Source organism: Chryseobacterium sp. HR92 (assembly GCF_045689405.1).
Classification (GTDB): Bacteria; Bacteroidota; Bacteroidia; order Flavobacteriales; family Weeksellaceae; genus Chryseobacterium; species Chryseobacterium viscerum_A.
The window spans coordinates 430,857-661,542 of the sequence record NZ_CP139139.1 but is presented as its reverse complement, the minus strand read 5'-3'; the positions used below and the strand labels follow the sequence as shown (position 1 = coordinate 661,542).

The following is a 230,686-nucleotide window of genomic DNA, read 5'->3' as shown; positions in this document are numbered from 1 at the left end:
GAAAAGATGAATATCATCAAGACCAATGTCACAGCTTATGCTTTCAGAAATATTAACCTGTCTTACGAGCGGGTCATCAACCAGTGGCTTTCAGTGAACATCGGTTTCGGAATGATGCCGGAAGGAAAAGTGCCATTCATCAATGCCTTTCTGAAAGATGAAGATGAGAAAAGATTCCAGAATCTTAGAGTAAAAGCCACTAATTTTACCATAGAACCCAGATTTTATATTGGTAAAGGCTATGGAAAAGGATTTTATTTTGCCCCTTATTATCGGTATTCAAGTGTTACATCCAATACTTTTGATTTTTATTATGATTACAATGGTCCTAATGCAATGACCTATCAAATCCCTCTTCGAGGCCAGGGAGATACCAATGGAAACAGCGGAGGTCTGATGGTCGGAGTACAATTCTTTTTAACAAGAAGCCAGAATCTTGTACTGGATTTTTGGATTGCAGGAGCACATTACGGAAGTGGAAAAGGTGATTTTACCATGACCTCAGATTATGTATTGACTCCTGACATGCAGGCACAGCTTAAAAAAGAAATTGAAGACCTTGATATTCCTTTTGTGAAGTATACGGTAGAAACCAATGCCAGTGGTGCCAGAATAAAAGTGGACGGTCCCTGGGCGGGCTTCAGAAGCGGGCTTTCCATTGGATATAGATTTTAAAAAATCATTCTTACCTATTATTCAACCGTTCTTTTTCAGAGCGGTTTATTTTTTCTGAAATTTGTATCTTGGAAGTCTAAAACTTGTCTGAAATACTACTTTATGAATTCATCCTCTATCACTACCGGACAAAGAATCAAAGCTATCATAGGCGGATCTATCGGAAATCTTGTTGAATGGTATGATTGGTATGCCTACGCAGCCTTTGCCATTTATTTTTCACATTCATTTTTCCCGGATTCTGATCTGAATGCACAGCTGATGAATACGGCAGGAATATTTGCAGTAGGCTTTCTGATGCGCCCTATTGGAGGTTGGATGTTTGGAAGTATTGCAGATAAGGTGGGAAGAAAAAAAGCAATGACACTTTCTGTTCTTCTTATGTCATTCGGGTCTTTACTGATTGCCTTTACGCCTACTTACCAGTCCATAGGAATTTTAGCTCCGCTGTTACTTTTACTGGCAAGATTACTTCAAGGCTTGAGTGTTGGTGGTGAATATGGAGTTTCAGCTACCTACCTCAGCGAAATGGCTACACAGGACAGAAGAGGATTTTATTCAAGCTTTCAATATGTTACTCTGATTGGCGGGCAGCTGATCGCTTTGGGAATTCAGCTTATTTTACAGAAATTATTGCTGACTGAAGCCCAGCTTGAAGAATGGGGCTGGAGAATTCCCTTTGTGATTGGAGCCATGCTTTCTGTCATTGCATTATATCTCCGTGCCAATCTTCATGAGACGGAAGCTTTTGAGAATAAAAAACAAGTGAATGAAAAGAAAAAAGGAACGGTGAAAGAACTTCTGAAGCATCCAAGGGCACTGCTTACCGTTGTAGGTCTTACTTTAGGAGGAACACTGGCATTTTATACCTATACAACTTACATGCAGAAATTCCTGGTCAATACCGTACATCTTACCAAGGAAGAATCTACATTGGTTTCTTTTATTTCACTCTTTATTTTTGCATGTCTTCAGCCTGTATTCGGAGGATTGTCTGACAAGATCGGAAGAAGACCGCTTCTTTTAGGTTTTGGTATTCTGGGAACTTTATGTACTGTTCCGCTTCTTACAGCATTGAGTTCTACTACTTCAATCTGGGGAGCCTTCTTCCTGATTATGGCTGCATTAATTATTGTAAGCGGCTATACTTCCATTAATGCAGTGGTAAAAGCAGAACTTTTCCCTTCGGAAATCAGGGCACTTGGTGTAGGCCTGCCTTATGCTATTACAGTTGCCGTATTTGGAGGCACGGCTGAATATATTGCGCTTTGGTTTAAAAAGATAGGTTCTGAAGAATACTTTTACTGGTACATTACTGGCTGTATTCTTTTTTCCCTGATTGTTTATGCCGGAATGAAAGATACTAAGAAAACCTCCACACTGGATAAAGATTAGTCTCTATAACGTTATAAAAAACTGAGCGCCGCAGATTCTCTGCGGCGCTCGTTCTATTTTTTAATGATAGGCCTGTTTAAATTTTTCAATCATACTATCCAGGTTATGACGCTGGACGTATATACTTTTTACCTCTTCATACCTCGGTGATTTGTAGAAAACCTCGTGGAAATCCATACTACCGTTTCCTACTTTTACAACTTTCTGTACTTCGATATTCAACTTTCTTAATTCGTCTTTGAAGACTTTAAATTCATCTTGGATACTACTGCTCATTAATATTTATAGTTTTTTAGTTAAAAATCCCATTCACCCCCTTCAAATGCCAGGGGTAACATCTCAAATTCCGAATAAAGTTAGTAAATTTATTGACACAAAGTGACACTTTGATAATATTTTATTATTTTTTTTACAAATAGTAAGTCGATATTATTCGATTGGTGCATATTTCGTATTTTTAGCCTCACAAAAAATTGTAACAACCTTATACAAACCATGAGTATTAAAGCATTTTTCTCTTTATTCTTTTTAACACTGCTTACTTTCCTGCATGCACAAAAAATGGAATTTAAAGCACCAGATTATGCTGCAATTCAAAAAAATATTGAGGATAAAAATTCAGAATATTACTATCCGAAGCTTTTAAAAAGATTAAAACAGAACGATACGCTTCTTACAAGCAGCCAATACCGTCACCTTTACTTCGGTTATACTTTTCAAAAAGATTATCAACCGTATAAAACAGGGAAGAAAGCTGAAGAAGTAGCCAAATATTATCGCGGGGAAGGTATTTCACAAAAAGATCTTTCCAAAGGGATCCAATTGTTTTTGGATGCTTTGGATGAAAACCCACTTGATCTGCGCGCCATGAATTATCTTGCTTATTTATATCATTTAAATAATGATGATAACACCGCTGAAAAAGTCGCTGGAAATTTCCACGGATTATTAAACGCTATTCTTACTTCAGGTGATGGGTTGAAATGTGAGACCGGTTTTCATGTCATTTCCGTTACTGATGAATATGTCCTTTTAAACAGGTTTCAAATGGAAACAAAATCGCAAAGTCTGAAAGGAAAATGTGATTATCAGGAATTTGAAAATGACAAATACAAGGTTCCCGGATTTTATTTTGACATCAGCAGATTCTATGGAAGAATATTAGATTAATAATTTCCTGATACATATTCATTATTTCATAACGTTCTATATTCAAAAATAACTGCTGTTAATTTTTATAAAAATAAATTTCATGTGAGTTTGCCCTAAACATAAGGGTTCAGAAGGAGGAGAAATATTTTTTTCAAAAAAAATCAAATCTGGTGTAACATTTTTTCAAGGTTCGTCTCTAAAAGACAAATAAACCTTAAAACTTTAGAAATCATGAAAAAATTTACATTCCTTCTTATCATTATGTTATTTTTTTTAGCAATATGCAATATATTCGGACAGGAAACAGTCTATCCGTTTGAAGTAAAGAAAACCGGAAAAGGGAATCAGTCCTTACTATTTATTCCCGGGTTTGCCTCTTCAGGAGATGTATGGAACGAAACAGCTGCAAAATTTGAAAAAAACTTCACTTGTTATACGTTAACGATGGCAGGATTTGCCGGAACACAACCACAGGCAGACGCCAGCTTTAAAGATTGGGAAAAAGGAATTGCTGCTTATATAAAGAATAATAAAATAGAAAAACCTATTATCATCGGACACAGCATGGGAGGCGGCCTTGCCCTTGCAATTGCTGCAGATTACCCTGAATTAGTAGGAAAAATCGTCATTGTAGACACATTACCTTGTCTGGCTGCGATGTCTGATCCTGGTTTTACCTCTAAGGAAAATAATGATTGTACGTCTACTATTACTCAATTAACTGCTATGAGTGATGATCAGTTCCGTAAAATGCAGACACAGACTATGCCACGTCTTCTGGCAGATACTTCTATGCAGGAAACGGTGATCAACTGGAGCATGAAATCTGACCGAAAAACATTTGCAAAGATGTATTGTGATTTTTCCAATACCGACCTGAGAGAGAAAATAAAAAATATACAATGTCCTTCTCTTATTCTTTTGGAATCTTTTTTTGCCAATCTGAAACCGACTATTGAAGGCCAATACAAAAATTTAAAAAACACCAATATGCAGTATGCTTCAAAAGGGTTACATTTCATCATGTATGACGACAAAGATTGGTATTTTAATCAGCTTAATAACTTTTTATCTGCGAAATAATGGCTTTTGAAGAGATATACGAACTCTACTGGCAAAGGATATTCCGCCTGTGCATGGGATATGTGAATGATCCCGACCTCGCTCAGGATCTTGCCCAGGAAACATTTATCATTGTATGGCAGCAGCTTCCGAAATTCAGAAATGAATCCAGCATAGGAACATGGATCTTCAGAATTGCCTCTAATAACTGTCTCCGGCAGATTGAAAAGGAAAAGAAATTCACCAAAACAGATCTTCCCATCAATCTGGAAGAGAAAAAACAGGAATCCATGGAACCTCAGATACAAATGCTTTATCAGTTTATTTCTGAGCTTCCGGAAACAGACAGAATTATTATTTCATTGGAGCTGGAAGAAGTGAAGCAGGCAGAGATAGCTCATATCGTAGGGCTTTCTGAATCCAATATACGGGTAAAAATTCACAGGATAAAGGAAAAATTAACGCAAAAGTTTAGAGAAAATGGATACTAATATTAATTTCAAAAATATATGGAAGCAACAGACTTCCAATAAACCCAACCTGGAAGAGCTTCTTGGTAAGCTGAAAAAATTCAGAAACCAGAATCTGCGTAAGCTGATTGCTGCCAATATTGGATTAATCACCACCTCATTATTGATTATTTATATCTGGTATCGTTTCCAGCCTCAGATGATTACTACAAAAATCGGGATTGTGCTTGTCATTCTGGCCATGGTCATGTTCCTTTTTGCCTACAATAAAATGTTTATGGTTTTTTACAAAATTGATCAGACCCAGTCAAACCATGAATATCTCCAGAGTTTATATGTAGTGAAGAGTAAGCAGAAATTGATGCAGACTACCATCCTCAATCTGTATTTTATCATGCTTTTTCTAGGAATATGCTTTTATATGTATGAGTACACTTCAAGAATGACTCTTGGTTCAGGCATTCTGGCCTATGCCATAACATTTGCATGGATCGCTTTTAATTGGTTTTATTTAAGACCCAAAACAATAAAGAAACAACAGGGAAAACTTGACGAATTAATTAATAAATTTGAAGAGATAAACAATCAATTAAAAGAATCATGAGTTCTTCTGACAATAAAAATCACTGGGAAAATGTATATGAAACCAAAAATCCAGATCAGGTAAGCTGGACCCAGAAAAAACCTCAGACATCACTTGACTTTATCAAATCTTCAGGATTGGGAAAAGATGCCAGCATCATTGATATTGGCGGCGGAGACAGCAACCTTGTTGATTTTCTTCTTGAGGAAGGCTACGGGAATATTACAGTCCTTGATATTTCTACCAACGCTTTGGAAAAAGCACAGAAAAGACTCGGAAATTTAGCCCATAAAGTAAAATGGATAGCCACCGATATTACTGCTTTCCAACCTTCGGAAACTTATGACATCTGGCATGACAGAGCTGCTTTTCACTTCCTGACAAGTCCGGAACAGGTTTCAAAATATATTGATATTGCTGAAAAGAATGTGAATAACTTTATAATCCTTGGAACTTTTTCCAAAAACGGACCTACGAAATGCAGCGGACTGGATATTCAGCAGTATGATGAAGAATCATTATCAGAAAAATTTAAAAGAAGTTTTGAAAAAATAAAATGCCTTACTGAAGATCATATCACTCCTTTTGAAACTGTTCAGAATTTTGTTTTCTGTAGTTTTAAAAAGCATTAATGAATTATATATTAAAATAAAAAAGAGAATCGTAATGACTCTCTTTTTGTTTATTATAATACCTGAATGGATTATGATTCTTTTTCTTCTTCCATTTCCACTTCATGACGCAGCTGGGCTTTGTAAAGAGTAGCATAATATCCGTTCTTATCCAAAAGCTCAAGATGCTTCCCTTCTTCTACAATTTTACCATGCTCCATCACAATGATCTTATCTGCTTTTTCAATCGTTGAAAGTCTGTGGGCAATAATAATGGATGTTCTGTTTTTGGTAATTTTTTCTGTTGCTCTCTGAATAAGCTTTTCACTTTCGTGATCTATAGAAGATGTGGCTTCATCCAGAATCAAAACTTTCGGATCTGATAAATAGGCTCTCAGGAAAGACAGTAATTGTCTCTGACCTAATGAAATGGATGAACCTCTTTCGCTCACTACATAATCATACCCGCCAGGAAGATGCTGAATAAACTGATCTACTTCAATTTCTCTGGCCCCTGCTTTTATCTTGTCTAAAGTTATACTGTCATCTCCGAAGGAAAGGTTCTCAAAAATACTTCCATGGAAAAGGAAAACATCCTGCAATACCACTCCAATATGACTTCTCAGATTATAAAGCTCATAATCTTTTAAATCCACATCATCAATCAGAATATTTCCGGAGTTGATATCATACAATCTTGTGATCAAACTAATAATGGTAGACTTTCCGGCACCCGTTGCTCCTACAATGGCTACTGTTTCTCCCGGGTTTACTTTAAAATCAATTCCTTTCAGAACTTCCTGCTTTTCGTCATAAGCAAAATGTACTTTCTGGAATTCAATTTTTCCGGCAAAGTGATCTTTCTTTACCGTTCCGTTATTCGGCATTGCATTTTCTTCATCCATTAATCCCAGCACTCTTTCTGCTCCTACAATTCCTCGCTGAATATTATTGAAACGGTCGGCAATCTGTCTCAAAGGACGGATCAGCATTGAAATATACTGGATAAAGGCAATCACAACCCCAGCACTGATCGTAATATATCCTCCATAGAAAAGGATAAATCCTATGAATAATGAAGAGATAAGTTCCACTACGGGAAAGAACAGCGAGAAAATAAATACGGTTCTCAGTAATGCTCCCTTTAATGTAATATTAATATCATCAAATTTCTTAAACTCAGATTCCTGTCTGTTGAATACCTGAATAATAGACATTCCTGCCAGTCTCTCCTGAACAAAAGAATTCTGATTGGCTGTCCAGTTTCTTTCATCTCCAAAAGCTTTTTTCAGTCTTTTCTGGAAGAATCTCGTGATCATCACCATTAAAGGTAAAATAGCCAGCGTAATATAACTCAGATGAACATTAGTACTGAACATCATAATCAGTACAAACAGAATTCTCAGTATATCTCCGAAAACCATCAGGAAACCGTCTGTATATACTGTAGCAATTGTTTCCACATCTCCTACGGCACGCGTCACCAGCTGTCCGATTGGAGTTTTATCAAAAAATGAAGTCTTGAAATAGATCAGTTTAGCATATAAACGCTCTCTGATATCCCTGATCACATTCTGCGAGATGAAATTTGAAAAATAAACTAAAAAAAAGTTTAAAACTGTTTCTGCAAACACCAATCCCACAAGAATGTAGATGTGTTTCATCATCAAAGCTTTATCATGCAGCTTTGTAATATCATTATCCACCACCTGCATAGTAAGATACGGCCTGTAAGTAGAAACAATGGAAAGGAATATAGAAATTATAAGCGTAAGGATGAACCATGAACGGAACTTCATTCCGATAAAGAACAGCCTTTTTATAATCTCCCAGGTATCTTGTTTTTTCATTGTACGAATCGAAAGAAAGAATTAAAATAAAAATTCTATGCAAAAATAAGACTTTATAACCGGACTGCCTTTACAACTTTTGCAAATCGTCATAGAAAATTTCAGATACCTGTTATTTACAGAATGAATAGCCTTAATCTCCCGATAAGCTGATTTTTTGGCTATTAAGCCCTATATCATTCTTTATAAAAACAGCCTGCTTGTGATTTTCCGAGGTCTCTGGAAATCACCTGCAGCTTGTAGAAAATCTTCAGAGTCTTCCAGAGATTCATTGTAACCAAAGACATTTTTTGGCTATCACAAATGAATTGATAACAGACTATATCTTAGTATTAAAATTCATATCCCACATCCACCAGATACAATCCGTGCCCTGGAGCTGAAGTTCCGGCAGCGTTTCGGTTTTTATCTTCAATCACTGTACGAAGATCTTCCGGTTTCAGTTTTCCGGTTCCTATTTCTACCATTGTTCCAACGATAGCACGAACCATATTTCTAAGAAAACGGTTGGCTGAAACTGTAAATTTCAGTTCAGATCCGTTTTGCTCCCACTCCGCTTTATACATTTTGCAGATATTGGTTTTGTTGTCGGTTTTTAATTTGGCAAAACTGGTAAAATCTTCATATTCAAAAAGAATTTTGCAAGCTTCATTCATGGCATCAATATCCAGACCTCTTTTCCAGTGCTGCCATGCAGATTCCTGTGTGAATGGATTTTTTTCCAGTGAGATATAATATTCGTAGGTTCTGTACGTAGCATCAAAACGGGCATGAAAATCATCTTTTACCGGAAAGATCCTTTTAATAGAAATATCAGGTGGAAGAAAACTGTTCAGCCTGCGTGTAAGCTGATTATCCAACTCTTTTTCTGTATCAAAATGAGCAAATATTTTTTTAGCGTGAACCCCTGTATCAGTTCTTCCTGCTCCTGTAGTTTTAATCTCTTCCCTTAAAATAGTGGAAAGTGCTTTTTCCAGTTCTTCCTGCACAGAAATGGCATCCGGCTGTATCTGGTAGCCGAAATAGTTCTTTCCGTTGTAAGAAAATTCAATAAAGTATCTCAATGTATTGTAATAACTCCACAAAAATACTTTAATTTAACGAAATATTTGTTGAAAAGTCTTTGAGAATATTACGTCAAATGCTTATGAAAATTCCTATTTTTGCAATCGTATGAAAAGATGGTACCTTTATCCTTTTTCCCTTGGTTATCATTTGGTAACGGGTATCCGAAACACAATGTATGATCTGGGAATTTTTAAGTCGACAAAATTCAAAACTCCGATAATCAATGTCGGAAATCTTTCTGTGGGCGGAAGCGGAAAATCACCCATGGTGATGTATCTGGCTCAATATCTATCCAAACATTACAGAACCGGTGTTCTTTCACGAGGCTATGGAAGGCTGACAAAAGGCTACGAAGTAACCAATTATGAAAGCAACTACAAAATGGTAGGTGATGAAGCGATGCAGCTTTTTGAGCGTTTTAAAAACCGTTTCGTCATTGCTGTTTCAGAAGAACGTGTGCCCGGAGCCAAAAAAGTAATTGAAGATATGGACCTTGAAGTTCTGGTATTGGATGACGCCATGCAGCACAGAGCGATCAAGCCTGGATTCAATATTCTGATGACCGACTTTAATGATCCTTTTTTCAAAGACTACCTTCTTCCGGCCGGAGATCTGAGAGAATCAAGATCCGGATACAAAAGAGCAGACATTATTATGGTCAGCAAATGTCCTGACGAACTTACTGAGGAAACAAAAAGGTATTATATCTCAAGAATAAGACCTTCATACGGACAGAAAGTTTTCTTTTCATCCATTGGTTATGACGAGAATGTATACGGAAAAGAGAAAATGCTTCCGGATAACAACCTGAATTATTATGATATTTTACTGATCACCGGAATTGCTAATCCCAAACCACTTCTGGAACATCTGGCAAAATTCTCAAAAAGGGTGAAACATTTAAAGTTCAGAGACCATCATAATTTCACGGATGATGATATTAAAAAAATCCTTGCCGAGTATAAAAAATTAGGGGAATATAAGCTGATATTAACCACAGAGAAAGACTATGTACGTCTGAAAACTTTTGACTATCTTAGAGAAATTGTTTACTACTGGCCTATCAATGTACTTATTGATAAGAAAGAAGAATTCAATCAAATCATCTTAGATTATGTTAGAAAAAATTAAAGAGACTGCTGATTTTATTAAAAATATAATTCAGGAAACACCTGATTTTGCGGTTGTTTTAGGATCCGGACTTGGAAAACTACAGGATGAAGTAGAACCGATCCATGTTTTAGAGTACAAAGACATTCCTCATTTTCCACAGACTACAGTAGCCGGCCACACCGGAAAACTGATTTACGGAATACTTGAGGGGAAAAAAGTTCTGATGATGAGCGGACGTTTCCATTATTACGAAGGGCATTCAATGGAAACCGTAACTTTCCCGATAAGAGTTTTTTATCTGCTGGGCATTCAAAACCTTATTCTTTCCAATGCCTGCGGTGGTGTAAACCCTGCTTACAGCGTGGCAGATATTGTTATCCTGAAAGATCACATCAACATGATGCCCGAGCATCCTTTACGCGGAAAAAATATTGATGAGTTTGGACAGCGTTTTGTGGATATGAGTGAACCTTACAACAAAAAAATGATTGCCACAGCAGAACAGATTGCATCAGGTCATCATATCAAGATCCATCAGGGAGTGTATGTGGCATTACAAGGCCCAACTTTTGAAACTCCGGCTGAATATGGCATGATCAAAGCCATCGGCGGTGATATGGTAGGAATGAGCACCGTTCCGGAAGTGATTGTCGCCAGGCATATGGAAATGGATGTATTCTGTATCTCGGTTATCACAGACCTTGGCGGGCCAGATATTGCTTTGGCCGTTTCTCACGAAGAAGTTTTAAATGCTGCCAATAAAGCAATGCCGAATGTAATTACCGTTGTGAAAGGCTTGGTTAAAAACTACCAATAATAAATCGTCCGGAATTACAACTGAAGACTTAAATATTCCCCTCCTTCGGAGAGGTGCAAAATTCAATAGAATTTTTGACGGGGTGGTTAAGCATATTTTCACTCAATTCCCATAGAAACCATCAATATTATAAATTTTTCCTAATTCAGCTGAAATCAATCTCAGATTGCAATTCATTGTTTAGATTTGTACAAATGAAATTGTACGAGATGAGAAAGTTGATATTAATTTTTATGATGGGGATTTTTGGAATAAGCTATTCACAAAAAGTTCCTGCTGTTCTTAAAACAGGGTTTTCAAAAGAAGCTTTGCAACAGAAACTTGAAGATGAAGAAGGAAAAGCCATTACAGTCCAGCAGATTCTTGATCAGCATAAAGGAAAAGTCTTAGTGATTGATTTTTGGGCCGGATGGTGTAGAGATTGTCTGAAGGCACTTCCAAAAGCTAAAGAATTAGAAGAAAATAATAAAAATATTGATTTTGTATTTTTATCATTAGACCGTTCAAAAGAAGGATTTGAAAAAAGTCTTGAAAGATTTGACATGAAAGACAAAGAAAATTATTGGTTTTCTACTGGCTGGAAAAATGATTTTAATAATTATGTGGATCTTAACTGGATTCCAAGATATATGGTGATTGATCAGAAATCTTCAATTGCAAAATATTATGCGATATCCCCTGAAGATCCTGAACTTCAACAAACCATAGATAAACTCTTAAAATAATATTCATTTATTTTAAAAAAAAACATAAAAAACTCATTGACAACTATCGGCTTTCAATGAGTTTTAAAATTTTAGATAGATAACACCATGATCACAAGAGAAGCCACAGAACAGGATTTAGAAATCCTTTTAGAATTTGAACAGGGAGTTGTTACTGCAGAAAGACCTTTCAACAGTACACTTATTGAAGGAGAGATTCATTATTATGATTTAAAACATTTAATACAATCTCCGGAAGCAACCGTAATTGTTGCCGAAGAAAATAATGAAATTGTTGCATCAGGATATGCTCTGATCAAAAAAGCAGCAAAAGATTATTATCAGTTTAAAGAATATGCCTATCTCGGTTTTATGTATGTAAAGCCGGAACATAGAGGAAAAGGAATCAATAAAGTGATTACCGATGAACTTATTTCCTGGTCCACATCAAGAGGAATCAGTGAGGTAAGACTTGATGTGTATGCTCAAAATGAATCTGCTATAAAAGCTTACGAAAAAGCTGGTTTTGAACCTCATCTTCTCACCATGAGGCTGAAATCGTAAGAGGTTGGAAGCAGGAAAATCGAAGGTGGAAGTAATTTTAGCACGTTGAAAATCTGTTATTTTTTCTAAACTAATTTTCAATAAACAGGTCATAAATTTCCATCTCTTTCTCATTAACTTCCACACTCCAGCGTCACACTTCCTTTCTATAAAAAATTTACCATAAATAAAGGAATCCATATCTTTGTATATGGATTTTTCTTTGCCACTTCGTAAAATTATTCATGTTGATATGGACGCATTCTATGCTTCTGTGGAGCAGCATGATAATCCTACATTGAAAGGGAAGCCTATTGCAGTTGGAGGGCAGCATCGAGGCGTCGTTGCCGCAGCAAGCTATGAAGCCAGAAAATATGGAGTACGCTCTGCAATGCCCAGCAAGACCGCAAAAGAAAAATGCCCACATCTTATTTTTGTTCCTCCCCGATTTGCCAGATATAAAGAGATCTCCAAAAAAATCCGGGAGATTTTCTATGAATATACTGATCTGGTAGAACCCCTGTCTCTGGATGAAGCTTATCTGGATGTCACCGAAAATAAAAAAGGAATGGAATCGGCCAACCTGATTGCCAAAGAAATCCGTCAGAAAATCTTTGAACAGACGGGACTGACGGCATCTGCAGGAATTTCAGTCAATAAATTTTTAGCTAAAGTAGCTTCAGACATCAATAAACCGAATGGCCAGAAAACAATTCATCCTGATAAAATGGAGCATTTCCTGGAAGAACTGCCTGTAGAAAAATTTTACGGGGTTGGAAAAGTTACAGCCAACAAAATGTTTAGTTTAGGAATTTATAAAGGAAAAGATTTAAAGAAGAGATCACTTGAAGATCTGGTAAGGCTTTTCGGAAAGTCCGGGAAACATTATTACAATGTAGTACGCGGTATTCATACTTCTGAAGTAAAACCTCATCGGATCCAGAAAAGTGTGGCCGTGGAAAGAACTTTTTTTGAAGATCTTTTGGACGAACAGCAGATCAATGAAAAGCTGGAAAGTCTTGCTCAGGAAATCCATCAAAGATTACAGAAAAATAATATTCTCGGAAGAACTTTAACATTAAAGATAAAATATAAAGATTTCTCTCTTTTCACAAGAAGCATAACAAGAGAAGATTATTTCTCGTCACCGGAACAGTATTATAACACTGGGAAAAAACTCTGGGATCTCCGTCCTTTTGATAAAGCTGTACGCCTGCTCGGATTATCTCTCTCCCAACTGAATACTGAAGAAAAAAAACAGGTTTCCGTTCAACTAAAAATCCCGTTTGAGGAATTTGAAAATGAGTAGGTCATATTTTTTCGCTACCTTGTATCTACCAAATCAGCAAATCTATGAACCCAACCATGATTCAGTTTTTCCACTGGTACTCTGAAGGCGACGGAAAATTGTGGAAAGAAGCCGAAAAACAGGCCGGATACTTAGCAAAACTTGGAATCACTTCTGTATGGTTTCCTCCAGCCTATAAAGGAACAAATGGCGGTTATTCTACCGGATATGACGCTTATGATCTCTATGACCTTGGAGAATTTGACCAAAAGGGTACCATTGCTACAAAATACGGTACTAAAAATGATTATACAAAAGCCATTAAAGCCTTAAAGAAACAAAATATACAAGTGATTGTAGATATTGTCCTGGGACATAAAGCAGGAGGTGATGAGCTGGAAAAATTCAAAGTGGTAAAAGTAGATGAAGAGAACAGGGAGAAAATTATCTCCGACGTCATTGAAATTGAATCTTATACCCAATTTACCTTTCCAGGAAGAGGAAAAAAATATTCTGATTTTGAATGGAACTTCACCTGCTTCAGCGGTGTAGATTACGCGGAAGGTATGGAATCCCATATTTATAAAATACAGTCTGAATATGGAAATGACTGGGAAGAAATGATTGATGATGAAAAAGGAAATTATGATTACCTGATGTATAATGACATTGAACACCGAAATCCTTTTGTACGGGAAGAGCTCAATAATTGGGCAAAATGGTATTTTGATCAGACAGATTTCGATGGCGTGAGACTGGATGCTTTAAAACATATTTCTTTTGATTTTTATAAAGAATGGCTTACGCTGCTCCGTTCCAATTCCGGAAAAAATATTTTCGCTGTAGGAGAATACTGGGCTCCCGGATATCTTCATCTTCTCCAAAAATATATTGAAGTAACGGATGGATGTATGAGTCTTTTTGACAGTTCGTTACAGAATAATTTCCATACGGCTTCCAGGGAAGGTGGTTCTTATGATCTCAGGAGAATTTTTGATGAAACTCTTACTCAGGCAGATCCGATGCATTCTGTAAGTTTGGTAGCCAATCATGATACACAGCCTTTACAGGATCTTGAAGCTCCTGTAGACCCATGGTTCAAACCTCTTGCCTATGCATTTATCTTATTAAGAAAAGACGGCTATCCATGCATCTTCTATCCAGATCTCTATGGAGCTCATTATGTGGATAAGGATAGAGAAGGTAATGATCAGGAGATATTTATGCCCAAAGTAGACGGTATTGAAGAGCTGTTAAAAGCAAGGAAAGATTATGCTTACGGTGACCAGCAAGATTATTTTGAGGATGCCAATTGCCTTGGTTGGGTTCGCACTGGTGATGATGAACATCCAGGATGTGCAACTGTTCTGAGCAATAAAGATTCTTACAACAAGCCTATGGAAATGGGAATGTTGTATTCCGGAAAAAAATTCAAAGATCTGTTGAAACGATTCAAAGACAAAGTAACGATTGATGAAAACGGATGGGGAAATTTTCCAGTTCCGGCAGGAAATGTAAGTGTCTGGATTCCTGAATAAGAGCCTTGTCAAGGTTTAAAACCTTGACAAGGCTTGCTTTCATTAGAAAATCAGCAATAAATGTAACGGCAATTCCAAACATCTATGGCCCATTCGCAACATTGCCCGTCTTCGGTGGAAGTACAGCATACTTTACCCCAATTTAAATCTCCGGCCTTTAAACTCTTCAGTTCCTCACGTTTAAGTTTTTTTACTTTGAAATCTTTGTTTGTTTTCATAATTATTATTTTTTATGGTTCAATAATTAAATTTACATCAAAAATCACAATTATGAATAAACATTCAACAACAATCACCTGATTCTATATACATAATTCATACAAAAAACATATAACTGTTGAAAATATGGCTAACCACTCCGTCAAAAATTCTTTGAATTTTCACTGCACCTCCAAGGGAAGGGAATGTTTATCTTCGGCTGGAATATTTGTTAAGATGATTGGTTTTTATAATTTTAGTATGTAACTATATCTTTCGGAGTTCCAGGATCTCCGGTCTTTCGGAGGTATCAGATATTTTTCCGGTTCTGGCAAATTCTGCCCAAAGTGCCCGCAGTTTTTTACCGTTCTCATGAATACGGCTCCAGGGAATATCTTTCAGCAGTTCGGAAGATTTCCACGCTGATTCATTCCCAAAAATCAAAGGAAGATCAATACAATGTGGTGCTCCGATGTGATTGTCTTTCAATTTTGAATGAATTCTGAAGAGATAGACATTTCCACCGGATTCAGCCAAAGTCTGAGCAAATTGTTTTGCCGGATTTCCATAGATAAGTGCTGTAGTTTTTTCAACCGCTTTATCTATGAGTTTTAAACCAAATCCTTTTCCGAAATATTTATTTAAAGCCTCGGAAGTCTTGAGATAAAAGGCAGTTTCATCATTATTTAAACCAATGATCACATCAAATTTCTGAGCATTCTTTTTCCACATCTCCACCGACTCTTCTTCTTTACACAAAGGAAAATATCCGTATTGTGTACCAAAGGGCATCGCAGCTTTCAAACCGTATTTTATTACAGAGGGTACAAATATTTTGTAGTCCTCCATCATTTTTAAAACGTCAGTTTCATCTTTCAATACTTCTGTTTTTTTAAGAAATTCTGCAGACATTTTCTGTCTTTTATGGCGTAATCCCAGAGGAGCACTCTGGATGATCACACGCTGAAATAAATCCTCCACCCCTTCTGAAATCATTAGGTGAGCAATAGCATCTCCTCCTGAAGATTGCCCGAGAAGGGTAATATTGTTTTCATCACCACTAAACTCTGCAATATTGGCTTTTATCCACCTCAATGCTTCGATCATATCCAAAAGTCCAAGATTAGCAGGTCTTGTTTCATCTCCACCTAGAAAACCGAACAATCCCAGACGATACGAGACGGCAACTACGATGATATGTTGTTCTTTCACCCATTCGGCAGGATTGGCAGTAGCAAGATCACCACAGCCTATTTCATGAGATCCTCCATGAATCCAGACTACAACAGGAAGCTTTTCATTTTCAGAAACTGTTTCAGGGCGGGTTATGGAGAGATATTGGGTAGATTCATCTGCTTCAAAGCTTTCAACGGGGGTTGCTCCAATCATTTTTTCCACAAGCGGACTTAAAGCCTGTGGACAGACTGGTGTTTTTTCCGGGGAAATAATTACAGAAGATAAAGAAGCTTCTATGGCAACGGGTTCTTTAAATCTTTCAGAATGAGCATATCGGATACTTCTGGCTCTGATAATCCCCTCTTCTTTTAATGCTAAAATTTTCCCGAACCTGGTCTCAAAAATAGTGGTATTCTGCTGATTGGGTGTCATTTTTAAAACTGTGAAAACTTTTCTTTCTAAATTTAATTATTTAAACACAAATTTCACAAATGATAGTACAAATATTCACTAACTATCATTATGTTATTTGTGAAAAAGATTACTGTTCTTCGTGTTGAAAACTTAGTTCAGGATTTTGTATTCACTTGGAGAAATGCCTACTTTCGTTTTGAACAATCTTGTAAAATGCTGTGGATATTTGAACCCTAAATCATAGGAAATTTCACTGATTGTTTTTGCCTGATCCAGGATTTGTTCTTTAGCGATATCAATAAGTTTGTTATGGATAAATTCCTGAGCGGAAATACCCAGTTCTTTTTTTATCAGATCTCCAAAATAATTGGCGGACAGGTTCAGCTTCTCTGCAAAATAGTTTACCATTGGAAAACCAATATTCTTAGGATTTTCAGATTTTAAATAATCATCAACCAGATTTTCAAATTTTCCAATCACCCCCTGATTGATGTGATCTCTCGTAATAAACTGGCGGTCATAAAAACGCATACAGTAATTCAGGAATAGTTCAATATTATTAACGATTAAAGATTTGCTGTGTTTATCAATAGCCTGTTCCAGTTCAAGCTTAATATTTTTAAAGCAATCCAACACTACTTCTCTTTCTTTTTCAGAGAGGTGTAGGGCTTCATGTACGTCATAAGAGAAAAATGAATAGTCTTTCATGTTCTTCCCTAGGTTGGTTCCTTTTATTAAATCCGGATGAAAAATTAGGGCAAAACCTGCAGGCTGAACAAATCTGTCTTTATTATAAATTCCATATGTTTGCCCGGGTGCAATAAAAACCAAAGTTCCTTCCTGATAATCATAGCTGTGTTTCCCATATTGCATATCTCCACACATTACATCCTTCAGGAAAACGGTATAAAAACCGAATTTTCTTTTATACTGGCATATAGGATCGGATTTGGAAAAATCAATCACACTTACCAGCGGATGCAGCGTTTCATGATTCGCCATTTTATTGTATTCCGAGACCGTATTATAGATTTCAACCTCCTGATTGTCCATGAAGTATATTTTTATTTCTATTCAAAATTACCACTTTCATTTGTAACTGAAATAGTGTCTGTAAAATTGGTAAGTAATTCGGTAATCTGTATAAGTCTGATTTATGAGAAAGTGTCGACTTTTGTACCGTTATGGAAACTTTTAATACAACCATTTTTCCAAAAGGGGAAAAAGCTTCTTCAGATTATTTCTCCGGAGGAACAGCGTGGGTTTATATTCTGAAACCCAATGAGGATAGCCTGAACTGTCAGATTGGAAATGTCATTTTCGAGCCAGGATGCAGAAATAACTGGCATTCTCATGGAGGCGGACAGATATTAATCGTAACTTCAGGAACAGGATACTATCAGGAAAAAGATAAACCTGTACAGATTTTAAACCCGGGAGATGTTGTTAATATTCCTCCTGATGTTATCCACTGGCATGGAGCTGCTCCGAACAGTGGGTTTACTCATATTGCCATTAATCCTAATACTCAAAACGGGATTGTAGAATGGCTGGAGCCTGTAACGGATGAAGAGTATAATAATTTATAAACCTAAATAAACTAAATATAAAAAATGAGTACAATCACAGTAAAAGCTTATGGTGCAGAGTCTACCACAGCAGATCTGAAAGAAATGAATATTGAAAGAAGAGAGGTAACCACAAAGGACGTAGAGATTGAAATCCTATACTGCGGGGTATGCCACTCTGACCTTCATACAGCAAGAAACGACTGGGGCGGATCTTTGTATCCTGTAGTTCCGGGACATGAAATTGTAGGAAGAATTACCAATGTAGGAAGTGAGGTTTCCAAATTTAAAGTAGGCGATCTTGCTGCAGTAGGATGTATGGTAGATTCTTGCGGACATTGCGACAGTTGTAAGCACGATTTGGAGCAATATTGCCAAAACGGATTTACAGGAACTTATAACGGGAAAGATAAGCATCTTGGAGGCCACACTTTTGGAGGATATTCTCAAAAAGTAGTTGTTGATGAGCATTTCGTTCTAAGTGTTCCTGAAAATTTAGATCTGGCAGCAGTAGCACCACTTCTATGTGCAGGAATTACTACATGGTCACCACTAAGACACTGGAACGCAGGTCCGGGTTCAAAAGTGGCCGTTGTAGGATTAGGTGGATTGGGTCACATGGCTATTAAACTGGCAAAAGGACTGGGAGCTGAAGTTACTTTATTCTCAAGAACTCCGGGTAAGACTGATGATGCAAAGCAACTTGGAGCTGATCATGTAGTGATCTCTACAGATGATTCACAGATGGATGCCGTAAAAGGTAAATTTGATCTTATCATTGATACGGTACCTTATGAACATGACATCAATCCTTATATGCAAACTCTTTCTTTGAACGGAACTTTAGTTCTTGTAGGATTTGTAGGTGAATTCCAGGAAACTGAAGTAAGTACTAGACCTATGATCTTCCAACGTCGTTCTGTAGCAGGTTCTTTGATCGGAGGTATTGCAGAGACACAGGAATTGTTAGATTTCTGTGGAAAACATAATATTGTTTCTGATATTGAGCTGATTAAAATGCAGGATATTAACAACGCGTATGAAAGAATGCTGAAAAGTGATGTAAAATACCGTTTCGTCATTGATATGCAATCTTTGTAACTCTTCTATACAATATTAACAGAAACAGGCGCTTCGGATTGAAGCGCCTGTTTTTATTTTTTTAGATTTTGGCTAAAAGCATTCTGATCCTGATTCAACATATATCGGTTTCCTTCAGCACATTTGTTATCATTTCTTTCCATATCCTGAAAAGCCCATGCAGCCATGGCATCAATAACAGGAGCCAATTCATTACCTGCATCACTCAACCTATAGGTCACATGAGGAGGTATTACAGGTTTTGCTGTTCTGATAATCAATCCATCTGTTTCCAACTGTTTCAGATGCTGGATCAGCATTTTTTCTGTTACGGCAGGAATTGCTTTTTTCAGTTCGCTGTATCTTTTTTCGCCTGTGGAAAGATTAAACAGGATAATAGGTTTCCAGAATCCGCCAATTCTTTCCATAACATACATTACGGGACAATCCTGTACTGTTTTCTTATTCTCCTGAATGGTTGAACTTTCTTTGATCGCTGTCATATCTACATACTTTAGGGTAAGTACTTGTATAAAAGTAAGTACAAATATAACTTTGTTCTCAGAAATAAAAAAATATTTATTATGAAAATTGTAATCACAGGATCATTAGGAAATGTAGCCAAACCATTAGCACAACAGTTAATTGCCGAAGGGCATAATATTACAGTAGTCAGCAGCAGCGATGCAAGAAAACAGGATATTGAATCTCTGGGAGCCACTCCAGCCATAGGTTCTATCACAGACGTTAATTTTTTAACTCAGACATTTGAAGGAGCAGATGCTGTTTTTGTAATGACTCCTCCGGCTATCAGCCCGGATAAGATTGTAGAAAACACAACCAATGCAGGAAAAAATTATGCTGAAGCTATAAAGAATGCCAACGTAAAAAGAGCCGTAATGCTAAGCAGTGTGGGGGCCGGATCTCCGGTAGAAAACGGCCCTATTGCAGGTCTTCACAATATTGAAAAAATATATAACGAAGTAGAAAATACCTCTTTCACTTTTTTAAGAGCCGGATATTTTTATAATAATTTTTTCAACGATATTCCTTTGATTCAAAATGCTGGAATCATTGGAGGGAATTATCCTGCAAGTGTTGAAGTACCAATTGTACATCCCAATGATATTGCCCAAGCTGCCGCTGAAGAACTGGTAAAAGACGGAAATACAAACAACATCCGGTATATTGTAAGTGATGTGAGAAAAGCAGCTGATTTTGCAAAGGTTTTAGGAACTTCTGTTAATAAGCCTGAACTTCCATGGGTAGAATTCTCTGATGAAGATTCTTTAAATGGAATGCTTCAAGCCGGATTACCAGAAGATATGGCTCATCTTTATGTTGAAATGGGTAGAGGAATAAGAACCGGGGTTGTTCAGAAGGATTTTATTGATCACAATTCTCCTGTTACAGGTAATGTAAAGCTAGAGGATTTTGCTAAAGAGTTTTCTTCTAAGTTTTAAATCCTTTTGTTTTTCTAAGACTGATAATATGAGTTTCGGCGCACCAAAGGTGCGCCGAAACTTTGTTAACTATTATAATATTTTAAACCATAGACTATTTTTTGTCTTTCAGGGTTTCTTTTAAAATTTTCAGTTTTCCGTCAATTGGCTGATCTATTTTCAATCCTAAAACCTCAGCAACCAAAGGATAAACATTAATATTAGCAAATTCACTGATGACCAGATTGTTTTTAAATTCAGGTCCCCAGGCAAAGAAAGTAGCTTTCATTTCCGGCACAACTTTAGGGTTGTAGCCATGTTTTCCAACAGATGTTTTCTTACCTTTTTCTAAGAATATTTTCGGTGCTTTAGGGATCAGAAGAATCTGTCCTATTCTGTTGTATTGGTCATCTCTTGTTGCAAAATGCAGATATTTAGGAAGTTTTTTATCCAGATACACTTCGTAATCATCTGTCTTCTGAGCTTTCAGTTGTTTGTAAACCTTCTTTACCTCATCAGGATTTTTAACGTAAACTCTTAACAAAGTCTGGGAATTGTAAAAATCAAATCTGTTTTTATCAAAAAGAACGGCCGGGATTTCTAATGGAGCTCCACCGTCTACTTTGATCATTCCGTGGTCAGACACAAATATAAAGTTGACGTTCTTTAAGCCTAATCCATCTACTTTCTGAACAAGATCACCTATCGCCTGGTCTATCAGATGTACAGCAGTTTCGGTTTCTTTTGTATCAGGACCATAGTGATGCCCGCTTCCGTCTACTTCCGGGAAATATAATGATATAAAATGAGGTCTTTTATCTTCCGGTAATTTCAGCCAGTTCACCACTTTTTCTACTTTTTCGGAAGGAGAAAATTTTTCGTGATAAGGGTAGTAGTAAGAAGGTCTCATTCCTCCGGCATCGCTGGCAGATCCTACCCACATTAAAGATGCTGATACCATTCCCTGTTTTTCAGCAAGTCCCCAAAGTGGAGTTCCTCCATACCAGCTTCCGTCTTCAGCATTTTTTTTATTGCTCATGGCATACCCTTCTTTTCTTTTATAGTCGTAGAAAAAATTATCAATCAAGCCATGATGGGAAGGATAAAGTCCGGTAATTAAGCTCCAGTGATTAGGGAAAGTAATACTTGGATAGCTTGGAATCATTGCTTCAGCTTTCACACCGCTATTGGCCAGTTTCAAAAGGTTTTCAGCATTGTACTTCTGTGCATAGTCATAACGGAAACCGTCTGTAGATATCATAATCACATAAGGTTTTGACTGTGCTTCCGTGGTGTTCTGTCTACCTGGGATAATCACCTGGGCTGTATCAATATTGCCCTGTTGCGCAAAAGCCGTAAAAGAAATTAGCAGCAGTAAAAAATGGATTCCTCGCTTCATTATTTTAAAATTTTCCACAAAGTTACATCCTATACTTCTGCATAAAAAGTTTAAGAGATTAAAAGTATATTAAAACCGATTATTTTTTTGAATCAAAATGAATCTTCATTAAATAGATCTTTTCATTTCAAACTGTGACAGCCAATTGTTCAGTCCTACTCGTTCACTGAGAAATTTGCTGGTATTTTCTGAAGAATCATCTACATTGTTCAATGCTATACCCTGCCCGCCATTTTTATCTTTAATAGCGTTAAAAAGCTTTGTTCCAATTCCACGGTTTCTGTAGTTCTTATCTACAGCAAACTGATATACTTTTTTCGCTGCAGGGCCATAGATAATATATCCTACCAGTTTATCTCCATCATAAGCTCCTAAAGTCACATAATTTTCCGGCATCGGCTCCAATACGAAAACTGACCCTTGCCATGAAGGTTCAATATCCCAGAAAGAGCATAGCAGCTCCCATTGAAAGTCTTTCAGATATCTAATAGAAGCTTCAGCATTTTCTTTTCCCTGCTGAATACTTCCGTTAAAACAAAGTAATCTTCGGACAATTACAAAACCCAGGTTTTCATACGCCCTGATTGCAGGCTGATTTCCTTCAATCACTTCAAGCAACAATGTATTGGCATTTCTTTCTTTTAAAACAGGAATAATAAAATCATACATTTTTCTCACCAATCCTTTACCTCTGCTTTCAGGAACTACGCCTGTTCCGCCATTGTATATAATTTTCTCCCCATTTTCAACTTTTTCAGACTGAAGAATAAAACCTACCAGTTTTCCATCTTCAAATGCTCCGGCAGATAAACTCATATCTAATTTTTCTGCTGCAATTTTTGAGACAAGCACCTCTTTCGTTAAGTGGAAAGGAATAACATAATCTGAAAATGAATGGTTGAATACTGACAGAAGTTCGTCTATTGTGATATTGGCTAATGTTTTAAATTCCATTGGTTGTAAAAATTATAAGGTAAAGAAGCTGCCTTTTGTTAAGAATCCGGATATACACAAATATATGAAATTTAAAGCAATCTCCCTGGAATGGGTACTTTAAGAAAAAAAGATACCCCTGAAAAATCAGAGGTATCCGTTTTTAAAAAAATATTTAGGTGTGTTTTTTCTGAAAAATTATTCTTTAATCAGTTTTTCGTAAGATGTAGTTCCATCTTTCAATGTGATTTCAAAATAATAAGTACCAGATTTTAAATCTCTGACACTGATATTTTCTCCATCAAGTTTTACAGATCTTACTTTTCTTCCGGCAGATTCATAAATATCAACAGATTTTATTTTATCAACATTTTTAAAGCTTACCATTTCTTTAGCCGGGTTTGGATAAAGAACTATTTTCTTACTCTCTAAAGCGGTTTCGCTGGTCCCTAAAGTAGAACCAAAAGTAAGCGCTGTAGTACCACAGCTGTTAGAACCATGATAAGCAATCGTAAAGTTTGATAATCTACGTCCATATGTAACGTTTAAAGGGCTTGCGGGAGGAAAAGTAAAAACGTAATCATTGGCATCCCCTGTATTTAAAGCTCTTGTAGCGACTACAGTACGAACGCTTCCAGCCACTGTGTTTGAGGTTACAGTCCAGTTCTGAGTTCCATCCAAAGGCGGAACCACTCCCTGTCCATTAAATGTTCTGTCACTTAAATTGGTTCCATCAAAAATAACAACATCTTTCCCTATATCATCCATATTCGTTGTATCGAAAGCCATTCCCAGCCATCCTGTAGAAGGGCCGATAAGCGTAAGGGTAACTAAAGAAGGAGTAAGGTCTATCTTAACTGAATAAGCCAAATCTGCTCCTCCGGGTGTGGAAAACAGAGGCACAGTTCCTGTCGAATATTGACTTTTTACATGAAAAAAAGCAAAAAATCCGATCAATAATAATGTAGTTTTTAATTTCATATGATCAATTTTTTAATAGGTTAATAATATCCTGATTTTTAGAAAATAAAGCATATTCAAAAACAGTTTTCCCCTGCTTGTCTGCTAATGCCTTATTAGCTTTATTTTTGAGTAACAGCACAACCATTTCTTTGTTTTGTGACTGAACTGCATATATCAATGGAGTTACTCCGCTGCTGTTTGCAACATTGGGATCAGCTCTGTTCTCTAATAATTTCTGAGTAAGATTTTTATCTCCTTTAAAGACAGAAGCCGTTAAAGCTGTTCCTTCTCCACTTGCATAGTTCATATTTTTAACATGAGTGATTAAAAATTCCGCAACCGGAGTATTTCCTCTGTAACAGGCTAAAATAAGTGGTGAAAAACCATTTTCGTTCACCTGATTAATAACATCCGGATTTTGTTTCATCAGCTCCTGTACTTCAGGAACTGTTCCGCTTCTGGCAATATCAAATATTGATTTTGCTTTTTCCTGGGCAGACATCCATGAGCTCAGAAATAATCCTAAAATTAAGATTAGATTTCTCATTGTTTTACCATTACATAATTGTATTCTATGTTGACATTTTCTGCAACTTTCTTGGTAACCATTTTAGGTATAGTCACTTTATAATCTGCAGGTTTGGCCATAAAGCCACCCTGCATATATATTTTACCATCTTTTGCATACAAAGTAGCTGCAGAATTAACAGCTTTATCCACGCCATGAAAGTTAAGCGTTCCCTGAATGGTATATTTCTGAGGGCTGGCCGTAAGCTTTGTTTTATCAAAGTTGACAATTTTCCCTTTGAAAGTTGTTTTCGGATATTTTGCAGATTCAGCATAACTTTCATTGAAATGCTCTTCCATTAATTTGGTTTTAAAATGAAAGTTCTTAACTGTAGAAACGGATGCCATTTCACCGTTATCTGCATTCAGAATGACAACATTATTGTCATCCTGGGCAAAGATGTCATCAAACAGAGGAACCGAAGCTTCAAAAGTTACTTTTCCTGTCTTAGAACTGTATTTTTGTGCTGATGCGTAACTGGCAGTAAGCAGTAATATGCTTAATAATGCTAATTTTTTCATATCAATTTTTTTAATTTTCATTGAGCCCGTCAGCTTTCCATTTTATGAAAATATTGATCTGAGCTGCGGACAACGATCCTCCCTGCGGCATTTTCTCCGGATCACCATTAGGCCTTTGGATACGATCCAGAATTCCGTCTATATTGTTTTTTACCTGATCATAGGTAACGAGAGGTTTATAGCCGCTGGCAGAATGGCAGCCAATGCAATTGTTATCCACAATGGGTTTTACATCTGCTGTATATTTTACGGGTGCAGTGATAGGTGTATTATCAGAAATCTCTTCATAAGTTCTGCTGTCACAAGCCGTCAGTATGATTGCTGACGACAATATCAATAAGGATGTTAGCTTTTTCATATTAAAAAACTCTATAAAGATTAAACCCAAAGAAAATATGTCCCTTTCCCCATGCTCCAGTGGCATTGGTAAGATATCCGATATCTGAATTTATCTGGGAGTTCGTTAATAAAAGCTGGAACACATGTCCTCCTGTTTCTATATCCACCCCTAATGATAATGGGTTTTTATAAAAACTGTGATCGTCGAAATTCACAAAATATTCTGCATTTACAGAAACTCTTTTGGAAATTTTATAGCGTCCTCCCAAACCTGCCAAAAACTGATTTTTGTTTTCAATGGTGGGTTCGTAAAGATTTTTATGAACAAAAGAAGGGGTAAGCTGTAAGGAAAGCTTATCATTGAACCTTCTTGAGATCAATGCCTGTGTAAGATAAGAAAGTCTGTCACTGAATTTAAGGTGTGGATAATTATCTTTATCCAGTTCAGTATTGGCACCCATTACATTGTACCCCACAATATCCACCGGGAAGTTTTCGTTTTGTCTTACCAGTCTGTATTTTACTGCGCCTTCAAACGTTTTCATATTCGTTTCTCTGGAAAGGCTTACGGAGACAGCATCTGAAATACCATAGATAACACCTAATTTGGTTGAAGCATGATCCAGACCGAAAAAGTCTTTAAACCCTGCACTTATATCTCCAAATCTGTGGGCAACGACAATGTACCATTCTTTTCTGGCGGCCAGTTTTGTAGATTGTCCCGTAACAATCTGAAGAGCTTTGAAGGCGGGTTGTGAAGTTTCTGTGTTGGTTTTCACCGTGTCAATATCTTTCAGCAGATCTTCCTGTGCAAAAACAAGACCTGATGCAAATACTGACAAAAATAAGAGAGTTTTCGTCATATACAATTTGAATTAAATTATGATATAACAAACTTATCGAGTTCTCAATTCAAAAACAGGTGATAAAAGTCACCATCCAAATTGTTTTTATCGATGATGAAAATAAACTTTTCAAACAATTAGAATTAGATTATTCTAACATTTTCATTTACAGGTACTTTTATCCCTTCTTTGGTCTGAACAATTTCACCTTCGCTTTCAATTTTTTTCAAAACTCTGCTCACTACTTCCCTGGAAGTTCCCAAACTATTGGCAATTTCACGATGGGTTATCTTAATGGGATTGTTTCCTGTGGATGAAATCTGCTGTTTGATATAATTCAGGACTCTTTTATCCAGCCTGTGAAATACTGCATCATTCACCATATTCATCACTTCTGAAAATCTACGGTCATATTCATGGTAAAACAGTTTATTGATTTCCGGAAATTTTATCAGCCAATCATGCATTACGGTAACGGGAATAAGAATAGCTTCCGAATCTTCTTCAGCGATGGCATATACCCTGCTGACATAATCTGTGAGAATGGATGAAAAAGTCATAAGACAGCTGTCTTTAGGTTTAATATAATAGTAGATAAGTTCTCTGCCATCATTAAGAGTAAAAACCTTGATAGAGCCTTTTATCAGGAAAGGCACAAACTTATTTTTCTGCCCTTCTCTTATGATTTCGGTTTTGGCTTTTATATCAATTGCAACAGCATGTTTTTCCAGCTCAGATAAAAAATCAGCACCTAAAAAGCCAAATTTGCCCACAGCGAATGCTTTATCAATCATATCTTATATTTTATACTTTTTCTCAAACAAAGATATAAAATTGATGAATGGTTATTATATATTTTTATCTTATTAAATAAAATTAACAATTAAACAGATTCAATTTTCATTTCTGCTGCATGGTTTACCTCATAAAAAATGCCCTGGTAAAAACCAGGGCATTCTTATTTTATTGTAAAAAAGAAATCTTACGCTTGAACGTTGTTTCCTCCTAATACGAAAGGCTCAACTTCTTTGATTTCTCCGAACTGCTGCTCGTAGTTAGCGATGTTCTGTTGAAGAGCGTTTAATACTCTTTTAGCGTGAAGTGGAGCAAGAATAACTCTTGATCTTACTTTAGCTTGCTGAACACCTGGCATCAACTGAATAAAGTCTACTACAAATTCAGATGGAGAGTGGTTTACTAAAGCTAGGTTAGCATAGATACCAGCAGCTACCATTTCGTTTAATTCGATGTTGATGTTTCCGTCTTGTGGATTTTGATTGTTGTCCATTGTTATAAATTATGTTTTTAAAATTCGAAATTTGAGATTGTGAAAATATAAAAATAATTTCAAATCCCAAATTTCAAATCATTAATTTTAGTTAAGGTCTTCGAATTCTTTCTTAGAACCTACAATAACGTTCTGATACTCTTTAAGACCTGTACCTGCAGGGATTCTGTGACCTACAATTACATTTTCTTTAAGACCGTTAAGATCGTCTACTTTACCAGCAACAGCTGCTTCGTTAAGAACTTTAGTAGTTTCCTGGAACGATGCTGCAGACATGAATGACTTAGTCTGAAGGGCTGCTCTTGTAATACCTTGCAGTACAGGAGTTGCTGTAGCAGGAAGAGCTTCTCTTACTTCTACAAGACTTAAATCTTCACGCTTCAACTTAGAGTTTTCATCTCTTAATTCTCTTGCAGTAATCATCTGACCTGGCATAAATTCTTTAGAATCACCAGCATCTACTACTACTTTAAGACCGAATACTCTGTTGTTTTCTTCCAAGAAATCATACTTGTGCTCAAGAGCTCCTTCAAGGAATTGAGTATCACCTCCATCTACGATAGATACTTTCGTCATCATCTGTCTTACGATAATTTCGAAGTGCTTGTCGTCGATTTTTACCCCTTGTAGACGGTAAACTTCCTGGATCTCGTTTACTAAGTATTCCTGAACTGCTGTTGGACCTTTAATTCTTAAGATATCTTCCGGTGTGATAGAACCGTCAGAAAGCGGAGAACCTGCTCTTACGAAGTCATTCTCCTGTACTAAGATCTGGTTTGATAATTTAACTAAGTAAATTTTTCTTTCTCCAGTTTTCGCTTCAACAATAAGTTCACGGTTACCTCTCTTAATTTTTCCGTAAGAAACTACCCCGTCGATTTCAGTAACAACCGCTGGGTTTGAAGGGTTTCTTGCTTCAAATAATTCGGTAACTCTCGGAAGACCTCCGGTGATATCCCCTGCTTTTGCAGATTTTCTTGGGATTTTGATTAAGACTTTACCGGCCTTAATTTTTTCACCATCGTTAACCATTAAGTGGGCTCCTACCGGTAAGTTGTAAGCTTTCTGCTCAACACCTTTAGAGTCTACCACTTTCAAGGTAGGTACGGCTTTCTTATTTCTAGATTCAGAGATTACTTTCTCTTCGAATCCTGTCTGTTCGTCAATTTCAAGCTGGAATGAAATACCCTGGATGATATCCTCGTATTCTACCTTACCTGAAGTTTCTGCAATAATTACCGCGTTATATGGATCCCATCTACAGATTGTATCTCCTTTCTTCACTTTATCACCTGGTTTTACAGCTAATATAGATCCGTAAGGTACGTTAGCTACCATTAATGGAGTTCTGAACTCATTATCAGCAACTAATCTGAATTCTGTTGAACGGGAAACTACAACTTCAGCAGTATTACCGTTTTCATCTTCAGAAGTAATAGTTCTTACTTCATCCATTTCAACGATACCATCTCTTCTTGCAACAATAGATGGGTTTTCTGATACGTTTCCTGCAGTACCCCCTTGGTGGAAGGTTCTCAACGTAAGCTGAGTACCTGGTTCCCCAATTGACTGTGCTGCAATTACACCTACCGCTTCACCCATGTGGATCACTTTACCTGTTGCTAAGTTTCTACCATAACATTTAGCACAGATACCTTTCTTAGCTTCACAAGTTAATGGTGAACGAACCTCAACAGCTTCTAATCCAGCTTCTTCGATTCTTTTCGCCAATGCTTCAATGATCACCTGATCTGCACTTGCAATAAGCTCATCAGTTTCAGGATCGTAAATATTATGAAGAGATACTCTACCTAAGATTCTTTCAGAGATTCTTTCAACGATCTCGTCATTTTTCTTAAGTGCAGTAACTTCTGTACCTCTCAGTGTTCCACAGTCGTCTTCTGTAACGATAACGTCCTGTGCAACGTCTACCAATCTTCTCGTTAAGTAACCAGCATCGGCTGTCTTAAGAGCGGTATCCGCAAGACCCTTACGAGCACCGTGGGTAGAGATAAAGTACTCTAGAATCGAAAGACCTTCCTTAAAGTTTGCAAGGATCGGGTTTTCGATGATCTCCGCTCCGGTAGAACCGGCTTTTTGCGGTTTTGCCATCAAACCTCTCATCCCTGATAACTGACGGATCTGTTCTTTAGAACCCCTCGCTCCAGAGTCAAGCATCATATATACAGAGTTGAACCCACCTTGGTCAGTTTTCATTCTGCTCATGATCATTTCAGTTAATCCGGCGTTGGTATTTGTCCAAACGTCGATTACCTGATTATAACGTTCTGTATCGGTAATTAGACCCATGTTATAGTTAGCTCTAATTTCATCTACAGTTTCAATTGAAGAAGCAATCATCTGCTTTTTCTCAACAGGAACTACAATATCCCCAAGTGAGAATGAAAGACCTCCTTTGAATGCATTTGAATATCCTAAATCTTTCATTGCATCAAGGAACTTCACAGTTGTAGGGAAATCTGTATCAGCAAGGATCTTACCGATAACGTTTCTCAATGATTTCTTAGTAAGAAGTTCATTGATATATCCTACCTGCTTAGGTACAATCTGGTTGAATAAAATTCTACCTACAGAAGTTTCGATCAATCTTGTTACTATTACTCCATCTTCTTTAACAGGTAGTCTACATCTTACCTTAGCATTTAAAGAAACTCTACCTTCAGCATAAGCGATTTCCGCTTCCTCAGGAGAATAGAATGCAAGACCTTCACCTTTTACTTTCATATCTTCTGTAGAACTCAATTCTTTAGTCATGAAATAAAGACCAAGAACCATGTCCTGAGAAGGTACTGTAATTGGAGAACCGTTTGCAGGGTTCAAAATGTTTTGAGAACCTAACATCAATAACTGAGCTTCAAGGATTGCCTCTGGTCCTAACGGTAAGTGTACCGCCATCTGGTCACCATCGAAATCGGCGTTGAATGCTGTTGTTACCAACGGGTGTAGCTGGATTGCCTTACCTTCGATCATCTTAGGTTGGAAAGCCTGGATACCTAGTCTGTGAAGCGTAGGTGCTCTGTTCAATAGAACAGGGTGTCCTTTCATCACGTTTTCAAGGATATCATAAACTACTGGTTCTTTTCTATCAATGATTCTTTTTGCAGATTTTACAGTTTTTACAATCCCTCTTTCAATTAGTTTTCTAATGATAAATGGTTTGTAAAGTTCAGCTGCCATATCTTTAGGAATACCACATTCGTGAAGCTGTAAGTTTGGACCTACAACAATTACCGAACGCGCAGAGTAATCTACCCTTTTCCCTAGTAAGTTCTGACGGAAACGACCTTGCTTACCTTTCAATGAATCAGAAAGTGATTTCAATGGTCTGTTTGATTCAGATTTTACTGCAGAAGATTTTCTTGTGTTATCGAATAATGAATCTACAGATTCCTGAAGCATACGCTTCTCGTTTCTTAAGATTACTTCAGGAGCTTTGATCTCCAATAATCTCTTCAAACGGTTATTTCTGATAATTACTCTTCTATAAAGGTCATTCAAATCAGAAGTTGCGAAACGTCCTCCATCCAATGGAACTAATGGTCTTAATTCTGGTGGGATAACAGGAAGTACACGCATGATCATCCACTCTGGTCTGTTGATCATTCTTGTATTAGCACCTCTTAATGCTTCTACAACGTTCAATCTTTTAAGAGCTTCTGTTCTTCTTTGTTTAGAACCTTCGTTGTGAGCTTTGTGTCTCAAGTCGAAAGACAATGCATCAAGGTCGATTCTTTTTAATAGATCTTCTACAGCTTCAGCACCCATTCTGGCGATGAATTTATTTGGATCAGAATCATCAAGATACTGGTTTTCTACAGGAAGAGTTTCCATGATATCAAGGTACTCTTCTTCTGTAAGGAATTCCATATTTTCGAAATCGGACCCATCTAATTTTTTAGCAATACCCTGCTGAATCACTACATATCTTTCATAGTAGATGATCATATCTAATTTCTTAGAAGGGATTCCTAAAAGGTATCCGATTTTGTTTGGCAATGAACGGAAGTACCAGATGTGAGCAATAGGAACAACCAATCCGATGTGACCGATTCTTTCTCTTCTTACTTTTTTCTCAGTAACTTCTACACCACAACGGTCACAAACGATCCCTTTGTAACGAATTCTCTTGTATTTACCACAAGCACATTCGTAATCTTTTACAGGACCAAAGATTTTCTCACAGAATAATCCGTCTCTTTCAGGTTTGTGAGTTCTGTAGTTAATAGTTTCCGGTTTTAAAACCTCCCCTCTTGAGTCCTGTAAAATAGACTCCGGTGAAGCTAAACCGATGGTTATTTTATTAAATCTACTTGTTTTATTTTTATTTGACATTTGTTAGATTTTAAATTTTAGATTTTAGATTTTAGATTAATTTCTGAATGTTGCCATTCAACATTTATAATTTAAAATTTAAAATTATTCCTCTAGTCTTACGTCTAATCCAAGACCTTGTAGCTCGTGAAGTAATACGTTGAATGATTCCGGAATACCTGGTTCAGGCATAGATTCACCTTTTGCAATTGCTTCATAAGTTTTTGCTCTACCAATCACGTCATCCGACTTCACAGTCAAGATTTCTCTCAAGATATTGGATGCACCGAATGCTTCAAGTGCCCAAACCTCCATCTCTCCGAATCTCTGACCTCCGAACTGAGCTTTACCTCCTAACGGCTGCTGAGTAATCAATGAGTAAGGTCCGATAGAACGTGCGTGCATCTTATCATCAACCATGTGTCCTAGTTTCAACATGTAAATGATACCTACTGTCGCAGCCTGAGTAAATCTTTCTCCGGTACCACCATCATAAAGGTGAGTGTGACCGAATTTAGGAAGACCTGCTTTCTCTGTATATTCAGTAATCTGATCAAGAGTTGCTCCGTCAAAGATTGGTGTAGCGAACTTCATTCCCAGCTTCTGACCAGCCCATCCAAGAACTGTTTCATAGATCTGACCGATGTTCATACGAGAAGGTACCCCTAGTGGATTCAATACGATATCTACTGGTGTTCCATCCTCTAAGAACGGCATATCTTCTTCACGAACGATTCTTGAAACGATACCTTTGTTACCGTGACGTCCTGCCATCTTATCTCCTACATTCAGTTTACGTTTCTTAGCGATGTAAACTTTAGCCAACTTCATAATCCCTGCTGGAAGCTCATCTCCGATTGAAATAGCAAATTTCTCACGGTTTTTAACTCCTTGGATGTCGTTATATTTGATTTTGTAATTGTGAATTAATTGTTTGATCAATTCATTCTTATCAGCGTCTACTGTCCAGTCTGCACCACTAACATTTACATAATCTTCAACTGAAGTCAATAATTTGTGAGTAAATTTCACACCTTTACCGATGATTTCTTCGTCAAGGTCATTTTGTACCCCTTGAGAAGTTTTACCGCTTACCAGTGTATTTAATTTTTCAATTAAAGTATTTCTCAACTCATCAAATTTAGCCTTGTAAGTGTTTTCAATTTCTTCAAGTCTAAGTTTTTCTTCAGTTCTTTTCTTTTTGTCTTTAATGTTTCTAGAGAACAATTTCTTGTTGATAACAACTCCTCTTAATGAAGAGTCAGCTTTTAATGATGCATCTTTTACATCACCAGCTTTATCACCGAAGATTGCTCTAAGAAGTTTTTCTTCAGGAGTCGGGTCAGATTCACCTTTTGGAGTAATTTTACCAATCATGATATCTCCAGGCTTCACTTCAGCACCGATTCTGATCATACCGTTCTCATCAAGATCTTTGGTAGCTTCTTCAGATACGTTTGGAATATCTGCTGTAAGCTCTTCCATACCTAATTTGGTATCACGAACTTCAAGAGAATACTCATCTACGTGGATTGAAGTAAACCAGTCTTCACGTACAACTTTTTCATTGATTACAATTGCATCCTCAAAGTTGTATCCTTTCCAAGGCATGAACGCTACTACTAAGTTTCTACCAAGAGCTAATTCTCCTTTTTCAGTAGCATAACCGTCACAAAGTACTTGTCCTTTTTCCACTACATCACCTACTCTTACGTTTGGTCTTAGGGTAATGGTTGTACTCTGGTTGGTTTTTCTGAACTTAGTAAGTTTGTATGTTTTAGTAGCAGACTCGAATTGTACTAAATCTTCGTCTTCGCTTCTTTCATATTTAATAACGATTTTGTCAGCATCTACGTACTCTACAGTACCTGTACCTTCAGCGTTAATTAAGATTCTTGAATCTCTTGCAACTTGCTGCTCAAGCCCTGTACCAACGATTGGAGCCTGTGGCTTCAATAGAGGAACGGCCTGACGCATCATGTTAGATCCCATCAATGCACGGTTCGCATCATCATGTTCCAAGAAAGGAATCAATGAAGCGGAAATACCTGAGATCTGGTTTGGAGCTACATCGATAAGGTTAACCTGAGCAGGCTCCACTACCGGATAGTCACCATCCAATCTTGCAATAATTCTGTCTGTTAAGAAGTCTCCGTTATCACTCAATTCAACGTTTGCCTGAGCAATTACTTTATCTTCCTCATCTTCTGCATTTAAGTAAATAGGGTCAGCGTTAAGATCAATCTTACCACTTTCTACTTTTCTATATGGCGTTTCGATGAAACCAAGGTTGTTGATTTTCGCATAGATCCCTAGAGATGAAATCAAACCGATGTTTGGTCCTTCCGGAGTTTCAATCGGACAAATTCTTCCGTAGTGAGTATGGTGAACGTCACGAACCTCGAAACCTGCTCTTTCTCTTGATAAACCACCAGGCCCTAGTGCAGATAATCTTCTCTTGTGAGTGATCTCTGATAACGGGTTGGTCTGGTCCATGAACTGAGAAAGCTGGTTGGTACCGAAGAATGAGTTAATTACAGATGTTAATGTCTTAGCATTTACAAGGTCAAGCGGAGTAAAGATTTCGTTATCTCTAACGTTCATTCTTTCCTTGATTGTTCTTGCAATTCTTGAAAGACCTACACCGAACTGTCCTGCTAATTGCTCACCAACAGTTTTAATTCTTCTGTTTGATAAGTGGTCAATATCATCAACCTCAGCTTTAGAGTTTACAAGTTCGATTAAGTGTCTTACGATAGCAATGATATCTTCTTTTGTAAGAACCTCAGTTGTTGTAGGAATGTTAAGACCTAACTTTTTGTTCAATCTGTAACGTCCTACTTCACCTAAAGAGTATCTCTGCTCAGAGAAGAATAATTTTTCAATGATTCCTCTTGCAGTTTCCTCATCTGGTGGATCTGCATTTCTTAACTGACGATAAATATACTCTACTGCTTCTTTTTCAGAGTTAGTAGGGTCTTTTTGTAATGTATTCTGGATAATAGAGAATTCATTGCTGTTTTCTTTGTGAATCAGGATTGATTTCACACCAGCATCCAGGATAAGATCTAAGTGTTCTTTTTCAAGGATTGTTTCTCTATCCAAGATGATCTCGTTTCTTTCGATAGAAACTACTTCACCTGTATCTTCGTCTACGAAATCTTCGAACCAAGTGTTCAATACTCTCGCAGCCAATGTTCTCCCTTCTACTTTTTTAAGGGCAGCTTTAGAAACTTTCACTTCTTCAGCAAGGTCGAAGATCTGAAGGATATCCTTATCAGATTCGTACCCGATAGCTCTTAATAAAGTTGTTAATGGTAATTTTTTCTTACGGTCGATATACGCGTACATTACGCTGTTAATATCCGTTGTAAATTCCATCCAAGATCCTTTGAAAGGAATAATTCTTGAATAATATAATTTGGTCCCGTTCGCGTGGTAAGTCTGTCCGAAGAATACACCAGGTGAACGGTGAAGCTGCGTAACGATAACTCTCTCAGCACCGTTGATGATGAAAGAACCACTTGGCGTCATATAAGGAACCGGACCTAAATATACGTCCTGAACCACAGTTTGGAAATCTTCGTGTTCCGGGTCAGTACAATACAATTTAAGTCTAGCTTTTAGAGGAACTGAATAAGTAAGTCCTCTTTCCACACACTCATCGATTGAATAACGTGGAGAATCTACCAGATAGTCTAGGAATTCTAATACGAATTGGTTTCTTGAATCCGTAATTGGGAAATTCTCTTGGAAAGTCTTGTAAAGAGCTTCTGTCTTTCTGGCTTCAGGAAGTGTATCAAGCTGGAAAAATTCTCTGAAAGACTCAATTTGGATATCCAAAAAGTCCGGAGTGATAATTTTTCCTTTCGCTGATGAGAAATTAATTCTCGGATTTCCTTGAGTTGTTGATTTTGTTTTACTCATAAAACTTTTAAGAAAGGGTTAAAAAATATTTTGATTCATTAAAAAATATCAGAAAAGAACAAGAAACAAGGTAAAAGTAAAAGGTAAAAGTGTTTTTGGCGCTCACAGAAGACCTTAGAACTCTTTTAACTATGCACTTGGCTCTTTCTAACTGCAACACTGGTATATCTTTTCACAGTGTAATGCAAAATATTTTTATTACTTTTGAGGCAGCATTACCGCAATATCTACATATACGAAATCCCTCTCACGTTTTCACAATGAAAGAGTTGATTTTCAGTATTTTATAAATTTACAAACAATTTTTCGCGCCAAAAGAGGGGCAAATATACAAAAAATTACCCACAATAACAAATAAATCCTCTCATTTCTAGACTCTTAAAACAAGAGAGGCTGCCCAAATATGAGCAACCCCTCTACAACACAAGCTAATCTTATGGCTATTTCACAATAACCTTATAAGATTTTATTTTTGTTTTGGTTTCTATTTTAATGATATAAACCCCTGTAGGAAGTGAAGACGTATCAATACCGGTATTGGCATTCAGTTTATCTGTCTTAATTACCTGTCCTTGTGCAGAGAACAGCGTATACACTCCTTCTTCTACAGATGTGATTCTAAGATTTTCTCCTGCTTTTACAGGGTTTGGATATATTTTTACATCATTTGCGGCATCTGCAATTTCCATAGCTGTGATTTTCGCAGCAGTTTTGGAAGCGTTTTTCAGCAATGAAGCATAAGGTGAAAGTGGTGAATCCGGCGAACCTCTTTTCACAAGGTCTGTATCTACAACAGCCTGAATACCATCTTTGTCTTTATCATTAATCGTAGAGATGAACCCACCTCCTAATGTATCGAGATTTTCTTTTCCAATCTTATAAAGGTCAAGATCTGAACCATTGGAAGTAATATCCAGGAAGTCAGGTTTATCATCTCCATCTGTATTTTTAATTGCATATTTCAATACTCCTGAGTCAGGTGAAGTTTCCAGAATATCAGCGATACCGTTTTTACCTACCGGAACATTAGTGTCAATAACTCCATTGTGATCTGCATCAATCTGATTGATTACTGATATCGGGATCCCAGACTCAAACAAATCTAATATACCATCGTTATCAGAATCAAGGTCCAGATAATTCGGAACTGAATCTCCCAATACCGGCGTTAACAGAATATCTCCTTCATTATCATCATCCTGAAACTTGCCATTTTTATCAAAATCTTCCACAGCATCAAGAATACCGTCGTTGTCAGAATCCAGATCACAAGCATCCACAATACCGTCTCCGTCTGTATCCAGTGCAGGAGATTTGTCATTCACTTCTGTACAGCCTTCTGCACAGTCAGGAATTCCGTTTCCGTTATTATCTATGCTGTCATCACCTCCAGGGCAGCGGTCGAAGCAGTTCGGAACACCATCGTTATCATCATCTCTGCTCGCAAAAGCGTTATAGATATAATAATTTTGAGGAATACGAACGGCAGTTCCACTGTTGAATGTAATTTTAATACGATTGAAAGGCTTTGTAGCTTTTCCTCCTACATAGAATTTATTTGAATTTGTTGTGAAGAAGTTACCGCTGATAAGACTGCCTGAACTTGTAAAGGTATCTGTCAGGGTATTTCCATTGTATAATGTTACAGTAATATTTTCCAGAACACTTACTCCGAGAAGGTTTCCTGCTTTTTCTACAGTAAACCCAGCCATCGTATTGACAGGAAGCACACTTGCACTGCTTACCGTTGCAAATGCTGAAAAAATACTAAGAAAGGATGCTGCCGGAACTGTAGCCGTTGCATAATTAGACGGGTTATTATCAACAATCGCTTCCGGATTGCTCATCTTCGCCAAAATAAGACCAAGGAATCCCGGACCTGATGTCCACGAAGTTCCGGTTACCAAATTTCCGGGAACAGCAGAACCACTTGTCTGGATTTTATCATCACATTCGCAAGAAACGGGTTCTTCAAAAGCATAGTATACTTTTAAAGCTCCTAAATTAAATCCTACTGTCTGGGTAATTTTTAATCGTACTTCATTGAAAGGTTTAGTAGTTGTTAATGTAACTTTCTGCTTTCCTGAGCCAAATCCTAACACTTTAATATTAATCAAACCTCCTCCGTCAGACAACTGTTTTGAATCCTGAAGCTGGCCGTAAAGATAAGTCTCTATTGTAATATTTTTTAAAAACTCTGCACTTAACAGCTTCCCCTGATCATCAGGTTCTATAACAAACCCCGTTCTGTTACCTGCAGGATAAATCTGATTTTTGTCAAGTACTCCCACTGAATAAGATCCCAACAATCCGATCGGAAGAACTATTGATCCGTAAGAGTTTTTATTTCCATCCCCAATTCTTTCTTTATTCTGAACATAAGAAAGCGGAGCCAGGAAACTGCTGCTTCCGGATACATTTCCGTCAACACCACCTCCTGCAATGATATCATCACAAATACCATTATTATCTGTAGGTACTTTTGCAGGATCAAATGCAAATGCATAGTACACATTCATAGCACTGAATATGGAAAGAACATTTGTTTGATACAGTCTTACTTCATCAAATTCTTTTGAAGTTTTAAAGTGCAGGAATATCCTGTTCTTACTTCCTCCGAATGCTGGTACTGATAAAAGTGTACTGCTGGTAGTTGTCTCCTGAAGAACACCATTCTTATAAGTACTGATTCGCAAAGAACTTAAAAGATCAACGGTAATAAAACTCGTCCCAAGATCTACATTAAATCCGGTAATATATCCCGCAGGATAGGTTGTATTTTTATTTTTTACAGAGATTCCGTTTCCACTTAACAAGGAAGCAAAATTCCCCATGTTTACACTGTTATCAAGACTTGCGTCCACCACCGGATTCATGCTTCCGTTATAACATGCTAGACAAATCCCTGAATTGTTGACAGGTTTTGCCTCTACCCCCATCCCACGGATCGGTTCATAGCCCTGCTGCGCAAATATTACCGCTGACATCATCAATGTCATAAGCATCGCAGCTAACTTTTCGAATAATTTTCTGGTCATTTTCTATTTTTTTAAGGTTTGTGTTTATTTTTTATTGAATTAGTAAAATGCTTTCCAATTGCTTCCATTGCAACCTTCGTGTGCTTTAGTGGTTGTATTATATCGGATCGCACCTTCTTCAGCGGCTGTACATGTTGCGTTAGCAGCAGAAGCAATTCCCTTCATCTGTACAGCAGCACCTGTAGATGTAGCTGCAGTAGGAGCCATATTGATTCCTAATATGGTATCTGTTCCATTACCTTTATTGAAGAAAACATGCTCTTTATTAGCATAAACCATTTGTCCTGCAGCTGCCTGACCAGAAAATCCTATTACAAAAGCTTCTGTACCAGTAGCTGTATTTGCAGAACCAACAGCAATATTGTTCAATGATGTTGTATTTCCGCTTCCGATAGCAATCCCGCCACTGTTGATATGATTATTACCAATAGTAAGTCCTGTAAGCCCTGTTACAGTATTGAGATTTCCAAAAACCAGGTTATTGGCACCTGTAGCGCTATTATTATTTCCTATTACTTTAGCACCATTATTTGCCGTATTGTTTAATCCAATGGCTACAGCAAGAAAATTACCCTGCGCAGAGACTGTGTTATCTTTTCCCAATGCAATATTTGAAGAGGTACTGTTGGTAAGAATATTATTGGAGCCCCAAGTAAATGATGCATAAGGACCTGTTGTAGAATTGGAGTTTCCGCCTTGCAGGGTTCCATTAGTATCTAATATTCCTTTTACGTTTTTCTGAGTAGCCAGAACCAAATTCTGACCATCATTTGTTCCTAAGTAATTTCCGCTGCCAATATTTGCTCCTAAGGTTGCCGTTGTTGCTGTTGTACCGGCATTTCCTACTGTACGCCAGCTTCCGCTTAAACTTCCCCATTTGACACCATCAAAATAATAATACCCTGGTGAAACGACATCAATAGTCTGTCCGGCAGGTGTAGCTTCAACCGAGGTAACATATACTATGGCACCTGTTTGGGCTGTTGTATAATTTTTAGCTTTTAATTGTACACCTGTAAGTCTTGGAGCAATCACGCCATCAAGTTTAATAGGGTTAGAAGGTGATCCTACTATATCAAAAGTTGCCTGAGCTTGTCCGGTATTAATCCCAACCTGTGCTAATGCTGGTAAACCAAATGATAAAAGAGCGATAGTAAATAATCTGTTTTTCATGTCTAATGATATTTGCTGTTTTTTATGTATATGTGTTTTTTGAAAGGGCAATTCTCGGGCATTCTCATTCAAATAATAAATGAAATAGCAGACAGTACTGTAAGAAAGCGCATAAAATTGTTAGAAATATTAAGAGATAATAGAATGGATTAATTTATCAGGGATTTTGATAATAAACTTAAAGCCATCAACGAGTTTAAAAGAATTGATATAGAATTTCCGGACATCATTAAATGCCAGGAAAATGTATTCTTTGCAAATGGAGTACGAATAAGCCCATCTACTGTATGCAGCGACAAATTTCATGTCTCTAAGAAGGAATAACCGAAGATTGTTATTATTAAAAAAATAAAAATTGTTTTGCTGGCTCTTGCAATAGAATGCGAAGGTTTCATTTTGAACTGTTGACAATCTGTTTGCAGCTGCCACATCATTTACTGCTTCAGACAGATAAACTGAAACATTAGCAAAGTATTGTTGTGGATGATTATTTATAGCTGTACAATATGGTAATTCAGTTTTACTCATTGTGTCAGGTATAAACTTAGTGTTTAATTTTCCTACAGCCGCCAGAAGTAACAGAAGTGTAATCTTGTGACCGTAGGAAAGAAAATAATTTCTATCCAATTATGTTGTGTTTTTTTTCGGTACAAATATAATATTTTTTCAATCAAAACAATACTTTATTAGTAAAAAACTAAACAAAATGAACAAATTGTAAAATAAAAATAAATTATTATGTTAATTTTTAACAAATAAATAATCATATTAAAATATAACAAAAAAAGAATTAATAATATTTAAATACAATTATAAAATAACACCCACATTTGAAAAGGTTTACATACAAAAAAGAACCCGGGCGAATGCCCGGGTTCCTATATTTATAATAAAATTGAAATTATTTCAATTCTACTTCAGCACCAGCTTCTTCTAATTGCTTCTTAAGAGCTTCAGCTTCGTCTTTAGAGATACCAGTTTTGATTGGAGCAGGAGCACCATCTACGATATCTTTAGCTTCTTTAAGACCAGCACCAGTTAAATCTTTTACTAATTTAACGATAGCTAATTTAGAAGCACCTGCAGACTTAAGAATTACATCGAATTCAGTTTTTTCTTCAGCAGCTTCTCCACCACCTGCAGCAACTACTACAGCAGCAGCAGCTGGCTCAATTCCATACTCATCCTTAAGGATAGTTGCTAATTCGTTTACGTCTTTTACTGTTAAGTTTACTAGCGTTTCAGCTAAATTTTTTAAATCTGACATTGTCGTAATGTTTTTGTTGATTATTTATTTAATTTCTTGAGTGTAATTATTCAGCACTTGTTTCTTCAGTGCTTTCTGCAGCAGCTTCCGGAGCTTCAGCAGGAGTTTCTTCTACAGCAGGAGCAGCAGCTTCTTCAGCTTTAGCTTCTACAGTTTCAGGTTTGTTTTGAAGAGCAGAAACAACTCTTTGAATTGGAGATTGAAGTAATCCGATGATTTCTCCGATCATTTCTTCTCTAGACTTGATGTTAGCAAGTGCAGATAAGTTTTCGTCTCCAACGTAGAAAGTTTCTTGAACAAAAGCAGACTTTAAAGCTGGCTTCTCTTCTTTCTTTCTGAACCCTTGGATTAATTTTGCTGGACCGTTTGCAGTCTCAGAAATCATTAATGCAGAGTTTCCTTTGAAAGTCTGGAACATTTCAGAGTAATCTACTCCTTCAATCTGCTCCATTGCTTTTTGTAAAAGTGTATTTTTTACCACTTTCACTTTGATATTTTGTTTGAAAGCCTGTCTTCTGAATTCTGAAGACTTCGCAGCGTTCAAACCGTCTAGATCTGCTACGTATACTACTTTTGCATCCTGAAGCAAGTCTTTGATCTCTTGTATTGCTACAACTTTTTGGTCTTTTGTCATTGTCTTAAGGATTTATATTAGTTAACAGATTTAGTATCGATTGCAATACCAGGGCTCATTGTAGAAGACAAATAAATGCTTTTTACATACGTTCCTTTAGCAGCAGTTGGCTTCATTTTGATCAATGTAGAGATCAATTCCTGCGCATTTTCTTTGATTTTAGCAGCATCGAAAGATACTTTACCAATACCAGCGTGGATGATACCATACTTGTCTACTTTGAAATCAATTTTACCTGCTTTCACTTCAGTTACTGCTTTACCAATTTCCATTGTTACAGTTCCTGATTTAGGGTTTGGCATTAAACCTCTTGGACCTAATACTCTACCTAATGGACCTAATTTACCCATTACAGCTGGCATAGTAACGATAACGTCAACATCTGTCCAACCTTCTTTGATTTTTTGTAAATATTCGTCAAGACCTACATAGTCAGCACCAGCAGCTTTAGCTTCTGCTTCTTTATCTGGAGTTACAAGAGCTAATACTTTAACATCTTTACCAGTACCGTGAGGAAGAGATACAACACCTCTTACCATTTGGTTTGCTTTTCTTGGGTCTACACCTAATCTTACAGCGATATCTACAGAAGCATCAAACTTTGTAGTGTTCACCTCCTTTACAAGAGCTGAACCTTCTTCAAGGTTATAGATTCTTCCTTTTTCTACTTTGCTTAAAGCTTCCTTTTGCTTTTTTGTTAATTTTGCCATTTCTTTAAGTTTTAAGCGTTAGTTGGTTTAGTTCCTGTTACTCTTAATCCCATAGATCTAGCAGTACCTGCAACCATAGAAAGTGCAGAGTCTGTTGTAAAACAGTTAAGATCCGCCATTTTATCTTCAGCGATTTTCTTTACTTGTTCCCAAGTTACAGAACCTACTTTGTTTCTGTTTGGTTCACCAGAACCTCCCTTGATTTTAGCTGCATCCATTAACTGGATTGCTGCAGGTGGAGTTTTAATAACGAATTCAAAAGATTTGTCTTCGTATACTGTAATTACTACAGGTAAAACTTGCCCTGGCTTATCTTGGGTTCTTCCGTTAAATTGCTTACAAAACTCCATGATGTTCACACCTGCAGAACCCAATGCTGGACCTACTGGTGGAGAAGGGTTAGCTGCGCCACCTTTCACCTGAAGCTTTACCATTTTAAAGACTTTCTTAGCCATTGTTTGTTTTTTAAATTTGAATAATTAATGAGTTTGGAAGCATTTATTATTCAGCAGGTTATGCACTCACATAACAATAAACCTACTTTTTGGACTGCAAAAGTATAAAATATTTTTGAAATAGCAAACGGAAATTGCTGATTTTTAAAAAGTTTTAAAAAAAAATCTTTATCTCAATTATTATTTTTACAGACCACCTTGTGCTGCATCCTTTTTCGTGAGAATATTGACATATAATCCAAAATCACTACAAATTACTTCCACTCGATCTAAACAGGAAGATGTATTCCCCACAAAAAAGAAGAACAGATATCTGCTCTTCTTTTTATTTATAGAATCGAAAACGTATTAAAAACCTGATGGTTTGGTAATCGTTTGGGTAGAACCATTATTCCCTCCAAGATCAGCATTAACATCACTGATGTTTTGTTTTGTTATCAGCCTTCTGTAAGCCATCAGATAAAGATCTACCGTAAAGTTATTGTAGCTTCTTGATGGACTGGATGAATTCACCGCAATAATTCTACTATCTGTAAATCTTGCTCTTATATGCCATGTTCCGTTACTTTTGAAAGCAACAACATCAGGCGAACCTTGTTTGTTGTCATTAATACCATTGTCACCATAATCAAGCATCACATTGGTATTCCCGTCATTCAGTTTGAAAGAATAGTTATGAAGTACAACCAAAAAGTTATTTGCATCAATTTTGGTATCATAATCCGAAATTCCTGTACCTGATACTCCTGTAAGAGTAAGCTTAAGGTAATTGAACAGTCCGCTGCTTTCCAAAGCAGGATCATACAATTGTAAACCATTTTGCGAAGTTGCTAAAAAGCTACCTCCTGTCATGGTAGGTTCTCCCGGATTTCTCAGATATAAAGAATTCGTATATGTTTTTCCGTTAACGTCAAGTGTTTCTGTGGGATTAGCAGTATTCACCCCCACTTTTCCTTTCTGGGCATTCAAAAATATCCCCAGACACATGATTATTGTAATATAAATTTTTCTTTTCATAGTTTTTTATTGAAGCCCTAGAGGCGTATTTGTTGATACTCCTGAATAAGCCGGTGAAGCAGATGCTGAAACTGAACCATTGAAAGTTCCCCAGTCTTTAACTAGTGACTTTTCAAAGACATTCAGGGTAAGAGTCCATGTTCCATTTTGAGATGAAACGGTACCGGCTCCTTTAAAACTTAAATTAATCGCATGGTAATTTTTGCCTCCACTTGCTACCTGAGTAACTTCAGTAGAATAAGAACCAAATGATTTTGGGTTGGTTGTCGTATTAGCCGCTGACACCGCTCCTGTAAAAACAGCACCTGTAATTGCCACTACATATTTACTTACATCTAATCCTGTATTGAGATTTACAACTTCATCCTGTCTCACATTTTTCAATACAACATTATACATATTTACAGGGGCTACATTACGGAGCGATATATCCAACAGCTTTACCTTACCTACCGGTGAAGTATCTTTTGAACGGGTAAGAAGAAGATAGTTTCCGCTTGCCTTCGTATTTTCAGTATCTATTAAATAGGACTCTACCAATGTTTCTCCTTCCACGTCTAGAGTTCCTTTGGGAGTATTAGTATTAATTCCAACTTGTGCATTAATGCTTAAAGCAGCAAACCCTGTAAAGAGTATCGCAATAATTTTTTTCATAAAATATTTGTTTTTATTGAATTAATGGAGCTGCAGCAGCACCGGTTGTTGAAGCATTAAGGCTTTGTGTTGAGTTAAAATCTTTGGCATATGATCTGTCAAATACCAGCAAATTTAGTGTCCAGACGCCTGTAGGAAAAGAGCTATCAGGAGAAAATCCCTGGTAATCTGCTTTAAGTTTCCATGTTCCACCTGAAGAATAAGCAAAAATCTGCGGCACTGGTGTAAGCCAATCTGCAGAAAAAGTTCTTGTAGGCTGTGTAAATCCAAAAGAAGAAATTACTACCAAAAATTTACTAGAATTGATCTTTGTGTCAAACTGATTTACCCAATCCTTATCTGAAGGATCACAGGTAATTTTAAATTGAACAAGATTAATTGGTGCCGGAGAATTGGGTACAAATGAATCGTTGTACGCTGTAATTTTGTTTTCCGGAGCTGGAGATTTGATAATGAAAGTGTAATTCTCATCCGCTTTCAGTTTCTCCAAGGGTTGCTTGAAAACAACTCCTGATGTCTTCATTGTACCGTTCACGGTAAGTTCTTTTTCCGGGTTCGCAGTATTGATACCAACCTGCGCACTTGCGAGTACAGACGTACCCACCAGAATGACCATCGAAATAATTTTTGTCATTGGGTTATGTGTTTATATAAGCTTGTGTTTTGAGTAGCTAATCCAAACTTTACATTTATTTAAAAAACATAGAATTGCCATACGCCTGTAAACAGTGTATGAAATAAAAAAACATAAAATTTTATGGATTAGTTAACAGCTTGGTTGCAAGAACTATGCCAGCTGAAAATAAATTGAAGAATTGGATGGAACTTTAAAGCAAAAAATTTTCCAAAGAAAGCAATTAAATTAAAAAAATTCCTTGTACAAGAAATCAACAGGATACCTGTAGTAAAAGGCAATATCATAATTTTTTTTAATCTTATTCAAGAAAAAAAACATTGAAATGTATTTTCAATCATTTTTATCCTGTTATCTTTTATGAAGCTATAACATACTGCGGCATCCAGTATTATAATTTAAAATGGTAAACTATATACAATTCGCACATTATCATTGACTACATCGAATCTTTGATTTCTGACACATGCTGAAGGTCTGCGAACGGTGTTCAAAGAATCACTCATGAGTCTTAGATTCTTCATTTCACTGCGTTACATTCAGAATGACAGAGTCATAATAAGATGGCAGAACTAATGTAAATTGTATATAATTATAAAGTATTATAAAAGCAAAAAGACCGCTTAATAGCAGTCTTTTTTATATTTCTATAAGTAATTTTTATACTTTTTCTACTTGCATGTAGCTTAGTTCCATTGGAGTTTTTCTACCGAAGATCAATACAGAAACTTCAATTTTCTTTTTGTCTTCAAGAATCTTCTCAACTGTACCATTGAATCCGTTGAAAGGTCCATCGATTACTTTAACGTTTTCACCTACTACATAAGGAATTTCAACATCGCTTGCAAATTCTGAAAGTTCATCCATTCTTCCAAGCATTCTGTTAACCTCTGATTTTCTCATCGGAACAGGATCACCTCCTTTAGTTAAACTTAAGAAAGAAATAACTCCGGGAATATTCTTGATAACGTGAGGAATTTCTCCCATCAGGTCAGCTTCAATCATCAAGTATCCAGGGTAGTAAGGTCTCTCTTTAGGAACTTTTTTTCCGTTTCTAATTTGAATTACCTTTTCCATAGGAATAACCACTTGAGTAACGTATTGATCAAACCCTAGACGTTTGATTTCTGTCTCAATATAGTTTTTCACTTTATTTTCCTGTCCGCTGATAGCTTTCAGCACATACCATTTCAATTCGCTCATTATGGGAAAATACTTTTAATTAATTGAACAAGTTGATTAGCATTCCTATGATGTTGCTGATTGATTTAGAAAACAATTCATCAACTCCAAAAGTGAATAATGCCAGAATCACTGTCGCAATAGTCACTACAATAGTAGATGACTGAAGGTCAGCCCACTTTGGCCATTCAACTTTATGTCTGAATTCGTTATAAGAACCTTTTAAAAAATCGACAAATGAACTCATAATTTATATTTGCACGGGCACAAGGATTCGAACCCTGATCAACGGTTTTGGAGACCGGTATCCTACCATTGGACGATGCCCGTAGATAAAAAGGCTTCCGAGAGTTTCCTTTCGGAAGCCTTTATTTATTTTTAGATAATTAGTCTAAGATTTCAGTAACCTGACCTGAACCAACTGTTCTACCTCCTTCTCTGATCGCAAATCTAAGACCTACGTTAAGAGCGATTGGTTGTAACAATTCTACAGTGATCTCTAAGTTATCACCAGGCATTACCATTTCTACACCTTCTGGTAAGAAGATTTCACCTGTAACGTCAGTAGTTCTTACGTAGAACTGAGGACGGTATTTGTTGTGGAATGGAGTGTGACGTCCACCTTCTTCTTTAGAAAGGATATAAACAGAAGCTTTGAATTTTTTGTGTGGCTTAACTGAATCTTTCTTAGCGATAACCATACCTCTCTTGATGTCAGTTTTTTCAATACCTCTCAACAATAGACCTACGTTATCTCCAGCTTCACCTCTATCTAGGATCTTTCTGAACATCTCAACTCCTGTAATAGTAGAAGTTAATTTTTCGTCACCCATACCTACGATATCAACTGGATCACCAGTGTTGATAACACCAGCCTCGATTCTACCAGTTGCTACAGTACCTCTACCTGTAATAGAGAATACGTCTTCGATTGGCATCAAGAATGGCTTTTCAGTATCTCTTGGTGGTTGCTCGATCCAAGTATCAACAGCATCCATCAATTCTTCAACGCTCTTGAACCACTTATCTTCTGTGTTAGCAGGAGATGCAGTAGCTGCAGTAAGAGCTCCTAGTGCAGAACCTTGAATTACTGGAGAGTTGTCTCCGTCAAATTCGTAAGTAGATAATAAGTCTCTAAGCTCCATTTCAACAAGCTCTAATAACTCTGGATCATCTACCATGTCAACTTTGTTCATGAAAACAACGATTCTTGGTACGTTTACCTGACGGCAAAGTAGGATATGTTCTCTAGTCTGAGGCATAGGACCGTCAGTTGCAGCACATACTACGATAGCTCCATCCATTTGAGCAGCACCAGTTACCATGTTCTTAACATAGTCGGCGTGACCTGGACAGTCAACGTGAGCATAGTGTCTTTTTTCAGTTTCGTATTCGATGTGAGCAGTATTGATAGTAATACCTCTTTCTTTTTCTTCTGGAGCAGAGTCAATTGCAGAGAAGTCTTTTTTCTCAGCAAGACCTTTGCTAGCTAATACAGCAGAAATAGCAGCTGTAAGAGTAGTTTTACCATGGTCAACGTGACCAATAGTACCAATGTTCAAGTGTGGTTTGTTACGATTAAACGTTTCCTTTGCCATGATTTAAAATTATTTATTTATTGTTTTTCAAATTTTCGGTGTGCAAATATAATGAATTTTTAAATACCAAAAACTTTTTATTAAAAAAACTTTCAATATTCTCATCCAGTGAAGGACAAACCTTATATTTAACGTATTGAGACTGCAAATTTACACATTTTTCCGAATTGAAAAAAACTTTCTGAAACCTTTTATTAAAAAGCCTGAAATACAGAATATTCCAGGCTCAATTAATATATAAATGAAAGAAAATTACATGTGGCTGAGCTTTTTTGTCCGGTTGAATATCCAGAAAATAATTGGAAAAATAAGCAGTGTAAGGACGGTAGCTGTAATCAGCCCTCCAATAATGACAATTGCCAGAGGTTTTTGGGATTCCGACCCGATTCCTGTAGACAATGCTGCCGGCATCAATCCGATAGAGGCCATAAGCGCTGTCATAATTACGGGTCTTGTTCTGGATTTCACCCCATTTAGTATCGCGAAGTCTATATCGAGACCGTCTTTCACATTCTGATGAAATTCTGTGATAAGAATTACTCCATTCTGGATACAAATTCCCAGAAGAGCAATCATACCTACTCCGGCAGAGATTCCAAAATTGATTCCGGTAACATGCAATGCGATGATTCCTCCTATTAAAGCAAAAGGAACATTGGCCAATACAAGAAGAGAATCTTTCATATTTCCAAACAGGATAAACAAGAGGAAGAAAATCATCAGAATACTTACAGGTACTACCTGTGTCAATCTGTGAGAGGCCCGCTGCTGGTTTTCAAACTGACCGGTCCATCCTACAGAATAACCGTCCGGAAGCTCAATAGTTTCAACTTTTTTCTGGGCATCGGCAATTGTACTTCCCAAATCTCTGTCACGGATTGAGAATTTAACCCCGATATATCGCTTGATATTGTCCCGATAAATAAATGCAGCTCCATTATCCTTAACAATGGTACTTATTTCTTTTAAAGGAATCTTTGATCCATCCTGTGTAGGAACCATCAAAGCTGCAATATCGTTTTCATTGGTTCTGTATTCCTGAGAATAGCGCAGACGGATCGGGAACTTCCTTTCGCCATCAAACATTTCTGAAGCGGTTTTTCCGCCAAAAGCCATCTCCAATACGGCCTGTGCATCTGCCGGCATTACACCATAAGCAGCCATTTTATCTCTATCCAGTACGACACTTACTTCCGGCTGGCCGATATTTTTAATAATTCCGGGATCTTTTACTCCTTCTACATCTTTAATTTTTAATAGAACTTCATTAGCTATTTTATCCAGAGTTTCCAGATTATCACCATAGATTTTGATTCCGTTTTCGGCTTTAAAGCCTGCTACTGCTTCCGCTACATTATCCGAAATCGGCTGGGAATAGTTGAAAGTTATTCCCTGATAGCTTCTGAGTTTTTTATCAATTTCATTAATCAACTCATCATAGGTGATCTTACGTTTCCATTCTTCCCTTGGTTTAAGGTTGACAGCAAACTGAACGAATCCAAATCCATTGGGGTCGGTTCCGTCATTACTTCTTCCTGTCTGCGCAAGAACATCTGTCACTTCAGAGAAACTCATAATATCTTTCTTTAAAAGATCTGCTGTTTTCAGAGATTCTTTTAATGAAGAGCTCATTGGCATTTCGGCTGTGATCCAAAGTGAACCTTCATTCAACTGAGGCAGGAATTCCGTTCCCAAAAATTTACCGGAAAATAAAGTGACTGCCAGGAAAGAAATAGCAACAATCATACTCGTTTTTTTATGCTTAAATGTTAAATTAAAGCCTTTCAAAACAATTCTATCCCAGAAATTAACAAATGGGTTATTTTTTTCTCTTACATTTTTATTTAAAAGGATATGTGAAAGAACAGGAACCAGCGTTAACGTAAATATTAATGCTCCAATTAGTGCAAACCCCAATGTAAAAGCCAGAGGAGAGAACATTTTCCCTTCTACTTTCTGAAATGAGAAAATAGGAATCAAAGAAGTAATGATGATTAATTTTGAAAAGAAAATTGCTTTCCCCAATCCGGTTCCGGTCTGCTTGATCCAGCCTCCTTTGGCGAGTTTATTAAACTTCTCCATTCCGTACCGCTTCGCTTTATGATCCAGCATTACAAAGAGACCTTCTACCATGACGACGGCTCCGTCTATGATAATCCCGAAGTCTACCGCTCCTAATGAAAGCAGGTTAGCACTCATTCCGGCCAGTTTTAAACATAGAAATGCAAAGAGTAAGGACAGAGGAATGATAATGGAAACGATCAATGTTGTTCTCCAGTCGGCCATAAAGATTAAAACGATTACCGTTACCAGAACAATTCCTTCGATAAGGTTATGCATTACGGTATGAGTAGTAAAGTCCATCAGATTGTCACGATCATAGAAAGTAACCATTTTGACGTCCTTTGGAAGTATCTTTTCGTTAAGTTCTTTAATTTTAGCCTTCACTCCCACCAAAACCTCCCTTGGATTCTCTCCTTTTCTCATCACAACAATTCCTTCTACCGTATCATCATGTTGGTTCAGGGCAGCCTGTCCTACTCTAGGCATAGAACTTTCATGAACTTCTGCTACATTTTTTACCAGAACAGGGTTTCCGCTGTCATTCTGAATGGTAATATTTCCGATATCGGCCACTGATTTCACCAAACCGATCCCTCTTACTACATAAGCCTGCCCATTTTTTTCAATGACATCACCTCCTACATTCAGGTTGCTCTTGGTAACAGCATCATATACCTGGAGCGGAGTCAGGTTGTATTTATCCAATGCTCTTGGGTCTATACTTAATTCAAAAACTTTATCCTGACCTCCGAAAACATTGATATCCGCAACTCCCGGAACACCTCTTAAAGCACGGTCTATAACCCAATTTTGCAGAGTAAGTAATGCCCTTGAATCTTTTGTTTTACTTTCAAGTGTATATCTGAAAATCTCACCGGTTGGCCCGTAGGGTGGCTGTACTTCCGGATCTACCTCATCAGGAAGGCTAATGGTTCTTAATTGGTTGTTGACCTGATTTCTGGCAAAAGTATCGTCCACCCCATCGTCAAACAGAATTTTAACAATGGAAAGTCCAAACATTGTGGTACTTCTCACACTTGTTTTCTTCTGAACCGGGCTCATCGCCAATTCGATGGGGGTAGTGACAAAACGTTCTACTTCTTCTGCACTTCGCCCATTCCATTGGGTAATGATTACAATCTGAGTATTGGTAACATCCGGGAAAGCTTCAATAGGCATATTTTTGAAACTTATAAAACCGGAGATGGCTAAAATCGCTACCCAGATAAAAGTAAATGCTTTATTTTTTAATGAAAAAGCGATTATATTTTTTATGAATTTATTCATGATAGATAAATTGATGACCTAAAAAAGCCGTTAAAGAAAAATATCAATATTCTTAATGGTTTAATTAAGACTAGCTGTTCAGTGAACGGTATATCAGCAGCTGATTGTTGGTAATCACCTCCTCCCCTTCTCTCAGACCGTCTGCAATATAGGTGACATCCCCTACCTGCTTTAACACTTTAATTTCTCTGACCTTCACATCTGTTCTTGATTTAAAAATCACTACAAAGCTCTTGTTATCATCAAAAATCACTGCTTTGGATGGAACAGTCAGCATCGTACTGCTTTCCAGGCTGGAAACTTTTATCGTTGCTTTACTGTCCGGAATGAGAAGTCCATTGGCATTATCCAATACCACTCTTGCCTGCATAGCATTGGTCTGCGGATCAATAATCTTGAATATTTTATCAATTTTCCCGTCAAAAACTTTATCCGGATAAGACAGAGTAGATACCTGAGCTTTCATTCCAAGACTGATTTTATCAATATCCGATTCGTTGACATTCATAATTGCCCATACGTTGGTAGTATTGGCAACATCAAAGATATTATCACTTCTGTCACTTCTCAGCTGCATATCTTTATTGATACTTTTCTGAACAATATAACCGTTGATGGGTGCTACCACACTGTATATATTTCCGGTTTTCACATTATAAACCGTACTTACTGCTGCAGCTCTCTGCAACTGGTCTTCGGCTTTTTGTAACTGGCTTTTTGCTTCCAGAACATCTCTTTCTGTGTTCAGTTTTCCTTCATATAATTCTTTCGCAACACGAAGATTATTTTTAGCCACTACCAGATCTGTTTTTGCATCACTTACATCTTTTTGGATTTCTGCAAGCTCAGTACTCCTGATGGTTGCCAGCACCTGTCCTTTTTTCACATAGTCTCCAAGTTCTACATTTACACTCATTACATTTCCTCCTACCAACGGATAAACATCTATATAACTGTTTTTGTCTGCGGATATCTTTCCGTAGAAGCTGTATTCATCTTCTATATTCTTTTTTTCAACTTTTGCCAAAGAAATTGAATTCAGCATTGTGTTGCTCAGCTCGAATCCCTTTTTGGCATGATTGGTTTTTTCTTCCTCTTTTTTTGAGCAGGTCAATAATGAAAGGACCATCAATACGGGGATAATATATGTTTTCATGATTTTAATAGAAGATTTTCGTTTGTACTAATTGATTAAGCTGTTCTGCTGACTGCATGATCTCATTTTTCATATCATAGATCTGAAGGGCTGTTTCCCTATAGCTATCCATAAAGTCTGTGAATTCAATCAGGTTGACATTTCCTTTTCTGAAATTGTTCAGCATTCCGTTGTATACAAGATCCATATTCTGCAGATCTGTAGTTTTGATATCCAAAAGCTGGTCATACTGAGCTTTCCAGGTTTTATACGCAGACTGAACTTTCGTCTCCAGCGTCAGTTTCTGGAAGTCAGCATTTTTCTGATTCTGCTGAATAGCATAGTTTGCTTTTATCACATTTCCCTGGTTCGCTTTCCATAAGGGTAAAGGAATTCCTAAGGTAAGGTTCGCTTCATTATTAAAAGTTCCGCCTGCCTGATCCCATGCAGCGCCTACTGTCACATCCGGTACATTCAAGGATTTCTGCCACTGTGCATATAACTTGCTGTTATCAATGAGTTTCAGATTGTATCGGTAATCAGCATTATTTTCCAGCGCTTTGCTTTTCAGTTCTTCTTCATCACCGAATGGCTGTGCTGCCAGCGATTCTTTAGCTTCAGACTCAGACATCGTAGGTTCTATTTCCTCCGAAACTCCTGTTAAAACTTTGAGATTTTGTTCAAAATCCAGAATATTTTTGCTGATCTCAAGTTTATCATGATTCAGCTGGATCACAATACTCTGTAACCTTACTGCATCTTTAAGGGAAACGTTCCCTTTTGCAGACTGTACACGATAAGCGTTTAAAAGATCATTCATATACCCTAACTGCTTATTGGTGTTCTCCAGTTTTAGTTTTTCGTAATAAAGGTTGAAGTAGGCGGAACGAAGCTGAGATCTTAAATCAGCCAGCAGTTGGGTAAACTGAAGTTGTGCAAGTTCTTTATTGGATTTGGCAAAAGCAATTTCGTTTTTCTTTTTCCCACCCATATAGATCAATTGAGTAATTCCTGCTCCTTTTGAGTGTCCCACATCAAAAATCTTTTTATCCTGGGGATTATAAGCATTGAATTGTCCGCTTAATTGCGGTAGTTCCCAGATTTTAGCCTGCAGAATATCTGCATCAGCCATATTGATGTTGTATTGTTCGGCGAGCAGCTGGAGGTTGTTCTTCTGAAAGGCTTCTTCGCAATCCAAAAGAGACATCTGCTGTTGTGCTGCCATGAATGAGGAAACGGCGAGACACAGCACTGCAATTCTGTTCATTGTTTTTCTTTTTAAATTACAAAATTGCTTTGATGCTATTAAAAGAAACTTAAATGACGCTTAAAATAAAATTAAAATCTCCTCCTACAGGCCGTTTCAAAGAAGAAAACTCCAATTAAAAGTTTATTTTATTCTCCAAGAGTTGAATTTTTTATTAAAAATTTAATCCTGAGTTTAACAAAAAAAGCAACTGGTTTTTGAGGTCAGTTGCTTTTGAATATCATTTTTTAAAAATTAAAGTGAATTTATTAATATATTCCTGAGGAGAGGAATATAGGATATCTGCGTCATGATATTCCAGAATTCTTTTAACAATCCTAAGACCTAAGCCCGATCCTGCAATATTCTGGGCATTATTTCCTCTTGTAAAAGCTTCAAACAGTTTGGTCTGCTCATCTTCAGAAATCGTATTTCCATGAGAAATAACTTCTACATAAAGATTATCATCCGTTTCGGTGATCAGGACATTCACTTCCGTATTGTCAGAATACACCGCCGCATTTTTAAAGAGATTAATAAAGACGATAACCAATAGTGATTGAATTCCTTTTATCATAAGAAAAGCATTCTCGGAACTATCTTCGTTAATAAGAAAATCCAGCTTAAGCTGTGGATAACTTTTTTCAACTGCTTCAAACGCTTCAAAGATGACTTCGTCAATCCTTACTTCCTCATAAATACTCTGAATATTTTCTTTGTCAAATTTTGTAAGCAGCAAAAGCGAGTTCGTCAAATCCGACAACTGGTACACATCCCGCTGAATCTGTTGCAAAGAAGACAGGGTTTCCGGAGAATGTTCTTCAAATTTTATGAGGTTCTCCAGCTGAAATGCCATTCTTGTAATAGGTGTCCTGATCTCATGGGAAGCACTTGCGGTAAAATCCTTTTGTGACTGAAATACATCATCCAGCCTTCCTATCATTGTATTAAATGATTTGGCCAGAACACTGACTTCATCATTAGACTGCTCAACAGGAATCTGAGTCGTAAGTTTATGCGCTGTCACTTCAGAAATTTCCTTGTTCAAATCTTCCAGTGGACGCAGGAACTTTTCCACAAAATAATAACTGAAAAAGCCAATAAGAAGAGTACTCATGGCATAAGCCGTAATCAAAAGGTATTTAAGATAACCCAACTTCGATTTCCCGTTGGTATCAAAGGCACTGGTAAGAATATAATAGTCTTCGCCATTAATAGTTCTGAGTGCAGCATAAATCTCTGGAACCGTTCTTTCCGTATAGATAATCTTCTTTTTATCCAGTTCTTTAAGCATTGCACTATCCCAAGTGACATTCCGGTCCTTGATTGTACTGTAGATTAACTCTTTTTTCTCGTTGAAAATTAAAATCTTTTCATTCAAAAGAATGTTATCTGAATTTTCATTGAAGAAAACCGGAGCTTCCTCCTCAAAGTCTTTGGATTTTGAGATGAAATGGGAAGTAAATTCAAGTCTCTGTCTGAAACGTTCTTTAAATTCATCCCTTCTGAAATCATTAAAAGATAAATAAATGACCGCCATTACCATTCCAAAAAGTAATGAAAAGGCGATACTGATTGTTAAGGCTATCTTTCTTTTTAAAGACATTTATAATGGGCTAAGGTAATATCCGAAACCTGAACGGGTATGGATCAGTTTTATTTTAAAATCTTTATCAATCTTTTTCCTAAGGAAATTGATATAGACTTCTACCGTATTGGTATTCGTGTTAAAATTATGTTCCCAAACATGTTCTGTGATCTGTTGTTTTGAAACCGTTCTTCCCTGTGCTTCCGCAAGATAAACCAAAAGTTGAAATTCTTTTAAAGTAAGGGTGATTTCATTTCCTCCACGATAGACCTTCTGCTCGGTTTTGTTGATAATAAGATCATCAATTCTAAGAATATCCTGATCTGAATTATCGGAAGGTGCTTTTCTTCTCAGCAATGAGTTCATTCTTAAAAGAAGTTCTTCAAACTGAAAAGGCTTTACCAGATAATCATCAGCCAGCCTGGTGAAGGCATCTTTTTTATCAGAGATATCTCCATAGGCAGAAATAATAATGATTGGCGTATTCTTATCAAAAGAACGGATCGTCTGGCAGACATCAAGTCCATTTATTTTAGGAACGTTGATGTCCAGCAAATACAGTTCATAAGTATTATTCTTTATCTGGCGGAGAAAAGTTTCTCCGTCATAGATCTTATCACAGTTAAAATTATTTGATTCTAAAAATCGGCAAAGTTCTGCAGACAGAATGAGATCATCTTCTAATAAAAGAATATTCATCAAAATTTATTTTACACGAATTTAACGAAAATTTTATGATTGTGATTCTAAAGATGAAGTAAAAATTTCCAGGGCATTACAACATACTATTCATAATAGATGAAAAGTGACTGAAAAAAAATGGAATGGAATCAATTTATGATTTTGTTTAAGCAGGCGTTTAACCATAAAACTTCATCAGTAACAAAATTACTTCATTCTTATTTTCAAAAAATAGGGGTAAAAAAAAATCCCGAAGAAATTCGGGAAAATTGAGAGCCAACTACGGGACTTGAACCCGTGACCTCTTCCTTACCAAGGAAGCACTCTACCGCTGAGCTAAGTCGGCATCAACTAAAAAAATCACACTAAGTAGCGTGATTTTTTTTTGAGCGGAAGACGGGGGTCGAACCCGCGACATTCAGCTTGGAAGGCTGACGCTCTACCAACTGAGCTACTTCCGCAATTTTGTTTCCAAAACTATTGGTAAACGCTGTGCAAAACTAAGAAAACTTATTTAATTTTGCAAGTTTTTTTATAATATAAAATGTGGGGAGAGCAGGATTCGAACCTACGAAGCCGAAGCAACTGAGTTACAGTCAGTCCCATTTAGCCACTCTGGAATCTCCCCAGATATTTTATATTAAAATGAGCCTCCAGAGGGATTCGAACCCACGACCCCGAGATTACAAATCACGTGCTCTGGCCAACTGAGCTATGGAGGCATTTTAATAAAAGACTGAAAGTGATTGAGAGAATCTACTCTACACATTTCAGTGTTAAAAAAAACACCTTTTTCAAGGTATTTTTTTGAGCGGAAGACGGGGGTCGAACCCGCGACATTCAGCTTGGAAGGCTGACGCTCTACCAACTGAGCTACTTCCGCAATTTTGTTTCCAAAACTATTGGTAAACGCTGTGCAAAACTAAGAAAACTTATTTAATCTTGCAAGTTTTTTTTATAAAAATATAAAGTGGGGAGAGCAGGATTCGAACCTACGAAGCCGAAGCAACTGAGTTACAGTCAGTCCCATTTAGCCACTCTGGAATCTCCCCAAAAAGTTTATATTTTATGAGCCTCCAGAGGGATTCGAACCCACGACCCCGAGATTACAAATCACGTGCTCTGGCCAACTGAGCTATGGAGGCAAATATAAAAAAGAATTCAAAAGATCACTGTTCCTTTTTTGCGAGTGCAAATATAGAACGGATTTTTTGAATTCTCAAATTTTTTATAAACTTTTTTTAACTTTTTTTCCTACGCCATTTCTTTTTTCTTGATTAATAGCTTTTTAGCAGTATCAACGCAAAGGTCCAGACTTTCTTCAAAACTTGCAGATGTCTTTTTTACTACAATATCATCTCCCGGAACCGCCAGAATAAGTTCAGCTGTTTTGTTCACTTTATCAGCGTTATTTTCTACTTTCAAAAACACCTTACACTCCTGAATCTTGTCATAGAAGGTATCTAATTTACTTACTTTTTTGTCAATATGTGACTCTAGTGGTTCGTGTGGAGTTAAACCAATTGATTGTACTGAAATCTTCATAATTCTTCTTTTTTTGAAGCTCGAGGGTGAGCCTGATTAAACACTTTTTTCAATTGTTCAATATTAGCATTCGTATAGACCTGAGTACTGGCAAGACTGGAATGCCCTAATATTTTTTTCACTTTGGAGATCTCCGCCCCATTATCCAACACGTGAGTAGCAAAGCTATGACGAAGGATGTGAGGACTTTTTTTTTCTTTCGTTGTTATAAGACTAAGGTACTTATTAACTACCACATAAACAAATTTTTCGTTGAGTTTTTTCCCCTTCTTATTTACAAAAAAATATGATTTAAATTCTGCCTGTGGATTTCTTATTTCCAGGTAACTTTTAAGAAGTTCAGACAGTTCATTGGAAACAGGAATTACCCTTTCTTTATTCCCCTTTCCTATTACTTTTAATTCATTTTCATATAAGTCAACATGCTCAAATATCAGGCCACAAAGTTCCGCTTTACGCATACCTGTCTGATAAAGTACTTCCATGATACACCTTTCAAGAACATCATGCAGCTGATCGAAAATTCTATCGTTAAGATCAGCCATTTCTTCTTTAGACATAGGGATCTGTTTTTCAGCATAAAACTTCAGGGAAGAAATCCCTTCGGTGGGAGAAACTTTAATTTCACCTATTTTTAAAAGGAAAAGATAAAAACTGCGGAGAGAAGATAATTTTCTGTTGATACTTCTTTTGGAAATATTGTTTTCACTCAGTTCAACAATGAAATTTCTGATGATTTTTTTGTCTGCTTTGGCTAGATTATCGGAAGACTCTGTTCGGAGAAAGAAATGGGAGAAGTCTTCAAGGTCTTTTTTGTAGCTTGTAACTGTATGAGGAGAGTACCTTTTTTCGAATTGTAAGTATTCTAAAAACTTTTCCAGCATCATGGGTATAAAAATAAAAATTCACTCCTCAAATATAAGAATTTAAGAAGTGAATTAATATATGGTTAAGAAAAAATCTTAAGCCTGCTCTTCTTTGCTAAGTGCTCTTTGTTTGTAAGCAGCTTTCAACCTTGATTGTCTCAAAGTTACAGAAGGCTTGATAAACGCTTGTCTAGATCTTAATTGACGAACTGTACCTGTTTTATCAAATTTTCTCTTGTATTTTTTTAAAGCTCTGTCGATGGATTCACCATCTTTTACTGGAATTATTAACATATTTTACATCTCATTTTGGATTGCAAAACTAGGGAATTTTTCTTACATCACAAAATATATTATCACAAACAATAAATCCCTTAATCAAAAACTCATAATAAACCCAGCAATAAAGGCAGTTAACGCATTATAATATTTTTATCCACAATAACTGAAAATCCGATTCATAACAGCTTCAATATATTCATTTTACTATCTACTCTCATTAAAAAACACCCATATTAATGAAATGTAAACAAAAAGCATTATCTTTGCATTCACTTTATTCATGGGGTTGACTGGTTTCGACAGCAAGACCAATGGGTAAGTAAGCATGCAGAGAACCGTGGCGCGATCTCTTTAATCCCTTGCTACAAAACTTTAACTGGCAACGAAGAGTTCGCTCTTGCAGCTTAATATCGAAGTATAGTAGATCAAGCGTTTTCCCGAAGATAGTAAGGAAGCAAGATATCTCACAAATGCTCTGTTCTGCAGCGTTTGATCCTGAGATATAGGAATGCAGGAATAAGATTTTAGATGCTTCGACTAAAATTCGAAAACTTTAGAAGATAAGCTGGATGTTGGGTGTCTGCCCTCTGCCTTCAGTCGAAAACCAATGGTAGAATAAGCATGTAGAAATCTTATGTATTGCTTGTTTGGACGAGGGTTCGAATCCCTCCAACTCCACAAAAACCGCTTATTTTATTTAAGCGGTTTTTTTATTTGTTTCTTGCAGATTACAGACTCTCAACATCCAATAACTTGGTAATTAGAATAAATCCATATATTTACATCAATATTCTTTATTCTCTAATAAAAGGAGAATAGTAATTTATTAAATAACTAATAATCCATTTTATGAAAATTACAAAGAACGTTTTGTCAATATTTCTTTTTGCATTATCATTTTTAGTTTTAAGTTGTTCTGGAGATAATGATAATCTGCCTGAAAAAGAAGAACCAACAACACCTGTTCAAACTAAGCACTTCAACCCACCACTCTGGATACAAGGCACTTGGCACACAACAAAGACTCCTACTACACGCTTAAAGTTTACTAAAGATGACATTATTTCATTAAATGACAATTCAAGTCTCAATGATCAAATAAACAAATCAAAAACCACAAATCTGATATGGGCAGTAGAAGATGAAGGGGCATCAAATACACTCTACTATTATACGTTGACTTTCAGACCTGTTGGAGGTGGTCCATATGGTGACAATAAGTTTAGAGTTCAGAAAATTAATGATACACTAATGCTAAGAGCTCCAGATTTTTCTTATTTAATTTATTATGTCAAAGAAAAAGACTAGTAAATTAAATAACATTGATTTCATATTTATAGAAAATCATCTATTTAAATAGGTGATTTTTCTTATTCCTTATTGTTTACGACAAAAAAACGAACTCAATAATACTAAAGAATTTTACAATTACCAATTTGGTTTTATTCATATTAAGGTAAAATTCTACCCGATCTCAAACTTTCTTATTGTAAAATACTTTATTATTACTCAATTTCGGTTTTAGCCTTTCATAATTCACACCGAATATAACCTCCTGAAAACGAAAAGACTAAAGCGGAACAATCTAAAATGAAAGCTTCTGGTCCACAAAAAAGGCTAAAAAAATGTTTTATCGTAAAGAATTTTATATATTTGCACCATCTAACAATTAAAAAAATAATTTACTATGTCAGACATTGCATCAAGAGTAAAAGCTATCATCGCTGATAAGCTTGACGTTGAAGAAACAGAAGTAACTCCTGAAGCTAGCTTCACTAACGATTTAGGAGCTGATTCACTAGATACAGTTGAGTTAATCATGGAATTTGAAAAAGAATTTAATATTCAGATCCCTGATGACCAAGCTGAAAAAATTACTACTGTAGGACACGCTATCGCTTACATCGAAGAAGTAGTAAATAAATAATATTCTTCAACAAAAAAGAAATTAAACAAAGTTTATGGAATTAAAAAGAGTAGTTGTAACAGGATTTGGAGCAATAACACCAATAGGAAATAATGCAAAAGAATACTGGGAAAATCTTGTGAAAGGTGAGAGCGGTGCCGCTCCGATTACTCTTTTTGATGCCACAAACTTTAAAACAAAGTTCGCTTGCGAAGTGAAAAATTTCGATCCGTTACAGCATTTCGATAAGAAAGAAGCTAAAAAAATGGACCGAAACACTCAATTGGGACTTGTTGCTGCAAGAGAGGCAGTAGCACATTCTGGAATTATTGAAGACAATGTAGATAAAAACAGAGTTGGTGTAATCTGGGGTTCCGGAATCGGAGGATTAGAGACTTTTGAAACTGAAGTGTTAGGATGGGCCAATACGGAAATTCCGAGATTCAACCCGTTCTTTATTCCGAAAATGATTGCGGATATCACTCCAGGACATATCTCTATTGAGTATGGTTTCCACGGACCTAATTATACTACCGTATCTGCATGTGCATCTTCAGCAAACGCTATAATTGATTCCAAAATGCTGATCCAATTAGGAAAAGCAGACGTGATTGTGTGCGGAGGCTCTGAAGCAGCCGTTACAGCAAGTGGTGTCGGTGGATTTAATGCAATGATGGCACTTTCTACAAGAAATGATGATCCTAAAACAGCTTCAAGACCTTTTGACAAAGACAGAGATGGATTTGTATTAGGTGAGGGAGCAGGATGTATTATTCTTGAAGAATATGAGCACGCTGTAAAACGTGGTGCTACAATTTATGCAGAATTATTAGGAGGAGGTTTAAGTGCTGATGCACATCACATGACCGCTCCACACCCTGAAGGCCTTGGTGCTTATCTGGTAATGAAGAGCTGCCTGGAAGATGCAGGTTTAACTGCTGATGAAGTAGATCATATCAATATGCATGGTACTTCTACTCCATTAGGAGACATCGCAGAATCCAATGCAATCTCAAGATTATTAGGCGAGCACGCTTATGACATTCAGATTAATTCTACAAAATCAATGACGGGCCACCTTCTTGGTGCTGCAGGTGTTATTGAAGCTATTGCTGCATTGGGAACTATTATTCATGGTACTGTTCCTCCTACCATCAACCATTTTACTGATGATGAAAATATTGATAGCAGACTAAACTTTACGTTTAACACTGCTGTGAAGAAAGATGTAAAAGTAGCCATGAGCAATACTTTTGGATTTGGCGGGCATAACGCTTGCGTTCTATTTAAGAAAATCTAAATTCAATGAATGGAGTTACAGAAATACTTTTCTAAATTCCTTCTCAAAAAAAGAAAAAGACAATTAACGGAGAGAGAATATTTTCTCAGTACCGAGCTTCAAAAAGTTTTAGGTACAGAGGTACAGAATATAGCTCTTTACCGCGAGGCCTTTTCTTTGAAAAATTCTTCTAAAAATCAAGACAGCAATTACGAAAGACTTGAATTTTTGGGAGATTCTGTTTTGGGTACAATTATTTCTTGTCATCTGTTCCAGACCTATCCTCAGGCAAATGAGGGGTATCTGACCCAGATGAAATCTAAGATTGTTAATAGGAAAAACCTCAATAAATTAGGCGAAGACCTCAAGCTTACGAACCTTTTGCAAAAGCAAAACAGTTCTTCCGCTTTGGGTGAGAATATCTCCGGAAATTTATTTGAAGCTCTAATTGGTGCCGTTTATTTAGACTTCCATTATGATACCTGTAAAAGGATTATTTTGGAAAAATTGCTGACCCCTTCTGAAATCAATAAGCTTGAAAACAAAATTGTAAGCTATAAAGGTCTCCTGCTTGAATGGAGCCAAAAGAAGAAAGTCAATATAAAGTACGAAACCTGCGAAGAAATACAAGCTAATAAATCTGTGGTATTCCGATGTCACGTGTGGCTGGGTGAAGGAAAAATTGCTAATGCAACGGAAACTTCCAAGAAAAAAGCAGAGGAAAAGGCAGCACAAAGGGCATTTTATATTTTAAATAAAAAAGAAAATATACTTGGAAATTCAAAAACTTTATGATCTTGATGATATAGAATTTGAAGATATTACCATAGGATTGGTAAGATTAGCAAAAGATGTACCTGCTCATGAGTTTTTTTACAAAATAAATCAAGCTAACAATCTCAGTTTTTCAAGAAAAAAAGATCTTGTCTTTCATGGAGGATATTATGATTATTTTTTTCCAAGATTTGAGGCCTACCACAAGTTTTCCAGGACCTGTTTTACCTTTATTTCAAATAAATCTTCTGAAAGTAAGCAAAAAAAAGTTCAGACAGAACTCTTTACAGAAGAAGAAAACATTAAATTTTTATTAAATAATCAGGTAGATGTGGAATATATTCTGCATAGTTCGGAACAGTTTCCTGATTTTTCCGTAATTTTGCTCCCTGAAAATCTTGTGTTTCCAATTCAAGATTATACACTGAGTTCTGAAGAGGAACTTTATCAAATTATCCAGTATTATGAATAAGTATTTAAAGAAGACAAAAATTATCGCAACACTAGGACCTGCTTCATCATCGAAGGAGGTAATGTTAGATTTAATGAAAGCGGGTGTTGATATTTTCAGAATAAATTTTTCCCATGCAGATTACGACTTAGTTCGAAAAAATATTGAAATAATTAGAGAGCTCAACAGCGAGTATGGTTATTCAGTGGGAATCCTGGGAGATCTTCAGGGCCCTAAGCTGAGAGTAGGAGTTGTAAAAGAGGGATCTTACCTGAACCCAGGTGATATTCTTACCTTCACCAACGAAAAGATGGAGGGAGATTCCACTAAGGTGTACATGACTTATCAACAGTTTCCACAAGACGTAAAAGTAGGAGAAAGAATCCTTATTGATGATGGGAAGCTAATGCTGGAGGTTATCGAAACCAATGAAAAAGATACTGTAAAAGCGAAAACCATTCAAGGAGGTCCGTTAAGTTCTAAAAAAGGAGTTAATCTACCTAATACAAATGTTTCTCTTCCTGCTTTGACAGAAAAGGATATTCAGGATGCTAATTTCATGCTTGACATGGAAGTTGACTGGATTGCCTTATCATTTGTTCGTCATGCACAGGACATCATTGACCTAAAAGAATTAATTGCAAACCATCCAAACGGTAAATTCAAGACTCCGATTATTGCGAAGATTGAAAAGCCTGAAGGCGTTAAAAATATTGAAGAAATCCTTCTTGAATGTGATGGATTAATGGTTGCCCGTGGAGACCTTGGAGTAGAAGTTCCAATGGAAGAAGTTCCTGCCATCCAGAAAAATCTGGTAGAAAAAGCAAGATTCTATTCTAAACCAGTAATCATTGCTACTCAGATGATGGAAACAATGATCAACAGCTTAACACCAACAAGAGCTGAAGTAAATGACGTGGCCAACTCTGTATTGGACGGAGCTGATGCGGTAATGCTTTCCGGAGAAACTTCTGTAGGTAGATATCCGGTACAGGTTGTGGAAAACATGGCTAAAATTGTAAAAAATATCGAAACCACTCATTTTTACCAACACAAAAATGAGCCTATCGAGAAAGATTATAACTGTATTGATGAAAGATTCATTACCAACAGGGTGTGCCTTGCAGCAGTAAGAATTGCTAAAACAACAAACGTTTCTGCTATTGTAACACTTACTCATTCTGGGTATACGGCTTTCCAGCTTGCAGCACACAGACCAAATTCTCATATCATTGTATACAGTGGTAACAAAAGAGTTATCACCATGCTGAACCTTCTTTGGGGTGTTCACGCGTATTATTATGATATGAAGAAGTCTACTGATGAAACAATTATCCAGGTAAATATGTTAACGCATAACTATGGTTATATTGAAACCGGAGATTTCGTGATCAATATCAATGCTACTCCATCATACGAAGGAGGAAAAACAAATACGCTGAGATTGACGACAGTATAAGCAATAAGCAATAAGCAATAAGCAATAAGCAAAATTACTTTTTGTAAAAGCATATAAGAAAATTCCAGGAAATTAATTTCCTGGAATTTTTATTTTTATATGTGGTAATGTTGTCATTCTGAGCGAAACGGAGTGAAGTGAAGAATCTCTGAGATTCCTCGATTCTTTGGAATGACATCAATACATTGTACTTTTTACATTGTACATTATACAAATCTTAATTACCTACAACAGTCTTAGCTGTAACAAATTCTTTTAAAGCTAATAGAGATAGTTCTGTTCCGTAACCTGAAGCCTTTGATCCTCCAAATGGAAAACGTGGATCAGAACTTGTCATTCTGTTGATATTAACGGTTCCGGATTCAAGGTTCTCAATGAAGAATAACTGACGGTCTTTATTTTTAGTCCATACAGAATTGGAAAGTCCAAAAGGTATATCATTAGCCATTTGCAGGGCTTCTTCATCATTTTTTGCAATCATAATCATACCAAGAGGACCGAAAAGTTCTTCTTTTAAAATTGGGTTTCCTTCCTGAACTCTGATTAAGCCTGGCTTAAATTCATTATCCGAAACTCTTTCCAGAGGAATAATGATTTCTGCTCCGTTTTCCAATGCTCTGTTGAATTGGGCTTCCAGCTCATCAGCCAGGTCAGGTCTTGCCATTCCCGCTAATTTGGTTTCTTTATCTAAGGGATCTCCAATTTCATATTTTTTATATTCTTCAATGAATATAGGAAGAAATTCATTTTCGATCTTCTCGTCAATAATAAATCTTTTTGCGGCTGTACAAGTTTGCCCACAGTTTTGAAGTCTGGATTTTACTCCAGCTTTTGCAGCTTCCTCCAGATTGGCATCATCAAAAATGATAAATGCATCACTTCCGCCTAATTCAAGCAAAGATTTTTTGATATTTAAACCTGCAATTGAAGCTACTTCACCTCCGGCTTTTCCACTGCCTGTAAGGCTTACTCCTTTTACAGCGTCATGTTCAAGAATTTCCTTTACCGCTTTATGCCCTACTTCAAGATTCTGGAAAACACCTTCAGGGAAACCTGCTTCAAGAAGAACATCTACGATAGCATTTCCACTTCCGAAACAAATTGAAGCATGCTTCAAAACAACTGTATTTCCAGCTAAAATTGCAGGAGTAGCAAATCGCAATACCTGCCAAAAAGGAAAATTCCATGGCATTACTCCTAAAATCACTCCTTTTGGAGCATAATGAACTTCGGAATAAGCAAATTCAGATTCTACTTTTTCAGGTTTTAAAATATTATCTGCAGCGGCATAATAATTCATCATTAAAGCACACTTTTCCACTTCAGCTATTGATTCTGAAATGGGTTTATTCATTTCTGTTGTAATTATTCTACCAAATTTCTCCGAATTATTCTTTAAAATTTCTGCTGCTTTTGCAATTAACTTCTGCCTTTCCTCAAACGGCACTTTTCTCCACACTGAAAACGCTTTATCTGCTTTAATAAGCTTGCTTTCAATTAATTGTTCCATAATATAAATTCTGTTTTAAATTCAGCTAATGAATTTATGAGCGCTCTTATTTTAAAAGCACGGTGAAATTAGCAAATTCCATTCCTTAAAGGTTAATAAAATAATGATTTTCTCTATCGGAAGAATATAACTTTATCTTAAATCATTAGCCATTCATTCACAAGACATGCTGCCAGTCTTGCTGTTCGGTCCTGGATATCAAAAGAAGGATTAACTTCCGCCACATCCATTGCAACCAGTTTTTTATTTTTTAAGATATGTCTGTAAAAATGCATAAAGGCAGGATCTGCGAAGATTCCGTTGTACGCTGCAGCGGAAACTCCGGGAGCAACTGATGCATTAAAGACGTCCATACAAATCGTAAGATAGGCATAATCTACAGTATCCAAGAGTTCATCAATGCGCTGATAAATGGATGGAAGATTTTCAAAAAATAATTCATCTGCCAGAATATATTTCATTCCGTAATGATGAGCAGTATCAAAAAGCTTCAGTGTATTGGAGTTTCTCTGAATTCCGATATGCAGAGAATTGATAGGTCCTTCCTGGGCAATCTGCCAGAACCCGGTACCTGAACTCGCTCCTACTCCTTTTTCAGGCTGTCTGTTATCAAAATGGGCATCAAGATTAATAATTCCTATTTTTTGCTCCGGAAAAGCTGTTTTAACTCCTAAATAATGGGCATAAGTAACTTCATGGCCACCGCCTAAGACAAGGGATTTCCCGCCTTTTAGAAGTACTTTTGAAACATTTTTGGCAAGATTGTTCTGGGTATTTTCCAGATTACCATCGTCACAGGTAATATTCCCAAAGTCAAGCATTGAAAAATCAGGAAGAATCACCGGGAAATTAGACATATTTTTTCTGATCACGTCAGGAGCATCCTTAGCTCCCTGGCGGCCTTTGTTTCGCCTTACTCCTTCATCTACAGCAAAACCATGCAGTACAAAGTCATCTGTTGCGATATTATCATAATTGCGCTCTTCTCTTATCCTTTGAAATATTCTGTGATGGAGAAGTTCTTCTCCGTCCAATCTGCCTTGCCAAATATTACTCATTATTCAGTCATTTGCCTATTGCATGTATTCAATGAGCTGACATAGAAGACCACTCATTGAATAACAAAGTATGGTTAATTTATAATTTTATTTTTTATTCCCATCAATATAAACAAGTTCAGCTTTTAAACTTCCCTGATTATAAAGTACATTCTGGAAATTATTGGTTTTGAAGGTCACAAAATCTGCTTTTTTCCCTGCTTCCAATTGCCCTCTATCCTCTAGATTAAGAGCATAAGCTGCACGGAAAGTCATTCCAGCCAACACTTCAGCAGTGGTTAATTTCTGGAAAGCAGCTAAGATAGAAGCCTGGGTGATTAAATTTCCCATTGGGGCTGATCCCGGATTCCAATCACTTGCAATGGCTACAATAGCTCCTGCATCTAATAATTTTCTTGCCGGAGTAAATGTCTCACCCAGCCCTAAACTTGCTCCAGGAAGAGCTGTTGCTACAGTATCTGATTTAGCCAAAAACTCGATATCCTCATCAATTGTTGCTTCTAAGTGGTCTGCAGATTTAGCACCCACCTCTACCGCAATTCTTGAGCTTCCTGGCGTAAATTGATCTGCATGAACCGTAATTTCAAAACCTAATGCTTTTGCTTTAAGTAAGAATTCTTTACTCTCTTCAGGTTGGAAGGCAGACTTTTCAATAAAAATATCTACTCTATTTGCCAGTCCTTCCTCTTTTACTTTGGGTAAAATTTCAGTAATGATATAATTAAGATATTCAGGATTGCTTCCTTCAAAGTCTCTGGGTTTTAAATGTGCCGACAAACAGGTAGGAACCAAAGCAGCCTTAGTTAAGTCTTGTGCTTTTTTAATAATTCTAAGCATTTTCAGCTCATTTTCCACATCCAGACCGTAGCCACTCTTCACTTCAATGGTTGTAATTCCTAAATCAATCAAAAAATTGATTCTTTCTTCTAAAGTTTTCAATAATTCTTCTTCAGAAGCATTTCGTGTATGTTGTACTGAGCTCCAGATACCCCCACCACTTTCAGCGATTTCCAGATAAGTTTTCCCTGCATTACGCATGGCAAAATCATTGGCGCGGTTTCCTCCGAAACAAATATGGGTATGTGAATCTACAAAGGCAGGAAGAACAATCTGCTCTCCTTCGATAGATTCAATTTCTATAGTAGGATTTTCTGCTTTTAATGTTTCAAAATTTCCAACTTTCTGAATGGTATTCTGATCTACTACAATTCCTCCGTCCACAATAATTTCCAGCTGTTCATCGGAAAGTTTTCCTCTTAATGGTAGGTTAGCAAGCGTTACCACCTGCTTAAATGGTCCTATTAATTTCATTAGTTTAAAGTTAATGCTAATGTTCAGATTGAGGCTGATTTATTTATCATCAACACCTACCTTCTAAACAATCAAAATTTTAATAATTTTTATCAATAATTTCTCCTCTCAAAAATACTTAAAATATCCCAATTATTTAAATCTTAGCTGTTCTCATTTTTAACCTTAGCATAAACTCTGCGTCAATCTTAACCTTTTCTCAATCTGCCCTTCAACCTTAGTCTAAATTTGCTATCTTTGAGGTAAATGAAATGAATTAATGCCAGATTTTTTACATCCAGATAAGGAAAACTACTCACGCGAGGAGCTGATGCAGGAAGAACAGATCCGTCCCCAGAGCTTTAAAGATTTTGCGGGGCAGAGAAAAACGCTGGAGAACCTTGAAGTTTTTGTTACCGCTGCGAAAAGACGTGGCGGAGCATTAGATCATGTTTTATTGCATGGTCCGCCAGGGCTTGGAAAAACTACTTTAGCCAATATTATTGCCAATGAACTAGGTGTCAACTGTAAGATTACTTCCGGTCCTGTATTGGACAAACCCGGAAGTTTAGCCGGTTTGTTGACCAATCTGGAAGAAAATGATGTTCTTTTCATTGATGAAATCCACCGTCTTTCTCCTGTTGTAGAAGAATATTTGTATTCCGCAATGGAAGATTATAAGATTGACATCATGCTGGAGACTGGTCCTAATGCCAGAAGTGTACAGATCGGACTGAATCCTTTTACCTTAGTAGGAGCAACTACCAGAAGCGGAATGCTTACTAAACCCATGCTTGCCCGATTCGGGATTCAAAGCAGACTGGAATATTATTCTATTGAACTGTTGTCAATGATTATCCAGCGGAGTGCAAGAGTTCTGGGAGTTATCATTTACGAAGATGCAGCGATAGAAATTGCAAGAAGAAGCCGTGGAACCCCAAGGATTGCCAATGCATTATTGAGAAGGGTGCGTGATTTCGCGGAGATCAAAGGAAATGGTGAAATTGAAATCAATATTACAAAATATGCACTGAACTCTCTTAATGTGGATGAATTTGGATTGGATGAAATGGATAATAAGATCATGCGGGTTATGATTGAAAACTTCAAAGGGAAACCGGTTGGTATTTCAGCTTTGGCCACATCTATTGCTGAAAATCCTGAAACGCTGGAAGAAGTTTATGAGCCATTTTTGATCCAGGAAGGATTTATTATCCGAACTCCGAGAGGAAGAGAAGTTACTGACAAAGCTTACAAACATTTAAATATTACAAGACCTAAAAATCCGGGAGAGCTGTTCTAAGTTCAAAGTTTTGAGTTTAAGGTTAATGAGAGTTTATTAGTTTATGTTTATACCAAAATTATACAGAAGCGAAGATTACAATTTGATGAGAGAGATCATTAAAGAAAACTCATTTGCTTTACTGATTTCTTCCGTTGACAAAATCCGGGCGACTCATGCCATGATGATGTTGAATGAAGATGATCCGGAAAATGCTTATATTGAAACTCATATTTCGAGAGCTAATCCACAGGCGAAAACCTTAAAAAACGGAGATGAAGTTCTTTGTGATTTTTTAGGGGCCCACACTTATATATCCAGCAGCTGGTACGATCATATCAATGTCTCCACCTGGAATTATGAAGCAGTGCAGATCTACGGAAAGATTGAATTGATGAATCATGACGAGCTTTATGCTCATCTGGACAAATTGACATCCAAATATGAAAAATTTCAGCAATGTCCGATGATGGTGAAGGACATGGGAAAAGAATTTGTGGAAAAGGAAATGAAGGGGGCTTTTGGCATTAAAATAATTCCTAACGAAATATTTATCAAGCAAAAACTTTCTCAGAACAGAAAAGAGGCTGATTATGATAGCATTATCAACCATCTTGAGCGTTCTGATGATAACGCAAGAAAGATTGCGAAAAAAATGAATACAATAAAAAAATAATCAAAATATACATATGAAGTTATATCCAATACAATGTGGAAAATTTAAACTGGACGGCGGTGCTATGTTCGGAGTCGTCCCGAAGAGTCTGTGGGAAAAAACAAACCCGGCAGACGAAAAAAACCTAATCGAACTGGGAACACGTTCCCTGCTTATTGAAGACGGAAAAAAACTAATTCTGGTAGACTGCGGTCTTGGTAACAAACAGGATGATAAATTTTTCGGACACTATTCTCTTTGGGGAGATGATACTCTTGATAAAAATCTAAAGAAATACGGTTTTATAAAGGAAGATATTACGGATGTATTCCTTACCCACCTTCACTTCGACCACTGTGGTGGTGCTATTGAATGGAATGATGACAAAACCGGATACAGACCTGCTTTCAAAAATGCCAACTTCTGGACTAATGAAAATCACTGGCAATGGGCAACAGAACCAAATGCAAGAGAAAAAGCAAGTTTCCTGAAAGAAAACATTATGCCGATGCAGGAAAGTGGTCAGCTTAATTTTTTACCGCTCCCTACTACCGGCAACTATGGTTTTGCTCCGGATCTGAAGATGGATGTCATCTTTGTAGACGGTCATACAGAAAAACAGATGCTTCCGGTGATCCAATATCAGGAAAAAACAGTTGTTTTTGCTGCAGATCTTATTCCTACAGCAGGACATATCAACCCTGTGTATGTGATGGGATATGATACCAGACCTCTTTTAACAATGGAAGAAAAAGGAAAATTCCTTAAGCAGTGTGTAGATAACGAATATTTATTGTTCTTTGAACATGATGCCCATAACGAGCTTGCAAGTCTTAAAATGACCGACAAAGGGGTAAGACTTGATGAAACGTTTAGCTTTAATGATGTTTTTGGATATTAATTTTAAATCATGGAAGAATTACATTCAGAAACACAGCAGGCTGAACCGGAACCAGCACCCAAAATCATAGGTTTAACAGGCGGAATCGGCTCTGGAAAAACTACAGTAGCTCGCTTTATAGAAGAACTCGGCTTTCCGGTTTATTATTCCGATGACAGAGCCAAGGCAATCGTCAATGAGAGCGAAGATCTGAAAATAAAGATCAAGGAGCTTCTTGGTGAAGAATCTTATGATGAAAATGGATTGTATGACAGAAAATTTGTTGCCAGTAAAGTTTTCAACAATAGTGATCTGCTCCAGCAATTAAATGAAATCATACACCCGGCTGTACGAATTGATTTTGAGGATTGGGTTAAGAAACAAAGCAAATATCTGGTTTTCAAAGAAACCGCATTATTGTTTGAACTCAAACTTAACAGACAATGTTATAAATCTCTTTTGGTAACGGCTGAGGATAATATCAGGGCTAAAAGAGTAATGGATAGAGATAACAAAACCTACCGTGAGGTAGAGGCTGTCATGGAAAAGCAGATGCCTGAAAGGGATAAAATTAAAATGGCAGATTGTATCATCTACAACAATACCAATCTGGAAGAATTAAAAGAACAGACCGAAAAAGTGATCTTTGCTATTGAGTAGAAATATTCTTAAAGATTATTTTCTCGATTAAAAAATAAAAAAGCCCTCATTTTTTCTGAGGGCTTTTTGTATTTGAAATTTAGTTAATCTATTCTTTAATAAATTTCTTCTGAACAGTTTTACCGTTATCATCGATATCGATTACATAAACACCGTTAATCAATCTGCTTACGTTGATTTGGTTGTTGAGTAAGATACCATCTCCAATTACCTGTCCGGCAGCATTGTAGATCTTATATTTAGCTCTCTTGCTAATATTTTTCACAAACAATATTGAGCTTACCGGGTTAGGATAAATCATAATACCCGTCTGATCAATTGGATTAGCAACTATCGGTTTAGAGATTCTCACGGTGTAATCCTCTACTTCTCCGTTTTTGAAGCTTGTACAGTTGACAGGGATACCGTCTCTTTCCATGGCTACTCTCATCACTACATATTTGTAATCCGTCATGCTTACAAACGCATCTGCCGGTACATTGAATTTACCTGAGATAGGACTGTCTGTATTCGGTGGAGAGCTTAATACTCTTTCGTTGATATCAAATTCACCATTTCTGTTGAAGTCGATCCATACTGCGATTCCTTCGTTATAAGTATTTCCTGTCCATTTCTTCTCAATAATGATCTCGTTGTCTGTTGATCCCTGAATCATTTCGATGAAGGTTTTAGGAACTCCTGTATAATCTGTATATGTAGATGCTCCTGATTCATTCTCCATTGTTTTCTTACCAGTAGGCTTCACGGTAACTTTAGAAATATGCTCACCTGTAGAACTTCCTGAATGCATCTGGCAGTAAATTACTGTTGGAGTGGTGAAGTAATACGGAGGAGTATAATTTCCTGGGGTACCATTACAGATATTGACTACCTGCATTTCATATTTCGTTAATTCTGTAAGACCTGTTAATACAAGGTTGTTAACTAATGATGGTACTTCTGTCCAGCTTGGAATACCCACTTTTCTGTATCTAAGAACATACGTTGCTCCCGGGAAAGGATCCCATTGGATCGATGCAGAGGTAGGAAGCAATTGAGTAATGGTCAATCCCGGAGGAGGAATTTCACAGATTCTTTCTGTTGTAAATACTTTAGGGTTTGAATATGGATTCAGAGTTGTTTCTCCGTTACACATATTAGCAATCTGAACTTCATAAGTAGTGAAAGGCTCTAATGGAGTTACACTTCCTAATACATATGTATTGGCAGGAGCTGCCGGTAAGCTAATAGTATTCCATGGACCAGTACCTACTTTTCTCCATCTCATTGTATAGGTAGAGCTTGCTGCAAGCGGAGCCCATGTAATCAATGCTGTTGTTGGAGTAATGTTACCTACGGTCACATTCGGAGGAGTAGGATCACATCTTGTAGTAAATGTCTTAATTGGTGTTGCTGTTCCTATAACATCTCCACAAATTGCGGCTACTTCTACTTCATAAGTGGTAGCTGGTGTCAATCCGGTGATTACTAATGGAAGGTTACCCAATTGTGTTGAAGCATATACCTGTGTCCATGCTGTTGTTCCCTGAACTCTGTATCTTACTACATAGCTTACTCCTGCTCCTGTAATGGTAACGGTAGCTGTTGTATGAGTAGTAGTAAATGTAGGTGCATTAGGAGTTGCATTACTACAAGGTCTGATTCTTACTCTGTAGTCTTCCACTTCTCCATCTACGGCATTCTGACACATTACAGGAGCACTTGTACGTTTTAGCACAACTCTCATGGTAGTTGTCAATGGACCAGTATAAGATGTAGAAGGAACTGCAAATGTAGCAGTAACAGGAGTTGTGGTGTTAGCCGGAGAAATTAAAATTCTCTCAGCGTCTGTAAACTGTCCGTTTCTGTCAAAGTCGATCCATGCTGTTACAGCATCATTTCCAGTAGCACCAGTCCAACCTTTAGCTACAGAGATTTTATTATTTTGAGAATCAACATCTAAAGTAATAAGAGTCTCAGGTGTTGTATAGCTGGTATAATTAGTCTGTACTGAAGTATTGTTCATTGGAGGAACTCCTAGGTTCGAAGAGGTAACTGTTACATTCGAAATATGATCATTCGTTCCGGTACCTGTCATCGGGCAGTAAGACAACGGTGGTGTTGTAAACGTTACTGATGATGAGTAAGATCCTGTAGAACCTCCACATGTGGTAGAAACCTGAACTTCATAATTCGTCTGCTCAGTAAGACCAGTGATTCCATAGAAGTTTTGACCTGCCGGCACAGTAGCCGTCTGCCAAACACCTCCGGGAGTAGTTCTCCATCTGATGTTATAAGTAGCTCCTACAGTGGCAACCCATGATACTGTTGCAGTCGTTGCACCAATATTATTTACTGTAATATTCGTTGGAGGAGCTGTTGAACATGGTTGAGAATCTACAAATTTCACTGCATAATCCTCTACTTCTCCCTGACTAAATGTTCCGCAAGGGGTAGCGTTATCAAAATATCTCATTACGACACGCATACGGGTAGGAAGGTTTCCTGTATATACATTTCCACTCGCTACTGTAGGGACAGCGAAAGTTGCCGTTACCGGAGTAGTTGTATTATAAGTAGTATTCAGAATTCTCTCACTCGTTTCAAATGTTCCGTTTCTGTTAAAGTCTACCCAAGCTGAAACTCCATAAGATGTAGGAGAACCTGGCCAGTATTTGTTTACAGAAATTTTATTATTTGCAGAACCTCTTTCGAATATAACTACTCTTGTAGGGTCTGGAGTGTAATCTTTATAGTTATCCGATCCTGAATTACTCAACATGATAGGAGTATTCGTAGGAGTAACGGTTACATTATTAATATATCCACTAGTAGCACTATTACCTGTAGGACCTGCCGTACAATAAGTAAGAGCAGGAGTTGTAAAGTTTACACTCGGAGAGAATGCTCCTGTAGTTCCTCCACAAATAGTAGCTACCTGAACTTCATATGCTGTCTGCTCTAATAATCCTGTAAGTATTTGGTTACTTACCAAAGGTGTATTTACAGCAATCTGCTGCCATGCACCAGAAGGAGAAACTCTATATCTTACAATATAAGTAGCTCCTGTAGTTGATGTCCAAGTAACGTTAGCTGAAGAAGGAGTTACATTGTTTACCTGAATGTCAGAAGGTGGAGCTGTAGTACACGCTGATAAATCTATTAGTTTAACAGCATAATCCTCAGTTTCACCATAAGAATACGTTCCACAAGCATTAATAGGACTGTATTCATTCATTACAACACGCATTCTGGTTGTTAAGTTCCCAGTATACGCACCACCTGCGGCAGTTGGTATATTGAATGTGGCAGTAACCGGCGTTGTTGTATTACTTGGTGAAGTCAATACTCTTTCAGTAGCTTCAAAAATACCATTACGGTTAAAGTCAATCCAAACTCCTGTTAAGAAGCTATACTGAGAACCTGGCCATGTTTTTACTACAGAAACAGAAGCAGTACCACCTCTTACCAAAGTAACTAATCTTGTAGGATCTGTACTATAATCTGTATAACCACTTTGATTAGAGTTACTGTTCATTGAAGGAGCTCCTTGCGCATTGACTGCAACCTGGCTTATGTACCCATTAAAAAAAGTACTTGTAGCCGCTGAATTACAATAGCTGAGCGCCGGAGTTGTAAAGTTTACACTGGAAGAAAATGCCCCCTGAGTGCCTCCACAGACCGTAGCTACCTGAACTTCGTATTGAGTCTGATCTACTAAGTTACTTAATAACTGGCTGCTTGTAAGTGGAGTTGTAATGTTGATTGTTGTCCAAGTTACATCTGTAACCTTTTTGTATCTCAATGTATAAGTTGTTCCTGTTGTAGGAATCCAACTTACAACAGCTGAATTTGCAATAAGGTTTGAAACGGTAATATTGGTAGGCGGAGCCGCTGAACATGGTTGTAAAGCAATAACACTTAATGTAAAGTCCACATAGTTACCGGCAGACACAGTTCCGCAAGCAGTAATAGTCTCTGATTCTGATGTTGCCATTCTGACTCTATAATTTCCAGGGACTTGTCCCGCTGCAATTGGAATAGTACCAGTTGCAGTTGTAGAATAGTTGGTAGTAGCTAGAATAGTTTCTCCAGCACCGTTAAAATTCATGTCATTATTCCAGTCAACCCAGATATAATAGTGATATGTGTTATTTCCTGCAGCTGCAAGATTCACATTTACAGATGTACTAGCAATTGCAGAAACTACGGTCGCAGAATTATTTACATATGCCGTATAGTTGTTTGCGGTATAATTCAAGTTTGCAACACCTCCTGTTGTTGTAATATTATTTAGATAATATGACGTACTTGAAGTACCTCCTGTAGGTACACAATATCCTGTATAGAAAGAAATAGGTCCTTTCCATGCACTTTGGTCTGTTGTACTACATCTTGCTCTTACCCATGCATAATACGCTGTGTTAGGAGTAAGTGGAGAAAGGGTTGCAGTAGTTCCTGAAGGAACGTTTTGTGATGGAGGTGTCGCTGCTGTTGGAGCTGTGTTACCCGTACCGTAATAAATATCATACCCGCCAGCTGGGACATATCCAAAAGCAGTCCAGTTTAGTACTGCACTCGTAGCTGTTATTGTTCCTGTAGATAATGATCCAGTTGCAGGCATAGGTGGGCATGTAGGAGGTATAGTGATCGTTATGGGGCCTGACCATGCACTTTGATCTGTAGCACTACATTTTGCTCTTACCCATGCATAATACATTGTGTTAGGAGTAAGTGGAGAAAGGGTTGCAGTAGTTCCTGAAGGAACGTTTTGTGATGGAGGTGTCGCTGCTGTTGGAGCAGTGTTCATAGTACTATAATAAATATCATATCCTCCTGCAGGCACAGATGAATAAGCAGTCCAGTTCAATACTGCACTCGTAGCTGTTATTGTTCCTGTAGATAATGTTCCACCCGGAGGCATAGGTAAACATGTAGGCGGCGTACCAAAAGTGAATCGAACATTTGGCCTTTTTGCACTTAATGTACCATTGCCTGTAGGTGCTGTAGTATTAATTTCGAAATACATATGCCCTGCTGTCGCAGTACTATATTTAAAGCCTGCTCCGGAATTTCCAGAAGAACCTACTCCAAATCCTCCGTAATTCGTTTCAACTAAAACCATAAGATTATCCGTTCCATTATAATTATAAGGAAGCTGTAATTGAAGTGTATTCCAACCAACTGCGAGGCTGGTTACGTTTGCACTATACACTAAAGTAGCTCCAGTAGTTAGCGTATTCCAGTTTTGAGCTGTGATAGCTGTTGTAGTAGTTGGTATGGATTTCAAATAAACCTTAACCGGAAAAGCAATATTCATGGTTGCGGTAGCCTCCCATCCTACGGACAAGATATTTCCTCCACCCGGAGTGTTTATTTCTGCAGCCGTATATAGTGATGCGGATCTTTGATAGCCATAGTAGGGTGTCAAAGGATATCGCTGCGTACTGGTCCCCGTTCCAATGGTTACGACTTGGCCATGTAATGATAGTCCAAAGATCAAACCGAGAAACAGAATTAAAGAGGTAAAGAGTTTCTTCATCGTTTTTTTGTTTTTTATATTAATGCCACAAATTTAATAAATTTATTATCAATAAAAACACAAAATAACCATTTCAATAAAAATATCGCAATAAAATACAGAAATAATTAAAAATATAAACAATTAAAGAATAATTAAATAAAAAAAAATCAAAATATTGTAATTAATCAATATATAATAAAGGGTAATAAAAAAATAAGCCCCCATTTCTGGGGGCTTATTCTATTTGAAATTTAGTTAATCTATTCTTTGATAAATTTCTTCTGAACAGTTTTACCGTTATCATCGATATCGATTACATAAACACCGTTAATCAATCTGCTTACGTTGATTTGGTTGTTGAGTAAGATACCGTCAGCAATTACCTGTCCGGCAGCATTGTAGATCTTATATTTAGCTCTCTTGCTAATATTTTTCACAAACAATATTGAGCTTACCGGGTTAGGATAAATCATAATACCCGTCTGATCAATTGGATTAGCAACTATCGGTTTAGAGATTCTCACGGTGTAATCCTCTACTTCTCCGTTTTTGAAGCTTGTACAGTTGACAGGGATACCGTCTCTTTCCATGGCTACTCTCATCACTACATATTTGTAATCCGTCATACTTACAAACGCATCTGCCGGTACATTGAATTTACCTGAGATAGGGCTGTCTGTATTCGGTGGAGAGCTTAATACTCTTTCGTTGATATCAAATTCACCATTTCTGTTGAAGTCGATCCATACTGCGATTCCTTCGTTATAAGTATTTCCTGTCCATTTCTTCTCAATAATGATCTCGTTGTCTGTTGATCCCTGAATCATTTCGATGAAGGTTTTAGGAACTCCTGTATAATCTGTATACGTAGATGCTCCTGATTCATTCTCCATTGTTTTCTTACCAGTAGGCTTCACGGTAACTTTAGAAATATGCTCACCTGTAGAACTTCCTGAATGCATCTGACAGTAAATTACTGTTGGAGTGGTGAAGTAATACGGAGGAGTATAATTTCCTGGGGTACCATTACAGATATTGACTACCTGCATTTCATATTTCGTTAATTCTGTAAGACCTGTTAATACAAGGTTGTTAACTAATGATGGTACTTCTGTCCAGCTTGGAATACCCACTTTTCTGTATCTAAGAACATACGTTGCTCCCGGGAAAGGATCCCATTGGATTGATGCAGAGGTAGGAAGCAATTGAGTAATGGTCAATCCCGGAGGAGGAATTTCACAGATTCTTTCTGTTGTAAATACTTTAGGGTTTGAATATGGATTCAGAGTTGTTTCTCCGTTACACATATTAGCAATCTGTACTTCATAAGTAGTGAAAGGCTCTAATGGAGTTACACTTCCTAATACATATGTATTGGCAGGAGCTGCCGGTAAGCTAATAGTATTCCATGGACCAGTACCTACTTTTCTCCATCTCATTGTATAGGTAGAGCTTGCTGCAAGCGGAGCCCATGTAATCAATGCTGTTGTTGGAGTAATGTTACCTACGGTCACATTCGGAGGAGTAGGATCACATCTTGTAGTAAATGTCTTAATTGGTGTTGCTGTTCCTATAACATCTCCACAAATTGCGGCTACTTCTACTTCATAAGTGGTAGCTGGTGTCAATCCGGTGATTACTAATGGAAGGTTACCCAATTGTGTTGAAGCATATACCTGTGTCCATGCTGTTGTTCCCTGAACTCTGTATCTTACTACATAGCTTACTCCTGCTCCTGTAATGGTAACGGTAGCTGTTGTATGAGTAGTAGTAAATGTAGGTGCATTAGGAGTTGCATTACTACAAGGTCTGATTCTTACTCTGTAGTCTTCCACTTCTCCATCTACGGCATTCTGACACATTACAGGAGCACTTGTACGTTTTAGCACAACTCTCATGGTAGTTGTCAATGGACCAGTATAAGATGTAGAAGGAACTGCAAATGTAGCAGTAACAGGAGTTGTGGTGTTAGCCGGAGAAATTAAAATTCTCTCAGCGTCTGTAAACTGTCCGTTTCTGTCAAAGTCGATCCATGCTGTTACAGCATCATTTCCAGTAGCACCAGTCCAACCTTTAGCTACAGAGATTTTATTATTTTGAGAATCAACATCTAAAGTAATAAGAGTCTCAGGTGTTGTATAGCTGGTATAATTAGTCTGTACTGAAGTATTGTTCATTGGAGGAACTCCTAGGTTCGAAGAGGTAACTGTTACATTCGAAATATGATCATTCGTTCCGGTACCTGTCATCGGGCAGTAAGACAACGGTGGTGTTGTAAACGTTACTGATGATGAGTAAGATCCTGTAGAACCTCCACATGTGGTAGAAACCTGAACTTCATAATTCGTCTGCTCAGTAAGACCAGTGATTCCATAGAAGTTTTGACCTGCCGGCACAGTAGCCGTCTGCCAAACACCTCCGGGAGTAGTTCTCCATCTGATGTTATAAGTAGCTCCTACAGTGGCAACCCATGATACTGTTGCAGTCGTTGCACCAATATTATTTACTGTAATATTCGTTGGAGGAGCTGTTGAACATGGTTGAGAATCTACAAATTTCACTGCATAATCCTCTACTTCTCCCTGACTAAATGTTCCGCAAGGGGTAGCGTTATCAAAATATCTCATTACGACACGCATACGGGTAGGAAGGTTTCCTGTATATACATTTCCACTCGCTACTGTAGGGACAGCGAAAGTTGCCGTTACCGGAGTAGTTGTATTATAAGTAGTATTCAGAATTCTCTCACTCGTTTCAAATGTTCCGTTTCTGTTAAAGTCTACCCAAGCTGAAACTCCATAAGATGTAGGAGAACCTGGCCAGTATTTGTTTACAGAAATTTTATTATTTGCAGAACCTCTTTCGAATATAACTACTCTTGTAGGGTCTGGAGTGTAATCTTTATAGTTATCCGATCCTGAATTACTCAACATGATAGGAGTATTCGTAGGAGTAACGGTTACATTATTAATATATCCACTAGTAGCACTATTACCTGTAGGACCTGCCGTACAATAAGTAAGAGCAGGAGTTGTAAAGTTTACACTCGGAGAGAATGCTCCTGTAGTTCCTCCACAAATAGTAGCTACCTGAACTTCATATGCTGTCTGCTCTAATAATCCTGTAAGTATTTGGTTACTTACCAAAGGTGTATTTACAGCAATCTGCTGCCATGCACCAGAAGGAGAAACTCTATATCTTACAATATAAGTAGCTCCTGTAGTTGATGTCCAAGTAACGTTAGCTGAAGAAGGAGTTACATTGTTTACCTGAATGTCAGAAGGTGGAGCTGTAGTACACGCTGATAAATCTATTAGTTTAACAGCATAATCCTCAGTTTCACCATAAGAATACGTTCCACAAGCATTAATAGGACTGTATTCATTCATTACAACACGCATTCTGGTTGTTAAGTTCCCAGTATACGCACCACCTGCGGCAGTTGGTATATTGAATGTGGCAGTAACCGGCGTTGTTGTATTACTTGGTGAAGTCAATACTCTTTCAGTAGCTTCAAAAATACCATTACGGTTAAAGTCAATCCAAACTCCTGTTAAGAAGCCATACTGGTAACCCGGCCATGTTTTTGCTACAGAAACAGTAGCAGTACCACCTCTTACCAAAGTAACTAATCTTGTAGGATCTGTACTATAATCTGTATAACCACTTTGATTAGAGTTACTGTTCATTGAAGGAGCTCCTTGCGCATTGACTGCAACCTGGCTTATGTACCCATCAATAAAAGTACTCGTAGCCGCTGAATTACAATAGCTGAGCGCCGGAGTTGTAAAGTTTACACTGGAAGAAAATGCTCCCTGAGTACCTCCACAGACCGTAGCTACCTGAACTTCATACTGGGTTTGTTCTGTTAGTCCAGGAATTGTAGCACTCCCTGAAAGAGGAGTGGTAACATTAATCTGCTGCCATGCGCCTGAAGGTAAACTTCTGTATCTTACTACATAAGTAGAACCTGTAGCCGTATACCAGTTAACAACTGCTGACACTGTGGTTATGTTACTCACAGTAATATTCGTTGGCGGAGCAGTAGTACATGGAGTCAGCTGATGACTTACCAACTGTATTCTGGGAATATCAGAATATCTGTCTGATGCAGAAGGTGGTGAAGCCGGATTTGGGTTTGTAGTATCTTCATAATAAAGAATACCTCTGTTAGCCCCAGCATTATAAGTTCCCCAGGCCGTACCCGGAGAAGAAGAATAACCTGGTGTTTTTTCATTAACAGCAATCGCAAGATTGTCTGTTCCATTCCAAATAAACGGGCTATTCAACTGAAGAGTAACCCAGTTTCCATTTGTTATAGCAGGTAAATCTCCTGCATATACCTGAGTTAAGGAACCTAATGGTATCCAGTTTGTGTTGGACGTAAAGTTATTTTGGGTGGTGTTCCCCATGTAAACAACCCAATCCTTGTAGGAATCCGGAGAATTTGATACGGTGTTTACATAAAACTTTATCGCTGTGATATAGGTCGACGTACCAATGGCAGCCGAAACTTCCGCAGCAGTATAGATCTGCTGGGAATAGCTATACCCATAATAGGAACGTATGGGGAGATACACTGAGGTACCTGTTCCTGTCCCGATCTGTCCTGCCTGAGCCGAGACTTTGGATACAAAGCCTGTACAAATCAAACAGAGAAACAGAATTAAAGAGGTAAAGAATTTCTTCATAATGTTTTCATTATAATATTAATCATACAAATCTAATCATTTTTTGTTATTAATTTACAGGTACATTTAGGTTTTTTTTGAAAAAACATAACAATATCTCCACTTATGCTTTAAATAAAGAAATCCCCGGGAAGGCCCGGGGATTTACTATATTTAAAGGTTATCTTTATTTTTTAATGAATTTAGATTTGAATTGCTCAATTCCTTTATCATCTATTGTAATCACATAACCACCTTTAACTAAAGTTGAAACATTCACTTTTCCATCATTGATATTTCCTCTGTCTACCAATTGTCCAGCAGCACTATAAATTTTATAAGTAGCTTTATCTGAAACTTTAGTAACATTTAGAATATCACTTGCCGGGTTTGGATAAATCTGAATACCATTATTTTTAACAGCAGTTTCAGAAGTAGCAAGGTTACCCGTAATAACTACGTTGTAGTCTTCAACCTCTCCGTAATCAAAATTATTTCCACATAGATAATCTGCTGGTAATGATAAACCTGCATTTGTATCACCTACAAAAAATACTACAACTCTCATTCTTAATGGCTGCCCTTCTACTGCATTACTTGGAATTGTAACATTCCCTGTTACTACAGTTGGCGACGGAGTAAGCGCTACAGGATAGTTCAATACTCTTTCTGATTCGCTGAAAACACCATCCTTATTAAAATCAATAAATGCTGCTACTGTATCATAATCAGCAACATCTGGGTTACTAGCAGTGACAGACATAGGATAAACATTCCCTTTTGTTAAATTAATCTGAAGCGCAGTGTTTGTTGTATAGTTTGTATATGTACTGTTTGCTGAAGTATTATTTATATTCGCAAGTGTTACATTGGAAATATATTCATAGTTTGCATTAGCTGTAGCAGCAGTACAATAAGCAAGTACAGGTGTACTGAAGTTTACAGATGCAGAATATGTACCTACTGTAGTTCCACAAACTAAAGCAACCTGAATTTCATACGTTGTACCATCAATTAAATTGCTTAAGTTGATTGAAGGAACTGTTGTATCAGCTTCAGTCCAAACTGTTGTACCTACCTTTCTATAACGTACTTTATAAGTTGCTCCAGTATAAGACATCCAAGATGCACTAGCTGAAGACACAGTAATATTGCTCACCACTACATTTGTTGGAGCAGCGCTGCTACATGCAGATAGAGGTGCAATACTAACAGGCCCAACAGCATAGAAAACATTCCCTATTGAAGAAATTCTTACTTTAATAGTCTGTCCATTCAAAGAAGAAGGGAAAGTAAAGTTCTCAGTTCCGTCATTAGGTGTTGACGCTGATAATACAGTCCAAGTTGTTCCGTTATCTGTAGTATAGTCAATTTTTACATTAGCAACATTATAAGGAGCAGCATTAGTATTTGCAACAATCCACTGAATTGGAGTTGGCGTATTCACATCTGCATATTGATTAGCTACTCTGAAAGGACCATTATCTCCCACAACAATTGTCTGAACTTTAAAAGCTGACTGTTGTTGAAGTACGTTAGAGTTATTATCTCTAACAGTCAATGCAAAGTTTGTTGTTCTTGCTACAGTGGATACCGCTTCCCAAGTATTGTTTGCGTTATTTAATACTCCATTCATTACAGATGCAAATTTTGGAAAGTATCTTGTAGGGTTTGTACTAGGCGGAGAAGATCTGAATGAAGCTCCAGACATTGTATTTCCCAAATTAAACTTATTCACAGAAATTGATGCATCATCCACCTCTTCCCAAGAATAAGTCATTGGATCATTTTCAGGATCTGTAGCACCACCTGTTAAAACAAAAGCAGTCCCTTTAGGTATATTATATGTTGGCAGATCTGTAATTACCGGTGGATTATTGGCAATTGTAGTTTCTACGTCACAAGTTTTTGCAATTAAGTTAGCTTGAATCTGACCAATACTTGCTTTATGGAAATAAGGATCAGAGTTAGCCTGAATATCTGTATTAGGACCAGTAATACCTGCATATCCCATAATGGTAGATCCTGAACCAGGTTCCATATTTACACCACTTCCTTCAATATTATGAGAAAAAGTATGGTTACCACCTAACTGGTGCCCCATTTCATGAGCAACATAATCGATATCAAAGCTATCACCTGATGGAATTCCATTTGCTGGAGAAGTAAATCCGGATCCTTTTCCTTTAGGAACTGTAGCTGTAGGGTTAATACATACACATCCGATACATCCGGCATTACCTCCACCTCCTGATTTACCGAATAAGTGTCCGATATCATAGTTGGCATCTCCTACATTATTGTTCAAAGCAGTCTGTAGCTGTGTATTCCATGCTCCCCCTGCTCCTGTTGCAGCAGCAGAATATGGATCTGTAGCCGGGTCAATATAAATTACATTTGGAAAATTCTGCAAATTCAAATGCAATGCAAAATCTTTCTCAAAAACTCCGTTTACTCTGGTTAAAGTATTGTTGATGGCAACAATTGCCGGAGCTCTTTTCTGATCATCTGTAGCTGTAGCAGGTACACCAGCAAGCCCCATAAAGTATTGAGTATACTCACCAGTAACAGACATTGCCAGTCTCATTGTTCTGTATTTCTTATCAGAACTCTTGTTGAAAGTTGTTGCCTGATTTGAGAAAGACTGCCCATTTTTTAATAAAGCATCTATTTGCTTTTTAGCAACAGGAGATTCTTCTGTAGAACACAAGAATCCATTTTTCTCCTTTTTAGTTTTAGGATGAACGGCATAAACTGTTTTATCTGCAGAAGCCGGGTCAATAAATTCATAGCTGCCTCCATGAATGATCATCGACTGAAAATCATTAGGAGCAACACTGAATCTTAAATACTTGGTAGGGTCTTCTACACTTGTTCCAACATAAGATCCTAATTCATACTTGTCTGCCAGTTCTTTTACGACTACTGGAAAACTGTATACATTAAATCTTTCAATCTTCCCGCTCATAGTGGGAAGAGAAATCACTACAGGAGTGGCATTTGTACCCATTTCCTGTGCATTCTTCAGCTGAGATCTCAGTAAGTTCAGGTCTAATTTATAGTACCCGTTACCTCTTACATTAGATTGATCTACTCTGAATCCTGTACTTCTTTTGTTATCGTCTCCTTTTTTAAAGGAAGTTGGTGTCCATTGACCGAACACTGCTCCTCCTATAAAAGTAAACATTAAAGCAGTAAATACTCTTTTCATAAATTAAAACACAATTATAATTTTTGCCAAATATAACTATTTTATAAATCTTATGGGTAAAATAAGTTTATATTTTTCAACATAACACACTTATCAACGATATCTATTAAAAAAAATACAAACTTTAGACTATTCTAAAGTTTGTATTTTATATATTTTAAATGGTAAGAAATAATATTTCTAAAACTTATATGCAATATTCCATGCAAATCCCATATTGAATTTTGAAGAGCTTCTCCCGAAGCCCGGAACGATCATAGGAGAAATATCGTCCTGCTTGGAAGTGTATACCATATATCTTGGCTGAAGATTTACATCAATGTAGAAATTAGAATTAAATAATTGTACTCTGCCCCCCAGCGTACCTTCCAGCCAAAAAGACGACTGTGATGACGATGGAAAGGCTTCAGAAGAATTACTTCCCCCAAATCCACGAACAGGAATTGCCATATACTCCTGATTATAAAATGATCCTGCAACTTTTCCTCCGGCATAAAATCCGTTGAATTCATTCTCTGCATCTTTTGCCAGCATATAGAACGCTCCCAGCTTCACAAAAGGGCCACTTGCTTTCGCATCATAACCATTCTTCTGATACACATTCTTTTCAAAACCTGCCTCTGCAATAGCATGGATATTTCCTTTTATCTTTGAAGAAATAAATCCCTGATATAATTTTCTGTCAGAAAAAAAACCAGCTCCGGTATTCAGTACATCAAGGCCAACCATAAAATTGGGTTCATATTTCTCATGAACCTTGCTCTCTGCTTCCTTTTTCTTGTCTTGTGTCCAGTTTATTATTCCCAATAAACTAAAAAGAAAGGTAAAGATTAGTCTTGTCTTCATTCTCTATTTGATTTTGTCCGGCTTCCAGCTTCTGAACAGGATTCGGAGTTACTAATTCTGAACTTAAATTCTCGTAAGATTTTTTGATTCCGCATCCGGGAGAAACATATGTTGACTTCGTACTGTAATTAATCCTTACTTTAGATTCTGCCCCATTATAGGTAAGCTTAAAATAAACGTCTGTATAAGGCGAATTATCTACACGTAAAGGAATTAACCGGGAATCAATTTTTGCAAGTTTTCCCAGATCCACTTTTCCTGCTCCATAATCTACTGCTACATATAGTGTATCCAGCGTCTTCTCTTTTCCAGTATCCAGTGATCTGAAAGCCACCTTCATTCTGGGAGTTCCTTCTCCACTTTCGCAAATATCATCATCTCCTCCACAGGAAAAAAGCATTCCTAAAAAGCAGATTGCTATGAGAAATTTAAAATATTTCATCTGTATATTTTTATTTTTTTATTTAGTCAGATGGAACTGTCGTTTTATATTAAGATTTGAAACTCAAATTTAAATAAATTATTTTTTAATCAATAATGCTATGTTCTCTACATGGTGCGTTTGTGGGAACATATCTACAGGAAGAATCTTTACCAAAGTATAGTGATCTTTCATCAGAGCAAGATCTCTCGCCTGCGTTGCAGAATTACAGCTTACATAAACTACTTTTTCCGGTGAAAGCTTTAAGATCTGCTCTACTACTTTCTGGTGCATTCCGTCTCTTGGCGGGTCTGTAATTAATACGTCTGCTTTTGGATGATTTTCTAAAAACTCGTCATTAAAGACGTTTTTCATATCTCCACAATAGAAAGTTGTATTCGTTAAACCATTCAATTCAGCATGTTCGATTGCTGCATCGATTGCTTCCTGTACAGATTCTATCCCGATTACCTGTTTTGCATTTCTTGCTACATACTGAGCAATGGTTCCTGTTCCTGTATAAAGGTCATACACTACTTCGTCCCCTTTAAGATCTGCAAATTCCAATGTTTTTCTGTATAATTCCAATGCCTGTTTGTAGTTGGTCTGGAAGAATGATTTCGGCCCAATCTTAAACTTCAGTCCATCCATTTCTTCCATAAGATAGCCTTCTCCAAAATATACATTGATATTTAAATCGTAAATGGAATCATTCTGCTTAGGATTAATAGCATACACTAATGTTTTGATCTGCAGGAATTTTTCTAATAAGAATTCAAAAAGTTTTTCTCTATTTTCTTTTTCTTCTCTGTAAAGCTGGAAAAGAACCATCCATTCTCCTTTGGAGTTTTGTCTCATCATCAAGGTTCTTAAAAAACCTTCTTGGTTTCTTACATCAAAGAAATCCAGGCCGTTATTTACTCCATATTCTTTTACAGCCAGTCTTATTGCATTGGAAGGGTCTTCCTGAAGAAAACACTCTTTCAAATCAAGAATTTTGCTCCACATTCCAGGAATATGGAATCCTAAAGCATCTTTGCTACCGAAGTTTTCTTCAGAACTGATTTCATATTGAGTAAGCCATCTTGCGTTTGAGAAGGAGAACTCCATTTTATTTCTATAAAAATACTGTTCTTCAGCTCCTAGGATTGATACGGTCTCGAAGTCATCAATTCCTCCGATTCTTTTGATATTATTATATACTTCTTCCTGTTTGAAATCAAGCTGTTTTTCGTAGCTCATGTTCTGCCATTTGCATCCTCCACAAGTTCCGAAATGAACACATTTTGGGTCAACTCTGTAAGGTGATTTTTCAAGAACTTCAACTGCTTCGCCTTCATAATATTTTGACTTCGCCTTTTTCACTCTTACATTCACAATATCTCCAGGAATTGCGCCTGTAACCATTACCGCTTTTCCTTCTTCTGTCTTTCCTATTGCCACACCTTTTGCTCCGGCAGTTAATAGCTTTATATTTTCAAGAATTAAATCTCTTTTTTTCTTCCTACTCATTCTAAAATTTTCTATTTTCCTAATTGAAACTTTACGCTTCAGTTTGCAAAAATACAATAAAAAAAACCTTATCCGAAGATAAGGTTTCTATACTGTGTTAAAGTTTATTATTTTGTTGGAGCAGGCTGTGGATTTGCAGGCTGTGGAGCTTGCTGCATTGCAGATGGATCAAGCTGTAATTGCGGCTGCATTTGTGCATTCGGCTCTACTTTTGGAGCTGAAAGACCTGTTTGTTTATCAAGAATAGTTACTAATTCCTGCTCACCAAGGTTTACGAATGATCTGCTGGCAATTTTACCGTCTTTATCAATGATTACAAAGCAAGGTAACTTGAATCCGTATACACCATATTTCTTAGCGATATCAGAGTTAAGACCTCCTTCTCCATAAACGTTCACTCCCTGAATTCCTTTTAAAAGAGAGTTGCTTGTTTTAATGAACTGATCTTTTGTATCGTCTACGTTTACAAATACAAAGTTCATTTTGGATTTATAGAAGTTTACTACTTCTTTTAATACTGGTACTGTAGCTTCACTGATGTAAGGATTCCATGAAGCGTAGAAGAACAGCATATAAGGTTTTCCTTTGTTTTCAGAAAGTTTATAAGCTTTTCCATCCTGCTTTGATACAGCTGCTTCAGGAGCTGCATCTCCGATTTTAAGTCCAGTAATAGCTACCTGCATTTTTAAAAGGTCACTTTTAATGGTAGCATCTTTAATATCTGAATCAATGATTTTTTTAATTTTGTCAATGTTTGCAGCCGGAGTTGTAGGATGAATATCCGCCTGAGCCATTACAAATGCCAAAAGATAATCTTTTGCAGTCTGAGATAAATCTTTCTTTGTTTTTAAATACTGAGCAAACATCTCAGAAGTTGTAATTCCTGTTTTTCCTTTGCTGTTTGCTTCTGCATACTTCTGGAAATCCGGAGTCATTTTTACAAGAAGATATTGTCTGTAAAGCGGGATTGTTTTCACCATCGCTTCTTTGTCAGTTTCTAACTGGGTTTCGTAATCTTTGAAAGCTTTAGAAGCCTTGTAAGACGGATTACCAGACATTGGTCCGTGAGACATTTCATAGTTGGCAAGCAAATTAAGAATGGTAACTTTTATATCATTTTTCTTCCACTCAAGAAGCCCTTTGCTTGGACTGTTTTTCTTTGCTAACTCGTCTACGTTTTTATTAATATCAGCTTCAACTTTGTGCATTCCTTTCAAAAATGCAGCTTCGTCTCCGCCCATCAATCCTCCTAAGTTAACTTTGCTACCGTAATCTGCCAAGAACTTCATACTTGCCGTAAGGAAATCATTGTTCTTTTTAGCATCTCCGGTAATTACATATTCATTTGGGAAAGTAGCTCCGTTTCCTGAAATATTTACTTTTTGTCCTCCTTCAAGATAGATCAGGTTTTGTCTTCCTGCATAGTTGATCACGTACATTCCATCTTTAGGCGCCTCAAAGCTTCCTGAAAAGTTTCCGTCTTTATCTAAACCTATATTAATCAAAGGCAGGGTTCCTACTCCTGAAGCTTCTACAAATTCAATTCTTTCTAATGATGAGCTTCCAGTAATTTTTCCTTTTACCTCTACTTTTTTTGAACAAGACATCACAAAAGCTGTGATGATAAACAATAAAAGATATTTTTTCATTTCAATTTTTAATATTACACAAAAATACGCTTTTTAGGGCTTGCTAATTCACACTAATTATTTTTTTTAAAAATTTTATTATCACCCTTCAAGAGGCACATTTCAATTATTTTAATTGTCTCTTTTTGAATGGCATGCTGTATTTGAAAGTTTAAAAAAAACGATTCAACAACCCTCCAAATATATACTTATTAAATAAAGAATGACTAAAAACCATCAATAAGTTAACAAACTTTAACAGCGCACTACCATTCATAAAAAAATCGCCTCCAAAAATGAAGGCGATTTTTTATGTATTTGAATCAATTCTATCCTTGATCTACAAGAGCAGCCATATATTCTCTGTTCATTCTTGCAATGTTTTCAAGAGAAATACCTTTAGGACATTCTACTTCACATGCTCCGGTGTTTGAACAGTTTCCGAATCCTTCTTCGTCCATAGCTTTCACCATGTTCAGAACTCTTCTCTTAGCTTCTACTCTACCTTGAGGAAGTAATGCATACTGAGAAACTTTAGCTCCTACAAATAGCATTGCAGATCCGTTTTTACATGTAGCCACACAAGCTCCACATCCAATACAAGCAGCTGCATCCATGGCTCTGTCTGCATCTTCTTTTGGAACCGGAATTGCGTTAGCATCCAATGTATTCCCGGAAGTATTTACAGAGATAAAACCTCCTGCAGCCATTACTCTGTCAAATGCGCTTCTGTCTACCATCAAGTCTTTGATAACAGGGAAAGCGGCACTTCTCCAAGGTTCAATAACGATAGTTTCTCCATCTTTGAACATTCTCATGTGAAGCTGGCAGGTTGTGATACCTGTATCCGGCCCATGAGCTCTACCATTGATGTAAAGTGAACACATACCGCAGATTCCTTCACGACAGTCGTGGTCAAAGGCGATAGGTTCTTTTCCTTCGTTAATTAAATTTTCGTTCAGGATATCCAGCATCTCCAAGAATGAAGAGTCTGTAGATACATCTGATATTTTATAGGTCTCAAACTGACCTTTAGTTTTACTATTTTTTTGTCTCCAAATTTTCAGCGTAAGATGTAAGCCTTTTTTTGCACTCATAATGTTATATTTTAGGTTGGAGATTATTTATAACTTCTAGTTTTAACCTCGATGTTGTCATATATCAGTTCTTCTTTATGCAATACTTCCGTATTGATATCGTTACCCTGATATTCCCAAGCTCCGACGTATTTGTAATTTACGTCATCTCTTTCCGCTTCTCCGTCCGGAGTTGAATGGTCTTCACGGAAATGTCCACCACAAGATTCGTTTCTGTGCAGTGCATCGATAGCCATTAATTGTCCAAGTTCAAGGAAGTCTGCTACTCTGAATGCTTTTTCAAGCTCAGTGTTCATTCCTTCTCCTTCTCCCGGTACTTTTACGTTTTTCCAGAAATCGTTTCTTACTTCTTCAATTTCTTTAATTGCTTCTCTCAATCCTTCAGGAGTTCTTCCCATTCCTACTTTATTCCACATAATATTTCCTAACTGCTTGTGGAAATGGTCTACAGAATGAGTTCCTTTATTGTTTAAGAAGAAATCAATTTTTTCTTTAATTCCTTTTTCAGCCTCGTCAAACGCTCCTGAATTGGTAGGAATAGCTCCTGTTCTGATATCGGCAGAAAGATAATCTGCAATCGTGTAAGGAAGTACGAAATATCCGTCAGCAAGACCTTGCATCAATGCAGAAGCACCAAGTCTGTTGGCTCCGTGATCTGAGAAGTTAGCTTCACCAATTACGAAACATCCAGGAATCGTAGACTGAAGGTTGTAATCAACCCATACACCACCCATTGTATAGTGAACTGCAGGATAGATCTTCATTGGAGTTTTATAAGGATCATCAGCAGTAATCTTTTCGTACATTACGAATAAGTTACCATATTTCTCCTCTACCCAGCTCTTACCTAAATCGTAGATCTGCTGATCTGTTGGATTATGAATATGTTTTTCGATAGCGGACTCTTTACCTTTTTTCATGATCTCTGTAGAGAAATCAAGGTAAACTCCTTCCTGAGTATCATTATTTTCAATTCCGAATCCAGCGTCGCATCTTTCCTTAGCTGCTCTTGAAGCAACGTCTCTAGGAACAAGGTTACCGAACGCAGGGTATCTTCTTTCTAAATAGTAATCTCTATCTTCTTCTTTAATATTTTCAGGTCTTAATTTTCCTTCTCTGATAGCTACTGAATCTTCATGTTTTTTAGGAACCCAGATTCTTCCGGAGTTTCTTAATGATTCAGACATCAAAGTCAGTTTAGATTGCTGTGTTCCATGAACCGGAATACAAGTCGGGTGAATCTGTACATAACAAGGGTTTGCAAAGTAAGCTCCTTTTTTGTGAATTTTCCATGCTGCAGAAACGTTTGATCCCATTGCATTGGTAGAAAGGAAATATACGTTTCCGTATCCTCCTGAAGCAATTACTACAGCATGAGCAGAATGTCTTTCAATCTCACCTGTAACAAGGTTTCTCGCGATAATCCCTCTTGCTTTTCCATCAACAATTACAAGGTCAAGCATTTCATGACGGTTGTACATTTTGATTCTACCTTTACCGATCTGACGGCTCATTGCAGAATATGCACCTAATAATAACTGCTGTCCCGTTTGTCCTTTTGCATAGAAAGTTCTTTTTACCTGAACTCCACCAAATGAACGGTTATCTAACTGACCGCCGTAATCTCTACCGAAAGGAACCCCTTGGGAAACACACTGGTCAATAATATTTGCAGAAACTTCAGCTAATCTGTAAACGTTGGCCTCTCTTGCTCTATAGTCACCACCTTTGATGGTATCATAGAACAATCTGTAAGTAGAGTCACCATCTCCCTGGTAATTCTTAGCTGCGTTGATTCCTCCCTGAGCTGCAATAGAGTGCGCTCTTCTTGGTGAATCCTGGTAGCAGAATGCTTTTACATTATATCCCTGCTCAGCTAATGTAGCTGCTGCAGAACCTCCTGCCAAACCTGTACCTACAACAATAATATCAATCTTATCTCTGTTGTTTGGTGCAACAAGGTTCATATGGTCTTTATGATTTTTCCACTTGTCTTTAAGAGGACCCGCTGGAATTCTTGAATCTAATTTACTCATACTAGTATATTGATATTATTGAGTTATAAAATGGAAAAGTGCTACGATGATAAATCCTGCAGGAATAAGGATTGAATACCATGTCCCGAAAGCTTTGATCACCGGCGTATATTTTGGATGTCTTGCTCCGATAGACTGGAATGAAGACTGGAATCCGTGAGCTAAGTGTAATCCTAATAGAACAAAAGAGATCACATACAAAGCCACTCTCCAAAGATCAGCAAACTTCTCATGAAGTTCCGGCCAGAAACGTTCTGCATCCGGAGTCAATCCTTCTACATACTTGTAATTGATTTCATGCAGCCAGAAATCATATAAGTGAAGCGCCAGGAACGCTAAGATAACAGCTCCGGAAATAATCATATTTCTGGACATCCATGAAGAATTCACCGATGCGTTGTTAGCTGCATACTTTACCGGACGCGCTTTATTATTCTTGATTTCAAGCACAAATCCCATAATGAAATGGAAAATTACTGCAAAACCAAGAATAGGCTGCATTAAGAACTGCACAAAAGGATTATAGCCCATGAAGTCTGATGCAGTATTGAATGCATCCTTGTTCAGAACTGATAACAAATTGGTCGTCAAATGCAGTATAAGAAAAATCAGCAAAAATAGAGCTGATAATGCCATAGCATATTTTCTACCTATCGTAGAACTCGTTAAACCTGCCATATAAGTTTAAATTTGAATTTCTACAAAATTAAGAAAGTTTAACAATATCGAAAAGTGAGAAATCTCACAATTAGGCAGTTTGTAATGTTTCTAAATAAGAATTCCATACATTATAGATACAGGAAAACACATAAATTATAAAGCATTATTTAAGATCATAAATCCGGTCTCGGAAAACTACTTTTTGAGAAGATGATGAAAAGGATTTTATTTCAAAATAATCCACTCTTCTTGATGAACAATAGGGATTTATAATATACCGTAGAACTTTTACTTTATCTTCCATATCAGAAACCCAAAAACAGATTTTTTCACCACTTTTTATCGAAAAAATTTTGCTTTTACCTAAAGAATAAATCAACACCTCTTCTTTCTCATTTTCAAAGACATTGCTTCCGGTTCTTACGATCAAAAATACAATTATAGCCATTATTAACCTCATAGAATTTTTGAAGTTAAACTTTAATATGAACGATCTTAATAAATAGATTACCACTGAAACCGACAGCATTTCAAATCCATTCATAGGAATATTTTCAAAAAACAACAGGTCTGTCTCAGCAAACCAATGAATCATTTCCAAAAGAATCTGAATAACAAAGTCATATACACCATTCAACAAGCCAAAATCAATTCCACAGGTAACGAAAGCTGTCATTATAAATGAGAAAACAATAATTATTTCGGAAAAAGGAACAATAACAAAGTTGGCAATAATGGATATGAATGAAAACTGATGAAAATAATACAGCACCAAAGGAAGTGTTGCCAGCTGCGCAGATAAAGATATTGTAATGGTATTAAACAGAAGTTTTTTAAGATAATGATCCTGTTTCGGAAAATGTTTCAACAGAGGCTGATTCAGCCAATAAATTCCAAGAACCGCTAAAAAGCTAAGCTGAAATCCCACGTCAAAAAGCTGCTGTGTATCTCCAATTAAGATAAAAAAAGCGGATAAAGCTAGTGAGTGAAGCAGATCCGGTTTCCGCTGAAGCATTACAAAAATAAAATAGACGCTCAGCATGATACAGGAACGCAAAACCGAATTTCCAAACCCAATAAAAGCAGCAAACAGCCAAATAAAAACCAAGCTTAGAATAACTGCATATTTTCTGAACTGTAAAGGAATAAAACGAATCAGTAAATAGTAGAACATCCCAAAAATAACCACAATATGAGTTCCGGAAATGGCCAGAAAATGGACCAATCCTGACTTATTGAAATCCTGTACAGTAACTGCATCAATCTCTGTACGATCTGCCAGAATGATTCCTTTTAAAAATTCTTTGCTTTTCCGGGACATTATAGTTTTATCAATTTTCTTGAGAACTGTAAATCTATATTGTCGCAGTTGATCTGACAACGTTAAGTCATTTCGTTCTGCAGATACAATTTCATCTGAAATATAAATCTGGTAATCAATGTGCTTTCTTTTGAGATATCGGGTATAATCAAACTGAAAATCATATTGAGGAGCCTTAGGTTGTGTAATATAAGCCTCCGTTTTGTAATAATGAATAAAATCCAGCTCTTTACCATCCTTTGGAACATAAAAAATTGAATTGAAATTTATATTTCCTGCCTGCGCTGTTCCTTCGTATTTTTTATATTTTTCAGTAGTATTTAATTTTTGAGAGATTTTAAAACTAACCGTTTCTTTTTTATTTATCAATACACTGTTTGCCTCTGAATAAGTATTATAGCGATGAAGGATAATTCCTGTTCCAAAGAACAAAAACGCAAGTAAAACAACCTTGATTTTGTGCAGAAAATAAGAGTGAAAACATACTGCAACGAGTACAACCAAGCACATTGCAATTACTGAATAAAATGCAAAGCCTGTCAAAACAAGCTTATCCTGAAAAACAATTCCAAGGATAAAAAATATTACGAGAATAAGGAGAGGCTGCTTTTGCAATTTCAATTAATTATCCAGGTAAAATAGATAATTAATCAATGAGGTATAATCTCTTGAATAACTAAATAAGTGCTTTGCAGCTTATCAAAAGTATCAACAGAACACTTGATTTTTTGCTGTGAAATTAAAGCTTTAAAGTATGTTATTACTTTTTCAGAAATTTATCCGTCAAACGCTTCGTTTCTTTAATATAAAATAAAGGATCTTTCCCATAATCTTCATATTTGAAATCACCTGATTTTTTAGGGATAGCGGGTTCTATCTGAGTTCCTTCATGCCATTCGTTGAAAGATGTGATACTAATGAAATCCGGATTTACTTTAATGGCAGCATCAAACATCTTTTCGTAATACTTTCCATTGTCTCTGTTTTTGAAATTCGCTTCGTTCCATGGACGTATTCTTGTATCGGAATAACCTGGTCCTACACAAGGAATAAAAATCAGATGATGATCTTTAGCGTAGTTGGCCATGAAATCCCAGTTAGCAGTTGTACTTCCATATACAAACCCTTCGCTGGCAAAATAAGTATAGAAACCATCAAAGCCTGCTGAATCAAAAAACTTCGCATCATCTTTTTCAACCCAAAGCCCGATATAAAGCGCATCCAAATCTGTATTTCTGACTGTTTTTTTTCCGTTTTTGGATAACATTTCAGTCCATTCTTCTTTAGGAATTTTATAACTGTCATATACATAAAACAATGGGTTCCCTTCTTTTTTATAGAAAGCGTGATGCTGGGAATAAGTTTTTACAAGATAAGAAAGCTGTTCCTTCAATTCTGAAGTATTTTTATAAAACGGCTCAATGTGGAATGCAATTTTTAAATCAAAACGATCCGCAATATCAAGGTATTTGATAAGACTTTTATCTGTGAATGAATCTTTTCCCAGCCAACTTACTACAACGACTCCTACTCCGGATTCTTTGATCATTTTCATATGTTTTTCAATGATCTTTGTATCATTGGAACTGTAATTTCCCAGTGCAGGATAAAAATTAGCCCCAATATCATCTCCACCTTTGTGTTGTCCCAGATTATTCCATTTCGGATTATTCCAATGAGGAAGAATTTCATGGTTCCAATGTTGATAACTTCCATCCGTTGCAGGATTTCCATACCAGCCATAGTAGAATATCTGAACTTGATCCCTTGAGTCGCTCTGCTGAGCAAAGCTTTTCGAGAAAAATAATGTAAATACCAATAATAACAGAAAACGGTTACAATAATTCATAGTTAAAAAGCAGATTAAATTCTCAAAAACCTTAATAAAATTATACTTTTAATATCACCTCAGCAGCATGATCACTGGCTCCTTTTCCTCCCAACTTTTCTCTCAGAAGACTGTAGTCATTCAGAACCTGTGTTCTTTTGTCTCCATCAATAATTTTATTGAGTTCTTCTACCAGGTTTTGGGTATTCAGATCATTTTGAATAAGTTCTTTCACCACTTCCCTGTCCATGATAAGATTAACAAGGGAAATATAATTGATATTTTTTACTAGTCTCTTAGCAATAGCATAGGAAATTTTGCTTCCGCGATAGCAAACCACTTCAGGAATATTCAGTAAAGCGGTTTCCAGCGTAGCTGTTCCTGAAGTAACAAGAGCTGCCTTGGAACATCTCAGCAAATCATAAGTTTTATTGGATACAAAATGAACATTATCATCTACATATTTCTGATAAAACTCTTTAGGAAGACTTGGTGCTCCAGCAATCACAAACTGATAATCTTTAAAATATGGTCTTACGGAGAGCATTATTTCAAGCATTTTCTCCACTTCCTGTTCTCTGGAACCTGGCAGAAGTGCAATGATTTCTTTTTCGTTCAGTCCGTGTTCCGATTTGAAATTTTCAATATTGATTTCCGGCAGATCTGAAATAGCATCCAGCAATGGATGGCCGACAAAATGGGAATGGACACCATGTTTTCTGTAAAAATCTTCTTCAAAAGGAAGAATGACCATCATTTCATCCACATATTTTTTGATAATCTCTACTCTGCCTTCTTTCCATGCCCAAAGCTGTGGAGAAATATAATACACTACTTTGATCCCGAGTTCTTTGGCAAATCTTGCAATTCTCAGGTTGAAACCAGGATAATCTACTAAAATCAAAACATCAGGTCTGTTCTTCTGAATATCCTCTTTACAGAATTTAATATTATTCAGAATGGTTCTGAGATTCATCACTACTTCCAGAAAGCCCATAAAAGCCAGATCACGGTAATGTTTCACCAGTGTTCCGCCCTGAGTTTTCATCAGATCACCACCCCAAAATCTGAACTCCGCATTCGGATCCTTTTGTTTTAAGGCTTTCATCAAGTTGCTTCCATGCAAATCACCTGAAGCTTCTCCTGCAATAATATAATACTTCATTTCTATAGTAAGGATAGAGAACAAATTAAAATAGATATGATCTTAATTCGTAAATTTGTTCAAAGATAATGATAAAAAATGTCAGAAGAATTTGAAATCCGGAATAAAGTTGCCGAAAGCGGCCTTATCAATTTTGATCTTTCCACTTTACTTCCAAAGGGAGAAAGAAAGGGAATTGACCTGAAAGATTTTCTTTTTCAGGAAATGATCCTGAAAGAAAAAGATTTTCGTGAAAAGGTAGAGGCTATAGATACTGAACTATACAAAGACTCATACATATACATTTACAATTCTGTAGATACAATCATCCCGCTTTGGGCTTATTTTGTATTGACAGCAAAACTTACTGATGTTGCCAAAAAAATAGTCTTCGGAAACCGTGAGGATCTTGATGTTATTTTAATGCACAATGCCATTCAGACTCATGATTTTGAGGAAATGAGAGGCAAAAGAGTTCTGGTAAAAGGTTGTTCAGATAAAGATATTCCTGAAAATGCATATATAGAACTGGTAGAACAGTTAAAACCAATTGTAAAATCTCTGATGTTCGGAGAAGCCTGTTCTAATGTGCCGATCATAAAGAACTAATATGAACAAATATCTATCAGCCTTATTTTTGTTTATTATTTTTCTTGGTATCTACTATTTCGGAAGTTTTTCAAAAATTCCTTTTGCCGATTGTGTAGGATTTGTGTTGAGTGCAGAAAAAGGAATATGGGAAACAACTGCTTCAGCAACAAGTCACTTTTTATATATCAATACTGTTATCTTTATTAAAAACCTGACAGGTATTAATGCTATTGAAGCAAGCCGGTTTCTTGTTGTTTCTTCAGGAGCAGCAACAGTTTCTGTTGTTTATCTCACAGTGAAAAGCATTTCAAAAACAGAATGGGCATCACTTGTAGCTGCTTTTGTTTTCGGATTCAGTTTCTCGTTTTGGAGAAATGCGGAGATCGTGGAAGTATATACTTATAACTCCCTGTGGGTAAGTCTTTTTTTCTTTTCAGTTATAAAAAGTTTTATTGAAAAGAAAAGAATTTACATCCTTTTAAGTAGCCTGTTTTTAGGGATCAGCTTATGGGTCCATATTCAAAATATACTGCTAATACCTTCTTTATTAGTTTTTTTATTTTACTTCAGAAATGAAAAGAAATATGCAATGGCTTCACTACTGATTTTTGCAGCATTGTTTAGCTCTTTGTTTATTCTGAATATTTCCCAGGGGCTCCCCTTCAAATCGCCGTATAGCTCTGATCAGGGAACATGGGTGGAAGATTCTTTGAAAAAAAGTACAATTCAGTATGTGAAAGATTTTTTCCAATCTTTTGCCTATCTTATTTATAATTTCAATTTATTTACATTTTTCGGAGTCACAGGTATTCTGCTTTTATACAAGACTAATCAAAAAATGTTTTTTGTTTTTACTGCCGGAGCAGTATGCGTATATGGATTTTCTACGTTTTATGCCGTATCCGATAATTATGTATTCTTTTTACCCTTCAATATTATTTTTGCGTTATCCATTGGGTATGGTCTTTCTTCTGAAAAGTATACCCGTTTAAGAAAATTCTCCTGGGTATGCCTGTTGATTCCTGTGGGCTACTTCGTTTTTTATAAAGTCGCATTTTTAACAGAGAAAGGAAAAGAATTTCATACAAATAAGGAATACAAAGGCGGTCTGGATTATTATGTTCTTCCATGGATGAATAATAATGTGGGTATTCTGGAGTTCACCATTGATAAAAAGCAAGCACCAGAACCTATAGACTGGATGACAATAAGCGCTGTAGAGTACATAAAGGTGCTAAAAAGCAAAGGTTATACAGAAGAACAGATCAGAAAACTTTAACAATAATTATGAAAGGTGGCCATTTTATGAGGCATATTTTTTGATAACTTTGATTTACTTAATACTAACAAACACAAAAAATGAGTTTAATCGACCTACTTACAGGGAACACAGGCAACCAGGTTGCTGAACAGGCTGAAAACAAATTCGGAATCAGCAAAAATCAGGTAATTGCCCTATTGGCTGTAGCTACCCCTCTCATTATTTCTTATCTTAGAAATAAATCTCAGGACGCTAAAGAAGCCGAAGCTTTAAATAATGCTCTAGATAAAGACCATAACGGAAGTATTTTAAATGACGCTTCTCAGATTGAAGCAAGACAGGCTGAAGGTGGATCTATTCTTGATCATATCTTTGGAGGACAAAAAAGTACTGTTGAAAACCAGCTGTCACAAAACACAGGCATTTCAATTGACAAAATAGGTCCTATCCTTGCGATGCTGGCACCTGTAGTAATGGGATACATCGGACAGCAGAAACAACAGAGTAATGTAGGAGCAGGAGGCCTAGGAGATCTTTTAGGAGGAATTCTGGGGAATGCCTCTAATCAGGCTCAAGCTCAACAGTCTAATCCATTGAATGACATTCTTGGAAGTGTATTAGGAAATGGCGGACAATCTCAATCATCAGGAAATCCTCTGAACGATATACTTGGAAGTGTATTGGGTGGTGGTAACCAACAACAAGGTGGCGGCGGTTTAGGCAGCATTCTTGGAAATATTCTTGGAGGTAAATAATTAATTTAATTTTCATAAAAAAAGACCGGAGAGATGATCTTCGGTCTTTTTTATTTTGGTTATTTTTTAGATTTTTCTTCAGAAACAGCAAAAGATTTTGAGGTTTTTTTCGGTCTTCTTTTCCCATAACTTCCTGAATTGATTTTTCCTCTTCTTGATTTTTTGTCTCCTTTTCCCATAGTAATTATGTATTTGTTAATCACGAATTTAAAAAATACAACTTTAAAATACAAGTAATGAAGCTGTTAAAGTTTTATAAATTAGGAAGAAAGCAGGAAGATGGAGGCTGGAAGTGACGATAAGATTACTATTTCAATTCTCTGTAATCACATCAAAATTTACACTTTATACTTTCTGAGAATGGCTGTTTTTAGATAATTTCAGACCTGCGATACTTCCCTCTTCTAGCTTCCATCTCCCAGCCTTTCTACACTTCTATCGTTTTCCATTTTCCCTTTTTGAATAGGATAAAAGCAACTATTGTAATCAGGGTTTCTGCGGCAGGAATAGAAATAAAAACCCCTTTTGGACCCATGTCAAGATATTTTGACAGAAAATACGCCAGAGGAATCTGAAACAGCCAGAATCCAAAAAGATTAACCCATGTAGGCGTCCACGTATCTCCTGCTCCATTGAATGCATTGATCATCACCATTCCTATTCCATAAAAGATAAACCCTGTGCTCATAATTTGAAGGGCATTTTTCGCAAAATCTTTAATAGTCGTTTCCTGAGTGAAAAAACCCACTAAAAAATTTCCCATAAAAATAAATATCAGACTTACAATCAACATAAAGATGACATTATATTTCACGGTTTTCATTACCGACTGCTCTGCCCTCAGCATTTCATTTGCTCCCATATTCTGCCCTACCAGCGTAGATGCGGCATTGCTTAATCCCCAGGCCGGAAGCATAAAGAACATCATCAGTCTTAGAGCGGTCTGGTAACCGGCAGATGCATTTTCTCCTCCTGTGGTCGCTACCAATTCTGCAAGGAAAATCCAGCTGCATGAAGCAATAACAAACTGAAAGATTCCAGGGGTTGCAATCTTTATAATGGATTTGATTAATTCATAATTTGGTTTAAAATATGGAATCTTTATTCGGATTTGAGTATCAGCTACTAAAAGATGGTACAACTGGTAAATCACCCCAATACTTCGCCCTATTGTTGTTGCCAAAGCCGCCCCTGTTAATCCCAAAGCAGGAACAGGGCCTAACCCTTTTATCAGAATCGGGCAGAGAATAATGTTGGCAATATTTGCAATCCATAAACTTTTCATCGCAATCGTTGCATTTCCTGCTCCTCTGAAGATCCCGTTAATTAAAAATAAAAGCATTATTATCGTACTGCTTCCCATCATAATTCTGGTAAAATTCTTCCCATAAGCTGCTGCTTCAGGTTTTGATCCCATCAATATGAGGATTTCCTCAGCATAAATCACTCCTAGTAAGCTTAAAACAAAAGTAATCGCAAAAGAAACGAGCAATACCTGCGCCGCACTCCTGGAAGCCTGCTCCGGATTTTTCTCCCCGATCCGTCTTGCCACCAAAGCTGTTGCCGCCATACTCATGCCAATCGCAATAGAATACATCACCGAAAGCACAGATTCGGTAAGTCCCACAGTCTGAATAGCAAAACCACTTTCTTTCAGATGTCCGACAAAATACAGATCAACAAGTGCAAATACAGATTCCATAGCCATTTCCAGCATCATGGGAATCGCTAAAAGCAATACAGCACTTCTGATATTCACTTTCGTGAAGTCAGTTTCTTCGCCACTGAATGCTTTTTTCAAAAAGTCAATATATTTTGTCATGATTCTTTTTAGTTTACTTAGCAAAAGTATTCATTCAAAAGCAATTAAAAGTTGGCATATGAAAAGTTTTTAATAAGATTGTTCTTGTAAGAAAATCGAAAGTATAATAAAAGCTTAGCGTAATATGGTGAGCTTTGAAAGAAACCCGGACACCTGTAAGTTATAGAAGCTCTGGATTATGCCCGGAAATATGAGAAACCTGAAATCATTACGCTTTTGGAGTAATTTCAATTCAGGATATTCAAAATGGAGTTTTGCAATTCTATAATTAATACGAGAATAATCTGATTAATAGAGCGATATTATTATCAAAACTTAGCAATTGGTAATAAAATTTAATTTAGATTTGTATATTCTTAAAAATCATCCTTATGAAAAAAATAATCTCTACTACCTTTCTATTTGGAATGCTATTATCTGGCAGCATGCTCTCTGCACAGAAGATGACTCAGGAAAAGATGAAAGCCATCTATTCTGATGATGTGGCAACATTTAAAAAGCAGTTTGCCCCGGGAGATTACAACAAATGCTTTCTCGTTGGAAATATAGCTTATTCACCTCTTGGCTTCAGTGTAATGTCTGATAGAAAGAATATTATACATTTCCTTTTGGACAACAAGGCCAACGTTAATAAAAAATGTCAGAACAAAACACCTCTTGAAGTAGCCGATGATACAAAAGGCACCGAAGAAATAAAGAAAATTCTGACAGAAAAAGGGGGTAATAGAAATTAAAAAACCTGAAAACAACATACGAAACTTCCGAAAGGAAGTTTTTTTTATTTATAAAACCTGCAAAAATCTTATCTTTGCCAACGAAAAATTCAAGGTTCGGAATTGAACCTTAAACATTGAACTTTAAACAAATAATTATGTTTCGATCACACACCAACGGAGAGCTATCTCTGAAAAATCTGAATGAAGAAGTTACACTATCAGGATGGGTACAAACTATCCGTGATAAAGGATTTATGATTTGGGTAGATCTTCGAGATCGTTACGGAATTACCCAGCTGGTTTTTGACCAGGAGCGTTCTTCTGCACAACTAATGGAAGAAGCTAAAAAACTGGGCCGTGAATTTGTGATTCAGGCTACCGGAAGAGTTATTGAGAGAGTGAGCAAAAACCCTAATATTCCAACAGGGGAAATTGAAATTCTGGTAGAAAAACTAACGATTCTGAATGATTCACAGCTTCCTCCTTTCACCATTGAGGATGAAACAGACGGCGGTGAGGAACTAAGAATGAAATACCGTTATCTGGATATCAGAAGAAATCCGGTAAAAGATAAATTGATCTTCCGCCATAAAATGGCACAGAAAGTAAGAAATTATTTATCTGAAGAAGGTTTCATTGAAGTAGAAACACCTGTTTTGATCAAATCTACTCCGGAAGGAGCAAGAGACTTTGTTGTACCAAGCAGAATGAATCCAGGACAATTTTATGCATTGCCTCAGTCTCCACAAACTTTCAAACAGCTTTTGATGGTAGGCGGAATGGATAAATATTTCCAGATTGTAAAGTGTTTCCGTGATGAGGATTTAAGAGCTGACAGACAGCCGGAGTTTACACAGATCGACTGTGAAATGGCTTTCGTAGAGCAGGAAGATGTCATGAACGTATTTGAAGGAATGACAAAAACTCTTTTAAAAGATATTACAGGTCAGAAATTCGGAGATTTCCCAAGAATGACTTTCGCAGACGCGATGAGAAAATACGGAAATGACAAACCGGATATCCGTTTCGGAATGGAGTTCGTAGAACTGAATGAACTGGTAAAAGGAAAAGATTTTAAAATATTTGATGATGCAGAATTAGTTGTCGGAATCAATGTAGAAGGATGCGCAGACTATACAAGAAAGCAGATTGACGAGCTTGTTGATTGGGTAAAACGCCCTCAGGTTGGAGCTTCAGGAATGGTTTGGGCTAAATTCCAGAATGATGGAGTAAAAACCTCATCGGTAAACAAATTCTATAATGAAGAAGATTTAGCAAAAATCATCGAAAAATTCGGAGCAAAAGAAGGAGACTTAATGTTGATTCTTTCCGGAAATGAAAATAAAGTAAGAGCTCAGCTTTCTGCTTTAAGAATGGAGCTTGGAAACCGTTTGGGATTGAGAAAAGGAAATGAGTTTGCACCACTTTGGGTAGTTGATTTCCCACTATTGGAATGGGATGAAGACACGGAAAGATTCCATGCAATGCACCACCCTTTCACGTCTCCAAAACCTGAAGACATCCATTTATTGGAAACAGATCCAGGAAAAGCAAGAGCCAACGCGTATGATATGGTTCTGAACGGAAACGAAATTGGAGGTGGATCTATCAGAATTTTTGACAGAGAACTGCAGTCCAGAATGTTTGATTTATTAGGATTTACCAGAGAAGAGGCAGAAGCTCAGTTTGGATTCCTGATGAATGCCTTCAAATATGGCGCTCCGCCACATGGAGGTTTAGCATTCGGATTTGACCGTCTGGTAGCTATACTTGACGGAAACGAAGTCATCAGAGATTATATCGCATTCCCTAAGAACAATTCAGGACGAGATGTAATGATTGACGCGCCTGCTTCTATTGCGGATGCACAGCTCGACGAACTGGAATTACAATTGAATTTAAAAGCATAAATGTAAAGCGGGGTATTTGCCCCGCTTTTTTTATATTCTGAATTACGTGAATCATTATTTAATTTTAGATTTATCAATCCTTTATACTAACAATATTACTTAAAAATAAATTTTCATTATACAACATTATTTGAAGTGCATAACATTACAGATTTCAGCATACTTTATTAATTTGTTAATAAAAATAAACTTTATGTTAGTATAAAGTACGGTTTCAGTTACCATATCAATTATTAGTGAAATAACTTAATTTTAAATTTTATAGTAAAAATTAATGGGAAAATAATAAATCGTCGAAATTAATACACTTTTAAAACAAAAACACAACAAAACAATCATTATATTATGTTATATACAAACATAATCTTTTATTAATATATTTACAACATACAGCTAAATTATATTGAAGACTTAATCAAAATTTAGGAATTGATTAATTTTAATCTTGTGCGTATGATAATAATATAGCTGCTCATATCGAAACACCTGATCACCAAACCAATATTAAATAATATGAAAAGTAAACTATTACTATTATCAGGATGCCTTGTTTTGGCATTGAATTCATGTAGGTCGGATCTTGAAAACACACAAACAGATTCAATAGAACCTGTGACAGAGAACTTAGCCAATGCAAAAATTCACAAATTATTAATTGACGGAAAGCATACTTATGTCAATGAAATAAATGGAGAATATTTTTACGCAGAAGATATTACCATTAGCCCGGAACAGTTTAATATATTACAGAAGCAGGCCAATCCTGCAACATCAACAGCAGAGAAAAGCACCATTGTAAGCTCTTTTATTAAGACCTGGCCGAATGCAACAGTCTATTATACATTACCCAGCCAGGGAAGTCTGAGTACTCAGAATTACAATACATTCCTTACCAATATCAACAAAGCGTTTGATATGATTTCCTCTCAAACCAGTATGCAGTTTGTTGAACGTACCAATCAAACAGAATACATCACTTTTACTTATACAACGAGCAACAGCTCCCCGCTTGGATGGCAAAAAAACAGAGTTAACGGTATTAAAATTTATAATATTACTTATCCCGCAATTATTGCACACGAAATCATGCATTCCATGGGAATCATGCATGAACAGTGCCGTCCGGACAGAGATCAGTATATTATTGTAGATGTTAACAAAGCAACAGAAGGAAGCCGTCACAACTTCAATCTTTATAATGATTATGCCGGACATGGTGCTTTTGATTTCGGATCAGTGATGATGTACCAGTCTACAGACTTTGCTATAAATGCAAGCCAGCCGGTAATGACAAAACTGGACGGATCCACATTTACCAAGCAAAGGACAGGATTGTCTGCCGGTGATTATGCTGGAATCAATCATTTGTACGGACCTGTGAATGCCACTTCTGCAATCAACGGAACTTATACAATGACAACAGCTTTAGCGAGTGATAAAAATTTAGATATTTCCGGAAGTTCTACTACAGACGGAACCAGCGTAATTTTGTATTCAGCTTCTACAGGAAATAATCAGAGATTTACTTTCAGCAAATCAGACCATGGCTATTATATCATCAAATCTATACTGGATCCTACAAAGGTGTTAACCGTAAAAAGTAACGGAACAACGAATGGAACTGCTGTTGAATTAAGAACCAATTCCAATACAGATTCTCAAAAATGGTTATTATTTAATCTCGGAAACAATGGCTTTGGATTTGCTCCTAAGAATGCTCCGGCACTGAGATTAGAAGTAAAGAATGGCTTAACAACTAATCTTACCCCTATTGTAATCGGCACTACGGATCAAACAGTTCAGCCTTCTACAAAGCAGCGTTTTATACTTACAAAAGTTAACTAAACATTTTTCGTACTAATAAAGAGGTTAGGAAATGTACTTCCTAACCTCTTTTGTTTTTTTATATAATTCCTGCTTTATAATTACTAAATCATCTTCAACATCTGCTCTCTTCCCAGCCCGGTAGAAAGATAAGCTACAGGAATACCTAATTCGGCTTCAAGAAATGATAGAAACTCAACAACTTCTTTTGGCAGCTCCGATGGACTTTTCATCGTAGAAAAATCAGCATCCCATCCATTCATCCATTTCAGTATTGGCTTCCGGTTTTCAGGAAGTAAACCTGAAATATCTACGGTTTTTCCATCTTCCAGTTCATAATGAGTACATACAGCTACAGATTTCAATCCGCTTAAAACATCCGCTTTCGTCAGGACCAGCTGAGTTACACCATTGATCATTACTGCATACTTTAGTGCAGGTAAATCCAGCCAGCCTGTTCTTCTCGGACGTCCGGTATTGGAACCAAATTCATTTCCTTTCGTTCTGATCTCTTCACCCAATTCATCAAATAATTCTGTTGGAAATACTCCATTCCCTACTCTTGTACAGTATGCTTTAGCAATCCCAAACACCTCACCGATCTTTTTCGGTGAAACACCTAATCCGCTGCTCGCTCCCGAAGCTGTTGTGGAAGAAGAGGTAACATAAGGATAAGTTCCGTGGTCAATATCCAGCATCGCTGCCTGAGATCCTTCTGCCAATATTGTTTTTCCTTCTGCCAAAGCGTTATTCAGGTATATTTCCGTTTCAGTACATTTGAATCTCTTCAGAAAATCTACGGCATCAAAAAACTCTTTGCTGATCTCCTCTAAAGAAGGAAGCTCTGTATTTCCTTCAGCAAGCATTTTATAATCTCTTGCTAAAATATGCTGAACTCTGTTTTTAAAATCAGGAGCAAACATATCTCCTATTCTTACATTCTGTCTTAAAATCTTATTTGAATAGGCCTGTGCAATTCCGTTTTTCGTAGTTCCAATGGTTGTATAATCAGAACTTTCTTCCATAAAAACATCAAGAAGCTTATGAGTAGGCAATACAAAGTGTGCTTTCAGCGAAATAATTATATTCGTTTCCGGCTGAACTGTGTTATCAAAAGCCTGAAGATTGATAATTTCTTTTTTAAAGCTCACAGGATCCAGAACGGTTCCTGTGCCTATTACATTCTGTACCCCTTTCATAAAGATCCCCGAAGGAATCATTTTAAGCGTTATTCTACGCCCGTTTCTCTCAATACTGTGCCCAGCGTTAGATCCGCCATTAAAACGCGCTGTAATATCATAATTTTCACTGATAAGATCAATAAACTTCCCTTTACCTTCATCTCCCCATTGTAATCCTAATACAATATCCATATTCGTACTTTAATTTTTATGGGACAAAGCTATGACAGTCAATGAGAAACACCATTGCCATTTGGCAAAAAGAGAATTTAGTTGTACAATCTATACTGTATAAAGTACAATGTATAATATATTAATGCTTAACTTTTGGAAGTTTTGTTTGGAGGCTCTCAAACGCTACCACTCTCCAACTCTCTAACTTACATCTAGACTATATTCCTCCTGATGCGGCTAAGGGACGAAGGAGTAACTCCAAGATAAGACGCCAGCATAGATTGTGGCACTCTGTTGGCAAGACCCGGATAATGATTTAAAAAGTGAATATAACGGGATTTTGCATCCTGATTCAGCATGATACTCGCCACCTTCAGCTTATTCTCCACCACAAATGCATGGATTCTTGCAAATAAAACCGGCCATACTGTTATTTTCTCTTCCAGAATTTTAAAATGTTTAAGATCTATTACCAGCAATACAGCATCAGTAATAGCTTCAATATCTTCATGAGCAGGCAGCTGATCGGTAAACCCCTGAAAATCTCCGATAAATCTTCCTTCGTAAATAAAATAGCGGGTAAAATCATCCCCCTGTTTATTATAATACAAAGACCGGAAAACCCCTTCTTTTACAAAAGCAATTCTTTGGCTCACCTTTCCTGCTTCTATAAAAGGATCTCCTTTCTTTACAGTGATTTCCTGAATTCCTTCAGCAATCAAAAGTTCATCCTGAGGATTCAGCGTCCCGAATTTTTTGATATAATTAAAAAGCTCTTCCATATTTTTGTTGTAACCACGGATTACGGAAATATAAAGGTATAAAAGTCGGCGCTAAAAACAATTGTCATTTGACAAAAAGCTGGTTAAAGGTACCACACAGGCCCCCAACGGCATGTTAATTGCTTGATTTTTAAAAACGTAAGACAATGAAAGCAATTTGGAATGGCGCCATTGGCTTCGGTTTAGTCAACATTCCTGTTAAAATTTATTCGGCAACGGAAACCACAAAATTGGATCTCGATATGCTCGACAAATCTGATTTTTCCAATATCCGGTTCAAAAGAGTAAATGAGAATACAGGAAAAGAAGTAAAATGGGAAAATATCGTCAAAGGTTATCTCATGGACGACAAATATATTGTTCTCGATGAGGAAGATTACGAAGCTGCAAGCCCCGAAAAGACAAAAATACTCTCTATTGACCAGTTTGTAAAGGAGGTGGAAGTAGACAGTATGTATTTTGAAACCCCTTATTATCTGGAACCTCAGAAAAATGGAGAAAATGCTTACAGACTTTTACTGAAAGCACTTGAAAAAACCGCCATGGTAGGAATCGGAACATTTGTGCTCCGTGAAACGGAAGCTATTGGAATGATCCGCCCGTACAAAGATGATATCCTTGTCCTCAACCGTTTGAGGTTTGATCAGGAAATAAGGGATTATAAAGATTTAAAAATCCCTGCTCAAAAAGCTCCGAAACCGGCAGAACTTAAAATGGCGGTTAATCTTATCGAGCAGCTTTCCCAGGAATTTGATCCTGCGATGTACAAAGACACCTATTCTGATGAACTGATGAAGATCATTAAGCAGAAAGCAAAAGGTAAAAATATAAAAGCTAAAAAAGCACAGCCAGCAAAAGAAGGCAAAGTGATTGACCTCATGGCACAGTTAAAAGCCAGTCTGAATACTTCTAAATCCAAATCCGCATCATAATGGCTCTCAAAGATTATAATAACAAAAGGAAGTTCGATGAAACCAGCGAACCAAAAGGAAAAACGAAGAAAAGTAAAGACAAACTTATTTTTGTTATTCAGAGACACGCTGCTTCGAGGCTACATTACGATTTCCGGCTTGAAATGGAAGGTGTACTGAAAAGCTGGGCTGTTCCCAAAGGCCCTTCTTTAGATCCAAAAGATAAACGCCTGGCCATGATGGTAGAAGATCATCCTTACGATTATAAAGATTTTGAAGGCAATATTCCGGAGGGAAATTATGGTGCCGGACAAGTGGAGGTTTGGGATAGCGGCATTTATGAACCTTTGGAAGAAAACACTAAACTGTCTGATGAAAAAGAACTGTTGAAAGAGTTGCATGCCGGTTCTCTAAAATTCATTTTACACGGTAAAAAGCTGAAAGGTGAATTTGCTTTGGTTAAAATGAAAAACACAGAGGATAATGCATGGCTGCTGATCAAACATAAGGATGAATTTGCAGAAAGTCCTTATGACGCTGAAGAAAACACCTCACCAAAATCTTTGGTTACTCAGTTCTTGGAGGAAAAAAAAAGTCTAAAAACAAAAGAAAAAAAAAAGTCATAATCTCTGAGAAACCGTTCAGAAGTTTTAATTCTTTAACGAACGAAAAAAAATTAAAGTCTTTTATCAGGCCTATGCTGGCCAAACTTTCCGAAGAAGCCTTCAATGATAAAGACTGGATTTTTGAAATAAAATGGGACGGCTACAGAGCAATTGCCGATTTAAGTGATGACGTCCCTCTCTTCTATTCCCGGAACGGAATTTCATTTGTATCCAAATTTGAAAAAATAGCCCTGGAATTTGAAAAACAGAAACATCATATGATTCTGGACGGCGAAGTTGTAGCCTATGACGAACAGGGAAAGCCTAATTTTCAGTTTCTGCAGCAAATCGGGGATAATCCTGACACTGCTCTTATCTACCATGTTTTTGACCTTCTATGGCTGAATGGCCATTCTACCGAAGACCTCCCCCTTATCCAGCGAAAGGAACTTTTAAAAGAAGCTCTGACGGAAACTGATCATATTAAATATTGTGATCATATCCCGGAAAAAGGTATTGAGTTTTTTGCACAGATGAGAAAAATGCAATTGGAAGGGATGATTGCGAAACGGGCAGAAAGTTTATATATCGAAAATCACAGAACCAATGACTGGCTTAAAATCAAATTTTCAAATACAGAAGAAGTTATTATTTGTGGCTTTACAGAACCCAGAGGTTCCCGGAAAAATTTCGGTGCCTTAATTTTAGGAAAATATTTGAATGGAAAGCTTACTTATTGTGGACATACAGGAACAGGCTTCAATATTACCTCTTTAAAAGAGCTTTACCAGAGACTTCAGAAGCTGATAATACAATCTTCTCCATTTGAAACAATTCCTAAGACCAATATGCCTGTAACATGGACAAAGCCTGAACTGATCTGTGAAATCAAATATTCTGACATTACACGCGACGGAATTTTCAGGCATCCTGTTTTTATAGGGATACGAGAAGACAAAGATCTTAAAGATATCAAAGGTTCATCCTTCACCGAAAAATCTAAAGAAATGAAAACGAAATCATCATCAAAAAAAACTGAAGTTTCTGCGAAAGAAAAAGAAATCACTCTGGACAAACACACGGTAAAACTTACGAATCAGGATAAAATCTACTTCCCAAAAGACGGTATTACTAAAGGAGATGTTATTGATTATTATCAATCTGTAGCCAATTATATTCTGCCTCATTTAAAAAACCGTCCGCTGTCTCTCAACCGCTTTCCTAATGGAATTGAAGAACAGGGCTTTTACCAGAAAGATGCGGGAGATCATATTCCGGATTGGATAAAAACCACACAGGTATATTCTGAATCCAACGATAAATACATTGATTATATTTATTGCAATGACAAAGCAACTCTAGCCTATCTTAATAATTTAGGATGCATTGATCTCAATCCCTGGAACAGTTCTTTACCGGATCTTGAGCATCCTGATTATTTGGTGTTAGATCTTGATCCATCTTCCAAAAATGTATTTGATGAGGTGATTGAAACAGCACTTCAGGTGAATGAAGTTTTAAAAATGATTAAAGTAAAAGGATATTGCAAAACTTCCGGAAGTACAGGAATTCATATTTATATTCCGATGGGAGCACATTATGATTTTGATCAGGTAAAAGATTTTGCCAATATTCTTATGAAACAGGTCAATGACAGACTTCCTGAGATCACTACTTTAGAAAGAAGCCTTCAAAAAAGAGATCATAAAAAAATCTATCTTGATTATCTGCAGAACAGAACAGGACAAACCCTGGCAAGTGCTTACAGCTTAAGACCTAAACAGGGAGCTTCAGTTTCCATGCCTTTGGATTGGGATGAATTGAAGCCTGGATTGAAACCTACAGATTTTAATATTAATAATGCTCTGGAAAGAATCCAGGAAAAAGAAGATTTGTTCAAACCGGTTTTGGGTAAGGGAATTGATATGATGAAAGCCCTGGAATTGCTGCAAAATATTGATTAATTTCTATACTTTTGCCTGCTAAACTTTTACCCATGGATGAATCACTCAAATTACAGATAATTTTCAATGAAGATACAGAAAACAAAAATCAGAAGTTTTTCTTTCAATATCTCTGGAAAAAACATTTTGCTGAACTTAAAAAGGTGATTATATATGCTATACTGTTTCTAGCGTTGGGATTTCTTCCTCTGGAGTTTCTTAATCTTGGTCCTGTTGCCAACATTTTTAAATATGGAGGAGTCTTATTCTCGGGATATATTTTTTTAATCTTATACTACTATTTCAGAAGTAAAAATAAAACTTTCAAGTTAGTAGAAGAACAAATTGATGATCTAAGAAAGATGAAAGATAAAATCAGTTTTATAACACTTCATCAGGATAGTATCACATTCAAAAACCCATTGATCACAATAAATTGTATCTGGGATAAAACTACTTATAAAATTATTGATCGGTATCTTATTGTGAATATTCTCAATAACAAAATCAGTTTTATTCTTACAGAATCTGAATTTAAAGAAAATGAATATAACATTTTATTAGATTTTCTTCAGCAATATTCTAAAAAAGAGAAATAAAAATATCCTTATCTACTTCCATATAAAAACTCCTGTATTGTTTAATACAGGAGTCTTTTTTATCAATGAATTACTTATTGTAAACATGAATATCTCGTTGTGGAAAAGGAATTCCAATTCCCGCTTTATCGAGAGCTTCTTTACAACCGATGATTAGTTCTTCGTTCATCGCCCAATAGTTTTCTGTAGAAGTACTTACTCTTACCGATAAATTGACAGCGCTTTCTCCAAGCTCGGTAACCACTACCTGCGGAACAGGTGTTGCAAGAGCATATTGATTATTTTTAATGACATTCATTAAAAGCTCTTTGGTCTGCTTAAGATCTGCATCATATGCAACTCCGATATCCAATGATGTTCTTCTTGTTCCCAGTTGGGTAAAATTGGTAATACTATTATTTGAAACCACACCATTGGGAATAACGATCAATTGGTTTTGTGGTGTAACCAGTTTTGTATGGAAAATATCTATTGCCTGTACCGTTCCTGAAACTCCGGAACTGGTAGAAATAAAGTCGCCAATTTTAAAAGGCTTTAATAATAAAATTAAAATTCCTCCTGCAAAATTCGTCAGAGAGCCTTGTAAAGCTAAACCTACCGCCAAACCTGCCGCACCAATCATAGCAACAAATGCAGATGTCTGAACCCCCAATTGAGTTACAACAACGATAAACAACAGAATATTAAGTCCCCAGTTGATAATATTCAACAGAAAATGCTGCAGAGAAGCTTCCATGTTACGTTTTTTAAAACCTTTCTCAACCAGTTTTTTAATCATTCTGATCATCCATGAGCCAATCAGATAAATTAATAATGCAGAAATAACTGCAGTAAAAACTCTCGGTGCCCATGAAATTGCTGAAGAAATTAACGTGTCCCAGTGTTGTTGAATCTTGTTCAATTCTAAATCGTCCATTTTATACTATATGTTTACTATTTATCAATGAGATATTAAGTACTGCAGGATTTAAAAATGAAATTGAATACATCTGTCTAAAAAAGAAATTTACCTTACACTTCAAAAGTGAAAGTAAATGATATTATAGATGAAAATAGATTGACAGCAGAACAGATTGTTTCAGCTTACTCAATAATCACTCAGAAATTGAATCTTGCAGGAAGAAATAATTTTTTCGGACATAGAATTACAAAAACGATACCGAAGTCAAATTATTAGGGAAATTAATCTTTTATAAGCTTCTTATTGATTAATTATTTACTTTTTATCAAAATGTATTAAGGCAGTTTCGCAACAAGTCCTTCCGGAAGCACTTTCAGGATATAATAAATCATTTTCCATTTAAAATTCGGAACAATGGTAAAGGAGTTTCCTGCATTGACAATATATTTTGCTACATAATCCGGTTCCATAATCAGGGATTCATTCAATTCTAATCCTTCATTGATCTTTGTTCTGATATAGCCAATGACCAAAGCATTTACAATGATTTTCCGGGAAGCCAATTCCTGCCTCAATCCAGCTAGAAACTGAGTAAATGCAGCCTTTGTACTTCCGTAGACAAAATTACTTTTTCTTCCCCTTACTCCGGACAATGAAGACAGCCCGATAATCCTTTCCAGATTTTTATTGTTTTTATCCATTGCAATAATACTCAGGACAGAAACTCCCCCCATATAATTGACTTCCATCATTTGCCTGGCACCTTTGAAATCAGCCAATGCTTTTTGATTGTCAACTAAAAATCCCGCAGCATATACTACAATATGAGGTTTTGTGGGAAGATCAGAATAGAATTTTTGATGCAAATCAAAATCTGCAGCATCAAAATACAAAACAGAAATTTTTGAAGAATCCAGATGATTTGAATTAATAAAGTTTTCCAAAGAGGTTGTATTTCTGGAAGCAGCAATCACGGTAAATCCTTTTTCAACATATTGCTTTATACATTGTTTGGCTACATCTGAATTAGCTCCCAGAATAAGAACCGTTTTGTTTGTGTTTTGATTCATAGGGCAAAGATAATTTTATTAAGCACTAATCCCAAATGAACACAAAAACTGCTTAATCATCTTTGTTAAATTTCGTTACTATCCGTTTAGTAAACTGTATAAAAAGACTGCGGCGGGTGAACTTCGTTCACCCGCCGCAGCTAAATATTTTCAGACTGAATTATTTTTTTTCTTCAGTTGCTGTTTCTTTTTTGTCATCCGCTTTATCTGCAGATTTTGTTTTATCTCCAAAACGAGATTCTGTCATTTCTCTGGAAACTGCTGCTTTTTCAAATTTCAGTTTTCCTGATAATGTTTCAATAACAAAACCATCATCCTGAACCTGAGCAATTCTTCCGTGAAGACCCGAGGTAAGAACTACTCTTGTTCCTACTTTAAGGTTTTCCTGAAAGGTCTTCTCTTGCTTTTGTTTTCTCATTTGAGGTCTTATCATCAGGAAATAAAATCCTACGAACATTACCCCCATCATGATCAGCATCATAGGTGAAGATCCACCTGCTGCCTGTAAAAATAGTGTCAACATATTTTGATTATTATGGTTGAATGTTTGCTGTGAATGTTAATCTGATTGGAGCTTTTTCTACGTTTGCAAAAACATCTGCATATTTCTGAACGTTTCCGTCAAAGCTTGAAGAATCAAAGTGCAAGGTAACTTTTCCTTTTTTACCTGGCATAATCGGCTCTTTTGTAAAATCAGGAGCAGTACATCCACATCCTGGCTTAACTTCAGAAATGATTAAAGGATTTTTCCCGGTATTTGTAATTTCATATACGTGTTCCACTTTATCTCCTTTTTTGATTTTCCCAAAATCAAAGCTGTTTTCAGATAAAGCAACAGAAGTAGATGGTTCGTTAGAAACCGGAGCAGGTGCTTCACCAGTTACGGGTGCTGCCGCAGAATCAGTAGTTACCGGAGCCACAACAGCTGCAGAATCAGTAGTTTCAGTTTCAGTACTTTGAGTTTCTTTGTTTTCTTTTTTACATGAAACTAACCCAAAGCCTATAATAGACAAGGCGATAATTGATAACGTCTTTTTCATTTTATATTCTATTTTGATCTTTACAATATTTATCTAAAATACCATTGATGAAGATATTGGAACGGTCAGTAGCAAATACTTTTGCAATTTCAATATATTCATTAATGATAACTCTTGAAGGCGTGAAAGCAAAATTATCCAGTTCTGCAATCGCTGTAGACAAAATAACTTTATCCATTAAAGAAACTCTTTCCAGATCCCAGTTTTCAAGTCTTTCTCCCAGTTTCTTTTCATTGTTTTCCCAGTTGTTCAGAGTATCTCTCAACAATTTTGCAGCGAAAGTCTTATCTTCTTCATCTTTAATCATTTTAATTAAAGTTCTGCTTTCTTCATCTTCTCTCAGGAAACCGATTGTTTTTTGTACCATGGAATTGGCAATGTGAATATCATCATACCATGAAAGTTCTTTATCTCCCAGATAGTCATGAAAATCTTCATTTTCAGCGATATATCTTAAAAATAATTTTCCGATAAATTTCTGATCTTCTTCAAAAGAGTATCCTTCTTCTTTCATGAAATCCTGATAACGCTTTCCAGCAGTGATTCTTTGGAAAGTTTTTACCAATAGATCATCATGCATATCCCATTTCAACTGCTTATGCTGCCCTGTAAAAAATAATCTTTCAGGATTTTCTTCCAGTTTAAGCAATACTTGGTTGTTGATGAATTTTTGGTTAGGATTAATATCAGCATCAGTTTTAAGAAATTTGTTCTTACCAATTTCGATCTGATTCTCTGCCAAATCTTTCAGACCCACCAAAAAATTGAGCTGATAGATGTATAGATAATAGATTTTCTCTATCCCGGCAAACATGTTTTTCTCTAAAACATCAAATTTTACAGGATTTTGGTAGTATGAATACACTGTCTGTACTACTTTTTCACGGATTTGTCGTCTTCCTAACATTCAAAGAGCTTTTTTATGGGTGCAAAGATACAAAATTTAAAATTGATGAAATTCGTAGTGTGATGACATTTTTGTAATTTTGTCAAACTATATGAAAGCGCTAAAAACCTTAAACCCTTATTTTTGGAAACACAAAATACTTTTGTTTTGGGGGGTACTATTTATCATTGCCAGTAATTTCTTTAATATATATAAGGTTCAGTTTGTAGGGAAATCTGTGGATGAGCTTACAAAAAATGGAAACCTTGGTTTCAACCATCAGGTTTTGATCTATGTTGGAATTATTGTTGGATGTTCCCTTTTAACCGGATTTTTCACCTTCATGATGAGACAGACCATCATTGTGGCTTCCAGGAGAATAGAATATGAGCTTAAAAATAAAATTTACAGACATTATCAGGATTTATCTTTAACGGATTATAAGCAGACCACCATCGGAGATTTAATGAACAGGTTAAGTGAAGATGTTGTGGCAGTAAGAATGTATCTTGGTCCTGGAGTAATGTATGTTGCCAACCTGATCGTCTTGGTACTGATCACAGCAATTTATATGGTAAAAACGGATGCTTCCATGACCATGTGGACTTTACTTCCGCTCCCGATTCTATCTTATGCTATATATAAGGTAAGTTCAATTATTAATAAGAAGTCGAAGATCATGCAGAAAAGCCAATCTGCAATTTCAACTTTTGTTCAGGACAGTTTTTCCGGAATTCGTGTGGTAAAATTTTTCGCCAGAGAGAAATACATTGAAAAAAATTATGGGATAAAAGTAACCGATTATCAGAATAAAGCATTGGATCTGGCAAAAACAGAAGCTTATTTCTTTACTATTATTCTGTTTGTAATTGGGCTACTGAATGTCGCCATCATCTGGATTGGAGGTGCCAAATATATTGCGGGGGAATTAAGTATCGGAAAAATTGCAGATTTCTTCATGTATATCAACACGCTGATTTTCCCATTCTCTATGGTTGGATGGGTAACTTCTGTGAACCAGAGAGCTGAAGCATCCATGCAAAGAATCAATGAATTCATGGATAAGAAATCGGAAATCATTAATACTAATTTTGAAAACTACCCTATCAAAGGAGATATAGAATTCAGGAATGTTTCTTATGTATATCCTAATACAGGAATTAAAGCACTGGATAATCTGAGCTTTAAAGTTAATGCAGGAGAATCTCTAGCCATTATGGGCAAAACAGGAAGCGGAAAATCAACAATTGCCCTGCTCTTATGTAGACTGATAGATCCCAGTGAGGGAGAGATTTTGATTGACGGTAAAAATCTGAAGGATCATAATCTGACTAACTATAGAAACTTCATTGGATATATTCCTCAGGAGAGCTATTTATTCTCTGATTCTATTGAAAATAATATAGGTTTTGCTATTGATCATCCTTCTCATGAGAAAGTGGTAGAATATTCAAATATTGCAGATGTTCACAAAAATATTGTAGAGTTTAAAGAACAATATAAAACACTTGTAGGTGAACGCGGAGTAATGCTTTCGGGGGGACAAAAGCAAAGAATTTGTATTGCAAGAGCCTTAATTAAAGACCCGAATATCATCATTTTTGACGATTCATTGTCTGCTTTAGACACCGAAACAGAGCAGAATATTCTGGAAAATATTGATAAAAAAATAAGTAACGCTACATCCATAATCATCACACACAGAGAGTCTAGCGCTCAAAAAGCCGATCAAATTATCAACCTTACGGAAATTGCCAATTCTGTAACCGCTTAGCCGTTTCGTTCTCAATTGTTAAATAAATCATAAAAAAAATTTTGTGATTAAAAGAATTCTTTTATATTTGTTCTTAACAAGATTAAAAAATATCTAACAATGAGTGAATACAAGGAACGCCATGAAAATGAGATTTTCACGAAGGTGTTAAAAGCAGGGAGAAGAACTTATTTCTTTGATGTGCGTGAGACGAAAGCAGGAGATTATTATCTTACAATCACTGAGAGTAAGAAAAATTTCGGAGAGAATGGGGAAGCTACATTCGAGAAGCATAAAATTTACCTTTATAAGGAAGATTTTAAGAGTTTCCAGGAGATGTTTAATGAGTCCACAGATTTCATCATTAATGAAAAGGGTGAGGATGTAATTTCAGAAAAACATGATAAAGACTTCAAAAGCAAATCATTCACAATTGATTCTGACGACGAAGTTTAAAAAAGAATATCTAAAAACACAAGCATCTGAAAAAGATGCTTTTTTTATGCACTAAAATCAGAAAATCTATAAGCAATCTTGTAATAATAATAGATATAATAGTAGGAATTGGAGATTGTGAAGAGTTTTTTCATGATTCTGGCTAAACAAACATAAAATTTTCAATCACCAAACTATTAATTTATTTTTTAAGAACTTAAAAGAGAACCATTTTTATGCACTGACTTACAAATTACAAGCGCATGATGGAAAAAGCTTTTAAAAAGAGTATAAAAAAAGAAGTGTCCATTATTATTGAAACAACTAGAAAATAAAAAAGTACACTTTTAAAAAGTGTACTTTCTTTGGGTGAATGAGGGGTCTCGAACCCCCGACCTTCGGAACCACAATCCGACGCTCTAACCAACTGAGCTACAATCACCGTTTTGTGAGTGCAAATATAGAACATTTTCCTCAACTACCAAACAATTCCATCAAAATTTTTCAAAGAAATTAACTTCTCAGACGTAAATCCCTCAGCATAAGCCACTCCCGATAACCGCCCTAAATCCTGTGCACGGTACGTTAAGCTCTCGTAAAAATCTTTTGTTGTAATCGGAGTCTCTGGTTCTTTAGAAGTTGGATCATAAAACTGAGTTTTATAAGCCATGCAGGCTTCAAGTTTTGCAGGAAGGAATTCTGATATGTCAATAACAAACTCCGGTTTGATATCTTTCCACTGAATATAATGAAAAATGTGCTTAGGTCTCCACACCTCCTGATTCTCGCCTTCTTCTACAGTTTCTATTTTTCTCAGTCCGGACAAAAAGCACGCATCTGATACTAATTTCGCTCCTTTTGCATGATCCGGATGTCTATCATCAATTGCATTGGCTAACACGATTTCCGGGCGGTATTTGCGAATCATTTTTACAATCCTCATTTGGTATTCTTCAGAGTTTACCAGAAAACCGTCTTTCATTCCAAGATTCTCTCTTGCTGAAAGTCCCAAAATTTTAGCGGCATCTGCTGCTTCTGCCTTTCTTGTTTCATCTGTACCTCTTGTTCCAAGTTCTCCTCTTGTAAGATCTACAACTACACATTTTTTACCCTCTGAAACCATTTTAGCAATAGTTCCACCACATCCTAATTCTACATCATCAGGATGTGCTCCAAAAGCAAGTATATCAGTTTTCATATAATTCAAAGATAAGTTTAAAATAAAAACTTCCCAAACATTACGAATGGGAAGTTTTAATATCTATAATTTACATTTTAAATTACTTATTGATCTCTGCATTTAATTTTACAGCATCCTGATAAGTAGGATCTAATTGTAAAGACTTAGCAACATAATCTTTTGCTTTTGCAGCATCAGAATCTTTGCTCATGTATGCTACAGCGAAGTAAGCATAAGCAAGAGTTTGCTTGTTAGCTTCCTGATCTGCCGGTTTTACAGTACTGATAAATTTCTCATAAGCCAATTTTGCTGCTTCATTGTTCCCTGCCTGTTGGTAAGAATATCCCTGGCTGTAATATGCCGGTGCCCAATCTGGAAGAAGAGCAGACATTTTTTGCCATGTAAGAATTGCTCCGTTCCAGTTTTTAACATCCTGGTAAGCTGTTGCCAACTTGAATAATGCATCAGAGTCCTGGCTATTAGCAGCAACCTGCTTTTTCAATGCTTCAATTGCTGGGTTAGTAGGTCCTTTATCAGCTTCAGCCTGAGAAGCACCACCACCTCCGGCGATGTTAGCCAATTCAAGATCCCACTTCAATGTTTCATCTTTTGCAGCTTTTGCAATAGCAACTTTCTGCTGAGATTCTGCCATTAAAGCTGATTTTTTAGCAGCATCTTTTTCATCTTTTGCTAAACCTGCAGCAATAAGCCCTTGCAAACCTTGGTCAGCAGGCTGTATTCTTGTTTTTTCAGCTTGAGAAGCGAAAGTATCCATGTTCTGCTTAGCATCTGCATAGTTTTTATCTGCATATGCCTGATAAGCTCTTAATTTGAACTTAATAGGGTCTTCGATTTTATCAAAGATTTTATCCAAAACTGTTTTAGAATTTGCGTAGTCTTCGTTTGTGAAGTATAATTTTGCAATTTCTAACTGAGTATATGGATCTTCGTCAGCGTATTTTGTATAGTTGATAAGATCTTGTGTTGCTTTTGCATTCTGCTGATATCTGATATCATAACCAGCCAATGCTTTATAGGCAGGAGCATAAGTAGCATCTACACCAATAGCTTTATCAATGTTCTGCTTAGCTTGCTGCCATTGTTGTGCAGCCATCCATAAAGTTGCCATTCTTGTATAAACGGAAGCTTTATTTTTAGCAGTAGGTAATGCTTTATCATAAGCAGACATAGCCTCTCCCGGCATTCTTTTTAATCTGTAAGCATCTCCTAGTGTATAATAATAATGTGCAGGAACTCCTTTTTTCTCAGCTTTCTCAATTGCCTTGGTCAAAAACTGGATAGCAAGATCAGGTGAACTGTTCTTTTCAAATAAAGTTAAAGCTTCTGCAGCTCTGAACAGAACTTCAGCGTCTTTTTCTCTTGAATCAGTCACTACTTTCTGAATTTCAGCTACAGCGTTTTTATCACCTTTACCTAATTTAACAGCAGCTAAACCGATTTTGTTAAGATAGCTTTTTGCATCAGCAGCTAATCCTTTGTTGAAGCTTTCAGTTGCTTTAGCATAATCTGGCTCTCCCTGTCTTAAGAAAGTATTTCCCAAATAGAAGTAGTTTTCAGCTGTAGGTTCTTTAGCGATCATTTCAGTGAAATTTGTTTTTGCCTGAGCAAATTTATCACTGTCTATACTGTTGATACCATCCTGCAGTGTTTGTGCAGAGGCAAAACCGGTAAAAAATACCACGGCTGCTCCAAAAGCAATCTTCTTTACATTCATATTCATTATATCTTTCATTTTATATTTTCTAATAATTGAGTTATATTCTACACAATTTTCAGACCAAATCAATATTTTTAACAAGTCTAAATTGTGAATTTAATATTTTTTAACGCATCTGAACCTCTCTCTTGTAAATGTTATAAGGCTGCAGACCTTCTTTTTGCACAATTTTTTGCCCTAAATGAGTGCACGAAAATCTTATAAATCCGTTGGCAATATTAAAATTACCTTCATTAATCAGGAAATAAAGAACTCTTGTAAAAGGATATTCCATTGTACGAAGCCCTTCAAAATCTGCATTGTAAAGCTTCCCTTTTTCTACAACAGGGAGAATTTTAACCATTTCTCTTAGTTTCTCAGAAGTTTTATCATAAGGACGGCTAAAAGTATTAAGCCCTATAACCCCTATTTTATCAGGATATTTACCTAATTCCTCTATGATCTTCTGATTTCCTGGAATAATGGAAAATTGAAGGTCTTTTGGCTGTTTTTTTAATTTTTCAGCTACAAAATTCAGATTACTTGAGTTGGTTCCATCGAAAATGAATTCTTTTTTATCAGACATCAGCCCACTATTGATTTCCTCCATTGAAATATTTTCTTTCGGAGAGTCTTTAGGAACTACAAAAACCACTGCGTCCGCAGCAAATTTAGCAGGAAGAAACTTTAAATCTGTTCTTTCTTCGTATGTTTTTATTTCTTCAGGAGTAAGATTTCTGGACATCACCACTACTTTAGCACTCCCTTTCAGAAGATCAAGAAGTCCTAAATCTTCTTTTTTGGTTTCTACTTTGATGTGAGTTTCAGGGTAATTGATCATATAGCCGTCAGCTAATGCTTCTGTGACACTTTGAAAAGACTCGTCAGTAAAAATTGTAAGATCACCTTTGTGATAAGAAGGAGCATTTTTCTCCTTTTTGCAGCCCGCAAGCATTATGCTCAAAACAACAATTACTGCAAGCTTAAAACTATTCTTCATTTCTCGATTTTTTAATTCTTGAGATCGCTCTGTAAATTCTGAAAATACCATAAATAACCAGTACTACACCTAGTGCATAGGCAACAGCAGGTTCCAAAATAGTAAAGAAGAATTTGTAGACAATCACTACAATTCCTAAAACGATATAAAACAATCCCGTAACCAGGGATAACCAATTGAACATCATGTAACAAAAATACCAAAAAAAATAAAAAGAGAAGCATATGCCTCTCTTTTTATTTATATTTTGAATAACTTAAGTCTTATTCAAAGTTCATAGTAAATGGTACACTATAGTAAGATCTAACGCTCTCCCCGTTTCTCTTCGCAGGAGTCCATTTTTTAAGTTTCTTAACTACACGTACAGCTTCACTGTTAAAGTCGCCATTTGGAGATTTCTCTTCAATAGTAACTGCAGAAACAGTTCCGTCTTTTTCTACAACGAACTTCAGCTTAGCTTTAAGCGTTCCTTCGCCTCCTTCCATTAAAGAAGTATCAAAATTATCTCCCAAGAACTTTCTTAATGCTCCCATACCTCCAGGATATTCTGCAGATTGGTCTACATCTTTGTAGATCTCGTTAGGATTATTTGTTTTCACCTCTGCTGTACTAGCTTTAGTACCTGTAGATGGTGGTGGTGGCGGCGGCGTATAAGCTGGAGCCTTTACCCCCTCCTGATTATTCAAACCAGTTGTAGTTTCCAACTGCTTAGAAATTGGTGGTGGTGGAGTTTCAATTTTTGGAGCTTTTACAGGCTCAGGAACTACGTTCTGAATCACTTCAATTTTCTCCTCTTCTTTTGGAGGTGGAGGTGGTGGAGGTGGTTCTTCTTCCTTAGGCTGCTCAATAATCGGATCTTCTTCGATAATATCTACTAGATCTGCCTTTACTTCTTGCTTAGGCGGAGCTGTAAGATTTTTAATCGTAAGATAGATGAACGGAGACAAAGCTGCCAAAAGGAATAATGCTGTTCCGATGATAAAAGACTTTGTTAAAAGTCTCGGATACTGATGTCTAATATCGTAGGCACCATATTCCTTGTTTCTATTTTCAAATACGATTTCGTCTAGAGTAAGATTCTGACCGTATACATTTTCATCTGCCATAGATTAGATATAACAATTTTATGGTTAAATTACTTTGTAGCAGCAGCTGGTGCAGCAGCACCTCCTACTTTTTTCTCATAAATAGCTTTTTCCCAAGGCTTGATATCAGTAACACCGTACTGCTCACTTTTGGTAATTGCCATTTCGTCAAGAATATCAACAAAGTTCTTATATACAGCATCGTCAGTTGGCTTAATGATCACGGTAAATTTCGTTTGATCTGCAGCTCTAGATTTTGCCTGCTGAATTACTTTTCTAATTCCTTCTCTATCAAGAGTAGTTTCCATAAGAGTTTGGTCATTCAAGGATGTAGCATCCTGCTGGTGCCAAAATACTCTGTTATCTTTTCCTAATAAAATAGAAATTGAGTTAGAAAGTTTAATTTCTGTTGGAGGTGGTTTTTGTTTTTCATCTTTCGGTTTAGCCGGAAGACCCAAATCCATAACATTCGGTTTACTGAATGTAGTTGTGAACATAAAGAAGGTAATCAATAGAAAACCCAAGTCCACCATCGGAGTCATATCGACTCTGGTACTCTGCTTCTTGGAACGGACCTTGCCGCCCTTGCCGCCTTTTTCTTGTACTTGTACTTCTGCCATTTCTATCGATATTATTCGTTAGGTTTACCTTCTTGTGATGTAATCAACCAAAATTTAAGAAAATCAATATCTCTTAAACCCTCAAATAGACTTTTAACTTTAGGGTACTGAGTTGTAACGTCACCTTTAATAGCTAACTTGTAGTCAGGATTAACGCTCAAACTTTCTTTTACCCAATCAATTAATTGCTTATTTGTACTGTCCATAGGAATACCTGTAGGACTCTTATAATTTTTCTGCTCATCTGCAGGCATATCCAAATACCCCTTAAGTTGGTTCATTGGAACTCCAATTGCCTGAATTTTCTGGAAAGCTGCTTTTTGGTTGTTATCAAAAGTAACTCCATACTTTTGTCCCATTTTTTCCAAAAGTGCAAGTCTTTCTGATGCATTTTCTACTGGCTGGAAATAGAATTTTCCGTCCGGAGTAGCGTTGATAGTCATTAAACTAGCATCAGGAAGCAATTTTTCCGAAATTGAAGATGGCGGTTTGATCTGCTCCACGTCAGGTTTTTTAAACTGAGTGGTCAAGATAAAGAACGTAAGGAGTAGGAACGCAACGTCACACATTGCAGTCATGTCCGTAATTACTCCATGTCTTTTTGGTTTGACTCTCGCCATTATTATAAAATATTTTTAATTAAACTTCTTTTAATTGCTAATGCAAATATCTTGCTAATTCTTAGTTGAATTCAGCGAAAGATTGTTGGATACTCATAGAGATCTCGTCGATCTTGTAAGTTAATCCATCAATTTTAGATGTAAAGAAGTTATAAAGGATAATAGCGATTGCTGAAGTACCAATACCTAATGCCGTGTTGATCAAGGCTTCAGAGATACCTGTAGATAGAGCAGCAGCATCCGGAGTACCTCCTCCTGAACCTAATGCGAAGAATGCCTTGATCATCCCGATTACCGTTCCAAGTAGTGCTACTAACGTTGCAACAGTACCTAAAGTAGAAAGGATCATCATGTTTTTCTCAAGCATTGGCATCTCAAGAGTAGTAGCTTCTTCGATAGCTTTGTTAAGCGCTACCATTTTCTGCTCTTTATTTAATGTAGTATCGTGAGAAAGTGCTTTGTAAGTAGTAAGACCTTCTTTTACTACGTTACCTACAGAACCTTGTTGTCTGTCACACTCTTCGATAGCTTCGTCAATTTTGTTTTGGTTTAGTAAGCTTCTTACTTGTACAACGAAGTTGTCTAAGTTTCCTTTTCCGGCAGCTTTACCAAGAACGAAATATCTTTCAAAAGAGAAAACGATTACAGTAATCATGAAAGTAATCAAGATTGGTACGATAACCCCTCCTTTGTAGATAATACCTAAAAACGATTCTGGGTGAATGTCTTTTCCTTCAACACTTGAAAAGGCTACAGACCCACTTCCTAGTTTATCTGCATCTTTAAAGTTTCCTGGGCTACCAAGAACGAATAAATAAATACATACTCCTATAATAAATAGAATAGGAATAATAACAGCTGGATTTAAACCTCCTGCCTTTCTAGCAACTACTTGCTCATCATTTTTTGAAACATTCATTTCCATATTTAACTAAATTATATTGTTTTAAAATTTTACAGGGTGTAAATTAAAGGCAAAATTAATTAAAATGCAAGAGTCTTAATTAAACATTTTGCTTTTTTTTGATAAAGAAATTTTAATACGATTTCGATATAATAATTATTTTTAAATATTTTATTTATTTTCCCCAAATTTAACATTTGAGTTAAAAAATCAAAAAAATAAGACACCCATTTTTTTTAATTTCCCAATGTTAAATTTTATTTAAATTACGATATTCACAATACGGTGAGGGACTACAATGATTTTTTTAGGGGTTTTACCCTCCAAAATCTGTTGCATTTTATCACTCGAAATCACCAAATCTTCCACTTCCTTGGCAGATAATTGAGCTGAAAGTGAAATTTTGAACTTCATTTTACCATTTACACTTACCGGATACTGAATTTCATCTTCAATCAGATAATCTTCATTTAATACCGGGAATTTTTCAAATTCAATAGATGTATTGTGTCCTAACAAACTCCATAGTTCTTCACAGATGTGAGGCGCATACGGAGAAATGATAACGGCTAGCGGCTCTAAAATATTGCGTTTGTTACATTTTATTTTCTGAAGCTCATTCACAGCAATCATAAAGGATGATACAGATGTATTGAATGAGAAGTTTTCAATATCATATACCACCTTCTTTATTAAAGTATGTAAAACTTTGTATTCTTCTTTTGTAGGTTCTTCTTCTGAAACTTCAAATACATCTCCATTAAAATACAGATTCCAGAATTTTTTAAGGAAACCATATACACCACTTAATCCCTGAGTATTCCAAGGTTTGGATTGTTCCAACGGGCCTAAGAACATTTCGTATAGTCTTAGTCCGTCTGCTCCGTACTCTTCACAGATATCATCAGGATTTACTACATTGTATTTTGACTTGGACATTTTTTCTACTTCACGGTCTGTGATGTATTTTCCATCTTCCAGAATAAATTCTGCATCTGCATAATCCGGTCTCCATGCTCTGAAAGCTTCAGTATCCAATTCGTCAGAAGTTCCTTTTAATAAGGATACGTCAACATGGATCTGCTGAGTCTGGTAATTTCCTGCCAGATTTTTAGAAACATATTGATTAGTTCCTTCAATTCTATATACATATGCACTCATTCCTAAGATCATCCCCTGGTTGATCAATTTCTGGAATGGCTCATCATGGTTGATGTATCCTCTGTCCTTTAAAAACATGTTCCAGAAACGGGAATATAATAAGTGACCTGTTGCATGCTCACTGCCTCCAATATATAAATCTACCTGTCCCCAATAGTCTGAAAGATTCTTTGCACAGAATTCTCCGTCATTTTGCGGATCCATATATCTTAGGAAATACCATGAGCTTCCAGCCCAACCTGGCATTGTAGATAATTCTAACGGGAAAATAGTTTTATCATCCACCAGATCTGTAGCAACTACTTTTTGGTTAGTTTCATCCCAGGCAAATTCTTTTGCATTCCCTAATGGCGGATCTCCGTCTTCTGTTGGCAAATATTTTTCAACTTCAGGAAGTTCCAATGGTAAAGCGGAAGCTGGCAACGTATAAGGCATTCCATCCTTATAATATATAGGAACAGGTTCTCCCCAATAACGCTGTCTTGAGAAAATTGCATCACGCTGTCTGTAGTTCGTTGTTCCATGACCGATTCCTTTGGTTTCGATCTCTGAAATTATTTTTGACTTTGCATCATTATAATTCAAGCCATTTAAGAAATCAGAATTGACACAAACGGAATCTTTAGAATCAAAAGATTTTTCCTGAATGTCTTCTTCTGTCTCTACCACTTTTTTAATTTCCAGGTTAAATTTCTTTGCAAATCTGTGGTCACGTTCATCATGTGCCGGAACAGCCATCACGGCTCCTGTCCCATATCCCATCAACACATAGTCTGAAATATAGATCGGCATTTTTTCGTTGCTGAACGGATTGATTGCATAACTTCCTGTGAAAGCTCCGCTCACGTTTTTCACGTCAGACATTCTGTCTCTTTCCGTTTTTTTGGAAGTTTCTTCAATATAAGTATCTATTTCTACTTTTTGAGCATCAGTAGTAATTGCTTCCACTAAAGGATTTTCCGGAGCCAATACCATAAAAGTTGCCCCAAAAATAGTATCAGGTCTTGTTGTAAATACCTCAACGATTTCATCATGGCCATCTACCTGGAACTGAACCTGTGCTCCCTGAGATTTACCAATCCAGTATTCCTGAGAATCTTTCAAAGGCTGCGGCCAGTCTAAAGTATTCAATCCTTGTAATAATCTTTCAGAGTATGCGGAGATTCTCATACTCCACTGCATCATTTTCTTTTGGAAAACAGGAAACCCTCCTCTTTCAGATTTTCCATCTTTTATTTCATCGTTTGCCAATACAGTTCCTAATGCAGGGCACCAGTTTACAGTGGTTTCTGCTCTGTAAGCAAGACGATAGTTTAACAGGATATCTTCTTTATCAAGATCGGAAGCCATTTTCCATTCTTCTGCTGTGAAATTTAATTCGTCATTCTGATTGGCATTTAATCCTTCTGTTCCTTTTTCTTCAAAATGTTGGATCAGGGAATCAATAGATTCTGCCTTATCGGTATTTTTATTATACCAAGAGTGGTAGAGCTGGATAAAGATCCATTGTGTCCATTTATAATAAGATGCATCTGAAGTTCTTACTTCTCTGCTCCAATCGAATGAGAAACCGATTTTTCTTAACTGCTCTTCGTATCTGTTGATATTCTGTTCTGTAGTAATAGCGGGATGCTGCCCTGTCTGGATAGCATACTGCTCAGCAGGAAGTCCAAAACTGTCATATCCTACCGGGTGAAGAACATTAAAACCCTGATGTCTTTTATATCTTGCATAGATATCCGATGCTATGTATCCCAGCGGGTGACCTACGTGAAGACCTGCTCCGGATGGATACGGAAACATATCGAGTACGTAAAATTTGGGTTTATCTGTGTTATTAGAGGTTTTATAAGTTTGATTTTCCTCCCAGTATTTCTGCCACTTTTTTTCTATCTGCTGATGATCGTAAAACACTTTATATATATGTTATATGTTAGACTTTAAAATATTGAATTATTTTTCTTTTGAACAAGATTCACAAAAATAATGATTTTAAAGTAAATGGAAATTTAATTTATGATGAATTGCAATTCTATCCCCAACAAAAAAATCCCATCCGGAGATGAGATCTGTTTTATATCCTGAAGTATATACTATTATTGAGTAACTCTTTTGAAGGTATATGTTCTTGTCTGGAATATAGTAGGATCCTGAGTCTCCTCTCTTACAGCAAGATTGAGTGTTGTAGCATCCAGAGTAATAACCTTTGCATTTTGCGGCTCTACTATCCCCTGAATTTTCATCTGAACGTCTTTTCCTTCCTTATTATAGGTATAATTGAATTTTATATCAGAAAGAATAGCACACTGACCAGGTGTAGCGGTATCTCCCCAGTTCGTCTTTCCTCCTTTGGAGTCAACGCTAAACCACCATCTTGTCTGTTTCTGACAATCTGTATAAGTAATCGTGTTAGAAACCGGGTCTTCACCAACTTCTACAGTGGTAACAACTTCTTTTAATGGTTGCCATGTCCCAACAAGAGGAGCTTCCAGAACAGTATCATTGTCACTACTACAGCCTGTAGCTGCAGCAAACAAAGATAAACCTGCAAATAGTAATGCTAATTTCTTCATAGATCAATTTTTTCAAGCGCTAAAATTATAATTTTTTTGATTTATATTACTATTTTTTATGAAAAATTATTTTATCAACGATTATTTATATATATTTTAAAATAGTGAGCCCCTATTTTCCCTTTATTTAACAAATAATGGATACATGAGCATCGTTCATTCTATTAAAAAAGTTATTTTTGCAGGAAACAAAATACAAATGCAGGATATTACGAGAAACAATTTTGATTTTATACGTGTTCTCCTTGCTTTCATTGTCTTTGTAGGACATTTGGGAGCATTAAGCGGCTCTGCCCAGCTTACAATTCTAACGCACAGCCCTGTGGAAGTAGCTGTTTTCTCATTTTTTATCGTTAGTGGATTTCTTATTGCGAGAAGCTACGAAAGGTCATCCAGTTTAAAAAGCTACGCCAAAAAGAGATTCAACAGAATTGTTCCCGCTTATCTATTAGTTGTTTTTCTATGTGCTGTATTACTGAGCCTCGTGAGTACACTTCCTCTTTCTGAATATTTCGGCAATACGCAGGTTTATAAATATTTATTCTGGAATTCAATTTTTATGAATTTTAAAGCACCTTGGCTTCCCGGTGTATTCGGAAACCAGGCTGTAAATGGGGCCTTGTGGACTCTTAAGATAGAAATGTGTTTTTATATAGCTGTTCCGTTAATGTTTCTATTGTTTGGAAAAAATAACAAATACCGAAATATCAGTCTGATCGTACTGTATTTCCTTTCTCTGGTATATCTTAATTATTTTGAAATGGCTGGAAAAGCGGCTCTTTCAAGACAGCTGCCGGGTTCACTATGTTATTTCATTGGTGGAATGCTGATTTACTTTAATTTTGACAAGTTTATCAAACACAAGAATACTTTATTCATCATTGCTATGATTACGGTCTGGATAGATCTTATTTTTAATATAAAATTCTTCTCTCCGATGATGATCAGTATTATTGTTCTGTATATTGCTTACTCATTTAAATTTTTGAATAATTTCGGAAAGTACGGAGATTTCACTTATGGAATCTACATATTCCACTTCCCTATCATCAGGGTATTTGCAACATTGGGACTTTTTGCCAATTATAATCCTTACTTTATGGGATTGGTATGTATGTTGGTAGTTATAGGGGTAGGAATTGCTTCCTGGCATCTTTATGAAAAAAGATTTTTATAATTTTACAGTCTTAAAAAGCACAAATGAAAGATCTTGTCTCCATTATCACTCCCTGTTATAATTCTGCTGAATTTATCGAGGAAACCATACAGTCTGTTCTTAACCAAGCCTATGAAAACTGGGAATGGCTGATTACTGATGACCTTTCCAAAGATAATACAGTTGAGATTATCAGAAAATATAATGATCCCAGAATAAAACTACAGGTACTGGAAAAAAATGGAGGTGCAGGAAATGCAAGAAACAACAGTCTGGAAAGAGCACAAGGAAGATATATCGCTTTTCTGGATTCTGACGATTACTGGTATCCTGAATATCTGGAAACAATGACAGATTATATGCAGGAACACAATGCAGAACTGGTTTACTGCAACTATTCCAGATGTGATGAACAGCTTCAGCCTATCCTGAAAGATTTTCTGGCAGATAAAGTGGTTACCTTCTCCAATCTTTTGAAGACATGCCGTCTGGCACCGGTTTCCACGATGTATGATACCCAAAGGGTTGGAAAATTTTTGTTTCCTGTAAAAAGCAAGCGTGAAGATCATGTCATGTGGCTTAATCTTTTAAAAGTAATTCCTGAAGGGATTCCTGTACAAAAGACATTAGCAAAATACAGAATGCGTGAAAACAGTGTTTCCAGAAAGAAAAAAAATATCATCAAAGATCAATATCTAGTCTATAAGGATTTCATGGGGTTTTCAACTTTAAAATCATTGTATTATACGGCTAACTGGGCACTGAACGGATTTATGAAGTATTCGAAAATTTTCAATTAATGGAGTATTCAAAAGAGTTCAAAGCGGCTCTGAGCGCTTTTTCCGGTACCGAGAAAGATAAACTTATTTTCAGGCTTCTGAGAAAGGATAAATTATTGTCTAAAAAATTGTATTTCGAGCTTATTGATCCGGAAACAACGGATGATAAGAGAAATGCAATGGAGGAAATTGTAGCGGAAAAGGTTCTTTTAGCCTCAAAATACACTGGAAATGCTCCTTATTTCCTGACTATCATCCGAAAGATAAGCGCAGAAATCACTGAACATATTAAAATTACCACAGATAAATTCGGGGAAGTTTCGCTGAATCTTCTTCTTATCAATAAAATTCTGGAAAACAACAGTGACCTCAGCAGACAAAGATTTGACAATGTTTACAAACTCTATATTTACATCATCAATAAAGTATTCAAAGCTTTGGCTCTTATTAAAAAACTGGATGAAGATTACTGGATGGAAATTGATGAATATCTGCGGGACACCCAAAAGAAAATCTCAGAAAACCATTATCTTCAAAAACTCTGTGTGAACAATGGTCTTGACATCAACTGGCTTGAATGCGACAGGATTCCAGAAAACATAGATCAGATCATGAAAGAAATGAAAAGCCAGGGATATTTACGATAAGATTTTCTGTAGAATCATTTTGGTAGAATCAGGTTTTCCATCTACGAATTTCCCTGCATTCTGGGACATTTCTGTAAGTTCTTCCTGATTATCTTCATTCATAAGAAATAAAACAAATTCAGCGGCCGTATATTCGTCTGGAAAAGATTTTCCGCCGTTAGCAGTGATGAGATCATCAGCTTCCGGATTTTTTTTGTAATGATTTCCAAAGATCACAGGAACCCCAAAAGTTGCCGCTTCCAGAATATTATGAAGTCCTGCATCATGAAATCCTCCTCCCACAACGGCTGCATCTGCATAAGAATATAGTTTTGACAATAAGCCAATACTGTCTATAATTAAAAGTTGAGCGCTATCAATTGATGATAGATTATCCTGTATCTGACTGTATAATAATGCACCCGGAAATATACTTTTCAAATGCTCTACTCTTTTCAGATCATGGGGTGCGATAATGAGTTTCACCATATTATTTTTACGGGAAACCACTTCTGCTATTTTTTCTTCAGCCTGCCATGAACTCCCAAAAACGACTGTTTTATTACCTCCTTTAAAGTCTGCAATATAATCTACATGGTTGTTCCTGCTGCGAAGTTGTTTTACCCTGTCAAACCTTGTGTCTCCCGTTACAGAAGATTTTATCAATCCTATACTCTTGGCCAGAGCCAATGAAAATTGTGTCTGATGAAAAAACCAATCCACATCTTTCCGAAGCTGTTTTACAAACCATTTTCCATAGGAAGTAAAGAAGGACTGTCTTTCATAGAACAAAGCGGAAATAACGTAAATTTTTGCCCCTTGATTTTTCAGTTCTGCAAGCAGATTGTACCAGTAATCATATTTAACCGTAAAAAATAGTTCAGTATTAAACTGTGATACAAACTCCTTTACAGCATTTTTTTTATCGAATGGCAAGTAACATATAACGTCTGCAATATGTTTCTTCTTAATGACATTCTCATATCCTGAGGGAGAAAAAAAAGTCACCAGAACTTTATGTCCGGGAAAATTATCTTTAAGCTTTTCCAAAACAGGAAGTCCCTGCTCATATTCTCCTAAACTGGCAGCATGCATCCAAATCACTTTATCTGTTTTTGAAAATACTGATTTCACTTTATCTAAAGACTGCTTTCTCCCTTCAACGCCTTTTTTAGTTTTATCATTAATCAATGCAAAAGCCTTCATTCCGAAAGCAAGGAGACTGATAAATATATTGTATAGAAAAGCCATTTTAATTATTCTTTTATTTCAATTCTATCGTGATCCGCAGGTGGATTGGATATGACTAAAAACTCAATTTCTTCGTTGGATTCATTGGAAATAAAATGTTTTGATTCCGGTGCAATAGAAATAGATTCTCCTTGTTTAACCAGGAATTTCTCTTCATTGATATAAAATACAGCTTCTCCTTTCAGAATATAAAAAAACTGTTCTGCCACTTTGTGAAAGTGTAGTTTTTCTGAAGTTCCTGCGGGCATTTTTTCCTGTTTCACAGATAATCCTTCTGTCTTTTTCAGAATCCAGCTATCACAGTGGTTTCCCCAGGTATAGTGCTCTGAATTTTCTTTAGAGTGTATCATTTAAATAGTTGAGCTATAAAAAGTAATGCAGGAGTAAATAACACGACGGATAAAAATATGGTAGCAAATGAAATTCTGGGTTTTGCTTTCTCATCAACGGCACATCTGAACATGTAATCCTGAATATTCATAAAAATAACTGCCAGTACAACAAAGAGAAGCCTCATTCCAATTTTCATAATTAAAAACTGTGCACCTCTGTTCTGGTTTGTTATTTCTACCGGGAATTTAGTTCCTTCCGGATATCTTACCCCATACGTAAACAATCCATACAAGCCTAAGGCCAGTACAGGCATTAGAAAGGCAAATATCTTCCCACCAAATCCATCAGCCTGTCCCTGCATATCAAAATGTACAGGAATTCTCTTTGGCAAAGCATTATAATTCTTGATGGTAAACCACCACAGAAAAACGACCAATCCAAAATTAAAAATATCAAAAATTGTAAAAAGAATATTTTCCATTTCAGATGAGATTGAATTATGATTAAATTACACTTTTCAGCACTCTCAGTTTATGGGTGTGCTTATTCATTTCTTTATTGAAAATCCCTGTGGAATCTAATGTATCAATTCTTACTTTTCCTGAAGCATGGATAATTTTTTGATTATCCAGCATAATACCTACGTGAATAATTTTTCCTTCTGCATTTTCAAAGAAAGCAAGGTCTCCAGGCTGTGTTTCTTCTACAAAGGTAAGAGGTTCACCTACCTCAGCCTGCTGCGAAGCATCTCTTGGAATTTTAATATTGTGAATTTTGTATACCAGTTGAGTAAATCCTGAGCAATCTACTGCAAAAAAGCTTTTCCCACCCCAAAGATAAGGTACATTAAGGAATTCTTTTGCCGTCAGGGCAATACTTTCACGTACATCATGACTTCTCCTTGAAGCAACCACCGGAAACTCTACTTCTGATCCCATAGAAAGCAGGGTTTTCCCGTCATTCATTAATACGGAAGAAAAATCCTCAGTAACGACAGTAACTTTCCTTTTAGCCAGTTCTTCTTCTGTTACTGGTTTTAGCTGTTTGGTATCCATCCATCCTTCATAGCCATCATAATGCATCTTTATTTTGGTCCAGTTTTTATCTACTTCCAAAATATCTGCACTTTCTCCGAACAATATTTCCGTAACAATTTCAGCCCTGTCAGAATTCTCTGCACGAACCGGTGCTACTGTAACAATACAAATTCCTTTATTCATTAACTCTCAATTTAAAGATTGAATAATTTAAAGAAAAAATACAACCTGTACTCTCTTTAAATGTTTTAATCTTAGGATATTTTTATTACTTTCTGCGAAGAAAGTTGACTCCATCCCGCAAAGGTAAAATAAGATTTTCAAAATCTTCGTCTTTTGCCGCTAAATCATTCAATTCCTGAATAGACTGGGTTGACTTCAGCTTCGGATTTTCTTCAAGCACTTTCCCGTACCACAAAACATTATCAAACAGGATTACTGTTCCGGACTTGGTGTGGGGTTTTATCAATTTAAAATATTCTGCATAATTCTCCTTATCAGCATCTACAAAGATCAGATCAAAAAACTCCTCTGTTTCTTTTAAATATTCTTTGGCATCCTGAAGTTTAAAATCAATCTGACTGGCATATTCACTTGACTCAAAATATTTTTTCGGAAGATAAGCAAGATCTTCATTCACATCCAATGTTGTAATTTTTCCGTCTTTTGCCAATCCTGATGCAAGGCATAGCGTAGCATATCCTGTGAATGTTCCTATCTCCAAAATACTTTTCGGCTGCAGCATCTGGGAAATAATAGTCAATAGTCTTCCCTGCTGGTATCCGGAAATCATATGAGGCTGTGTCGTCTTCTGGTAAGTCTCTCTTCTCAGTTTTTTCAGAATTTCGGATTCCGAAGAAGCGTGTGCTTCCAAATATCTGTCCATTTCAGGATTCTTCTCTTCAAAAAAACTCATACCATTATAATTTAAAACAAATTTAAGGATTTTAAAGCTAGTTTTTAAATTCAACAAGAAGATACAAAAAAAGAGAGAAATTAATCCCTCTCTTTTTCTTAGCCAGATCTAAATTTTATGTAAAAAATCATTATACGGCTATACAATATTGTCTTATACCAGCACAAACCCATCCTGGGCAACACTTTGTTTGCGGGCTGGTACAAAATATCTGTGGATTACACCCTCTAATAGCACCTTGTACGGTTTTCATTTCTACTCTTGAAAGCTTTTTTGAATTTTTCATAATTATTTTGTTTAGTATTAATTTCCTACTCTTTAAGATTTTCGGACACCTCTTTAATTATTTCCTTTAACGGAGATTTAAATATACATATTCTTTTATTAATCAACCAATTAAATGAATAAAATTCTACATATCAGTGAAAACCCCATATAAAATACCGTGAAAATACGGATGGTATTTTTGTGGTATCCGTTGTAAGTTTGCAATGAGAATAAGGGGTAAAAACACTAAGAGAAACAAGATGATTGCAGGAGAGACACAAACTAACCATGAGAATCACAAAAAAGTTATGCTGAAAGGCAGAACTGATTCTTCTGCAGCAAAAACTAAGAAAGAAATATCCACTTCATTTTTGCTACGAATTATTTCGCTCCTGAAAAAGGAAGAATTAATTTGATTAAAAATAAATCCCGGCCACCTTCGGGATTTGTTTTTGTTTTAAAACCATAATATTCTGCAAAAACTACATCAGGCACCTAAAATCTAATCCCATTCCAGGACCATTTTCCCTAACTTCAATACAAATCTTTCATCCAGGATCTTCTTTTTATTTACCGTAAAGAAATAATTTTCTTAATGTCAAATTTAAGGAGATAAAGAGGGTCCACTCTGTCTCTATACGCATTGTGATTATACGTTCGCTTATAAAGGATCAATGAAATTGACTCCATCTTTGCTTCCTATAAAAGATAATGGTTAAGAAAAGAAACCTTTGCGTTCAATAATAAATTCTCTAATGTCGGGAATTAAGCTCCGCAATTTCTGGAACTGATTCCGGGTTCCTGCATCAAACAGCATTACATTAGCTATGAATTATTCGCGGATAATTTTTAAGTATTACGGGAAAAGACTTTAATTAAAATGGATTAGATTCCTGCGGAATGACAAAATTGGTGTTTTATCTCTTTATAGGTTGATTGATTATTTTTTTATCACTTCGTAGAAACGGGATATTTATACTCATCAACATACAATAGAAGCTTTCCATTCTCAGAATTACAAATCAGATCTAATCTTCAAGGTCAAAATCCTTATAAAAAAACAGGATAAACACTTATTCTTAAGCACTTACACAATTCTACCTTTGATCTAAGTTTCTCAACCATGAAACACTCACAGAAAGGAGGCCCCCGAAAATCCTAAAACAGAGTAGGGATATTTTAAAACATCCACATGAAAACAAAGACTTTATTTTTAATTGGAGCAATAGTGGGACTTGTTATAATATTTTCCCAGCTAAAGCCTCAGGAAATGTCTTTTTATAAAGAAAAAGGCAATTACATTGTAGACAACAATTACATCCTTAAAGATGTCAAAAAAATTTCTGATGAAGACATAAAGAGTTTACTAAGACTACAAAAACTTCATCAGAGCAGTTTGGGTACCAATTTTATTATTTACAAAATCAACAGACAGTATATCATCCGCGGATGTCTGATGAAAGCCAATATTGACTGGAAAAAATATGGTGATCTAAGAGCTAAAGTAGATGGTATCCTTCAAAAATACGGAGCCAAAGAACTTGGAGCAGATTATTATGCCATTCAAAACAATCAGGTTGCGACCAATGCTGCTCTGCTGAGCCAGAAAGATATCGCTTCTTTAGGTAAACTTACTATAAGAGGTGCTGAAGAATATACAATCTGTCCGCCAACTATGGGAAGAAAGAATCTTACCAATGTGATCATAAAATCTTACAAAGTGAATACAGCCATTGATCCAAGAATCAATGTAAAGCTTAACAATGTATTGGTTAACTACAAATAACCGTAAAAGGCTGTTTTTGTTCTGAAGGCAGCCTTTTTTTAAATTTTTTGCCATGAAAAAAAAGCTTCAGTTATCCGGAATTTTCATTGTTCTGTTGATTGTATTTGCAATTGGTATGAAAGGAACATTTGATGGCTACTATGGTTTTTATTATGAAAACAAAAAATATGAAAAACCCCTGGCTTATACAGTTTCAGAAAACATTACCCAATTAAAGCCGGTCAATATATTTACGTCTTATACTGGTTTTGATACAGGATATGGTTTCTATGCTCCCAATGTTGCCAGTGATTTTGTGATGAGCTTTGAACTGAAAGATAAGAAGGGAAATGTCCTGGAACAAAAGACGATGCCTTATTTCAAAAGTAAGGAGAGCAGAGTGAGATACACTACTGTCTTTAATATGTTTCTGGATAAAATTTCCAGCAGAAATACATATGACCGCAAATATTATCAGTATCTGGACATTATTATCAGACAGATTGCGGCACACGTGATGAAAGAAAATCCAAAAGCATCAAGTGTTACTACAAAGCTTTATTTGTACGACTACCCTTCTATTGCAGATTTCAGACAGGGAAAAACGAATGAAAATCTTATTCTTATTGATGAATTCAAACATTAAAGTGATGAAAAAGCTGAATGTACTCTATACCAAAACTGAAAATTTCTTTTTCAGACAGGATAATCAAACGGAATTTCTGAGTTTCTTCCGTATTGCAATTGGAACGATTATTCTTTTACAGTTTCTCGCAGTCATGCCGGATTTTGACAAACTATTTTCAAGCAGCAGTATCATCCCGCAGGATATTATGAGTGTTTTCACTCCTGGCTGGCTGATTACCTTCTCAAAAATCGTCAGCTTTTTACAAAGCTTTGGCATTGAAGAAAGCACAACGATTGTGATAACCAAAATATCATTTATTACCTTGTGTATTTTGATCATTACTGGTTTTTATTCCAGAGTTTCAGCTTTCCTTTTGCTTATACTACAGATTGCTTTACTCAAGGGAAGTTCTTTCTTTGCTTATGGTGCAGATTTTTTCACGAGCATGTCACTATTTTATCTGATCCTGTTTCCCGCCGATCATTTTTTTTCACTCAGGAATTTTATTTTTAGTAAAAAAACACAGGAAATAAATATCACTCCTGTCAAAAGATTATTTCAGATTCATATATCTATTGCTTATTTTTTCTCCGGATTAGATAAAGCTTTAGGTTTCAATTGGTGGAACGGCGAATCTATCTGGAAAGCCATTCATCTTCCCTATTCCAACAGAGATCTGAATTTTGATTTCAGCTGGCTTATAGAACATTCCTATATCCTAAGTTTCATAGGATGGAGTACAATTATCATCGAGATATGCTACCCGTTTTTCATCTGGTACAAACCAACTCAGAAAACATGGCTTTTCCTAACAGTTTCTATGCATATAGGAATTGCACTCGTTCTTAATTTATATTACTTTTCAGCCATTATGATTGTATGGAATATCACCAATTTTTATTTTGAGCAAACTGCTAAAAAAGCAGTCCCCTTTTCAAAGAAAAAAATATCAGCCCATTATATTCCGAAACAGATTAACTCATAAACAAACAAATCCCGAATTGCTTCGGGATTTATTATTATGTATGGTTGAGTAATTATTTCTTAGGAGCGATATCCATCAGTTTCATAAACTCATCCAGCTTAGGCATAATGATGATTTCCGTTCTTCTGTTTTCACCTCTACCTGAAACACTCATGTTGGTAGCTTTCGGGTTGTATTCAGAACGACCTCCTGCTGTAATTCTTGCAGGATCTACTCCAAACTGGGTCTGAAGAACTTTAGCCACAGAAGTACCTCTTAATGCAGAAAGATCCCAGTTGTCTCTTGGAAGATTTGGAGAGTTCAACGGAGCATTATCCGTATTCCCTTCAATTAACACTGAATATTTATCATAATCATTGATTACTTTAGCTACTTTACCTAACACCTCCTGAGCAGCAGGCAGAATATTGTAATCCCCTGTTTTGTACAACATATTATCTGAAAGAGAGATCATTACAACTCCTTTCAATACCTTCACCTGTACATCCTGATCTGATACATTATCTAAAGATCTTTTCAGCTTGTTAGACAATGCCAGATTCAAACTGTCATTCTTAGCGTTGTTAGAGATCAATTGTTTGATATAAGAATTGGAAGCATTGATTTCACCTACCAATTTATCAATATTGGCAGAGCTTTTTCCGGTGTTGGAAAGGCATGCATCAAGTGATGATTTTAAAGCATCATGCTGGCTTTTCAGCAAGTTATTTTCACCAGTCAATGCAGAGTTCTGAGATTTCAAATCCTGAATTTCTCTCTGTCTTTCTCCGATATTTTCAATACACTGCTTATAGTTTGTGCTCAAAGCATCATACTGCTTTTTGCTGACACAAGATGTCATTCCCAGCGCCATTGCAGAAACTGCTACAATTTTTAAAATCTTCATAAATAATCATTTTTAGACTACTCAAAGTTAGGAAAATTCAATTGAATTATATCGGTTATCTTTGCATAAAAGAAATTCTCAACATCTATGTTGGAAAAATCAAGCTTTATCAGCCAATTAAAAAATCTCGTTCACGAACCGGAAAATCACACGTATCTTCTGGCGGTAAGCGGAGGAGCAGACTCTATGGTTCTTGCCTCTTTGTTCAGGGATTTAGGGCACGAAATCAAAGGTTCAAAATTCCAGTTTCAGGTTGCCCATATCAATTATAAACTCCGTGGTCATGATTCTGATCTGGATCAGAAAACGGTGCAGGATTTTTGTGAGAAAAATCATATAAAATTTCATTTGTATGAAGTTTCGGAAAAGGACCGGAAACCTGAAAACTCTATTCAGCTTTGGGCGAGGGAACTCCGGTATAACTTTTTTAAAGAAATCCAGGAAAAGGAAAAACTGGAATTTCTGATTACTGCTCATCACCTGAACGATCAGTTGGAAACATTTATCATCAACCTTTCCAAAGCTTCCGGCATCAACGGATTGAGTGGAATTCCGTCAAATGACAATGATATTCTCCGCCCGCTTCTAAATTTTTCAAAAAAAGAAATTTATCAGTTTGCTGAGGAGAACACAATTGAATTCCGGGAAGATCTTTCTAATAAAAAAAATGATTACCTGAGGAATAGGATTAGAAATGAGATTGTTCCGGTGCTGATGGATACCAATGATCACTTTCTGGAAAACTTCAGAAAAAGTTCTTTATATCTGAATCAAACTAAAGATTTTGTCCGGAAACAGATTCAGGAGATAGAAAATCGTATTACGGTATTTAACCCAGACTATAAAATCTTATCAAAGGAAAAGCTGGATCAGGAAGGCGATTTCGTAAAATTTGAAATCTTAAAAAAATATGGATTCAACCAGGAGGAAGAAATCCCTAAAATTTTTAAGGCCGAAAACAACAGTTCTTTTTTTTCAGAAAAATATCAGTTGATTATCAATCGTGATGAGCTGATCTTTATTGAGAAAAATGATAAACAGGAAATCAAAGAGGAAATAATCCTGATTGATCATTTTGATTTTTCCGAAAACCAAATCAACATAAATCCCGTAGATTATATTGAAAGCATTGATGGAATCAATAAAGGATTTGAATGGGATTTTGATGCCGAAAAACTTCATTTCCCACTACGTTTGAGAAAACAAAAAGAGGGTGACGAGTTTTATCCATCCGGATTTTCCGGGAAAAAGAAAGTTTCTAAGTTTTTTAGGGACGAAAAATTATCTATTTTAGCGAGGCAAAAAATCTGGATACTGACAGACAGCAATTATTCTGTACTTGGGATTATCCCTTTCAGACAGGATAGAAGATATGCAAAGAATGAGAAGACAAAATGGAGTCTCAAAATTTTTAATGAAATGAACAATGAAATTTAGAAATTGGTTTTTATTAATTCTACTATTTTTAGCGACAGGGATTAATGCGCAGATAAAAAATCCTGTAAAGTTTAAATTCACCATCAACGACCTTGGAAACAATCAGTACGAAGCTGTATTGAATGCTACTATGGAAAGCGGATGGCATATTTACTCAAAAGACTTGCCGGAAGATACCGGAATTCCTACCGAGTATAAAGTTACGGGAAAGAATATTGAACTGATCGGGAAGTTTACCGAAGTAGGTAAAAAGCATGAAGAGTTTTCTGAAGCTTTTGGGGGAACAATTGTTTTTTACTCCAATTCAGCTGGATTTAAGCAGAAATTTAAATTAAAAGATCCTACAAAGCCTGCGGATGTCACTTCTGAAATTACATATCAGACCTGTGATGACAGAGTTTGTCTGGCTCCCAATACATTAGAATTCAATCAAAAAGTTACACCAAAAGGGGCAACGGAAGAAGCAGTGGCTACTGAAGAAACTGCAGCTCCGGTAAAAGATTCAGTAAAAACAATTGAAACGGTTACTGAAAATCCTTCAAAAACAGAAGCTACAATTACAGAAACCTCAACACTGGATCCTAAGCAGCTGAAAATTGAAAGCATAGATTTCAAAAAACCATTGACAGACTGCGGTACAGCTTCTGCTAAAGTAGATGAAAATTACTGGACTTATTTATTCCTAGGATTTATTGGCGGGCTAATCGCTTTGCTTACACCTTGCGTTTTCCCAATGATTCCACTGACGGTTTCATTCTTTACGAAAGGCAGCAAGAATAAGGCAAAAGGAAAGAGAGATGCTCTTATTTATGGGTTTTTCATCCTTCTTATCTTCGTTTTATTAAGTATTCCTTTCCACGTTATCGACGGAATTGCAGGAAATATCTTCAATGAGATTTCTACCAGCGTATGGCTGAATATTGCATTCTTCATCATATTCATTTTCTTTGCCGGAAGTTTCTTCGGGTATTATGATATCACTTTACCAAGTTCAATTGCCAATAAATCTTCTAAAGCAGAAGAAGCAGGAGGACTTATCGGTATTTTCTTCATGGCATTGACATTGGTTATTGTTTCTTTCTCTTGTACAGGACCTATTTTAGGAAGTTTACTGGGAAGTGCAGTAACGGGTTCTACTAACGTTCCGATGTTACTGACATTTGCATTGGCAGGATTCGGTCTTGCGTGGGCAATCGTTTTCGGACTATTAGCTTTATTCCCGCAAGCATTACAAAGTCTTCCGAAATCCGGAGGATGGATGAATACAGTAAAAGTAGTTTTAGGTTTCGTTGAACTGGCTTTAGCTTTGAAATTCTTATCTAAAGCAGATCTTGTTTCTAAGACATTCTTCTTAAAAAGAGAACTTTTCATCGCCATCTGGATTATTGTTGCATTAGGATTAGCATTATATTTATTAGGATTCATCAGATTTCCGCATGATGATAAAAAACCTAAAATCTCCATTACAAGAAAGATATTAGGGGTATTGGGAATTGGTTTTGTAATCTACTTAATCCAGGGATTAATACCATCTGACCGTCCGAAACTTCAACTTTTAAGCGGAATTTTACCTCCACTTAATGTAAGCTATTTTCATGATGAAAAAGACGGAATTTTAGGAATGCATCCGGAACACGACTTCTTTAAAGCAATAGAACTTGCTAAAAAAGAGGATAAACCCATCCTTATTGACTTCACCGGATACGGTTGTGAAAACTGTAGAAAAATGGAGGAGTTTGTATGGAGCGAACCGGACATTTTACCGATCCTTCAGAATGATGTAGTATTAGCATCTTTGTATGTGGACGACAAGGAAGAGCTTCCAGAGGATCAAAAAACTAAAATTGACCTTGGCGAAGGACAGATCAAAAAGGTAAAAACAATTGGTGACAGATGGAGCTTATTCCAGCAGGTTAACTTTAACAATAACTCGCAGCCTCACTATGTTTTGATAACTCCGGATGGAAAGGTGATTAACACACCTGTTTCAGGATATATGCCAAAAGAGGATTTCAAAAAATTCCTTGAATGCGGAGTGAATTTCTATAAAAAGAATAAATAAATTATTTACATATCATCTAAAAACTCACACTTTATCGTGTGAGTTTTTTATTTTAAATGAATTGTGTACACCATAAAATACTAAAAGAAATGGAATTTTAATTATATTTGAATAACTATCACCAATTCAAATACATATGAGACATTTAACATCTACTCTTTTATTTTTTACTTTTTCCATATTCTCGGCTCAGACCGCACCTTCTATAGAATGGCAGAAAGCATTGGGAGGCAGTCAGGGTGAATCGGCTAATGATATTCAGCAAACCTCTGACGGAGGATATATTGTTGCAGGAAATTCTATGTCAACTGATGGAAATATGACTAATCATGGAGATTCCGATTACTGGATTGTAAAGTTAGATGCCTCAGGAACTCTACAATGGCAGAAATCATTGGGTGGAAGTTTCTATGACAGTGCAAACTCTATTCAACAGACAGCTGATGGAGGATATATTGTTGCGGGAGAGTCCAGTTCTGCCGACGGAGATGTGACGGGAAATCATGGAAATCCCGATTACTGGATTGTAAAGCTAGATATCTCAGGGAATATTCAATGGCAAAAATCTTTAGGCGGAACTAATGAAGACAGAGCAAATTCTGTCCGTCAAACTGCAGACGGAGGGTATATTATTGCAGGAGAATCCGACTCTACCGATGGAAATGTGACAGGGAATCATGGAAATTCTGATTACTGGATCGTAAAGTTAGATGCCTCAGGAAGTTTACAATGGCAAAAATCTTTAGGCGGAACCTCTTATGAAAGGTGCAATTCTATCCGGCAGACCTCTGATGGAGGATACATTATTGCAGGAGCATCCGCTTCTACCGATGGAGACATTACAGGAAATCATGGAAACGAAGATTTTTGGATCGTAAAATTAGATTCCTCTGGAATTCTGCAATGGCAACAAACATTGGTGGGTAATCTTGCTGACTCTGCAGAATCTATCCAGCAAACATCTGATGGTGGATATATTGTAGCCGGTGGATCAAATTCTGCAAACTCTGAAATTCCGACAGTTTTTGGAGTATCTAATTATTGTGTGGCAAAATTAGATGCTTCCGGAAATACAATATGGCAAAAATATTTTGGCGGTACTGGTAATGATTATCCTTATTCTGTACAGCAGACTTCTGATGGCGGATATATTGTGGCTGGCGGAACCTCTTCTGTAAACGGAAATATTACAGGAAATCATGGATCCAATGATTACTGGGTCATAAAACTGGATTCTTCAGGAATTTTACAATGGCAGAAACCGTTGGGAGGAACTGTTTTTGATGATGCGTATTCTATTCAACAGACAACGGATGGAGGATATATAGTCGCAGGACAGGCTTATTCCACGGACGGAGACGTGACGGGACATCATGGTTCAATTGATGCCTGGGTAGTTAAATTAAACCCGGAACAACTAGGAATCTCAGAAACTCAAAAAATGAATCAACCCAACATCTACCCTAACCCTGCAAAAGATTTCTTTTATGTGGATCATCTTCCCAAAGAAACTACTATCAGCATTACGGACATGTCCGGGCGAAAACTATTCTCTCAAAAATATAACGAAGAAAAAATTAAGATCAACACTTCTACATTCTCAGAAGGGATCTACATTGTACAGGTAAAAAACAAAGACGGAATCATCCTCTCAAAGAAAATAACAGTCAGCAAATAATGTATTTATCTACAAACATTTAAATTATTCATTATTTAGGCTTAACAAAACATTTTTTATGATTTAAAAACTCGCACTTTATCGTGTGAGTTTTTTTGTGTAAATCTTCATACAAAGATTATCCTGAAAATTCAATAATCAGTAAACCAACAATATCATGGTTGTCATTTTTAAATCAAATAGATTAAAAGAGACAGAAATATTTAAAATTCGCATAAAAACAATCAATAGATTCATGAATCTATTGATTATTAACCAAACAAGGCATGTGTTTTGTAAGAATTCTTCAACAAACACCGTTTAACATTTAAAAATTTTTAATCATGGCAGAAGTAATTGCACAAGAAAAACAAGGCAGCAAACAAAAGAAAAAAATGATCAGAGTAGATATGACTCCTATGGTAGATCTGGGATTCCTATTGATCACTTTCTTTATGTTCACAACCAATTTTACAAAACCTAACGTAATGGATTTAGGATTACCGGCAAAAGATCCCAATACTCTTCCGACTGATCATGTAATCGGGGATCAAAATCAGGTTACATTTATCCTCGGGAAAGATAACCGTGTATTTTATCATCAGAGCAACCAGAAAGACTTGAATACAGGGAATCTTAAAGAAACTGATTTTAGTGGAATAAAAATTTCAAAAATCATTGCCGAAGCTTATAAGAAAGCACCCGCACCCGACAAATTCACCGTTATTGTAAAGCCAACGGATGAAGCCAATTATAAGAATTTTGTGGATATGCTGGACAACCTTGCAATATCTAAAAAGGAAAGATATGGTGTAACCGATATCAAACCCTGGGAAACAAAGGTTTACAAGGAATTAACTCAATAAAAGACGAAGAGCATTTTAAAAATGCTCTTTTTTGTTTAAATTTGAAAGGAGAAACGAATCTTCAGTACGTAACCGGCTGTATTATTTTTAACCTTCTATAATTTTGGAATCATGCTGAACTTTGAAAGAAAAGGAAACGGAAAAGAAACATTGGTACTTCTTCACGGATTTATGGAAAACCTATCCATCTGGAGCGATATGGAGCATCATCTTTCCAAAGATTTCTCACTGCTCAAAATTGACCTTCCCGGCCACGGACAGTCTGAAACTCTTGGGGAAGTTCACACCATGGAACTGATGGCTGAGGAGGTAAAAAAAGTTTTAGATCAGCAAAATTTAGAAAAAGTTCATCTTTTGGGACATTCTATGGGAGGATATACTTCACTTGCCTTTGCTGAAAAATATTCTGATTGTTTAAAAAGCTTAACATTATTTTTCTCTACCTATTTTCCGGATGATGAAGAGAAAAAACAACAGCGCATCAAAAGCTACAGAATTATAAAAGATGCATTTGCCCATTATGCAAGAGCCGGAGTACCCAATTTATTCAATCCAAATGAAAGAGATATACTGGAAGGAAAAATTGAAACTGCTCTTGAAACCGCCCTATCTACCAACAATCTGGGAGTTCTTGCTTGTGTAAAAGGTATGGTAGAAAGAACTGACAAAAAGCATGTTCTGGAAAGCCTGGATGCAAAAATCTTAGTATTGGCCGGTAAGCATGACAACGCTGTAAAAACCGACATGATGATCAAACATCTTCCGGACAGGACAAATATCAAATCTTATATTCTGGACTGCGGGCACAACGGGCATTGGGAAAAACCTGGTATCTGCGCCGAAATCATCAATACAGAACTTCTTCATAACCTTCCTAAAAAACTGGTTTTATAACCTCATTTTTCATGGCAGATTAAAGTCGTGTTTAATAAAAAAATCCTGTATATTAGTAGAGAATAATATTCGTAATGGCTTTATTCTCATTCAAAAAAAAGAAACCACCGGCACCACCGGTTATTGGGCTTACACTTTCAGGCGGAGGAATGCGTGGGATTGCCCATATTGCCGTACTGAAAGCTTTGGAAGAATACAATCTGAAACCGCACATTATCTCCGGAACCAGTGCAGGCTCTATTATTGGTGCTTTTTATTCTTTCGGAAAAACACCGGATGAGATGATGGAAATTGTACGCCAGACTTCTTTTTTTTCTCGATCAGCTTTAAAGTTATCAAAAAACGGAATCTTCAGCTCCAATTTCATTTTAAAACTGTTCAAAGATTATTTCCCGCAGGATAACTTCAATATTCTGGAAATCCCCATGTATGTAGCTGCGACTGAAATGACCCATGGTATTGTAGATTTCTTTTCTGAAGGAGAGCTTTTCGGACCGTTGCTGGCATCTTCCAGTGTTCCTTTTATTCTTCCTCCGGTAAGGATAGGTGAGAAAATTTATGTAGACGGTGGTGTCCTGGATAACCTTCCCATTGAACCCATTATGGATAAATGCAACTTCCTTATTGCCTCCCACGTCAACTCAATCAGCTATGATGAATTAAGGAAAATGAGTCTGATGAAAGAATTTGACAGAATCCTTCACTTAGCCATTGCAAAATCTGTGTATTCTAAGGCAAAATATTGTAATATTTTTTTAGATCCGCCTAAGATGACGAAATACAGCCTTTTCAACAAACGATATATGGATGAAATGTTTCAGCAGGTGTATGAATATACCTGTCAGGAACTTGAAGAGAAAGGATTTCGTAAAGCTTTGTGAGTTTGAAAGTCACGGAAGTTTATCAAATCAGGGCTTTACTTTTTACTTGTTACAAGCCTTCCTCTTTTACTTTATTTTTGAAAGTTTCTATAGTTCCGGATAAAGAGTCTAAAGACTTTCCTCCGGCTGCATTGATGTGTCCGCCTCCATTGAAATATTTTCTTGAGAACTGGTTTACATCCACATCATCTTTACTTCTGAATGAAATTTTAACAAAGTCCTCGTACAGGTCTTCCATGAAAAATGCTGACATTTTTACACCGCCAATACTTAAACCATAGTTGACAAAACCTTCCGTATCTCCTTTCTGGAAACCTAATTCTTTCAATTCGTTTCGTGTAAGGCTTAAAACAGCTACCGTTCCATCGTTCACCACTTCTATTCTTCCCAGAACCAAAGCAAGCAAATGCAGACGGGAAACTGTGTTGGTATCCCAGGTATTGGATGTAATCATCGCCGGATCTGCACCGTTTTCAATCAGATTGGCAATAATTCTGTGGGTAGTGGCACTGGTGGAACGAAAACGGAAACCTCCAGTATCAGTCATGATTCCGGTATAAAGACATTCTGCCATATCCTGATTTACCAGCTTTTCATCATCCATTGCTTCAATGAAATGATAGATCATCTGTGAAGTAGCCGGAATTACGGTATCGGAATAAACAAAATCAAATTTTTCAGGCTGTTGATGGTGGTCAATAAGAATTTTCTTCCCCTGAGCTTTCACCAGCCAGTCTCCTAATAATCCAATTCGTGATGGAGAATTAAAATCCAGACAGAAAATAACATCTGCTCCTGCAATCATATCAGATGCCAGCTTTCTTTTATATTCTGCAATAATAACTTTTTTAGACTCCGGCATCCATTTCAGAAATTTTGGAAAATCATTAGGCACAATAACTTCTGCATGAATTCCTTTTGCTTTCAGATAATGTTTCAATCCCAAACTTGAACCAATAGCATCTCCATCCGGGTTGTAGTGGGTAAGGATAACTATTTTGCTCTCTTGAGTAAGTAATGTATTGATATCTAAAAGTTCTGCTGGTGTAAACATCGGGTGTTTATTTTCGTTAAAATTAAAGTTTTCAAAGATAGAGCTTTTATATAAATCATTTAAATATTATTTTTGCACAGAGAAATGGTATTCTTATCAGGGGTTTGCCATTGTTCAATAAAAAAACATTGCATTTAATTTCAAAAAAAAATAATTAAAGTTTGTAACTTATAAAAATTTATATATCTTTGCAACCTGAAAATTAATAGATTAATTACGATTTAAACATATAGTAATGAGTAAAAGAACATTCCAGCCATCAGAAAGAAAAAGAAGAAACAAACACGGTTTCAGAGAAAGAATGTCTACGCCAAATGGAAGAAGAGTTTTGGCTGCGAGAAGAGCTAAAGGCAGAAAGAGTTTAACTGTAAGTGCTGCACGCGCTAAGAGATAATCTTTTTATTATCATATACAAAACATGCTTGAGAAGTTCCTTTTCAGGCATTTTTTGTTGTTAAAATTTACTAAAATTTAGGCTACATCAACATCTTTTTCTATTTTTAAAAGTTGAAATATTTTTGTTAGAAACAGCCTTTAAAATTAAATTATGCCACATACAAATATCTCCGGAGACAATATTATAAGTTTACAAAACGCAAAGATTGCGCAAAAAAACTTCACTGTACTTTCTGATGTAAATCTTAACATTAAAAAAGGTAGATTCTGCTATCTTATCGGAAAAACAGGTTCCGGAAAAAGTTCCCTTCTGAAAACGCTTTACGGACACATTCCATTAGCATCAGGACACGGAGCTGTTGTAGGATTTGACCTGGCAAAGCTAAAACCGTCTGATATCCCTAACTTAAGAAGAAAATTAGGAATCGTATTCCAGGATTTCCAGTTACTTTCTGACAGAACGGTTGAAAAAAACTTAAAATTTGTTCTTGAAGCAACAGGCTGGAATGACAAAGTAAAAATAGAAGACCGTATCAACGAGGTTTTGGGAAGCGTGAACATGAAAAGCAAAAAGCATAAAATGCCACATGAGCTTTCCGGAGGTGAACAACAGCGTATTGCCATCGCAAGAGCCCTTCTTAACCACCCGGATCTTATCTTAGCGGATGAGCCTACAGGGAACCTCGATCCGGAAACTTCCAACGAAATTATGACACTATTAAAACAGGTTGCCCTTGAAAATGGTGCGGCAGTAGTAATGGCAACACATGATTACCACATGATTCAAAACTTCCCTGGTGAAGCTATCAGATGTGAAGATGGAAAAGTATCTGTATTGGATACAGCAGAATTGTTTGAGTAAGAATTAAAAAATTGAGAGATTAAGAAATTAACTAACTTCTAAAATCTAATTTCTAACTTCTCTATTTAAAAACATGAAACTCTTTAGTGAGTTCAAGATATTGGTCCGAGTATTGTCTCGGACTTTTTTCTATAATAAAGTCAGATTCATTGATTTCTTTTTCTTGTAATGAGAACTCAAGAATCAGTCTTTTAGCTTTTGAATTCTCAATTCCTTTGATATTTACCCTACGGTTCAGAAACAGTCCGTTTTCTTTTCCAATTGAAATAAAAACATCTCCTGCTTCAACAGGAATAATTACGGAAAAAATTCCACCTTCAGACAAAAGCTTAGACGCCTTGGATATTAACTGGATAAAGTTTAATTCCACCGTTTGACGGGCAATCTTATCCTTCTCCGATCCCGATTCTTCAAAGTAAGGAGGATTGGAAACGATAAGATCAAACCGTTCTTCTGTCTCGAAAGTTTTAAAATCCTGATGCCTGTTTTTCAGCCTTGTATGAAAAGGTGCGTTTCCAAAATTAAGTTGAGTAAGCGCTGCTGCATCTCCGTTAATATCCAACCCTAAAAAATGAGCCTGTGGATTTCTTTGCGCCAGCATTAAGGAGATCAGCCCTGTTCCCGTCCCTACTTCCAAAACATGGGAAGCATTGCGAACATTAGCCAACGCACCAAGCAGAACACCGTCTGTTCCTACACGGAAGACGTCTTTAGACTGTTCAATTTTAAATTGCTTAAATGTAAAAGGTTTCACTATAAATTGGTAGGCAGTGTAATAATGAACGTTGACCCCTTTCCTACTTCGGATTTCACCGAGATCTCTCCTTTATAATCTTCAATCATTTTTCTTACCATGGATAAGCCTAGTCCCATTCCACTGCTCTTAGAAGTAAAATTCGGTTCAAAGATTCTTTCATACATGTTTTCAGGAATTCCTATTCCGTTATCCTGAACAGAAATAATCACTCTTCTCTGATGCTGTTCCACATCTACATTGATGATCAGTTTTCTTTCATCACTTTCTGCCTGTTTTGCATTGGTAACAAGATTGGTTATAATTCTGGAAAGATAAATTCTATCCATATTGATCATAATATTGCTCTTATTGGCATGCATAAAGATACTATCATCATTGAAGACACGGAGAATATCTTCAACCTCTGTATTCAGATTGATCACCTCATTATTTTTTTCAGGAAGCTTCGCAAATTCTGAGAAAGCTGAAGCCACCGTTGCAATAAGGTCTATCTGATCCACAATTGTTTTACTCATTTGTTTTACCCTTTCTCTGATATTCGGATCTTCGGGATCAAATTTTCTTTCAAAATTCTGAATCGTCAGCTTCATCGGAGTCAATGGGTTTTTCACTTCATGAGCAACCTGTTTGGCCATTTCCCTCCAGGCTTCTTCAGATGCTTTGAATCTAAGTCTTTCTTTCTGGTCCTGGATCTGCAGAATCATTCTGTTATAAGCTCTTGCCAAAGCATTAAGCTCATCATTTTTATAATATCTGATAGGACGCATTTCATTTTCAAATAATGTAATACGGGTAATCATATCAGAAAATTTTGTGATTGTCTTCGCAAGACTGTTAGATGTCACCCAGCTAATCCAGATACTAAACAGAATAAGAAATATATCGACTAAAAGAATGTATTTTACATATTGATGAAGAACCTCCAGGTAGGCAGATTCATTATGATATAAAGGAATATAGACAATTCCGATAGGTTCAAGCTCATTATTTTTCAACAAAAGATATGAAGAAGTAAGTTTTGCATCTTTAGCAGCATCATAATTAACCATATCTACTCTTGCATCGGTAGACAGAATCTTATTGATGATTTCTATAGGAATGGTTTTCTGCTCAACTAAAGCTTCATCTTTATTGGAAAGTAAATAATTCCCTTTCAGATCGTAAATAAAAATGTCATGCTGATTGATATCCGCTATTTCGAAAATTTTATTCCCCAAAACTTCCGGAAGATCTTTTGTTTCAATAAGCGTCTGGCTTACCGCGTAATCCAGATATCTCATTACAGCATTCGTCTTATCCTGCATATCAATATTACTTTGCTGCAGAGAGTGATTTCTCAGTACAAAATAAGGTACAAGCGACGTAGCCACAACACTTAAAAAACATACCAGCAGGAAACCGAAAAACACACGGTTCCTTAAGCTATATCCTTTATACTTATTAATCGACATTCTACTTTTTAATTAACCTAGCAATATACTTACCAATGATATCAAATTCCAGGTTCACTTTGTCACCAATTTTTAAATGTTTCATATTGGTAAATTCCCATGTATAAGGAATAATGGCTACAGAAAACTGAGCATCTTCACTTTTTGCCACCGTAAGACTGATTCCATTTACCGTGATTGATCCCTGAGGCACAGTTACAAAATTCCCGTCATAAGCATATTTCATTGTAATGAAATAACTTCCGTCTTTGTTTTCAATCCCCACTACTTCACCGGTTTTATCAACATGTCCCTGAACGATATGTCCATCCAGTCTTCCATCCATCTTCATACAGCGTTCCAGATTCACCACGGTTCCCAATTCCCATTTTCCAAGATTGGTTTTTTCCAATGTTTCGTTGATGGCGGTTACTACATATTGATTGTCTTTTATTTCAACAACTGTAAGGCAGCAGCCGTTATGTGCAAGACTCTGGTCTATTTTTAATTCGTTTGTAAAGGGGCATGTCAAGGTAAAATCTATATTGCTTCCTTTTTCTTCAATCCTCTCAATAACACCAACTGCTTCAATAATTCCTGTGAACATATTATTTTTTGCTAAATTTGTAAATTATAATCTTCAAAGATAATCAAAATGAGCCCAAAAAACCATAAAGTACGAGTAGGAATTTCAATCGGTGATTTCAACGGCATAGGCCCGGAGATCATTATGAAGTCTCTGAAAGACAAAACCATTACAGATTTTTTCACTCCTGTAATTTTTGGTTCGGGAAAATTATTCACTTATCAGAAAAACATTTTTAAGCTGAATCTTAATTTCAACTATATTAATGAAGCTTCACAGGCTCAGGCAGGGAAACTTAACATGCTTAACCTGACGAAGGAAAACGTTAATGTAGAACTGGGAGTTCCTACAGAAGAGTCTACCAAAATGGCTATTGACTCTTTGGAAGCCGCAACTGAAGCTTTGATGAAAGGAGAGATTGATGTTTTGGTAACCGCTCCAATCAACAAAGATGAAATGGTGAAAATGGGCTTTAAACATGCCGGACATACAGGATACTTTGAAGAGAAATTCAGCAAAAAGGGATTGATGTTCCTTGTAACTGAAGATCTTAAAGTAGCTGTATCCACACACCATATTCCAATTGCACAGGTAGCTGAAAATATTTCCAAGGAAAAAATAAAGAAACAGATCAGAGTTCTGAACCAAACACTTATAGAAGACTTCTGTATTCAAAAGCCTAAAATTGCTGTACTGGGATTAAATCCTCATGCCGGAGATGGCGGTGTTATTGGAAATGAAGAAATTGAAATCATCAGCCCGGCAATTAAAGAACTTTCTGACAACGGAACATTGGCATTCGGCCCTTTCCCGGCAGACAGCTTCTTCCAGCCAAGCAAATACAAAAATTTCGATGCGGTTTTAGCAATGTATCACGACCAGGGATTAGCACCTTTCAAAACATTAGCATATGAAGAAGGTGTAAACTATACAGCAGGACTTCCTTTTATCAGAACTTCTCCGGATCACGGCGTTGCTTATGATATTGCAGGAAAAAATATTGCTGATGAGCAGAGTTTTACGGAAGCAATATTCACTGCAATTAAAATTTTCAAGAACAGAAGTGAATACAGTGAACTTATGAACGACCGCATGCAGCCTAGAAAAATGGTTGTAGACAACGGAATAGATGAGGATCTACCGGAGGAAACTGAAGGATAAATCTTTAAAACAAATTTTAAATTAATTTGTTTTAGATTTTATTTGTTATTATAAAAAAAATGCATATTTTTGCACACTCATTTTATGGACAAGTTAAGAAACTATGACGTAAGCTTTTCCGGACTAAAAAACGGAAAACACGAGTTCAAGTTTGAGATAGATAAAACGTTCTTTCAATTATTTGATACTGAGCAGGAATTTACAAATCCTAGAATAGAAGTGAATGTATCGCTTGATAAACACACTACTTTTTTAGAATTTGAGATTAAAATTAATGGATTGGTTGAATTGGTTTGTGATATTACAAACGAAGATTTTGACTATCCAATTGAGAATGAAATCAAGATTTTGGTGAATTTCGGGGAAGAATATGATGACAGCAATGAAGATGTTATTACCATTCCTACTGCAGAGCATGCTTTCAATGTAGCACATTTGATTTATGAAAATGTAATGCTTTCTATCCCTATGAAAAAAGTTTCACCGAATGTAAGTGATGAAGATCTTGAAATTCTAGACCAGTTCAGTCCGAAAGAGATTGAGGAAACAGAAGAGGAAGAACATGAAAGTGATCCTAGATGGGATGCTTTAAGAAAGTTAAGAGACAATAATTAAATAGAATAATTTAAATATGATGAGATGATGAATCTCATCGCTCATCAATTAAAAAAGTTATTAGAAAATGGCACATCCAAAGAGAAGACAGTCGTCCACAAGAAGAGATAAGAGAAGAACTCACTACAAAGCTGTAGTTCCTCAATTAGCTAAAGATGCAACAACAGGAGAGCTTCACCTATACCACAGAGCTCACTGGCATGAAGGAAAACTTTACTACAGAGGTAAAGTAGTATTGGAAAAAGAAGTAGCTGCTACTGAAGAAAACTAAGAGTCGCTTTTCATTGAAAAAGCCTCGTTTTAATACAAAAACCGCCCAATTTTGATAAAATTTGGCGGTTTTTTGTTGTTTTTTACGTTTTTTTGGTATCTTTGACCCAAAATCAAATATCAAATTTATGGACATTAAAGACATACAAAATCTTATTAAGTTTGTATCTAAAGCTGAAGTTTCAGAAGTAAAATACAAGACTAAAGATTTCGAAATCACTATTAAAACTCCATTAGCTGGAAGCGACGCTGTATATGCACAGCCTGCAGTATACCACACTGCACCACAAGCTGTAGCGGCTCCGGCACCTGCTGCAACTCCTGCAGCTCCTGCTTCTGAGAAAGCTGAAGCTGCATCTGATGACAGCAAATATGTAACGATTAAATCTCCAATGATCGGTACTTTCTATAGAAAGCCATCTCCTGATAAAGATGTATTTGTAAATGTAGGTGACGAAGTTTCTGTTGGTAAAGTAGTTTGCGTTATTGAAGCTATGAAGCTATTCAACCAGATTGAATCTGAAATCAGCGGAAAAATAGTTAAAATCTTAGTTGACGATGCTACTCCTGTAGAGTATGACCAACCTTTATTCTTGGTAGATCCATCTTAAGGAATTTTAGATTAAAGATTATAAATTTTAGATGAATCTTTTTCATTTAAAATAATTTAAAATTCAAAATTTATAATTTAAAATTTCGGAGATGTTCAAAAAAATATTAATAGCCAATCGTGGCGAAATTGCAATGCGTATTTTACGTACTTGTAAAGAAATGGGGATCAAAACCGTTGCAGTATACTCTACTGCTGATAAAGACAGTCTTCACGTAAGATTTGCTGATGAAGCGGTATGTATTGGCCCTGCAATGAGTAAAGACTCCTATCTTAAAATCCCTAACATTATTGCTGCTGCGGAAATTACCAATGCTGACGCCATTCACCCAGGTTACGGATTCTTATCTGAAAACGCTAACTTCTCAAGAATCTGTCAAAAGAACGGCATCAAATTTATTGGTGCTTCTCCTGAACAGATTGAAAAAATGGGGGATAAAGCTAATGCTAAGGCTACCATGAAAGCTGCAGGTGTACCATGTGTACCAGGTTCTGACGGATTGATTGAATCTTACGAGCACGCTGTAAAAGTAGCTGAAGAAACAGGATATCCTGTAATGATCAAAGCAACAGCCGGTGGTGGTGGAAAAGGAATGAGAGCCGTTTGGAAAGCTGAAGATCTTAAAGACCATTGGGAATCTGCAATTCAGGAAGCTGTAGCTGCCTTTGGAAACGGAGGTATGTATATGGAAAAACTGATTGAAGAACCTAGACACATCGAAATTCAGGTTGCTGGTGACCAATTCGGTAAAGCCTGCCACCTTTCTGAAAGAGACTGTTCTGTACAGAGAAGAAATCAGAAATTAACGGAAGAAACACCTTCTCCTTTTATGACAGATGAACTTCGGGAGAAAATGGGTGACGCTGCTGTAAAAGCTGCTGAATTTATTGGATACGAAGGTGTAGGAACTATCGAATTCCTTGTAGACAAGCACAGAAATTTCTATTTCATGGAAATGAATACAAGAATCCAGGTAGAGCACCCTATTACTGAACAGGTAATTGATTATGACCTGATCAGAGAACAAATTCTTCTTGCTGCGGGAACTCCTATTTCAGGAATCAATTATTACCCTAAATTACATTCAATCGAGTGTAGAATCAACGCAGAAGATCCTTACGCAGACTTCAGACCATCTCCGGGAAAAATCACAGGATTAAACATCCCTGGCGGACACGGAATCAGAGTAGACACTCACGTATATTCCGGATATACAATTCCTTCTAACTACGACTCTATGATTGCTAAGCTTATCACTACGGCTCAAACCCGTGAAGAAGCTATTGCTAAAATGAAACGTGCTCTTGAGGAATTCTATATTGAAGGAGTAAAAACTACCATTCCTTTCCATAGACAACTGATGGATAATGAAGATTATCTTGCAGGAAACTATACTACAAAATTCATGGAAGATTTTGTAATGGATAGAAAATATGATAATCACTAAGATTATTTAAAAAATATAAAACGAAACTGCCTCTTTTTGAGGCAGTTTTTTTGTTCATCAATTCGGTATATATTAAGACTTACATATCATAAAAACGATTGGGAACATTCCAGATTTAATGGTTAATAAAAAATTAATAAAGGAAACAGAAAATAAAATCCTGCCATAAGAAAGATATAAAACCTAAAACAATATGTCAATAAAGAAAATATTTTCTGATACCCTATTATTCCACCTTAAAATCTACTTTAATTACACCTCCATACGACACTAGATATTTGTTCAGGCATATTATTAATAATGTGTAAATTTGTTGAAAACCAAAATATATGTCAACAGCAGAACAAACAAAAAACTCACAGTATTTTATTGACCTTGAAGACAAACACGGAGCACACAATTACCACCCGCTTCCAGTAGTTCTGGACCGTGGAGAAGGCGTTTTCGTTTGGGATGTAGAAGGCAAAAGGTATTATGATTTTCTTTCAGCATATTCTGCTGTAAACCAGGGGCACTCTCACCCTAAAATTGTAGAAGCATTGGTAGAGCAGGCAAAAAAACTGGCTTTAACATCAAGAGCGTTCTACAACTCCAAATTGGGAGAATACGAACAAAAAATCACGACTCTTTTCGGATTCGATAAAGTTTTACCCATGAACTCGGGAGCTGAAGCTGTGGAAACCGCAGTAAAACTGGCAAGAAAATGGAGTTATGAAGTAAAAGGAATTTCTGAAAACGCAGCAAAAATAATCGTTTGCGAAAATAATTTCCACGGAAGAACAACAACTATCGTTTCTTTCTCTAATGATCCGGATGCTAACCAGAACTACGGACCTTTTACACCAGGATTTATCAAAATTCCTTACAATGATATTGCAGCCTTAGAAGAAGTTCTGAGCAGAGAAGCAGGAAATATTGCAGCATTCCTTGTAGAGCCTATTCAGGGAGAAGCCGGAGTATATGTTCCGGATGAAAACTTCCTTAAAAATGCTTCTGAACTATGTAAAAAACACAACGTTCTTTTCATTGCTGATGAAGTTCAGACGGGTATTGCAAGAACAGGAAGACTGATTGCATGCCACCATGAAGAGGTACAGCCGGATATTTTAATTTTAGGAAAAGCACTTTCCGGAGGAATGTATCCCGTATCAGCTGTTTTAGCGAATGATAACATCATGAATGTAATTAAACCGGGACAACACGGTTCTACATTCGGAGGAAACCCGATTGCCTGTGCAGTAGCAGTGGCAGCATTGGACGTGGTAGCTGAAGAAAAATTATCTGAAAGAGCTGAAGAACTTGGTCAGCTGTTCAGAGCTGAAATTAACAAACTGATCGAAAAGACAGACCTTATTACCAAAGTAAGAGGAAAAGGACTTTTAAATGCTATCCTGATCAACGATACTCCTGAAAGTTCTACCGCATGGAATCTTTGCTTACAGTTAAAAGAAAACGGATTACTGGCAAAGCCTACCCACGGTAATATCATCAGACTGGCACCGCCATTGGTAATTACTGAAGAGCAGTTACTGGATTGCGTAAAGATTCTTGAAAAGACTATTCTTGAGTATAAATAAATGGCTCTTTCTTTAGCAATCATTACTTACAATGAAGAAGAGAATATTGTAAGGCTTTTAAATTCTCTGGCAGATACTGCTGATGAAATTATTATTGTCGACAGCTTTTCTACAGATAAGACAAAAGAGATTTGCACTCAAAAATATCCTCAGATAAAATTCTTTGAGAAAAAATTTAACGGGTATGGTGAACAAAAAAACCATGCCCTTAATTTATGTTCTCATGAATGGGTCCTGTTTCTGGATGCTGACGAAGTTCCTGATGAGGACATGAAAAGATCCATAGTGGAAATCGTTTCTTCAGAAAGCGCAGAATTCAATGTGTATAAGGCAAGATTCAACAATCATCTTGGAATTCACCTGATCAGATTCGGAGGATGGGGAAATGTATGCCGTGAAAGATTGTTCAGAAAAAAATACGCCAGATATTCTGATGATAAAGTTCATGAATTTTTAATTACCGATCAGAAATCCGGTCTTCTGGAAGGAAGACTGAATCATTATACCTACAAAAGTATTCATCATCATGTCTCGAAAATCAATAAATATTCTGATATGATGGCTGAGAAAATGTATGAAAGAGGACAAAAAATCAATAGGTTCAAAATCATTGTAAGCCCTATCTTTGAATTTATCAAGGTATTTATTTTCAAAAGAGGCTTTCTGGACGGGTTTCCCGGGTTTTATATTGCCAAAACGATGTCTTATTACACTTTTTTAAAATATATTAAATTGCGTGAAAAAATAAGACTAGTGGAAATAGAAAAGGAAAAAATACAATAAAATAGCATGATTCTGTATCTTATTCCTGTTGTATTAGCGGTATTTATCGTTATATATTTCCGTCTGTACCTATTTGCTTTCCCGAAGAACAGACTGGTTATTCTCATGTACCATCAGGTGGAAAAAGAAAGCCACGAAGATCTTACGGTAAGTGTAAAAAACCTTGAAGAGCAGTTTTCATATCTGAGCCGCAAAAAATACACATCCCGTTTTTTTTCAGAGCTTACTGCTTCTACAAAAAAAAATATCATCATCACCTTTGATGACGGCTACAGAAATAACCTTGAATATCTGCCATCTTTACTGAAAAAATACAATCTGAAGGCTACCATTTTTATCCCCACAGGATTCATAGAAAAAGGATATAAAAATTATCCCATGATGAGCTTTGATGAAATCAGAAGTCTGGACAGAAATTATTTTGAAATTGCCCTTCATACCCATGCCCATGAAAACCTGAAAGACAGGTCTCTTGATCTTATAGAAAAAGATCTAGAAAAAAACATGAGCATTCTGGACGCCCAAAATATAGCCTATTCAAAGGTTTTAGCATATCCGTATGGCAAATATCCCAATAAAGAAGAGGAAAAATCTGCTTTTTTTTCTATTTTGAGAAAAATAGGAATTGATTTTGCAGTAAGAATTGGAAATAGGGTTAATTACTTCCCGACTCAGCATCCATACGAACTATGCAGGGTGGATATAAAAGGCAAAGATTCGATAATAAAGTTCAAATTAAAACTTATCTTTGGAAGATTAAAACTATTTTAAAAAACAATTTAAAAGGGGTATTTTTACGTACCTCTCTATCAAACAAATCGTTGTGATGAATATAAGTGGTTTAATCATAACATATAATGAAGAAAAAAATATACAGGATGTCCTTGAGTCTTTTGATTTCTGTGATGAAATAGTAGTGATAGACTCATTTAGCACGGATAAAACTGTAGAAATTGCAAAGAAATTCCCTAATGTAAAAGTGATTCAAAATAAATTTGAAGACTTTACAAAACAAAGAAATTTGGCTCTGGATTCTGCAAAAAACGACTGGGTTCTATTTTTGGATGGTGATGAAAGACTTACCCCGGCCCTGAAGCAGGAAATTATAGATGAGCTGAATAAACCCGGGCAAAAAGATGCCTATTACTTTTACAGGAAATTCTTTTTTGCTCAGAAACCGATTCATTTTTCAGGAACACAGTCTGATAAAAATTTCAGGCTTTTCAGAAAATCGAAGGCCAGATATATGGCAGGAAAAAAGGTACACGAAACTCTGGAAGTCAACGGAACTATTGGGATTTTAAAAAATAAATTATTACATTACTCCGTTTCAGATTATGAATCTTATAGAAAAAAAATGATTCATTACGGAGTTTTAAAGGGGAAAGAACTGGCAGCAAAAGGGAAAAAGTACAATGTTTTAATGCAATATCTTAAAACAGCTTTTAAATTCTTTAAAGCCTATATAATGAGACTTGGTGTTTTAGACGGAAAAGAAGGGTATCAGTTATCTTACCTGCAGTCTTTAAGCGTTTTTGAGACCTATGAATCATTAAAAAAAGAGCAAAATTAGTTGAATGAAGATTTGTATCATTAGTTATGATTTTTGGGATTATGATAAGTATATTGTTGAAGCATTATGCAAAAGAGGTATTGATGCCCATCATATAAAGATCAGCACAGTTACTCATTCCAATTTCAATGAAAGAGCTGTAAATGCTTTAAGCAAAACCTTTTTAAACAAAAATCTTAAGACTGAAAAAAGACAGAAATATGTTCTGGATGCCTTGGAAAAATTAGGACATCAGGATCAGATATTAGTGATGAACCCTGATACATTTGATCTTTCAACCCTTGAAAAAATCCGAAAATATACAGACCGCCTGGTTACCTATCTTTATGACAACCTTGAAAGAGTACCTGTAGAAGATAAACTATACCTTTTTGACAAAGTATTTTCCTTTGATTATATTGATGTTAAAAAGCACGGATTTGAAAAATTGACGAATTATATTTACCTGCCTCATTGTTCAAAAGAAATTCAGCAGCCTGAAATGGATCTTTTCTACATCACCTCTTATGATAACAGAAGAGTTTCACTGATAAAATTACTAGCTAAAAAGCTGATTGAGCAGGGCCTGAAATTCCAGATTATGATTATCGGAAAAAAATCATGGAAACATCAGCTGACAAATATTTTCATGACGGTACCTAAAAACCTCTTTCTGATTTTCAGCATCAAAAAGATTCCTCATAACGATCTTCCTAAATATTATAAAAATTCAAAAGTATTGCTTGACCTGATGCGTGAAGGTCAGTACGGACTTAGTTTCAGAGTTTTTGAAGCCATGTCTCTGGAGAAGAAAATCATTACTGATAATGAAGCCATTAAAACCTATGATTTTTACAATCCCAATAATATTTTGATTTTAAACAAAAATATTAGTAATCTTGACAAATCTTTTTTTGAAACACCTTACGAAAAAATTCCTGAGGAAATCTACTACAGATATACTTTGGATAGTTGGGTAAACAAAGTTTTTGAACTTGATACTAAAAACTAGCAAATGGGACTCTTAAAAAAAATAAAAAAACACTTCGAAAGAAAAGAAAAGCTCAAATATCTTCAGTCTAAGGATATAGTCAACATCAATCTGCATGACGATTCCCAAAAAACAATCCTGTTTGCATCAAGAGATTTCCCTGCCCATGATAAAGAATCCGGGGCCAACAGACTGAAAGAACTTATATTAATCTACAAAGAATTAGGATATAACTGCATTTTATTTGCTCCTCATATTTTTGAAGACGATTCTTATGTTAAGTTTTATCAGCAGCACAATGTTATCGTTTATATAGAGAACAATAAGTACAGGAATATCTATGATTTCCTGTCTTCCTTTAAAAAGGTAGATTACGTTTGGTTCAATGGTCCTCTTGCCCTGAATCTGTTTTACAAAAAGATGAAGGCTATTTTACCTTCTGCCCGATTCATTTATGATATGGTGGATATTCATTTTTTAAGATTTAAAAGAGCAATTGAGCTGGAACCAACCCGTATTTCTCTAAAGAAAAATTATAAACACTTCTTCCGTCTGGAAACGGTTGTTGCACCACAGCTGGACTATATTATTGCCATCTCTGATAAAGAGAAAGAAATCATGGCCCAGTATGCGGACAAAAATAAGATCATTACGGTATCAAACATTCATTATCCTAAAATTGATATTTCTGATAGAAAGAACTTTAATGAAAGTAAAGGAATTACCTTCATTGGCTCTATCCACGAACCGAATATTGATGCGGTAAAATTCCTGTATGAAAAAATAATGCCCATTGTCTGGAAAACCTATCCTGAACTGGAAGTAAGCATCATTGGGAATGTTTCTGAAAAACTGGATCTTAAACTATATCCTAAGTTTAAATTTTTAGGGTTTGTAGAAAATATTGAAGAGCATTTCATGAATTCTAAAATTATGGTGGCTCCTTTACGGTTTGGTGCTGGGGTAAAAGGGAAAATAGGGCAAGCCTTTGAATACTTTTTCCCGGTGGTTACCACAGATATCGGAGCAGAAGGAATGAAGCTTACCGATAAAAAAAATGTATTGATTGCCAATGATGAAAACAGTTTTGCAGAAGCAATTATTCAACTGAATACTAATGAAGAACTTTGGAACACATTAAGCCAAAATTCTGTAGACAGCCTGAGAGCATTTTCACCTGAAGAAGTAAAAGAAAAACTTAAAACATTATAATCCATGTCATTAAGTGTAAATTACCATGGTTTTTTTGATGGAAATTTTGGAATTTCCGAAGCCACCAGGCTGAATGCCTTAGCATTGGAAGCAATTGGTATCAAAGTAAACCGGATTAATTATTCCAGCGAAACTTTTGAAAGAATTGATTCGGGTTCCGAAGCATCATCTTCAATTAATGTTTTCCACATTAATATCAATTTTATTAACAATTTTTTCTCTAAGAATCAGGATCTGAATCTTAAGGATCATTATAACATCATCTATTGGGCCTGGGAATTTCCTGAAGTTTCCGATAAGGTTGCTGAAATATTAAATGTCTTTGATGAGCTGTGGGTTCCAAGTGATTTCTGTGTCAATATATTCACAAAATATACAGGAATTCCGGTGATCAGATTTTCTCATCCGATTCAAAAGATGGCAGAATCTAAAGATTTTGAACTGGACCAGTATAATATTTCTTCAGATTCAAAGATCTATCTTACGATTTTTGATTCTTTGAGTACTACTATCAGAAAAAACCCTGAAGCAACACTTGAAGCTTTCACAACGGTTTTCAAAGAGGATAAAAACAGTGTTCTTATTGTAAAAACACATAATCTTGAAAGAAGCAAAGATGCTCAGAAAGCTTTGGAAGCGTACAATAATATTCCGAATGTAATCATCATTAACGAGCATTTCTCAAAAGAAAAACTACATTCTCTGATCCAGCAGTCTGATGTTCTGATTTCTCTCCACGGTTCGGAAGGTTTCGGGCTGACAATGGCAGAAGCTATGGCTTATGGTAAAATTGTAGTCGGAACCGGTTATTCCGGAAACCTGGATTTTATGAATGTAAATAACAGCTTCCTGATCCAATACAATTTTATCAAAACATCCAATACAAAAGGATTGATTGATGAAGGTTTAACACTTGCCAAACCAAGCCTTAAAGATGCTGTTGAAAAGCTTCAGTATATCAAAAACAATTTTGAAAACCTAACCGCAATCAAAGAAAATGCGAAATCACAAATTGCAGAAAATTTTTCTATTCAATCTATTGGGGAACTGTTCAAAATAAGACTGGGTTTCATTGATGGTTTTGATAAAAATGAAAGCAGCGGAGGTAGTGATGTAAATAATGTTTTCTATTTGAGCGAAATTGAAAGATTAAACACCAGAGTCAATTATCTTGAACGTACTATTTATAATAAAATAAGAAAAAAAGTAAACGCGTTTTTAAAAAAAGGCAGAAAATAATTTTAATTGATTAATTTTCCGGGCTGTTATCCAATGGATAGGTCTATAGATTAATAATGAAATAATAATCGTGTTTCATATGAAAGACAAAATTGCAATAGTAGTTCAAAGATATGGGTTGGAGATCAACGGAGGTGCAGAACTTCACGCAAGATTGTTAGCTGAAAAATTGTCTGGCATCTATGATATTGAAATTATTACAACCTGTGCTATAGAATTCGAACACTGGGATAATCATTATCCGGAAGGAATTGAAATCATCAATGATATTAAAGTAAGAAGATTTAAAACTTTAAAAAAAGACTTAAAAAAATTCAGCGGGCTAAGTAAAACAGTTCGTAACTTATATAAGTATTACAGCAGAAAGCTAAGCGTTCTAAACTTCCCTTATTTGCTTTATAAGAGATTTAAATACAACAAAAAAGATTTTAATTTCAATGAATGGTTGGAAGTACAGGGGCCATTTTCCAATGATTTAATTCAGTTTATAAAAGATAAAAAAGAAGATTATAAGGCTTTTATTTTCTTCACTTACTTATACCATCCTACCAATATAGGAATCAGAGAAGTGGCTGACAAAAGTATTCTCATTCCAACGGCACATGACGAGCCTCAGTTTTATCTTGATGGATATTCCCAATTATTTTCTCTTCCGAAATTCATCATGTACAATACACAGATTGAAAAAGATTTTGTAGAGAAAGTTTATCCTCAGGCAAAAAAGCTAAAGTCAGAAATTGCAGGGATTGGTTTCGATGATTATGACGTTACATCAGGCATATTACCACAGGATCTTTATCAAAGCAAATATTTCATTTATATAGGTAGAATTGTTGAAGACAAAGGCTGTGTCATGATGATTGAATATTTTAAAGATTTCAAAGAAAAATATCCTGAATACCGGGACGTAAAATTAGTTTTGGTAGGTAAAAATTCTCTTGATGAAAAAATAACTCAGGGAGATGATATTATCCTGACAGGATTTGTAGATCATGAGCTTAAAAATGCTCTGCTGGCAAATGCAAGCGCACTTATAATGCCCTCATTCTATGAAAGTCTTTCATTAATTACATTAGAAGCCATGCTACTGAAAATCCCTGTCATTGTCAATAAAAACTGTGACGTTCTGTATTCGCATATTGAAAAAAGTGAAACCGGGAAAAGTTTTATCAACAGTATTGAATTTTCCAAGGCTCTGACTTTTTACTTGCAGCAAACGCAGGAAGATCTGATGTCCGAAGGTAATAAAGCAAAAAATTATGTCTTAAAAAACTATTCATGGGACACTATTATCAACAAATTTAATTCAGCCATTAAATCTTTATCATGACAAAAAGAATTCTGTTTTTTTTTCCTGAAAATCCATTTTCAAACAGGGCAGGAAATACTACAAGAGCAAAAACTACCCTTACTGTATTAAAAAAAATGGGATACCATATTGATCTGGTAGGGTCTGCTGAAATTTACAAGAGCCAAAACGACACTACAGACATTGATAAAAGTATTGTTGACCAGCTGTTTTTAATAAACCATAGACCTCCGAAGGTAAAAACATCTTCAGATTACTGGAAGCATAAAATATCAAAATTCTATAAAAAACCTAATGAGTATAACCACTTATTAACAGATTTTGCAAAGAAGGAGTTTATCAACATCTTAAATAAGGAAAAGTATGATGCCATCATTATCAATTATGAATTCTGGGCAGGATTAATTGATAATGAGTCTATGAAAAATACTTTAAAAATTGTAGACACCCACGACTGGATCACGCTTAATGAATTTTATAAAAACAAATCATTAGATATTGGAAAACGCTTCAATGAAGAGATAAATAATCTTTCAAAATTTGATAAGGTGATCACCATATCCGAAGATGAGCATCTTGTTTTTAAAAGATTTTTGGGTGAAAAGGTAATCAACATACCACCTTCCTTTACATCTCACTTTGAAAAAAATAATACAGGTAAAAAGTATGATTTAATTTTTGTGGGGTCTGAAAACATTTTCAATATTCAATCAATGAAATGGTTTTTTGATCATGTATATCCCTTACTTCCCCAAAACATTCATATTATAATTATTGGAAGGATATGCAAGCACTTCCAGGAAAGAGAAGGAGTAAAGTTGGTGGAATATGCAGAAAATTTAGAAGAATATTACCACCAGTCAAAAATTGCGATTTGCCCGATGCTGGAGGGTACCGGTATTAAAATCAAAGTAATAGAAGCATTATCTTACGGACTTCCTGTTGTAGGAACAGAAAGAGCGATTGATGGCTTTCCGGCAAAAACATCAAATGGCTGCTTAGTAACTGACAATCCAGATCTTTTCAAAGATCAAATCATGTCATTATTACAAGATGAATCTTCTTATCAGGATATGAAAATACAGGTTGAAAACTATTTTAAGAACAATTTTTCTGAAGAAAAAGCGATAGAAAAATGGAAAAACATTTTACATTAATGGATGACTTGGCCATTATCATACTTAATTATAATTCTTTTGATGACACCAATCGGGAGGTTAATTCATTGTTAAGCGAAGGTATCCCGCAGAAATCTATTTATGTAGTAGATAATAATTCAAAAGACAGAAAAGAAATTGAGAAGCTGGGATCTCAAAAGCAAATCAACTATATTTTGAGTGATTATAACGGTGGCTATGCTTTCGGTAATAATTTAGCTATTAAAAAAGCTATCGAAGACGGTAAGAATTTTTTTTTATTATTAAATCCGGACATTGAAATATCACGCAGTACAATCAGCCAGTTATATAAAGATTTAAAAGAACTTCCGGATATTGGAATAATCGGTCCCCGCATTTGCTACAGAAACATTCGTGACAGAATATTTTCAGATGGTGGACTGCTGTTTCCCGAGGAGGGTTTTCAGGGTGGACATACCAATTCTGAAAAGGATAAGAATCATGTAAATGCTCCTCATTATAATTACAACATAAAATATGTAGATGGAAGTGCATTAATGTTCAGAAAGGAAATATTAGATGATGTGGGTTTAATGAACACCAGCTTTTTCATGTATTATGAAGAGTCTGAATGGTGTCTTCGCCTTCTTAAAAACACCAAATGGAAAATTGCTGTAAATACCCAATGTGAAGCTTTTAATCTTGCCAGCGACAAGGGCAGTTTTTACGAATATTATATCACCAGAAACCGAATCTGGATGTGCAGACTGTATGAGGGAAATTTACAATATGTAACCAAGGAACGATGGAAGTTCGCAAGGAAAGCACTTAAAAAAGGAAAATTTTCTATGGCGAAAGCTTACATAAAAGGTATATTAGACGGTCTTTATTCCAATTTAGAGAAAATAAAAAATGAGTAAAAAAAATATTATTAAAATAGGATATCTTTTATCTTATGATTACTGTTACATCTTTACATCTCTCAAGCATATTTATGAGCACGCAGACTGTATCGTGATAAGCTATGATGCCAATCATAAAACATGGGCAGGAAATGGTATTCATATTCCTGAAAGTGTTTTCAGTGATATCAAAAAATTAGATACTCAGAATAAAATCATCTTTTACAAAGACACTTTTTTCATTGAGGGGATGCAGCCGATGGAGCTGGAGACCAGACAAAGAAATATGATGGCTGAAAAGATGGGATCCGGCGGATGGCATATCCAGATCGATGGTGATGAATATGCTTATGACTTCAAAGTATTAGCTCAGTTTTTGAGAAGAAATACATTCCTGCTGAAGAATCCTGCTAAAAATCCTTTTAATTTTCAGGTAAACTTTGTTACATTATTCAAGCATAATGCTGAAGGATTCTTCGTTATCACACCATTTGATGAGAAGTGTATGCTTATTACAAACTATCCTCAATATGAATATGCAAGAAATACCAATAAAGGCAGAATTCTTCCTTTAGATTTTTATTTAATTCACCAGTCATGGGCACGTGAAGAAAGAGAAATTTCAGAAAAAATCAATAACTGGGGGCATAAAAACGATTTTGATACTTCAGGGTTTTTGAATTCCTGGAAAACGGTGAACGCTGACAATTACAAGACATTTTTAGACTTCCATCCTTTATATAAAGGCATCTGGAAAGAACTTTCCTTTTTCCCGGCAAAAAACATTGATGAATTTATTCTTTCCTTTTCAAAGAAATATCCTCAGCAAAAACTTAACCTGGACTTATCTTTCACAAAAAAAATAAAGATGAGAATTAAAAGTCTTTTTTAATTCCTTCAGACAAAATAGTAAAGGCTAATGTGATTACAACATTAGCCTTTTTTTAATTTATTTGATAAAAACATTTTCAAATTTCTCCATGACTGCCCGTGGATTGAAAAGTTCTGAGTAACAATCCCAGTTTTTATTAAGATCCGGCTTAAAGTTATTCAGAATTTGAAGGATGTCTTTTTTATCACTGTATAAAATCGCTTTATCTCCCAAAATCTCAAGATGTGACTTTTCATCAGATCCGGACCAGGTTATAATAGGTTTATTTTTGATGGAAAACTCACCTACAGCCATCCCAAAACTCTCCCCTTGTCTGCGGGCATGCAGAAATGCATCAGAAGTATTAATAAATTTCACTTTCCTTTCGACATCCGTTGTAGGAGGAAGAAAAATAATATTCTTGTAAGACCTGAAAAAATTTCTTTTTACAAATGCATCCGTTCCCATAAAAACAAAGTATATATTTTTATTTTTCAGGGCGGTTCTCTTTACGGCATCCATCACGAAATCTATATCAAAAGTTTCAGTTCCTCCATATCTTGCAAATACCACAGCGTCTTTCGGAATATTCAACTCCGCACGAAGATCACCACTCACTTCAGGAAGATCCACAATATGAGGAACAAAAGGAAGTTTTCCGTCGCTCATTGTTTTTGACAGCCACTCAGAGACATATGCGTAGACATCACCATAGGGTTCGTTATATTTAAAAACTGCATGAATAACCGTTTTTATAAGATCCTGTGGAGTATCTGTTTCTCTTTCTCCGGATTTTATGGCGTAGAAAAGATCTGCATTTGATTTCTTAATAATATCATCCCTTTCCTTTATATCGCTATATCCAACAACATTAAACCTCTTTTTAAAACGTCCGATAGCTTCTTCAGCATTGTTTGGACTATTTTTAGGGTAAAGGATCATAGACTCGTTTCCAAGCATTTCCTCATTATAATAAGCATAATCAAAAAGGGCATTGGAAGTCCCTCTATAACATAATTGATTTTCGTGGAAAATAATTTTCATTTGTTAGTAAGTAAGTTAAATTATTTAGCTTCTATCCTACTCAAGAAATACGATAATCTTATTTCTATAGTTTCTGAAACCGATTTTATCTGATAAAGACAAAATTCGTTTCATTGATAAACTAAACTTATAAGTTACAAAAATACATTTTTAATGAAAGACTACTGGAAATATTCTTTCAGCATCCCTTTTATCAACAGAAATATTTTACAAATATTCGTTTTGTATAAAAAAACCGCCTCAAAACTGAGACGGTTTCTTTGTTGTAAAAAAACAATATGTATTAGTAATATGCATAGAAAGGAATACCCTCTGCTACATAATTATTAGGTGTTCCCGGATAAGTGCTGTAGTAATGATCTCTGTCGTTACCGCTGTAGAACTGATAAATAGGTCTTTTTGTACTGTCCATGGTTGCGTAGAATGCAATTCCTTCATAGGTATAGTTCCATGGTGTTCCCTGATAAGTAGAATAGTAATGATCTCTGTCGTTACCGCTGTAGAACTGATAAACAGGTACTGTATTGGGCGCTTTATAGCTGTATGCCTTGAACTGCTCTCCTTCTGCCTGATAGTTATTAGGAGTTCCAGCCCATGTAGAAAGCAGGTGATCTCTATCGGAACCGCTATAGAATCCATAAATAGGAACCGGAATATAATCCAGCATTACTTTATTATCGATAAGGTATTGGATTACGTATGATTTAAGCTCTGCTTTTTTAACAGGATCTTTTACCAGATCAAAAATGAATACTAACCCATTATTTCCAAAATCTACTAATACAGAATTATTGGGTGTAGAACTGTTTTGCCAGTTTGCTATATTGATCTTCGGAGTGTTCTGGTCAAGATTCAGTTCTCCAATCAGACCTTTAGAAGGATCTCCTCCTCTTGTTCTGTATGATAATTTTTTAGAATAATTCATGGTTGATTCCGATGTATTGACATCATTCTGTACATCAACATCAAAAATTTTAGACATTCCCAATTTTATTCCAATTCTTGCAGCGCGGTCACGACTTTCGTTTCTTGTTTCAGACTGGAAGATGATATCCATTTTTGCCCCTGTATAAATATCAACCATTACATGTGTACCATAATCCTGCACAATTTGTTGTGATGATTTTGTCTGTAAATCCTGAGCAAATTCAGGAGTGATATAATCTGCTAACATATCTGTTGTAGCATTAAATCTTAATCTTTTCTGTTTGATCAAAAGATTGTAACTGCCATAGATGTACTTTGCATCAAATTTATGATTGGTAGTTACCGCTGAATTAAATCCTACTGAAAGCGTTTTTTTGAATAAAGGAATTCCTGCCGTGACATCTACTTTTGTAGATACCATTTTGGAATATGTTTCTGCATTCTCACCATATTCTTCAACATACTCCTGGGTGTTGGTATTTTCTGAAACCAGTCTTGCCGCCTGTTCAGTTTTGAAACGATCGATATCCACTACTTTAAATCCTGCAGAATTGGCATTAGCATATTCGCCTGCAGCATTAAAGCCATGCCCTAAGACATCATAAATTCCGTCTCCTGCAAATTTAGCAGCTGATAATCGATTGGTTTTAGCAGGATTTTCAGGAGTTACGTCAGTATTCAGATCTTCTGAAGAACATGAACTCATGAAAAGCATCAGTAAACTACTGAAGCAAAATAAAATTTGTTTTTTCATAGTATTAATTAAAAGTTTCCGGCAAAGATAATATTCAACAACCAGTGAAAAGGGAATTAAATAATGATATATATCATTATTTAGTGAATTTAATAATTGTTTAATCAACCATTAATAAAGAATAAAACAATCACTAATTAGTGATTTAATAATGAAATCAAATTATAAAAATCAATTTTATTTCATTCATAAAAAAGCACAAAAACCAAATCAATATTTTCTCTTTATGAGTTTAAATTTAACAACACACTCATTCATCAATTATTATCCATGAATTAAAATCATAATCCGAAATATAAGATTAAGAGCTTTAAAACAGTGTTTCTCGAAAATCTTCAGAACTAAATACAAAAGTTGGAACCAAAAAACGAATACCGGGTCAGAAATCACCTCTTAAACGCATAATTTTAAGTAAATTTGCAAAAATTTAAATTGAAATGGAGAAAGTAAGAGTACGTTTTGCTCCAAGTCCTACAGGACCATTACATTTGGGAGGCGTAAGAACCGCATTATATGATTACCTTTTTGCTAAAAACCAAGGGGGAGAGTTTGTGTTGAGAATAGAAGATACAGATACTGCCAGATATGTAGAGGGTGCTGAAGAATATATTGAAGAAGCTTTGGAATGGTGCGGAATCATCCCGGATGAGAGTCCTAAGAAAGGAGGAAAATTCGCTCCTTACAGACAGTCTGAAAGAAGAGATATCTACGACAGATATACAGAACAGATACTAAAGACTGATTACGCTTATATCGCTTTTGATACTGCAGAAGAACTGGATGCTATTCGTGCAGAATACGAAGCGAAAGGTGATGTTTTCTCATATGACAATAAAACAAGAAACCGCTTAAGAAACAGTCTTGCTCTTTCTGAAGAAGAAGTTAAAAAATTACTGGACGAAAAGACTCCATATGTAGTAAGATTCAAAATGCCTGTTGACAGAGTATTAAATCTTGAGGATATCATTCGTGGAAAGTTCTCTGTAAACACCAATACTTTAGATGATAAAGTTCTGGTAAAGAATGATGGAATGCCAACTTACCATTTCGCCAACATTATTGATGACCACGAGATGGAGATCTCTCACGTCATCCGTGGAGAAGAATGGCTGCCATCTTTAGGGCTCCACACCTTATTATACGAAGCAATGCAGTGGGAAGCACCACAATTTGCACACCTTTCTTTAATTTTAAAGCCTGAAGGAAAAGGAAAACTAAGTAAAAGAGACGGAGATAAATTCGGGTTTCCGGTATTCCCGCTTGATTTCAAAGATCCGGCAACAGGTGCAGTTTCCAAAGGATACAGAGAAAACGGTTATCTTCCTGATGCTTTCATCAATATGGTAGCACTACTAGGCTGGTCTCCGGCAGATGATAAAGAAATTCTTCCATTAGAGGAAATGATTAAGGAATTTGACCTTCACAAAGTACACAAAGCAGGGGCAAGATTCAGCAAAGAAAAATCAGAGTGGTTCAACCATCAGTATATTCAGATGAAATCTGACGAAGAACTTCTTCAAATCTTGAAAAAAACAGATATTGATTTCGCAGGTGCTTCTGATGAAAAACTGTTGAAAGTAATTCATCTGATGAAAGAAAGAGCAACTTTCCCTAAAGACATTTATGAAAACGGAAAATTCTTCTTTGAAGCTCCGGCTTCATATGATGAAAAAGCCTCTAAAAAAGCATGGAATGATGAAACGTCAACAATTTTAGCAGAATTGGCGTCAGCTTTTGGATCTACAGACTTTACTGCTGAAGCCTTGAAGCATACAATGCATGATTTTGCGGAAAGCAAAGGGCTGGGTATGGGTAAAGTAATGATGCCGCTACGTTTGGCTTTAGTAGGAGAATTGAAAGGGCCGGACGTTCCCGACATTCTGGAAACCCTTGGTAAAGAGGAAAGTACCTCCAGAATAAACAATGCTATAAATAATTTTAAATAGAATAACCATAATTTTTCATACATTTGAAAGATTTAATTTACTTCAAGAAATGGAATATTTAAGTTTCGAACTTCCTATCAAAGAATTGATGGATCAATACCAGACGTGTTCTTTAGTAGGAGAAGAAAGTGGTGTTGATGTAAAATTAGCATGCAGCCAGATTGAGGATAAGATTTTAGAAAAGAAAAAAGAAATCTATGGAAATCTTACACCTTGGCAAAGAGTACAACTGTCCCGCCACCCGGATCGTCCTTACACATTGGATTATATCAACGGAATGGCAGACAAAGGCAGTTTCTTAGAACTTCATGGAGACAGAAATTTCGCTGATGACCCGGCAATGATTGGAGGATTGATTACCCTTGATGGTCAGAAAGTAATGATCATAGGGACTCAAAAAGGAAGAACAACTAAAGAAAGACAGTACAGAAGATTTGGAATGCCAAATCCTGAGGGATACAGAAAAGCTTTAAGACTAATGAAGCTTGCTGAAAAATTCAATATTCCTGTGGTAACTTTAGTAGATACACCGGGAGCATATCCAGGATTGGAAGCTGAAGAAAGAGGACAAGGAGAAGCTATTGCAAGAAATATTTTTGAAATGGTTCAGCTGAAAACGCCTATCTTCACTTACATCATTGGAGAAGGTGCCAGTGGAGGCGCATTGGGAATAGGTGTTGGAAATAAAGTATATATGTTGGAAAATACATGGTATACTGTAATTGCACCGGAAAGCTGTTCTTCTATCTTATGGAGAAACTGGGATCACAAGGAAGATGCAGCCAATGCATTAAACCTTACTCCGGCAGATGCCTTAAGAGAAAAGTTCATCGACGGAATCATTGAAGAACCACTTGGTGGAGCTCAATATGACCAGGAGACTACCTTTTTAAATCTGAAAAGTTCAATTTTACAAAACATCAAAGCTTTCTCCAAATTTACAGGACAGGAGCTTGAAACCCAGAGACAGGATAAATTCATTGCGATGGGTCAGTTTAAAGGATAAAAATAAAAAGGTTAAGAATTTCTTCTTAACCTTTTTTATTTTAGTTTTCTTCTCTTCTAATCTGCAACATTAAGTGCAATTTCAATATCCTGGCTAATCTTTTTCAAAGCAGAATACTTGGCGTCACATACCATTGTTGTCATAACATATTCTCCTTTATCTACCAGAATAAAATTCTCTCCTCTTGCGGGAACACTCAGATTATAATATTTTTTACCGCTTATCTTTACAATAAGATTACATGAAGATCTGTTTTTAATATTGATATATGCTTCATTTTTGTTGATATCATTATTAAAAAGATGGGTAAGCATTGCTGCTGTTTTTTTATTTTCTTCACTAGGCCCGGCTTTAGAAGTACCAGCACTTTTTGCTGAGCCTGCAGAGCCTACCGAAGCAAAGGTAGTTGTTCTCCTTTCTTCTTTTAAGGCTTCAATAGCGGCAGCGGTATTATTTGAAACAGGCTTGCCATTGGCTGTATAGGTTTTATTTGCAGCCATGGTTTTACCGCTGTTCAACTCATTATTCTTAACGATGTTTTCAATTTTTTCTTTGCTGATTGGTCTGATCGTAGGTTTTGCTTCAGGAGAATTACCTGCCATGATAATATCAATCAGTTTTCTTTTAAAATAATCTGTTTTAGCATGCCCCGGATTCTGTTTCAAAAAGCCCGCAATTACTCTGGCTTCTTTTGAAATCTCAGCTTCCTGCTCTGTATAGATAATTACAGTTTCTTTTTCAACAACAGCTTTAGATTTTGTTTTTTTCTTTTTTTGGGAAAAACCAAGTGAGAAAATGCATATAAATAGAAGGAATAAGATTTTTTTCATTAATCAAATCTTTAAAATAGTATTAAATATATTAATAACGTGAAAAGTCATTTTTTAGTTTATCATTAAAATCATTATCTTTGCACTGCTCTAAATTTAAGCTAAAAATTAATACTAATCTTAAATAAAAAAAATAATAGATATTATGTCTTATACACCAGCTGCTGCAGACGTAGCAAAATTGAGAAACCAAACAGGTGCAGGTATGATGGACTGCAAGAAAGCTCTAGTTGAAGCTGAAGGAGACTTCGAAAAAGCGGTAGATATCCTTAGAAAAAAAGGACAGAAAGTTGCTGCTAACAGAGCTGACAGAGAATCTGCTGAAGGTGCAGTAATCGCAAGAGTAAACGAAGACAACACTTTAGGTGTAGTGATCTCTCTAAACTGCGAAACTGACTTCGTTGCTAAAAATGAAGCGTTCATCGAACTAGCTTACGAATTAGCTGAAATGGCAATTTTTGCTGCTACTAAAGAAGAGCTTTTAGCTACAGATTTCCACGGAATGACTGTTGCTGAAAAATTAGTTGAGCAAACAGGAGTTATCGGTGAGAAAATTGAAATCGGATCTTTCGAAAGAATTCAGGGAGATTTCTTAGGAGCTTATATCCACGCTGGAAACAAAATTGCTGCAATCTCTTCTCTTTCTGCTAAAGTAGAAGGAGCTGACGAAGCTGCTAAAGCTGTTTCTATGCAGGTTGCTGCTATGAACCCAATCGCTTTGGACGAAACAAGAGTTTCTCAGGAAACTATTGATAAAGAATTAGAGATCGAAAGACACAAACTTACTGAAGAAGGTAAGCCTGCAAATATTATCGATAATATCCTTAAAGGTAAAATGCAGAGATTCTACAAAGACAATACTTTGGTACACCAGGATTTCATTAAAGACGGAAGTATCTCAGTTGCTGACTATGTAAAATCTGTAAACGCAGATCTAAAAGTAACAGGATTTGTAAGAGTAAGCTTATAAGCTCATCTTCAAAAAAATATTGAATCCCGGTGAAATTCACCGGGATTTTTTATTCACAAAATCCTTCAATTGTAATAATACACAGACTGATATCTGGGGTAATTAAGCAAAATTTAACATAAGCCTTCCGATAAAAATTATCTTTGTCACGAAAAATCAAACAAAATATATCTCAATAATGAGATATATCAACATGTTATTCGATAGACTTACGTAAAACTCAATTGCCAGTTTCATACCCAAGAAGGCTTTTATTTAGAAATCGGGAATATTTTTTTAACATTTCTTTATATTTTATTAAAAGTATTTCATTTTTTATTTTAATTTTGTAGAAATCCTAATTCCATACACATGAAAAGATTTCTACTCAGTCTGGTATTAATTTTTTTTACAATTAATACACTCTTTGCGCAAAGGGATACCGAGCATTGGATTGCTCCTTATTATGACAGTGTCGGAGGATATACCAATATGATATACCTTTCCACTGATTCACCAACTCCCATTGATGTAACCATTTATAACAATAATACTCTAGTTACTACAGTTACCATCAGTAAAGGCAGCCCGCAAACCTACAAAGTTGCCAATAACCTTATCTCAACAGGTACCTCTACTGAAGCATTCAATGTGGGTAATAAAGGACTTTATTTAAAAGCAGCAAAACCTTTCTACTGTAGTTTAAGACTTGCCCAAAGTGTTCACGGGGAAGTAATCACCAGTAAAGGAAGAGCAGGAATTGGAAAAACATTCTTCGTTGCTACGGCTCCCAATACCATTACCAGCAGTATTCAGAACTTTACAGCAGGTGTACTTGCCACTGAAGATAATACCAACGTAACAGTATCATGGAACCCTACTGCCGGAGTAGTATTCATCAATGGAACTCCTACTGGTAACACTCATTCTTTTACATTACAGAAAGGACAATCCTTCATTTTCGCAGGATCCGGATCTCAGTCTGCCAACAAGACTGGTTTTATCGGTGCAAAAATAGTAGCTGACAAACCAGTAACACTTACTAACGGAAGCTGTAATGCCAACTTCTCCACTTCCCCTTCAGGAAGTGATCCGGTTCTGGATCAGTCTGTACCGGTTGACAGACTTGGAAATACTTTTGCAATGGTAAAAACAAGGTCTACTGCTCCCACCCAAAATATGGAAGGAGGCCTTATTGTTGCTACTGAAGATAACACTGAAGTATTTTTAAATGGAGGTGGTACTTCTGTTGCAACACTTGCTGCCGGAGACTGGTACAGAATAAATGAAACCAGCTATGTGGCTCAGGGTACTTCAGGACATTCAAATATGTTCATCTCTACAACTAAAAATGTATACTTATACCAATTTATTGGAATTCTGGGAAGTGAAGCTACCAATGGATTCAACTATATACCGCCATTGAACTGTTTCCTTCCGAGAAAAATTGATGAAATCGGAAAGATCAATGAGATGCCTATTGGGCCAGCAGGAGCTAGTGCAGTTCAGGATATCATTGTAAAATTAAATATCTTAACAGAAACCGGAGCTACTGTAATGGTAAATGATGCCCCAGTAGCAACAACAGACGGACCATATCCTGTAACAGGAAATTCTAACTGGGTAACATATGGGATCACCGGAGTAAGCGGAAATATTAAAATCACTTCTACAAAAGCGGTAACAGCAGGTATCAACGGAGGATTCAGTTCTGCAGGATACGGAGGTTATTTTGCCGGGTTCTCATCCATCCCTGTAATCGCAAAAAAAACAGGTGAATGTGTACCAGGAATTATTCTTGAATTAGATGACGGATACGAAACCTATCAGTGGTATCGTGACGGAGTAGCTATTGCGGGGGCAACAACTTATACTTATACTCCTACACAATCAGGAAATTATACGGTTAAAGTAACAATGGGAACATGTCCTCCTGTTACAACACCTATCTATAAAGTACAAACGTGTTTAAAAGAAACAACACAGGCTCTTAATGCTTGTTCTACTAAAATTATTACCCCAGCATTTACTTCATCCACTCAGACTGTGGTGCCAAGTACAGTAGTAATTTTAACTCCTCCTACAAAAGGAACAGCAGTGGTGAATCCAAACGGAACAATCACTTATACTCCAAATGCAGGATATTTAGGTCCAGATAAAATAGTTTATAAATTCTGTGGAAACTCAGTTGAGTTTACAGATTGTGAGCAGGTAACACTAAACCTTACTGTAGTACCATTCATTGTAACGGATACTTCTATTAAGGCATGCTGGTATGATGTAGCTCCTTATGCTTATTTTGATCTTACGAAAGCTAAAGTAACAGATTATAATGCCGTTACTAAAAAATACTACCGTACTCTGAATGATCTTACTGCTGGAATCAATGAAATCACAACACCGGATAATTTCCCTTCAACAGGAGGATTCGTATATGTGAAAGTAACAACCGCTGAAGGATGTACAGCAAATGCAAAAATTGAATTAATTGTACTTCCAATCAAAAAATCTCCGATATTGGTAGATCAGTATATCTGTATGGATGCTAAAACCAATCTGGATGCAGGTCCCGGATATGACTCTTACCAATGGAGCACTGGTGCTACCACTTCAGGTATCAGAGACGTAGGTGTTGGAGAATACACTGTAATACTTGGTAAGAACGGATGTTTCCTTCCTCAGACTGTAAAAGTTAAAAAAGTTGAAGATCCGGTAATCCAAACCATTGAGATCAATAACAATACAGCAACAGTAATTGTAAGCGGAGGTAAAGCACCTCTCAAATATGCGGTTGACGGAACTGCTAACTGGCAGGATTCAAATGTCTTCACAGGTTTAACAAGAGGACAGCATACTTTCTATGTAAAAGATTTTTATAACTGTACTCCTACTGCTGTAGAAATTACGATTCCTAATCTATTAAATGCCATTACTCCTAATGGGGATAACGTAAATGACTATATAGATTACAGTGAGCTTGCTTATAAAGAAAACCTAAGTTTTGTAGTATATGACAGATATGGAAATATGGTATTTACCGGAAATAAATTCAACAACTACAGATGGGACGGAAAACACTTTGATAAGAAACTTGGAACAGGAACATACTGGTATCATATCAACTGGAATGAATCCAATAAAGAAAAGACTCCAATAAAATATACAGGTTGGATTCTTGTCAAAAACAGAGAGTAATAATTAGTTAAAACCATATTGGTAAGCCACGATTTCATAATCGTGGCTTTTTTATTACATTTTCAAGCATTTAATACTTTTTATTATTAAATTTGTGATAAATACTACTGCTGAATGAAGAAAATTCTATCTTTTTTATTTATATTTTATATTTTCACCTCTGCTTTTGCCCAATTGGACCGAGAGCATTGGTTTGCCCCGATGGTAGACAGGACTGGCGCTCCCAATCCTTATCAGAAACTGTATTTATCCACCAGCAGAACAACTCCTTTTCCTGTAAATATTTATAACAATAATGTTCTGATCGGAACGGTAAATATCAGCAAAAATAATCCGCAGAAATTTGATGTATTAAGGAATTATATAATTACTACACAACAGACGGATTTATTTACCCCTACAACCAAAGGGTTATACCTTAAAGCAGAATTTCCTTTTTATGCCAATTTAAGGTTCTCGGTATTCAACCACGCGGAAATCATTACTTCCAAGGGAATTCCTTCTACTGGAAAAACGTTTTACGCAGCTTCTGCTCCTATCACAGTGAGCAACAATATTCTGAATTTCATGACCAGTGTACTGGCCACAGAAGATAACACCACCGTCACCATTTCCGGATACAACCCTGCCGTTCAGTTTTCTAATGGAACCACCGGAGCTACCAACCCTACAATGACATTTACTTTAAATAAAGGACAGTCTTACATCATTGACGGAATCGGGGATATAGCAGGAAACTTTGATGGTTTTATTGGTTCAAAAATTATTTCAGACAAACCTGTCAATGTAACCAATGGAAATTTTAACGGGCAATATGCAGGAAATTTCCCATCCAGTTCAGATATTTTAATGGATCAGGCCGTACCTGTTAACAGGCTTGGAAATGAATTTGCCCTTGTAAAAGGGAACGGACCGATAGGTGCCAATATGGAAGGCGCTGTTGTTATTGCCACTGAGGACAATACTCAGATCTTTGTCAACAATGAAATACCTCCTGTAGCTACCATTAATGCAGGAAAATATTTTGTTATTCCTGATTCCAAATATATTCTTCAGGGAAACGGGCATTATAATTTATATGTCAAAACATCAAAAAACGCTTATGTCTATCAGATTTTAGCCGGAGATTCAAATTCGGGAAATGAAACAGCTACCGGAGGATTCAATTTTATTCCGGCTTTGAATTGTTACCTTCCGAAACAAATTAATGAACTCGGTCTTATTAATGAAAACTTTGTTCATTCCAATGGTAATCCCGGAGGTATTCTGAACATCCCGACAAAACTGAATCTTATAACGGAAAGAGGAGCTGTTATTACAGTAAATGGGGCTAATCCTCCTGCGATAACAGGTCCTTATAACATGACAGGAACTACCAACTGGGTTACTTATGGAATTCCCAATGTAACGGGTACCATTACTGTAGTTTCAAACAAAGCTATTATGGCAGGAATCACCGCTGGAAGTGATGCCGTAGGATATGGAGGCTTTTTTGCCGGTTTTCCTACGCAGCCTGTTATTTTACAATCAGGCGACGGCTGTATTCCAGGTATTGTTCTTACAGTAGACCCGCTTATCTATGATACTTATCAATGGTACAGAAACGGCACACTTGTTCCGGGAGCTACGGCATCTTCAATCACCCCTACACTACCCGGAAATTATACATGCTCTGTAACAATGGGAAGCTGTGCACCTTTAGTCACTGAAAAATTTAAAGTCCTGAATTGTACAAAACTTTCCAATGCTTCTTACAATGTATGTACTTCGCAGACTATAACCCCAGCCTTCAGCAGCTCATCACAAACTCCTGTTCCCGGCACGGTAGCGATTACAACAGCTCCTGCTCTGGGTACTGCAGTGGTAAACCCTGCTACAGGAATCATTACATATACGGTAAATACTCCCGGTACATCCGGAACAGATACCTTCACTTATACATTCTGTGGAAATGATCCGGACTTTCCGGATTGTGAAACGATAACAGTTACCATCAATATTCAGGCTCTTACTGTAATGAACACAACATTATCTGCCTGTGATATAAACGGACAGGGCACATTCAACTTGACAACTGCCAATGTTACCAATAATTCACCTGTTACCATCACCTACTATCCTACCCTTATAGATGCTCAAAATGAAAATGCCGCAGCATTGATCACCAATACAACATCGTATACAGCACCGAATGCTACCATCATATATGCTGTTGTCAAAAACAATATTGGCTGTAAAAGTATTGCTCAGATTACATTATCTCTTTTCAATAAAGCAATTGTTCTGGATAACTACAATGGTATTTTCTGTGATGATAATCTGGATGGAACCGTTACTCTCATCCTTTCCAATATCACTCCTATTGTACTTAATAATCCTAACTACTTTACCAATGTAAGGTATTACGCAAATCTTGCAGATGCCAATGCCGGAAATAACAATACTCTTCCTAACAGCTGGAGTTATACAGCAACCACTACAATTTACATCAGAGTAGATTCTCCGGATGGCTGTGCCTCTGTGATCAAACCTTTACAATTCAGTATAGGAGCTAAAGTAACATTGATTACCAAAACCGTTACGGAAAGCGTTTGTGATGATGATCTGGATGGAATAAAAAGTGTGAACCTGGCTCAGTTTATCCCTCAGTTTACCTTAGATCCCAATGTCACTTTCACTTTTCACGCAACTTTGGCGGATGCTCAGAATAATGTAAATATCGTTTCATCACCTGTTAATATTACAACTTCACAAACTTATTATATCCGTTTTGAAAAAAATGGAGTCTGTCCGGAAGTAGGTACTCTTAAAATCAACATTAAAGTTCCTAAAAAATCGGATGTATTAAAAGATAAGGCTATCTGCCCAAAAACCACTACTACATTGGATGCAGGGCCTGGCTTTGAAAGATATTTATGGAGCACGGGAGCTACTACACCTTCTATCACCAATGTTGCCCCTGGAAGTTATTGGGTAGAGCTTACCTTCAATGGCTGTGTTTACAAACAGTATGTGAATGTTACAGAATTGCCGCTTCCTATGATTACATCTATTGAAATTGATGGAACAACGGTAAAAGTTGGAGTAAGCGGTGGTACCCCGCCTTACGAATATTCTTTGGATGGCGTGGTATGGCAGAGTTCCAACGTATTCTACAACGTACCAAGAGGAGCACACAATGTATTTGTAAGAGATTCTAAAATGTGTGAAGAAGTCAAAAAACCATTTGCCATTATTAACCTGATCAACACGATTACTCCGAATGGAGATGGTTATAATGAAGGAATAGACTATTCTGCTTTAATGGCCAATGATAATCTTGTATTCAGGATCTTTGACCGGTATGGTGCAGAAGTCTTCAGAGGAACTCCGGAAAACAGATACACCTGGGACGGAAGAATAGGTGGAAGATATGTCCCTACAGCAACCTATTGGTATTTTATCAGCTGGACGGAGTATGGCTCTTCTCTCATGGTAAAATATTCGAGCTGGCTGCTTGTAAAGCATCGATAAAAAAGGAAGCCGTAAGAAAGGATACTGAACTTTCTTCCGGCTTCTTTACTTATATAAACTCTTCTTTAAGGTAATTGCATATTTCTAACAGTCCTTAACAGTTTAATGTTAAAGTTTAATATAACTTTAACCACTATTCTTCATCTAACTAGGCAAAATTGCTTTATTTCTATGTAATTTTGCGCATTATATGAAGAAACTGTTTACTCTACTGCTATTGGTTTTTCTGGCAAAAATTAATGCCCAAATATATTCCGGAGAGGTATTTCTGAGAGACAACTCTATTTTATATCTCAATCAGGTATATGTCACTAATCTGAATATCCAGAAAACCGTTCTTACGGACTATAATGGTAATTTTAGTATCCCTGCCAATCCCGGAGATGTGATCCGGTTTACCTCTATTGTTACCGAAAGAAAAGATATTAAGCTGACGCCTCAATCAATGACACAAAAAAATCTGGTTGAGCTTAAAATTGCATACTACGAAATTCAGGAAATTGTACTCAGCAGGTTCAAACCTACCGGAAACCTTCGGTATGATGTAAATTCTTTAAGAAAAGAAGATAAAGCATATGCTCTTAAAAAAGTAATCGGGCTTCCAGAACCAAAAGGTGACGGAACGCCTCCTGAACTTCCTGTTGCCGGGCTGAGAGATGGCGGGCTTACCTTCAGCCTTGAAAGTATCTATGATATTCTTTCCGGCGAGAGAAAGAAAAAACAGCGTTATCAGGCATACGAAAGAATGAACAGTTCCGTTGCACAAATCAAAAACTATCTGGGGAAAGATTACTTTACAAAATTTAAAATTCCTGAGAATTTAATTGATAACTTCCTTCAATTCGTTTATACTTCTGAAAACATTCAGGCTTATGTATTGGCCGGAAACTTTGAAGCCGTAAAGATTCCTATTGAAAAATATCTGCCCATCTATCAGAAAAGACTTAGAAGCTCACACCTTCAGGAGGTTGTAAGCAATAATTAGAGAAATAATTCCAATACATATAAATAATCCATGTCTTTCACATGGATTATTTTTTTGAAATAAAAAGGAATCCTTCGGTATTCCCCTTCCACACTGCATCCAATGAAGATTATTCAACTTTTATTACATATCATTCCGCAATATTCAAAAATATGTTTAATTTTATCTCACAAACAAGTGTTTAAAATAAAAAGACCTGTATTTCGTTATCCAAATAAAAAACTAACAGCCAAAAACGCAAATTAAGAGAAAAGCACCCAATTTTAAACTTAATATCAATTAATGAAAAAAGTACTTTTACTTCTTTGTTGTATGTTTTTCTTTACTATGTCTGCTCAAAAAAAGGGGAAAGACTATAGTAATATTCTGAAAAGTAAGAATATCTACGAAATTAATGCCTTCTTAAGAGATGCCCATCCTGATGATCCGCGGAGATCTGTCCTGAAACCAAGAGTAATGGACATGATGAAAGAATACATCAAAAATGCACATCCGGCCGATCAGAAAGTAAAAGACATGCAGGAAATGCTTGCCATGCTGAGGAGAAGACCTTCTACAAAGATCACCTTTGATGAAATGAATGCTATTATCAAACAAAAGCAGATTGCAAAATATAAGGCTGAATTAGCAGCAAAACAACCTACCACCGTTTATACTCCGAGCACTGCTCAGAATACTTTTGTTGTCAATGCTTCAGCCAATACAGCAATTCCTAATGCAGAAGCAGAAGAATTCAATATGCTTATGGCGGTATCTCCCATAGAGCACAAAAATAAAACTGTAAAAATCCTAAACTCTTTATTCGATAATGACCCCAATTCTAAAGAATGCATTGTTCTGATTCAAAATAAATCAGACTGTAATATCATTGTAAGGATGGAAGGTGTAGGTACTACCAAGTACAGACTGGCAGTCCCTGCTCAGGGTGAAGGTTCAATTGTTATAGAAAAAGGCCAGTATCTTTTCACCAGCCTTGTTTGTGGTGCTCAATATGCTTCACAAAAAACAATTGAAAGACCTATTATGGTGGCTTTAGGAAGCCAGTAGCTACAATCATAAACAGATTATCTCTCTGTCTTTTACCATCAAAAGGCAGAGATTCTCCATAAATTTTCACTATTTTTGCACTCATTTTATAACTCAATGGGCAAGAATAAATTAGCAAGATTTGCAGAAAACAAAATATTACCAAATGTAATCCAACCTACAAGGGAAGATGCCTTACAAGGTTTTGAACTTAAAGGAAAATGGAGAGAAAATTTCTTTAAAAATGACAATCCTATTGTATTGGAATTAGGTTGTGGAAAAGGAGAATATTCTGTAGGACTTGCAAAAACATTTCCTGAAAAAAACTTTATCGGAATTGATATTAAAGGGGCAAGATTCTGGTTTGGTGCTAAAGAAGCAGTAGACAGCAACATGAATAATGTCGCTTTTCTCAGGTCACAGATCGAGCTTGTGGATCATTTTTTTGCTGAAAATGAAGTAGATGAAATCTGGATTACATTCCCGGATCCACAGATAAAATATAGAAGAACAAAGCACAGATTGACTCACCCTGATTTTTTAAACCGTTACAAAAAGTTTCTGAAACCTGGCGGTATTATTCATTTAAAAACTGATTCAGAGTTCTTACATGGATATACACTGGGATATTTGCAGGGAGCTGGCTATGAAATCATTAGTGCACATCATGATATCTACGGAGCACCGGAATATGATCCTAATACCGAACACCTTAGAGATATTAAAACCTATTATGAAGAACTTTTCTCAGCGAAAGGAAAAACAATTACTTACATTAAATTCCGGATAAGCTGATGAAATAAAAATAACAATTGATGAAAAAAAAACTTTTAACTGTTTTCTTTTTATTCTTCACATTTCTGTTCCCCAACTTAATATCTGCTCAGAAAAAAGCAAATAAAGACATTCTGAAAAGCATTGATATTAAAGAAATTGAAGAGTATATTAAGAACACCCATCCGGATGATCCGAAGAAAAGCGTACTGAAACCTAAGCTTATCGCTTTAAAAAATGCTGAATGGACAAAAGGAGCCCGCACAGCCAAGCCTATGGAAGCAAGGCCTGTTATTTCCGATATTCCTAAAAGCATCATGAGAAACCCTCATTCAGATGACGCTGAGGAGTTTAAAAAACTTATCACTGAAACCTCTGCTGAGCATAAAGAAAAAACGGTGAAACTTCTGAATGCAATGTTCAATGAAGATATTACCCGCAAGGAAGCGATACTCTTATTCAAAAATAATTCAGACTGTAATATTGTACTGAGGATTGAAGGAAAAGATTATTACAACCTTGCCGTTCCAGCCCATGGAGAAAATTTTATTGTGATCAATAAGGGTTCATATACGCTCAACAGTAATATCTGCGATATGAAATACATCTCTCAGAAAGACATTAAAAAAAGTATATTTGTAACGATTGATAATCCTAGACTCCCCGAAAAAGAAGCAAAGCCTTCCAAAAAGGAAACAGCCGAAGTAAAGAAGTCTTCGAAAAAAAGAAAAACCAAAAAATAAACTAGTATGAAAAAGCTATTAGTTTTTGCCGGGATTTCAATGATCCTTGCCAGCTGTAATGTAAATTATGGCAGCTATCCGGTAAGAACCTCCTACCCTTCCTCTACCGGTAATTCAGGTAACAGAGCCAATACGGAAAGAGAATATAACGAACTTATAAAGACCTATAAACCGGAAACTGCAGCTGTTCTTAGTGATCTTCTTAACGATGATGATCCGAAAAACCCCAGGACCTCTATTTCAGTAGAAAACCTATCTCCATGCAATATGGTACTTACGGTAAGCGGGAATAATTTCTTCAAAAAAATCCCTATCGGTTCTGGAAAAGTAGGATACACAATGGTTCCTAAAAATCAAAACTACAGATTATCCGGACTTATTTGTAACTCAACCTATCAGTCTACAAAGTTTGTCACCACCTCATATTCTATAAAGCTTTCAAACTAACATACAACCCGCAGGATTCTGTGGGTTTTTATTTTAATTCATATCAAGTACTATTATTTAATTATGAAACTGAACTGAATTATTGAGTCTTCATAAGTGGTTTTATTGAGTGATCTCAATAAGAATTAACCAAGGATATAAAAAAAACCAAGCAAGCTGTAAATACTCTCTTTAAATCCATCAGAATAAGATAAATATCGGGCAGCTAAGCTAATATTACATTGTTGTAGAAACTCTAAAAATCGCTCCATTACCACTAAATATCACAAAATCAAAATATTATTTCATAAAATCAAACACATTATAAATAATTCCATATATTTAGAAATACATAATTGCGGATTCCGAAAAGCATATAGAGTAGGAAAAAAACTAAACTAAAAACCATGAAAAATTTAAAGAAAGTCTCAAGAACTGAGCTAAGAACAATCAAAGGAGGATACAGAAGCTGTATAGACGGCTGTAATTTCGAAATGGGAGAAATGTGCTGCAGCGGTGTATGCAGAATAGGAGTAGTTGTCCCAAGTACAGATCCTGATTTCCCAGAATTTACGGTGTGTCCTAAGAAACCTTAGTATTATAAAACAATAAAAAAACGCTGGACCGAAATCCAGCGTTTTTCCTATATTAAAGAAAATCTTTAATTATTCTGCATCGAAGTCAGCATCTTTATCAGCAGATACTACTTCTCCTTCTTCTTTAGATTTTTCTTTATCAGCTTTTCTTTGAGACTGACCTTCTTTGATAGATTCTGAAACAATGCTCAAGATCATATCGATAGATTTAGAAGCATCATCGTTTCCTGGGATAACGAAGTCAACTTTTCTAGGGTCAGAGTTTGTATCAACAATACCGAAAACTGGAATACCTAATTTCTTAGCTTCAGTTACAGCGATGTGTTCTCTCAAGATATCTACAACAAAGATTGCAGAAGGAAGACGAACCATGTCAGAGATAGAACCTAAGTTCTTTTCTAAGTTAGCTCTTTGTCTGTCAACTTGTAATCTTTCTTTTTTAGATAAAGTTTCGAACGTACCGTCTTTTTTCATTTTGTCGATAGCATTCATCTTCTTTACAGCCTTTCTGATAGTAACGAAATTCGTTAACATACCTCCTGGCCATCTTTCAGTAATATAAGGCATATTAAGTTCAGAAGCGTGTTTTGCAACAACTTCTTTCGCTTGCTTCTTAGTAGCTACGAAAAGAACTTTTTTACCTGCAGAAGTTAATTTTTCTAAAGCGCTGCAAGCTTCATCTAATTTAACTGCTGTTTTATGTAAGTCTACAATGTGAATACCGTTTTTCTCCATAAAAATGTATGGAGCCATATTTGGGTTCCACTTTCTAGTCATGTGACCGAAGTGTACGCCAGCCTCTAAAAGGTCTTTTACATTTGCTTTTGCCATGTTTTCTGTTTTTGTTAGTTTACTTTCCGTCTTTTAAACAATCAACAACTTCTTTAGATGGGAGAAGCGTTTGGATGCTAAACGTAACGGGCAATTTTTTTGTTTAGATAAATAGATTTTAGATAAAAGACAACAGACCGAAAAAATTCTGAAATCTGAGATCTTGAATCTGAAGTCTGAAAATTAACGTTTTGAGAATTGGAATCTCTTTCTTGCTTTTTTCTGACCTGGCTTCTTTCTTTCCACCATTCTTGCGTCTCTTGTAAGTAAACCAGCTGGTTTCAATGCTAATCTGAATTCAGCGTTGATTTCGCATAAAGCTCTTGAAATACCTAATCTGATAGCTTCTGCCTGACCTGTATTTCCACCACCGAATACGTTTACGGTAACGTCATACTGACCAACAGTCTCAGAAAGGATAAACGGTTGGTTTAATTTGTAAACCATCACGTCTGTAGAGAAATATTCTTTAGCGTCTTTACCGTTTACTGTAATGTTTCCAGAACCTGGTCTTACATAAACTCTTGCTACAGAAGTTTTTCTTCTTCCGATTTTGTGAACTATAGACATAATTAATTATTTAAATTCGTTAACATTAATTGTTTTAGGCTGTTGAGCTTCATGTTTGTGCTCAGTTCCTTCATATAAATAAAGGTTCTTAAGGATAGCAGCTCCTAGTCTGTTTTTAGGCAACATACCTTTTACAGACTTCTCTAATACCTTTAAAGAATCTTTCTTTTGAAGTTCAGCCGCAGTCATAGACTTCTGTCCACCAGGATATCCTGTATGCCAGATGTAAGTCTTATCAGCCCACTTGTTTCCGGAAAGTGTAATTTTCCCAGCATTCAAAACGATCACGTTATCACCACAATCTACGTGAGGTGTAAAGTTCGTTTTGTGCTTACCTCTCAAAATCTTTGCAACCGTAGAAGCTAATCTACCTAACGGCTGTCCTTCAGCGTCTACCACAACCCATTCTTTATTCGCAGTAGCTTTGTTCGCTGAAACAGTTTTGTAACTTAATGTATTCACACGTTTTAGTTAAAGATTAAACATAATTTACCCCTAAAAGGGTGTGCAAAGGTACAAATTATTTTTGTAACCCAAAAACATATTTTATTTTATCTATAGAATCCGGTCTATAGATCCCTATATCAATAGATTTTAACACTTTTATAATTTTGGCATGCATCTTGTAAATTGTTGTGGCGATGAAAAAAAACGCTTAGAAGATTCTAAAAATACACGTGATACAGCAAAGAGTTCATTCCCTCAACTCTTTCTTTTATTAAATTTACTTTAAAAATTTCCGTAAAACATATTAATATAATTACAGTTTCATTGAAATAATTATATTTGTGTTAATCATATTCCATAATTCATGAGCCACGGAAAACTAAGAGATGATAAAACCTGCCTGAACTGCGGACATCAGGTTAATGAAAGGTTTTGCCCACACTGCGGACAGGAAAATACAGAACCTAAGCAGCCGTTTCATTTTCTTTTCACTCATTTCATTGAGGATTTCACCCACTATGATGGCGAATTCTGGAAAACAATCAAATACTTATTAACCCGCCCAGGAAAACTTACCAAAGAATATCTGGCAGGGAAAAGACAATTGTATGTTGCCCCCGTGAAGCTCTATATTTTTATAAGCTTTATTACATTCTTTCTTCCTTCCCTTTTCCCCGGATCAGAAGAGGAAGCAGTGGAACATCATAAAAAAGAACACAATGCCAGAAAAATTGAAAAAGAAAAAGAAAAAAATGAGAACACTGTAAAGTTTACAGACAGCTTGAAGCAAAACCTTTCCAAAGACCAATTAAAAAAGAAATTTAACTCAAAAGGAGACAAAGATGTTAAAGTAACCGAAGTGAACGGAAATGGCATTGAGACCGATGCTTTAGGAGAAACTAAAGATGGAAAACTTAGCGTGCTAAGCGCCCGAAGTATGAAACAATATGATTCTCTTCAATCTAAAGACAAGAATAACCAAGCCGTTTACAACTTTTTGAAACCATTTGCCAAGAAGATATTCCATATGCAGGAGCAAGGCTATAACAAGGATCAGATTTTTGAAAAGTTCAAGGAAACAATGATACACACCCTTCCTAAAGCACTATTCATCTATCTTCCGGTTTTTGCTTTCTTTCTTTGGGTTTTTCATAATAAAAAGAAATGGTGGTATTTCGATCATGGAATTTTTACCCTCCATTATTTTTCCTTCTTATTATTAGGAACACTTATCTTAATCGTTTTTGATAAAATTACCGATCTCCTTCCTGACTCCAGCCTTTTAACTTTTTTATATCTATTGATTTATACCGCAACTGTTCTTTATATGTTCGTTTATTTTTTTGCGGCTCATCACAGAGTCTATGAAAGCACCCGAACGATAAGCATTTTCAAAGGAATATTTTTATTCATGATTAATTTTATCGGAATCCTATGTATGGGGCTTCTGCTAATGTACACCAGCTTTATAATGATGCACTAGTTACGAAGAGATTTATTTCCTCTGAAGCTTGCAAATAAATAATATGCAACGAAAACGGTTGAAAACTTCAGAATGGACGGAATCGCCAATTCAAGTTTAAAAATTAAAGTTCCTGCCAGAACAAGAATTCCCATCCCTACAAATGACAATCCTAATTTCTTAGGCAGTGAAAAATTGGGAGTATCCAGATAGTAGGCAAGCCCCCAGGCAGAACCAAAGGCAATGGCATAATAAAGATCAAGTCCGATATTCTGTGAACTTAAAAAGAAATAGTTAATCAGGAAGCTTATTACCGTTCCCAATCCGAAGTACATCAAAGCTTTTTGCATGGCTGTAAAAATATTCTGCAAAAGTAGAGAATTTAATTTGAGAATATAAAGATGAGTGCCTTTGAAAATGAAGAGGCTGCAACTTGTTTTAACTCTGTGGTTTCCCAACTTTCAAAGTATCTGGCTCAAAAAGGGGACATATAATTAAATAAACACAACCAACCTATTGACAGTCAAAAGAATAAAATCAAACACATGGTTCTTTTTTTATTGTTATATTTGAAAACTTAGAAACTTTCTAGAATTTTTATGGAAACCCAAAAATATACTCCAACCAACAAGGTAAGAATCGTAACTGCTGCCTCATTATTTGACGGGCATGATGCTGCGATCAATATTATGCGTCGTGTTATTCAGGGAACAGGATGCGAAGTGATCCATTTAGGACACGATAAATCAGCAGAGGAAGTTGTAAATACAGCAATCCAGGAAGATGCCAATGCTATTGCATTAACTTCATATCAGGGAGGTCACACAGAATATTTCAAATATATCTATGACCTGTTGAGAGAAAAAAACTCACCACAGATCAAGATTTTTGGCGGTGGCGGTGGTGTAATCCTTCCGGAAGAGATCAAAGATCTGATGTCTTATGGAATTGACAGAATTTATTCTCCGGATGACGGCCGAGAACTTGGGCTTCAGGGAATGATTGATGATCTTGTACACAGATCAGATTTTGCTACAGGAAAAGATGTAACTGCAAAAGATCTGGATGCCATCAGCTTTGAAAACTCAACAAGCATCGCCAGTATTATCTCTGCTGTTGAAAACTTCTCAGAAGAAAAACCTGAGCTTGTAAAAGCAATTGATGAAAAGTCTAAGGATTTAACCATTCCAATTATCGGTATTACAGGTACCGGAGGAGCTGGTAAATCTTCTTTAACAGATGAATTGGTAAGACGTTTCTTACGTTCAAACACTGATAAAAAAATTGCCATTATCTCTATTGACCCTTCAAAAAAGAAAACCGGAGGTGCTTTATTAGGAGACAGAATCCGTATGAACGCGATCAATGATCCTAGAGTCTACATGCGTTCTATGGCAACCAGAGAAAATAACGTTTCCGTTTCTCCATTCATTCATTCTGCATTGAATGTACTGAAGCTGGCTCATCCTGATGTCATCATCCTGGAAACTTCAGGGATCGGACAGTCTGGTTCAGAAGTGTCAGATTTTGCCGATGTTTCTATGTATGTAATGACTCCTGAATATGGAGCATCTACTCAGCTGGAAAAAATTGACATGTTAGATTATGCGGATCTTGTAGCATTAAACAAATCTGACAAAAGAGGTGCTCTTGATGCTCTTCAGGCAGTGAGAAAACAGTTCCAGAGAAACCATCTTTTATGGGAAAGCCCGCTGGAGGACATGCCTGTATATGCTACAAAAGCGTCTCAGTTTAATGACCACGGAACAACAGAATTATACAACAGACTGGTTTCAAAGGTAAATGAAAAATTTGCTGATTTAAAACTAAATGCATTTGTAGAACAGGAAATCACAGAAGAAGTAACCATTATTCCTCCGAAAAGAGTTCGTTACCTTTCTGAAATCGTTGAAAACAACAAACAATATGACATCAATATTGAAAAACAGGCTGAACTGGCCAGAACAATGTATCATATTGAAGGAGTAAAAAATATAATTTCCAATGAGGTCTTAGATGCCGAATATCAAAAGGCAGAAAAACATCTTCAACAGGAAAATATCGACTTCCTGAAGACCTGGGATGATACAAAAAAAGCTTTCCAGGCAGAATTTTACTCTTATTTTGTAAGAGGAAAAGAGATTAAAGTGGAAACGTCAACAGAATCTTTATCTCATTTGAGAATTCCAAAAATTTCATTACCAAAATACAATGACTGGGGTGATCTGATCAAATGGAAAGGACAGGAAAACCTTCCGGGAAGCTTTCCTTATACAGCCGGAATTTATCCGTTTAAAAGAACCGGAGAAGATCCGACAAGGATGTTTGCCGGGGAAGGAGGTCCTGAAAGAACCAACAGAAGATTCCATTATGTTTCTGCAGAAATGCCGGCAAAACGTTTATCTACAGCTTTTGACTCCGTAACATTATATGGCCAGGATCCTGCTTTACCACCAGACATTTACGGTAAAATCGGAAATGCAGGGGTTTCTATTGCAACCCTGGATGATGCTAAAAAATTGTATTCCGGATTTGATCTGGTTAATGCACTGACTTCGGTTTCAATGACAATCAACGGTCCTGCACCAATGCTATTGGCTTTCTTTATGAATGCGGCCATCGATCAGAATGTTGAAAAATATATCAAAGAAAACGGTTTAGAAGCTAAAGTAGAAGCTAAGCTTAAGGAGAAATTTGACGACAAAGGTTTAGAAAGACCAAAATACAAAGGTGAACTTCCTCCATCCAATAATGGTTTAGGATTACAGCTTTTAGGATTAACAGGTGATGAAGTAATTCCTGCAGATGTATACGCAGAAATTAAAGCTAAAACGATTGCTACCGTTCGTGGTACTGTTCAGGCTGACATCTTAAAAGAAGACCAGGCTCAGAATACGTGTATCTTCTCTACAGAATTTGCCCTTAGACTAATGGGTGACGTTCAGGAATATTTCATCAGAGAAAAAGTAAGAAACTTCTACTCTGTTTCCATTTCAGGATATCATATTGCTGAAGCAGGAGCAAATCCTGTTTCTCAATTAGCATTCACACTGGCCAACGGTTTCACTTATGTGGAATATTACTTAAGCCGTGGAATGGATATCAATGATTTTGCACCAAACTTATCTTTCTTCTTCTCCAACGGTATCGACCCTGAGTATTCAGTAATCGGGCGTGTAGCAAGAAGAATCTGGGCAAAAGCTATGAAATTAAAATACGGTGCTGACGAAAGAAGCCAGATGCTGAAATACCACATTCAGACTTCAGGCCGCTCTCTGCATGCTCAGGAAATTGATTTCAATGACATCAGAACAACTCTTCAGGCACTTTATGCGATCTATGATAACTGTAATTCACTTCACACCAATGCTTATGATGAGGCGATTACAACTCCTACTGAGCAATCTGTAAGAAGAGCAATGGCAATTCAGCTGATCATCAATAAAGAATTAGGACTGGCTAAAAACGAAAATCCGCTTCAGGGATCATTCATCATTGAAGAATTAACGGATCTTGTGGAAGAAGCTGTATATACGGAATTTGACAGAATCACTGAAAGAGGTGGTGTTCTTGGAGCGATGGAAACAATGTACCAGCGTTCAAAAATCCAGGAAGAGTCTATGCATTACGAGTGGTTGAAGCACACGGGTGAATATCCAATCATTGGAGTAAACACGTTCTTAGGAAAAGATGGTTCACCAACCGTTTTACCAGGAGAAGTTATCCGTTCTACTGAAGAAGAAAAACAATCACAGATTGAATCTCTGCACAACTTCCAGCAAGCGAATGACAGCAGATCTGAAGAGGCTCTGAAACAACTTCAGCATGCTGCCATCAACCAGCAAAACTTATTTGAAGTGATGATGGATGCTGTAAAATACTGTTCTTTAGGACAAATTACCAATGCTCTATTCGAAGTGGGCGGTAAATACAGAAGAAACATGTAAGCCCATCATTGGACAGACATTTTTTATAAACAAAACCTCAAAGAAATTCTTTGAGGTTTTTTTGTATTTTTAATTTTAAAACTAATTAACAATGAAAAATATAGCTGTGAAAATAAATTTTGAGAAAATCCTTTTCTTAGTCCTCATGTGTCTTACATCTTCTTTATGGGGCCAGAAACGTACCGAACCATTTATCATCAGCCTTCCCAGCCACAAAATAGAGAAAAGTTATTATAAAACGATAAAACTTATTGATAAAAGAGAAGACACCACTTCTTTAGGAATTGTACAGCAGGGAATGTTGAATGCCAAAGCTAAAGTGGTTCCCACCTCCAGTATATCAAGTCAATTTCAAAGTATCCTGAACAGCATCAATGGAGATAATACCGAAGACGGAACAATGGTTCTGTACCTGAAGCAGTTGTACTTTGCAGAGGTTACTGCCAAACTCAGTGAACATGGCTACTGCTATTTTCAGGGATTTCTGTTTTCAAAAAATAATGATGGGACTTACTCTTTGATGGATCAGACCGATACCGTAATTGATGTCAAAGCAACTGATGTTACCACAAAAACCCTTGAAAAAGGAAGCGAAATGCTCGTAGATTTCATCAGTAAAAACGCGTCTAAAAAGCCTGAAACGAACAATAATTATACGTTTGAACAAATAAATAACTTTGATAATACAGCCAAGCAGTTAATCAGTTTTTACAATTCACCTCAGCTGAAAGACGGAGTATATAAAAATTATAATTCTTTAAAAAATCAACAGCCGGACCAAGAAATCACAAATGTCAAATTCTACGGTAATGCACCAAAAATTGTAAGAATTTATGAAGTGGCAGACGGCAAAGAAAAAGAAATTAAAAAAGACAACATTTATGCTATTGTGTATAAAGGAGATCCATATATCTACCTTTCCATAGAAAATCTTTTTACCAAAGCAGTAAAAAGAGATAATGATTACTATTTCATTGGAAAAATAAGGTCAAATCCCAATGCGGGAAGCATGATGCTGACCGGAGCCGCATTCTTTGGTGCAATTGGTGTCCTGATCATGACCAATCCGGCCTATCCTTTTGAAATGAAGATTGATTACTTCAATGGTGGATTTGTTCCAATTAAAGAAATTCAAAACAAAAATTATTAAGCCACAAAATCTCCTTATTTTTGGGAGATTTTTATTTTCAAAATGAAACCAAAAGCTTTATTCAACTGGAGCAGCGGAAAAGATTCTGCGCTTGCTCTTTACAAAATACTACAGGAAGATCAATATGAAGTTTCTACACTTCTTACAAGTATTAATGAAGAATTCCAAAGGATTTCCATGCATGGTGTACACGTTTCTCTTTTAGAAAAACAAGCTGAAAGTCTCGAAATTCCCTTGATTAAAATGGAACTTCCTAAAGAACCATCAATGGAAGAGTATCAACAAATCATGAGTACAACAATGGCTGGAATTCTGGCGCAGGGTATTACCCATTCCGTTTTTGGTGATATTTTCCTGGAAGATCTCCGCAAATACAGGGAAGAGCAATTAAATGCGATTGGAATGAAGGCTGTATTCCCCCTGTGGAAACAAAATACATCCAACCTCATCCATGAATTTTTAGAGCTTGGTTTTAAAACCATTGTAACCTGCGTCAACGGATCTTATCTGGACAAAAGCTTTGCAGGAAGAATTATTGATCAGAAATTTATAGATGATCTTCCTGAAAATGTAGATCCATGCGGAGAAAACGGAGAGTTTCATACCTTTACTTTCGATGGACCCATTTTCAAAAATCCGGTTCACTTTGAAATTGGAGAAACAGTCAAAAAAACTTACCCAAAACCTAAAACAGCTCCTGAAGAAGAAGATGGGGAATATGTTTTCTGGTTTTGTGACCTACTGTTAAAATAAGCCTGTGAATAGTAATCCACAGGCTTTTCAATATATTATTTTATTTCAGTAATGATTTCATTCATGAGATCAAATACCTGCCTGATATCTTTTTCACTGGTCATCCAGTTTACAAAAGCAGCTCTTACTCCTTTATGCTGATTATAAAAAGTAGGTGTCATAAAAACTTTTCCTGTGTCATTAAGTTTTTCAAGAAATAGTCCTACCTCATCCTGCTTTGCATCCTCTTTCAATGTAAAACAAACCGTATTTAATCTTACCGGAGCCAGCAGCTTAAAATTATCGCTGTTTTCAATCAGCTGTCCCAACTGTTTTGCCCATCCTATATTCTTATCTACAATCTCCTGATATCCCTTTTTACCATAAGCCATAAGAGAGAACCATGCAGGAAGCGCCTTTAATCTTCTTGAGTTTTCCGGAAGAAAATTTAAATAGCTGAAATTCTCCAATGGATCTCCCAGATAAGGAGCATTTGAGTTTTGAAAGGTTTCTACCTGTAAAATTTTATATTGATCTTTAATAAGAAACACGGCACTTTCATAAGGTACATTCAGCCATTTGTGACAATCTACCGTGATACTGTCTGCATATTCCCAGCCTTCCACAAGATACTGATGGGTTTCCGAACAAGCTGCAAAACCACCAAAAGCAGCATCGATGTGCCACCAGAAATTATATTTTTCTTTTAATCTGCTGATCGCTTTAAAATCATCAAAATCCACTGTATTTACTGTTCCTCCACTTGAAATCAGAATAAATGGTTCACCGTCAAGCTTCAGGATATTTTCTTCCAGATCCTTGATATGAATGGCTTCCCGGTTTCCTTCTTCCGTTTTAATCTTAATGATATTACTGCTGCCAAGACCCAGGAGTGACAATGATTTTATAGAAGACGAGTGAGGTGTGGCTGTCAATATCTTTACCGTTCCGGATACACCTTCCTTCGCAATATCTCTTCCCTGCATTTTTCCAAGCCATTGACGACCCACAGCCAGACAGGTAAAATTAGACATGGTAGCTCCCGATACAAAACCTCCCAGAAAGCTTTCCGGAAGCTGAAGAAGTTTCAGCAAAAGCTGTATGGTCTCCATCTCTATAATTGCGGAAATATCCCCCTGTCCTGTTACAGACTGGGTATTCTGATCATAAACTGTTGCCAGCCAGTCGCCAGCCACCGATGCCGGAGTAGCCCCTCCCGTCACAAATCCCCAATATCTCGGTCCCCCGGATCCCACCATGATCGGTTCAAATTTTTTATTAAAAATCTGTATAACTTCTTCTGTTCCGAATCCTGATTCCGGAAGTTCCTGTTTTTCCGATACCGTATTATTGATTACTGAGGTTAATCTTTCTTCAATAGAGTTCAGGTAATCCGTTCCCTGTTCTTTAATGATATTCAGCAGATATCCGATATTTGCCGAATCATTTTTCAAGTGTTCATTCATACTTTGTGATGCATTTTCTATATCAAATGTATTAAATGCCTGCTAAAGAACCATTACATCCATATTAATTTGATTCAAGGCCCGTTCTAGCACGCAATTTGCTTCCCTTAATGCTCTTGAATATTTTAGTATCTTTAAGAGTAACAATCATTATTAAAAAATACAACACCTGTGATCAAAAATTTAGTATTCCTGTCCCTGTTCTGCTTTTTATTTTCCTGTACAACTACTGAAGCTCCCAAAGCCTCTCCCGTGGATAAAAAAGCAATTGTTGATTCTACCATTGCCGCTTTTCAGAAAACACTTTTAGAACAACAGATTGATTCTACTTTCAAGAAGTATCATTTCAATGGAAGCATTGCCGTTTTTAAAGACACCCTTCCTCTTTACAGAAGAGAAAACGGTTTTTCTGACTTTAAGAGAAAAATCAAAATTGACAGCAATACCATTTTTGCTATAGGATCTGTGAGCAAGCAATTCACAGCAGTGATGGTTTTACTGCAGATGGAGCAGGGAAAGCTGAATGTAACAGATAAAGTTTCAAAATACCTGAAGGAATTCCAGGTTAAAGAATATGAAAATATAACAATTCATCAGCTGCTAAACCATACTTCAGGTTTGAATATGGTGGGAGGAAAGCTGATGTTCAGGAGCGGTTCCGACTTTTTCTACTCCAACGACGGATTCAATACTCTTGGAAAGATTGTGGAAAAAGTTTCCGGAAAGTCATATGCTGAAAATGTTCAGGAACTCTTTAAAAAAGCGGGAATGAAACATTCTTCAACAGGAGATACTTTTAAGGGAAATAATTTTGCCAGTGCCTATCTTGGTACGCCTGTTAAATTTCAGGAAGTTCCCAATATGCCTAAAAGATTAGGCGGGCAGGAAATCGGAACTCCTGCTGGAGGGATATTATCTACCATTCAGGATCTTCATTCATGGAACAACGCTTTGTACGGCGGAAAAATTTTAAAGCCTGAAACCTTAAAACTATTTATGGCAAAAAGCGCAGAAAGGCGTCATGCAATCTTTGGAAAGATGGGTTATGCTTACGGCATCATGCTTAACATTGGCCAACCCAATTCTTATTTCCATAGCGGTTATATAAAAGGTTCTCCTTCATTAAACATCTATTATCCGGACACCAAAACTTCCGTGATCATCCTGTCTAATATTGCCGATGAAGAAAAAGGAAAAGGAGTAATCTTCAGACCCCATATTGAAGTAAAAAAGATTACAGATCATCTTGAAAGTACCCTTACACAGCTCAGATCACAACATTAATTGAATAGTACATTGTTTATACAGGCTTAAGGAACTCCTGCATTTTCACCAAATTCTTTTTGTGCTCTATAAAATTGAGTGCAGCAAACACCAGAGCCGTTTGCAGTATAAAAGGAAGAATCAAGGTAACTAAGGTCAGAAAAACTTCAGAATGATGGTGCTCTCTGAAAAACTGATAAGCATAATTTCCGTTTTTCATGGTAACCTGCATCATGGAAGAAGCGCAGACTACCAATAATCCTATATTCTGCTGATACATTGTATAAAGGCTTTTTCCTTTGTATTTGAAATCTGCCCTCAGGTATTTCCATATCTTATAATTACAAACCAATATCAATACTGAACCCAATAAAAAAGATCCGTTAAGCAGTTTAAAAAACAGATTATAATCTTCCTGATTTTTTGTTATAAAAATCAACAATAAATTAATTCCTAAAGCCAGCAGTCCTATCATTAAAGATTTTCTGAAAAGTCCGGCATATTTTTCCTGTATAATCCTTTTGGCAATCAAAGGGATTGTAGTTGGATAAAACAGCAGATAGTTAACTAACTTAAATTCTCCGTTCCAGGATGCTTTTATCTTTAAGAATGCTTCCTCGAAACCGATATTTTCGTTACGTTGAAGATCTGAAATCTGACTGATCATATGATCTCTGATTTCTACCAGAATATCTAGTGAGAGCTGTTGGGCTATCAGATAATCCGTAATTTTATTTTCCTGTACTTCGGTTATCATATATTGAATATCGCCTGTAGATTTAACAAGTAACTTTTCATCTCAGTCTCTTTTTCTGCCTGTTGTTTTTTTCCTTTTTCAGTCAGCAGATAATATTTACGGTCTCTTCCGTTGATTTTCTGAATTTCAGAAATAATCATTCCGTCGCTCTCCAGTTTATGCAGTAATGGATAAAGTGCTCCTTCCGTCATTTCAAGCTCACCTTCTGTAAGCTCTTTTGCCCTTTGAGTAATCTGATACCCGTACATTTTAATTTCTTTTGAAAGAAGCTTCAAAATAATATTCTGCAGGGTACCTTTATAAAGACTATTCTTTTTCATAGAATGATTTATGCATTGCAAACATATGCATAATTTTCTTATGTATTAAAATTTAATATAAAAACTTTTAATTTGCCTTATGAAAAAAATGTACTTCATAGCCATCTATCCTCCTCAGGAGATTATAGAAGAAGTAAAAGTCTTTAAAAGAGATCTGGCTATTCATTATGCCAATTCCAAGGCTTTGAAAAATGAAGCCCATATTACACTATTTCCTCCCTTTTCAAGAGAAATTGAACTGGAGGATGATATTCATATTGCTTTTCAGAAGATCAATACGGAAATTACACCTTTTGAAGTAGAATTGGATGGTTTTGGAAGCTTTCCTAATCCTAAAAACCCTGTACTTTATATTCAGCCAAAAGAAAATATTCATTTAACTGAGCTTTATCATAGAGTAAAAGAGTATTTTAATTTTGCACAGTATTCTTTTAGTCCTCATATGACCGTAGGATTCAGAGATCTGACCTGGGAAAATTATCTTAAAGCCTGGGAAAAATATGAAACGAAAGAATACAAAACTAAATTCTTAGTTGATAAAATAATGCTTCTCCGCCACGATGGACAATGGGTACCTATAGCAGAGAAAAAACTGGAAAAATAAAACCGGCTGCTAGAGCCGGTTGAGTTCAAATTTATTCTTTAATGATCTTCTGAGAAAGAATCAGGTTTTTGTTTTCTTTTACATTCAGCAGATAGGTGCCTGACGGATAGTTTTTAATATCAATTCTGAGTCCGGCATCTTTGAATTCAAATCTTGAAGGAATCAGTTTTCCTGAAGTATCATAGATCTCTACTTTTACATCTTTTGAAAAATCCTGTTTCCCTTTAATATAAAATTCTCCTTCTGTAGGATTCGGGTAAACACTGAAGCGTCTTTCTTCAGCTTTTACTTCTGAAAGTTTAAGGGTAGATTTACTTAGAGTCCAGGAAACAGTAGTAACATGCAGAGTACTGTGGTTATCAACTTTCAAAAGCGGATTATCATCTACTACAGACAATGTTAATGTATTATTTCCATTATTCAGTTGCGCAGGAGTAATGGTAACACTACTTCCTGTTGATCCAAGTGTTGTCCCATTTAAGCTCCAGGTATTGACTAACGTATTAGGATTGGGAAGAATTTCATTAGCTGTAAAAGTGACATTAGACGTAGCATCTACTGTAGTGTTGTTTGCTGGTGTATAGGAATCTATAGGAGACACTAAACCATGAATTTTTTCAATAATTGCCTCTTTACATACTGAGCAGAACTGTTGGTTAAGATACCTCATCTCACAACTCTGATGCGGGCGGAACCAACTAGGACTTTCAGCATGGGCATATACTCCTACTCCATTTAATCCTACCCAATTTTTCCATTTGATAGTTGCAGGATTAGAGTTTTGGGTTTTATTGGCAGATTCCAGTGAACCTGAAAACCAATATTCATCTGCTAACTTTCCAAAGGAATGTCCCAGCTCATGCACCACAATTTCATTCGAGGAACCATTTAATGAGGCAAAGGCATAAGTTCCTCCACAACCTCCATATTCTGTAGAATTGCCCAATACATAGGTAATATCATAATCAGGGATATTGGCTGCCAGCACCTGCCCCACCTTATTGGTTGTGTTACTGTATATACATCTGTGAACTCCTACATCGAAAGTAGAGCCCAGGTAATTATTAGGATTGGAAACAGGGATTACTGGTTCAGTAACATCTGTTGCTGTCCCGGGGTGCTTCACTCCCGATTCTGTAGAAATTACTTTTACAGCATAAGCATTAAAGTAATTTTTATATTCTGTATAAGGGCTTTTGGTAAAAAGATAATTAACGGTATTCTGAGCTGAAGTTGTAAAAGCAGCTTGCTGTGCGGCGGTAAATCCGTCTCCTAAAACAGCAATAATAATCCTTTTACTATTGTCTCCGTTCTGTAAAAGCGGAACCGTATCAAATGTCTGGGCAAAACAGCTGCTTCCAATCAAAAGGGGTAATAAAACTTTTTTCATAGCTATAGTTTTTTTGTGAATAATAGTTGTGCTCCATCATCAGTTGCCTTTTCAACCTTTACAATCTGAACATTTTCAGAATAGGAAAAACGGGCACTGAACTCTGTGCTCTGAAGGGAAGCTTTATGTCTGGAAATTCCTTCTTTTTCGTACACTTCCAATTCAGGATTAAAAGGATCTTTCACAAGCTGTCTGGCAACTTCTTTTCCGTCAGACTGCGTCAGCGTGATAATAAAGTCTCCCTGATGAGCTTCATTTCTTTCAAAAGATGAGATCTGCTTCAATCTGCCATCCGTAACTTTACTACTTTGGAGGGTAATTTTTGCATTTCCTGACTGATCTTTATCTGCCTTGAAAAACAAATAAATAATTCGGTCACTTTTTTTTAGCGTAGTTTCTGAAAGTGACTGCCTTTTCTGAGTTAATCCATTCTCTTTCTGAAAACTACAGAACAGAAAAACAGGAACAACGAGTACATTAAATACATTTTTCATAGTCATTTTTGTTTAAAGGTACTAAAGTTTTAAATATAAATGAAAGTCATTTCCAATACTTTTTCACTCTTAAAAAACTTAGAAAGTTCTATCTTTGGGCAATGATTTCAGAGAAAATAATTTTAGGTATTGACCCCGGAACAACTGTCATGGGATTTGGTATTATCTCCATAAAAAAAGGAAAAATGGAGATGGTTTCTATTCATGAACTCATCTTAAAAAAATACCCTAATCACGAAACCAAGCTCAAATATATTTTTGAAAGAACGCTGTCTCTTATCGACGAGTTTCATCCTGATGAAGTAGCTCTTGAAGCTCCTTTCTTTGGAAAAAATGTACAGAGTATGCTTAAACTTGGCCGTGCACAGGGAGTAGCCATGGCTGCCAGCCTTTACAGAAATATCCCGATCACAGAATATTCTCCGAAAAAAATCAAAATGGCCATCACCGGAAACGGAAATGCCAGTAAAGAACAGGTAGCGGGTATGCTTCAGAATCTTCTTAATTTAAAGGAGTTCCCTACCAAATATCTGGATGCCTCCGACGGACTTGCCGTTGCTGTATGCCATCATTTCAATTCCGGAACCATAGCAGATACCAAATCATATTCCGGATGGGAAAGCTTTCTGAAGCAGAATCCGGATAGACTGAAATAATTTTTCAAACTTCTATTTTAAACGTTTAAAAAACAATATTTTACGAAAACATACATGATTACTTGGTAAAACATAATACTATCTTTTACATTGGTATGATTTTTAGTACTACCTTTGTATAAATTTTCAGTTATGAAAACAAACCAACAAACTATAAATCAAGGGACTCATAAAATAAACTGGTTCCAAAAGTTCCTGATGGTATGCTCCGGCGGGAACATCCATATCTTAAGAAAGACCCCGAGTGAGTGGAATAAATTTTCGGGGATTGGAGGTATCGTGCTTTTCACGGCAGTATTTGCTACTTTATCTGCAGGCTATGCCATGTATACCGTATTCGATAATATCTGGGCTGCCATTGGATTTGGAATTCTTTGGGGGCTGATGATCTTTAATCTTGACCGTTATATCGTTTCTTCCATTAAAAAAACAGGTACCTGGTGGAATCAGATTCTGATGGCCATTCCCCGTCTTATCCTTGCCACATTTTTAGGAATTATTATTTCGAAACCATTAGAGCTTAAAATTTTTGAGAAAGAGGTAAACAAACAGTTGAACACAATCATTCAAAGAAATAAAAAACAGCTTCAGGGAGAAATGAACGGAAGAATTCTTCAACAGAGCGGGCCTTTTGAAACAGAAAAACAACAGATTTCAGAAAAGATAGCACAGTATCAGAAAGCCTATGATTCAGCTTCAGTAGAACTTGAAAAAGAAATTCTGGGAAAACAATCAGGTCTAACCAGTGGAAAAGAAGGCTACGGACCGAATGCAAAGCGTAAAAAGGAATTGAAAGAGCAACGCAGACAAGATCTTGAGAACTATCAAAAACAAGCTTCTCCAAGACTGGAATATCTGGATAAAGAAATTTCCAAAGTATATACGAATCTGGAAACCGAAAGAAAATCTACAGAGACTTTTGAAGATAAATTTAACGGGTTTGCGGCAAGGCTTCAGGCATTGGATGAACTGGGCAAAAATTCAGCTATTATAGGATTAGCAGCAACTTTTATTATGGGGCTGTTTATCTGTCTTGAAATTTCCCCGGTCCTGGTAAAATTAATTTCTCATATAGGACCTTACGATTATCTTTTAGAAAAAACAGAAAATGATTTCAGATTGTATTCCAAAGAGAAAATTGAAAAAGGAAATGCCCTGACAGATTTCAGGATTGAAGATTTTAAGGATAATTTGAAGAATTAATTATCATGCGTATAGGTTATTATCAATTTAAACATTAGAGAAAAAATCTATAAAATATTAATATTTAATTAATAAAATCTACCTTTCATTAAATTAATGAAAGGTTTTTGTTTTTATAATTCATTATATGTGAAATATTTTCTAATTTTATATTACTTAAAACCTTGTCATCATGAAAAATTTATTTTTTGCATGTACACTGCTGATCTGCGGTGCATTTGCCCCTGCCTTAAAAGCTCAGGCATCAGAACCATTTTTAGGGCAAATAGCCTTTGTACCTTATAATTTTGCTCCAAAGTACTGGGCAGAATGTAATGGGCAGATCCTGCCTATCGCTCAAAATCAAGCACTTTTTTCATTATTAGGAACCACCTATGGAGGAAATGGAACCACCACATTTGCTTTACCTGATATGAGGGGAAGAGTACTTGTTCATAACGGACAGGCTCCGGGAGGGCCTACAACGTATACCATGGGAGAAACCGGCGGAACAGAAAGTGTTACATTATTGATAACACAAATGCCAGCTCACAATCATACTGTAAATGCTGTAACCGCGGAAGGAAATCAAAATTCACCCACAAATAATCTTCCGGCAGATACCAAAATTCTTGATAAAGAATATTCTGATACAGCCGCCAATACTACGATGAAAAGTACAATGGTAGGAAACACAGGAGGAAACCAGCCTCATGAAAACAGACCTCCTTTTATTACCCTAAAATGTATTATTGCATTAGCAGGAGTCTTTCCATCACAAAACTAAGAGCTATGAAAATTCTTTACTTATTATGTCTGATAGCAGGAAGCACAGCTTTTGCACAGACTATAACGTTTAATGGATGCCCTAATCTGTTTGATAGCCCTCCTAATACTTATGTCTTTAACAAAACAGGAGTAGATGCCTTTAGTAAAAACATTTATATGACCACGCCTATTGATGGCGGGCAAGATTGTAGTGGATTAGGTACCTGCGAATTTAAAATTCAATGGAACAATGCTCTTACAAGATGGGAGTTTCTTGGTGATGAAGGAAACGGAACCTTTACCACTCCCTCTTTGCTTTATTATAACTCAACAGGAAATAATTCCGTACCAATACCCCCAGGAAACAGCATAGGAACCTGGGTTGAAAATACAGCAATTACTAACGGACAATGTGGCGGAAATCTTACTACAGCAAATTCTACCATGACGGGTGACGTACAGACCACAACATTGGGAACTTCAGATCTTTCTAAAAATAAAATTCAGATCTTCCCTAATCCTGTGACCGATTTCATTCGAATTTCCGGCATTGATGACGGATTATCCATCCAAGTTTATAATATTGACGGACGACTTGTAAAATCGGAAATGTTTGATTCAAAAATTGATGTCTCACAACTTATTCCAGGTGGTTATATATTAAAAATAAATACCAGGAATTTCCAAACTCATCAATTTAAATTCGTAAAAAAATAAACTACTATTTTATAAGAAAAAACCTTTTAAAGCTTTCGGAATTTCCGGAAGCTTTTATTTTTCATCACAAAATACATTAGAATTAAATAAAAAATGCCTCCATTAAAATGGAGACATTTATATTTATTTTAAACTTTGATCAATTTATTTGATGATCAATTTAGAAGTTTTAGAATCTTTTCCGTTAGAAACCTGAATCATATATACTCCTTTTTCTAACTGTTGCTCTACTTTGAAAACTCCATTTCCTTCTTCAGTTGCAGATGGACTTGCGATCAATCTTCCTGACATATCAGAAATAGAAACCTTCAGGTTTTTACCATTTTTAGCTTTAATGAAGATTTTATCTCCGGTTGCAACCGGGTTAGGATAAACAGTTAAATCACCATTATCTGCTTTCACTTCACTTGTTCCTAAGTTAGTAACAAATTTCACAGTATAGTCTTCAACCTGTCCGTACTTTAATTGCCCACAAGGAGTCATATTAGGATTCTCATCATCTACAAGTACTCTCATTCTAAGCGGAGTATTAAGTACTGCTGAAGCAGGAGCTGTAATGGTAGTATTATAAGTTCCTATTAACGTAACCGGATCTGCTACAATATTATCAGCAGAACCTACAAGTTCAGAAGCTTCAAATGTTCCGTTATTATTATAGTCAATCCAAACTCTTACTTCATTATTTGAATCTGATACATTTACCTGAAGATTATGAGTACCTGTTGCCGAAAGTTCTGTAGATGTAGCTTTCAGACAGCCTGCTCCCGTATAATCTTCATAAAAACTAGCATTATTCTGCCAAAATCCTGTAGTAGCATTATTAATAGTGCCTAATTTTACTAAAGTTGGCCCTACAAAATAATTATTCGGATTGGTTACTCCTGCTGGATTACATGTAGCAGCAATAGGTGTTCCTATCGCAGCTCCTGCAGAAGGAGCTGTTGCTCCTAATGAAGTACTCAACGACCCCCTCATTAAGAAGAAATAAAGAGCAGCTCTATCATGTTGTCCATTGGTAAACTTGAATGCTATTGGGTTTGTATAATTCATCATATTATACTGTACTCCCTGATAGTTTGCTCCTGTACAATAATTCATATCATTGTTAGTAGGTGCAGGGTCATTCAGTAAGCTTCTTGATCTTTCTGTATCGCAAACCTGATCATCATCTTTATTACAATCATTATTAGTCATCGCAGGACAGTAGGTAGTAGAAGTAGTCCCTTGTGGCGGTTGAGCGTTAGCATTTCCAAAAGTATGAAGCAGTCCCATACTATGTCCAAATTCATGGGCCAAAGTAATATCATCCTGTAATGTAACCACAAAAGATTTCATAAAGGACTCATAGTTAGCATCAGCATTTTGAGGTAGTCCAGCCCAGCCCATAATACCGTATGTTCCACCACCATCTACTTTATTCATGATGTAGATATTAAAGTAAGATGCCTCAGGCCAGTGCGGTGCAATTGATTTAACCTGATCAGTAGTAACACCACTTGTTCCACTACGGTTTACCCCATTTGCATCATATCCTGGAAGAGTACCACCATTATATCGAACAATCCCCGTAGTAGCGTTACAGTTAGGATCCCTTTTAGCCAATACTAATTTAATTGGCATTGTAGCAGCAGTACCAAAATCAGCAGGAATTCCCTGAGACCATTGATATGTACCTGCATACATTTGATTACAACGATCCAGCCAAGCCTGAATTTGTGCATCACTCTTATTGTACGTTGTACCAATAGCAGCACCAGTAGGTGCTATTACGTGTACTACCACAGGAATTTCATAAACTCCATTTACAATTTTATATGCACTTCCATTTTTAGCAGTAGTATTTTGGTTACTGCTAATAACTTTATTACGGATATTGCGAATCATTTCATCAATTTCCTCATTCTGTTTTTGGTGTACTCTCTGTTCATTATCAAAGTCACACCATTCTTTTTTTTGCTGTGCTGAGATTGAAAGGGAAAGTAACAAAGCCCCACAAAGGATAGTTTTCTTCATTCCAATAATTTAAAAAAATTAAACAAGTTGCAAATTTATTAATTTTACACCTCAATCAATAATATTTATCATTAAAACCAGTGTAAAATTTTAAATTTCACTACAGTTAGTAGAAAAAAATAAACTATTGTTACATTTAAATATAAAAATAAAATTAACATCACTTCAAAACCTTATTTTTATATTTAAATTATTCTTAAAAAAACATACAAAATAAAAAGAAATAAATAATTCAATAAATTATAAATATAAAACTATAACATTATTAATCAACTAGTTAAAATACAATTACAAAATGAAAAAACCGCACTAATTGTGCGGTTTTAAATATATAAATTCAATTATGCTTTTATAAAGAATAATTCGGAGCTTCCTGTGTGATAATTACATCATGCGGGTGAGATTCTTTCAATCCGCTTCCGGTAATCATTACCAGCTTGGAGTCTCTCTGAAGCGTTTCAATATCTTTTGCTCCACAGTATCCCATACCAGCTCTCAGACCTCCTGTCAACTGGAAAATCACATCTTCCAATTTTCCTTTATGTGGAACTCTTCCTTCAATTCCTTCCGGAACGAATTTTTTAGCTTCACTCTGGAAATATCTTTCTTTACCTCCTCTCTTCATTGCTGAAAGGCTTCCCATTCCCTGGTAAGATTTGAATTTTCTTCCCTGGAAGATAATTTCTTCTCCCGGAGCTTCGTCCGTACCAGCTAAAAGTGAACCCAGCATTACTGCTCCTGCTCCACTAGCAATAGCTTTAACGATATCTCCAGAAAGCTTGATTCCCCCATCACCAATTACAGCTACATTTTGAGATTTAGCATATTCGTATACATTATAGATCGCAGATAACTGAGGAACCCCTACTCCGGCAACTACTCTGGTTGTACAGATAGATCCAGGCCCTACTCCTACTTTCAAAACATTTGCTCCTGCTTCAATAAGGTCTTTAGCAGCATCGGCAGTTACAATGTTTCCACCTACAATATCAAGGTTCGGGTATGCTTTTCTGATTTCAGAAATTTTATCTAAAACTCCTTTAGAATGGCCGTGTGCAGAGTCAATTGCTACGATATCAACTCCAGCTTTCACCAACGCCTCAATTCTTGTCAATGTATCTTCTCCTACACCTACTCCTGCTCCTACAATAAGACGACCACTCTCATCTTTATTAGCATTCGGGTACTCCAGTTGATTATCGATATCCTTGATGGTAATTAAACCTACAAGTTTATTGTCTTTATCTACGATAGGAAGTTTTTCAACTCTGTTTTTAAGAAGGATTTCTTTTGCCTTTTCAAGGTTGGTATTTTTGTCGGAAGTGATCAGATTTTCTTTGGTCATGATCTCTTCAACTTTCATATCAAGATTTTCCTGATACTTCACATCTCTGTTGGTAATAATTCCAATCAGGACATTATTAGGATCTACTACGGGAAGACCGGAAATCTTATATCTTGACATAAGATCTCTAGCTTCACCTAAAGTATGATCTTTAGATAAAGTTACCGGATCAGAGATCATTCCGTTTTCGGAACGCTTTACACGGTTTACCTGAGCAGCCTGCTCGGCGATCGTCATGTTTTTGTGAATAAAACCTAATCCTCCAACTCTTGCTAAAGCAATAGCCAGATCAGCTTCAGTAACAGTGTCCATCGCAGCGGAAACTATCGGAACATTCAGCGTGATTTTGTCGGTAAGTCTTGATTTTAATGAAACCTGGTTAGGTAAAACTTCTGAATAAGAAGGGACTAGAAGAACGTCATCGAAAGTGATGGCTGTCTCTACAATTTTGTTATGAATAGACATCTTTACTTTCTTTGCAAAATTAGGTTATTTTAATGAGATATGAAAATCCTTTTCAATAGTTTAAATAAAATTTAATAATCAATAACTTAAATCGAAAAACCGCTCTTTTGTCAGAACGGTTACGGTACAAAATAATTGAATATGTAGAAACTACTTGTTAACTCTAATTAAAATGGTTGTTAAAAGGCCTGCTTAGCCTGGGTTCCATTTTTTATCTAAATGCTCAATATGAGTCTGATTATTTTATCAATGTATAATTTATTAGTTTTTTCGTGTTGTGGAGATTATTTGCCAGAATTATTTAACAGAAACAGAATTAATCATTTTTGAGATATCATCAGGAGTAAAATTTCCTTTCACATCTACAAAAACCATATCCTGGCTATTGGAACCTACAGTGATCAGCATATTTTTAATAGCGTCTCCGTCTTGTTTTACCCGTATATTGACGTTATCTCCATCATGCTTGATGGTAGCCCATTCTTCATAATGATTATCACTTAAATACTGAGTATAATCATTCAGCATTTCCTTACTCCCGTTTGTTACGGTAAGAACTTTTATTTTTGAAGCTTTCTTCACCAGATTGACTGTTTCCTCACTTTCGCCTTCTTCCCTTAAAGCCTTCTTAATATACGATTTAGCAAGAGCCATGGGTACATTAATACTTGCAAACCTCGCTCCTTTGAAATCATATTTTGAGTTTTGAAAAAAGTCGATGTTCGGTTTTTCTGATACAATACACGACTGAAGCATACCTATTGTCAGAATAGCGAGGAAAATGTTTTTAAGAGTCTTCATAGTTTAGTTTTTATTTGATTTGTCTAAAGCTTCCTCCTGAAACTTTATCTACTTTAGCATCCAGTTCAGGATTTCCTCTCAACTTTACAGCGGCTCCTGAAGAAACACTTACCTTTAGTTTATCTGTAACCAGCAGAGAAAGACTTGCACCTGAAGTAGATTCTACCACTGCTGTAGCAATCTTAAGATCATCTGCTTTACAAGATGCTCCACTGCTGATATCAATGACAGCAGAGGCTGCCTCTCCGGATATACTAACACTTGCACCACTGGAAGTATCCAATACCAGTTTTGATGTTTTAATGTCAACATCCAGTACAGACCCTGAGCTTACTTCCACTGCTGCTGCCTCTTTCACATTGAATGTTCCTTTAATAATAGAACCGGACTCTGCTTCAATTGCCAAACTGTTTTCTGTAACAGGATTCACTGCTGTAAAGACACTGCCTGATGATGTTTTTATAGCATTAATACTAGGAGCAGAAACGTTGACATTCAGATTTTTAAACCTCAGGTTTCGAACTCCTTTATTGTCAACATAGATCTTTAAAACCCCGTTTTCCACTTTCGTGATTACATATTGAAGCTTATCTGCATCCGCAATAACTTTTACACTCCTTATATTTTCCTGTTTATAGGTAACATTTACCCCTACGCTGGCATCTATCTTTGAGAAATCACCTACATTTCTGTTATCTCCGTTCAGGTAGGATGATGTATTACCTGAAGTAAGATCATTTCTCACAGAAGTTGTAACAGAAGAAGTAGTTGTTTCACCGGAATTAATGATCTTGTTAACGTCAGATAATTTCATTTTTCCGTTAAGAATAAAAATAATATTCTCTTCTTTAGAATCAACGTTAAAAACAAGATTTTCCAGGTAGTTGTCTTTTTCTTCTTCAGCCAGGAACTTCATAGAGGTTCCGTCACTGCTCATTGACATCAATTCATTGAAGTTAAGAGACTTCAAAGCATTGTTTATTCTTGCCGTCTTATCTTCATTCATTTTTATATTGGCAAGATTTTCGTCTTTTAATCGATCCGGAAAAGTGATTTTTGGAATAATCAAAATTTTGAGACCTTCTACCTCATTCAGAATAGGTTTAATTTTTCCGATATAGGCATCATCAACATCAATGGTATTCAATAACTTGAACATCGGTTTTTTGATATTGATAGAGGTTACTCTTCCATTTTTTTCAAAATCCTGAAAAAGCTTGTCTAATTTCTCAGTCTGTGCAGAAGAAGTTGCAAAGCTGCTTAGCATTATAGCTATTATAAAAAATATTTTTTTCATGGGATTGTTCTGATTTTTAGTATTCGCTGTCAAGATTTTCATTTTTTTGAGAAGATGCTACTGTTTTTTTGAACTCGTTTCCTAATTTCATAAAGGAGTATCTGGTAACATCCAAGGCTTCTTTTTCACTACTGATCCTTTTACCGTTTACAATTACATAAGAGTCATTGTATGCTGTTGCAGAATCATTTAAACTTTTATTTGGGAAGGAAGAATTATCAACATATCTAGGTTTTCTTTCTTTTTTAAGTCTTCCTCTTTTAGGCAGGATTTCGTCCATTACATCTTTTTCTGCAACCTGATTATCCTGAAAAACAGAATCTTTTTTCACTCCGGAAATAGAATCAGTATGATTCACTGCAACCTGTTCCTGATGATCCCTGTTTTCTTCAATAAATCCGGATTTCTGTTTTAAGATTTCCTCTTTTACCAGTTTTTCTTTGTCCTGCGCGTCCTTATTATTGTTATTCAGGAAGAATCCGATACTGAAAACAAGCATTACACTGGCGGCCATCCAGAACCATTTAGGAAAGGAGGGTTTCTTCTTTTCTTCCAATGGAATAAGAGGGATTGTATTCTGTTCAGGCTCCGCACCTTCTGCAGTCTGAAGAAAGTCTTCAAAACTCCAGTCCATTTTTTCTTCCTTAATGTCCCGGAAGACCTCGTTGTATTTATTTTGTAATTGATCTTTTTTCATAGCTCATCAGTTGTGAGATTTGTTCTTTTACTTTTTGTCTCGCACGCATCAGGTTTACCCTTACTGCATTTTCCTCCATTTCCAGCATTTCAGAAATTTCGGAAACTTCGTATTCTTCTACATCTTTCAAGTGGATGACCATCTTTTGTTTCTCGGGGAGCTGATTGATAAATCCTACAATATGTTCCTTAAGGTTATCAACTTCCATACTGTAAAGCTCCGAGCGATGAAGCTGCATATCCGCAAAGCCGATCTTTACATCGTGATGCTTCAGGCGGTTCAGGCATTCGTTCCGTACAGATTTCAGCGCATAGGATTTAAAATTTCCGAATTGCCCCAGCTCATCCCTCTTCTGCCAAAACTTCATCATGAGATCCTGTACTACATCTTCTGCTTCATCACTGCTCATGACAAACCGCTTCGCAAAACGATACATCTCGTCTTTGAGAATAAACACCGTATTCTTGAAAGTTTCTTGGGTCATGAGTTTTGTTTCTTATAGGTAAGACAATTGCCGTTACAGATCTATTACATCAAAAATAAAAAAACTTCAAAAAAAAATTGAAGTTTTTATTTTTTACCGAGAAGCTGCTTGAGAAATTCAATCTCTGCATCCTTGTCTTTAAGCCTTTGTTCGTATTGCTCTATTAACTTTTCAGGAAGCTGATTTTGATAAATAAAGCCATTATTTCCTCCATGAACATTATCATAATTAAAAGATAATCCATCTCCGCTCAAAAAATCAAGAACACTTACATCTAAAGCTTTTGCTATATCTTCTACCTGAGAAAAAGCGGGCTTACTTTTATCGTTCTCAAAATTGGAATAGGTTTTCTGGGAGACATTCAATACTTCCGCAAGATATTCCTGGGTAAAGTTCTTATTGATTCTCGCTTTTTTCAGTTTTTCTCCTAGCGTCATAGCACAATGTATTTTTACCAAAATTACATATTTTTTTCTTTTAGAAAAATAATACGGAAAACAGTATTTTTCTTCTGTATTGTTTCAATTTATTATTCACACATTTGTAGAGTAATAAAAAAGTATATATTTAATACCTAAAAAACAAATGCTTATGAAGAAAAATTTAATCTTTCGGCTTTTCCTGCCGATGGTTCTCTTTACCCTGTTCCATTCCTGTATTCATGATGAAACATTAGCTTCCTCAGATCCGGCTTCTAAAGAATACACCAATAAGAGCTTATGGAAAGAAGATGAAAAGTACATTAAAAATGTAATGAAAATCTATCAGGATAATGAATTTGAGATCAAAAAAAATAGTGGTACTCCTTACTGGGACTATGCTACTACTGTAGACAGGTATGACGAAAGCTTTCTGATGGTGCCTGTAGTAGAGAACGGGAAAGTGGTATCTGTACTGCAAGTCCCGAGACATCAGGATAAAGTGTATTTTATTTATACATCTTCAGATGATGATATTTCTTTCTTCCAGAACCTGTTTTCTTCTAAACTAAAGAAGGTAATAGATACAAAAACGAATGATGAAGCCAGCAAGCTGGTTTGTACTACAAAGGTCTATTCTGTATGGTATCCAGATAATGAGTCTAATCCCGATCCTTCGAGCGGATCAGGACATTGGGGAACCTATCACGTCACCAACTGTACATTTTCACAAGCGGAAGCTTGCCTAGGTATTGTAGGGCCTAATGGAGAGTGTCTAGAAGGTGGCGGTGGTGGATATAATTATCCAATAGGAGGTGGAAGTAATAATAACCCACCTGACCTACCAAATCCTTGTGATAAACTGAAAACACAAACCTCTAATATTACATTTAAAAATAGCATAACTTTCCTCGAAGGAAAAACTACTGACAGCTATGAAAGTGGTTATAGGATAGGAACTAATTCTGACGGATCTTTACAAAATCAATTACTACAAAATAGACCTGGAACACAACAAGTGGATCTCAAAGCATTTTCAAATACGATAACATTAATGCATTCACATTATGATGGATTGTATCCAATGTTTTCACCAGGTGATATCATCTTCTTTAACCAATGGATTGTTTGGGCACAGAATTGGAACTCAGTACCTAAGAATATGCCTAAGATACCATTGAATAATCTTACATTTACTTTAGTAACAAGTAATGGAAATTACTCTTTTATTTTCGATGGAACATCTGCAACCCCTTTACCAAATTATACACAACAACAATTAGAAGATTTAGATAGAGATTATTCATATAAGTATTTAAATAATGCAGTGACTGTAGGAAACGTGAGTGGAAGTGTAAATTTTAACATGGAAAAATTAGAAACAGAATTTCTTAAATTTATGAATGATAAAATGAAGATGGATGGCTTGCAACTTTATAAAACTACAACAAGTGGAAATTCATCGGTAACTTTAGTAAATGGAATACTACAGAAGACTGATTGTCCGAATTAAAAATAAAATTATGAAACAAATATTATTAATACTATTATCAATTTTTACAATTCAATGTAAAGCACAAATATATCCTTTAAACCACAAGGAAGAAGTATCCAATGGGGCATATTATAAAGATTTAAATGGTGAACTGGATAAATATATAGGCTTATGGAAAGGAACATGGAATGAGAAAACAGTATATTTAGATTTAAGAAAAAATAAATATAAATTAGGAAATGATTCTAATTATATTTACAGAGATATGATTTTAGGAGAAAGAAAGATAATTAATTCTAATGGAAATGTTGAAATTGACCGAATTTCTAACTTCGATTATCAACATCCAGAATTTGATGGAATTGGATTCAATTTAAAAAATGCTAATATAAAAAGGTTATACTTCTATCCTAAAAATATGTGTAGAAAAACTGCGACTTTGGATATTACAAATTTCACAGGAAATCAAATGACCTTACACTTTGAATATCTTCCAAGCATTATAGATCCTAATTGTCAACATAACGCCTATGTAGATCAGTATGGAGATTTTCCTATTAATTTCCCGAAAGATATTGTACTAACAAAACAATAAAATAAAACCTCAGAATTTCTCTGAGGTTTTTACATTAATAATTAATACGTATCAAAAATATGTTTCAGAATTGCTTTATCCTCTTCTGTTAAAGGGATTTTCCTCCTTGCCATTGCCCTTTCTGCTACTTCATATACTTTGTCCAATCTGAATCTTTCATCATCTTTCAATCCACCCCATGAAAAGTTTTCCACAAGATTGGGTGGAAAACCTGGTTTGAAGATATTGGAAGCTACTCCAATTACTGTTCCGGTATTCAACTGAGTGTTGATAGCTGTTTTGGAGTGATCTCCCATGATCAAACCTGCGAACTGTAATCCAGTATCTTCAAAAGCTTTCGTTCTGTAATTCCAAAGTTTCACATGGCTGTAATTATTTTTCAGGTTGGAAGAATTGGTGTCAGCACCGAAGTTACACCACTCTCCGATTACAGAGTTTCCAACAAAACCCTCATGCCCTTTACTTGTATAACCGAAGATAATAATATTATTCACTTCTCCGCCTACTTTACAGTGAGGGCCAATAGTGGTTGCACCATAAATTTTAGCCCCAAGATTAAACTTAGAATCTTCTCCAAGAGTGATAGGCCCGCGAAGGTGGCAGCCTTCCATTACTTCAGCATTTTTACCAATATAAATTTTACCGGTCTTAGTATTCAGTGTGGAGAATTCTATTTCGGCACCTTCTTCAATAAACAGATCTTTTTTATCACCTAAGAAACCATTAGTTGAAGATAATTCCTGTGAAATTCTTCCTTTCGTAAGCAGATCAAAATCAAAATCAATTGCATGATGATTATAGGTAAACAGGTCTTTTGGTCTTTTGAAGAAAATCAAATCCTCTTTGATATCTGTCATTTTCTCAATCTGATTCAGAGAAAAACCTTTCATATTGATTTTAGCTGCGATCAACTCATCTTCATAAACCAACGCTTCTCCCTGTTTAAGATCTTTAATCTGTTGAATTACAGTTTCCGTTGGAAGGAAATTCGGAACTAAAAAGAGACTTTCTTTTTCCTCCGGACTTTTAAATTTATCCTGAAGATACATTTCTGTGAAGAATGAAACCTCCGTGTTTTCAAGGATTTTCTGCCATCTTTCAGAGAAAGTAAGGATTCCGCATCGCATAGCAGCAACCGGGCGTGTAAAAGTAAGCGGAAGAAAGTCTTCCCAATATTGTGCGTCTGAAAATACTAATTGCATCATTCAGTTTTATGTTTAAGGTTTAAAGTTCAAGGTTAACAAATTTACAATAAAAAAAGTCTTCCAAAAAATTGGAAGACTTCTATATTTTTAAGTATACAAAAATTACTTAGCGAATTTTTTGTATTTGTTCATGAACTTATCAACTCTACCTGCAGTGTCAACTAATTTTACTTTACCAGTGTAGAAAGGGTGAGAAGTTGAAGAGATTTCCATTTTGATTAGAGGATACTCTTGTCCTTCGAACTCGATAGTGTCTTTTGTTTCTGCAGTAGACTTGCAAAGAAACACCTCGTCGTTACTCATATCTTTGAAAACAACAAGTCTATAATTTTCTGGGTGGATTCCGTTTTTCATAATACTATTTTTAAAAAAATTAAGTTTGCTTTCGAAATAGTAATGGATATTTCTCTGCTAAATTTTAGGTTGCAAAAATACAACATTTTTTTAAATTTCCAAATACTCGATTCAATATTTTTTTATTGATAAGAAATTCAAAGTATTTTCGTTAAATTTGGAACTTACTTAAACTTTAATTTCAATGAAATTCAAATTATTACTGGCTTTTTCCTTCTGGATGTTACTTGTAGCAGTATCATGTAATAAAGATGATATTACGTTTGACAGCCCTACACAGGAACTACGTTTCTCAACAGATACGGTATTTTGTGACACGGTATATCATCAGGTACGTTCAGAAACTTATGTTGTAAAAGTATATAATAATGAAGACAAGGATATTCTGATCCCAAGAGTGAACCTTGAAAAAGGAGCTTCTTCATTATATAGAATCAATGTAGATGGAAAACCGGGATATGATTTTAAAAATGTTCCTTTGAGAAAAAAGGACAGCCTTTATATATTTGTTGAAATTGCACCGGAAGCTACTGGTCCGGAAGCTATTGCAGAAGACAAAGTTCTTTTCACCAGCCCAACAGGACAGCAGCATGTGACCTTATTTTCTGTGGTTCAGGATGCTGAATTTTTTATTCAGACTCCTACCAATCCAAATGTGATTACCAATTCCACTACATGGAATAACAATAAAGCAAAGATCATTTACGGAAATCTTACCATCAATCCAAGTGTAACCCTTGATATCAATGCTGGAACTAAAGTGTACTTCCACAAGAACAGCGGAATGAAAGTTTCTTCCGGAGCGGTCTTAAACATCAATGGAACTCAGACTGACCAGGTTATTCTTCGTGGAGACAGAAATGATCCTTATTATGATACGATTCCTAAAAACTGGAATTCTATCAAAATGGAAGCAAACTCTACGCTTAAAATGAATCATGCAAGACTTTTCGGAGGTACGAGAGGATTGGATATGAAGCAAACCAATGCCACAATTACCAATTCCTTCATTCATACTTTCTTTGAATACGGAATCTATGCAGTAGGTTCTACCGTGACTGCCAACAACCTTGTGATGAACAATTGCGGCTTATCATGTATCGGTATTTTCAGAGGAGGAAAACACAGCTATACTCACGCTACTATTGCCAATTATTCCAGAACGATGAGTTCTTTTGACAGAAACGGAATTTTTGCAGCCAATGAATGGAAGAATGATGCAGGACAAACAGAACAGGGTGCTTTACAGCAACTTGATATAAAAAACAGTATCCTATATTCTGATAGGGATGATGCCATTCATTTTGAACAGACTCCGGGACAGCAGTTTGAATTCTTACTTCAAAATTCATTAATCAAATATACCAGTGCCACAGGAGCAGGTTTCACTTTTGACAATAATCCAAATGTGATACAAACAACTAAGAATACCGACCCTCAGTTTGTCAATTATTTTATGGCCAAAATGAATTTAAGAGTAAAACCAGGTTCTCCAGCCCTTGGAAAAGGAAATGCAGCTGTTGCAGCTACAGTACCTTTTGATATCGTGAATGTATCCAGAACTACCAACCCAACTCTTGGAGCTTATCAATAATGGAAATTACCCAGTTACAACAGCAGGTAGATGAATGGATCAAAACCATTGGTGTAAGATATTTTAATGAACTTACCAATATGGCAATGCTGACAGAAGAAGTAGGTGAAGTAGCAAGAATCATTGCCAGGAGGTATGGTGAACAAAGCGAAAAGGAAAGCGATAAGAATAAAGATCTTGGTGAAGAACTGGCAGACGTACTTTTTGTAACGTTATGTCTGGCCAATCAAACGGGAGTGAACCTGCAGGACGCTTTTGACAGAAAAATGAAAATCAAGACTGCCCGGGATAAAGACCGGCATCAGAATAATGAAAAACTTAAATAAGAATCAGCTGTTAGATTTCGGATATTCAAATCTATCTGGCATCTAATAGCAGGGTTCTGAAAATCTGAAGAAATAATGAAGCTAGAAAAATCAAAATTATCAGGAGGAAAAACAGTACAGATCAGCGGTTCGAAAAGTATTTCGAATCGTTTATTGATTCTGGAAAGTCTGTTCAGCAATATAAAAATCGGAAATCTATCCAATTCTCAGGATACTCAGTTGCTGAAAAAAGCATTATCTGAAAATACTGAAGTGGTAGACATCCACCATGCGGGAACGGCAATGCGTTTTCTTACTTCTTATTATTCTATTCAGGAAGGAAAGACAACAATTCTTACCGGGTCCGGAAGAATGAAAGAAAGACCGATCAAAAATCTGGTAAATGCTTTGAGGGATCTTGGAGTAGAAATTGAGTATTTGGAGAATGAAGGTTTTCCTCCTTTAAAAATTACAGGAAAAAAGATCACTCAAACTTCTGTGAATGTTCCGGCCAATATTTCAAGCCAGTTTATCACTTCTTTACTTCTTGTTGCAGGAAAGCTTGAAAATGGGCTGGAAATTAATCTTGTGGGAGAAATTACCTCAAGATCTTATATTGAAATGACTCTTGATATTCTGACAAAATTTGGTATCCAAAGCAGTTTTGAAGGAAATACCATCAAAGTAGAACCTTTCACTCCGGACAGCAATGCTGAAGTGGTACATTATGAAGTGGAAAGCGATTGGAGTTCGGCGTCTTACTTCTACTCTATTTGTGCATTGGGAAGAGAAACCATTCACCTGAAAAGTTTTTACAAGGAATCAACACAGGGAGATTCTGCAATTGCCAATATCTACGAGAAGTTCTTCGGAATTAAAACTACATTCTCTGAAGATCAGCATAAACTCACACTGGAACCTCAACAAGATTTTTCTTTTCCTGAGAAAATTGTTTTGGATATGAACAACTGCCCGGATATTGCACAGACTCTTTGTGTAACAGCAGCAGCTTTAAAAATTCCCTTTGATATTTCCGGATTGGGAACGTTAAGGGTAAAGGAAACCGACAGACTTCTTGCATTATATAATGAGCTTGAAAAACTGGGCACTGAAACAGAGATTACAGATTTAACCATTAAATCTATCAGTTTCGGTGGGCCACAGGACAACATTTCTATCAAAACATATCAGGATCATAGAATGGCGATGAGTTTTGCTCCTTTCTGTCTCATTAAAGAACTTACTATTGAAGATGAAGATGTAGTTGAAAAGTCTTATCCAATGTTCTGGAAAGATCTTGAAAGTATACTGACTCATTAATTTAACAATATAAAAGTGTGGTAATTTGAAAATGATTTTTTATTTCGGATTACCACATTTTAATTCTATATAATAATAATGAAACCTTTCTTTTTCTTTTTGTTTTCTTTATATGTTTCGAGTTTATCTGCTCAGACTCTGAAAAACTTTTCGGTTCCGAAAGGTTATACTCAGATTGCAGAAGCCAAAGGCGATCTTGACAAAGATGGAAAAGATGAAACTGTCCTGATATTTAATACTAATATAAAAGCATCATACGAGCAGAACCCGGAAGGTACAAGTAAGTATAAAAGGGTTTTCTATATTCTGAAAAAGGAAAACAACGCCCTGAAAGTATGGAAAGAAAATTCTGACATCGTTTTTTCAAGCGGATTCGGATTTTATCCTTCCGATAATACTCTTACAATCAATATAAAAAATAACTGTCTTATTATTGAACAGCAGTTTTTTACCAATTCAAGACATACCCAGCAATATAAACATACCTTCAGATTTCAGAACGGAGATTTTTATCTGATAGGTTTGTACGATCATTTTGAAGACACCTGTGATTTCAGTTTTACGAATGAAATCAATTTTTCTACAGGCCAAGTGATTGTTGACAGAGAATATTCATCCTGTGATGATGATACCAAAGTACCCGAAAACTCACACAAAGAGTTTACTCATAAATTCCCGGTTCTTATTAAAATGAATGATTTCTTTATCGGAGACCACAAGTTCAGGCTTCCCGGTTTGAAGGAGGATTTTGTTTTTTAGGATGGAAGATTGAAGCTGGATGCAGGAAGTTACTGTTTCACAGCAAACATTTGATCTTCATTTTATTATGAATTTTTATGGCTAAATTTTTTAAACGCAAAATAAAAACAATACTACTGCAATATTAAAGTGAGCAAAGAGGCCGACATATGCCGTTGACGAAGCTTGATTTATACACCCGCTTAGAAAAAATCAATTTCATTGATTTCATCTTTGCTTCCTCTATATTTCCTGAACAAAAAATAAACTTTGCGTTAATAAAATCTATCCTTCAATTTTTCTTTTATACGATTCCTACTTTAAATCAACTTAATTATCTCTTAAAGTTAAATTAACTCCTTATGCTTTGATATATTCTTATTTTTAAGCTACATTAAAATTAAAAAAACTATGTTCAAACAAAACATGAAACGTATGACAGCCATCACTCTTGGGGTTGTTACTGCGTCTATCTTTTTTTCCTGTTCAAATGACAGTATCATGGAAAGAGATTCTAATGAAACCCTTGTAGCTTCTTTAGCAAAAACAAGTAATAAAGCATCATTATTACCTATTGCCATGAATAGCTGGATGTCCGGTCTTCAGGATAATATTTCCATTTCAAAAATTTCAATTCCGGGAACTCATGATTCTGGAGCACGTGTAGATGCCCCTGTTGTCTCAGGTACGGCTAAAACCCAAGACCTCAGCATTACAGAACAACTGAATGCAGGAGTCCGTTTTCTGGATATACGTTGCAGACATATTGACAATGCTTTCACTATTCATCACGGAGCGATTTACCAAAATCTGAATTTTGATGATGTGCTTAATGCATGCTATACATTCCTTCAAAACAATCCGTCTGAAACCATTATCATGTCTGTAAAAGAAGAATACGATGCTTCCAACACAACCAGAAGTTTTGAACAGACATTTGATTCTTATGTACAGAAAAATCCTACTAAATGGGATCTTGGAGCAAATATTCCTACGCTGGGTTCTGTAAGAGGAAAGATCAAATTGTTAAGAAGATTCTCTTCAGGAACAACTAAAGGAATCAATGCTTCACCATGGGCAGACAATACTACTTTTGACATCAACAATTCTGGTGTACAGCTGAAGGTGCAGGATTATTACAAAGTAACAAACAATGATGATAAATGGAACGGAATTTCCGGCCTTCTTAATGAGGCTAAAAATGATACAAATGGTAAACTTTTCGTGAATTTCACCAGCGGATATAAACCTGGAATCTTCGGTATCCCAAGTATTCCTACAGTATCCAATAATATTAATCCAAGACTTAAAACATTCTTCCAAAACAATACTCAGGGATCATTCGGTATCATGCCGATTGACTTTGTGAATGCTGAGCTGTCTGAATTAATTGTTAAGACGAATTTCTAAATTATTATTTGTTAGATATACTCAAAGGCTGTCTCTCTTATTGAGGCAGCCTTTTTGAATTTTTCTCTGCTTTTATCTCCCTCAGATTACACAGATTATCCACAAACATTTGCTTAATCTGTGAAATCTGAGGGATTTCTAAATTAAACACGCAAAAAAAGACTGCTTCAAAAATGAAACAATCTCTCTTTGTAAAAGTAAAAGTATAAATAAAAAGCTATTTCTGAATTCCGTAAGCTGCCAGTATTTTGTTGAAGATCTCAGTATTTTCGAACAATCCTGTGAATTCTTTTGAATTCGGTCCGTAAGCAAAAACACTTGACGGAATAGAGGTATGATCATTCGTACTGAAATTTCCGAATACCCAGCCTTCTTTCAGACTTCCGTCTAACAGCGTTAAACCTCCTGTTTCATGGTCTCCCACCACAATCACTAAAGTTTCTTTATTTTCGTCAGCAAATTTCATAGCCTTCCCTACAACATGGTCAAAGTCCAGTAATTCTGTAACCAGCTGTTCTATGTTATTGCTATGGCCTCCGCCATCTGTCTGGGAAGCTTCAATCATCATAAAGAATCCTTTTTTATTGTTTTTTAAATCATTTAAAGTAAGATCAAAAGCATCAGCCAGCCAGTTTCCTCTTCCATTGGTTATTCTTTGTGAAGCTAAAGGATCAATCACCAAAGTGCGGTTGTTGATTTTAGTTACTGATTTCAGATCCTGAAACAGATCAATTTTCGCTTCTTTAAATTTCTGCAGATTTTCCTGAGACAATCCGCTTGTAGGACCACCGATCAGAATTTTAGCTTTTGAATCCGCAAAGTCTTTCAGGATAGGTTCTGAACTGTTTCTGTTATCCGAATGGGCATAGAAATCTGCAGGAGTTGCATCTGTAACATCTCCAGTAGAAATCAGCCCGGAAGTCATTCCTTTTTCAAAAATAATATCAGGAATTTGTGCGAGTGCCTTTCCCATATTGTCAACTCCCACAAACGTATTTTTAGTTTTAACACCAGTTGCAAATGCTGTAGAGCCCGGTGCAGAATCTGTAATGTAAGCGTTGGATGAATTAGTTTTGGAGAGCCCTGTTGCTTTCATATTGAAGACATTCAGCTTTCCTTTGTTCGCTGTAAAGGCGGCATAATATTGTGGCAAAGAAGTTCCGTCCGGAATAAGAAGAATCACATTCTTCACTTTTTTCTCCACTCCATCTGATTGATAAGTTGGAGTATAAGTGGCGTATTCTTTTGTATTCTTATAAAAGTTTTTTGAAATCGTGTTCATGAATTTTTTAAGATCCGGAATATGATCAGTATTGATATAATCTACTCCCATATCCATAAAATTCACCCATGCATTCGGAAAGTCCGGGACACCATAGAAACGCACTGGCTTTTGCTGAGAATGTGCTTTTTCCACAGCAGTTTTAATTTTTGCCGTTTCTTCATCTCTTGGAATTCCTTTTCCATTCCATTTTACCAATCCCGGAAGGTCTGCACTGAACATCCCGATTCTTTTCAGCTGATCTGCAGAATAATTTTTATCTAGATCTCCATCAAAGTAAAGATAGTCTGGATAGTTTTGAAAATCTGCAGGCTGAGGTCTTCCTCCGGTGATGACAATTTTAATTCCGGGATTTCCCGTGATTTCCGGATATTTCTTTAATGTACTTACTAAAGCAGCCAATGATGATTTATAATCCTGCTTAATATCAATCAGCAATTGAAGTTTCTTACCTGCATCAGGATAAATATTTCCTTTGTTCAGCTTAATCTGCTTTGAAATATTATCGAGATAAAGATTTTCCAGTGTCCTGTCTGCCGAAAGTTCTTTTTCGGTATGAGCTACCCAAAGATTTCCTTTTACCAGAAAAACATCTGCCTCAATGGAACCGAAGTTGGCATAATAAGCCTGCCAGAAAGGGATTTCCTGCATATAATCATTATGCGAATGCGCATTCCCTACATTGTAATTTAAATAATTCTGAGCCTGATTTTCGGAAAAAACAGCCAGAGCAAATACCGTTAATATTTTTGATAGTTTCATTCGTATATCTTTATTGTTCTTTTTAGGCCAAATGAAATGCCTGAGAAAAACTATATCATCACAGAAGCTTCTGCAATGATATAGTGACTTATATATAAAATATTAAAATTTTACCAGCCTTCATTTTGTTTAATGATTCCATGACTGTTTACGATTTCAGCCTGCGGAACTGCCCAAACATTATGTACAGCTGGATTAAAGTTTCTTGCTGCCCAGACTACCTGTCCGTTGATACCGTGCAGAGGCTTCGCATAAGCTGCCTGCGCATCACCCCAACGTACAAGGTCTCTGTGTCTGTCTGCCCATTCGCCTGCCAGTTCGCAACGTCTTTCATGTTTCAGATCGGCCATTGTACATCCGTTTTTCGGAGATAAACCTGCACGTACTCTGATCATATTGATTTCCTGATCTGCAGATTTCCCCTGCATTAGTGAAGCTTCTGCCTTGATAAGGATAACCTCAGCATAACGCATGATAGGAACGGCAAGATCTGTACACGGATAATCTCCGTTGGCACTTACATGACCACTGTTCAGCTGGTATTTGAAAGCGTCCATATATTTATTGAACTGGTATCCGGTAAGGGAATTGGTAGAAGCATATATTCTTTCCTTACCATTAAAGGTAAATTTGTCTCCTATTTTCAGGATGGAAGCACTTCTTCTAAGATCTCCTGTTTCATATTCGTCATAGAGTTCTTTTGTAGGTTGGAAGTATCCCCATCCGTTATATTCTCCCCATCCTTTATTTTCAAGCATTACTCCCGGAAGAATACTTCCCCAGGCTGTAAACTTAGGAGTTCCCGGGATAGACCAGATATATTCTGAACTGTAGTTATTTTCAGCTTTAAAGACATCTGCAAAATTACCCAATAAGGCTCTGTTTCCTTTCGTCATTACTTCATTAGCCCAGAATTCTGCATTCTTCCAGTCTTTCATAAACAGATATACTTTTGCAAGAAGTGCCCATGCTGCTGCTTTATGAGGTCTTCCGTAATCTTTTGCAGGAAGTTCTGCCTGAGTAGGTAATAATTCTGCTGCTCTTTTCAGGTCGTTGACAATGTAGGTGTAATTTTCCATCACATTAGCTGCTCTTGGAATCGGGTTTGGATCCGGATCTTTTGAACGGTCAATAATAGGTACTCCTGCCTTTTCATTTCCGTAGGAATAGGAAAGTTCAAAATACATTCTGCTGCTCATGAACAAAGCTTCTCCCAGATATTTATTTTTAATAGCCTGTGAGGTCTGAATATTATCAACATTACGGATCACACGGTTCGCAACTCCGATCACGTTGTACCTTTTGTTCCATTGAGTTTCAAGATCTCCTGCTGCGATGTAATTACTGCTGAAGTTTTTTGCATTATCGGCTTCACTTTTGGCTCTTCCGGTTACCATATCATCACTGGCATTGATAAACCAAAACAGACCTCTTCCGTAAAATTCTCCATCAAATAAAGGTTTATACATGGCATTGGCTCCGGTAATCAGATCGTTTTCAGTTTTCCAGAAACTGGCTTCAGTAGGTGTTCCTTCCGACTGAACATCCAGTTCTCCTGTACATGATAAAAGCATTACAGATAGTCCTGATACTAAAAATATTTTATTGAAAAATTTCATTTTTTTACTTTTTGTTGGTTAAAAATTATAATCCGATCTCCACTCCAAAGATAAATGAGCGCGCCTGAGGATATCTTCCGGTATCTACTCCATAAGAATTCATTCCTACTTCAGGATCAAATCCTGTATATTTCGTAATTGTAAAAAGGTTATTGGAAGTCATATAGATTCTTACCTTATTTACATCCAGCTTGCTGTACAGTTCTTTTGGTAATGAATAACCGATGGTAAGGTTCTTCAGTCTTAGATAAGATCCGTCTTCCACATAGAAATCTGATACTTTGGAATAATTACCGCTTGGGTCACCATGTACCAGTCTTGGAATATCGGTATTCGTATTCTGAGGAGTCCATGCATTCAGGATATCTTTATCCATGTTGTAGTTCTGCCCTGTTCCGCCTGGGTTCAAAGAAATAAACTTCATCCCGTTGAATATTTTATTTCCGTATACTCCCTGGAAGAATAGATTCAGATCAAAGTTTTTCCAGGTCATATTGTAAGAGAATCCATAAGAGAACTTAGGATAAGGACTTCCAAGATTGACGAAGTCATTATTATTAAGCACTCCTGTATTTCCTTCTTTTTTCAGGAATTTGATATCTCCCGGCTTAGCATTCGGCTGGATAAGATTTCCGTTAGCGTCTTTATAATTGTTGATCTCTTCCTGAGTCTGGAAAATTCCTCCGGTCTTGTAACCATAGAAAGAATATAAAGGATCACCTACTTTCACACGGGTTGGTTTCAATACTCCTCTTACTCCGTTATCATTGATGAAGATCTCATCTACATTAGCAAGCTGCTTCACCGTATTTTTTAGTTGACTCATGGTAGCTCCTACTGAGAAGGTAAAGTCATCTGAAATAATCTTGTTATAATTGATTCCCAATTCATATCCTTTATCCTGGAATAATCCTGCATTCACATACTGATTATTATACGTTGCCGTACTTGGTAAGCTTACGTTGAAGATCTGATCTTTGGAATTCTTTACAAAGTAATCGAACTGTAAGAAAAGGCTGTTATGAAGGAATGAAGCATCTACCCCGAAGTTAGTCTGCTCAGACTTACCCCATTTCAGATCCGGGTTCGGACGCGTTGTAGCATAATAAGCAATATTCTGAGAAGGATCCTGTCCGAAAATCACATTATTATCTCTCGTCATCAGTGGATTCACAGCTTGCGGTGAAATTCCTCCAAGATTACCCAGAATACCATAACTTCCTCTTAATTTCAGACTGGAAAGCCATGAAATATCCTTCATGAAATTTTCTTTTGAAACTACCCAAGCACCGGAAACCGCATAATAGTTAGCAAATCTGTTCTGTTTTGCTACGAGTGAAGAACCATCACGTCTTCCCAATAAACTTACAATATACTTTCCTGCATAATCGTAGTTTACTCTCGCCAGATAAGAAACCAAAGACTGTTTGAATCTATAACTGGAGACATCTTTATTAGTATCGGCAGCATTCTGAAGGTGTTGGAAAACCTCAGCTTCACTTCTGAAGTCATACGATTTTGCCACAAAACCATCATCAATTGTTTTCTGGAAAGTAAAACCTCCAAGGAAATCAAAATTATGCTGTCCTGCTGAAATTTTATATGTTAACAACTGCTCTGCAAGCGCTGTGGAAGAATTATTGGACTGGTATTCTAAATTATTGGTATCAAAAATTTTACCTACTTCCAAAACTCTGTAGGTAAAGTTTTTTACATCCCCCAGTTTAAATGTCTGCGAGAAGTTAGAACGGAATTTTAAATCTTTAGCCAAAGTAATTTCCGCATATGGATTGATCAGTATCTCATGAGTAGGGTTTCTGATACTGATTCTTTTAAGATAAGCTACCGGGTTAATCATATCTCCATAACCTCCTGCCACATCAATAGGCAATCCGGAAAAAGCTCCGCTTGGTGTGTATACCGGAACATTCGGCGGATAATACATGGCAGCCACTAAAGCACCGGTATACCCACTCTTGGTATCTGCTGTATTTCCGTCAGAATAATTATAGTACATATTTTCTCCGATCGTTAACCAATCTTTTACTTTATGTTCGGAATTAACTCTGAAATTGTATCGTTTTGCCTGGGTATTCAGTAAGATCCCTTCCAGATTTCTATGGTTCATTCCCACAAAATATCTTGACTTCTCGCTTCCTCCACTTACATTAACATTATATTCCTGAATAGTTCCTGTTCTGAAAATTTCTTTCATCCAGTCTGTTCTGGTAATTCTTCCGTCCGGATATTGGTTAGGATTAAAAGCAATAGGTAAGCTTCCCAGTTTCCCGGCATTTTCATATGCTTTGTACATTACATCCTGAAATTCCGCAGCATTCAAAGATTCTTTTAGTCTCCATGCCTGGTTCACCCCGTATTTCACATCAAAATCTACTGTAAGATTTCCTTTTTTCCCCTTTTTAGTGGTGATTAGGATAACCCCTCCGGAAGATCTTGCTCCGTAAATGGCTGCAGAAGCATCTTTAAGTACAGAAATATCCTGAATATCGTTTGGATTAATAGAAGGAGTTCCATTAAAAACCACTCCGTCTACTACATAAAGGGGAGTTTCTCCATTGATTCCTCCAAGGCCACGAATATTTACCTTAGGTGCACCGTTAGGATCTCCACCTTCGTTCACTACAGTTACTCCGGGAGCTTTACCCTGAAGAACTTCTCCTACACCAGACAATGATCTGGAAGTAAGCTTATCCAGTGAAGCCTCCGAAACAGCGCCGGAAACTTTACTTTTTTTCTGTGTTCCGTATCCAACAACAACAATCTCGTCAATGGATTTTTCTTTTAAGCTGTCTTTTTTCTGAGCGAGGAACATCGGTGAAGCTGATATTGCACCAATAAGTAACACCCTACCCGTTAAATAAGTTACTGAGACAGGGATTTTAAATACATTCATGATATCCTTTTTGATTAGGTGCAAAATTAGATCAGTCCGCTCCCAAGCCTCATTAAGGTTTTCTTATATTTTTATTAAGAAATTTTAGCTTTTTACAGATACCACCTACCACAAAATAAAATCAAACAATTGATTTTCAACACAATAAGCAATTAAAAATAATCATTCCATTCATATTGTTTACTGAATTGAGATTAACTTTATTTTAAGTTTATCATCGAAGCGGGACAATAGATGGAGAAATCATTAAAGATTATTTCAGGAATAATAAATAACTGAGTTCATTTTTCTTTTTTTACATTTGCTGAAAATAGATTTTACTTTTGAACAAAGACCTTTAAAAACGTCTCACTGTAATCAGAAGAAAAATAAAAACATTAAAAATCATACGAATTCAATGACCATCATTATTACAGGAACCTCATCAGGAATCGGGTTTGCATTGGCCGAATATTTTGGTAAAAAAGGACATAAAGTATACGGATTAAGCCGAAAGCATACAGAAAGCCAGTACTTCAAATCTATCCCCACTGATGTTACTGATAACACCGCGGTTCAGAATGCAATCGCTGAGGTTTTAAAAACAGAAACTAAAATTGACGTTCTGATCAATAATGCCGGAATGGGAATGGTAGGTGCCGTAGAAGATTCCACAAAAGAAGATATTCTGAAACTTTTCAGTCTTAATCTTGCCGGACCTGTACAGATGATGAGCGCAGTTCTTCCGAACATGCGTGAGCACAAATTTGGAAAAATCATCAACGTTTCCAGTATCGGAAGTGAAATGGGTCTGCCTTTCCGCGGATTTTATTCTGCTTCAAAATCAGCATTGGATAAAGTAACAGAAGCAATGAGGTATGAAGTATATCCATGGAATATTGAGGTATGTTCTCTGCATTTAGGAGATATTAAAAC

At 36.2% G+C, this 230,686-nt stretch carries 205 protein-coding genes, 9 tRNA genes and 1 other RNA gene (2 of these 215 only partly in view); 98 read left to right on the top strand and 117 right to left on the bottom strand.

Annotated features, from left to right (window positions below):
* Together SFA27_RS02985 and SFA27_RS02980 are read left to right on the top strand one after the other, a co-directional pair.
* Nucleotides 1-675: the 3' portion of a DUF3575 domain-containing protein gene (locus tag SFA27_RS02985; protein ID WP_407296185.1), read on the top strand. Its footprint begins 78 nt before the window's first position; only the last 675 of its 753 coding nucleotides appear in the window; its start codon lies off the left edge, out of view; its stop codon occupies nt 673-675.
* A gap of 102 nt (nt 676-777) precedes the next feature.
* On the top strand, nt 778-2,070 hold the full coding sequence (locus SFA27_RS02980; protein ID WP_047379195.1) for an MFS transporter: 1,293 nt from the start codon (nt 778-780) through the stop codon (nt 2,068-2,070).
* A 60-nt stretch (nt 2,071-2,130) separates the two neighbouring features.
* On the opposite strand, the gene SFA27_RS02975 is transcribed toward SFA27_RS02980, so the two are convergent.
* Nucleotides 2,131-2,346 carry a hypothetical protein gene (locus tag SFA27_RS02975; protein ID WP_034696179.1) on the bottom strand — a complete coding sequence of 72 codons (216 nt, stop codon included), beginning with the start codon at nt 2,344-2,346 and terminating at the stop codon, nt 2,131-2,133.
* Between the two features lie 219 nt (nt 2,347-2,565).
* Between SFA27_RS02975 and SFA27_RS02970 the strand changes: the two genes are divergently transcribed.
* The 5 genes from SFA27_RS02970 (at nt 2,566) to SFA27_RS02950 (ending at nt 5,969) form a co-directional block, all read left to right on the top strand.
* Nucleotides 2,566-3,240 carry a DUF4919 domain-containing protein gene (locus SFA27_RS02970; protein WP_407296183.1) on the top strand — a complete coding sequence of 225 codons (675 nt, stop codon included), beginning with the start codon at nt 2,566-2,568 and terminating at the stop codon, nt 3,238-3,240.
* Between the two features lie 213 nt (nt 3,241-3,453).
* Nucleotides 3,454-4,305 carry an alpha/beta fold hydrolase gene (locus tag SFA27_RS02965; protein WP_407296180.1) on the top strand — a complete coding sequence of 284 codons (852 nt, stop codon included), beginning with the start codon at nt 3,454-3,456 and terminating at the stop codon, nt 4,303-4,305.
* Nucleotides 4,305-4,775: an RNA polymerase sigma factor gene (locus SFA27_RS02960; protein WP_047386138.1), complete on the top strand. Its 471-nt coding sequence runs from the start codon at nt 4,305-4,307 to the stop codon at nt 4,773-4,775. The genes SFA27_RS02965 and SFA27_RS02960 overlap by 1 nt, the downstream gene beginning before the upstream one ends.
* Nucleotides 4,765-5,358 (top strand): hypothetical protein, encoded by a 594-nt coding sequence (locus SFA27_RS02955; protein WP_047379199.1) that lies wholly within the window; start codon nt 4,765-4,767, stop codon nt 5,356-5,358. The genes SFA27_RS02960 and SFA27_RS02955 overlap by 11 nt, the downstream gene beginning before the upstream one ends.
* On the top strand, nt 5,355-5,969 hold the full coding sequence (locus SFA27_RS02950) for a class I SAM-dependent methyltransferase (protein WP_407296178.1): 615 nt from the start codon (nt 5,355-5,357) through the stop codon (nt 5,967-5,969). The genes SFA27_RS02955 and SFA27_RS02950 overlap by 4 nt, the downstream gene beginning before the upstream one ends.
* 71 nt (nt 5,970-6,040) lie before the next feature.
* Here SFA27_RS02950 and SFA27_RS02945 read toward each other — a convergent pair whose 3' ends face one another.
* Nucleotides 6,041-7,798, bottom strand: coding sequence for an ABC transporter ATP-binding protein (locus SFA27_RS02945; protein WP_407296176.1), 1,758 nt, complete (start codon nt 7,796-7,798; stop codon nt 6,041-6,043).
* Between the two features lie 332 nt (nt 7,799-8,130).
* Nucleotides 8,131-8,862 (bottom strand): tRNA pseudouridine(38-40) synthase TruA, encoded by a 732-nt coding sequence (truA, locus tag SFA27_RS02940; protein WP_047379205.1) that lies wholly within the window; start codon nt 8,860-8,862, stop codon nt 8,131-8,133.
* A gap of 109 nt (nt 8,863-8,971) precedes the next feature.
* Here truA and lpxK point away from each other — a divergent pair, with 109 nt between their 5' ends.
* The 6 genes from lpxK (at nt 8,972) to SFA27_RS02910 (ending at nt 14,869) form a co-directional block, all read left to right on the top strand.
* On the top strand, nt 8,972-9,997 hold the full coding sequence (lpxK, locus tag SFA27_RS02935) for a tetraacyldisaccharide 4'-kinase (protein ID WP_047379207.1): 1,026 nt from the start codon (nt 8,972-8,974) through the stop codon (nt 9,995-9,997).
* A complete protein-coding gene (locus tag SFA27_RS02930) occupies nt 9,981-10,796 on the top strand; it encodes a purine-nucleoside phosphorylase (RefSeq protein WP_407296173.1) in 816 nt (271 codons plus the stop codon). The genes lpxK and SFA27_RS02930 overlap by 17 nt, the downstream gene beginning before the upstream one ends.
* Before the next feature lie 209 nt (nt 10,797-11,005).
* Nucleotides 11,006-11,521 (top strand): thioredoxin family protein, encoded by a 516-nt coding sequence (locus SFA27_RS02925; protein WP_047379211.1) that lies wholly within the window; start codon nt 11,006-11,008, stop codon nt 11,519-11,521.
* An 87-nt stretch (nt 11,522-11,608) separates the two neighbouring features.
* A complete protein-coding gene (locus SFA27_RS02920) occupies nt 11,609-12,064 on the top strand; it encodes a GNAT family N-acetyltransferase (RefSeq protein ID WP_264516898.1) in 456 nt (151 codons plus the stop codon).
* Between the two features lie 190 nt (nt 12,065-12,254).
* Nucleotides 12,255-13,352: a DNA polymerase IV gene (gene dinB, locus SFA27_RS02915; RefSeq protein WP_047379215.1), complete on the top strand. Its 1,098-nt coding sequence runs from the start codon at nt 12,255-12,257 to the stop codon at nt 13,350-13,352.
* Nucleotides 13,353-13,396: 44 nt separating this feature from the next.
* Nucleotides 13,397-14,869 carry an alpha-amylase gene (locus SFA27_RS02910; RefSeq protein WP_407296168.1) on the top strand — a complete coding sequence of 491 codons (1,473 nt, stop codon included), beginning with the start codon at nt 13,397-13,399 and terminating at the stop codon, nt 14,867-14,869.
* A 465-nt stretch (nt 14,870-15,334) separates the two neighbouring features.
* Here the strand turns inward: SFA27_RS02910 and SFA27_RS02905 are convergent, their stop codons facing one another.
* Together SFA27_RS02905 and SFA27_RS02900 are read right to left on the bottom strand one after the other, a co-directional pair.
* The gene (locus SFA27_RS02905) at nt 15,335-16,675 is read right to left on the bottom strand and encodes a carboxylesterase family protein (RefSeq protein WP_407296166.1); all 1,341 of its coding nucleotides are present in this window, start codon (nt 16,673-16,675) and stop codon (nt 15,335-15,337) included.
* A gap of 132 nt (nt 16,676-16,807) precedes the next feature.
* On the bottom strand, nt 16,808-17,710 hold the full coding sequence (locus SFA27_RS02900) for an AraC family transcriptional regulator (RefSeq protein WP_264516895.1): 903 nt from the start codon (nt 17,708-17,710) through the stop codon (nt 16,808-16,810).
* Nucleotides 17,711-17,841: 131 nt separating this feature from the next.
* Here SFA27_RS02900 and SFA27_RS02895 point away from each other — a divergent pair, with 131 nt between their 5' ends.
* Complete coding sequence (locus SFA27_RS02895) at nt 17,842-18,246, top strand: cupin domain-containing protein (RefSeq protein ID WP_407296163.1); 405 nt, start codon at nt 17,842-17,844, stop codon at nt 18,244-18,246.
* A 24-nt stretch (nt 18,247-18,270) separates the two neighbouring features.
* Nucleotides 18,271-19,326 (top strand): NAD(P)-dependent alcohol dehydrogenase, encoded by a 1,056-nt coding sequence (locus SFA27_RS02890; protein WP_047379223.1) that lies wholly within the window; start codon nt 18,271-18,273, stop codon nt 19,324-19,326.
* A gap of 53 nt (nt 19,327-19,379) precedes the next feature.
* Here SFA27_RS02890 and SFA27_RS02885 read toward each other — a convergent pair whose 3' ends face one another.
* Nucleotides 19,380-19,808, bottom strand: coding sequence for a helix-turn-helix domain-containing protein (locus SFA27_RS02885; RefSeq protein WP_081995546.1), 429 nt, complete (start codon nt 19,806-19,808; stop codon nt 19,380-19,382).
* Nucleotides 19,809-19,889: 81 nt separating this feature from the next.
* Here SFA27_RS02885 and SFA27_RS02880 point away from each other — a divergent pair, with 81 nt between their 5' ends.
* Nucleotides 19,890-20,768, top strand: a complete 879-nt coding sequence (locus SFA27_RS02880) for an NAD(P)H-binding protein (protein WP_407296160.1) — start codon at nt 19,890-19,892, stop codon at nt 20,766-20,768.
* A 94-nt stretch (nt 20,769-20,862) separates the two neighbouring features.
* On the opposite strand, the gene SFA27_RS02875 is transcribed toward SFA27_RS02880, so the two are convergent.
* From SFA27_RS02875 to rpsU, 40 genes are all read right to left on the bottom strand, one after another.
* Nucleotides 20,863-22,146, bottom strand: coding sequence for an ectonucleotide pyrophosphatase/phosphodiesterase (locus SFA27_RS02875; RefSeq protein ID WP_407296158.1), 1,284 nt, complete (start codon nt 22,144-22,146; stop codon nt 20,863-20,865).
* 108 nt (nt 22,147-22,254) lie between these two features.
* Nucleotides 22,255-23,100: a GNAT family N-acetyltransferase gene (locus SFA27_RS02870; protein ID WP_407296157.1), complete on the bottom strand. Its 846-nt coding sequence runs from the start codon at nt 23,098-23,100 to the stop codon at nt 22,255-22,257.
* 177 nt (nt 23,101-23,277) lie between these two features.
* Nucleotides 23,278-24,060: a T9SS type A sorting domain-containing protein gene (locus SFA27_RS02865; protein ID WP_052184867.1), complete on the bottom strand. Its 783-nt coding sequence runs from the start codon at nt 24,058-24,060 to the stop codon at nt 23,278-23,280.
* 4 nt (nt 24,061-24,064) lie between these two features.
* Complete coding sequence (locus SFA27_RS02860) at nt 24,065-24,589, bottom strand: ankyrin repeat domain-containing protein (RefSeq protein WP_264516889.1); 525 nt, start codon at nt 24,587-24,589, stop codon at nt 24,065-24,067.
* A complete protein-coding gene (locus SFA27_RS02855; protein ID WP_407296154.1) occupies nt 24,586-25,131 on the bottom strand; it encodes a YceI family protein in 546 nt (181 codons plus the stop codon). The genes SFA27_RS02860 and SFA27_RS02855 overlap by 4 nt, the downstream gene beginning before the upstream one ends.
* A gap of 10 nt (nt 25,132-25,141) precedes the next feature.
* A complete protein-coding gene (locus tag SFA27_RS02850; protein ID WP_047379233.1) occupies nt 25,142-25,489 on the bottom strand; it encodes a hypothetical protein in 348 nt (115 codons plus the stop codon).
* Nucleotide 25,490: 1 nt separating this feature from the next.
* Entirely contained in the window at nt 25,491-26,333 is an 843-nt protein-coding gene (locus SFA27_RS02845) for a DUF5777 family beta-barrel protein (RefSeq protein ID WP_407296151.1), read from the bottom strand.
* A gap of 125 nt (nt 26,334-26,458) precedes the next feature.
* Entirely contained in the window at nt 26,459-27,109 is a 651-nt protein-coding gene (locus SFA27_RS02840; RefSeq protein ID WP_047379237.1) for a Crp/Fnr family transcriptional regulator, read from the bottom strand.
* A gap of 188 nt (nt 27,110-27,297) precedes the next feature.
* Nucleotides 27,298-27,603: a DUF3467 domain-containing protein gene (locus tag SFA27_RS02835; protein WP_002976436.1), complete on the bottom strand. Its 306-nt coding sequence runs from the start codon at nt 27,601-27,603 to the stop codon at nt 27,298-27,300.
* An 87-nt stretch (nt 27,604-27,690) separates the two neighbouring features.
* A complete protein-coding gene (gene rpoC, locus SFA27_RS02830) occupies nt 27,691-31,956 on the bottom strand; it encodes a DNA-directed RNA polymerase subunit beta' (protein ID WP_047379238.1) in 4,266 nt (1,421 codons plus the stop codon).
* Between the two features lie 84 nt (nt 31,957-32,040).
* Complete coding sequence (gene rpoB, locus SFA27_RS02825) at nt 32,041-35,862, bottom strand: DNA-directed RNA polymerase subunit beta (protein ID WP_047379240.1); 3,822 nt, start codon at nt 35,860-35,862, stop codon at nt 32,041-32,043.
* Between the two features lie 440 nt (nt 35,863-36,302).
* The gene (locus SFA27_RS02820; protein ID WP_407296148.1) at nt 36,303-38,900 is read right to left on the bottom strand and encodes a T9SS type A sorting domain-containing protein; all 2,598 of its coding nucleotides are present in this window, start codon (nt 38,898-38,900) and stop codon (nt 36,303-36,305) included.
* A gap of 39 nt (nt 38,901-38,939) precedes the next feature.
* Nucleotides 38,940-40,073, bottom strand: a complete 1,134-nt coding sequence (locus tag SFA27_RS02815; protein ID WP_407296145.1) for a hypothetical protein — start codon at nt 40,071-40,073, stop codon at nt 38,940-38,942.
* Nucleotides 40,074-40,202: 129 nt separating this feature from the next.
* Complete coding sequence (locus SFA27_RS02810; RefSeq protein WP_407296142.1) at nt 40,203-40,601, bottom strand: hypothetical protein; 399 nt, start codon at nt 40,599-40,601, stop codon at nt 40,203-40,205.
* 373 nt (nt 40,602-40,974) lie between these two features.
* Nucleotides 40,975-41,340: a 50S ribosomal protein L7/L12 gene (rplL, locus tag SFA27_RS02805; protein WP_007845452.1), complete on the bottom strand. Its 366-nt coding sequence runs from the start codon at nt 41,338-41,340 to the stop codon at nt 40,975-40,977.
* A 46-nt stretch (nt 41,341-41,386) separates the two neighbouring features.
* Nucleotides 41,387-41,974: a 50S ribosomal protein L10 gene (rplJ, locus tag SFA27_RS02800; protein WP_047379247.1), complete on the bottom strand. Its 588-nt coding sequence runs from the start codon at nt 41,972-41,974 to the stop codon at nt 41,387-41,389.
* Nucleotides 41,975-41,991: 17 nt separating this feature from the next.
* Complete coding sequence (gene rplA, locus SFA27_RS02795) at nt 41,992-42,684, bottom strand: 50S ribosomal protein L1 (RefSeq protein WP_047099699.1); 693 nt, start codon at nt 42,682-42,684, stop codon at nt 41,992-41,994.
* A gap of 11 nt (nt 42,685-42,695) precedes the next feature.
* A complete protein-coding gene (rplK, locus tag SFA27_RS02790; RefSeq protein WP_047379251.1) occupies nt 42,696-43,139 on the bottom strand; it encodes a 50S ribosomal protein L11 in 444 nt (147 codons plus the stop codon).
* Between the two features lie 348 nt (nt 43,140-43,487).
* On the bottom strand, nt 43,488-44,156 hold the full coding sequence (locus SFA27_RS02785; RefSeq protein ID WP_047379253.1) for a hypothetical protein: 669 nt from the start codon (nt 44,154-44,156) through the stop codon (nt 43,488-43,490).
* Between the two features lie 6 nt (nt 44,157-44,162).
* On the bottom strand, nt 44,163-44,810 hold the full coding sequence (locus tag SFA27_RS02780) for a hypothetical protein (RefSeq protein ID WP_047379254.1): 648 nt from the start codon (nt 44,808-44,810) through the stop codon (nt 44,163-44,165).
* Nucleotides 44,811-44,823: 13 nt separating this feature from the next.
* Nucleotides 44,824-45,444 (bottom strand): hypothetical protein, encoded by a 621-nt coding sequence (locus SFA27_RS02775; RefSeq protein ID WP_047379255.1) that lies wholly within the window; start codon nt 45,442-45,444, stop codon nt 44,824-44,826.
* Nucleotides 45,445-46,104: 660 nt separating this feature from the next.
* Nucleotides 46,105-46,647: a transcription termination/antitermination protein NusG gene (gene nusG, locus SFA27_RS02770; RefSeq protein WP_047379257.1), complete on the bottom strand. Its 543-nt coding sequence runs from the start codon at nt 46,645-46,647 to the stop codon at nt 46,105-46,107.
* 19 nt (nt 46,648-46,666) lie between these two features.
* A complete protein-coding gene (gene secE, locus SFA27_RS02765) occupies nt 46,667-46,873 on the bottom strand; it encodes a preprotein translocase subunit SecE (protein WP_045501119.1) in 207 nt (68 codons plus the stop codon).
* A gap of 12 nt (nt 46,874-46,885) precedes the next feature.
* Nucleotides 46,886-46,956, bottom strand: a tRNA-Trp gene (locus SFA27_RS02760).
* Nucleotides 46,957-47,012: 56 nt separating this feature from the next.
* Nucleotides 47,013-48,224 carry an elongation factor Tu gene (tuf, locus tag SFA27_RS02755; protein WP_034687396.1) on the bottom strand — a complete coding sequence of 404 codons (1,212 nt, stop codon included), beginning with the start codon at nt 48,222-48,224 and terminating at the stop codon, nt 47,013-47,015.
* A gap of 252 nt (nt 48,225-48,476) precedes the next feature.
* A complete protein-coding gene (locus SFA27_RS02750) occupies nt 48,477-51,575 on the bottom strand; it encodes an efflux RND transporter permease subunit (protein ID WP_407296137.1) in 3,099 nt (1,032 codons plus the stop codon).
* A gap of 70 nt (nt 51,576-51,645) precedes the next feature.
* A complete protein-coding gene (locus SFA27_RS02745; protein WP_407296134.1) occupies nt 51,646-52,731 on the bottom strand; it encodes an efflux RND transporter periplasmic adaptor subunit in 1,086 nt (361 codons plus the stop codon).
* 4 nt (nt 52,732-52,735) lie between these two features.
* Nucleotides 52,736-53,977: a TolC family protein gene (locus SFA27_RS02740; protein ID WP_081995547.1), complete on the bottom strand. Its 1,242-nt coding sequence runs from the start codon at nt 53,975-53,977 to the stop codon at nt 52,736-52,738.
* Nucleotides 53,978-54,197: 220 nt separating this feature from the next.
* Complete coding sequence (locus SFA27_RS02735; protein WP_407296131.1) at nt 54,198-55,562, bottom strand: ATP-binding protein; 1,365 nt, start codon at nt 55,560-55,562, stop codon at nt 54,198-54,200.
* Nucleotides 55,563-56,243, bottom strand: coding sequence for a response regulator transcription factor (locus SFA27_RS02730; protein WP_047379264.1), 681 nt, complete (start codon nt 56,241-56,243; stop codon nt 55,563-55,565).
* A 256-nt stretch (nt 56,244-56,499) separates the two neighbouring features.
* Nucleotides 56,500-56,571, bottom strand: a tRNA-Thr gene (locus SFA27_RS02725).
* Between the two features lie 42 nt (nt 56,572-56,613).
* Nucleotides 56,614-56,686 (bottom strand) — tRNA-Gly (locus tag SFA27_RS02720).
* An 86-nt stretch (nt 56,687-56,772) separates the two neighbouring features.
* Nucleotides 56,773-56,853 (bottom strand) — tRNA-Tyr (locus SFA27_RS02715).
* Between the two features lie 20 nt (nt 56,854-56,873).
* Nucleotides 56,874-56,947: transfer RNA gene (locus tag SFA27_RS02710), tRNA-Thr, on the bottom strand.
* Nucleotides 56,948-57,035: 88 nt separating this feature from the next.
* A tRNA-Gly gene (locus SFA27_RS02705) sits at nt 57,036-57,108 on the bottom strand.
* Nucleotides 57,109-57,196: 88 nt separating this feature from the next.
* A tRNA-Tyr gene (locus SFA27_RS02700) sits at nt 57,197-57,277 on the bottom strand.
* Nucleotides 57,278-57,296: 19 nt separating this feature from the next.
* Nucleotides 57,297-57,370 (bottom strand) — tRNA-Thr (locus SFA27_RS02695).
* 109 nt (nt 57,371-57,479) lie between these two features.
* Nucleotides 57,480-57,770 carry an HPF/RaiA family ribosome-associated protein gene (locus SFA27_RS02690; protein WP_047379265.1) on the bottom strand — a complete coding sequence of 97 codons (291 nt, stop codon included), beginning with the start codon at nt 57,768-57,770 and terminating at the stop codon, nt 57,480-57,482.
* The gene (locus SFA27_RS02685; protein WP_407298156.1) at nt 57,767-58,654 is read right to left on the bottom strand and encodes a tyrosine-type recombinase/integrase; all 888 of its coding nucleotides are present in this window, start codon (nt 58,652-58,654) and stop codon (nt 57,767-57,769) included. Before SFA27_RS02685 ends, SFA27_RS02690 begins: the two co-directional genes overlap by 4 nt.
* A gap of 78 nt (nt 58,655-58,732) precedes the next feature.
* Complete coding sequence (rpsU, locus tag SFA27_RS02680) at nt 58,733-58,930, bottom strand: 30S ribosomal protein S21 (protein ID WP_047379266.1); 198 nt, start codon at nt 58,928-58,930, stop codon at nt 58,733-58,735.
* Between the two features lie 270 nt (nt 58,931-59,200).
* Here rpsU and ssrA point away from each other — a divergent pair.
* From ssrA to pyk, 7 genes are all read left to right on the top strand, one after another.
* Nucleotides 59,201-59,599: a transfer-messenger RNA gene (gene ssrA, locus SFA27_RS02675) on the top strand.
* 168 nt (nt 59,600-59,767) lie between these two features.
* Nucleotides 59,768-60,226 (top strand): hypothetical protein, encoded by a 459-nt coding sequence (locus SFA27_RS02670; RefSeq protein ID WP_309435653.1) that lies wholly within the window; start codon nt 59,768-59,770, stop codon nt 60,224-60,226.
* 379 nt (nt 60,227-60,605) lie between these two features.
* Nucleotides 60,606-60,845, top strand: a complete 240-nt coding sequence (locus SFA27_RS02665) for an acyl carrier protein (protein ID WP_002976354.1) — start codon at nt 60,606-60,608, stop codon at nt 60,843-60,845.
* A gap of 34 nt (nt 60,846-60,879) precedes the next feature.
* The gene (gene fabF / locus SFA27_RS02660; protein ID WP_047379275.1) at nt 60,880-62,124 is read left to right on the top strand and encodes a beta-ketoacyl-ACP synthase II; all 1,245 of its coding nucleotides are present in this window, start codon (nt 60,880-60,882) and stop codon (nt 62,122-62,124) included.
* 9 nt (nt 62,125-62,133) lie between these two features.
* A complete protein-coding gene (rnc, locus tag SFA27_RS02655) occupies nt 62,134-62,898 on the top strand; it encodes a ribonuclease III (protein ID WP_047379280.1) in 765 nt (254 codons plus the stop codon).
* On the top strand, nt 62,876-63,349 hold the full coding sequence (locus tag SFA27_RS02650; RefSeq protein WP_047379287.1) for an IPExxxVDY family protein: 474 nt from the start codon (nt 62,876-62,878) through the stop codon (nt 63,347-63,349). The genes rnc and SFA27_RS02650 overlap by 23 nt, the downstream gene beginning before the upstream one ends.
* Nucleotides 63,342-64,787, top strand: a complete 1,446-nt coding sequence (gene pyk / locus SFA27_RS02645) for a pyruvate kinase (protein WP_047379289.1) — start codon at nt 63,342-63,344, stop codon at nt 64,785-64,787. Before SFA27_RS02650 ends, pyk begins: the two co-directional genes overlap by 8 nt.
* Before the next feature lie 217 nt (nt 64,788-65,004).
* Here the strand turns inward: pyk and SFA27_RS02640 are convergent, their stop codons facing one another.
* From SFA27_RS02640 to hutI, 3 genes are all read right to left on the bottom strand, one after another.
* Nucleotides 65,005-66,297 carry an aldehyde dehydrogenase family protein gene (locus tag SFA27_RS02640; RefSeq protein ID WP_264516878.1) on the bottom strand — a complete coding sequence of 431 codons (1,293 nt, stop codon included), beginning with the start codon at nt 66,295-66,297 and terminating at the stop codon, nt 65,005-65,007.
* 137 nt (nt 66,298-66,434) lie between these two features.
* A complete protein-coding gene (hutG, locus tag SFA27_RS02635; protein WP_407296125.1) occupies nt 66,435-67,355 on the bottom strand; it encodes a formimidoylglutamase in 921 nt (306 codons plus the stop codon).
* Nucleotides 67,356-67,442: 87 nt separating this feature from the next.
* Nucleotides 67,443-68,666: an imidazolonepropionase gene (gene hutI / locus SFA27_RS02630; protein WP_407296122.1), complete on the bottom strand. Its 1,224-nt coding sequence runs from the start codon at nt 68,664-68,666 to the stop codon at nt 67,443-67,445.
* A 259-nt stretch (nt 68,667-68,925) separates the two neighbouring features.
* Here hutI and ruvB point away from each other — a divergent pair, with 259 nt between their 5' ends.
* Genes ruvB through coaE form a run of 4 tightly spaced genes read left to right on the top strand, consistent with a single transcriptional unit; the run spans nt 68,926 to nt 72,122 of the window.
* Nucleotides 68,926-69,948 carry a Holliday junction branch migration DNA helicase RuvB gene (ruvB, locus tag SFA27_RS02625; protein ID WP_047379298.1) on the top strand — a complete coding sequence of 341 codons (1,023 nt, stop codon included), beginning with the start codon at nt 68,926-68,928 and terminating at the stop codon, nt 69,946-69,948.
* Between the two features lie 43 nt (nt 69,949-69,991).
* Nucleotides 69,992-70,603 (top strand): FMN-binding negative transcriptional regulator, encoded by a 612-nt coding sequence (locus SFA27_RS02620; protein WP_264516875.1) that lies wholly within the window; start codon nt 69,992-69,994, stop codon nt 70,601-70,603.
* Between the two features lie 13 nt (nt 70,604-70,616).
* Complete coding sequence (locus SFA27_RS02615; protein WP_264516874.1) at nt 70,617-71,483, top strand: MBL fold metallo-hydrolase; 867 nt, start codon at nt 70,617-70,619, stop codon at nt 71,481-71,483.
* 9 nt (nt 71,484-71,492) lie between these two features.
* Nucleotides 71,493-72,122, top strand: coding sequence for a dephospho-CoA kinase (gene coaE / locus SFA27_RS02610; protein WP_407296118.1), 630 nt, complete (start codon nt 71,493-71,495; stop codon nt 72,120-72,122).
* Nucleotides 72,123-72,210: 88 nt separating this feature from the next.
* On the opposite strand, the gene SFA27_RS02605 is transcribed toward coaE, so the two are convergent.
* The 13 genes from SFA27_RS02605 to lpxB form a co-directional block, all read right to left on the bottom strand.
* Nucleotides 72,211-77,643: a GEVED domain-containing protein gene (locus SFA27_RS02605; RefSeq protein WP_407296115.1), complete on the bottom strand. Its 5,433-nt coding sequence runs from the start codon at nt 77,641-77,643 to the stop codon at nt 72,211-72,213.
* Between the two features lie 242 nt (nt 77,644-77,885).
* Nucleotides 77,886-82,316, bottom strand: coding sequence for a GEVED domain-containing protein (locus SFA27_RS02600; protein ID WP_407296113.1), 4,431 nt, complete (start codon nt 82,314-82,316; stop codon nt 77,886-77,888).
* 166 nt (nt 82,317-82,482) lie between these two features.
* Nucleotides 82,483-85,506 carry a reprolysin-like metallopeptidase gene (locus SFA27_RS02595; protein WP_407296111.1) on the bottom strand — a complete coding sequence of 1,008 codons (3,024 nt, stop codon included), beginning with the start codon at nt 85,504-85,506 and terminating at the stop codon, nt 82,483-82,485.
* A 180-nt stretch (nt 85,507-85,686) separates the two neighbouring features.
* The gene (locus SFA27_RS02590; protein WP_407296109.1) at nt 85,687-86,352 is read right to left on the bottom strand and encodes a DUF6048 family protein; all 666 of its coding nucleotides are present in this window, start codon (nt 86,350-86,352) and stop codon (nt 85,687-85,689) included.
* Entirely contained in the window at nt 86,318-86,794 is a 477-nt protein-coding gene (locus SFA27_RS02585) for a DUF6452 family protein (protein ID WP_047373497.1), read from the bottom strand. The genes SFA27_RS02590 and SFA27_RS02585 overlap by 35 nt, the downstream gene beginning before the upstream one ends.
* 78 nt (nt 86,795-86,872) lie before the next feature.
* A complete protein-coding gene (gene rlmD / locus SFA27_RS02580; protein WP_407296105.1) occupies nt 86,873-88,285 on the bottom strand; it encodes a 23S rRNA (uracil(1939)-C(5))-methyltransferase RlmD in 1,413 nt (470 codons plus the stop codon).
* 107 nt (nt 88,286-88,392) lie between these two features.
* Entirely contained in the window at nt 88,393-89,934 is a 1,542-nt protein-coding gene (locus tag SFA27_RS02575) for a TlpA disulfide reductase family protein (protein WP_047373499.1), read from the bottom strand.
* A 308-nt stretch (nt 89,935-90,242) separates the two neighbouring features.
* Complete coding sequence (locus SFA27_RS02570; RefSeq protein ID WP_002976316.1) at nt 90,243-91,010, bottom strand: succinate dehydrogenase/fumarate reductase iron-sulfur subunit; 768 nt, start codon at nt 91,008-91,010, stop codon at nt 90,243-90,245.
* A gap of 23 nt (nt 91,011-91,033) precedes the next feature.
* Complete coding sequence (locus SFA27_RS02565; RefSeq protein ID WP_047373500.1) at nt 91,034-93,046, bottom strand: fumarate reductase/succinate dehydrogenase flavoprotein subunit; 2,013 nt, start codon at nt 93,044-93,046, stop codon at nt 91,034-91,036.
* Nucleotides 93,047-93,061: 15 nt separating this feature from the next.
* The gene (locus SFA27_RS02560; RefSeq protein ID WP_407296100.1) at nt 93,062-93,724 is read right to left on the bottom strand and encodes a succinate dehydrogenase cytochrome b subunit; all 663 of its coding nucleotides are present in this window, start codon (nt 93,722-93,724) and stop codon (nt 93,062-93,064) included.
* Nucleotides 93,725-93,869: 145 nt separating this feature from the next.
* Nucleotides 93,870-95,642 carry a ComEC/Rec2 family competence protein gene (locus tag SFA27_RS02555; RefSeq protein WP_407296097.1) on the bottom strand — a complete coding sequence of 591 codons (1,773 nt, stop codon included), beginning with the start codon at nt 95,640-95,642 and terminating at the stop codon, nt 93,870-93,872.
* A gap of 145 nt (nt 95,643-95,787) precedes the next feature.
* On the bottom strand, nt 95,788-96,876 hold the full coding sequence (locus SFA27_RS02550) for a glycoside hydrolase family 99 protein (protein ID WP_407296094.1): 1,089 nt from the start codon (nt 96,874-96,876) through the stop codon (nt 95,788-95,790).
* A 40-nt stretch (nt 96,877-96,916) separates the two neighbouring features.
* Entirely contained in the window at nt 96,917-98,020 is a 1,104-nt protein-coding gene (lpxB, locus tag SFA27_RS02545) for a lipid-A-disaccharide synthase (RefSeq protein ID WP_407296091.1), read from the bottom strand.
* 78 nt (nt 98,021-98,098) lie between these two features.
* Between lpxB and SFA27_RS02540 the strand changes: the two genes are divergently transcribed.
* The 3 genes from SFA27_RS02540 to SFA27_RS02530 all read left to right on the top strand — a co-directional run bounded on the left by SFA27_RS02540 (nt 98,099) and on the right by SFA27_RS02530 (nt 100,606).
* Nucleotides 98,099-98,608: a DUF2480 family protein gene (locus tag SFA27_RS02540; protein ID WP_047373505.1), complete on the top strand. Its 510-nt coding sequence runs from the start codon at nt 98,099-98,101 to the stop codon at nt 98,606-98,608.
* 1 nt (nt 98,609) lies between these two features.
* Nucleotides 98,610-99,869 carry a protein O-mannosyl-transferase family gene (locus SFA27_RS02535; RefSeq protein ID WP_407296089.1) on the top strand — a complete coding sequence of 420 codons (1,260 nt, stop codon included), beginning with the start codon at nt 98,610-98,612 and terminating at the stop codon, nt 99,867-99,869.
* An 80-nt stretch (nt 99,870-99,949) separates the two neighbouring features.
* Complete coding sequence (locus SFA27_RS02530; RefSeq protein ID WP_264519519.1) at nt 99,950-100,606, top strand: DUF937 domain-containing protein; 657 nt, start codon at nt 99,950-99,952, stop codon at nt 100,604-100,606.
* 59 nt (nt 100,607-100,665) lie between these two features.
* On the opposite strand, the gene SFA27_RS02525 is transcribed toward SFA27_RS02530, so the two are convergent.
* Complete coding sequence (locus SFA27_RS02525) at nt 100,666-100,785, bottom strand: 30S ribosomal protein THX (RefSeq protein ID WP_407296086.1); 120 nt, start codon at nt 100,783-100,785, stop codon at nt 100,666-100,668.
* Nucleotides 100,786-101,033: 248 nt separating this feature from the next.
* Nucleotides 101,034-102,428, bottom strand: a complete 1,395-nt coding sequence (locus tag SFA27_RS02520) for an MATE family efflux transporter (protein ID WP_407296084.1) — start codon at nt 102,426-102,428, stop codon at nt 101,034-101,036.
* Nucleotides 102,429-102,799: 371 nt separating this feature from the next.
* Here SFA27_RS02520 and SFA27_RS02515 point away from each other — a divergent pair, with 371 nt between their 5' ends.
* The 3 genes from SFA27_RS02515 to SFA27_RS02505 all read left to right on the top strand — a co-directional run bounded on the left by SFA27_RS02515 (nt 102,800) and on the right by SFA27_RS02505 (nt 106,899).
* Complete coding sequence (locus SFA27_RS02515; protein WP_156118332.1) at nt 102,800-103,162, top strand: hypothetical protein; 363 nt, start codon at nt 102,800-102,802, stop codon at nt 103,160-103,162.
* A gap of 137 nt (nt 103,163-103,299) precedes the next feature.
* On the top strand, nt 103,300-105,054 hold the full coding sequence (gene aspS / locus SFA27_RS02510) for an aspartate--tRNA ligase (RefSeq protein WP_407296081.1): 1,755 nt from the start codon (nt 103,300-103,302) through the stop codon (nt 105,052-105,054).
* A 513-nt stretch (nt 105,055-105,567) separates the two neighbouring features.
* Nucleotides 105,568-106,899, top strand: a complete 1,332-nt coding sequence (locus SFA27_RS02505; RefSeq protein ID WP_047373511.1) for a M12 family metallopeptidase — start codon at nt 105,568-105,570, stop codon at nt 106,897-106,899.
* Nucleotides 106,900-106,982: 83 nt separating this feature from the next.
* Here the strand turns inward: SFA27_RS02505 and SFA27_RS02500 are convergent, their stop codons facing one another.
* A complete protein-coding gene (locus SFA27_RS02500) occupies nt 106,983-108,251 on the bottom strand; it encodes an adenylosuccinate synthase (RefSeq protein ID WP_407296078.1) in 1,269 nt (422 codons plus the stop codon).
* Nucleotides 108,252-108,445: 194 nt separating this feature from the next.
* On the bottom strand, nt 108,446-109,015 hold the full coding sequence (locus SFA27_RS02495; protein WP_184557759.1) for a Crp/Fnr family transcriptional regulator: 570 nt from the start codon (nt 109,013-109,015) through the stop codon (nt 108,446-108,448).
* Between the two features lie 146 nt (nt 109,016-109,161).
* Here SFA27_RS02495 and SFA27_RS02490 point away from each other — a divergent pair, with 146 nt between their 5' ends.
* The 4 genes from SFA27_RS02490 to SFA27_RS02475 all read left to right on the top strand — a co-directional run bounded on the left by SFA27_RS02490 (nt 109,162) and on the right by SFA27_RS02475 (nt 113,073).
* Entirely contained in the window at nt 109,162-109,947 is a 786-nt protein-coding gene (locus SFA27_RS02490; RefSeq protein WP_407296075.1) for a Ku protein, read from the top strand.
* Complete coding sequence (locus tag SFA27_RS02485; RefSeq protein WP_264519512.1) at nt 109,947-110,552, top strand: DNA polymerase ligase N-terminal domain-containing protein; 606 nt, start codon at nt 109,947-109,949, stop codon at nt 110,550-110,552. The genes SFA27_RS02490 and SFA27_RS02485 overlap by 1 nt, the downstream gene beginning before the upstream one ends.
* Nucleotides 110,553-110,623: 71 nt before the next feature.
* Nucleotides 110,624-112,495 (top strand): DNA ligase D, encoded by a 1,872-nt coding sequence (gene ligD / locus SFA27_RS02480; protein ID WP_407296071.1) that lies wholly within the window; start codon nt 110,624-110,626, stop codon nt 112,493-112,495.
* Between the two features lie 32 nt (nt 112,496-112,527).
* Nucleotides 112,528-113,073, top strand: coding sequence for a hypothetical protein (locus SFA27_RS02475; RefSeq protein WP_407296068.1), 546 nt, complete (start codon nt 112,528-112,530; stop codon nt 113,071-113,073).
* A 70-nt stretch (nt 113,074-113,143) separates the two neighbouring features.
* Here the strand turns inward: SFA27_RS02475 and SFA27_RS02470 are convergent, their stop codons facing one another.
* From SFA27_RS02470 to SFA27_RS02450, 5 genes are all read right to left on the bottom strand, one after another.
* Complete coding sequence (locus tag SFA27_RS02470) at nt 113,144-113,989, bottom strand: mechanosensitive ion channel family protein (RefSeq protein WP_264519509.1); 846 nt, start codon at nt 113,987-113,989, stop codon at nt 113,144-113,146.
* Nucleotides 113,990-114,309: 320 nt separating this feature from the next.
* On the bottom strand, nt 114,310-115,044 hold the full coding sequence (locus SFA27_RS02465) for an SDR family NAD(P)-dependent oxidoreductase (RefSeq protein ID WP_407296065.1): 735 nt from the start codon (nt 115,042-115,044) through the stop codon (nt 114,310-114,312).
* A gap of 160 nt (nt 115,045-115,204) precedes the next feature.
* Nucleotides 115,205-115,567 carry a preprotein translocase subunit YajC gene (gene yajC / locus SFA27_RS02460; protein ID WP_047373520.1) on the bottom strand — a complete coding sequence of 121 codons (363 nt, stop codon included), beginning with the start codon at nt 115,565-115,567 and terminating at the stop codon, nt 115,205-115,207.
* 10 nt (nt 115,568-115,577) lie between these two features.
* A complete protein-coding gene (locus SFA27_RS02455) occupies nt 115,578-116,084 on the bottom strand; it encodes a DUF1573 domain-containing protein (protein WP_407296062.1) in 507 nt (168 codons plus the stop codon).
* A 1-nt stretch (nt 116,085) separates the two neighbouring features.
* A complete protein-coding gene (locus SFA27_RS02450) occupies nt 116,086-116,991 on the bottom strand; it encodes a transcription antitermination protein NusB (RefSeq protein WP_255812807.1) in 906 nt (301 codons plus the stop codon).
* 91 nt (nt 116,992-117,082) lie between these two features.
* Here SFA27_RS02450 and SFA27_RS02445 point away from each other — a divergent pair, with 91 nt between their 5' ends.
* The gene (locus SFA27_RS02445; RefSeq protein ID WP_264519505.1) at nt 117,083-118,744 is read left to right on the top strand and encodes an ABC transporter ATP-binding protein; all 1,662 of its coding nucleotides are present in this window, start codon (nt 117,083-117,085) and stop codon (nt 118,742-118,744) included.
* 99 nt (nt 118,745-118,843) lie between these two features.
* Nucleotides 118,844-119,179, top strand: coding sequence for a DUF3276 family protein (locus tag SFA27_RS02440; protein ID WP_034701927.1), 336 nt, complete (start codon nt 118,844-118,846; stop codon nt 119,177-119,179).
* 346 nt (nt 119,180-119,525) lie between these two features.
* Here the strand turns inward: SFA27_RS02440 and SFA27_RS02435 are convergent.
* From SFA27_RS02435 to SFA27_RS02385, 11 genes are all read right to left on the bottom strand, one after another.
* A tRNA-His gene (locus SFA27_RS02435) sits at nt 119,526-119,601 on the bottom strand.
* Nucleotides 119,602-119,636: 35 nt separating this feature from the next.
* Nucleotides 119,637-120,356: a bacillithiol biosynthesis deacetylase BshB1 gene (gene bshB1, locus SFA27_RS02430; RefSeq protein WP_047373524.1), complete on the bottom strand. Its 720-nt coding sequence runs from the start codon at nt 120,354-120,356 to the stop codon at nt 119,637-119,639.
* 82 nt (nt 120,357-120,438) lie between these two features.
* Nucleotides 120,439-122,091, bottom strand: coding sequence for a hypothetical protein (locus tag SFA27_RS02425; RefSeq protein ID WP_047373525.1), 1,653 nt, complete (start codon nt 122,089-122,091; stop codon nt 120,439-120,441).
* 91 nt (nt 122,092-122,182) lie between these two features.
* Nucleotides 122,183-123,055 (bottom strand): PstS family phosphate ABC transporter substrate-binding protein, encoded by an 873-nt coding sequence (locus tag SFA27_RS02420; RefSeq protein ID WP_047373526.1) that lies wholly within the window; start codon nt 123,053-123,055, stop codon nt 122,183-122,185.
* The gene (locus tag SFA27_RS02415; protein WP_172617109.1) at nt 123,045-123,242 is read right to left on the bottom strand and encodes a DUF308 domain-containing protein; all 198 of its coding nucleotides are present in this window, start codon (nt 123,240-123,242) and stop codon (nt 123,045-123,047) included. The genes SFA27_RS02420 and SFA27_RS02415 overlap by 11 nt, the downstream gene beginning before the upstream one ends.
* Before the next feature lie 76 nt (nt 123,243-123,318).
* A complete protein-coding gene (locus SFA27_RS02410; RefSeq protein WP_047373527.1) occupies nt 123,319-124,161 on the bottom strand; it encodes an energy transducer TonB in 843 nt (280 codons plus the stop codon).
* A 29-nt stretch (nt 124,162-124,190) separates the two neighbouring features.
* A complete protein-coding gene (locus SFA27_RS02405) occupies nt 124,191-124,760 on the bottom strand; it encodes a biopolymer transporter ExbD (protein WP_047373528.1) in 570 nt (189 codons plus the stop codon).
* An 11-nt stretch (nt 124,761-124,771) separates the two neighbouring features.
* Entirely contained in the window at nt 124,772-125,380 is a 609-nt protein-coding gene (locus SFA27_RS02400; RefSeq protein WP_047373529.1) for a biopolymer transporter ExbD, read from the bottom strand.
* A 61-nt stretch (nt 125,381-125,441) separates the two neighbouring features.
* Nucleotides 125,442-126,305, bottom strand: a complete 864-nt coding sequence (locus SFA27_RS02395) for a MotA/TolQ/ExbB proton channel family protein (protein ID WP_047373530.1) — start codon at nt 126,303-126,305, stop codon at nt 125,442-125,444.
* Between the two features lie 240 nt (nt 126,306-126,545).
* Nucleotides 126,546-129,359 carry a leucine--tRNA ligase gene (gene leuS, locus SFA27_RS02390; RefSeq protein WP_407296056.1) on the bottom strand — a complete coding sequence of 938 codons (2,814 nt, stop codon included), beginning with the start codon at nt 129,357-129,359 and terminating at the stop codon, nt 126,546-126,548.
* A 182-nt stretch (nt 129,360-129,541) separates the two neighbouring features.
* Nucleotides 129,542-130,018 (bottom strand): lipocalin family protein, encoded by a 477-nt coding sequence (locus SFA27_RS02385; protein WP_047373532.1) that lies wholly within the window; start codon nt 130,016-130,018, stop codon nt 129,542-129,544.
* Between the two features lie 145 nt (nt 130,019-130,163).
* Between SFA27_RS02385 and SFA27_RS02380 the strand changes: the two genes are divergently transcribed.
* The 3 genes from SFA27_RS02380 to SFA27_RS02370 are packed head-to-tail and all read left to right on the top strand — an operon-like array spanning nt 130,164 to nt 132,600.
* Nucleotides 130,164-131,195: an acyltransferase gene (locus SFA27_RS02380; RefSeq protein ID WP_052184528.1), complete on the top strand. Its 1,032-nt coding sequence runs from the start codon at nt 130,164-130,166 to the stop codon at nt 131,193-131,195.
* Nucleotides 131,196-131,218: 23 nt separating this feature from the next.
* Nucleotides 131,219-131,974 carry a glycosyltransferase family 2 protein gene (locus SFA27_RS02375; protein WP_407296052.1) on the top strand — a complete coding sequence of 252 codons (756 nt, stop codon included), beginning with the start codon at nt 131,219-131,221 and terminating at the stop codon, nt 131,972-131,974.
* Nucleotides 131,974-132,600, top strand: a complete 627-nt coding sequence (locus SFA27_RS02370) for a deoxyuridine 5'-triphosphate nucleotidohydrolase (protein ID WP_407296050.1) — start codon at nt 131,974-131,976, stop codon at nt 132,598-132,600. Before SFA27_RS02375 ends, SFA27_RS02370 begins: the two co-directional genes overlap by 1 nt.
* Here the strand turns inward: SFA27_RS02370 and SFA27_RS02365 are convergent.
* From SFA27_RS02365 to SFA27_RS02340, 6 genes are all read right to left on the bottom strand, one after another.
* On the bottom strand, nt 132,592-133,830 hold the full coding sequence (locus SFA27_RS02365) for a 3-deoxy-D-manno-octulosonic acid transferase (RefSeq protein ID WP_407296047.1): 1,239 nt from the start codon (nt 133,828-133,830) through the stop codon (nt 132,592-132,594). The genes SFA27_RS02370 and SFA27_RS02365 overlap by 9 nt on opposite strands.
* A 5-nt stretch (nt 133,831-133,835) precedes the next feature.
* The gene (locus tag SFA27_RS02360) at nt 133,836-134,180 is read right to left on the bottom strand and encodes a cupin domain-containing protein (protein WP_047373536.1); all 345 of its coding nucleotides are present in this window, start codon (nt 134,178-134,180) and stop codon (nt 133,836-133,838) included.
* A complete protein-coding gene (locus SFA27_RS02355) occupies nt 134,177-134,644 on the bottom strand; it encodes a DUF1648 domain-containing protein (protein ID WP_407296044.1) in 468 nt (155 codons plus the stop codon). The genes SFA27_RS02360 and SFA27_RS02355 overlap by 4 nt, the downstream gene beginning before the upstream one ends.
* A gap of 22 nt (nt 134,645-134,666) precedes the next feature.
* The gene (locus SFA27_RS02350; RefSeq protein WP_255812821.1) at nt 134,667-135,383 is read right to left on the bottom strand and encodes a C40 family peptidase; all 717 of its coding nucleotides are present in this window, start codon (nt 135,381-135,383) and stop codon (nt 134,667-134,669) included.
* Between the two features lie 85 nt (nt 135,384-135,468).
* The gene (locus SFA27_RS02345; protein ID WP_264519497.1) at nt 135,469-136,116 is read right to left on the bottom strand and encodes an O-methyltransferase; all 648 of its coding nucleotides are present in this window, start codon (nt 136,114-136,116) and stop codon (nt 135,469-135,471) included.
* Between the two features lie 130 nt (nt 136,117-136,246).
* Nucleotides 136,247-136,402, bottom strand: a complete 156-nt coding sequence (locus tag SFA27_RS02340) for a CCPGW family putative bacteriocin (protein ID WP_407296040.1) — start codon at nt 136,400-136,402, stop codon at nt 136,247-136,249.
* A 1,173-nt stretch (nt 136,403-137,575) separates the two neighbouring features.
* Here SFA27_RS02340 and SFA27_RS02335 point away from each other — a divergent pair.
* Genes SFA27_RS02335 through SFA27_RS02325 form a run of 3 tightly spaced genes read left to right on the top strand, consistent with a single transcriptional unit; the run spans nt 137,576 to nt 139,761 of the window.
* Nucleotides 137,576-138,169, top strand: coding sequence for a hypothetical protein (locus SFA27_RS02335; RefSeq protein ID WP_047373541.1), 594 nt, complete (start codon nt 137,576-137,578; stop codon nt 138,167-138,169).
* Between the two features lie 52 nt (nt 138,170-138,221).
* Nucleotides 138,222-138,794 (top strand): hypothetical protein, encoded by a 573-nt coding sequence (locus SFA27_RS02330; RefSeq protein WP_407296037.1) that lies wholly within the window; start codon nt 138,222-138,224, stop codon nt 138,792-138,794.
* Nucleotides 138,757-139,761: a hypothetical protein gene (locus SFA27_RS02325; protein ID WP_407296035.1), complete on the top strand. Its 1,005-nt coding sequence runs from the start codon at nt 138,757-138,759 to the stop codon at nt 139,759-139,761. The genes SFA27_RS02330 and SFA27_RS02325 overlap by 38 nt, the downstream gene beginning before the upstream one ends.
* Nucleotides 139,762-139,813: 52 nt before the next feature.
* On the opposite strand, the gene SFA27_RS02320 is transcribed toward SFA27_RS02325, so the two are convergent.
* On the bottom strand, nt 139,814-140,647 hold the full coding sequence (locus SFA27_RS02320; protein ID WP_047373543.1) for an OmpA family protein: 834 nt from the start codon (nt 140,645-140,647) through the stop codon (nt 139,814-139,816).
* 87 nt (nt 140,648-140,734) lie between these two features.
* Here SFA27_RS02320 and tilS point away from each other — a divergent pair, with 87 nt between their 5' ends.
* From tilS to SFA27_RS02290, 6 genes are all read left to right on the top strand, one after another.
* A complete protein-coding gene (gene tilS, locus SFA27_RS02315; protein ID WP_407296032.1) occupies nt 140,735-142,084 on the top strand; it encodes a tRNA lysidine(34) synthetase TilS in 1,350 nt (449 codons plus the stop codon).
* Nucleotides 142,074-144,146: a cytochrome c biogenesis protein CcdA gene (locus SFA27_RS02310; protein WP_407296030.1), complete on the top strand. Its 2,073-nt coding sequence runs from the start codon at nt 142,074-142,076 to the stop codon at nt 144,144-144,146. The genes tilS and SFA27_RS02310 overlap by 11 nt, the downstream gene beginning before the upstream one ends.
* A gap of 136 nt (nt 144,147-144,282) precedes the next feature.
* The gene (locus SFA27_RS02305) at nt 144,283-145,824 is read left to right on the top strand and encodes a T9SS type A sorting domain-containing protein (protein WP_407296028.1); all 1,542 of its coding nucleotides are present in this window, start codon (nt 144,283-144,285) and stop codon (nt 145,822-145,824) included.
* A gap of 323 nt (nt 145,825-146,147) precedes the next feature.
* The gene (locus tag SFA27_RS02300) at nt 146,148-146,669 is read left to right on the top strand and encodes a biopolymer transporter ExbD (protein ID WP_047373546.1); all 522 of its coding nucleotides are present in this window, start codon (nt 146,148-146,150) and stop codon (nt 146,667-146,669) included.
* A gap of 111 nt (nt 146,670-146,780) precedes the next feature.
* The gene (locus tag SFA27_RS02295) at nt 146,781-147,563 is read left to right on the top strand and encodes an alpha/beta fold hydrolase (RefSeq protein WP_407296025.1); all 783 of its coding nucleotides are present in this window, start codon (nt 146,781-146,783) and stop codon (nt 147,561-147,563) included.
* Between the two features lie 74 nt (nt 147,564-147,637).
* Entirely contained in the window at nt 147,638-148,444 is an 807-nt protein-coding gene (locus SFA27_RS02290; RefSeq protein ID WP_047373548.1) for a patatin-like phospholipase family protein, read from the top strand.
* Between the two features lie 49 nt (nt 148,445-148,493).
* On the opposite strand, the gene SFA27_RS02285 is transcribed toward SFA27_RS02290, so the two are convergent.
* Nucleotides 148,494-149,498, bottom strand: coding sequence for a DHH family phosphoesterase (locus SFA27_RS02285; RefSeq protein WP_407296022.1), 1,005 nt, complete (start codon nt 149,496-149,498; stop codon nt 148,494-148,496).
* A 235-nt stretch (nt 149,499-149,733) separates the two neighbouring features.
* Here SFA27_RS02285 and rpmH point away from each other — a divergent pair, with 235 nt between their 5' ends.
* Both rpmH and SFA27_RS02275 read left to right on the top strand, forming a co-directional pair.
* Nucleotides 149,734-149,892: a 50S ribosomal protein L34 gene (gene rpmH / locus SFA27_RS02280; protein ID WP_039365072.1), complete on the top strand. Its 159-nt coding sequence runs from the start codon at nt 149,734-149,736 to the stop codon at nt 149,890-149,892.
* A 153-nt stretch (nt 149,893-150,045) separates the two neighbouring features.
* Nucleotides 150,046-150,756 (top strand): cell division ATP-binding protein FtsE, encoded by a 711-nt coding sequence (locus SFA27_RS02275; protein ID WP_047373550.1) that lies wholly within the window; start codon nt 150,046-150,048, stop codon nt 150,754-150,756.
* A gap of 61 nt (nt 150,757-150,817) precedes the next feature.
* On the opposite strand, the gene SFA27_RS02270 is transcribed toward SFA27_RS02275, so the two are convergent.
* From SFA27_RS02270 to SFA27_RS02260, 3 genes are read right to left on the bottom strand one after another with little or no spacing between them, the layout of a single operon-like run.
* Nucleotides 150,818-151,510 carry a tRNA1(Val) (adenine(37)-N6)-methyltransferase gene (locus SFA27_RS02270; RefSeq protein ID WP_407296019.1) on the bottom strand — a complete coding sequence of 231 codons (693 nt, stop codon included), beginning with the start codon at nt 151,508-151,510 and terminating at the stop codon, nt 150,818-150,820.
* Nucleotides 151,510-152,964, bottom strand: coding sequence for a HAMP domain-containing sensor histidine kinase (locus tag SFA27_RS02265; protein ID WP_047373552.1), 1,455 nt, complete (start codon nt 152,962-152,964; stop codon nt 151,510-151,512). The genes SFA27_RS02270 and SFA27_RS02265 overlap by 1 nt, the downstream gene beginning before the upstream one ends.
* 1 nt (nt 152,965) lies before the next feature.
* A complete protein-coding gene (locus SFA27_RS02260) occupies nt 152,966-153,550 on the bottom strand; it encodes a riboflavin synthase (protein WP_407296016.1) in 585 nt (194 codons plus the stop codon).
* Nucleotides 153,551-153,598: 48 nt separating this feature from the next.
* Here SFA27_RS02260 and pdxA point away from each other — a divergent pair, with 48 nt between their 5' ends.
* The 16 genes from pdxA (at nt 153,599) to SFA27_RS02180 (ending at nt 169,208) form a co-directional block, all read left to right on the top strand.
* Nucleotides 153,599-154,690, top strand: coding sequence for a 4-hydroxythreonine-4-phosphate dehydrogenase PdxA (gene pdxA / locus SFA27_RS02255; protein ID WP_255812840.1), 1,092 nt, complete (start codon nt 153,599-153,601; stop codon nt 154,688-154,690).
* An 84-nt stretch (nt 154,691-154,774) separates the two neighbouring features.
* Nucleotides 154,775-155,305, top strand: a complete 531-nt coding sequence (locus tag SFA27_RS02250) for a DUF177 domain-containing protein (protein WP_047373555.1) — start codon at nt 154,775-154,777, stop codon at nt 155,303-155,305.
* Nucleotides 155,306-155,372: 67 nt separating this feature from the next.
* Entirely contained in the window at nt 155,373-155,576 is a 204-nt protein-coding gene (gene rpmF / locus SFA27_RS02245; RefSeq protein WP_002976251.1) for a 50S ribosomal protein L32, read from the top strand.
* A gap of 127 nt (nt 155,577-155,703) precedes the next feature.
* Nucleotides 155,704-156,186, top strand: coding sequence for an acetyl-CoA carboxylase biotin carboxyl carrier protein (accB, locus tag SFA27_RS02240; RefSeq protein ID WP_047373556.1), 483 nt, complete (start codon nt 155,704-155,706; stop codon nt 156,184-156,186).
* 91 nt (nt 156,187-156,277) lie between these two features.
* Nucleotides 156,278-157,633 carry an acetyl-CoA carboxylase biotin carboxylase subunit gene (gene accC, locus SFA27_RS02235; protein ID WP_047373557.1) on the top strand — a complete coding sequence of 452 codons (1,356 nt, stop codon included), beginning with the start codon at nt 156,278-156,280 and terminating at the stop codon, nt 157,631-157,633.
* Nucleotides 157,634-157,962: 329 nt separating this feature from the next.
* Nucleotides 157,963-159,210, top strand: coding sequence for an ornithine--oxo-acid transaminase (rocD, locus tag SFA27_RS02230; RefSeq protein WP_407296011.1), 1,248 nt, complete (start codon nt 157,963-157,965; stop codon nt 159,208-159,210).
* Nucleotides 159,211-159,993: a glycosyltransferase family 2 protein gene (locus SFA27_RS02225; protein ID WP_264519484.1), complete on the top strand. Its 783-nt coding sequence runs from the start codon at nt 159,211-159,213 to the stop codon at nt 159,991-159,993. It abuts the gene before it with no gap.
* A 6-nt stretch (nt 159,994-159,999) separates the two neighbouring features.
* Entirely contained in the window at nt 160,000-160,764 is a 765-nt protein-coding gene (locus tag SFA27_RS02220) for a polysaccharide deacetylase family protein (protein WP_407296008.1), read from the top strand.
* A gap of 55 nt (nt 160,765-160,819) precedes the next feature.
* Entirely contained in the window at nt 160,820-161,566 is a 747-nt protein-coding gene (locus tag SFA27_RS02215) for a glycosyltransferase family 2 protein (protein WP_407298155.1), read from the top strand.
* A gap of 4 nt (nt 161,567-161,570) precedes the next feature.
* A complete protein-coding gene (locus SFA27_RS02210; RefSeq protein ID WP_264519482.1) occupies nt 161,571-162,557 on the top strand; it encodes a hypothetical protein in 987 nt (328 codons plus the stop codon).
* A 3-nt stretch (nt 162,558-162,560) separates the two neighbouring features.
* A complete protein-coding gene (locus SFA27_RS02205) occupies nt 162,561-163,748 on the top strand; it encodes a glycosyltransferase family 4 protein (protein ID WP_407296005.1) in 1,188 nt (395 codons plus the stop codon).
* Nucleotides 163,749-163,751: 3 nt separating this feature from the next.
* Nucleotides 163,752-164,987: a glycosyltransferase gene (locus SFA27_RS02200; RefSeq protein WP_407296002.1), complete on the top strand. Its 1,236-nt coding sequence runs from the start codon at nt 163,752-163,754 to the stop codon at nt 164,985-164,987.
* A gap of 79 nt (nt 164,988-165,066) precedes the next feature.
* On the top strand, nt 165,067-166,317 hold the full coding sequence (locus SFA27_RS02195) for a glycosyltransferase family 4 protein (RefSeq protein WP_407296000.1): 1,251 nt from the start codon (nt 165,067-165,069) through the stop codon (nt 166,315-166,317).
* A complete protein-coding gene (locus SFA27_RS02190) occupies nt 166,314-167,453 on the top strand; it encodes a glycosyltransferase (RefSeq protein WP_407295998.1) in 1,140 nt (379 codons plus the stop codon). Before SFA27_RS02195 ends, SFA27_RS02190 begins: the two co-directional genes overlap by 4 nt.
* The gene (locus SFA27_RS02185) at nt 167,432-168,334 is read left to right on the top strand and encodes a glycosyltransferase family 2 protein (RefSeq protein WP_407295996.1); all 903 of its coding nucleotides are present in this window, start codon (nt 167,432-167,434) and stop codon (nt 168,332-168,334) included. The genes SFA27_RS02190 and SFA27_RS02185 overlap by 22 nt, the downstream gene beginning before the upstream one ends.
* Nucleotides 168,327-169,208, top strand: coding sequence for a hypothetical protein (locus tag SFA27_RS02180; protein WP_407295993.1), 882 nt, complete (start codon nt 168,327-168,329; stop codon nt 169,206-169,208). Before SFA27_RS02185 ends, SFA27_RS02180 begins: the two co-directional genes overlap by 8 nt.
* A gap of 57 nt (nt 169,209-169,265) precedes the next feature.
* Here the strand turns inward: SFA27_RS02180 and SFA27_RS02175 are convergent, their stop codons facing one another.
* Together SFA27_RS02175 and SFA27_RS02170 are read right to left on the bottom strand one after the other, a co-directional pair.
* Nucleotides 169,266-170,231, bottom strand: coding sequence for a hypothetical protein (locus SFA27_RS02175; protein WP_407295992.1), 966 nt, complete (start codon nt 170,229-170,231; stop codon nt 169,266-169,268).
* 283 nt (nt 170,232-170,514) lie between these two features.
* A complete protein-coding gene (locus SFA27_RS02170) occupies nt 170,515-171,912 on the bottom strand; it encodes an MAC/perforin domain-containing protein (RefSeq protein WP_407295990.1) in 1,398 nt (465 codons plus the stop codon).
* Between the two features lie 437 nt (nt 171,913-172,349).
* Here SFA27_RS02170 and gltX point away from each other — a divergent pair, with 437 nt between their 5' ends.
* Both gltX and SFA27_RS02160 read left to right on the top strand, forming a co-directional pair.
* A complete protein-coding gene (gene gltX / locus SFA27_RS02165; protein ID WP_407295988.1) occupies nt 172,350-173,858 on the top strand; it encodes a glutamate--tRNA ligase in 1,509 nt (502 codons plus the stop codon).
* A gap of 49 nt (nt 173,859-173,907) precedes the next feature.
* Nucleotides 173,908-174,864 (top strand): acetyl-CoA carboxylase carboxyltransferase subunit alpha, encoded by a 957-nt coding sequence (locus SFA27_RS02160; RefSeq protein ID WP_047373570.1) that lies wholly within the window; start codon nt 173,908-173,910, stop codon nt 174,862-174,864.
* A gap of 56 nt (nt 174,865-174,920) precedes the next feature.
* Here SFA27_RS02160 and SFA27_RS02155 read toward each other — a convergent pair whose 3' ends face one another.
* Nucleotides 174,921-175,694, bottom strand: coding sequence for a DUF6759 domain-containing protein (locus SFA27_RS02155; RefSeq protein ID WP_264519472.1), 774 nt, complete (start codon nt 175,692-175,694; stop codon nt 174,921-174,923).
* A gap of 145 nt (nt 175,695-175,839) precedes the next feature.
* On the opposite strand from SFA27_RS02155, the gene tsf reads away from it, so the two are divergent.
* The 9 genes from tsf (at nt 175,840) to SFA27_RS02110 (ending at nt 187,901) form a co-directional block, all read left to right on the top strand.
* A complete protein-coding gene (tsf, locus tag SFA27_RS02150; RefSeq protein WP_047373572.1) occupies nt 175,840-176,664 on the top strand; it encodes a translation elongation factor Ts in 825 nt (274 codons plus the stop codon).
* 351 nt (nt 176,665-177,015) lie between these two features.
* Nucleotides 177,016-179,838, top strand: a complete 2,823-nt coding sequence (locus SFA27_RS02145) for a T9SS C-terminal target domain-containing protein (protein ID WP_047373573.1) — start codon at nt 177,016-177,018, stop codon at nt 179,836-179,838.
* A 114-nt stretch (nt 179,839-179,952) separates the two neighbouring features.
* Entirely contained in the window at nt 179,953-183,351 is a 3,399-nt protein-coding gene (locus tag SFA27_RS02140; RefSeq protein WP_407295868.1) for a T9SS type B sorting domain-containing protein, read from the top strand.
* Nucleotides 183,352-183,541: 190 nt separating this feature from the next.
* On the top strand, nt 183,542-184,336 hold the full coding sequence (locus SFA27_RS02135) for a hypothetical protein (protein ID WP_047373575.1): 795 nt from the start codon (nt 183,542-183,544) through the stop codon (nt 184,334-184,336).
* Nucleotides 184,337-184,618: 282 nt separating this feature from the next.
* Entirely contained in the window at nt 184,619-185,383 is a 765-nt protein-coding gene (locus tag SFA27_RS02130; RefSeq protein WP_264519469.1) for a DUF6759 domain-containing protein, read from the top strand.
* A 96-nt stretch (nt 185,384-185,479) separates the two neighbouring features.
* Nucleotides 185,480-186,157, top strand: coding sequence for a tRNA (guanosine(46)-N7)-methyltransferase TrmB (gene trmB / locus SFA27_RS02125; protein ID WP_047373577.1), 678 nt, complete (start codon nt 185,480-185,482; stop codon nt 186,155-186,157).
* 20 nt (nt 186,158-186,177) lie between these two features.
* Nucleotides 186,178-186,879 (top strand): DUF6759 domain-containing protein, encoded by a 702-nt coding sequence (locus tag SFA27_RS02120; protein ID WP_047373578.1) that lies wholly within the window; start codon nt 186,178-186,180, stop codon nt 186,877-186,879.
* Nucleotides 186,880-186,885: 6 nt separating this feature from the next.
* Nucleotides 186,886-187,326: a DUF6759 domain-containing protein gene (locus SFA27_RS02115; RefSeq protein ID WP_407295863.1), complete on the top strand. Its 441-nt coding sequence runs from the start codon at nt 186,886-186,888 to the stop codon at nt 187,324-187,326.
* Between the two features lie 386 nt (nt 187,327-187,712).
* Nucleotides 187,713-187,901: a bacteriocin-like protein gene (locus SFA27_RS02110; RefSeq protein ID WP_047373580.1), complete on the top strand. Its 189-nt coding sequence runs from the start codon at nt 187,713-187,715 to the stop codon at nt 187,899-187,901.
* Between the two features lie 69 nt (nt 187,902-187,970).
* Here SFA27_RS02110 and rpsB read toward each other — a convergent pair whose 3' ends face one another.
* The 3 genes from rpsB to rplM all read right to left on the bottom strand — a co-directional run bounded on the left by rpsB (nt 187,971) and on the right by rplM (nt 189,764).
* Nucleotides 187,971-188,732 carry a 30S ribosomal protein S2 gene (gene rpsB, locus SFA27_RS02105; RefSeq protein WP_047373581.1) on the bottom strand — a complete coding sequence of 254 codons (762 nt, stop codon included), beginning with the start codon at nt 188,730-188,732 and terminating at the stop codon, nt 187,971-187,973.
* 183 nt (nt 188,733-188,915) lie between these two features.
* Complete coding sequence (gene rpsI, locus SFA27_RS02100; protein ID WP_047373582.1) at nt 188,916-189,302, bottom strand: 30S ribosomal protein S9; 387 nt, start codon at nt 189,300-189,302, stop codon at nt 188,916-188,918.
* Nucleotides 189,303-189,308: 6 nt separating this feature from the next.
* Nucleotides 189,309-189,764: a 50S ribosomal protein L13 gene (gene rplM / locus SFA27_RS02095; protein ID WP_027375420.1), complete on the bottom strand. Its 456-nt coding sequence runs from the start codon at nt 189,762-189,764 to the stop codon at nt 189,309-189,311.
* Nucleotides 189,765-190,113: 349 nt separating this feature from the next.
* On the opposite strand from rplM, the gene SFA27_RS02090 reads away from it, so the two are divergent.
* Entirely contained in the window at nt 190,114-191,232 is a 1,119-nt protein-coding gene (locus tag SFA27_RS02090) for a DUF3667 domain-containing protein (protein WP_407295858.1), read from the top strand.
* On the opposite strand, the gene SFA27_RS02085 is transcribed toward SFA27_RS02090, so the two are convergent.
* Nucleotides 191,229-191,561 (bottom strand): hypothetical protein, encoded by a 333-nt coding sequence (locus SFA27_RS02085; protein WP_047373584.1) that lies wholly within the window; start codon nt 191,559-191,561, stop codon nt 191,229-191,231. The genes SFA27_RS02090 and SFA27_RS02085 overlap by 4 nt on opposite strands.
* A gap of 249 nt (nt 191,562-191,810) precedes the next feature.
* Here SFA27_RS02085 and SFA27_RS02080 point away from each other — a divergent pair, with 249 nt between their 5' ends.
* The 3 genes from SFA27_RS02080 (at nt 191,811) to SFA27_RS02070 (ending at nt 197,061) form a co-directional block, all read left to right on the top strand.
* On the top strand, nt 191,811-195,158 hold the full coding sequence (locus tag SFA27_RS02080) for a methylmalonyl-CoA mutase family protein (protein ID WP_407295856.1): 3,348 nt from the start codon (nt 191,811-191,813) through the stop codon (nt 195,156-195,158).
* Between the two features lie 91 nt (nt 195,159-195,249).
* Nucleotides 195,250-196,308, top strand: a complete 1,059-nt coding sequence (locus SFA27_RS02075) for a hypothetical protein (protein ID WP_407295854.1) — start codon at nt 195,250-195,252, stop codon at nt 196,306-196,308.
* A 42-nt stretch (nt 196,309-196,350) separates the two neighbouring features.
* Nucleotides 196,351-197,061, top strand: coding sequence for a diphthine--ammonia ligase (locus tag SFA27_RS02070; protein WP_407295852.1), 711 nt, complete (start codon nt 196,351-196,353; stop codon nt 197,059-197,061).
* A gap of 35 nt (nt 197,062-197,096) precedes the next feature.
* Here SFA27_RS02070 and SFA27_RS02065 read toward each other — a convergent pair whose 3' ends face one another.
* Nucleotides 197,097-198,506, bottom strand: a complete 1,410-nt coding sequence (locus SFA27_RS02065; protein ID WP_407295850.1) for a pyridoxal phosphate-dependent decarboxylase family protein — start codon at nt 198,504-198,506, stop codon at nt 197,097-197,099.
* Nucleotides 198,507-198,677: 171 nt separating this feature from the next.
* Between SFA27_RS02065 and SFA27_RS02060 the strand changes: the two genes are divergently transcribed.
* Nucleotides 198,678-199,790: a serine hydrolase domain-containing protein gene (locus tag SFA27_RS02060; RefSeq protein WP_407295848.1), complete on the top strand. Its 1,113-nt coding sequence runs from the start codon at nt 198,678-198,680 to the stop codon at nt 199,788-199,790.
* Between the two features lie 16 nt (nt 199,791-199,806).
* Here the strand turns inward: SFA27_RS02060 and SFA27_RS02055 are convergent, their stop codons facing one another.
* Entirely contained in the window at nt 199,807-200,526 is a 720-nt protein-coding gene (locus SFA27_RS02055) for a hypothetical protein (RefSeq protein ID WP_407295846.1), read from the bottom strand.
* Nucleotides 200,523-200,846: a PadR family transcriptional regulator gene (locus tag SFA27_RS02050; protein WP_047373591.1), complete on the bottom strand. Its 324-nt coding sequence runs from the start codon at nt 200,844-200,846 to the stop codon at nt 200,523-200,525. The genes SFA27_RS02055 and SFA27_RS02050 overlap by 4 nt, the downstream gene beginning before the upstream one ends.
* Nucleotides 200,847-200,925: 79 nt before the next feature.
* Between SFA27_RS02050 and SFA27_RS02045 the strand changes: the two genes are divergently transcribed.
* Nucleotides 200,926-201,450 carry a 2'-5' RNA ligase family protein gene (locus SFA27_RS02045; RefSeq protein ID WP_407295844.1) on the top strand — a complete coding sequence of 175 codons (525 nt, stop codon included), beginning with the start codon at nt 200,926-200,928 and terminating at the stop codon, nt 201,448-201,450.
* Between the two features lie 31 nt (nt 201,451-201,481).
* Here SFA27_RS02045 and SFA27_RS02040 read toward each other — a convergent pair whose 3' ends face one another.
* Both SFA27_RS02040 and SFA27_RS02035 read right to left on the bottom strand, forming a co-directional pair.
* Nucleotides 201,482-202,840 (bottom strand): M64 family metallopeptidase, encoded by a 1,359-nt coding sequence (locus SFA27_RS02040; protein WP_264519461.1) that lies wholly within the window; start codon nt 202,838-202,840, stop codon nt 201,482-201,484.
* A 2-nt stretch (nt 202,841-202,842) separates the two neighbouring features.
* Nucleotides 202,843-203,334, bottom strand: coding sequence for a hypothetical protein (locus SFA27_RS02035; RefSeq protein ID WP_156118333.1), 492 nt, complete (start codon nt 203,332-203,334; stop codon nt 202,843-202,845).
* Nucleotides 203,335-203,435: 101 nt separating this feature from the next.
* On the opposite strand from SFA27_RS02035, the gene ruvC reads away from it, so the two are divergent.
* From ruvC to SFA27_RS02015, 4 genes are all read left to right on the top strand, one after another.
* Nucleotides 203,436-203,990: a crossover junction endodeoxyribonuclease RuvC gene (gene ruvC / locus SFA27_RS02030; RefSeq protein ID WP_407295841.1), complete on the top strand. Its 555-nt coding sequence runs from the start codon at nt 203,436-203,438 to the stop codon at nt 203,988-203,990.
* Between the two features lie 132 nt (nt 203,991-204,122).
* Nucleotides 204,123-205,193, top strand: a complete 1,071-nt coding sequence (locus SFA27_RS02025; protein ID WP_047373596.1) for a DUF4407 domain-containing protein — start codon at nt 204,123-204,125, stop codon at nt 205,191-205,193.
* Between the two features lie 172 nt (nt 205,194-205,365).
* Complete coding sequence (locus tag SFA27_RS02020) at nt 205,366-205,959, top strand: tail fiber protein (protein ID WP_081995401.1); 594 nt, start codon at nt 205,366-205,368, stop codon at nt 205,957-205,959.
* Between the two features lie 5 nt (nt 205,960-205,964).
* Nucleotides 205,965-206,657 (top strand): T9SS type A sorting domain-containing protein, encoded by a 693-nt coding sequence (locus tag SFA27_RS02015; protein WP_047373597.1) that lies wholly within the window; start codon nt 205,965-205,967, stop codon nt 206,655-206,657.
* 144 nt (nt 206,658-206,801) lie between these two features.
* Here SFA27_RS02015 and SFA27_RS02010 read toward each other — a convergent pair whose 3' ends face one another.
* The 7 genes from SFA27_RS02010 to SFA27_RS01980 form a co-directional block, all read right to left on the bottom strand.
* Entirely contained in the window at nt 206,802-208,670 is a 1,869-nt protein-coding gene (locus SFA27_RS02010; RefSeq protein WP_407295838.1) for a GEVED domain-containing protein, read from the bottom strand.
* 349 nt (nt 208,671-209,019) lie between these two features.
* On the bottom strand, nt 209,020-210,480 hold the full coding sequence (gene guaB / locus SFA27_RS02005) for an IMP dehydrogenase (RefSeq protein ID WP_047373599.1): 1,461 nt from the start codon (nt 210,478-210,480) through the stop codon (nt 209,020-209,022).
* A gap of 297 nt (nt 210,481-210,777) precedes the next feature.
* Nucleotides 210,778-211,281 (bottom strand): DUF4252 domain-containing protein, encoded by a 504-nt coding sequence (locus SFA27_RS02000; protein ID WP_264519456.1) that lies wholly within the window; start codon nt 211,279-211,281, stop codon nt 210,778-210,780.
* Nucleotides 211,282-211,291: 10 nt separating this feature from the next.
* Nucleotides 211,292-212,578: a DUF4252 domain-containing protein gene (locus SFA27_RS01995; protein WP_407295835.1), complete on the bottom strand. Its 1,287-nt coding sequence runs from the start codon at nt 212,576-212,578 to the stop codon at nt 211,292-211,294.
* Between the two features lie 16 nt (nt 212,579-212,594).
* Nucleotides 212,595-213,275, bottom strand: coding sequence for a hypothetical protein (locus SFA27_RS01990; protein ID WP_407295833.1), 681 nt, complete (start codon nt 213,273-213,275; stop codon nt 212,595-212,597).
* Nucleotides 213,250-213,759 carry an RNA polymerase sigma factor gene (locus SFA27_RS01985; protein WP_407295830.1) on the bottom strand — a complete coding sequence of 170 codons (510 nt, stop codon included), beginning with the start codon at nt 213,757-213,759 and terminating at the stop codon, nt 213,250-213,252. Before SFA27_RS01985 ends, SFA27_RS01990 begins: the two co-directional genes overlap by 26 nt.
* 86 nt (nt 213,760-213,845) lie before the next feature.
* Nucleotides 213,846-214,196: a helix-turn-helix domain-containing protein gene (locus SFA27_RS01980; protein WP_264519453.1), complete on the bottom strand. Its 351-nt coding sequence runs from the start codon at nt 214,194-214,196 to the stop codon at nt 213,846-213,848.
* A 154-nt stretch (nt 214,197-214,350) separates the two neighbouring features.
* Between SFA27_RS01980 and SFA27_RS01975 the strand changes: the two genes are divergently transcribed.
* Both SFA27_RS01975 and SFA27_RS01970 read left to right on the top strand, forming a co-directional pair.
* A complete protein-coding gene (locus SFA27_RS01975; RefSeq protein WP_407295827.1) occupies nt 214,351-215,691 on the top strand; it encodes a hypothetical protein in 1,341 nt (446 codons plus the stop codon).
* A 10-nt stretch (nt 215,692-215,701) separates the two neighbouring features.
* Entirely contained in the window at nt 215,702-216,268 is a 567-nt protein-coding gene (locus SFA27_RS01970) for a DUF6705 family protein (protein ID WP_407295824.1), read from the top strand.
* A 41-nt stretch (nt 216,269-216,309) separates the two neighbouring features.
* On the opposite strand, the gene SFA27_RS01965 is transcribed toward SFA27_RS01970, so the two are convergent.
* Together SFA27_RS01965 and SFA27_RS01960 are read right to left on the bottom strand one after the other, a co-directional pair.
* Nucleotides 216,310-217,470, bottom strand: a complete 1,161-nt coding sequence (locus SFA27_RS01965; protein WP_185097800.1) for a GlmU family protein — start codon at nt 217,468-217,470, stop codon at nt 216,310-216,312.
* A 105-nt stretch (nt 217,471-217,575) separates the two neighbouring features.
* Entirely contained in the window at nt 217,576-217,827 is a 252-nt protein-coding gene (locus SFA27_RS01960; protein ID WP_027375398.1) for a type B 50S ribosomal protein L31, read from the bottom strand.
* 184 nt (nt 217,828-218,011) lie between these two features.
* Between SFA27_RS01960 and SFA27_RS01955 the strand changes: the two genes are divergently transcribed.
* The 5 genes from SFA27_RS01955 to SFA27_RS01935 all read left to right on the top strand — a co-directional run bounded on the left by SFA27_RS01955 (nt 218,012) and on the right by SFA27_RS01935 (nt 223,194).
* Nucleotides 218,012-219,421: a hypothetical protein gene (locus tag SFA27_RS01955; RefSeq protein ID WP_047373604.1), complete on the top strand. Its 1,410-nt coding sequence runs from the start codon at nt 218,012-218,014 to the stop codon at nt 219,419-219,421.
* Complete coding sequence (locus SFA27_RS01950; RefSeq protein ID WP_047373605.1) at nt 219,421-219,747, top strand: nucleotide pyrophosphohydrolase; 327 nt, start codon at nt 219,421-219,423, stop codon at nt 219,745-219,747. Before SFA27_RS01955 ends, SFA27_RS01950 begins: the two co-directional genes overlap by 1 nt.
* A gap of 75 nt (nt 219,748-219,822) precedes the next feature.
* On the top strand, nt 219,823-221,046 hold the full coding sequence (locus SFA27_RS01945; protein ID WP_047373606.1) for a 3-phosphoshikimate 1-carboxyvinyltransferase: 1,224 nt from the start codon (nt 219,823-219,825) through the stop codon (nt 221,044-221,046).
* Nucleotides 221,047-221,124: 78 nt separating this feature from the next.
* Nucleotides 221,125-221,805, top strand: coding sequence for a hypothetical protein (locus SFA27_RS01940; RefSeq protein WP_407295819.1), 681 nt, complete (start codon nt 221,125-221,127; stop codon nt 221,803-221,805).
* A 405-nt stretch (nt 221,806-222,210) separates the two neighbouring features.
* Nucleotides 222,211-223,194 carry a phosphatidylinositol-specific phospholipase C gene (locus SFA27_RS01935; RefSeq protein ID WP_407295817.1) on the top strand — a complete coding sequence of 328 codons (984 nt, stop codon included), beginning with the start codon at nt 222,211-222,213 and terminating at the stop codon, nt 223,192-223,194.
* A 217-nt stretch (nt 223,195-223,411) separates the two neighbouring features.
* Here the strand turns inward: SFA27_RS01935 and SFA27_RS01930 are convergent, their stop codons facing one another.
* The 3 genes from SFA27_RS01930 to SFA27_RS01920 form a co-directional block, all read right to left on the bottom strand.
* Nucleotides 223,412-225,238, bottom strand: a complete 1,827-nt coding sequence (locus tag SFA27_RS01930) for an alkaline phosphatase (RefSeq protein ID WP_407295814.1) — start codon at nt 225,236-225,238, stop codon at nt 223,412-223,414.
* Nucleotides 225,239-225,348: 110 nt separating this feature from the next.
* Nucleotides 225,349-226,857 (bottom strand): RagB/SusD family nutrient uptake outer membrane protein, encoded by a 1,509-nt coding sequence (locus SFA27_RS01925; RefSeq protein ID WP_407295811.1) that lies wholly within the window; start codon nt 226,855-226,857, stop codon nt 225,349-225,351.
* Nucleotides 226,858-226,882: 25 nt separating this feature from the next.
* Entirely contained in the window at nt 226,883-229,771 is a 2,889-nt protein-coding gene (locus SFA27_RS01920) for a SusC/RagA family TonB-linked outer membrane protein (protein ID WP_407295808.1), read from the bottom strand.
* 397 nt (nt 229,772-230,168) lie between these two features.
* Between SFA27_RS01920 and SFA27_RS01915 the strand changes: the two genes are divergently transcribed.
* Nucleotides 230,169-230,686, top strand: the 5' portion of a protein-coding gene (locus SFA27_RS01915) for an SDR family oxidoreductase (protein ID WP_047373628.1). It continues 277 nt past the right edge of the window; 518 of the gene's 795 nt are visible here — the first part of the coding sequence; it begins with the start codon at nt 230,169-230,171; the stop codon falls past the right edge of the window.

Bases quoted from the DNA above. Each gene is read 5' to 3' on its own strand.
- SFA27_RS02870 (WP_407296157.1), bottom strand. From the start codon at position 23,100: ATGGAATTTAAAACATTAGCCAATATCACAATAGACGAACTTCTGTCA.
- SFA27_RS02670 (WP_309435653.1), top strand. From the start codon at position 59,768: ATGAAAATTACAAAGAACGTTTTGTCAATATTTCTTTTTGCATTATCA.
- SFA27_RS02000 (WP_264519456.1), bottom strand. From the start codon at position 211,281: ATGAAGACTCTTAAAAACATTTTCCTCGCTATTCTGACAATAGGTATG.
- SFA27_RS01950 (WP_047373605.1), top strand. From the start codon at position 219,421: ATGGAAATTACCCAGTTACAACAGCAGGTAGATGAATGGATCAAAACC.
- SFA27_RS02170 (WP_407295990.1), bottom strand. From the start codon at position 171,912: ATGAAAAAACAAATTTTATTTTGCTTCAGTAGTTTACTGATGCTTTTC.
- SFA27_RS02685 (WP_407298156.1), bottom strand. From the start codon at position 58,654: ATGCTGGAAAAGTTTTTAGAATACTTACAATTCGAAAAAAGGTACTCT.
- SFA27_RS02735 (WP_407296131.1), bottom strand. From the start codon at position 55,562: ATGTCTTTAAAAAGAAAGATAGCCTTAACAATCAGTATCGCCTTTTCA.
- SFA27_RS02145 (WP_047373573.1), top strand. From the start codon at position 177,016: ATGAAAAGATTTCTACTCAGTCTGGTATTAATTTTTTTTACAATTAAT.
- SFA27_RS02615 (WP_264516874.1), top strand. From the start codon at position 70,617: ATGAAGTTATATCCAATACAATGTGGAAAATTTAAACTGGACGGCGGT.
- lpxB (WP_407296091.1), bottom strand. From the start codon at position 98,020: ATGAAGTATTATATTATTGCAGGAGAAGCTTCAGGTGATTTGCATGGA.
- SFA27_RS02620 (WP_264516875.1), top strand. From the start codon at position 69,992: ATGTTTATACCAAAATTATACAGAAGCGAAGATTACAATTTGATGAGA.
- SFA27_RS02535 (WP_407296089.1), top strand. From the start codon at position 98,610: ATGAACAAATATCTATCAGCCTTATTTTTGTTTATTATTTTTCTTGGT.
- SFA27_RS02205 (WP_407296005.1), top strand. From the start codon at position 162,561: ATGGGACTCTTAAAAAAAATAAAAAAACACTTCGAAAGAAAAGAAAAG.
- SFA27_RS02690 (WP_047379265.1), bottom strand. From the start codon at position 57,770: ATGAAGATTTCAGTACAATCAATTGGTTTAACTCCACACGAACCACTA.
- SFA27_RS02855 (WP_407296154.1), bottom strand. From the start codon at position 25,131: ATGAAAAAATTAGCATTATTAAGCATATTACTGCTTACTGCCAGTTAC.
- SFA27_RS02180 (WP_407295993.1), top strand. From the start codon at position 168,327: ATGAGTAAAAAAAATATTATTAAAATAGGATATCTTTTATCTTATGAT.
- pdxA (WP_255812840.1), top strand. From the start codon at position 153,599: ATGAGCCCAAAAAACCATAAAGTACGAGTAGGAATTTCAATCGGTGAT.
- SFA27_RS02355 (WP_407296044.1), bottom strand. From the start codon at position 134,644: ATGGAAAATATTCTTTTTACAATTTTTGATATTTTTAATTTTGGATTG.
- SFA27_RS02210 (WP_264519482.1), top strand. From the start codon at position 161,571: ATGAAGATTTGTATCATTAGTTATGATTTTTGGGATTATGATAAGTAT.
- SFA27_RS02815 (WP_407296145.1), bottom strand. From the start codon at position 40,073: ATGAAAAACAGATTATTTACTATCGCTCTTTTATCATTTGGTTTACCA.
- SFA27_RS01970 (WP_407295824.1), top strand. From the start codon at position 215,702: ATGAAACAAATATTATTAATACTATTATCAATTTTTACAATTCAATGT.
- rpoC (WP_047379238.1), bottom strand. From the start codon at position 31,956: ATGTCAAATAAAAATAAAACAAGTAGATTTAATAAAATAACCATCGGT.
- SFA27_RS02960 (WP_047386138.1), top strand. From the start codon at position 4,305: ATGGCTTTTGAAGAGATATACGAACTCTACTGGCAAAGGATATTCCGC.
- SFA27_RS02110 (WP_047373580.1), top strand. From the start codon at position 187,713: ATGAAAAATTTAAAGAAAGTCTCAAGAACTGAGCTAAGAACAATCAAA.
- SFA27_RS02785 (WP_047379253.1), bottom strand. From the start codon at position 44,156: ATGAAAAGAAAAATTTATATTACAATAATCATGTGTCTGGGGATATTT.
- SFA27_RS02500 (WP_407296078.1), bottom strand. From the start codon at position 108,251: ATGGATATTGTATTAGGATTACAATGGGGAGATGAAGGTAAAGGGAAG.
- SFA27_RS02525 (WP_407296086.1), bottom strand. From the start codon at position 100,785: ATGGGAAAAGGAGACAAAAAATCAAGAAGAGGAAAAATCAATTCAGGA.
- SFA27_RS02010 (WP_407295838.1), bottom strand. From the start codon at position 208,670: ATGAAGAAAACTATCCTTTGTGGGGCTTTGTTACTTTCCCTTTCAATC.
- SFA27_RS02415 (WP_172617109.1), bottom strand. From the start codon at position 123,242: ATGATGTTCAATTGGTTATCCCTGGTTACGGGATTGTTTTATATCGTT.
- SFA27_RS02015 (WP_047373597.1), top strand. From the start codon at position 205,965: ATGAAAATTCTTTACTTATTATGTCTGATAGCAGGAAGCACAGCTTTT.
- lpxK (WP_047379207.1), top strand. From the start codon at position 8,972: ATGAAAAGATGGTACCTTTATCCTTTTTCCCTTGGTTATCATTTGGTA.
- SFA27_RS02365 (WP_407296047.1), bottom strand. From the start codon at position 133,830: ATGGCTTTTCTATACAATATATTTATCAGTCTCCTTGCTTTCGGAATG.
- hutI (WP_407296122.1), bottom strand. From the start codon at position 68,666: ATGAAATTAATAGGACCATTTAAGCAGGTGGTAACGCTTGCTAACCTA.
- SFA27_RS02300 (WP_047373546.1), top strand. From the start codon at position 146,148: ATGGCAGAAGTAATTGCACAAGAAAAACAAGGCAGCAAACAAAAGAAA.
- aspS (WP_407296081.1), top strand. From the start codon at position 103,300: ATGTTTCGATCACACACCAACGGAGAGCTATCTCTGAAAAATCTGAAT.
- accC (WP_047373557.1), top strand. From the start codon at position 156,278: ATGTTCAAAAAAATATTAATAGCCAATCGTGGCGAAATTGCAATGCGT.
- SFA27_RS02665 (WP_002976354.1), top strand. From the start codon at position 60,606: ATGTCAGACATTGCATCAAGAGTAAAAGCTATCATCGCTGATAAGCTT.
- SFA27_RS02920 (WP_264516898.1), top strand. From the start codon at position 11,609: ATGATCACAAGAGAAGCCACAGAACAGGATTTAGAAATCCTTTTAGAA.
- SFA27_RS02385 (WP_047373532.1), bottom strand. From the start codon at position 130,018: ATGAAGAAATTAGCATTACTATTTGCAGGTTTATCTTTGTTTGCTGCA.
- SFA27_RS02225 (WP_264519484.1), top strand. From the start codon at position 159,211: ATGGCTCTTTCTTTAGCAATCATTACTTACAATGAAGAAGAGAATATT.
- SFA27_RS02835 (WP_002976436.1), bottom strand. From the start codon at position 27,603: ATGGACAACAATCAAAATCCACAAGACGGAAACATCAACATCGAATTA.
- tilS (WP_407296032.1), top strand. From the start codon at position 140,735: ATGTTGGAAAAATCAAGCTTTATCAGCCAATTAAAAAATCTCGTTCAC.
- SFA27_RS02595 (WP_407296111.1), bottom strand. From the start codon at position 85,506: ATGAAAAGAGTATTTACTGCTTTAATGTTTACTTTTATAGGAGGAGCA.
- SFA27_RS02040 (WP_264519461.1), bottom strand. From the start codon at position 202,840: ATGAAAAAAGTTTTATTACCCCTTTTGATTGGAAGCAGCTGTTTTGCC.
- gltX (WP_407295988.1), top strand. From the start codon at position 172,350: ATGGAGAAAGTAAGAGTACGTTTTGCTCCAAGTCCTACAGGACCATTA.
- SFA27_RS02065 (WP_407295850.1), bottom strand. From the start codon at position 198,506: ATGAATGAACACTTGAAAAATGATTCGGCAAATATCGGATATCTGCTG.
- SFA27_RS01990 (WP_407295833.1), bottom strand. From the start codon at position 213,275: ATGAAAAAAGATCAATTACAAAATAAATACAACGAGGTCTTCCGGGAC.
- SFA27_RS02155 (WP_264519472.1), bottom strand. From the start codon at position 175,694: ATGAAAAAAATCTTATTCCTTCTATTTATATGCATTTTCTCACTTGGT.
- SFA27_RS02050 (WP_047373591.1), bottom strand. From the start codon at position 200,846: ATGAAAAAGAATAGTCTTTATAAAGGTACCCTGCAGAATATTATTTTG.
- SFA27_RS02200 (WP_407296002.1), top strand. From the start codon at position 163,752: ATGTCATTAAGTGTAAATTACCATGGTTTTTTTGATGGAAATTTTGGA.
- SFA27_RS02380 (WP_052184528.1), top strand. From the start codon at position 130,164: ATGAGCATCGTTCATTCTATTAAAAAAGTTATTTTTGCAGGAAACAAA.
- dinB (WP_047379215.1), top strand. From the start codon at position 12,255: ATGGATTTTTCTTTGCCACTTCGTAAAATTATTCATGTTGATATGGAC.
- SFA27_RS01955 (WP_047373604.1), top strand. From the start codon at position 218,012: ATGAAATTCAAATTATTACTGGCTTTTTCCTTCTGGATGTTACTTGTA.
- SFA27_RS02215 (WP_407298155.1), top strand. From the start codon at position 160,820: ATGAATATAAGTGGTTTAATCATAACATATAATGAAGAAAAAAATATA.
- SFA27_RS02055 (WP_407295846.1), bottom strand. From the start codon at position 200,526: ATGATAACCGAAGTACAGGAAAATAAAATTACGGATTATCTGATAGCC.
- rlmD (WP_407296105.1), bottom strand. From the start codon at position 88,285: ATGAGTAGGAAGAAAAAAAGAGATTTAATTCTTGAAAATATAAAGCTA.
- SFA27_RS02075 (WP_407295854.1), top strand. From the start codon at position 195,250: ATGAAAAATATAGCTGTGAAAATAAATTTTGAGAAAATCCTTTTCTTA.
- SFA27_RS02565 (WP_047373500.1), bottom strand. From the start codon at position 93,046: ATGAGTAAATTAGATTCAAGAATTCCAGCGGGTCCTCTTAAAGACAAG.
- SFA27_RS02135 (WP_047373575.1), top strand. From the start codon at position 183,542: ATGAAGAAACTGTTTACTCTACTGCTATTGGTTTTTCTGGCAAAAATT.
- SFA27_RS02195 (WP_407296000.1), top strand. From the start codon at position 165,067: ATGAAAGACAAAATTGCAATAGTAGTTCAAAGATATGGGTTGGAGATC.
- SFA27_RS02330 (WP_407296037.1), top strand. From the start codon at position 138,222: ATGAAAAAAAAGCTTCAGTTATCCGGAATTTTCATTGTTCTGTTGATT.
- rocD (WP_407296011.1), top strand. From the start codon at position 157,963: ATGTCAACAGCAGAACAAACAAAAAACTCACAGTATTTTATTGACCTT.
- SFA27_RS02425 (WP_047373525.1), bottom strand. From the start codon at position 122,091: ATGAAAGATATAATGAATATGAATGTAAAGAAGATTGCTTTTGGAGCA.
- SFA27_RS02540 (WP_047373505.1), top strand. From the start codon at position 98,099: ATGTCAGAAGAATTTGAAATCCGGAATAAAGTTGCCGAAAGCGGCCTT.
- SFA27_RS02740 (WP_081995547.1), bottom strand. From the start codon at position 53,977: ATGAACAGAATTGCAGTGCTGTGTCTCGCCGTTTCCTCATTCATGGCA.
- fabF (WP_047379275.1), top strand. From the start codon at position 60,880: ATGGAATTAAAAAGAGTAGTTGTAACAGGATTTGGAGCAATAACACCA.
- ruvC (WP_407295841.1), top strand. From the start codon at position 203,436: ATGATTTCAGAGAAAATAATTTTAGGTATTGACCCCGGAACAACTGTC.
- SFA27_RS02250 (WP_047373555.1), top strand. From the start codon at position 154,775: ATGGACAAGTTAAGAAACTATGACGTAAGCTTTTCCGGACTAAAAAAC.
- SFA27_RS02550 (WP_407296094.1), bottom strand. From the start codon at position 96,876: ATGAATTATTGTAACCGTTTTCTGTTATTATTGGTATTTACATTATTT.
- SFA27_RS02930 (WP_407296173.1), top strand. From the start codon at position 9,981: ATGTTAGAAAAAATTAAAGAGACTGCTGATTTTATTAAAAATATAATT.
- rpsI (WP_047373582.1), bottom strand. From the start codon at position 189,302: ATGTCTATAGTTCACAAAATCGGAAGAAGAAAAACTTCTGTAGCAAGA.
- SFA27_RS02035 (WP_156118333.1), bottom strand. From the start codon at position 203,334: ATGAAAAATGTATTTAATGTACTCGTTGTTCCTGTTTTTCTGTTCTGT.
- SFA27_RS02260 (WP_407296016.1), bottom strand. From the start codon at position 153,550: ATGTTCACAGGAATTATTGAAGCAGTTGGTGTTATTGAGAGGATTGAA.
- SFA27_RS02875 (WP_407296158.1), bottom strand. From the start codon at position 22,146: ATGAAGCGAGGAATCCATTTTTTACTGCTGCTAATTTCTTTTACGGCT.
- SFA27_RS02605 (WP_407296115.1), bottom strand. From the start codon at position 77,643: ATGAAGAAACTCTTTACCTCTTTAATTCTGTTTCTCGGTTTGATCTTT.
- SFA27_RS02455 (WP_407296062.1), bottom strand. From the start codon at position 116,084: ATGAAAAAGACGTTATCAATTATCGCCTTGTCTATTATAGGCTTTGGG.
- SFA27_RS02945 (WP_407296176.1), bottom strand. From the start codon at position 7,798: ATGAAAAAACAAGATACCTGGGAGATTATAAAAAGGCTGTTCTTTATC.
- SFA27_RS02730 (WP_047379264.1), bottom strand. From the start codon at position 56,243: ATGAATATTCTTTTATTAGAAGATGATCTCATTCTGTCTGCAGAACTT.
- SFA27_RS02335 (WP_047373541.1), top strand. From the start codon at position 137,576: ATGAAAACAAAGACTTTATTTTTAATTGGAGCAATAGTGGGACTTGTT.
- SFA27_RS02890 (WP_047379223.1), top strand. From the start codon at position 18,271: ATGAGTACAATCACAGTAAAAGCTTATGGTGCAGAGTCTACCACAGCA.
- trmB (WP_047373577.1), top strand. From the start codon at position 185,480: ATGGGCAAGAATAAATTAGCAAGATTTGCAGAAAACAAAATATTACCA.
- SFA27_RS02780 (WP_047379254.1), bottom strand. From the start codon at position 44,810: ATGAAAAAAATTATTGCGATACTCTTTACAGGGTTTGCTGCTTTAAGC.
- hutG (WP_407296125.1), bottom strand. From the start codon at position 67,355: ATGAGTAATATTTGGCAAGGCAGATTGGACGGAGAAGAACTTCTCCAT.
- SFA27_RS02900 (WP_264516895.1), bottom strand. From the start codon at position 17,710: ATGGACAATCAGGAGGTTGAAATCTATAATACGGTCTCGGAATACAAT.
- SFA27_RS02275 (WP_047373550.1), top strand. From the start codon at position 150,046: ATGCCACATACAAATATCTCCGGAGACAATATTATAAGTTTACAAAAC.
- SFA27_RS02130 (WP_264519469.1), top strand. From the start codon at position 184,619: ATGAAAAAAGTACTTTTACTTCTTTGTTGTATGTTTTTCTTTACTATG.
- SFA27_RS01940 (WP_407295819.1), top strand. From the start codon at position 221,125: ATGAAACCTTTCTTTTTCTTTTTGTTTTCTTTATATGTTTCGAGTTTA.
- rpsU (WP_047379266.1), bottom strand. From the start codon at position 58,930: ATGTTAATAATTCCAGTAAAAGATGGTGAATCCATCGACAGAGCTTTA.
- SFA27_RS02850 (WP_047379233.1), bottom strand. From the start codon at position 25,489: ATGAAAAAGCTAACATCCTTATTGATATTGTCGTCAGCAATCATACTG.
- SFA27_RS02950 (WP_407296178.1), top strand. From the start codon at position 5,355: ATGAGTTCTTCTGACAATAAAAATCACTGGGAAAATGTATATGAAACC.
- SFA27_RS02445 (WP_264519505.1), top strand. From the start codon at position 117,083: ATGAAAGCGCTAAAAACCTTAAACCCTTATTTTTGGAAACACAAAATA.
- SFA27_RS02640 (WP_264516878.1), bottom strand. From the start codon at position 66,297: ATGGAACAATTAATTGAAAGCAAGCTTATTAAAGCAGATAAAGCGTTT.
- SFA27_RS02310 (WP_407296030.1), top strand. From the start codon at position 142,074: ATGAAATTTAGAAATTGGTTTTTATTAATTCTACTATTTTTAGCGACA.
- guaB (WP_047373599.1), bottom strand. From the start codon at position 210,480: ATGTCTATTCATAACAAAATTGTAGAGACAGCCATCACTTTCGATGAC.
- SFA27_RS02320 (WP_047373543.1), bottom strand. From the start codon at position 140,647: ATGAAGATTTTAAAAATTGTAGCAGTTTCTGCAATGGCGCTGGGAATG.
- SFA27_RS02350 (WP_255812821.1), bottom strand. From the start codon at position 135,383: ATGAATAAAGGAATTTGTATTGTTACAGTAGCACCGGTTCGTGCAGAG.
- SFA27_RS02840 (WP_047379237.1), bottom strand. From the start codon at position 27,109: ATGATTGATAAAGCATTCGCTGTGGGCAAATTTGGCTTTTTAGGTGCT.
- SFA27_RS02175 (WP_407295992.1), bottom strand. From the start codon at position 170,231: ATGAAAATTATTTTCCACGAAAATCAATTATGTTATAGAGGGACTTCC.
- rpmH (WP_039365072.1), top strand. From the start codon at position 149,734: ATGAGTAAAAGAACATTCCAGCCATCAGAAAGAAAAAGAAGAAACAAA.
- SFA27_RS02470 (WP_264519509.1), bottom strand. From the start codon at position 113,989: ATGGACGATTTAGAATTGAACAAGATTCAACAACACTGGGACACGTTA.
- coaE (WP_407296118.1), top strand. From the start codon at position 71,493: ATGGAAGAATTACATTCAGAAACACAGCAGGCTGAACCGGAACCAGCA.
- SFA27_RS01960 (WP_027375398.1), bottom strand. From the start codon at position 217,827: ATGAAAAACGGAATCCACCCAGAAAATTATAGACTTGTTGTTTTCAAA.
- SFA27_RS02530 (WP_264519519.1), top strand. From the start codon at position 99,950: ATGAGTTTAATCGACCTACTTACAGGGAACACAGGCAACCAGGTTGCT.
- SFA27_RS02160 (WP_047373570.1), top strand. From the start codon at position 173,908: ATGGAATATTTAAGTTTCGAACTTCCTATCAAAGAATTGATGGATCAA.
- SFA27_RS02585 (WP_047373497.1), bottom strand. From the start codon at position 86,794: ATGAAATATTTTAAATTTCTCATAGCAATCTGCTTTTTAGGAATGCTT.
- SFA27_RS02265 (WP_047373552.1), bottom strand. From the start codon at position 152,964: ATGTCGATTAATAAGTATAAAGGATATAGCTTAAGGAACCGTGTGTTT.
- SFA27_RS02515 (WP_156118332.1), top strand. From the start codon at position 102,800: ATGAAAAAAATAATCTCTACTACCTTTCTATTTGGAATGCTATTATCT.
- SFA27_RS01980 (WP_264519453.1), bottom strand. From the start codon at position 214,196: ATGACGCTAGGAGAAAAACTGAAAAAAGCGAGAATCAATAAGAACTTT.
- ligD (WP_407296071.1), top strand. From the start codon at position 110,624: ATGCTGGCCAAACTTTCCGAAGAAGCCTTCAATGATAAAGACTGGATT.
- rpsB (WP_047373581.1), bottom strand. From the start codon at position 188,732: ATGGCAAAAGCAAATGTAAAAGACCTTTTAGAGGCTGGCGTACACTTC.
- bshB1 (WP_047373524.1), bottom strand. From the start codon at position 120,356: ATGAAAACTGATATACTTGCTTTTGGAGCACATCCTGATGATGTAGAA.
- SFA27_RS02070 (WP_407295852.1), top strand. From the start codon at position 196,351: ATGAAACCAAAAGCTTTATTCAACTGGAGCAGCGGAAAAGATTCTGCG.
- SFA27_RS01920 (WP_407295808.1), bottom strand. From the start codon at position 229,771: ATGAATGTATTTAAAATCCCTGTCTCAGTAACTTATTTAACGGGTAGG.
- SFA27_RS02305 (WP_407296028.1), top strand. From the start codon at position 144,283: ATGAGACATTTAACATCTACTCTTTTATTTTTTACTTTTTCCATATTC.
- SFA27_RS02080 (WP_407295856.1), top strand. From the start codon at position 191,811: ATGGAAACCCAAAAATATACTCCAACCAACAAGGTAAGAATCGTAACT.
- SFA27_RS02475 (WP_407296068.1), top strand. From the start codon at position 112,528: ATGGATGAATCACTCAAATTACAGATAATTTTCAATGAAGATACAGAA.
- yajC (WP_047373520.1), bottom strand. From the start codon at position 115,567: ATGTTGACACTATTTTTACAGGCAGCAGGTGGATCTTCACCTATGATG.
- SFA27_RS02025 (WP_047373596.1), top strand. From the start codon at position 204,123: ATGAAAACAAACCAACAAACTATAAATCAAGGGACTCATAAAATAAAC.
- SFA27_RS02345 (WP_264519497.1), bottom strand. From the start codon at position 136,116: ATGAGTTTTTTTGAAGAGAAGAATCCTGAAATGGACAGATATTTGGAA.
- SFA27_RS02295 (WP_407296025.1), top strand. From the start codon at position 146,781: ATGCTGAACTTTGAAAGAAAAGGAAACGGAAAAGAAACATTGGTACTT.
- SFA27_RS02965 (WP_407296180.1), top strand. From the start codon at position 3,454: ATGAAAAAATTTACATTCCTTCTTATCATTATGTTATTTTTTTTAGCA.
- rplK (WP_047379251.1), bottom strand. From the start codon at position 43,139: ATGGCTAAGAAAGTCTTTAAAATGGTAAAGCTTCAGGTGAAAGGTGGC.
- SFA27_RS01995 (WP_407295835.1), bottom strand. From the start codon at position 212,578: ATGAAAAAAATATTTTTTATAATAGCTATAATGCTAAGCAGCTTTGCA.
- SFA27_RS02495 (WP_184557759.1), bottom strand. From the start codon at position 109,015: ATGGAAGAGCTTTTTAATTATATCAAAAAATTCGGGACGCTGAATCCT.
- SFA27_RS02115 (WP_407295863.1), top strand. From the start codon at position 186,886: ATGAAAAAGCTATTAGTTTTTGCCGGGATTTCAATGATCCTTGCCAGC.
- SFA27_RS02590 (WP_407296109.1), bottom strand. From the start codon at position 86,352: ATGAAGACAAGACTAATCTTTACCTTTCTTTTTAGTTTATTGGGAATA.
- rpmF (WP_002976251.1), top strand. From the start codon at position 155,373: ATGGCACATCCAAAGAGAAGACAGTCGTCCACAAGAAGAGATAAGAGA.
- SFA27_RS02750 (WP_407296137.1), bottom strand. From the start codon at position 51,575: ATGAATAAATTCATAAAAAATATAATCGCTTTTTCATTAAAAAATAAA.
- SFA27_RS02190 (WP_407295998.1), top strand. From the start codon at position 166,314: ATGACAAAAAGAATTCTGTTTTTTTTTCCTGAAAATCCATTTTCAAAC.
- SFA27_RS02560 (WP_407296100.1), bottom strand. From the start codon at position 93,724: ATGGCAGGTTTAACGAGTTCTACGATAGGTAGAAAATATGCTATGGCA.
- SFA27_RS02290 (WP_047373548.1), top strand. From the start codon at position 147,638: ATGGCTTTATTCTCATTCAAAAAAAAGAAACCACCGGCACCACCGGTT.
- SFA27_RS02405 (WP_047373528.1), bottom strand. From the start codon at position 124,760: ATGGCAGAAGTACAAGTACAAGAAAAAGGCGGCAAGGGCGGCAAGGTC.
- SFA27_RS02220 (WP_407296008.1), top strand. From the start codon at position 160,000: ATGATTCTGTATCTTATTCCTGTTGTATTAGCGGTATTTATCGTTATA.
- SFA27_RS02045 (WP_407295844.1), top strand. From the start codon at position 200,926: ATGAAAAAAATGTACTTCATAGCCATCTATCCTCCTCAGGAGATTATA.
- SFA27_RS02905 (WP_407296166.1), bottom strand. From the start codon at position 16,675: ATGACACCCAATCAGCAGAATACCACTATTTTTGAGACCAGGTTCGGG.
- SFA27_RS02325 (WP_407296035.1), top strand. From the start codon at position 138,757: ATGAAAATCTTATTCTTATTGATGAATTCAAACATTAAAGTGATGAAA.
- SFA27_RS02520 (WP_407296084.1), bottom strand. From the start codon at position 102,428: ATGACAAAATATATTGACTTTTTGAAAAAAGCATTCAGTGGCGAAGAA.
- rplL (WP_007845452.1), bottom strand. From the start codon at position 41,340: ATGTCAGATTTAAAAAATTTAGCTGAAACGCTAGTAAACTTAACAGTA.
- SFA27_RS02980 (WP_047379195.1), top strand. From the start codon at position 778: ATGAATTCATCCTCTATCACTACCGGACAAAGAATCAAAGCTATCATA.
- rpoB (WP_047379240.1), bottom strand. From the start codon at position 35,862: ATGAGTAAAACAAAATCAACAACTCAAGGAAATCCGAGAATTAATTTC.
- SFA27_RS02465 (WP_407296065.1), bottom strand. From the start codon at position 115,044: ATGAATCAAAACACAAACAAAACGGTTCTTATTCTGGGAGCTAATTCA.
- SFA27_RS02745 (WP_407296134.1), bottom strand. From the start codon at position 52,731: ATGAAAACATATATTATCCCCGTATTGATGGTCCTTTCATTATTGACC.
- SFA27_RS01945 (WP_047373606.1), top strand. From the start codon at position 219,823: ATGAAGCTAGAAAAATCAAAATTATCAGGAGGAAAAACAGTACAGATC.
- SFA27_RS02185 (WP_407295996.1), top strand. From the start codon at position 167,432: ATGGAAAAACATTTTACATTAATGGATGACTTGGCCATTATCATACTT.
- accB (WP_047373556.1), top strand. From the start codon at position 155,704: ATGGACATTAAAGACATACAAAATCTTATTAAGTTTGTATCTAAAGCT.
- SFA27_RS01965 (WP_185097800.1), bottom strand. From the start codon at position 217,470: ATGCAATTAGTATTTTCAGACGCACAATATTGGGAAGACTTTCTTCCG.
- SFA27_RS01985 (WP_407295830.1), bottom strand. From the start codon at position 213,759: ATGACCCAAGAAACTTTCAAGAATACGGTGTTTATTCTCAAAGACGAG.
- SFA27_RS02865 (WP_052184867.1), bottom strand. From the start codon at position 24,060: ATGAAATTAAAAACTACATTATTATTGATCGGATTTTTTGCTTTTTTT.
- SFA27_RS02505 (WP_047373511.1), top strand. From the start codon at position 105,568: ATGAAAAGTAAACTATTACTATTATCAGGATGCCTTGTTTTGGCATTG.
- SFA27_RS02120 (WP_047373578.1), top strand. From the start codon at position 186,178: ATGAAAAAAAAACTTTTAACTGTTTTCTTTTTATTCTTCACATTTCTG.
- SFA27_RS02575 (WP_047373499.1), bottom strand. From the start codon at position 89,934: ATGAAAAAATATCTTTTATTGTTTATCATCACAGCTTTTGTGATGTCT.
- SFA27_RS01975 (WP_407295827.1), top strand. From the start codon at position 214,351: ATGAAGAAAAATTTAATCTTTCGGCTTTTCCTGCCGATGGTTCTCTTT.
- SFA27_RS02925 (WP_047379211.1), top strand. From the start codon at position 11,006: ATGAGAAAGTTGATATTAATTTTTATGATGGGGATTTTTGGAATAAGC.
- SFA27_RS01925 (WP_407295811.1), bottom strand. From the start codon at position 226,857: ATGAAATTTTTCAATAAAATATTTTTAGTATCAGGACTATCTGTAATG.
- SFA27_RS02845 (WP_407296151.1), bottom strand. From the start codon at position 26,333: ATGACGAAAACTCTCTTATTTTTGTCAGTATTTGCATCAGGTCTTGTT.
- SFA27_RS02395 (WP_047373530.1), bottom strand. From the start codon at position 126,305: ATGGAAATGAATGTTTCAAAAAATGATGAGCAAGTAGTTGCTAGAAAG.
- SFA27_RS02410 (WP_047373527.1), bottom strand. From the start codon at position 124,161: ATGGCAGATGAAAATGTATACGGTCAGAATCTTACTCTAGACGAAATC.
- ruvB (WP_047379298.1), top strand. From the start codon at position 68,926: ATGCCAGATTTTTTACATCCAGATAAGGAAAACTACTCACGCGAGGAG.
- tuf (WP_034687396.1), bottom strand. From the start codon at position 48,224: ATGGCAAAGGAAACGTTTAATCGTAACAAACCACACTTGAACATTGGT.
- SFA27_RS01930 (WP_407295814.1), bottom strand. From the start codon at position 225,238: ATGAAACTATCAAAAATATTAACGGTATTTGCTCTGGCTGTTTTTTCC.
- SFA27_RS02420 (WP_047373526.1), bottom strand. From the start codon at position 123,055: ATGAAGAATAGTTTTAAGCTTGCAGTAATTGTTGTTTTGAGCATAATG.
- SFA27_RS02490 (WP_407296075.1), top strand. From the start codon at position 109,162: ATGAAAGCAATTTGGAATGGCGCCATTGGCTTCGGTTTAGTCAACATT.
- SFA27_RS02600 (WP_407296113.1), bottom strand. From the start codon at position 82,316: ATGAAGAAATTCTTTACCTCTTTAATTCTGTTTCTCTGTTTGATTTGT.
- SFA27_RS02140 (WP_407295868.1), top strand. From the start codon at position 179,953: ATGAAGAAAATTCTATCTTTTTTATTTATATTTTATATTTTCACCTCT.
- SFA27_RS02895 (WP_407296163.1), top strand. From the start codon at position 17,842: ATGGAAACTTTTAATACAACCATTTTTCCAAAAGGGGAAAAAGCTTCT.
- SFA27_RS02820 (WP_407296148.1), bottom strand. From the start codon at position 38,900: ATGACCAGAAAATTATTCGAAAAGTTAGCTGCGATGCTTATGACATTG.
- SFA27_RS02955 (WP_047379199.1), top strand. From the start codon at position 4,765: ATGGATACTAATATTAATTTCAAAAATATATGGAAGCAACAGACTTCC.
- SFA27_RS02570 (WP_002976316.1), bottom strand. From the start codon at position 91,010: ATGAGTGCAAAAAAAGGCTTACATCTTACGCTGAAAATTTGGAGACAA.
- rnc (WP_047379280.1), top strand. From the start codon at position 62,134: ATGGAGTTACAGAAATACTTTTCTAAATTCCTTCTCAAAAAAAGAAAA.
- SFA27_RS02450 (WP_255812807.1), bottom strand. From the start codon at position 116,991: ATGTTAGGAAGACGACAAATCCGTGAAAAAGTAGTACAGACAGTGTAT.
- SFA27_RS02360 (WP_047373536.1), bottom strand. From the start codon at position 134,180: ATGATACACTCTAAAGAAAATTCAGAGCACTATACCTGGGGAAACCAC.
- SFA27_RS02485 (WP_264519512.1), top strand. From the start codon at position 109,947: ATGGCTCTCAAAGATTATAATAACAAAAGGAAGTTCGATGAAACCAGC.
- tsf (WP_047373572.1), top strand. From the start codon at position 175,840: ATGTCTTATACACCAGCTGCTGCAGACGTAGCAAAATTGAGAAACCAA.
- SFA27_RS02970 (WP_407296183.1), top strand. From the start codon at position 2,566: ATGAGTATTAAAGCATTTTTCTCTTTATTCTTTTTAACACTGCTTACT.
- SFA27_RS02400 (WP_047373529.1), bottom strand. From the start codon at position 125,380: ATGGCGAGAGTCAAACCAAAAAGACATGGAGTAATTACGGACATGACT.
- SFA27_RS02885 (WP_081995546.1), bottom strand. From the start codon at position 19,808: ATGACAGCGATCAAAGAAAGTTCAACCATTCAGGAGAATAAGAAAACA.
- SFA27_RS02285 (WP_407296022.1), bottom strand. From the start codon at position 149,498: ATGTTTACACCAGCAGAACTTTTAGATATCAATACATTACTTACTCAA.
- SFA27_RS02810 (WP_407296142.1), bottom strand. From the start codon at position 40,601: ATGAGTAAAACTGAATTACCATATTGTACAGCTATAAATAATCATCCA.
- SFA27_RS02375 (WP_407296052.1), top strand. From the start codon at position 131,219: ATGAAAGATCTTGTCTCCATTATCACTCCCTGTTATAATTCTGCTGAA.
- SFA27_RS01935 (WP_407295817.1), top strand. From the start codon at position 222,211: ATGAAACGTATGACAGCCATCACTCTTGGGGTTGTTACTGCGTCTATC.
- SFA27_RS02910 (WP_407296168.1), top strand. From the start codon at position 13,397: ATGAACCCAACCATGATTCAGTTTTTCCACTGGTACTCTGAAGGCGAC.
- rplA (WP_047099699.1), bottom strand. From the start codon at position 42,684: ATGGCAAAATTAACAAAAAAGCAAAAGGAAGCTTTAAGCAAAGTAGAA.
- SFA27_RS02090 (WP_407295858.1), top strand. From the start codon at position 190,114: ATGAGCCACGGAAAACTAAGAGATGATAAAACCTGCCTGAACTGCGGA.
- SFA27_RS02775 (WP_047379255.1), bottom strand. From the start codon at position 45,444: ATGACAAAAATTATTTCGATGGTCATTCTGGTGGGTACGTCTGTACTC.
- SFA27_RS02020 (WP_081995401.1), top strand. From the start codon at position 205,366: ATGAAAAATTTATTTTTTGCATGTACACTGCTGATCTGCGGTGCATTT.
- SFA27_RS02370 (WP_407296050.1), top strand. From the start codon at position 131,974: ATGGAGTATTCAAAAGAGTTCAAAGCGGCTCTGAGCGCTTTTTCCGGT.
- SFA27_RS02860 (WP_264516889.1), bottom strand. From the start codon at position 24,589: ATGAGAAATCTAATCTTAATTTTAGGATTATTTCTGAGCTCATGGATG.
- secE (WP_045501119.1), bottom strand. From the start codon at position 46,873: ATGAGTTCATTTGTCGATTTTTTAAAAGGTTCTTATAACGAATTCAGA.
- SFA27_RS02340 (WP_407296040.1), bottom strand. From the start codon at position 136,402: ATGAAAAATTCAAAAAAGCTTTCAAGAGTAGAAATGAAAACCGTACAA.
- SFA27_RS02085 (WP_047373584.1), bottom strand. From the start codon at position 191,561: ATGCAAAAAGCTTTGATGTACTTCGGATTGGGAACGGTAATAAGCTTC.
- SFA27_RS02880 (WP_407296160.1), top strand. From the start codon at position 19,890: ATGAAAATTGTAATCACAGGATCATTAGGAAATGTAGCCAAACCATTA.
- SFA27_RS02440 (WP_034701927.1), top strand. From the start codon at position 118,844: ATGAGTGAATACAAGGAACGCCATGAAAATGAGATTTTCACGAAGGTG.
- nusG (WP_047379257.1), bottom strand. From the start codon at position 46,647: ATGAGCGAATTGAAATGGTATGTGCTGAAAGCTATCAGCGGACAGGAA.
- rplJ (WP_047379247.1), bottom strand. From the start codon at position 41,974: ATGACAAAAGACCAAAAAGTTGTAGCAATACAAGAGATCAAAGACTTG.
- pyk (WP_047379289.1), top strand. From the start codon at position 63,342: ATGAATAAGTATTTAAAGAAGACAAAAATTATCGCAACACTAGGACCT.
- SFA27_RS02975 (WP_034696179.1), bottom strand. From the start codon at position 2,346: ATGAGCAGTAGTATCCAAGATGAATTTAAAGTCTTCAAAGACGAATTA.